The organism is Streptococcus mitis (genome assembly GCF_000722705.1).
In the GTDB taxonomy this organism is placed as follows: Bacteria; Bacillota; Bacilli; order Lactobacillales; family Streptococcaceae; genus Streptococcus; species Streptococcus mitis_P.
The window spans coordinates 230,687-461,372 of the sequence record NZ_JPFW01000008.1 but is presented as its reverse complement, the minus strand read 5'-3'; the positions used below and the strand labels follow the sequence as shown (position 1 = coordinate 461,372).

The window sequence follows — 230,686 nt, the reverse complement described above, 5'->3', positions numbered from 1 at the left end:
AATATCTCAAGGCGACCATGCTCTCCAAGATGTTTCCTAAAGCTGGACAAACTGTTCCTGAGATTCGTTTAGATGGATTTGAAGAGGAGTGGGAAGTTCAGAGTCTCAAAGAATTGGCTAGCTTTTCTAAAGGTAATGGGTATACAAAAAGTGACTTAGTAAATTCTGGAAATGAAATAATTCTATATGGTCAACTTTATACTAATTATCAAACTGTAATCTCTATGGTTAATACATTTGTTCTTGAAACTAGAGAGAAATCTGTAATTAGTAAAGGAGGAGAAGTTGTAGTACCAGCATCTGGGGAAAGTGCAGAGGATATTTCAAGAGCATCAGTCATTGAAAAATCTGGAGTTATTATAGGTGGCGATTTAAATATAATCTTTCCAGATGAGAATAAAGTGGACTCTATCTTCTTAGCTTTGACTATTTCAAATGGAAGCCAACAGAAAGAATTGATTAAAAGAGCACAAGGAAAATCAGTCGTTCACTTAAGAAATAATGATTTAGAAAAAGTTGTTTTACACTATCCTTCTATGGAAGAACAACGCGCTATCGGCCTCTATTTCTCTAACCTCGATAACCTCATCAACTCTTACCAAGAAAAAATTACTCAGCTTGAGACTTTGAAAAAGAAACTCTTGCAGGATATGTTTATTTAAGGAGGAATTATGTATAGTTCTAAAAAAGATTTGATTGAAAAGTTAGAATCTGAAAAGAAAAGATTTCGAGATAATTTAAGTCAAATTGCTGACTATGAAAAAGATTTATATAATCGAGTAGATAATTATCTCTTTGAACTTATTTCTTTTATAAATAAAGAGATAGATGAAAAAGTTTTGTCTAATGATGTAACGGTAAGGTACAAAACATTACGAGATAATTTGTTAGAAAGTATCTACAATTGTTATGGTGGTGACATTAAATCGTATGATTCTTTATTTCCTCAAATTATATATAATTTCAAAGTAATTAAACTTTTCTCTTTCATTGCTAAAATAGATTCTACCGCAGTTATCATTGGGGCTAATGGGGCAGGAAAAACTAGTCTAATTAATGAATTAAGAAAGAATAATAGTAAAATTAATAGTAATGAAATGTATGTTTTGCCTGCTCAAAAACTGTTGTGTTTTGCTACTCATATTCAGGATAGGAATGTAGTTGATGAAGATTCTTATATTACTGAGTTTAACAATATAAACCTAAAGTACGAAACAATAGATTTATATCTTAATCAGATTGATGCAAATTTTTCAAATACTTTTACGAAATTAATAACACTTTTAGTAAAAGACATCATAGCTGTAGCTACAGACAATTTCAGAGGTAAAAATGAATCGTCATTATCTTTGTGGCAAAAATTAGAAAAAATATGGAATAAAATTAAACCAGAAATAAAATTTGATATTGATACTAAAAATACAGTTGTTAAAGTTGAAAAAAATGGGTCTAAATATAGTATAAATGGACTTAGTGATGGAGAACGTTGCATATTGTTTTATATTGGTAATGTCCTTCTAGCTCCAGAAAATAGTTATATTATCGTTGATGAACCAGAAACATTCCTTAATGCTGCTGTCTATAATGAATTATGGGATTTGCTCATATCAGAGCGACCTGATTGTCAATTTATTTTTGCTTCACATAACATGGACTTTGTTCAATCTAGAACAAATGCAACCTATATATGGTGTAAGAATTTTGAAGCACCTTATGATTTGGATTATCAGGTGTTGGAAGAATCACAAGAAATACCATTACCATTATTAACTGAAGTATCTGGTGCAAAAAAGCCAATTTTGTTTTGCGAAGGAACTAAAAATAGTCTGGACTATCAAATATATTCCAAATTATTCAGTAAATTTTGTTTTGTCAAACCAGTTCAAGGGCATAAACAAGTTATTCAATACACAAAAGCTTACAATAAACTAGAGGAAACATATGGTAATAAAGCATACGGCATTATTGATTATGACTGGATGGATGAGGCAAGAATTGAAAGCTATAAAAAGAAAAATATTTTTGTGCTCCCTTTTAATGAGATAGAGATGCTTTTGGTAGATGAAGAAATGGTGAATTATGTTCTATCTGATGATGAGGAGGATAAAAAACAAAAATTAAAAAATTTCGAGACACTGTTATTAGTTTGTGTATAACAAATAAAGATAAAATAATAAGTATCGCTTTGAAAAAGAAACTTGATGAATTTATGGAAGGGAATTTGATAGAAACAAGAGAACCAACCGAGGATGAAGCACGGACATTTTTAGAAAATTTATCAGAAAAATTTGATATAACTGTAACATTAGAAAATATAACTAAAATTGTGGAAGATAGCATAGCTTCTTCAGGTTTTTCGAAAATTTTAAAGATTTGTAACTTGAAAAATGAAATAATTGATTCCAAAGAAATTAAAGAAATAGTTTCTAACTTAAAAGAAAAAGCTTTAAGTAGTATTGCATTGGATAATGATTTACAGAAAAAATTACGACATAAATATTTTGAAGAGTTAGAAATGAAACTATTGAAGCAATAGATAGATTTTTGAATTTATAAAAAAGAAAGAAACATTATGGAAACAACACAAACGTCCCAGTCGCTTTACCAAGCCCTGTGGAACTCAGCGGATGTTCTCCGCTCTAAGATGGATGCCAATGACTACAAGTCCTATCTCTTGGGCATGGTCTTTTATAAGTATCTGTCAGACAAGATGCTCTTTTTCGTGGCGGAGACTATGGAGGAGGGGAGTGAGAGTCTAGAGGCTGCCCTTGAGGTCTATCGTAACTACTATGAGGATGCGGATACCCACGAGGATCTTCTTGCAGTGATGAAGGACGAACTCAACTATAGTATCAAGCCTGAGTTGACCTTTACTGCTCTGGTATCGCGTGTCAATGAGGGGACTTTCCAGTTGGAAGATTTGGCTCAGGGTTTTCGTGATATCGAGCAGAGTGATGAACTCTATGAAAACCTCTTTGAAGATATTGATCTCTATTCCAAAAAGTTAGGGGCAACTCCGCAAAAGCAAAACCAAACGGTGGCGGCGGTCATGAAAGAGTTGGCTGTGCTAGATGTGGCTGGTCATGCTGGTGATATGTTGGGGGATGCTTATGAGTATCTGATTGGTCAGTTTGCGACTGACTCGGGTAAGAAGGCTGGTGAGTTCTATACACCTCAGCCTGTTGCCAAACTCATGACTCAGATTGCCTTTTTGGGTCGTGAGGACCAGCTAGGCTTTACCATTTATGATGCGACTATGGGGTCTGGCTCTCTCTTGCTCAATGCCAAGAAATACTCTCATAAACCGCAGACAGTGGTCTACTTTGGTCAGGAGCTCAATACCTCGACCTATAACTTGGCTCGGATGAACATGATTCTACACGGTGTTCCTGTTGAAAATCAATTTCTCCACAATGCCGATACACTGGATGAAGACTGGCCGACTCAAGAACCGACTAACTTTGATGGTGTTCTCATGAACCCTCCCTACTCTGCCAAGTGGTCAGCAAACTCTGGCTTTATGGCGGATCCTCGTTTCTCTCCATTTGGGAAACTGGCACCCCAGTCCAAGGCTGATTTTGCCTTTCTCTTGCATGGTTACTACCATCTTAAGCAGGATAATGGGGTTATGGCTATCGTCCTTCCCCACGGTGTCCTTTTCCGTGGCAATGCTGAGGGAACCATTCGCAAGGCCTTGTTAGAAGAAGGAGCCATTGATACGGTTATCGGTCTACCTGCTAATATCTTTTTTAATACCAGCATTCCGACCACGGTTATCATTCTCAAAAAGAACCGTACCAACCGTGATGTTTACTTTATCGATGCTTCTAAGGAGTTTGATAAAGGGAAAAACCAGAATATCATGACAGATGCTCATATCGAGAAGATTCTGGAAGCCTACAAGTCACGTGAGGAGATTGACAAATTTGCCCATCTAGCAAGCTATGAAGAAATTGTCGAAAATGACTACAACCTCAATATCCCTCGCTATGTAGATACCTTTGAGGAAGAAGAAGTCGAACCACTGACAGATATCGTCAGCAAGATTAACACGACAAATGAAGCAATCCAAAACCAAACCGCTTCTCTACTTGAAATGCTCGGTCAACTACACGGAACTACACCAGAAGCTGATTCCGAGCTTAAAGAGTTTTTGAAGGATTTTAAAGGGTGATGGGGGAAGTAGCGGAGATTGTAAAAGAAAAAATAGCTTGTCTAAGACTCGGAATAATAAATTCCTGATACAGTCTTTTATTTAAAAACCAAGAGCTAGTTTCGTAAGAAACGACAAATTACTGGAAAATCTAGCTAATCTAATATGGTAGAATAGAATATAAAGATTTTACTTGAAGCTTTGTCTAGAAAGGAAAACCATGACACCGACTTATGAAATTGATAATCCCAGACTCTCTTATCAGACCAAGTTAGACCTATGGGAAACGGGGTTTGGCTTACAAAAGGTAGATGATCTAGAACCGTCGCCGTATATGAGAGAGCTCGCACAGCAAAATTCTCAAGGAAAGTTGACTTATCAAGAAGTTTATGACCAAGTAACGACTTACCACCAAGAGAAGGATGATAGTACAAGAGAAGCAGATCTTGTTGCCATGAGAATTGTGGAGCTCTTGTCCTCTAATGCCTTTAAATTTGCTCCAACAACATTGAAATTGATTCATAGAGAGCTTTTCTTTGGCCTCCTACCACAAGGTATTCCCTTGGGAGAATACCGCTCTTATAACATTACAAAAAGTGAGGCTGTTTTAAATGGAGATAGTGTCATCTATGATGATTTTCGTACGGTAGCAGATAGTTTGACCTATGATTTTCAGCAGGAAAGTCAATTTGACTATCGAGGAAAATCCGAGATTGAAGTAGTGCAACATATCAAGACTTTTATTTCAGGTATTTGGCAAATTCATCCTTTTGGAGAAGGAAATACTCGAACCATAACAGTATTTTTGATTAAGTACCTTAGAACTATGGGATTTCAAGTAGACAACAAACCCTTCCAAGAAAATGCAAAGTATTTTCGAGATGCTCTTGTTCTAGATAATGCGAAGCTATTCCAGAAAAAAACAGAATATCTGGAACGATTTTTTGAAAATCTTTTATTAGGTGGCCAACATGATTTAGAAATAGACTAAGAGATGAACGGTTTATTGTGCATTTTGAGTTAGAAATTATTCCCTCTTTTGAAAATGGGAATGGTCGTATGGGGCGAATGGGTTAGAGTCTTATCTTGTAGAGCATTACCAGATAATAAATGCAGTAGCACAAGAATTGACAGGCTTGAGTGCAGCAACCATTCGTCGCTATCTCCAACTATTTGTAAACCAAGGTTTATTAGAAAAATCAGGAACTACAAAAAACACTATTTATTCGCTCATATTCCGCTCATAATTCGCTCATTTTTTAGATACAACTTTGTTTCCATATTTCCTGGAAACGGATAGAAAGCAAGGAGAAACATGGAACAAACTAATCAAAAATCCCAGTGCCAGCAACTCTGGGCTAGAAATAAATACCTCGTTTTGAGTCATTCCAGCAATATTTACAATGAGATTCGTCAGTATCTCAAGCAAGAAGCGGTGGAGGTGAGTAAGGTTCAAGAGATGATTGACCGTGCCTGCCAGATTCCAGAGCATAGGGGTCAGGTTTGCAATGCTTTTCAGCATATTTGGGGCTATTTTAAAAAGAAAGCAACAGGTGCTGAGCGCAAGGACTATATGCTCTTGTTGGATCGCTATCGCTTTGGTCAAGCTTCTAAGGAAGATGTGATTGCTAAGACTCGAGACTTGCTTGATCGCTATCCCAATACCTACTTGCAACATTCGACGTTACTGAAAGGAGACTCCCGTGAGATTTTGGCATGAGGCTTTGATTTCACAACTTCCCCGTCCTCAACTTTTGGGGCAACATCGAGAGTGTTGCGCCCTGCGTGGCAATGGCTGGGGCAGAAAGCATGCGACGGTTGACTATGTCTTTACTCACTCGCCCTATCGTCTCTATGCCTATCATCGCTTGATCATGGAGGAGATGGCTAGCCGTGGCTACAATGTCAGTCCAGAGTGGCTGGACAAGAACTACCGTGGCAAGACTTGCCCTCCTTATGAAGATTTAGTAGAGGAAAAGTTGACTAGTCCTATATATAGCGAACATGATGATGCCTACTATGAGGAGTGTCTGGCTAATCTCCGAGAGAAGGGGATAGAGCTGGAATAATAGTAAGGATTGTCTTCAATTTATAACTCTTCCCGTAATTTTTTCGAATAATAAAGATGAGATCTTTGGAATTTTTCTAAGGTCTTCTTTTTATAAATGTTAGGATTTACTTTTAATAACTTTTGAGTTATAATTTCTAAGAAGCACAGCGTGAACTGAAGGACTTAAAAGAAAGAGGGGTAAGTGATGAAGAATAATGCTATTGGTAGTAATTGGAAGGATGTCCGCTCTGAGCTCTTTAGCAAGGAGGAAATCCTTGAAAGTGATATGCGAGTGGCTATTATGAGTGAGCTGATTGAGGCTAGGCATGAACAAGGAATCAGTCAGAAAAAGCTGGAAGAACTTAGTGGAGTAAGCCAGCCTGTCATAGCTAGGATGGAAACAGGAAAGACTAGTCCTCAGTTGGACACAGTCTTAAAAGTCCTAGCCAGTTTAGGAAAGACACTAGCAGTCGTCCCACTTGAACAGAGAAAGAGTTGATAGGGATGAAATTACTTGGTTGGCTAAAATCATCCACTGGATAATTTTACCTCCCGTCCGCACTTTTCAGGGAAATATCAGAATTACAAAAGAAAAATCAACCTATAGTCTTTTCTAATAACAAGTCATAGTCACTTATAAGAATTACTAATAACGTATTTGAGTATTCCAACTAAAACACAGCAAAAAACAAGCCATACAAAGGATTTGAGGCATTTGTCTCAAGTCTTTTTCTTTTGTCTAAAATAGTGATATAGTTTCAAACTATATCAAAGCCTAATTTTTTACAATTATACAGATGATTTCTTTTCTGTTAAGATAGTTTCAACAACAAATTTTGGAGGACACATCATGTCAACTACAATCATCGGTTTCCCTCGTTTGGGCGAATTCCGCGAATTAAAATTTACAACTGAAAAATACTTTAGAAAAGAAATCTCAGAAGAAGAACTCCTTGCAGCCGCAAAAGAATTGCGTGCTAAACACTGGAACATCGTCAAAGAAAAAGGCATCACTGAAATCCCATCAAATGACTTCTCTCACTATGACAACTTCCTAGATGCAGCTTTCCTTTTCAACGTGGTACCAGCTTCAGTTCAAAACTTGGACTTGTCTGACCTTGAGCGCTACTTCGCTTTGGGTCGTGGTTACCAAGGAGAAAAAGGGGACGTTCGCGCCCTTCCAATGAAGAAGTGGTTCAACACCAACTACCACTACATCGTTCCTAAATTTGAAAAAGATACTCAAGTCAAACTTGCAGGTCACAAAATCTTTGATGAGTTCCAAGAAGCAAAAGAACTTGGATTGAACACTCGTCCAGTTCTTGTAGGTCCATTCACTTTCCTTCAATTGTCAGACTTTGAAGAAGGCGTGAAAGCAGAAGACTTCGTAGATAGCTTAGTTGCTGCTTACCAAGAAGTTTTTGCTAAATTGGCAGAACTTGGTGCGACTCGTATCCAATTGGATGAAGCTGCTCTTGTCAAAGATTTGACAGCTGAAGAAAAAGCTCTCTTCTTGAACCTCTACAACAAACTCTTGGCTGACAAAAAAGGTCTTGAAGTATTGCTTCAAACTTACTTTGGTGACGTTCGTGACGTTTACGCTGACCTTGTAAAATTGCCTGTTGATGCCATTGGTCTTGATTTCGTTGAAGGTAAGAAAACTCTTGAACTCGTTAAAGGTGGTTTCCCAGCTGACAAGACTCTCTACGCAGGTATTGTCAATGGTAAAAATATCTGGCGTAACAACTACGAAAAGAGCTTGGCTGTTCTTGAGCAAATTCCAGCTGAAAACATTGTCTTGACAAGCTCTTGCTCACTTCTTCATGTGCCATTTACAACTGCTAATGAAGAATTTGAACCAGCAATCTTGAACCACTTTGCCTTTGCAGTTGAAAAATTGGATGAGATTCGTGATTTGGATGCTATCCGCAATGGTCAAGGTGAAGAAGCACTTGCAGCTAACAAAGAACTCTTTGCGACTGAGCGTGTTGGTGAAAATGCGGAACTTCGTGCGCGTATCGCTGGTTTGACTGATGCAGACTACACTCGTTTGCCAGCCTTTGCAGAACGTGAAGCTATCCAAGAAGAAGCTTTCAAACTTCCAGCTCTTCCAACAACAACTATCGGTTCATTCCCTCAAACAAAAGAAGTTCGTGCTAAACGTTTGGCTTACCGTAAAGGTGAATTGTCTCAAGAAGAGTACGATGCTTTCCTTGCTGAAACAATTGACGAATGGATCAAATGGCAAGAAGATATTGACTTTGATGTCCTTGTTCACGGTGAATTTGAGCGTAATGACATGGTTGAGTACTTCGGTCAAAACTTGTCAGGTTACCTCTTCTCTAAAAATGGTTGGGTACAATCATACGGTATGCGTGGAGTTAAACCACCAATCATCTGGGGTGATGTCACTCGTCTTAACCCTATCACTGTTAAATGGTCTAGCTATGCACAAAGCCGTACAAACAAACCTGTTAAAGGTATGTTGACTGGACCTGTTACCATCCTCAATTGGTCATTCCCACGTGAAGACATCTCTATCAAGGATTCAACTCTTCAAATCGCCCTTGCTATCAAGGATGAGGTGCTTGACCTTGAAGCTGCTGGTGTGAAAATCATCCAAATCGATGAGGCTGCTCTTCGTGAGAAATTGCCACTCCGTCGTAGCGACTGGTACGAAGACTACCTTGACTGGGCAATTCCTGCCTTCCGCTTGGTACACTCAACAGTAGCGCCAGATACTCAAATCCACACTCACATGTGTTACTCAGAATTTACAGATATCATCCCAGCTATCGACAACATGGATGCGGACGTTATCTCATTTGAGGCTAGCCGTTCAAACCTTGAAATCTTGGACGAACTCAAAGCGAAAAACTTCCAAACAGAAGTGGGACCTGGGGTTTACGATATCCACTCACCTCGTGTGCCAAATGAAGGCGAAATCGACCACACAATCGAAGCTATCCTTGCTAAAGTGCCAAGCAAGAAAGTTTGGATCAACCCAGACTGTGGTTTGAAAACACGTGGTATTCCAGAAACAAAAGAAAGCTTGATTCGCCTTGTTGAAGCAGCTAAAGCTGCGCGTGAGAAATTGTAAGATAGGATTTCTCAAGAAGCGCTGTTTGGTCAATCTGCCTGTTTCACTTGGATTCTAGGAGTCCAGCTAACAAAAAACAACTAGAAAAGGATAATGACTATGTCACGCCAAACACCGTCACTCTCATTTGAAGTGTTCCCTCCAAACCCAGCAGTGGGTAATGATAAAATTATTTCTGCTCTTCAAGATATGCAGGAGTTGGCTCCCCACTTTATCAGTGTAACTGCCAGCAATAATAAATTTAATATCAAGGAAACGACGGTTCGTTTGGCTGACTTTATCCAAAATGACTTGGCGATTCCGACTATTGCTCACTTGCCAGCCATCTATTTGACTAAGAACATGGTTGCTGAAACCATCGCTGACTTGGACAAGGTTGGAGTGCAGAAAATCTTGGCCTTGCGTGGGGATATCATTCCTGATGTGGAGCCGCAAAAGGATTTCCAGTACGCAACTGACTTGATTGAGTTCATCAAGGAACAAGCCCCTCACTTTGATATTGTCGGTGCTTGTTATCCAGAAGGTCATCCTGATTCGCCAAATCAGATTTCAGATATTCAAAATCTTAAGAAGAAAGTAGATGCAGGTTGTTCGAGCCTTGTAACTCAGCTTTTCTTTGATAATGAGCGCTTCTATGATTTCCAAGACAAGTGTATCTTGGCTGGGATTGATGTTCCTATTCATGCAGGCATTATGCCAATTCTGAATCGAAATCAGGTTCTCCGCCTCTTGAAGACTTGTGAGAATATCCATCTTCCACGCAAATTTAAAGCCATCTTAGACAAGTATGAGCATGACCCTGAGTCGCTCAGAGCAGCAGGACTTGCCTATGCAGTGGACCAAATCGTGGACTTGGTAACTCAGGATGTTGCAGGTGTTCATCTTTACACCATGAACAATGCGGACACAGCAAAATACATCCACCAAGCAACCCATGCCTTGTTTAATCATCAGTCTCTAGGATAATAAAAAGCAAACCATTCTTCTCAAGTGAGGGGAATGGTTCCTTTTTAATGGTAAAGACCGCACTTTTTAAGAAAAATATGATAAAATAGACTCTGTACGTACTTGATACAAAGATGAGGGTATTTAGGTTGTAGAAGTTTGTTTAAAGTTGATTATTTTTTAAACAAAATCTGATAATGTGTGTCTCAAAAAACACGAACGGAGTAAGTATTTAAAAGATATTTCACGCTATCGTGGTATCCTAGATGATAACAATATTATTATCTAAGACGGGATTTTTGAGAGTAAAATAGTTCGGGAAACTATTTTAGCCTGAGCATAGAAATGAAAAGGCGAAGTAATTAAAAATTACCATTGAAATTCCATTGGATTTCTAAAATTATCCACTGGATAATTTTATCTCCCGTCCTCACTATTTCAGGAAAATATCAAAAAGATACTTAATTGAATTTTGGCCTCATTTCTTAGGAAAAAAGATAAGCTTCCTAGCACTCATCGAGTGCGGCGTCACCTTCCTATTTTTCTACAGAAATGTTCGGCAAGCCGAACCGTCCAAAATATCTTGATCTTTGTAGGCAAGACGTATAATATTATCAATCCAAAGGGGATTAAAATGACAAAACAAGTGTTTCAAACGACTTTTGCGGGTCGTGAGTTAATTGTAGAGACTGGTCAGGTTGCTAAGCAAGCCAATGGCTCTGTTGTCGTACGTTACGGTGAGTCAACTGTCTTGACTGCTGCCGTTATGTCTAAGAAAATGGCAACTGGGGATTTCTTCCCTCTTCAAGTCAACTACGAAGAAAAAATGTATGCAGCTGGGAAGTTTCCTGGTGGCTTTATGAAACGTGAAGGACGTCCTTCAACGGATGCGACTTTGACAGCGCGTTTGATTGACCGTCCAATCCGTCCTATGTTTGCGGAAGGTTTCCGTAACGAAGTGCAAGTCATCAACACTGTGCTTTCTTATGATGAAAATGCCTCTGCACCAATGGCTGCTATGTTTGGTTCATCCTTGGCACTTTCTATCTCGGATATTCCATTCGACGGACCAATCGCTGGGGTGCAAGTGGGCTATGTAGATGGTCAAATCATCATCAATCCAAGTCAAGAACAAGCAGAGCAATCGCTACTTGAATTGACAGTAGCAGGTACCAAGCACGCCATCAACATGGTAGAGTCTGGTGCCAAAGAATTATCAGAAGAAATCATGTTGGAAGCCCTTCTTAAAGGGCACGAAGCTGTCAAAGAATTGATTGCCTTCCAAGAAGAAATCGTTGCAGCAGTTGGTAAAGAAAAAGCAGAAGTGGAATTGCTTCATGTAGATGCTGAATTACAAGCTGAAATCATCGCAGCCTACAACAGCGACCTCCAAAAAGCGGTTCAAGTAGAAGAAAAATTAGCTCGCGAAGCTGCAACTCAAGCAGTTAAAGACCAAGTAGCTGCTGTGTATGAAGAAAAATATGCGGACCATGAAGAATTCGACCGTATCATGCGTGATGTTGCTGAAATCTTGGAACAAATGGAACATGCTGAAGTGCGCCGCTTGATTACAGAAGACAAGGTGCGTCCTGATGGTCGTAAGGTCGATGAAATCCGTCCTTTGGATGCGGTTGTTGACTTCCTTCCTCGTGTGCACGGCTCTGGTCTCTTCACTCGTGGACAAACTCAGGCTCTTTCAGTCTTGACCTTGGCTCCGATGGGGGAAACTCAAATCATCGATGGTTTGGACCCAGAGTACAAGAAACGCTTTATGCACCACTATAACTTCCCACAATACTCTGTAGGGGAAACAGGTCGTTACGGTGCGCCTGGTCGTCGTGAAATCGGTCACGGTGCTCTCGGTGAGCGTGCCCTTGCTCAAGTCTTGCCAAGTTTGGAAGAATTCCCATATGCTATCCGATTGGTGGCAGAAGTCTTGGAATCAAATGGTTCTTCTTCTCAAGCTTCTATTTGTGCGGGAACTCTTGCCCTTATGGCTGGTGGTGTGCCAATCAAGGCGCCAGTAGCGGGTATTGCTATGGGACTTATCTCAGATGGGAATAACTATACAGTCTTGACAGATATTCAAGGTTTGGAAGACCACTTTGGTGACATGGACTTTAAGGTTGCAGGTACTCGTGACGGGATTACAGCCCTTCAAATGGATATCAAGATCCAAGGGATTACTGCAGAAATCTTGACTGAGGCTCTTGCCCAAGCCAAGAAAGCGCGTTTTGAAATCCTTGATGTGATTGAAGCAACCATTCCAGAAGTTCGTCCAGAATTGGCTCCAACTGCTCCGAAAATTGATACGATTAAGATTGATGTGGACAAGATTAAGATTGTCATCGGTAAGGGTGGAGAAACCATCGACAAGATTATCGCTGAAACAGGCGTTAAGATTGATATTGACGAAGAAGGAAATGTGTCTATCTACTCTAGCGACCAAGGTGCTATCAACCGTGCTAAAGAGATTATTGCTGGTTTGGTTCGTGAAGCTAAGGTGGATGAAGTTTACCGTGCTAAAGTCGTTCGTATCGAGAAATTTGGTGCCTTTGTTAACCTCTTTGATAAGACAGATGCCCTTGTTCATATCTCTGAGATGGCATGGACGCGTACCAATAATGTCGAAGACTTGGTAGCAATCGGGGATGAAGTTGATGTTAAGGTTATCAAGATTGATGAAAAAGGACGTGTGGATGCTTCTATGAAGGCCCTTCTTCCTCGTCCTCCAAAACCTGAACGTGATGAAAAGGGTGAGAAGTCTGAGCGTCCTCATCGACCACGTCATCACAAGGACCACAAACCTAAGAAAGAATTTACAGAAACACCAAAAGATTCAGAATAAGAAAAGGAGAAATGTATGGGATGGTGGCGCGAAACCATTGATATCGTAAAAGAAAATGATCCAGCGGCCCGCACCACTTTGGAGGTTTTGCTGACTTATCCAGGTGTCAAGGCCTTGGCGGCCCACCGTCTCTCCCATTTTCTCTGGAAGCATGGCTTCAAACTCCTGGCTCGTATGCACAGTCAGTTTTGGCGCTTTTGGACTCAGATTGAGATTCATCCAGGTGCCCAGATTGATTCAGGTGTTTTCATCGACCATGGCTCTGGTCTGGTGATTGGGGAGACAGCGATTGTTGAAAAAGGTGTTCTCCTTTATCACGGAGTGACTCTTGGTGGAACAGGGAAGGATGTTGGCAAACGCCATCCGACTGTACGAAAGGGAGCTCTGATATCCGCTCATGCCCAAGTTATCGGTCCAGTGGAAATTGGTGAAAATGCCAAGGTCGGTGCAGCAGCAGTCGTTGTGGCAGACGTACCTAGTGATGTGACGGTTGTCGGTATTCCTGCTAAGATTGTCCGAGTTCATGGACAGAAGGATGAGCCTGTCATTCACGAAGTCGAAGAAAGACGAGAGTACTATGTCAATAAACTCGAGCAGGCTAAAGAAGCCAGTCACAGATCATCTGGTTTGTAGAGGATACTTATATGATTCAAGCAAGAAATAAGTTGAGCCAAGAAGAGTTATCTGAGGTGAAAAAACTAATTGACTGTTGCCAAGCCTATGATGGAACTTATCGTGATCCCTATCTTTCTAACATGCTTAATTTTGACCCAAACATGCCCGCCTTTTTCCTTTATTATGAAAAAGGCGAACTTGTTGGTCTCTTAACTGTCTATGCAGATGATCAAGATGTAGAAGTGACGATACTGGTTCATCCAGATTATCGTCGTCAGGGAATTGCGCGTGCATTGGTTACTAGTTTTGAGAAAGAAACGGCTTCTTTTTCTATTAATTCAGTCACTTTTCAGACGGAACGTATTTTTCTAGAACGTCATCCTGATTTTGTCAATAACTGGGGATTGGTTGAGGATGAAGAGACAGAAACCTGGTTGGGTAAGGATAGAAGACCATATCCGTTAGCAAAACTTTCTAATCTTGAAGTTTTGTTAGCAGATAGTTCGTATCAAGAGCAAATTAGTCAATTAAAATTTCAGGCATTTTCAGAGGAACATGAATCGAGAGAAGTTGTAGATAGATATGTCGCCGAAGCTCTGAAGGATCCAGAAAGTCACCTATATATTTTATTAAAAGACAGTCAGGTTATTGGGACTTGCACGGTAGATTTATCGACTAATACGAATTACTTCTACGGTTTGGCAATATCGGAACCTGAACGTGGAAAAGGCTATGGAAGCTATTTGGCAAAATCCCTCGTCAACCAACTCATTGAGCAAAATGATAAGGAATTTCAGATTGCAGTAGAAGACAGCAACGTAGGTGCCAAGCGCTTGTATGAAAAAATTGGCTTTGTCAAACAGACACAGGTAGTTTATCTGAATGAGAAAGGAGCAAGGGATTCCGAAGTCTAGAGACATTCGGACTGAAATTCAATTGAACTCTTAGTGATGAAACTAACTGTTCTTGGATTTTAGCTTTCCTGACTATTATTTTATGATTAAAATTTACGACACCATGTCTCGTGATTTGCGAGAATTTGTCCCAATTGAGGACGGTAAGGTAAAGATGTATGTCTGTGGGCCTACGGTATATAACTATATCCATGTGGGGAATGCCCGTTCAACGGTGGCCTTTGATACCATTCGACGTTATTTTGAATACCGTGGGTATGAGGTTGCCTATATTTCCAATTTTACGGATGTGGATGATAAGATTATCAACCGTGCCAAGGAAGAAGGAATCACGCCTCAGGAGGTTGCGGACAAGTACATCGCTGCCTTTCGCGAGGATGTGACGGCCTTGGGTGTCAAACCTGCGACTCGCCATCCTCGTGTGGTGGAGTTTATGGCAGACATCATTCGTTTTGTGGAAGACTTGATTGAAAAAGGATTTGCCTACGAGAGCCAAGGAGATGTCTATTTTCGTGTGGAAAAATCTCACAACTATGCTAAATTGGCTAACAAAACCTTGGAAGATTTGGAATTAGGTGCTTCAGGTCGTACCGATGAAGAAACGGCACGTAAGGAAAATCCTGTGGACTTTGCCCTTTGGAAAGCTGCTAAATCAGGTGAGATTTCTTGGGATAGCCCTTGGGGACCTGGTCGTCCAGGCTGGCATATCGAGTGTTCAGTCATGTCGACAGAAATTTTAGGCGATACTATTGATATCCACGGTGGTGGAGCGGACCTTGAGTTTCCTCACCATACCAACGAAATTGCCCAGTCAGAAGCAAAAACAGGTAAGACCTTTGCTAACTACTGGATGCACAATGGCTTTGTCAATATCGATAATGTCAAGATGTCCAAGTCTTTGGGCAACTTTATCACTGTTCATGATGCCCTCAAAACTCTTGATGGGCAAGTGCTTCGTTTCTTCTTTGCAACTCAACACTATCGCAAGCCTATCAACTTTACGGAAAAGGCAGTGCGGGATGCGGAGACCAATCTCAAGTATCTAAAGAACACTTATGAGCAACCATTTACAGGAAATGTGGACGCCCAAGAGTTACAAGCATTTAAAGATAAGTTTGTAGCAGCTATGGATGAGGATTTCAACTCTGCCAACGGTATCACAGTCGTCTTTGAAATGGCTAAGTGGATTAACTCTGGCAACTATGATGCAAGTGTTAAGCAGGATCTTGCGAGTATGTTAGAAGTCTTTGGAATTGTCTTTGTTGAGGAAGTTTTGGATGCAGAGATTGAAGACTTGATCCAAAAACGCCAAGAAGCGCGTGCCAATCGTGACTTTGCTACAGCGGACCAAATCCGTGACCAATTGGCTGCTCAAGGAATTAAGCTCCTTGACACCAAGGATGGAGTGAGGTGGACACGTGATTGATGTCAATCTCATTAACGGGATTGCGCTAGCCTTTGAGGGGGATGCGGTGTATTCTATGTATATTCGCCGTCACCTCATTCTTAAAGGCATGACCAAACCCAATAAACTCCACCAAGAGGCGACCAAGTATGTGTCAGCTAAGGCTCAGGCACACTTGATTTCCCTTATGTTGGAGGAGCAAGTCCTGACGGAAAAAGAAGAAGAAATCTATAAACGTGGCCGCAATACCAATAGCCACACAAAGGCTAAAAATGCCGATGTGGTGACTTATCGCATGTCCACAGGTTTTGAGGCTGTGATGGGCTATCTCCATATGACTGAAAATCAGGAACGTCTTGAGAGCTTAATTTCATGGTGCATCCAAAAAGTGGAGGGCTAGGACATGATGGCAAAAGAACTACAAGACTGGTTTCCTGAGGCGCAGATTTCAGATCAACCAGTAGAGAAAGAGGGATACCTTACTCTCCCTTTAGCTTCTCAGCAGTGGATTTTGCTGGAGGAAGCTGGGCTCAGCGAGCGTGAAAAGCAGTTGATTTCTCTTTTGACCCAGCAGGAGCAGGCTCGTTCGCTCAATCCTTGGTATCCCTATCTGATTGAGGGGAAGGGACAGGCACCGCAAGCTTTCAAAAAGATTCAGCTGGTTTATTGCCATCTTTCCTATTTTCAGCAGGAAAATCTATCCTCTTGGCTGGATATGATGCGGACTCTTTTTCCCAACTGTCAGACGGTGCTTCAGGTCGGAGCTCAGGATTATGTTTTCGTGCTTCAACAAGATAAGTACACTTCTGTACGAGCTATTTTAAGTGATACAATTGAAGCGGTTGAGTATGACTTTGGACTTCGTCTCTCTATCATGTTGGGTCAGGTTTGGTCTCAGACGGTATATCAAGCCCTATCAGACTTGATCAAAGCGGAGCGGGATTTGTTTAAGACTTGGTGGCGTCAGGGTTACCAAGGTGTTCATACCTTTTCACAACTCTATCTTTGGAGCATGGGAGAAAGGCTCGTAGATCTGAGAGTCATTAAAGAATGCCTGCACCAGATGATCTTGGATCAGGATCAGATACAGGAAATTATTCTTTCTCTCTGGAAAAACAGTGCTGTTCTGACTAAAACAGCCCAACAACTCTACCTGCACCGCAATTCTCTTCAATACAAGATTGATAAATGGGAAGAATTGACAGGCCTGCAGTTGAAGGAATTGACCGACCTGACCTTGTGTTATCAGTTGATTTTACCAGATATTCTCTAAAGTTTTGTGCAAGTTGCACAGAACTTTTTTATTTTTTGGTCACCTTGCCATAGAAAAGTAAAGCGTTTTCATATATAATGAAACTATCAAAAGACAAAAGGAGTTCACCTCATGGTAGAATTAAATCTTAAAAATATTTACAAAAAATATCCAAACAGCGAACACTATTCAGTTGAAGATTTCAACTTGAACATCAAAGACAAAGAGTTCATCGTTTTCGTAGGACCTTCAGGATGTGGTAAATCAACTACTCTCCGTATGATTGCAGGTCTTGAAGACATCACAGAAGGTACTGCATCTATCGATGGCGTGGTTGTCAACGATGTGGCTCCAAAAGACCGTGACATCGCTATGGTATTCCAAAACTACGCTCTTTACCCACACATGACTGTTTATGACAACATGGCTTTCGGTTTGAAATTGCGTAAATACAGCAAGGAAGACATCGACAAACGTGTGCAAGAAGCAGCTGAAATCCTTGGATTGAAAGAATTCTTGGAACGTAAACCTGCTGACCTTTCAGGTGGTCAACGTCAACGTGTTGCCATGGGTCGTGCCATTGTCCGTGATGCAAAAGTATTCTTGATGGACGAACCTTTGTCAAACTTGGATGCCAAACTTCGTGTATCAATGCGTGCTGAAATCGCTAAAATCCACCGTCGTATCGGAGCTACAACTATCTATGTAACTCACGACCAAACAGAAGCGATGACACTTGCAGACCGTATTGTTATCATGTCAGCAACTAAGAACCCTGCTGGTACAGGTACTATCGGACGTGTAGAACAAATTGGTTCTCCTCAAGAAGTTTACAAAAACCCAGTTAACAAATTCGTAGCAGGATTTATTGGAAGCCCAGCTATGAACTTCATCAATGTGAAATTGGTTGGTAGCGAAATTGTTTCAGACGGTTTCCGTTTGAAAGTTCCAGAAGGCGCTTTGAAAGTTCTTCGTGAAAAAGGTTACGAAGGTAAAGAATTGATCTTCGGTATCCGTCCAGAAGACGTGAATGCAGAGGAAGCATTCCTTGAAACATTCCCAGATTCAGTAGTAAAAGCTACCATCTCTGTATCAGAATTGCTTGGTTCAGAATCTCACCTTTACTGCCAAGTTGGTAAAGACGAATTCGTTGCTAAAGTTGATGCTCGTGACTACTTGCAAACAGGTGCAACAGTTGAACTTGGATTTGACTTGAACAAAGCACACTTCTTCGATGTAGAAACTGAAAGAACAGTTTACTAAGATAAAGAAAATCAAAACACTGCTAGAAATCTGGCGGTGTTTTTTGGCGATTGAATAGAAAAAACTCCTGGGAAATTCCAGGAGAGTATGAGTGGTTATTTGAACTTGAATCCTTCGTAAATAAGCTCTGCTTTTGGATTTTGTTTCTTAATCTGTTTGGCAAGTGACTTCATCATAGAAAGAGGACCACACATATAGACGCTTGCATGTTCGGGTACTTCTTCTTGATCAAAATTAAGATAGCCATCTTTCCTACTGTCTACTAGATGGAGTTCAAAATTAGGATTTTTCTGAGCATAGTCACGGAGTAAATCTAGATAGACTGCATTTTCCTCACCACGGAAGCTATAGTAGAAGTGAACCTGTTTATCCAAAATAGGATGTTCACGGATGTAAGAGATGAAGGGGGTAATCCCAATACCTCCAGCAATCCAAACCTGATTTTCTCGTCCTTGGTTGATAATCATGTGCCCGTAAGCTCTATCTACGCTTACTTTGCTGCCGACTTGAAGATTGTCATAGATATTCTTGGTATGGTCGCCTGAATTTTTGACAGTAAAGTAAAGAGTTTGGCCGTGACCGCCTGAGATAGAAAAGGGATGTGGAGCACTTTCAAAGCCTTCTTGGAAAATCTTTAGAAAGGCAAATTGACCTGATTGATAGTTGAAAGGTCTGCTAAGATGGATTTGAATTTCTCTAGTATCGTGATTTAAGCGTTTGAGATGGGTAATTTTCCCTAGATAGGGGAAGCCAATCTTTTGATATAGAAAAATAATATAAAAACCAGCTAGCAAGCCTAAAAGGGAATAGCTACCAACAAGAAAACTTAGGAGACTGAATGTGAGGAGGTGATTGCCCATGATCATGTAGACATGAAAGAGTCCAAAAATATAGGCTAGGTAAACTAGGCGGTGAATCCATCGCTAAGCTTCGTATTGGATGTATTTTCCTAAATAGGCGACAAGGATGATGCTGACAAAGATATAGAGAGCAAGATTGCCAAACTGAGCGGCTAAGCGAGAGCCCCACAAACCGCCCATACTGAAGTTATGAAAGATTAGTAGGATAATGGAGAGAAAGGCTGTGAATTTGTGGACAGTATAGACCTTCTCCAAACCGTGAAACCAGCTTTCTAGTAGTGGGAGACGAGTGGCTAGAATAAAAGTCAGTGATAGGCTTGTTAAAGCTAGTCCTGGGATCATGAATTGGGGAGAAGTGTTCATCCAAGTCAACATAGTCAAGATAAAACTAGCTATGATAAAGAGTATTCCTTTGAGTGATTTCATAAAAAAATTCCATTTCATTTAGATTTCGATTTGTTGTAAATAAATTTGTTACATTTTATCATAGAAAAAGTATGGTGTCAAATTGAGGTCTATAAATATCTACTCTCATCAAAAAACTCTCCAATGTACTTGGAGAGCTGTTTTTATTCTGCAGCTTGTTGCCAACGTTTTGCTAGCATATGTGACAGGCTAGAGATTGCTAGGTTAAAGCTGAAGTAGATGAGGGCAATCAGGATATAAAGACTGAAGACCTGCTCTGGTTCGAAATAACGGCCCATGAGAATTTGGCTGGCTCCAAAGAGTTCTTGTAGGGCGATAACAGAGTAAAGCAGACTGGTATCCTTAATCACGGTCACAAACTGAGAAATGATGGCTGGCAGCATTTTACGAATAGCTTGTGGAAGAATGATGTGGTAGAGGATTTGTGCAGAAGTAAATCCTTGTGACATTCCTGCTTCGTACTGCCCCTTGTCCACGGCATTGAGGCCGCCTCGGATAATCTCAGCCAAGGCTGCTGAGGTAAAGAGAGTAAAGGCAGTGATACCAGCTGGAGTGGACTTCATCTTGAACACTAAAAAGATAGTGAAAATCCAGAGAAGGTTGGGAACATTACGTACAAATTCGATGTAAATGCTGGAAATAATACGCAAGATAGGATTTTTCCCATTTCTCATGACCGCTAGAACTGTACCGATAAGTGTAGAGAGGACGATGGCAATCAGAGAAATGTAGAGGGTCAAGCCAAATCCTTTAAAGATAAAGATTAGGTTATCTGGGGTCAAAACTTCTAAAATGGATTCCATAGTAACCTCCTAAAGTGAATAGGCTTTTTTGTTGGCTTGCTCCATCTTGCGACCAAACTGGGCAACAGGGAAGCAAAGAGAAAAGTAGAGCAGGGCAGCGCCTAGAAAGGCTGGAATGTAGTTTCCGTTAAGAGCTGACCAGGACTTGGTCACAAACATCAAGTCCACTCCAGAAATGATAGCGACTGTCGAGGTGTTCTTGATGAGGTTGACGATTTGGTTGGTCAAAGGAGGGAGAATGATACGAAAGGCCTGAGGTAAGATAATCAAGCGCATGGCACTGATATAGGTAAATCCTTGTGACAAGGCAGCCTCCATTTGACCGCTAGGAATAGACTGAATGCCTGAGCGAATCACCTCGGCGATATAGGCGCCGTGATAGAGACCCACGCAGAGAACAGCCGTCCAATAAATCGGAATCATGATGATATGGTCACTGATAAGAGGTAGACCATAAAAAACGATAACAAACTGCACCAAGAGGGGAGTGTTTTGATAAAATTCGACAAAGACGCGAGCTAAAATACGCAAAATAGGACGTTTGCTGCTTGACATGGCTCCAAAGAAGATGCCCAAAACCATGGCTAGGATAAGGGATCCGATTGCTAGGGCAAGGGTGAAGAGGAAACCATTGAAAAATTGTCCAAAATCCTGAAAATAGGCTGTCCAAGATGATAAATCTGTCATAGGGTGTCCTCCTTAATCTGCAGTATGGCTAGATGGTTTGAGCTTGTAACGATCATAAAGTTTTTGCAAACTACCATCCTTGCTCCATTTAGTAACCAAGTTATCAAGATAGTCGTTGAGCTCTGTATTTGATTTCTTGGTAACGATACCGTAGTCAGATGGCTTGAAACTATCGTCCAGTAGTACTGTCCGTTTGCTGATGTAGCCAGATAGAATCGAGCGGTCAACGGAAAATGCATCGATACGATGGGCGTGAAGGGAAGTGATCAATTCTGGGTAGGAACCAAGTTCGACGAATTTAAAGGTTAGACCTTTCTTTTTACCCAGTTCAGTAATCAAGCGCTGAGTAATGGAACCTTGGGCAACTCCGATGGTTTTACCATTTAGATCCTCAATGCTTTGGATCTTGGCAGATTTATTGACCAAAAAGCCAGAAGCGTCCGTGTAGTAGGGACTGGTAAAGTTATAGAGTTTTTTGCGCTCGTCTGTGATGGTAAAGGTCGCGATATCCATATCGACCTGTTCATTGTCTAGAAGGGGGCCACGGGTTTGCGCGGTAACAGGCACATAGCGAACCTTGACCTTGAGCTCATCTGCAACCATCTTGGCCAAGTCAGTTTCGATACCAGAATAAGTCCCTGTCTTGGGGTCCTTGTAACCAAAATTAGGAACGTCTTGTTTGACACCAACAACTAGCTCGCCTCTCTTTTGAATATCTGCGACACTAGTATCAGCCTGAACTGGTTTTGCAGTAGTAAGGCCGAAAAGGCTAATCAATAATGCTGATAAAAAGAATTTCTTTTTCATAGGCGCCTCCTTATTTGACTTTGTCACTTTCATGGTTGATAATTTTGCTGAGGAATTGTTGGGCACGAGGCTCGCTTGGATTGTCGAAAAAGTCATCGACATCTGTCGTATCCACCAAAACTTCTCCGTCAGCCATAAAGATGATGCGGTCAGCAACTTCACGGGCAAAGCCCATTTCATGGGTAACGACAATCATATTCATACCCTCATGCGCCAATTTTTGCATAACAGCCAGAACGTCGCCGATGGTTTCAGGGTCAAGAGCAGATGTTGGTTCATCAAAGAGGAGTAGCTCAGGATGCATGGCGAGTCCGCGTGCGATGGCAATCCGTTGTTTTTGTCCACCAGAAAGCATGGCTGGATAAGAATCTTTCTTGTCCCACATATTTACAAATTCCAGATATTTTTGGGCTGTCTTTTCAGCTTCTTTTTTATCAATTCCTAGAACTTTTATGGGTGCGAGTGTTACGTTTTCTAACACTGTTTTGTGTGGGTAGAGGTTGAAATGCTGGAAAACCATGCCGACTTCCTTGCGAAGAGGCACTAAATCTTTCTGGCTGGCACCAGCAACTTGGTGACCGTTGACTAGAAGACTTCCCTTGTCGACAGCCTCTAAACCATTGATGGTACGGATCAGAGTGGATTTCCCAGAACCAGAAGGGCCAAGGAGGACAACAACTTGTCCTTTTTCAAAACGGAGATTGATATCACGGAGTGCGTGGTAGTCTCCGTAATATTTTTCGACGTGTTCAAATTCTACTAAAGCCATAAAGAATCTCCTTTGTGTTAGATTTTATAACACGATTCTACACCAAAAGAATGGCCTTGTCAAATCATATCTGAAAAAATTCATTAAAATTTTATAAAAAAGCAATCTGGATAGAGAAAAAGCCTAAATCATGTTATAATGAAGCAATAGAATTCTTAGAAAGAGTGGATGTCTTTTTGATAACACCTACTTATGAATGGCAGTTTGCCCCGCAGGTAGAAGATGCGGATTTTACAAAGATAGCCAAGAAGGCTGGATTGGGTCCTGAGGTGGCTCGGTTATTATTTGAGAGAGGGATTCAGGACCAAGAAAGTCTGAAGAAGTTTTTAGAACCTTCCTTGGAGGACTTGCACGACCCTTATCTGCTCCATGATATGGACAAGGCAGTGGAACGGATTCGTCAGGCCATTGAAGAAGGGGAAAGTATTCTCGTTTATGGAGACTACGATGCGGATGGCATGACTTCGGCTTCGATTGTGAAGGAAAGTTTGGAACAGCTTGGTGCTGAGTGCCGTGTTTACTTGCCAAATCGTTTCACTGATGGCTATGGACCTAATGCCAGTGTCTATAAATACTTTATCGAGCAAGAAGGGATTTCCTTGATAGTGACAGTGGATAATGGGGTTGCGGGTCATGAGGCGATTGAACTCGCCCAGTCTATGGGAGTGGATGTCATTGTGACCGACCACCATTCCATGCCTGAAACCCTGCCAGATGCCTATGCGATTGTCCATCCTGAACATCCAGATGCGGACTATCCTTTCAAATATTTGGCTGGTTGTGGAGTGGCCTTCAAGCTGGCTTGTGCCCTTTTAGAAGAAGTGCAAGTGGAACTGCTTGACTTGGTCGCTATCGGAACTATTGCCGATATGGTGAGCCTGACGGATGAAAATCGTATCTTGGTTCAATATGGTTTAGAAATGTTGGACCATACTCAGCGCATCGGTCTGCAAGAAATGCTAGATATGGCTGGGATTGCTGCCAACGAAGTAACAGAAGAAACGGTTGGCTTCCAGATTGCTCCTCGTTTAAATGCCTTGGGGCGCTTGGACGATCCCAATCCCGCCATCGATTTGCTGACTGGATTTGATGATGAAGAAGCGCATGAGATTGCCCTCATGATTCATCAGAAAAACGAAGAGCGCAAGGAAATCGTTCAGTTAATCTATGAAGAAGCTAAGACCATGGTGGATTCTGAGAAGAAGGTGCAGGTCTTGGCTAAGGAAGGCTGGAATCCTGGGGTTCTAGGAATCGTGGCTGGTCGTTTGTTGGAAGAGCTGGGGCAGACAGTCATCGTTCTTAATATAGAAGACGGTCGTGCCAAGGGAAGTGCTCGTAGTGTGGAAGCAGTCGATATTTTTGAAGCCCTAGATCCCCGTCGAGACCTCTTTATCGCCTTTGGAGGCCATGCAGGTGCAGCAGGTATGACGCTGGAAGTTGAGAAGCTTTCAGATTTATCTCAGGTCTTGGAAGATTATGTCCGTGAAAAAGGTGCAGATGCTGGTGGCAAAAATAAGTTAAATCTAGATGAAGAGCTGGATTTGGAGACTTTGAGCCTTGAAACAGTCAAGAACTTTGAACGTTTAGCTCCTTTTGGCATGGACAATCAGAAACCTGTCTTTTATATTAAGGATTTTCAGGTCGAAAGTGCCCGTACCATGGGGGCAGGCAATGCCCATCTCAAATTGAAAATCTCTAGGGGTGAGGCTAGTTTTGAAGTGGTGGCATTCGGTCAAGGTAGATGGGCAACAGAATTTGCTCAAATCAAGAATCTAGAGTTGGCAGTCAAATTGTCTGTCAACCAATGGAATGGCCAAACTGCTCTCCAGTTGATGATGGTGGATGCGCGTGTGGAGGGGGTTCAACTCTTTAACATCCGTGGGAAGAATGCAGTCTTGCCAGAAGGAGTTCCAGTCTTGGATTTTGCTGGGGAAGTGCCGGATTTAGCGACTAGTGACACGGTTGTTGTGAAAACAATTCCTGAGGATATTACCCTTCTGAAGACCATTTTTCAGGAACAGCATTTCTCTGCGGTCTATTTCAAAAATGACATTGATAAGGCCTATTATCTGACAGGTTATGGGACTAGAGAGCAGTTTGCTAAATTGTACAAGACCATTTACCAGTTTCCAGAGTTTGATATTCGCTATAAGCTGAAGGATTTGGCTACTTATCTTAATATTCAACAAATCTTGCTGGTCAAGATGATTCAAGTATTCGAAGAACTAGGCTTTGTGACGATCAAAGATGGTGTTATGACAGTCAATAAAGAAGCGCCAAAGAGAGAGATAGGAGAAAGTCAGATTTACCAAAATCTCAAACAAACCGTTAAAGACCAAGAAATGATGGCGCTGGGTACCGTGCAAGAAATTTATGACTTTTTAATGGAAAAAGAGTAGACGTAGGAAAGAGTTGGGCAACCAGCTCTTTTTTGAAAACAAATCTTCATTTTGAAAATCATCAAAAAAATGGTATAATGGTAGGAAAAGATTCGGCTAATACTCAATGAAAATCAGAGAGCAAACTAGGAAGCTAGCCGCAGCTTGCTCAAAACACTGTTTTGAGGTTGCAGATGGAAGCTGACGTGGTTTGAAGAGATTTTCGAAGAGTATAAAAGTAATAGTGCTTTTAGAATAAAAGGGTGAGCAACCCTATAATCAAGATAAATTAAGCTTTCGGAGGAAAAATGAGTAATATCAGTTTAACAACACTTGGTGGTGTACGTGAAAATGGGAAAAATATGTATATCGCTGAAATCGATGGGTCTATTTTCGTTTTGGATGCAGGTCTGAAATACCCTGAAAATGAACAACTAGGGGTGGACGTCGTTATTCCAAATATGGACTACCTTTTTGAAAATAGCGACCGTATCGCTGGGGTCTTCTTGACCCACGGCCATGCGGATGCCATTGGTGCTCTGCCTTATCTCTTGGCTGAAGCCAAGGTACCTGTATTTGGCTCTGAGTTGACCATTGAGTTGGCAAAACTCTTTGTTAAAGGAAATGATACGGTTAAGAAATTCAATGATTTCCATGTCATCGATGAGGATTCGGAGATTGATTTTGGAGGGACTGTGGTGTCCTTCTTCCGTACGACCCACTCTATTCCAGAAAGTCTAGGTGTGGTCTTGAAGACAGCTGAAGGTAGTATCGTTTATACAGGTGACTTCAAATTTGACCAGACAGCTAGTGAATCCTATGCGACAGACTTCGCTCGTTTGGCAGAAATCGGTCGTGACGGAGTTTTAGCTCTGCTCAGTGATTCAGCCAATGCAGATAGCAATGTTCAGGTGGCTAGCGAAAGTGAAGTTGGGGATGAAATTACCCAAACCATTGCGGACTGGGAGGGACGTATCATCGTTGCAGCAGTAGCCAGCAACCTCTCTCGTATCCAGCAGGTGTTTGACGCTGCGGATGAGACAGGTCGTCGTGTGGTTTTGACAGGGTTTGATATTGAAAATATCGTCCGTACTGCTATTCGTCTCAAGAAATTGTCTCTAGCTAACGAGAGTCTTTTGATTAAGCCAAAAGATATGTCTCGCTTTGAAGACCATGAGTTGATTATCCTTGAGACAGGTCGTATGGGTGAGCCTATCAATGGTCTTCGCAAGATGTCGATTGGTCGCCACCGTTATGTGGAAATCAAGGACGGTGACCTAGTCTATATCGTAACGACTCCATCTATCGCCAAAGAAGCAGTTATGGCGCGTGTGGAAAACATGATTTACCAAGCTGGCGGGGTTGTCAAACTGATCACCCAAAGCTTGCGCGTGTCAGGTCATGGAAATGCGCGTGATTTGCAGTTGATGATTAATCTCTTGCAACCTAAGTATCTCTTCCCAATTCAAGGGGAATACCGTGAGTTAGATGCCCATGCTAAGGCTGCTATGGCAGTTGGAATGTTGCCAGAACGTATTTTTATCCCTAAAAAGGGAACCAGCATGGCTTATGAGAATGGAGACTTTGTCCCAGCTGGAGCAGTTTCAGCAGGGGATGTCTTGATTGATGGAAATGCCATCGGTGATGTTGGCAATGTAGTCCTTCGTGACCGTAAGGTCTTGTCAGAGGATGGCATTTTCATCGTAGCAATTACCGTTAACCGTCGTGAGAAGAAAATCGTGGCCAAGGCTCGTGTTCATACGCGTGGATTTGTTTATCTCAAGAAGAGTCGCGATATTCTCCGTGAAAGTTCAGAATTGATTAACCAAACGGTAGAAGACTATCTTCAAGGAGATGATTTTGACTGGGCAGATCTTAAAGGGAAGGTTCGTGATAATCTGACCAAGTATCTCTTTGACCAAACCAAACGTCGTCCAGCTATTTTACCAGTAGTCATGGAAGCGAAATAATTGTTAAAATAAATAGAGAGAAAGTCGAGTTTCGGCTTTTTCTTATAGAAAAATAGAGGAAAAAATATGGCAGTAATGAAAATCGAGTATTACTCACAAGTTTTGGATATGGAGTGGGGAGTGAATGTCCTCTACCCTGATGCCAATCGAGTGGAAGAACCAGATTGTAAAGATATTCCCGTCTTGTACCTTTTGCATGGGATGTCTGGCAACCATAATAGTTGGCTCAAGCGGACCAATGTAGAACGCTTGCTTCGGGGGACTAATCTCATCGTCGTCATGCCCAATACCAGTAATGGTTGGTACACCGATACCCAGTATGGTTTTGATTATTACACAGCTCTGGCAGAGGAATTGCCACAGGTTCTGAAACGCTTCTTCCCTAATATGACAAGTAAGCGTGAAAAGACCTTTATCGCTGGTCTCTCTATGGGAGGCTACGGCTGCTTTAAATTGGCTCTTGCTACAAATCGTTTTTCCCATGCAGCAAGCTTTTCAGGCGCCCTCAGCTTTCAAGATTTTTCTCCTGAAAGCCAAAACTTGGGAACACCAGCTTACTGGAGAGGTGTGTTTGGGGAGATTAAAGATTGGACAGCTAGCCCCTATTCTCTTGAAAGTCTGGCTAAAAAATCGGATAAAAATACCAAGCTGTGGACTTGGTGTGGGGAACAGGATTTCTTGTATGAAGCCAATAATCTAGCAGTGAAAAATCTCAAAAAACTAGGTTTTGATGTGACCTATAGCCATAGCGCTGGAACTCACGAATGGTACTACTGGGAAAAACAATTGGAACGTTTTTTAGCAACCCTACCAATCGAATTCAAATTAGAAGAGAGATTAAGCTAGTTTAGTTTGTATTACTCTTTCAATAACCATGTCTTCTATGGAATAGAAACTAAAATATGTTTTTACTAGACTTTCTAAACGAAAGTAGTAGAATAGTAGTTAAATTCTATTATTGTTGGAAAGAGAGTAAGAAATGTATCGTTATCAAATTGGCATTCCCACATTAGAATATGATCAGTTTGTTAAAGAACATGAATTAGTCAATGTATTACAAAGTAGTGCTTGGGAAGAGGTTAAGTCTGATTGGCAACATGAAAAGTTTGGCGCCTACCGAGGAGATAAATTACTGGCTACAGCTAGTATTTTGATTAAAACTCTTCCTCTAGGCTATAGAATGTTTTATATCCCAAGAGGTCCTGTATTAGATTATAAGGATGCTGAACTCTTGAGTTTTGTCATTCAGTCCATTAAGTCTTATGCTCGCAGTAAGAGAGCTATTTTTGTGACTTTTGATCCAAGTATTTGCCTGTCTCAAAGTTTAATCAATCAGGAAAAGACAGAATATCCTGAAAATCTGGCTATTATTGATAGTTTGCAACAAATGGGAGTAAGGTGGTCAGGAAAAACAGAGGAAATGGGGGACACCATTCAGCCTCGTATTCAGGCAAAAGTATACAAGGAAAATTTTACAAAAGATAAACTTTGCAAGTCAACAAAACAAGCCATTCGATCAGCTAGAAATAAGGGTGTAGAGATTCAGATTGGTAGAGATGAATTGTTGGAATCTTTCTCGTTTTTGATGAAAAAAACTGAGAAGCGAAAAGATATCCATTTGAGGAATGAAGCATATTATAAAAAATTGTTAGATAATTTCAAGGACAAGGCCTACATTACGCTGGCTACTCTGGATATCGCTAAGCGTTTACGAGAATTAGAAGAACAGTTAGCGAAAAACTTAGAGTTGGAAGAGGTGTTTACTGAGTCGACTCGAACTTCAAAAGTAGAAGCCCAGAAGAAGGAAAAAGAGCGTTTGGTAGAGGAATTGACTTTCCTGCAGGAATATATGGATGCAGGTCAAGCAAGAGTTCCCTTAGCGGCTACCTTGACTTTAGAATTCGGACAAACTTCTGTCAATCTATACGCAGGAATGGATGAAGATTTTAGACGTTATAAAGCTCCTATTTTGACTTGGTATGAAACAGCTCGCTATGCCTTTGAGCGAGGTATGGTGTGGCAAAATTTAGGTGGTGTTGAAAACTCTCTCAATGGTGGACTTTACCATTTTAAGGAAAAATTTAATCCAACGATTGAAGAATACTTGGGTGAGTTTACAATGCCCATCCATCCTCTTTATTCTCTGTTAAGAATCGCTCTTGATTTCCGTAAAACATTAAGAAAAAAACATAGAAAGTAAGTATATGGCACTAATTACACTCACGAGAGAAGAGTTTCAGACTTATTCTGATCAGGTTTCTTCTCGTTCCTTTATGCAATCTGTTCAAATGGGGGACTTGTTAGAAAAAAGAGGGGTTCGAATTGTTTATCTTGCTTTGAAACAAGAAGGAGAAATTCAAGTTGCAGCTCTGGTTTATAGCTTGCCCATGCTGGGTGGCCTGCATATGGAGCTCAATTCGGGGCCGATTTATACCCAACAAGATGCCCTTCCAGTTTTTTATGAAGAGTTAAAAGAATATGCCAAGCAAAATGGTGTATTAGAGTTGCTTGTAAAACCTTATGAAACTTATCAAACTTTTGATAGTGAAGGTAATCCAATAGATACTGAGAAAAAAAGTATTATTCAAGATTTGACTGATTTAGGTTATCAATTTGATGGATTGACAAGAGGTTATCCTAATGGAGAAGTCAGTTGGCATTATATCAAAGATTTGAAAGATTATGATGATGTTTCCTTATTGAAAACCTTTAATAAAAATAGTATTCGCAACATTCAGTCGGCCTTTGATTTTAATATTCTTATTCGCAATGCAGAACGGGAAGAAATTCCAACGTTCAAAAAAATTATTGAAGAAACAGGTAAAAGACAAGGTTTTGAGGATAAAAATTTAGATTATTACTTTAAATTGTATGATATGTTTGGAGATAAGGCGGATTTCCTAATTGCTGAAGTCAATCCGCAACAGTCTATAGATGCTTTAAATGTGAAGATGGCTAGTCTTGACAAGAAGTCGAAACAATTTCATCAGCAATACCAAGCCTTGCAAAAGAAAAAAGATTTTCTAACTAGCTTGGATAGTGAGTCTGGCAATGTTGTTCTAGCTTGTGCTTTGATAATCTACACAAATACAGAGGCAACCTACTTGTTTGGTGGGTCGTACGCAGAGTATCAGAAGTTCTCAGCTCCATTTTTACTTCAATATCATGCGATGAAGCAGACAATGCAACGAAACATCCATCAATACAACTTCCTAGGGATTCAAGGGATTTTTGATGGTAGTGATGGTGTTTTGCGTTTTAAACAAAATTTTAATGGCTATATTGTACGAAAAGCAGGGACTTTCCGTTATCATCCATCGCCTTTAAAATACAAAGCTATTCAGTTAGTCAAAAAAATATTAGGACGTTAAGATGGGAAAGCCAGTATTTAGCTTTCTTTCAGCTTGTTTTAGTAAAATAGCCTTTATTTGCTAGAAAGGTGGAGGGACATGCGCTGGCTTTTTCGTTTGATAGGGGCTTTCTATTCTTTTGTGTGGCGTTTGTTTTGGCGCCTGGTTTGGATCGTTTTGCTCTTATGTGGTCTTGCTTTTGGATTTCTATGGTATCTGAACGGGGATTTTCAAGAAGCGCTAAAGCAAGCAGAGCGGTCAGTAAAAATTGGTCAACAAAGTATCGACCAATGGGAAAAAACAGGGCAACTGCCTAAGTTGAACCAGACAGATAGCCACCAGCATTCTGAAGGAAGGTGGCCACAGGCTTCTGCTCGTATTTACCTGGATCCGCAGATGGATTCAGGCTTTCAAAAGGCTTATTTAGAAGCGATTCAGAATTGGAATCAAACTGGTGCTTTTAACTTTGAACTTGTGACTGAGTCCAGCAAGGCGGATATCTTTGCTACTGAGATGAACGACGGAAACACTCCTGTAGCAGGAGAGGCGGAAAGTCAGACCAATCTCTTGACGGGGGAATTCTTGTCTGTAACGGTGCGGTTGAATCATTATTATTTGTCCAATCCAGACTATGGTTATTCCTATGAGCGCATTGTCCATACGGCAGAACATGAGTTGGGGCATGCGATCGGCTTGGACCATACAGATGAGAAGTCTGTCATGCAACCAGCAGGTTCTTTTTATGGTATCCAGGAAGAGGATGTTGCAAACCTTCGAAAATTATATGAGACCAATGAGTAGGGGACTATCTTTCCCTACTTTTTTGCTATAATGGAACTATGAATAACTTGATTAAATCAAAACTAGAGCTCTTGCCGACCAGCCCTGGTTGCTACATTCACAAGGATAAAAACGGCACCATTATCTATGTAGGAAAGGCTAAAAACCTGCGCAACCGTGTGAGGTCCTATTTCCGTGGGAGTCACGATACCAAGACAGAGGCTCTGGTGTCTGAAATTGTAGATTTTGAATTTATTGTTACGGAGTCTAATATTGAGGCCCTTCTCCTAGAAATCAACCTGATCAAGGAAAATAAGCCTAAATACAATATTATGCTCAAGGATGATAAGTCCTATCCCTTCATCAAAATCACCAATGAGCGCTATCCTCGTTTGATTATCACTCGTCAGGTCAAAAAGGACGGTGGTCTCTACTTTGGTCCCTATCCAGATGTGGGGGCGGCTAATGAAATCAAGCGGCTACTGGATCGGATTTTTCCTTTTCGCAAGTGTACCAATCCTCCTTCTAAGGTTTGTTTTTATTACCATATAGGCCAATGTATGGCCCACACCATCTGTAAGAAGGATGAGGCCTATTTCAAGTCCATGGCTCAGGAGGTTTCTGATTTCCTAAAAGGGCAGGATGACAAAATCATCGATGACCTCAAGGGGAAGATGGCAGCGGCAGCTCAGACTATGGAATTTGAACGTGCAGCGGAATACCGTGACCTAATTCAAGCCATTGGAACCCTTCGGACCAAGCAACGGGTCATGGCCAAGGATCTCCAAAATCGTGACGTTTTTGGCTACTATGTGGACAAGGGCTGGATGTGTGTTCAGGTTTTCTTTGTTCGTCAAGGCAAGCTGATTGAACGCGATGTTAATCTCTTCCCCTACTACAATGATCCAGATGAGGACTTCTTGACCTATGTGGGACAATTCTATCAAGAAAAATCTCACTTGGTTCCCAATGAGGTGCTGATTCCGCAGGATATCGATGAAGAAGCAGTCAAGGCCTTGGTGGATACCAAGATTCTCAAGCCCCAACGTGGAGAGAAAAAGCAACTGGTCAATTTGGCTATAAAGAATGCTCTAGTAAGTCTAGAGCAGAAGTTCAATTTGTTAGAAAAATCTGTCGAAAAGACTCAAGGGGCTATTGAAAATCTAGGACGCTTGCTTCAAATTCCGACTCCAGTTCGCATCGAGTCCTTCGATAATTCTAATATCATGGGAACTAGTCCTGTTTCAGCCATGGTGGTCTTTGTCAACGGCAAACCAAGTAAAAAAGATTACCGTAAGTACAAAATCAAGACTGTGGTTGGACCAGACGACTATGCCAGTATGAGAGAGGTCATTCGCAGGCGCTATGGTCGAGTCCAGCGTGAGGCTTTGACTCCGCCAGATTTGATTGTGATTGATGGGGGACAAGGTCAAGTCAATATTGCCAAGCAAGTCATCCAAGAGGAGCTAGGCTTGGATATTCCCATTGCTGGGCTTCAAAAGAACGACAAGCACCAAACCCATGAATTGCTCTTTGGAGATCCGCTTGAGGTGGTGGAGTTGTCTCGCAATTCTCAGGAATTTTTCCTCCTCCAACGCATTCAAGATGAGGTCCACCGCTTTGCCATCACCTTCCACCGCCAACTGCGCTCCAAAAATTCTTTCTCATCACAACTGGATGGAATTGACGGTCTGGGTCCTAAACGTAAGCAAAATCTCATGAAGCATTTCAAGTCTCTGACCAAAATCAAGGAAGCCAGTGTGGATGAGATTGTCGAAGTTGGAGTACCTAGAGCCGTTGCAGAAACTGTGCAGAGGAAGTTGAACCCGCAGGAGGTAGAAGCCTTACCTCAAGTGGCGGAACCATTAAAAGAATTAGAATAAGTATCTAGATAGAAAGTAGAAGAAATGAATAAGATTGAGATTGACAGAGATATACTCCTTTTTTTACGATTTGCTTACTTTGGGAATTCAAAAGATTTATTTTTAGCTGCAACTACTCGAGCCTATCTTGATTTTAATCGAACCTTGCGATTTCATGACATGCCAGATGAACAGCGCTTGGAGATGAGAAAGCAGCCTTCTAAGTGTATCAAAGAAGCGATTTTAAATCTCTTGGATCGAGACGAGTTGTGTCAAACTGATTTTGATAGTTGGCATCATAGGACTTGTGATAGTGTTATAGACTACTATCGCTCAAATGGGATTCGATTCACTTATGGTCATGCTCAAAAGTGGATTAATATGACTTTCAAGTATCTGTATATGCTTGAGGTTGTACCTCTAGACTCTGTTTTTCCTTTTTTACACGTACCGATAGATAACATCGTGTTAGAGAGGGCTAATAAAAAGTTGTGTATCCCAAGACCTTCTCAAGCGTGGAGTAGCTGGGGAGATTACGCCTTCTATCTTCAATATCAAGAACATTTGAGGCGAAGAATAGGCAAGGAAGATCCTCTTCGTTGGGAGTTTCACAATTGGCTAGATGAAATAGAAAAAGGAGACCATCATGAACCATAAAATCGCAATTTTATCAGATATTCATGGCAATGCGACGGCCTTAGAAGCAGTGATTGCAGATGCTAAAAATCAAGGAGTCAGTGAATACTGGCTTCTGGGAGATATTTTTCTTCCTGGTCCAGGTGCAAATGACTTGGTAGCCCTGCTGAAGGACCTTCCTATCACAGCCAGTGTTCGAGGCAATTGGGATGATTGTGTCCTTGAGGCCTTGGATGGTGAATATGGTTTGGAACATCCACAAGAAATCCAGTCAATGCGCATGACCCAGTTTTTGATGGAGCGAATGGATCCTGAAACGATTGTCTGGCTACGAAGCTTGCCTTTGCTGGAAAAGAAAGAAGTTGAGGGATTGCGTTTTTCTCTCTCACATAATTTACCTGACAAAAATTATGGGGGTGACTTGTTGGTTGGGAATGATACAGAGAAATTTGACCAACTCCTAGATGAGGAAACGGACGTAGCAGTCTATGGTCATGTTCACAAGCAGTTGCTTCGTTATGGCAGTCAAGGGCAACAAATCATCAATCCAGGGTCGATTGGCATGCCCTATTTTAATTGGGAGGCGTTAAAAAATCACCGTGCCCAGTATGCCGTGATAGAAGTTGAAGATGGGGAATTGGTAAATATCCTATTTCGTAAAGTCGCTTATGACTATGAAGCGGAGTTGGAATTGGCCAAATCCAAGGGGCTTCCCTTTATTGAAATGTATGAAGAACTGCGTCGTGACGATAACTATCAGGGGCACAATCTGGAACTCTTAGCCAGCTTAATTGAAAAACATGGGTATGTAGAAGATGTGAAGAATTTCTTGGAGGCTATAAAGTCAGAATATCAGATGGACTAGTTTCTTTAAGCAACTGAAAATTAATTGGAACTGGATGAGGGGCTTCCTTATTTAAATGATTTTCTTCATTCGGTTGCTTATCCTTGTTCCAATTTCTTTCTATGAAAAATCTCTGCAAGCTCTTTCAAATTATGGTAGAATGGAAGCAGTAGAATTAGAAAAGGAAATCGATTATGAAATTTCTTGAATTAAATAAAAAACGTCATGCGACTAAGCATTTCACTGATAAGCCAGTTGATCCAAAAGATGTGCGTACGGCTATCGAAATCGCAACCTTGGCACCAAGCGCCCACAACAGCCAGCCTTGGAAATTTGTGGTGGTTCGTGAGAAAAATGCCGAACTAGCAAAATTGGCTTATGGTTCCAACTTTGAGCAGGTATCATCAGCTCCTGTAACTATTGCCTTATTTACAGACACAGATTTGGCTAAACGTGCTCGTAAGATCGCCCGTGTCGGTGGGGCAAAGAATTTCTCAGAAGAACAACTTCAATACTTCATGAAGAATTTGCCAGCTGAATTTGCACGCTACAATGAACAACAAGTCAGTGACTACCTAGCCCTCAATGCAGGTTTGGTTGCTATGAATTTGGTTCTTGCATTGACAGACCAAGGAATCGGATCGAATTTGATCCTTGGGTTTGATAAATCAAAAGCCAACGAAGTTTTGGATATCGAAGACCGTTTCCGTCCAGAACTTTTGATTACAGTGGGGTACACAGATGAAAAATTGGAACCAAGCTACCGCTTGCCAGTAGATGAAATCATCGAGAAAAGATAGAAGGAAGATAATATGACAGCAATTGATTTTACAGCAGAAGTAGAAAAACGCAAAGAAGACCTCTTGGCTGACTTGTTTAGCCTTTTGGAAATCAACTCAGAACGTGATGATAGCAAGGCTGATGCGCAGCATCCTTTTGGACCTGGTCCAGTAAAAGCCTTGGAAAAATTCCTTGAAATCGCAGACCGTGATGGATATCCAACTAAGAATGTCGACAATTACGCAGGACATTTCGAGTTTGGTGATGGAGAAGAAGTTCTCGGAATCTTTGCCCACATGGACGTAGTGCCTGCTGGTAGCGGTTGGGACACAGACCCTTATACACCAATTATCAAAGACGGTCGCCTTTATGCGCGTGGGGCATCAGATGACAAGGGTCCTACAACAGCTTGTTACTATGGTTTGAAAATCATCAAAGAATTGGGTCTTCCAACTTCTAAGAAAGTTCGCTTTATTGTCGGAACAGACGAAGAATCAGGCTGGGCAGACATGGACTACTATTTTGAACATGTAGGACTTGCGAAACCAGACTTCGGTTTCTCTCCAGACGCTGAGTTCCCTATCATCAATGGTGAAAAAGGAAACATCACAGAATACCTCCACTTTGCAGGTGAAAATACAGGTGCAGCTCGTCTTCACAGCTTCACAGGTGGTTTGCGTGAAAACATGGTACCTGAATCAGCAACAGCAGTTGTTTCAGGTGACTTGGCTGACTTACAAGCTAAACTAGATGCCTTTGTTTCAGAACACAAACTTAGAGGAGAAATCCAAGAAGAAGCTGGTCAATACAAGGTGACCATCATTGGTAAATCAGCCCATGGTGCCATGCCTGCTTCAGGTGTCAATGGTGCGACCTACCTTGCCCTCTTCCTCAGCCAGTTCGACTTTGCTGGACCAGCTAAAGATTACCTTGACATCGCTGGAAAAATTCTTTTGAACGATCATGAGGGGGAAAATCTCAAGATTGCCCATGTGGATGAAAAGATGGGTGCCCTTTCTATGAATGCGGGAGTCTTCCGCTTTGACGAAACAAGTGCTGACAATACGATTGCCCTTAATATCCGTTATCCAAAAGGGACAAGTCCAGAACAAATTAAGTCAATCCTTGAAAACTTGCCAGTTGCTTCTGTTAGCCTTTCTGAACACGGTCACACCCCTCACTATGTGCCAATGGAAGATCCGCTTGTGCAAACCTTGTTGAATGTTTATGAAAAACAAACTGGTCTTCAAGGTCATGAACAAGTTATCGGTGGTGGTACCTTTGGTCGCTTGCTAGAACGAGGTGTTGCCTATGGTGCCATGTTCCCAGACTCAATTGACACTATGCACCAAGCTAATGAATTTATCGCCTTGGATGATCTCTTCCGAGCAGCAGCAATCTATGCCGAAGCTATTTACGAATTGATCAAATAAAACGATAGAAGTCTGAGATTGTATGCTTAGACTTCTTTTTGGAGGGAAAATAGATGTCTCAAATCGAAAGAATCAAGCAGGCTATTATGGCAGATCCGCAGAATGCCAGCTATACCGAACGCGAAATAGAGCCTCTCTTTGCAGCGCCAAAGACTGCTCGCATCAATATCATCGGTCAGGCACCTGGACTTAAAACTCAAGAAGCAGGCCTTTACTGGAAGGACAAAAGTGGTGACCGCTTGCGCGACTGGCTCGGTGTGGATGAAGATACCTTTTACAATTCAGGCTATTTTGCTGTTTTGCCTATGGATTTCTACTTTCCAGGGCATGGCAAGTCGGGTGATCTTCCACCTCGTACTGGCTTTGCAGAAAAATGGCATCCGCAGCTCTTGCGAGAATTGCCCGATATTCAGTTGACCCTCTTGATTGGGCAATATGCCCAAGCCTACTATTTGCAGGAGAAAATCAGTGGTAAGGTGACAGAACGGGTAAAACACTATCAGAACTACTTGCCAACCTATTTTCCACTAGTTCACCCCTCGCCGCGAAATCAAATCTGGATGGCCAAAAATCTTTGGTTTGAGTCAGAAGTGGTGCCGGATTTGAAAGAAAGAATTAAAACTATTTTATAGTCAATGAAAATCAAAGAGCAAACTAGGAAGCTAGCCGCAGGCTGCTCAAAGTACAGCTTTGAGGTTGTGGATGGAACTGACGAAGTCAGCTCAAAACACAGTTTTGAGGTTGTGGATAGAACTGACGAAGTCAGCTCAAAACACAGTTTTGAGGTTGTGGATAGAACTGACGAAGTCAGTAACCATACCTACGGTAAGGCGACGCTGACGTGGTTTGAAGAGATTTTCGAAGAGTATTAGGAGAAAAAGAATGAAAGAAATAACCTTTGACGCATTTTACCAGCTTTACCAAAACGACCAACCTTCTCTCGTGGACGTGAGAGAAGTGGATGAGTTTGAAGCTCTTCATTTAGAAGGTGCTCACAACCTACCTCTTAGTCAATTGGCTGATAGCTATGATCAGTTGGACAAGGACCTCTTGCATTATGTCATTTGTAAAGCTGGGGTTAGATCAGCGCATGCTTGTCAATTCCTAGCTGAACAAGGTTATGAGGTTATCAATGTTCAAGGTGGTATGACTGCCTTTGAAGAACTCTAAACATAAGAATTTTCTCCTACTTGGTTTTGTCTAGGTAGGAGAGTTTTATTTTTAGATAATTCATACTTTTTAGAATCTTAAAAACATTTAACATTTTACTTCGTGATGCTTTTTTCAGACTCCTAATCATGGTATACTAAGTCAGTATTTTATAAATATGAAGGAGATTTTCATGGCTAAAAAAGGTGCCTTAACAGGTTTGCTCCTGTTTGGAATATTTTTTGGTGCGGGGAACTTGATTTTTCCGCCTTCTCTAGGTGCTCTATCTGGAGAACATTTTCTTCCTGCCATTGCAGGTTTTGTCTTTTCAGGTGTCGGTATCGCCGTCTTGACTCTTATTATTGGAACGCTCAATCCTAAAGGATATATCTACGAGATTTCAACAAAGATAGCGCCTTGGTTTGCGACTCTTTACCTCTCAGTTCTTTACTTGTCAATTGGCCCATTCTTTGCCATCCCACGTACAGCTACAACAGCTTACGAAGTAGGGATTAGCCCCCTTCTGTCGGATGCGAATAAAGGTCTAGGTTTGATTGTCTTTACTCTTCTTTACTTTGCGGCAGCCTATTTAATTTCGCTTAATCCATCAAAAATTTTGGACCGTATCGGCCGTGTTTTAACACCAGTCTTTGCGATTTTGATTGTTATCTTGGTTGTTCTAGGAGCTATCAAATATGGTGGAACAAGTCCTCAAGCTGCGTCAGCTGCTTATCAAGCTTCTGCCTTTGGTACAGGTTTCCTAGAAGGTTATAATACCTTGGACGCCCTTGCTTCAGTTGCCTTTAGCGTAATCGCAGTTCAAACCTTGAAACAACTTGGATTTTCAAGTAAAAAAGAATATATTTCAACTATTTGGGTTGTTGGTATCGTTGTTGCCCTTGCTTTCAGTGCTCTTTACATCGGTTTAGGTTTCCTTGGAAATCATTTCCCAGTACCTGCTGAAGCGATGAAGGGTGGAACACCGGGTGTTTATATCTTGTCACAAGCTACTCAAGAAATCTTTGGTTCAACAGCTCAACTCTTCCTTGCAGCTATGGTTACTGTAACCTGCTTTACAACAACAGTTGGTTTGATTGTGTCGACAGCTGAGTTCTTTAATGAGCGTTTCCCACAAATCAGCTACAAGGTTTATGCGACAGCCTTTACCTTGATTGGATTTGCTATTGCCAATCTGGGTCTTGATGCGATTATCAAGTACTCAATTCCTGTACTGGTTATCTTGTATCCAATCACGATTGCCATCGTCATGATTGTCATTGTCAACAAATTTGTCGCTCTTTCAAAACCAGGTATGCAGTTGACAATTGCTGTTGTTACAGCTATTGCCATTGCAAGCGTATTAGGAAGCTCATTTAAGGTTGAGTTTCTTGCAAATCTTGTCAACGCTCTTCCTTTTGCTAAGGCATCTCTTCCATGGTTGGTGCCAGCTATTGTCGGAATCTTGCTCTCATTAGTTTTACCAAACAAGCAAGAAAGCGATGTTTTTGAAATGGATTAATCACTGAAATCACTTTTGTAGCTAAGTCTACAGGAGTGATTTTCTTTTTTTATCCGATGATAAATGTGTTATAATAGGTATTAAAAGAGGTGAAGAAATGAATCAAACAGTAGAATATATCAAAGAACTAACAGCCATTGCGTCGCCAACGGGCTTCACTCGTGAGATTTCGGACTATTTAGTAAAGACTCTAGAAGGCTTCGGTTACCAACCGATTCGCACAGCCAAGGGCGGTGTCAATGTAACTATCAAAGGTCAAAATGATGAACAACAACGCTATGTGACTGCCCATGTGGATACGCTGGGTGCTATTGTTCGCGCTGTCAAACCAGACGGCCGTCTCAAATTGGACCGTATCGGTGGCTTTCCTTGGAACATGATTGAAGGAGAAAACTGTACCGTTCATGTAGCTAGCACAGGTCAAAAAGTATCAGGAACCATTCTCATCCACCAAACTTCTTGCCATGTCTACAAGGATGCAGGAACTGCAGAACGCACGCAAGACAATATGGAAGTGCGTTTGGATGCAAAAGTAAGAAATGAAAAAGAAACTCGTGCCTTGGGGATTGAGGTCGGTGATTTTATCAGTTTTGACCCACGAACTGTCGTAACAGAGACAGGTTTTATCAAGTCTCGTCATTTGGATGATAAAGTCAGTGCAGCGATTTTGCTTAACCTACTTCGTATTTATAAGGAAGAGAAGATTGAATTGCCCGTAACAACCCATTTTGCTTTTTCAGTCTTTGAAGAAGTAGGTCACGGTGCCAACTCTAATATCCCTGCTCAGGTAGTAGAATATCTGGCTGTGGATATGGGGGCTATGGGCGATGACCAGCAAACAGATGAGTACACAGTATCTATCTGTGTCAAGGATGCCTCAGGGCCTTATCACTATGACTTCCGTCAACATTTGGTCGCCTTGGCGAAAGAGCAAGATATTCCATTTAAGTTGGATATCTATCCATTTTATGGTTCGGACGCTTCAGCAGCCATGTCTGCAGGGGCAGAGGTTAAACATGCCCTTCTTGGTGCGGGTATCGAGTCTAGCCATTCTTATGAGCGTACCCATATTGACTCGGTGGTCGCAACGGAACGTATGGTTGATGCTTATCTTAAGAGTGAGTTGGTGGACTAATATGTGCCTTATATGTCAGAGAATTGAGCTCATCAAGAAGGGAGAAAATCCCTATTTTGTCAAAGAGTTGGAAACAGGCTATCTTGTCATTGGAGATCACCAGTATTTTGCAGGATATAGTCTTTTTCTAGCCAAAGAACATGTTACCGAATTGCACCATTTAGAAAAGGAAACGAAACTCCGTTTTCTAGAAGAAATGAGTATGGTCCAAGAGGCAGTTGCTAAGGCCTTTGCAGCTGAGAAAATGAATATCGAACTTCTAGGAAATGGCGATGCCCATCTTCATTGGCATCTGTTTCCTAGACGAACAGGTGATATGAACGGCCACGGTCTTAAAGGTCGTGGTCCAGTTTGGTGGGTTCCCTTTGAAGAAATGACCTCAGAAATCTGGAAAGCAAAACCAGATGAGATTAAAAAACTAGTTAAATGTTTATCGTCAGAACTAGATAAACTATTAGAAATAAAGGAGTAGAGATGAAAAAAAGATACCTTGTCTTGACAGCCTTGCTAGCCTTGAGTCTAGCAGCTTGTTCACAAGAAAAAGCAAAAACTGAAGATGGCGCAGCTAAGACAGAACAAACCGCCAAGACTGATGGAACAGTTGGCAGTAAATCTCAAGGAGCTACCCAGAAAAAAGCAGAAGTGGTCAACAAAGGAGACTATTACAGTATCCAAGGAAAATACGATGAAATCATCGTAGCCAATAAACACTATCCATTGTCTAAAGACTATAATCCAGGGGAAAACCCAATAGCCAAGGCAGAGTTGCTCAAACTTATCAAAGCTATGCAAGAGGCAGGTTTCCCAATCAGCGACCATTACAGTGGTTTTAGAAGTTATGAGACTCAGACTAAGCTCTATCAAGATTATGTCAACCAAGATGGGAAGGCGGCAGCTGACCGTTACTCTGCCCGTCCTGGCTATAGCGAACACCAAACAGGTTTGGCTTTTGATGTGATTAGCACAAATGGAGAATTGGTGACAGAAGAAAAAGCAGCTCAATGGCTCTTGGACCACGCTGCTGATTATGGCTTTGTTGTTCGTTATCTCAAAGGTAAGGAAAAAGAAACAGGCTATATGGCTGAAGAATGGCACCTTCGTTATGTTGGAAAAGAAGCCAAAGAAATTGCTGAGACTGGTCTTAGTTTAGAAGAATACTACGGCTTTGAAGGCGGAGATTATGTCGATTAAAAATAAACTTTTCTCTTGCAATTCTAGATAAATAGTGTATAATAGATGAGTATGTGTAAAGCATACTTGTGGGAGGTAAAAATCTTTAATTACCGCCAAAACCACAAAGGAGGATTTAAAAATGGCTAAAAAAGTCGAAAAACTTGTAAAATTGCAAATCCCTGCTGGTAAAGCTACACCAGCTCCACCAGTTGGACCTGCTCTTGGTCAAGCTGGTATCAACATCATGGGATTCACAAAAGAGTTCAACGCTCGTACAGCTGACCAAGCTGGTATGATCATTCCAGTTGTTATCTCAGTTTACGAAGATAAATCATTTACTTTCATCACTAAAACACCACCAGCTGCTGTTCTTTTGAAAAAAGCTGCAGGTGTTGAAAAAGGATCAGGTACACCTAACAAAACTAAAGTTGCTACAGTTACTCGTGCGCAAGTACAAGAAATTGCAGAAACTAAGATGCCAGATTTGAACGCAGCAAACGTAGAGTCTGCAATGCGTATGATCGAAGGTACTGCTCGTTCTATGGGATTCACTGTTGTTGACTAATCAATAACATAGTAGAAAATCTCACAGCAGTCTATGAGTTACTTTTCATACTAGGCAAGTGACTGAGGCTTGTACTTGAGTACAGCAAGGGAGCTTAACGAAGTAGAAAAAGAATCTAATAGACTGAAAACCCGCAAGACTTCATCATTTCGAGAAGTGACGTGGGAGATGAAAATCGATTGAACCACTTACAAGGAGAATAGAAAATGGCTAAAAAAAGCAAACAACTTCGTGCTGCTCTTGAGAAAATCGACAGCACAAAAGCATACAGCGTAGAAGAAGCTGTAGCACTTGCAAAAGAAACTAACTTTGCAAAATTTGACGCAACTGTAGAAGTTGCTTACAACTTGAACATCGACGTTAAAAAAGCTGACCAACAAATCCGTGGAGCAATGGTATTGCCAAACGGTACTGGTAAAACTTCACGCGTTCTTGTTTTCGCACGTGGTGCAAAAGCTGAAGAAGCAAAAGCTGCAGGTGCAGACTTTGTTGGTGAAGATGACCTTGTTGCTAAAATCAACGACGGTTGGTTGGACTTCGACGTAGTTATCGCTACACCTGACATGATGGCTCTTGTTGGACGTCTTGGACGTGTCCTTGGACCACGTAACTTGATGCCAAACCCTAAAACTGGTACTGTAACAATGGATGTTGCTAAAGCAGTTGAAGAGTCTAAAGGTGGTAAAATCACTTACCGTGCTGACCGTGCAGGTAACGTTCAAGCAATCATCGGTAAAGTATCATTTGAAGCTGAAAAATTGGTTGAAAACTTCAAAGCTTTCAACGAAACAATCCAAAAAGCAAAACCAGCTACAGCTAAAGGAACTTACGTAACAAACTTGACTATTACAACTACTCAAGGTGTTGGTATCAAAGTTGACGTAAACTCACTTTAATCAGTAGTTTATAAACAAAGACGAGTACGAGAGTGCTCGTTTTTTTGGATACGACGAGCATGTCGTTCATCTGAGATGCAACTCCTCTTTGAGGACTATCTACTAGTGAACCTATATGAGTAAACTACGTGAGCAATTGAATTTGAACTAGAGAGATGGCTAATAGATTTATGCTATAGTCATGGAAGACTATATGTTTTTGATTCTAGTTTATCAAATAATAGATTAGAATTGTCAGATAATATAATTTTATGTTATAATGAAGAAAAAAACAGAGGTGTTCAAATGTCAGAAGCAGGTCATAAGTTTTTAGCGAAACTAGGGAAAAAACGCTTACGTCCAGGTGGAAAACGTGCCACAGATTGGCTAATTGCGGAAGGAGAATTTTCAAAAGAAAAGAGAATACTAGAGGTTGCGTGTAATAGGGGAACTACAGCAATTGAGTTGGCACAGCGTTTTGGTTGTAAGATAACTGCTGTTGATATGGATGGACAAGCTTTAGAAGTGGCTAAAAAATCTGCTGCAACGGCAGGTGTTGGGCATCTAATCAGATTTGAAAGAGCAAATGCAATGAAACTTCCTTATGAAGATGCTAGTTTTGATATTGTTATAAATGAGGCTATGCTGACTATGCAAGCTGATCAAGCTAAGAAAAAATGTGTAATGGAGTATCTAAGGGTTTTAAAACCTGGAGGTATTCTCTTGACACATGATGTGCTTCTTAAGGAAGCTAAAGAGTCTGTCAGACAGGAATTGTCACAAGCAATTCATGTAAATGTAGGTCCTTTAACCCAAGATGGTTGGGAGCAAGTGATGATAGAATCAGGTTATTGTGATGTGAAAGTATTGACTGGTGAAATGACATTAATGAAATTATCAGGTATGATTTATGACGAAGGTTGGCTAGGAACTTTGAAAATTTGTGTAAATGCTTGTAAAAAGGAGAATAGAAAGCAGTTTTTAACGATGTATAAAATGTTTGCTAAGAATAAAAAGAAATTGGGATTTATTGCGATGGCTAGTCATAAAAGGTCAAATCCTTAGATAATTATTGAAGTTAACTTTTCCTTTTTTCTTTCTTAAAAATATGCTATAATAGAGAGTAAAAAATTTGAAAGAAAGAAAAAGATGAATTTAAAAGATTACATTGCAACAATTGAAAATTATCCAAAGGAAGGCATCACCTTCCGTGATATCAGTCCTTTGATGGCTGATGGAAATGCTTATAGCTACGCTGTTCGTGAAATTGTTCAGTATGCTACTGACAAGAAAATTGACATGGTTGTAGGACCTGAGGCTCGTGGCTTTATCGTGGGTTGTCCTGTTGCTTTTGAGTTGGGAATTGGTTTTGCACCTGTTCGTAAGCCAGGAAAATTGCCGCGCGAAGTTATTTCTGCGGACTATGAAAAAGAGTATGGTGTTGATACCTTGACAATGCACGCAGATGCCATCAAGCCAGGTCAACGTGTTCTTATCGTAGATGACCTCTTGGCAACAGGTGGAACTGTTAAGGCAACTATTGAGATGATTGAAAAACTTGGTGGTGTTGTAGCAGGTTGTGCCTTCCTTGTTGAATTGGATGAATTGAACGGCCGTGAAAAAATCGGTGACTACGACTACAAAGTTTTGATGCATTATTAATGAAAAACAGTCCCTAGGGCTGTTTTCTCTACATTAGGATATAAAAATAGACTATAGCTAGTTAGAGAAAAACTATAATTGAAAACTATATCTTCTTACAGTATAATAAAGGAAACGAGTGTTTGAGTTTTAGTTTCATACTCAATGAAAATCAAAGAGCAAACTAGGAAACTAGCCGCAGGCTGCTCAAAGTACATCTTTGAGGTTGCAGATAAAACTGACGAAGTCAGTAACCATATCTACGGCAAGGCAACGTTGACGCGGTTTGAAGAGATTTTCGAAGAGTTTCAAACACAAGCAATTATTCCTGAAAGAGTACAGTTAGGAGAGGGTTATGCCGATTCGAATTGATAAAAAATTACCAGCTGTTGAGATTTTACGGACAGAGAATATCTTTGTCATGGATGATCAACGTGCGGCCCACCAAGATATCCGTCCCTTGAAGATTTTAATTTTAAATCTTATGCCACAGAAAATGGTGACAGAGACTCAGTTATTGCGCCATTTGGCCAATACACCCCTACAACTGGACATTGATTTTCTCTATATGGAGAGCCATCGTTCTAAAACAACTCGTTCAGAACACATGGAGACCTTCTATAAAACTTTTCCAGAAGTCAAGGATGAGTATTTTGATGGGATGATTATCACAGGGGCTCCAGTTGAGCATTTACCATTTGAGGAAGTGGACTATTGGGAGGAATTCAGTCAGGTTCTTGAGTGGTCTAAGAACCATGTCTATTCGACGCTTCATATCTGTTGGGGTGCTCAGGCGGGGCTTTATCTGCGTTATGGAGTGGAAAAATACCAGATGGACAGTAAGTTATCAGGGATTTATCCTCAGGACACTTTAAAGGAAGGGCACCTTCTCTTTAGAGGCTTTGACGATAGCTACGTATCCCCTCATTCACGGCACACAGAGATTTCTAAGGAAGAGATTCTGAATAAGACCAATCTCGAAATATTGTCCGAAGGGTCGCAGGTTGGGGTTTCGATTTTGGCCAGTCGTGATTTACGAGAAATTTATAGTTTTGGGCATTTGGAATATGACCGTGATACCTTGGCAAAAGAGTATTTTCGAGACCGTGATGCAGGGTTGGATCCTCATATTCCAGAAAATTACTTTAAGGATGATGATGTCAGCCAGACACCTTGTCTTTGTTGGTCTTCATCAGCAGCCCTCTTTTTCAGTAACTGGGTAAACTATGCGGTCTATCAGGAAACCCCTTTTGACTGGAGAAAAATAGAAGATGATGCATCCGCATTTGGGTATTTATAAGAGGAATTATGACATATTTAGACGCTTTTAAATCAGGGAACTTGGTTTTACCGAGTGCCCTGCTCTTGCATTTTAAGGAACTCTTTCCTTCCAGCGATGATTTTCTAGTCTGGCAATTTTTCTATTTGCAAAATACGACAGGCTTGGAAGAAATGTCACCAAGCCAGATTGCTGACAGGATTGGCAAGGAAATTTCAGATGTCAATCAAGCTATTTCCAATCTGACGGAGAGGGGACTCCTTCAGTATCGAACGATCGAATTGAATGGCGAAATTGAATTGCTCTTTGATGCCAGTCTAGCCTTGGAACGTTTGGATGACTTGCTTGGAGCTAGTGCTTCGAGTTCAGACCAGTTGACACCTCAAAACCAGCTTAAGGCTTTGGTAGAAACCTTCCAGCAGGAGTTGGGACGCTTGTTGACGCCTTTTGAGATTGAAGATTTGACTAAGACCCTTAAGGAAGATGGAACCAGTGCTGATTTGATTAAGGAAGCTCTTCGTGAAGCTGTTTTAAATGGAAAAGCAAACTGGAAGTACATTCAGGCAATTTTGAGAAATTGGCGCCATGAAGGTATTAAAAGTGTGGCTCAAATTGAGACCAAGCGGGCAGAGAGAGAAGCAAGCAATCCTCAGTTGACACAGGTATCTGCGGATTTCAGAAATGCTATGGATCTCTGGAAGGATTAATCCATGTCAGCAGGCTTGAAATCCAAGTAAGATTTGCAAGCTGTGTTTAATTGTGATAAAATAAATAGAAAATAAATTGAAAAAAGAGGTATGTGAAATGTCACGTAAACCATTTATCGCTGGTAACTGGAAAATGAACAAAAATCCAGAAGAAGCTAAAGCATTCGTTGAAGCAGTTGCATCAAAACTTCCTTCATCAGACCTTGTTGAAGCAGGTATCGCAGCTCCAGCTCTTGATTTGACAGCTGTTCTTGCTGCTGCTAAAGGTTCAAACCTTAAAGTTGCTGCTCAAAACTGCTACTTTGAAAATGCAGGTGCTTTCACTGGTGAAACTAGCCCACAAGTTTTGAAAGAAATCGGTACTGACTACGTTGTTATCGGTCACTCAGAACGCCGTGACTACTTCCATGAAACTGACGAAGATATTAACAAAAAAGCAAAAGCAATCTTTGCAAACGGTATGCTTCCAATCATCTGTTGTGGTGAGTCACTTGAAACTTACGAAGCTGGTAAAGCTGCTGAGTTTGTAGGTGCTCAAGTATCTGCTGCATTGGCTGGTTTGACTGCTGAACAAGTTGCTGCATCAGTTATCGCTTATGAGCCAATCTGGGCTATCGGTACTGGTAAATCAGCTTCACAAGACGACGCACAAAAAATGTGTAAAGTTGTTCGTGACGTTGTAGCTGCTGACTTTGGTCAAGAAGTTGCGGATAAAGTTCGTGTTCAATACGGTGGTTCTGTTAAACCTGAAAACGTTGCTTCATACATGGCTTGTCCAGACGTTGACGGTGCCCTTGTAGGTGGTGCGTCACTTGAAGCAGAAAGCTTCTTGGCTTTGCTTGACTTTGTAAAATAATCAGTAGCAAAAGCTAGGTGGAACAGCATTGAGATGTCTGTTCCATTTTTTATAGGAGAGGAAAGATTGAAAACAAAGATTGGAAAAATTGGATTAGCAAGTATCTTTTTACTAGGCTTGGCAGTTAGTCATGTTGCTGCAAATGAAACTGAAGCTTCAAAAACTTCGCAGGATACAAGGACAGTTTCAAGTAGTTCAGAGCAAAATCAGTCTTCTAATAAAACTCAAACGAGCGAAGGAGTAAAGACCAATGCTTCTGCCCACTGGGATGGGGATTATTATGTAAAGGCTGATGGTTCCAAAGCCAAGAGTGAGTGGATTTTTGATAACTACTATAAGGCTTGGTTTTATATTAAGTCAGACGGACGTTATGCTCAAAACGAGTGGCAGGGCAATTACTACCTGAAATCAGGTGGTTATATGGCCAAAAATGAATGGGTTTATGATAATGCCTATAAGAACTGGTTTTACCTGAAGTCCGATGGTTCTTATGCTAACCAGGAATGGCACTCTGTTGGAGGTAAATGGTACTATTTCAAGAAGTGGGGCTATATGGCTAAAAGCCAATGGCAGGGAAGTTATTTCCTAAATGCTCAAGGTGCCATGATGCAAAATGAATGGCTCTATGATCCAGCCTATTCGTCTTACTTCTATCTCAAGTCTGATGGCTCTTATGCTAATCAAGAGTGGCAAAAGGTAGACGGAAAGTGGTACTATTTCAAGAAGTGGGGTTACATGGCTAAAGATGAGTGGCAGGGTAACTACTATTTGACAGAAAGTGGTGCTATGGCGACTGGTGAATTAGTCATGAATGATGCTCGCTATATTTTTTCTGACTCAGGTGAGTTAAAAGAAAAGAAAGACCTGAATGTTGGCTGGGTTCATCGAAATGGTAGACGTTATTTCTTTAACCATCGTGAAGAACAAGTTGGGACTGATCAAGTTAAAAAGGTTATCGATGTTAGCGAGCACAATGGTCGTATCAGTGACTGGAAGAAAGTCATCGATGATAATGGAGTAGATGGTGTTATTGTTCGTTTGGGTTATAGTGGTGTAGAAGATAAAGAACTGGCTTATAATATTCAAGAACTTAATCGTTTGGGTATTCCTTATGGTGTCTATCTTTACACCTATGCAGAAAATGAGACCGATGCTGAGAATGATGCCAATCAGACTATTGAACTCTTGAAAAAATACAAGATGAACCTGTCTTATCCTATCTACTACGATGTTGAGAACTGGGAATATGTAAATAAGACCAAGAGAGCTCCAAGTGATACTGGAACTTGGGTCAAGATTATCAACAAGTATATGACAACAATGAGGCAGGCTGGTTATCAAAATGTGAAAGTTTATAGTTATCGTCAACTCTTGCAAACTCGTTTGAATCATCCAGATATTTTACAACATGTCAACTGGGTTGCAGCCTATACGGATGCGCTTGATTGGAATAATCCTCACTATTCAGGTGAAAAAGGATGGCAATATACTTCATCTGAATACTTAAAAGGAATTCGTGGACGTGTTGATGTCAGCGTTTGGTATTAAGATATAATACTCTTCGAAAATCTCTTCAAACTACGTTAGCTCTATCTGCAACCTCAAAACAGTATTTTGAGCAACCTGTGGCTAGTTTTCTAGTTTGCTCTTTGATTTTCATTGAGTATAAGTTTGAGAAAGGAGTGTGCAAGAAAATTGCATCCTCTTTTTCTTTGCTTTACTGAAGAAAAGGGACATGAAATTGAATCAAAAAAACTCTACAGAATTCTTAAATTATCAGTCTATTGCAACTTTTCTCATGTGAGTCTTTTGGCTTGCTATTGGTTTTTATTAGTAGTATACTAAGGTAGTAATCATTAAGAAGTGGTTACAAAAAATAATGAATGAGGTAAAAACAATGGTAGAATTGAAAAAAGAAGCAGTAAAAGACGTAACATCATTAACAAAAGCAGCACCAGTAGCATTGGCAAAGACAAAGGAAGTCTTGAATCAAGCTGTTGCTGATTTGTACGTAGCCCACGTTGCTTTGCACCAAGTACACTGGTACATGCGTGGTCGTGGTTTCCTTGTATGGCATCCAAAAATGGATGAGTACATGGATGCTCTTGATGGTCAATTGGATGAAATCAGCGAGCGCTTGATTACACTTGGAGGAAGCCCATTCTCTACATTGACAGAGTTCCTTCAACACAGTGAAATCGAAGAAGAAGAAGGAGAATTCCGTAACGTTGAAGAAAGCTTGGAACGTGTTCTAGCTATTTATCGCTACCTCATCACTCTTTTCCAAAAAGCCTTGGATGTGACTGACGAAGAAGGCGATGATGTTACAAACGATATCTTTGTTGGTGCTAAGGCTGAACTTGAGAAAACAGTTTGGATGATTGCGGCAGAACTTGGACAAGCACCTGGTTTGTAAGAAATAGAATAATCATATAAAAATCTGTAGGATGAATCTTACAGATTTTTTCTATTCTGTAAGCTATTCCAAACCAGTCTTTTTTTGACTTTTTTGATAAAATAGTACTATCAGTAAAAAGGATGGAAGCATGACTAAGAAAATCGTAGCTATTTGGGCCCAGGATGAAGAGGGTGTAATTGGTAAGGACAATCGTCTGCCTTGGTATTTGCCAGCAGAACTGCAACACTTCAAAGAAACAACTCTGAATCATGCTATCTTGATGGGACGCGTGACTTTTGATGGGATGGGGCGTCGCTTGCTTCCAAAACGGGAGACCTTGATTTTGACGCGTAATTCTGAAGAAAAGATAGATGGGGTTACTACTTTTTATGATGTTCAGTCTGTCTTGGGCTGGTATCAGGCTCAAGATAAGAATCTTTATATTCTCGGTGGAAAGCAAATTTTTCAGGCTTTTGAACCTTACCTTGACGAAGTGATTGTAACTCACATTCATGCTCGGGTAGAGGGAGATACCTATTTTCCTGAAGAGTTTGACTTGTCTATTTTTGAAATAGTTTCAAGCAAATTTTACGCCAAAGATGAGAAAAATCCTTATGATTTTACTATCCAATACCGCAAGAGAAAGGAAGTCTAATGGAACGTAGTATATTTGGTTTTTTCACAGCCATGCTGTGTTTGGTCTGCTTGCTTGCAGGAGCACAGGCTTTTCGTAAAAAGCGTTATGGACTTTCTGTCCTGCTCTGGTTAAATGCCTTTACCAACTTGGTCAATAGTATCCATGCTTTTTACATGACCTTATTTTAGATAGAATGACAGTATAGAATAGAACGGAAGGAAATCATGCCTACAAATAGGAATAATGATATGATGGTTTATTGCTCATTTTGTGGCAAAAGCCAAGAAGAAGTACAAAAAATAATCGCTGGGAACAACGCCTTTATCTGTAATGAATGTGTGGAGTTGGCCCAGGAAATCATTAGGGAGGAGTTGGCGGAGGAAGTCTTGGCAGACTTGTCTGAAGTTCCAAAACCAATCGAACTCCTCCATATCTTGAACCACTATGTAATTGGTCAAGATCGTGCCAAACGTGCTTTAGCAGTAGCAGTATACAACCACTACAAACGCATCAATTTCCACGATACGCGTGAAGAGTCAGAAGATGTGGATTTGCAGAAATCAAACATCTTAATGATTGGCCCAACTGGTTCAGGGAAAACTTTCCTTGCCCAGACCTTGGCTAAGAGCTTGAATGTGCCTTTTGCGATTGCGGATGCGACAGCCTTAACTGAGGCTGGTTATGTTGGTGAGGATGTGGAAAATATCCTCCTCAAACTCCTGCAGGCTGCTGACTTTAACATTGAACGTGCAGAGCGTGGCATTATCTATGTGGATGAAATTGACAAGATTGCTAAGAAGAGCGAGAACGTATCGATCACACGTGATGTTTCTGGTGAAGGTGTGCAACAAGCCCTTCTCAAGATTATCGAGGGAACCGTTGCTAGTGTTCCGCCTCAAGGTGGACGTAAACATCCACAACAAGAGATGATTCAAGTCGATACCAAAAATATCCTCTTCATCGTGGGTGGTGCTTTTGATGGTATTGAAGAAATCGTCAAACAACGTCTGGGTGAAAAAGTCATCGGATTTGGTCAAAACAATAAGGCGATTGATGAAAACAGCTCCTACATGCAAGAAATCATCGCAGAAGATATTCAAAAATTTGGTATTATCCCTGAGTTGATTGGACGTTTGCCTGTCTTTGCTGCTCTTGAACAGTTGACAGTAGATGATTTGGTTCGTATCTTGAAAGAGCCAAGAAATGCTTTGGTGAAACAGTACCAAACCTTGCTTTCTTATGATGATGTCGAGTTGGAATTTGACGATGAAGCCCTTCAGGAAATTGCCAATAAGGCTATCGAACGGAAGACAGGGGCGCGTGGTCTTCGCTCGATTATCGAAGAAACAATGCTAGATGTCATGTTTGAAGTGCCGAGTCAGGAAAATGTGAAATTGGTCCGCATCACTAAAGAAGCTGTCGATGGAACGGATAAACCAATCCTAGAAACAGCCTAGAGGTGACTATGGAACTGAATACACACAATGCAGAAATCTTGCTCAGTGCGGCTAATAAGTCCCACTATCCGCAGGATGAACTGCCAGAGATCGCTCTTGCAGGGCGTTCAAATGTTGGCAAGTCTAGCTTTATCAATACTATGCTGAATCGTAAGAATCTGGCTCGTACGTCAGGGAAACCTGGGAAAACCCAGCTTCTCAACTTCTTTAACATTGACGATAAGATGCGCTTTGTGGATGTGCCTGGTTATGGTTATGCCCGTGTTTCCAAAAAAGAGCGTGAAAAGTGGGGGCGCATGATTGAGGAGTATCTGACAACTCGAGAAAATCTCCGTGCAGTGGTCAGTCTAGTTGACCTCCGTCATGACCCATCAGCAGATGATGTGCAGATGTACGAATTTCTCAAGTATTATGAGATTCCAGTCATCATTGTGGCGACCAAGGCAGACAAGATTCCACGTGGTAAATGGAACAAGCACGAATCAGCAATCAAAAAGAAATTAAACTTTGACCCAAGTGACGACTTTATCCTCTTTTCATCTGTCAGCAAGGCAGGGATGGATGAGGCTTGGGATGCAATCTTAGAAAAATTGTGAGGAAAAGAAAATGGCAAAAACAATTCATACAGACAAAGCTCCAAAGGCTATCGGACCATATGTTCAAGGAAAAATCGTTGGCAACCTTTTGTTTGCTAGTGGTCAAGTTCCTCTCTCTCCTGAAACTGGGGAAATCGTTGGAGAAACGATCCAAGAACAGACAGAACAGGTCTTAAAAAACATCGGTGCTATTTTGGCAGAAGCGGGAACTGACTTTGACCATGTTGTCAAAACAACTTGCTTTTTGAGCGATATGAACGACTTTGTTCCTTTTAACGAGGTTTACCAAACGGCCTTTAAAGAGGAATTTCCAGCTCGTTCAGCTGTGGAGGTAGCTCGTCTTCCTCGTGATGTAAAAGTCGAAATTGAAGTCATCGCAGAGATTGGATAAGCTAGTTGAAGTTTGGTGTTGCCAAACTTCTTTTGATATAAGGAGAAAAAGATGACAAAGAAACAACTTCACTTGGTGATTGTGACAGGAATGAGTGGTGCAGGGAAAACAGTTGCCATTCAGTCCTTCGAAGATTTGGGTTATTTTACTATTGATAATATGCCGCCAGCTCTCTTGCCTAAGTTTTTGCAGTTGGTGGAAACAAAGGAAGACGACCATAAGTTGGCCTTGGTAGTAGATATGCGTAGCCGTTCTTTCTTCTCAGAGATTCAAGCTGTTTTGGATGAGTTGGAAAACAAGGAAGAACTGGACTTCAAAATTCTCTTTTTGGATGCAGCTGATAAGGAATTGGTCGCTCGTTACAAGGAAACCAGACGGAGTCACCCACTAGCAGCAGATGGACGGATTTTGGATGGAATCAAGCTGGAACGTGAGCTCTTGGCACCTTTGAAAAATATGAGCCAAAATGTGGTGGATACAACTGAACTTACTCCACGTGAGCTGCGTAAAACCCTTGCAGAGCAGTTTTCAGATCAAGAACAAGCCCAGTCTTTCCGTATCGAAGTCATGTCTTTCGGCTTTAAATATGGAATCCCAATTGATGCGGATTTGGTCTTTGATGTGCGCTTTTTGCCAAATCCCTATTACCTTCCAGAACTGAGAAACCAAACGGGTGTGGATGAACCAGTTTATGACTATGTCATGAACCATCCTGAGTCAGAAGAATTTTATCAGCATTTGTTGGCCTTGATTGAGCCGATTTTGCCAAGTTACCAAAAGGAAGGTAAGTCAGTTTTAACCATTGCCATGGGTTGTACGGGTGGACAACACCGTAGTGTGGCCTTTGCTAAACGCTTGGCGCAGGACTTATCCAAGACTTGGCCTGTCAATGAAGGGCATCGCGACAAAGACCGAAGAAAGGAAACGGTAAACCGTTCATGAGAAAACCAAAGATAACAGTGATTGGTGGAGGGACTGGGATCCCCGTCATTCTTAAAAGTCTGCGTGAAAAAGATGTGGAAATTGCTGCTATTGTAACGGTGGCAGATGATGGTGGTTCATCAGGTGAACTCCGAAAAAATATGCAACAATTGACACCGCCAGGTGATCTTCGTAATGTTCTCGTGGCCATGTCGGATATGCCTAAGTTTTATGAGAAGGTATTTCAGTATCGCTTCTCTGAGGATGCAGGAGCCTTTGCTGGCCATCCATTGGGCAATCTCATTATTGCAGGTCTGTCAGAAATGCAGGGTTCGACCTATAATGCCATGCAGTTACTGAGCAAATTTTTCCACACAACTGGGAAGATTTATCCTTCAAGTGACCATCCTTTGACCCTTCATGCAGTCTTTCAGGATGGGACAGAAGTGGCTGGAGAGAGCCATATTGCAGACCATCCAGGCATGATTGACCATGTCTATGTGACCAATACGCTCAACGATGATACACCTCTGGCTAGCCGTAGAGTAGTGCAGACCATTCTTGAAAGTGACATGATTGTCCTCGGACCTGGTTCCCTCTTTACCTCGATTTTGCCCAATATCGTGATTAAAGAAATCGGGCAGGCGCTTTTGGAAACCAAGGCAGAAATAGCCTATGTCTGCAATATCATGACCCAACGTGGGGAGACGGAACATTTTACAGATAGCGACCACGTGGAAGTCTTGCATCGTCACCTTGGCCGACCTTTTATCGATACTGTCTTGGTGAATATCGAAAAAGTGCCTCAGGAATACATGAATTCCAACCGTTTTGATGAATACTTGGTCCAGGTGGAACATGACTTTGCTGGCCTTTGTAAACAAGTTCCGCGAGTGATTTCATCCAACTTCCTTCGCCTGGAAAATGGAGGTGCCTTCCACGATGGGGATTTGATTGTGGACGAGTTGATGCGGATTATACAGGTGAGAAAATGAGTTTCACAGTAGCAGTAAAAGAAGAAATTCTGGGTCAACACCATCTGAGCCGACATGAATTATCTGCCATTATCAAGATGTCTGGTAGCATCGGTCTTTCGACCTCGGGCCTGACCTTGTCTGTCGTGACAGAAAATGCCAAACTGGCTCGTCACCTCTATGAGTCCTTTCTTCATTTCTATGAAATCAAATCAGAAATTCGCCACCACCAAAGAAGTAATCTTCGCAAGAATCGGGTCTATACTGTCTTTACTGATGAAAAGGTGCAGGATTTATTGAGTGATTTGCACTTGGCCGACTCCTTCTTTGGTCTGGAAACAGGTATTGATGAGGAGATTTTATCAGATGAGGAAGCAGGTCGTGCTTATCTTTGTGGCGCTTTCTTGGCAAATGGCAGCATTCGTGACCCTGAATCTGGCAAGTATCAGTTGGAAATCAGTTCTGTTTATCTGGACCACGCGCAAGGGATTGCCTCTCTTCTCCAGCAATTTTTACTAGATGCCAAGGTACTTGAGCGTAAGAAGGGGGCTGTGACCTACCTCCAGCGAGCTGAAGATATTATGGATTTCTTGATTGTCATCGGAGCCATGCAGGCGCGTGATGATTTTGAGCGGGTTAAGATTTTGCGAGAAACCCGTAATGACCTCAATCGGGCCAATAATGCCGAGACAGCTAATATCGCTCGGACAGTTTCTGCCAGCATGAAGACCATCAACAATATCAGCAAAATCAAAGATATTATGGGCTTAGAAAATTTGCCAGTGGATTTGCAGGAAGTGGCGCAACTGCGGATTCAGCACCCAGACTACTCTATCCAGCAGTTAGCAGATAGCCTCAGCACCCCTCTGACCAAAAGTGGTGTCAACCACAGACTCAGAAAGATAAATAAATTAGCCGATGAACTATAAAACCACGAATCCTATGACTCGTGGTTCTTTTTTATAAACTGGTTGAGTGTTTTGGTTGTACTTTTTGTTCAGGATCAATGTAATTAATAGCATTGTTGACAGCGGTTGGGGCTTCTCCGAGACCTGTCGCAATCAAATCAATTTTTCCGTCATAGTAGCAGCAGTCACCGATAGCATAGATACCTGCTTGGCTGGATTCTTGCTTGCTGTTGACAATAATCTTGTGGCGGTTGAGGTCCAGACCCCAGTTTTTGAGGTTACCGACAGAAGATTTGAAACCATAGTTGACAAAGAGGTGGTCTAGGTCAATCGTTTCGGTTTCATCAGATTTAACTTTTGTGATTTCAAGTTTATCGAGCGTTGTTCCATCTCCAAGGAGTTGGCTAGGGACGAATGGTGTCTTGATGGTCACAGAAGATTCCTGTAAGGCTTGCACACTGTGTTCCAAAGCACGGAAATTATCTCTACGGTGAACAAGGGTAGTTGGTGCAATTTTTTCAAAAGCCAAAGCCCAATCCACAGCTGAGTCTCCCCCACCAAGAATCGTCACTTTCTTACCAGCATATTGCTGAATGTTGGAAACGTGGTAGTGGATATTTTCATAGCCCTCAACCCCTTCCAGTTCCAGCGGACGTGGTTTGAAGGCCCCTCCACCCATAGCAATGATAACTGTTTTAGACAGGTGACTTCCTTTAGAAGTTGTAATGGCAAAGCCTTGATCTTGTTTTTCAATTTCAAGAACTGTTTCATTGAGATGAATAGGGGTATCAAAGCTGTTTAGCTGTTCAATCAAGCGCTTAGTCAACTCTTCTCCAGTCAGGTTTGGAAAACCTGGGACGTCTAGGATTTCCTTTTCAGGATAAAGAATAGCGGGCTGTCCACCTAGTTGGGGAAGGGAGTCGATGATTTGGACCTTGGCTTGGCGTAGGTGGGCATAAAAGGCTGCAAAAAGTCCGACTGGGCCACCACCTACAATAGTGATATCATAGAGTTGAGACATGGTTTCTCCTTTGTTTTTTCTAGTCATACTCTTTGAAAATCAAATTCAAACCACGTCAGCGTCGCCTTACCGTACTCAAGTACAGCCTGCGGCTAGCTTCCTAGTTTGCTCTTTGATTTTCATTGAGTATCAGTTTATTTTATCATATTTTTTCTTTAATTTAAAATGAAGTAGGATAGGGGAAAAAATGTCAGAAAAAATGGTATAATAGAAAGGAACGTGTTTGGACAGAGAGGAGACAGCAGATGAACTTTCAACAATTATCCAATCTGCAATATTGGACTAGCTTGTTTTCTAGTCCTTGGAGTATTGCCATCAATTTGTTTGATATTTTGATTGTGGCCTATGTTTTATATCGTTTTACAAAAGCGATAGCTGGTACTAAGATTATGATTTTGGTGCGTGGGGTCGTGATCTTTGTATTAGCCCAGGTTGTGGCCAATATCCTTGGTTTAACAACGATTTCTTGGTTGATTAATCAGATTATCACTTATGGTGTTATTGCTGCGGTTGTTATCTTCTCTCCAGAGATTCGGACTGGTTTGGAACGTTTGGGAAGGGCGACAGATTTCTTTTCTACTAGTCAAATTAGTGCAGAAGAGCAAATGATTCGTGCCTTTGTCAAGTCAGTTGAATATATGAGCCCTCGTAAGATTGGTGCCCTGGTTGCCATCCAACGAGTTCGCACCTTGCAAGAATACATTGCGACAGGGATTCCCTTGGATGCCAATATTTCGGCAGAACTCATCATCAATATTTTTATTCCTAACACTCCCCTACATGATGGTGCTGTGATCATCAGAGAAAATCGGATTGCGGTGACTTCTGCCTATCTACCCTTAACAGAAAGGACAGGGATTTCCAAGGAATTTGGAACCAGACATAGGGCGGCTATCGGTTTATCAGAAGTATCCGATGCCTTGACCTTTATTGTCTCAGAGGAAACAGGTGGTATTTCTATTACCTACAATGGGATCTTCAAGCACGACTTGACTCTTGAGGAATTTGAAGCAGAATTACGAGCACTTCTTTTGCCAACCGTTGAGGAAAAAGTCAGTTTCAAGGACCGTTTGCTAGGAGGTTGGAAATATGAGAAAAAATAGTCTATATATCATTTCATCTCTCTTTTTTGCTTGTGTCTTATTTATCTATGCAACATCGACCAACTTTCAAAATAATAATACTGTAAGGCAGGTCAAATCGGAAACCTACACCAATACGGTAGCAAATGTTCCTATAGACATTCATTATGATAATAGTCAATACTTTATTAGTGGTTTTGCTTCAGAAGTTTCAGTTGTGCTGACAGGTGCCAATCGTGTGACTTTGGCGAGCGAAATGCAGGAAAGTACTCGTAAGTTTAAGGTTACAGCGGATTTGACAGATGCTAGTGTTGGAACGATTGAAGTTCCCTTGAACATTGAAAATCTTCCAAGTGGATTGACCGCTGTGGCAACGCCTCAAAAGATTACAGTGAAAGTTGGGAAGAAGGTTAAGAGAGATGGGATGCTTGTTGTGCCACAAGTTGACCAAAGCCAGATTGATCCCAAGCTACAAATTGATAGTGTAACCGTGTCAAATGAACGCGTTTCGGTCACAACTGACCAGGAAACATTAGCTAAGATTGACAAAGTTATTGCGCTTCTGCCTACTAGCGAACGGATTACAGGTAATTATAGTGGTTCGGTACCTTTGCAGGCAATCGACCGTAATGGGGTTGTCTTACCAGTAGTGATCACTCCGTTTGATACAATAATGAAGGTCACTACAAAACCAGTAGCACCAAGTTCAAGCACAAGCAGTTCGTCGGAGACATCTTCGTCAACGAAAGCAACTAGTTCAAAAACGAATTAAAAATAGAAAAAGGATTTTATAAAAATGGGTAAATATTTTGGGACTGATGGAGTCCGTGGAGAAGCTAACGTAGAACTAACGCCAGAATTGGCTTTTAAACTAGGACGTTTTGGAGGTTATGTTCTCAGTCAACATGAAACGGAAGCACCGAAAGTTTTTGTGGGACGTGATACACGTATTTCAGGAGAAATGCTAGAATCTGCCTTGGTAGCTGGTCTTCTTTCAGTTGGTATTCACGTATATAAACTAGGCGTTCTGGCAACACCAGCAGTAGCTTACTTGGTCAAAACTGAAGGAGCAAGTGCAGGTGTCATGATTTCTGCTAGCCATAACCCAGCTCTTGATAATGGGATTAAGTTCTTTGGTGGGGATGGTTTCAAACTAGATGACGAAAAAGAAGCAGAAATTGAAGTCTTGTTAGATGCTGCGGAAGATACTCTTCCTCGTCCAAGTGCAGAAGGTTTGGGAACCTTGGTAGATTATCCAGAAGGCTTGCGTAAGTATGAAAGCTATCTGGTTTCAACTGGAACTCCCCTTGAAGGAATGAAGGTTGCCTTGGACACAGCCAATGGTGCAGCGTCTACAAGTGCCCGTCAGATTTTCGCTGATCTCGGTGCTCAATTGACGGTTATCGGAGAAACACCAGATGGTCTTAATATCAACCTTAATGTTGGTTCAACACACCCAGAAGCCCTTCAAGAAGTGGTTAAAGAAAGCGGGTCAGCAATTGGTTTGGCCTTTGATGGGGACAGTGACCGTTTGATTGCTGTTGATGAAAATGGCGACATCGTCGATGGTGATAAGATTATGTATATCATCGGGAAATACCTTTCTGAAAAAGGACAATTGGCCCGAAATACAATTGTGACAACCGTTATGTCTAACCTAGGTTTCCACAAGGCCTTGGACTGTGAAGGCATTAACAAGGCAGTCACTGCAGTTGGAGACCGCTACGTTGTTGAAGAAATGAGAAAATCAGGCTACAACCTTGGTGGTGAACAGTCTGGGCACGTCATCTTGATGGATTACAATACCACAGGTGATGGTCAATTATCAGCAGTCCAATTGACTAAAATCATGAAGGAAACGGGTAAGAGCTTGTCAGAGCTGGGAGCAGAAGTAACCATCTATCCACAAAAATTAGTCAATATCCGAGTGGAAAATGCCATGAAGGAAAAGGCTATGGAAGTGCCAGCTATCAAGGCAATTATCGAGAAGATGGAAGCAGAAATGGCAGGGAATGGCCGTATCCTTGTCCGCCCAAGTGGAACAGAGCCCCTTTTGCGTGTCATGGCAGAAGCGCCTACAACAGAAGAAGTGGACTACTATGTTGATACCATTGCAGATGTGGTTCGAGATGAAATCGGGATTGACTAAATCCTAGAAAACTAGATGAAAATAAAAAATTATGGTACAATAGCTTATAATATTGTAGCCGAGGGAGAGAGACATGAATCTTAAACGTGAACAAGAATTTGTTAGTCAGTATCATTTTGATGCGCGTAATTTTGAATGGGAAAATGAAAATGGAGCTCCTGAAACCAAGGTGGATGTGAACTTTCAATTGATTCAACATGATCAAGAAAATCAAGTGACTTCCTTAATTGTCGTCTTGAGTTTTATGATTGTATTTGATAAGTTTGTCATTAGTGGAACCATTTCACAGGTAAATCATATCGATGGTCGTATTGTCAATGAACCAAGTGAATTGAACCAAGAAGAAGTGGAAACCTTGGCTCGTCCATGTTTGAACATGCTCAATCGTTTGACTTACGAAGTGACTGAAATTGCATTAGACTTACCAGGAATCAATTTGGAGTTCTAATATGAAACTAGCTGTTATCACAGATTCCTCTGCCTATCTCAGTGCAGAGACCTTACAAAGAGAAGATTTGTTTGTCTTGGATATTCCTGTCAATATTGATGGTGAGGAGTATGTCGAAGGTATCAATCTGACTGCTGAGGAATTTTATCAAAAAATGACTCAGACTTCTGAATTGCCTAAGACCAGTCAACCAAGCATTGCCAAGTTAGATGAAATTTTAACTTCGCTCAAAGAACAAGGCTATACCCATGCCTTGGGACTTTTCCTATCTTCTGGAATTTCAGGTTTTTACCAAAATATCCAGTATATGGTGGATGACTATGAGGGTTTAACCATTGCTTTTCCAGACACTTTGATTACAAGTGCTCCGCTGGGTATCATGGTTGAAAGTGTCTTTAACTGGCGCGACCAGGGCGATGATTTTGCCATTATTCAGGATAAGCTAGCTATTCAAATTAGTCGTACGTCAGCTTTTATCATGGTGGATGATTTGGATCATTTGGTAAAAGGTGGGCGCCTTTCAAATGGGGCTGCGATTTTGGGCAATCTGCTAAGCATTAAGCCAATCCTTTATTTTAACGATCAAGGTGTGATTGAAGTTTACGAAAAAGTTCGTACTGAAAAGAAAGCAACCAAGCGCTTAATTGAGATTATCAAGGAAGCCACAGCTTCAGGCCAATACCGTATCATTGTCATTCACGGAAATGCTCCTGAAAAGGCTGAGGAATTGCGTCAACACTTGCTTGAGTCTGGAGTGGGTACGGATATTTCACTTGCTACATTTGGCAGTGTCATTGGGACCCACCTAGGATCAGGAAGTATTGCTCTGGGTTATATTCCAGTGATTTAGTTAGCACTTCAAGACTAGTCAAGAAGGATTTGTATCTTAGAAATTGAACACGGACTAGCTTCCTCTTGAAAAAAGATGCCTGTCTTGCCTTTTATGGAAAGTCAGCGCCATCCCCTATTTTTCATGGGCAACTAAGGTCCTTTGAATCTTGATAATTGAACACGCCTGGAACCCTGTGTGAAAAAGATAGTTCTTCCAAGGAGTAGACACTCCTTGATCAGAACTCCTATTTTCACTTTGTGTTCTTGCAGATTTTGTATCTTAGACAGGAGTAGAGATGAGTATTCGAGTAATTATTGCTGGTTTTAAGGGAAAGATGGGCCAAGCTGCTTGTCAGATGGTCTTGGATGATCCAGACTTGGATTTGGTAGCAGTTTTGGATCCTTTTGAGTCTGAGTCAGAATGGCAGGGAATTCCTGTTTTTAAGGATAAGGTTGATTTAGCAGGCTTTGAAGCGGATGTCTGGGTAGATTTTACTACTCCAGCTGTTGCCTATGAAAATACACGATTTGCTCTTGAAAATGGCTTTGCTCCAGTAGTTGGAACAACAGGCTTTACTAGTGAAGAAATTGCAGAGCTAAAAGATTTTTCACGTGCCCAAGATTTGGGTGGTTTGATTGCCCCTAACTTTGCCTTGGGTGCTGTCTTGCTCATGCAATTTGCGACGCAGGCTGCTAAATATTTCCCAAACGTGGAGATTATCGAGCTCCATCATGACAAGAAAAAGGATGCTCCTAGTGGAACAGCTATTAAAACAGCTGAGTTGATGGCGGAAGTTCGAGAGTCTATCCAGCAAGGTGCGCCTGATGAAGAAGAACTGATTGCTGGTGCTCGTGGTGCTGACTTTGATGGCATGCGGATTCACTCTGTCCGTCTACCAGGCTTGGTAGCCCATCAGGAAGTCATCTTTGGCAATCAGGGAGAAGGATTGACCCTCCGTCATGACTCCTATGATCGCAGCTCCTTCATGACAGGGGTCAATTTGGGAATTAAAGAAGTTGTCAAGCGTCATGAGCTTGTCTATGGATTAGAACACTTATTATGAGATTAACGCAAATGCCTTCTGAATTTCAGAAGGCTTTACCAGTATTAGAAAAAATTAAAGAAGCAGGCTTTGAAGCTTATTTTGTTGGGGGCTCTGTTCGAGATGCTCTCCTCAATCGTCCTATCCATGATGTGGATATTGCGACGTCTTCTTATCCAGAGGAGACCAAGCAGATTTTTCCGCGAACAGCCGATATCGGAATCGAGCATGGAACCGTCTTGGTCTTAGATGGGGATGAGGAGTATGAGGTAACCACTTTTCGGACAGAAGATGTCTATGTGGACTATCGAAGACCCAGTGCGGTTTCCTTTGTGCGTTCGCTAGAAGAAGACCTCAAGCGCCGTGATTTCACAGTCAATGCCTTTGCCTTGGACGAGACAGGGGAAATCATTGACTTGTTCCGTGGTTTAGAAGATTTGGAAAATCAAGTTTTGCGGGCGGTTGGTGTAGCTAGTGAGCGTTTCAACGAAGATGCTCTACGGATTATGCGTGGTTTCCGTTTTCAGGCCAGTCTTGGCTTTGAGCTTGAGTCAGAAACATTTAAAGCTATGAAGACCTTGACGCCACTTTTGGAGAAAATTTCTGTAGAGCGTACTTTTGTTGAGTTTGATAAACTCTTGCTGGCTCCATTTTGGAGAAGGGGCTTGGCTTCCATGATTGAGAGTCAAGCTTATGACTATCTCCCTGATATGGCAGCTAGCCAGGACAAGCTCAACAGATTGTTTGATTTGGAGTCTAATTTCACCTTTGAATCCTCTGAACAAGCCTGGGCGGCTCTACTGTGGGCTTTGGAGATTGAAAATGCGCAGCCATTTTTGAAAGCTTGGAAGACCTCACGTCAGTTTGCCAAGCAGGTACAGGATTTGCTGATTATTTTGGCTCTGCGTGAAAAGAGAGAATTGAGCAAGCGCGATTGTTACCGCTTTGACTTGGATTTACTTTTACAGGCTGAAAATCTTCGTCAGGCTCAAGGGAAACCAGTCAACCCACAAGCCATCACAGAAACCTATCAGAGTCTGACCATTCATGATAAGAAAGAAATCCAAATCAACGGTGGTATTTTGATCAAGGAATATGGTTACCAGCCTAGCCCAGATTTGGGAGATATTTTAATAGAGATTGAGTTTGCCATTGTTGATGGAGAATTGGAAAATGACCGTCAAGCCATCGATAATTACCTGAGGGAGAAAAAATGAGTGATTTTATCGTTGAAAAACTAAGTAAATCCGTCGGTGATAAGACCGTTTTTAAGGATATTTCCTTTATTATCCATGACTTGGATAGAATTGGTCTAATCGGTGTCAATGGGACTGGTAAGACTACCCTTTTAGATGTTCTTTCTGGTGTTTCTGGCTTTGATGGGGATGTCAGTCCTTTTTCAGCTAAGAATGATTACCAGATTGGTTACTTGACTCAAGATCCTGATTTTGATGATAGTAAGACAGTTTTGGATACGGTTCTCTCCAGCGATCTCAAGGAAATCCAACTCATTCGTGAGTATGAACTCCTCATGCTCAACTACAGTGAGGACAAGCAGGCTCGTTTGGAACGGGTCATGGCTGAAATGGATTCTCTCCAAGCTTGGGAAATTGAGAGTCAGGTCAAGACCGTTCTCAGTAAGCTGGGTATTCAGGACTTATCGACTCCTGTTGGGGAATTGTCAGGTGGTCTGAGAAGACGAGTTCAGTTGGCGCAAGTCTTACTTGGCAACCACGATCTCTTGCTTTTGGATGAGCCGACCAACCATCTGGACATTGCGACTATTGAGTGGCTGACCCTCTTTTTGAAAAATTCTAAGAAGACAGTTCTCTTTATCACCCACGACCGTTATTTCCTAGACGCTTTGTCAACTCGGATTTTCGAATTGGATCGCGCAGGCTTGACCGAGTACCAGGGAAATTACCAGGACTATGTTCGCCTAAAGGCAGAACAGGATGAGCGCGACGCGGCTCTTCTTCACAAAAAGGAACAACTCTACAAACAAGAATTGGCCTGGATGCGCAGACAACCGCAGGCGCGTGCGACCAAGCAGCAGGCTCGTATCAATCGTTTCCACGACTTGAAGAAAGAAGTCTCAGGTGGCGTTGCTGAAACAGACTTGACCATGAACTTTGAAACCAGTCGGATTGGGAAGAAAGTCATCGAGTTTCAGGATGTTTCCTTTGCCTATGAAAACAAGCCTATTTTGCAAGATTTTAATCTCTTGGTGCAAGCTAAAGATCGTATTGGAATTGTTGGTGACAACGGTGTTGGGAAATCAACTCTCCTTAACTTGATTGCAGGCATTCTTGAGCCGACAGCAGGACAAGTTGTGATTGGGGAAACAGTTCGCATTGCCTATTTCTCTCAGCAAATTAAGGGCTTGGATGAGAGCAAGAGAGTGATCAATTACCTGCAAGAAGTGGCTGAAGAAGTCAAGACCAGCGGAGGTTCTACGACTTCGATTGCAGAGTTGCTGGAGCAGTTCCTTTTCCCACGTTCGACGCATGGAACCTTGATTGAGAAATTGTCTGGGGGAGAGAAAAAACGTCTTTATCTTCTCAAATTGCTCTTGGAAAAACCAAATGTTCTTCTCTTGGACGAGCCAACCAATGATTTGGATATTGCAACCTTGACAGTCTTGGAGAATTTTTTGCAAGGCTTTGCTGGTCCAGTTTTGACTGTTAGTCACGACCGCTATTTTTTGGATAAGGTAGCGACCAAGATTCTCGCTTTTGAGGATGGCAAGATTCGTCCTTTCTTTGGTCATTATACCGACTATCTTGATGAAAAAGTCTTTGAAACAGAGATGGCCAATCAAGTGCAAAAAGCCGAAAAGGAAAAAGTCGTCAAGGTTCGAGAAGACAAGAAACGCATGACCTACCAAGAAAAGCAGGAGTGGGCAAGCATTGAAGGCGATATTGAAGCCTTGGAAAATCGTATCGATACTATTGAAGATGAGATGCAGGCCAACGGCTCTGACTTTGGTAAGCTAGCGACACTCCAAAAAGAACTGGATGAGAAAAACGAAGCACTCCTTGAAAAATACGAACGCTATGAATACCTAAGTGACTTTGATAGCTAGAAGAATAGAAAAATCCCGTCTCATGGACAGGATTTCTCTATTCTTTTTTGGTTTCCTGGTGGAAGATATTTTGCCAAGTTTCGTGGCGACGCCAGATACTGGTGTGGATGATACCATCTAACTCATAGCTGATGAGTTTGGTCTTTTGACTGATGGAAGTGATTTGAATATCCTTGATAGCTGAATTCAACTCTTTTTCGGCTTTATAGGCCTCTTTATCCATCTGTTCTCCATCTTGACGAATATAGACAAAATCGTCAGCCAAGAATTCTTCCAGTTGATTTCCCTGATCAATCAATTGTTCGCGCATAAGCAATTTTTTGTAGACATTGTCTAAAATCTCATCCTCAGGGATAGGTGCTGGCTCGATATGGACATCGGTATCAAAGACTCCAAAACGTTCTTCCAACATAGACTCGACTTGATCCGCGATTTCGTGGCTCTCATAAACCGACAAGTCAGGATTCATTTCTAGCGTAATATCAAGGTAGATATTGCTACCGTAGGTACGACCTCTTTGAGACTTAACCTTACTGATTTTGGGAATTTTCATAATGGCCTTTTGGTAGTCCTCAAGCAGGCGGTCGTCAAAACCATCTGAAAGACTAAAGGAAGACTCGATGAAGATATCATAGGCAGTTTTCAAGATAAAGAAAGTGATGATGATAGCGACCAGTTTATCCACAATGGGATAATTGAAACTGCTAGCTAGGATGGCAATGGTAGTACCAAGAGAGGTAACAGCATCAGAAAGGTTATCCTTAGCAGCAGCCTTTAGCGCCTTGGAGTTGGATTTCTTACTGAGGCGAGTATTGTAGAGATAAACTAGAAACATAATCGCTGCAGAAATGATTCCTAGAGTTGCACCCAGAGGGTCAATGACTGTTTCTTCACGACTGAGAATCTTTTGAATGGTATCCCTTAGCACATCAAAGCCAACATAGAACATGATAATAGAAGTGACCAAGCTAGCCAAATCCTCAATCTTCCAATGACCAAAACGGTGGTCACGGTCTGCAGGTTGGCGCGCCATACGAATCCCAATCAAGAGGGCAACATTTCCAATGATGTCCGAGACGTTGTTAAAACCATCAGCCACCAAACTGGATGAATGAAGAAGATGACCAGTTGCCAATTTGGCCGCAGACAAGATCAAATAGGTTGAAATACTGATAATGGCCCCACGCTCAGCTAACTTGAGATTTGAAATAGATTGCTTCATTCAACTTCCTTTCTAGTCACATAGCATTCTACCATTATACTGGTTTTCAAGGGAAAATTCAAATAGGATGGATAAAATTAAGGGTAAAATTAAGAAAATACAAAGCAGAAAATGCTTTTTTTTTAGGAAACATGATAAAATGATATCTGGAAGTTTATGCTTTTTTATACAAAAATATTAGCAGATACCAAAGGAGATTATATGAAAACATTGATTGTTATTCCTGCCCTAAATCCTCCACTTGATTTGATTCAATACATAGAAAAATTAAGGCAATCTGGGTTAGAAGATATTCTAATTGTAGATGATGGAAGTAGGTCAGAATGTGGTTATATTTTTGAACAACTAAGAGATAAACAAGGATGTCAGATATTAACCCATGCAAAAAATTTAGGAAAGGGTCGTGCCTTAAAAAATGCCTTTAACTATTTTCTGACAATGCCAAATGTAGAAGAATATAACGGGATTGTCACTGCTGATTCGGATGGACAACATAGGGTTGAAGATGTCTTATCTATGGTAGAGACAATTTCTAATTATCCTGACTCACTCATTTTAGGTTGTCGTGATTTTGATTCTGAAAATGTTCCACCAAAAAGTAAATTTGGGAATAAGCTTACAAAATTAGTATTTAAATTGCTTTATGGTAGAAAAATTACAGATACTCAGACTGGACTTCGAGGCTTTCCAAAGGCAATTTTACATGAAATGTTGGAGATTTCAGGTGAACGATTTGAGTATGAAACTAAAATGTTAATCCATACATTTGATAATTCAATTCCCATCAAAGAAATAAGGATTGAAACTATTTACTTTGATGGGAATGCTGAAACTCATTTCAATCCTATTAAAGATTCATTGAGAATTTATAAAGTAATCTTTGCATCATTCTTTAAATATTTGTTATCTTCTCTTTCTTCCTTTTTAGTTGATATTGGATTGTTTCAGTTGTTCCTTTGGCTTTCCCTATCTGTAGGAATTCATAGGGGGGCACCGTTGATTCTATTATCAACTATTTTGGCAAGAATAATTTCATCTTATTTTAATTTTACAATGAATAAGAATTTTGTCTTTGATGGTGAAAAAAGAATTTATAAAACGATTGTGAAATACTATAGCTTGGCTGCTTTCCAAATGTTGTTGTCTGCAGCAATGGTGACAGTTGTTTGGAATATGTTTTCTGGTTCTGAAACAGCTATTAAAATAGTAGTCGATACAATCTTATTTCTCGCCAGTTATCAAGTTCAAAGAAGGTGGGTGTTTAGAGAGAAGGAGTTACCATGCTAATTGTTTTTAGAATGCTCTTATTATTTTTATCAATTTTTGGATATTTCAGTTTTTTTAGATTAAAGACGAAAATAGAAGTTTCTTTTATTCCAGTTGTAGTTTTTTCAGGTATTGGGACAATCATCTTTCTTTCAGGTCTTTTGAATATATTGAAGCTGACCTCGATTGTTCTTTTTTGTATAGGAATCTTTCTGAATAAATATTCTCTTTATTTGATAACTGATAAAAAATATATTCAGCAAATCTTTTGTTTTTTCTTGCTATGGTATTCTTATTTATCCTTTTAAAAGATAATTTATGGATTCATTATGATAATTTTTCACATTGGGGGATAGTAGCTAAAGAAATTGTAACATATAATCAATTTCCTAATTTTCAATCTGACCTAATACAATTTCAAAGTTATGCGACAGGTAGTGCCAGCTTTATTTACTATATGTCAAAAATTACAGGTCTTCATTCTGAAGGATTTATGAGTGTTGCCCAATCTTGGCTAGTACTTAGTACATGCTTTACATTTTTTGTATGGATTTCTAGAAATTCGAAAAAGTATAGTATCCCAGTCATAATGTTTATCATACTACTCTTTATAGTAAATATTCAGCCCTATGATTTACTTGTAGATACATTGTTGACATCATTAGCATTGGCTACTATCAACATAATTGTCTTTTATCAAAAGAGTTTACAAAAAATAACTTATCAGCTTAGTTTAATTTTTTATTTTTGATATCTGTAAAAACAAGTGGTATATTTTTTGTGATTTCTGCACTATTTCTCATGATTTTCTATTCTTTTAGAATGAGAAAAGAATTACGGTTTCATATTTGGTTACAAACATTCTATGTAGTTGTTGGGATTGTCTTTGTAAACATTTTATGGAAAGCACATGTTTCTTATGTTTTTATTGCAGGAAATAAGTCAAAACATTCATTTAGTTTAGTGAGTTATAAGGAGAATTTGTTAGATAAAGGAAAAAGCAAAATAATTGAGATAATGTTTCAATATGCTCAACGAATTTTTTCATTTGATAATATTATTTTAATTTTGCTTGTGCTAATAGGGGGAGTTTTAATCTATTGTATTTTAGCTAAAAAGAAAATATTGGGAATAGAGTTAGTCGTTTTTCCTAGCTTAACTTATATTATTTATCATCTTAATTTGTTAGCTATGTACATTGTATCAATGCCCTATGATGAAGCAAAAAATTTAGATAGTTTCAGTAGATATAATATGACAATTGTATTATTTGTTTTGGGGATTATGGTCATTTATTCTTTAAAATACTCAGTACAGCTTTCTAAATATTTTCTCTATATGCTTTCTATTGTATTGATAGCTGTTGCTTTCATTAATAAAGAGGCATTTAATCAATTTATTACAGGTAAATTTACAGCAGATCGTTATAGAATAGAGGAAAGATTAAGAAGTGTATCCTATAAGAAAGGCATTCCTACAGTAGTTCAAATAAAAAGAAAATCACTATCTAAAGGATATTTATGGTTTCTGTTGCGTTATGACTTGCATACAACAGATGTTACTGTAGACTATCTTGATGAAGAGATTTCGAATAATAGAGAGAGTGTTCAAGTATTAACTATTGATTATTGATGAAATAGCAATGGTTAGTCATGATAGTTTCACTGTCTAAGATGATTCAATTCTTTGAAAACTTTTCAAAATTTGGTATAATAGAACTACTCAAGGGAGTAGCTGGCAGAAACCTGTGATAGTGTCGTCATTCCGAATTTCATACTGAAAAGTATGCTTTCCGGCACTATCTTAAACAGCGAGACTTGTTATGATTAACAGGTCTCTTTTTGTTTGTCGTGAAAAGATACGATGAGGGAAAAGAGAGTCTGTTTTGCACACAATGTCAAGGAGGAGACACATGTCAAAAGAACAAAAACGCCAAGCGTTTTATACTCAGAGTCCTGAAGAGGTCTTGCAGGCTGTGGATGCGACCGAGCAAGGTTTGTCATCAAGTGAGGCGGAAAAGCGCCTTGCCGAATTTGGCCACAATGAACTCGAAGAAGGCGAGAAACGATCAATCCTGGTCAAATTCATCGAGCAATTTAAGGATTTGATGATTATCATCCTAGTTGCGGCAGCAATCTTGTCAGTCGTGACTTCTGGTGGGGAAGATATCGCAGATGCCATTATCATCTTAGCCGTGGTTATCATTAACGCTGCCTTTGGTGTTTACCAAGAAGGGAAAGCAGAAGAAGCAATCGAAGCCCTCAAATCCATGTCTAGTCCAGCTGCCCGCGTTCTTCGCGATGGTCATATGGCTGAGATTGATTCTAAAGAATTGGTACCAGGTGATATTGTTGCCCTTGAAGCAGGTGATGTTGTACCAGCGGATCTTCGTTTATTAGAAGCCAACTCGCTTAAAATCGAAGAAGCTGCCCTGACAGGTGAGTCTGTGCCAGTCGAAAAAGACTTGACAGTTGAACTTGCTGCAGATGCTGGTATTGGTGACCGTGTCAATATGGCCTTCCAAAACTCAAATGTGACTTATGGTCGTGGTCTTGGTGTTGTTGTCAATACAGGTATGTACACGGAAGTTGGTCATATCGCTGGCATGCTCCAAGATGCGGATGAAACGGATACACCACTCAAACAAAACTTGAACAACCTTTCTAAGGTTTTGACTTATGCAATTTTGGTCATTGCCCTTGTTACTTTTGTAGTGGGTGTCTTCATTCAAGGGAAAAATCCACTCGGTGAGTTGATGACCTCTGTTGCGCTTGCTGTTGCAGCCATTCCAGAAGGGCTTCCTGCTATCGTAACCATCGTTCTTGCCCTTGGTACTCAAGTTTTGGCCAAACGAAACTCTATCGTTCGTAAGTTGCCAGCAGTTGAAACACTTGGTTCAACAGAAATCATCGCTTCTGATAAGACTGGTACGCTGACTATGAACAAGATGACAGTCGAAAAAGTCTTCTACGATGCGGTTCTACATGACTCAGCTGATGATATTGAACTAGGTCTTGAAATGCCACTACTTCGTTCCGTTGTCTTGGCAAATGATACTAAAATTGATGTGGAAGGAAACCTGATTGGTGACCCTACTGAAACAGCCTTCATCCAGTATGCCTTGGACAAGGGCTACGATGTTAAAGGTTTCTTAGAGAAATATCCTCGTGTGGCTGAGTTGCCGTTTGACTCTGAGCGTAAGCTCATGTCAACAGTTCACCCATTGTCAGATGGTCGTTTCCTTGTAGCAGTCAAAGGTGCGCCCGACCAACTTTTGAAACGTTGTGTTCTTCGTGATAAGGCTGGGGATATTGCTCCGATTGATGAGAAGGTTACAAACCTCATTCATACAAACAACTCTGAAATGGCTCACCAAGCCTTGCGTGTCCTTGCAGGTGCCTATAAGATTATCGATAGCATTCCAGAAAACCTCACTTCTGAAGAGCTTGAAAATGATTTAATCTTTACTGGTTTGATCGGGATGATTGACCCTGAACGTCCTGAAGCTGCTGAGGCTGTTCGTGTAGCCAAGGAAGCTGGAATCCGTCCAATTATGATTACAGGTGACCACCAAGACACCGCAGAAGCTATTGCCAAACGTTTGGGAATCATTGACGCAAACGATACAGAGGGCCACGTTTTAACTGGTGCTGAACTCAATGAACTGTCAGATGAAGACTTTGAAAAAGTAGTTGGTCAATACTCTGTTTATGCCCGTGTGTCTCCAGAACACAAGGTTCGTATCGTCAAGGCATGGCAAAAACAAGGTAAGGTCGTTGCCATGACAGGTGACGGTGTTAATGACGCGCCAGCTCTGAAAACAGCAGATATCGGTATTGGAATGGGAATCACTGGTACAGAGGTTTCCAAGGGGGCTTCTGACATGATTCTTGCGGATGATAACTTTGCAACTATTATCGTCGCAGTTGAAGAAGGACGTAAGGTCTTCTCAAACATTCAAAAGACCATTCAGTACTTACTTTCTGCCAATACCGCTGAAGTATTAACTATCTTCCTATCAACCTTGTTTGGTTGGGACGTCTTGCAGCCAGTTCATCTCTTGTGGATCAACTTGGTAACGGATACCTTCCCAGCTATCGCTCTAGGTGTTGAACCTGCGGAGCCAGGTGTTATGACCCATAAACCACGTGGACGCAAGGCAAGCTTCTTCTCAGGTGGTGTTTTCAGTTCTATCATCTATCAAGGTGTACTCCAAGCAGCCCTTGTTATGAGTGTTTATGGACTTGCCCTTGCTTACCCAGTTCATGTGGGTGACAATCATGCCATTCATGCAGATGCCCTTACTATGGCCTTTGCAACCCTTGGTTTGATTCAGCTCTTCCATGCCTACAATGTCAAGTCTGTTTACCAGTCCATCTTGACAGTTGGTCCATTCAAGTCTAAGACCTTTAACTGGTCTATCTTGGTATCCTTCATTCTTCTCATGGCAACAATCGTTGTAGAACCGCTTGAAGGAATCTTCCATGTAACCAAACTAGACTTGTCACAATGGGGAATCGTTATGGCTGGAAGCTTCTCAATGATTATCATTGTCGAAATCGTTAAGTTTATCCAACGCAAACTTGGCTTTGACAAGAATGCGATTTAAAAAGAAAGTCATCTTCGGATGGCTTTTTGCTACAGTTGAGGGAAAGGGCTTGCAGTTATCGGCTTTTGTGCTATAATTGCTATAATATAGTAAACATTAATAGGAGTGTGAGGAAGTGGAAAAGAAAATTGTGAAGGATATTTTGTTTTTATCTCAAGTATCTCAGCCGGCAAGTCAGGATGATCTGTATCTTGCCAGAGATTTACAGGATACGCTTTTAGCAAATCGTGAGACCTGTGTTGGTCTGGCTGCCAATATGATTGGGATGCAGAAGCGCGTGATTATCTTTAATCTTGGCTTGGTTCCCGTGGTCATGTTTAATCCAGTGCTCCTGTCCTTTGAAGGACCTTATGAGACAGAGGAAGGCTGTTTGTCCTTGACGGGTGTGAGACAAACTAAGCGTTATGAAACCATAAGGGTTGCCTATCGTGACAGCAAGTGGCAGGAACAGACCATGACCTTGACAGGCTTCCCAGCACAGATTTGCCAGCATGAACTGGATCACTTGGAAGGACGAATCATTTAGGAGGAAAGCAAATGAAACGGATAGTCTTTGAACTTATTTTTATCGCAACGACTTGGTATATCTTTTTACCGCCCCTTAACCTGACCAGCTGGGAATTCCTCTTTTTCCTCTGTGGTCATTTGCTGCTTGTGGCAGTCTTATTTGGCTTTGGCAAGGGAATCAATCTGGTCAAAACAGTTCATGTGCGCCACGGCAAGGCGGAAGCTGCCTTAAATTTAGAGGGTTTCAAAATCAATCGGTTAGGGAAAATTCTTTTAGCTTCTATTGGAGGAATTTTGCTCTTGGCAGGTTTGGTTTCCTTGGTGACTTCCAGCATTTTTCAGGCTAAAAATTATGCCAATGTAGTCACAGTTACGGAAAAAGAGTTTACTGAATTTCCTAAGAGTGATACCAGTAAGGTTCCTATTCTAGATAGAAGTACTGCTGAAAAAATTGGTGACCGCTACTTGGGTTCTCTAACGGATAAGGTGTCGCAATACGTAGCGGCAGATACCTATACCCAACTGACGATTGATGGGAAACCTTATCGAGTTACGCCACTAGAATACGCAGACCCTATCAAGTGGTTTAATAATCAAGCTAAGGGAATCGGCGAGTATATCAAGGTGGACATGGTAACTGGAAATGCCAACTTGGTGGAGTTGAAGATACCAATCAAGTATTCTGATTCAGAGTATTTTAACCGCGACGTCAAACGCCACCTGCGCTTGAAGTACCCAACCAAAATCTTTAAAACTCCATCCTTCGAGGTGGACGATGAGGGGAATCCTTTCTATGTGGCAACGGTTTACCAAAAGAAATTTGGCTTAGCGGTTCCTCGTCCTGTTTCAGTCATTATCTTGGATGCCACAAATGGAGAAACCAAGGAATACAGCTTGTCAGATGTTCCAGAATGGGTGGACAGGGTTTATCCAGCTGAGGAAACCATTGAACAAATCAACTATAACGGCAAGTACAAGGACGGTTTCTGGAATGCCATGATTTCCAAGAAAAACGTGACCCAGACTACCAAGGGCTATAATTACTTGTCTATCGGCAATGACATTTATCTCTACACAGGTGTGACGTCAGCCAATGCAGATGAAAGTAATCTTGGTTTCATCCTTGAAAATATGCGGACAGGAGAAATTACCAAGTATAACTTGGCTTCTGCAACTGAAGAATCAGCCCGTGAATCAGCAGAAGGTGCTGTCCAGGAGAAGTCCTACAAGGCAACCTTCCCAATCCTCATCAACCTCAATGACAAGCCTCTGTATATCATGGGCTTGAAGGACAATGCTGGTCTGGTTAAAGAGTATGCTCTGGTAGACGCAGTTGAGTACCAAAATGTTATCGTAGCCACGACAGTGGAAGAACTACTCAGCAAGTACGCCAATAAAAACGATCTTGAAATTGACAATGCAACAACAGAAAGCATCAAGGGTGTGGTAGCAGACCTCAAATCAGCTGTTATCAAGGGCGATACCGTCTACTTCTTTAAAGTTGATGGCAAGATTTACAAGGTCAAAGCTTCTGTATCTGATGAACTTCCTTACCTAGAAAATGGTAAAAACTTTGAAGGTCAAGTAGGAAAAGACAATTATCTCAAGACCTTTAAAGTGCAGTAAGATAAACCTCGGTCAAACCGAGGTTTTTCAGATGAATTTCTTGGTTGTGGCTAAAAAATATGCTACACTATCAATATGAAAATTTTAATCCCAACAGCAAAAGAAATGAACACAGATTTGCCAAGTATTGAATCCGCTCCTTTAAAACCAGAAAGTCAGGCCGTGCTTGATGCCTTGGCCTTCTATTCTTCTAATCAATTGGAGAGTTTTTACAAGGTATCAGCTGAGAAGGCAGCGGAAGAATTTCAAAATATCCAAGCTTTAACAAGCCAAACTGCTCAACACTATCCAGCCTTGAAACTTTTTGATGGGCTCATGTATCGCCATATCAAGCGAGACAAACTGACCGAGGCAGAACAAGTCTATCTTGAAAATCATGTCTTTATTACCTCAGCTTTGTACGGTGTCGTTCCAGCCTTGTCACCTATGCCACCTCACCGTTTGGACTTTTTGATGAAGTTAAAAGTCTCTGGTAAGACTTTAAAGAGTCATTGGAAGGCAGCCTATGATGAAGCTGTGACGCAGGAAGAAGTGATTTTTTCTCTCTTGTCGTCCGAGTTTGAGACTGTATTTTCTAAGGAAATTAGAGAAAAAATGCTGACCTTCAAATTTATGGAGGATAAGGGCGGTCAGTTGAAAATTCACTCAACTATTTCTAAGAAAGCGCGTGGTGCCTTTCTAACAGCCCTGATAGAAAATCAAGTACAAACGGTGGAGGAGGCTCGCCACTTAAGTTTTGCAGGATTTGTTTACAGAGAAGACCTGTCCCAGCCACGGGAATTGGTTTTTGTAAAGGAAGTATAGAAATCAGATAAGAGAAAAGTCAGCGGGAACATGCTGACTTTTTTAGTTTATAAAGTATTGGATATATGAATCTCATTTGATAAACAGTTAAGATGATTAACCAAATCCATGATTGACAGGTGATTTCGGCAAATAAACTTCTTAGTAATTCCTGGAATATAGAAATTAGACACGATGATATCGTAATCTGTCTGATTTAAAATTTCAGGACTTGTTTCCAATTGATCCCAAATATCGAAGGTAAAGCGATTATTACAGTAATAGGAAAGCATATCCATCAAGGTGAGGGATAGGGCATGGTCAAAGTTACTGATAATCAAAACCTTGATAGGCGGTCGATTAGCTAATAATTGAGTAGTGATATTTTCTGCATGGGTGAAGATGGTGTAAATCAAGTGCTCTAATTGTTCAGGATAATCATGTTGCCCAATTGCTTGCCGATAGGCGGCTAATTCTTGTCTTGCACTTTCCATAAAGTCTGGGAAATAGACCTTGAACTTTTCTAGTGTAATTCCCTTTTGCTCAAATAAGAGTGGTGTTGAAAAGGTTTCCTGTCTTTCAAAATAAGCCGTATTATGTAGGTGCCAAATGAGTTCATCATGATTAGCAAATTTAATATTAAATGCTTTAGATAATCGTTCCAAAATTTGGCTTAATAATTGATAAGAATAGCGAGATTCATCATTTTTATTTAGAGAATCAAAGAATTGCTGTGGATCTAGAAAAATATCATTTTGAAGAAAGGAAATGAAAATTTGGGTCACAATATCTGGAGTCATTTCCAGTCCAAATTGTTGAGAGAAGTATGCAAGCTTGTACTCAAAATCTGGTAAATTCATTAAAACAGGATAGTAGTCTTGGTAAAAATGATTCGGTAAATCAATGAAATGTCCATTTTTTACTCGATGAATACTAATTGCGAGCATCAGCTTATACATTCTATAGATTGCAAATCGCATTGGGTAATTTGTAGATTTATAGAAGTAGTCAGCGAACTCTGTTATAACTTTTTCAGAAATATCTGGGAAAGACCAGTCTAGAAAATAATACCGCTCTGAAAAGTATTGGGCATAAAAATAGCGAATATCGATTTCATTTCCATTCAGGGATGTTGGAGTAAAAGACAGTTCAATTTGGAATTGTTTCGAGAGAATGGTGGTGATTCGATTTCCTAAACGATAAAGATTGGCATTACTAGAATGCAGTTTTTCTACAGTTCGGTAAATAGGCAATCCTTCGTTAAAAAACATATATTCTAATAACTGAAAAGATTGGGAATGACTGAGGAAATAAATATATATATCTTCTATACTTGCCGCTGTATCTAGATTTAGCATAATGCCATTGATAGAAGATTGGATTTTGAAGGTTGGGAATGCTGTTCGTAGTTCGTTTAAGTCATTTTTCAGGATACGCTCGGTGCATTCTAAAGTTTGTGCTAATTCGTTTAGACGTATCCAATCTCGTTTTTGAATGAGTATTTCAAGTAGTCGTAATTGTCGTTGTTCTTTTGTAGATAATAGAGATCTCATAGGGTTCTATCCTCCTAAGATCATTATATCATAGTCTATAATAAAAATGCTAATGTTGATATTGTTAAGATGGAGAATAATCCGATTTGATCTTAAAACAATATTTATGAATCGAATATAGGAAGGCAATTAAATGTTACTGGAATATTTGTATTAATTTTGAGATTACATTTTTACCTCTATATTATTTTTCTGTACCATTTGTACCAAAATATGAGAATCATTTTTTTGTCAGTAAATTCACTTTGATTAGAACAATTTAAATGAATCTTGAGGGAAAAAATACTATATGTTAATTGATAAAACTATATTGAATTATATATAAAATAGATGTAAATTGTATAGTATAAAATTATATTGAGGTAAAGAATATGAAACAGGCACAGAGAAAATCATTTGATTGGTATAAAATGCAACAACGTTTCTCTATTCGCAAGTATCACTTTGGGGCAGCTAGTGTACTGCTCGGAACAGCCTTAGTCCTAGGAGCAGGAGCCAACTCCCAAACAGTACAAGCAGATGAACATTATGCAGAAGTTACTAACAGTGTTTCTGTTGATAAGATAGCAGAAACTACTAAACCAGCAGAAGTTTCTACAGCTAAGAAAGAAACTACCTACGCAGCTCCAACTGTTGTTAATCCAGTAGAGGTGACTCCAGCTAAATCTGAAGTTGTTAAGGCAACTGTAGAAAAGGTTGAAGAACCTAAAGTGGAAAAAGAGGAAGTTTCTCATCAAAGGGCAGTTGATAAATCAAAATTGTTAACGGCTCTTTCTCGTGCAAAAAAACTAGAGAGCAAGTTATATACAGAAGCAAGTGCTGCTAAGTTGCAAGCAAGTATCCAAGCTGGTCAAGGTTTGCTTGGGAAAGCAGATGCATCTGAAGCTGAAATATCAGCAGCAGAGTCTTCTATTCAATCAGCTGTCATTGGACTGGAACTCCGCTCTAACTCCGATAAAGGAACTGTATCAGAAACTCCTGTAGCGAAGAAAGCTGACGCAGCAGAAGCCAAAGAAGAAGCTAAACCAGCTGCAACAACGACTGATCGTTCAGTTCTTGATAGCGCTGTTTTGCCAACTAGCAGAGCTGCTATAGTTGAAGCGTTTTCAGCTCCAAAAACAACTAATGAAATTTTGAAACCAGGTTTGAGCCTTTCTGATGCTCATCAAAATCCAGCTATCCGTAAGGAAGACTTGGATAAGGGACAAAGTGGTTTTAGAGCTTCTAGCAATCCAGCCAACCCGATTGTCTCAGGTTCTGGGAATACAGTTGCATTTACAGATATCAGTCAAGCTGGTCGTAGTTACAGTTTTCGTGGCTACGGGAACGCACGTGGTGGTAATTCAATTCATTATGATGTGACGACAGTACGTCAAGGTAATAGATTGAATTTCACAATTCAATATTCTGGTCCAGGTGAATTTGTTAATAATAACTTTATTTTGGATAAAGGGGATGGATTTGGAAATCCTTCAAATGCAACTATCACAACTCCAAGATTAAGAGAGCAATCAAAACCTATTAGCCAGGGTGCCAACTTTGTATCTCACTCAGGATATACTATGACCTCTGCTACTGAAACAAGTATGCAACAGACAATCAGATTCAGTTTGCCAATCAACAATCCAAATGGTGATTTGTCTGTCCGTTTGAAACCTGTTACTTTTAACGTGGACCAAGGTGGTGGCGGTGCCGCTACTAGCAATGATCCATACAGTAACTCTAACTATTATTATAGAGCAAACCCACTATACTTGGATGCCAATCCAAATGGTGGTTCTAGTAACAAGGTTGTTACAGAAGATATTGACTTCCAAACTGTCTATCTTCCAACAAGTAAGTTGCCAGAAGGCCAAACTAGATTAGTCAGAGAAGGTGAAAAAGGACAACGTCAAATTACCTATAAAGTTCATCGATTTGGTAACGAAACAATTTTAGGATTACCAATTAGTAATAGTGTCACTAAAGAAGCTAAGCCACGTATTCTGCAAATTGGTGTTGCTAAAGAGCTAATCGATACAGTAAAACCACGTGTTGATCAAAATAAAGTCGGTGATACAAATAATCTTACTTTCTATCTTGATAACGATGGCAACGGGGTTTATACAGAAGGTGTAGATGAACTTGTTCAAAAAATTGCTATTAAAGATGGAGCCAAAGGTGAAAAAGGAGACCAAGGTGAACGCGGTTTAACTGGAGCTAAAGGTGAAAAAGGAGATCAAGGCGAACGCGGTTTAACTGGAGCTAAAGGTGAAAAAGGAGACCAAGGTGAACGCGGTCTAACTGGAGCTAAAGGTGAAAAAGGAGACCGAGGCGAACGTGGACTCACTGGAGCTAAAGGTGAAAAAGGAGACCAAGGCGAACGCGGTCTAACTGGAGCTAAAGGTGAAAAAGGGGACCAAGGCGAGCGCGGTTTAACTGGAGCTAAAGGTGAAAAAGGAGACCGAGGTGAACGTGGACTCACTGGAGCTAAAGGTGAAAAAGGAGACCAAGGTCAGGCAGGTCGTGACGGTGTAACTCCAACCGTAACCGTTAAAGATAATAAAGATGACGGCACTCATACTATCACGATTAACGACGGTAGAGGTAATGTTACAAGTACTGTTGTAAGAGATGGTTTCGATGGAGCAAGTCCATTAGTTGCGACTCAACGAAATGACGCAGATAAAACAACGACCGTTATATTCTATTATGACCAAAATGATAACAACGAATTTGATGCAGGCGATACAAAACTAAAAGAAGTTGTAATTGCAGATGGAGCCAAAGGTGAAAAAGGTGACAAGGGTGCAACTCCTAAAGTGACAACTGCTCGTGGAGCAGATGGTCATAGTAGTGACATTACATTTACAGTTTCTGGAGAAGAGCCTGTAACAGTTAACATTAAAGATGGTAAAGATGGACGTACACCAACTATTGACTTAAATGCATTGGTGGAAGCAGTTAGAAGAGGTGTTGGATCAACTTCTAATTCACAACCTTCTGGAACATCAAGAAGTGCAAGAAATAGAAGAGCATTACCAGATGAAGATAGAAGTGCAACTGAGTCATCAGAAACAGTACAACCATCAACTACAGGTTCAACAGGTTCACAACCATCAACTGCAGGTTCAACAGCATCACAACCAACATCAACTCAACCTAAACCATCAGGTGAATATGCGGGAACCGAAATAAAAGCATATTATGATAATAATCATAATGGTGTATTTGATGAAGGTGATGAGTTGATATCAAGTACTGTTATTCCTCCTGCTCCAAAAGGAGAGAATGGTAATGATGGTAAAGATGCTATAAGAGGAGCTGAATTATTAAGTGGAATTATAGCTCCAAGGCCAGAAGATGGTAAAGATGGTGATACATACATTGATGCTACAACAGGAGATGTGTATAAAAAGAGAGATGGAGCTTGGGGGAAAATCGGTAATATTAGAGGGCCTCAAGGAGAACAAGGTCCAAAAGGTGACAAGGGTGAAAATGGTCGTGATGGCTTCACACCAGAAGTAACAGTGACAGACAACCATGATGGTAGTCATACGATTACAGTTACACAACCAGAAGGACGTCCAGCTCTTACAACAATCGTTAAAAACGGAGTAGACGGTCAAACACCAAAAGTCAAAGCAGAACGTGATGAAGCCAAGAAACAAACTACTCTAACCTTCTACATTGACAAAGATGGCGATGGAAACTATACAGAAGGCACAGATACGCTCGTTCAAACATCCATCGTTAAAGACGGCCAAGACGGAGCAGCTGGACAAGCAGGACGTGATGGTAAAGAAGTATTAAACGGAAAAGTAGATCCACAACCAAGAGACGGAAAAGATGGAGACAGCTTCGTTAATACTGCCACAGGAGATGTCTTCGTTAAGAAGAACAATACTTGGGAACAAGCAGGCAACATCAAAGGTCCTAAAGGTGACAAGGGAGAAAATGGTCGTGATGGCTTCACACCAGAAGTAACAGTGACAGACAACCATGATGGTAGTCATACGATTACAGTTACGCAACCAGAAGGTCGCCCAGCCCTTACAACAATCGTTAAAAACGGAGTAGACGGCCAAACACCGAAAGTCAAGGCAGAACGTGATGAAGCCAAGAAACAAACTACTCTAACCTTCTACATTGACAAAGATGGCGATGGAAACTATACAGAAGGAACAGATACGCTCGTTCAAACCTCTATTGTCAAAGACGGTCAAGACGGAGCAGCAGGTCAAGCAGGACGTGATGGTAAAGAAGTATTAAACGGAAAAGTAGATCCACAACCAAGAGACGGCAAAGATGGAGATAGCTTCGTTAATACTGAAACAGGCGATGTCTTCGTTAAGAAGAACAATGCATGGGAACCAGCAGGCAACATCAAAGGACCGAAAGGTGACAAGGGTGAAAACGGTCGTGATGGCTTCACACCAGAAGTAACAGTGACAGACAACCATGATGGTAGTCATACGATTACAGTTACACAACCAGAAGGTCGCCCAGCCCTTACAACAATCGTTAAAAATGGAGAAAATGGCCAAACACCAAAAGTCAAAGCAGAACGTGATGAAGCCAAGAAACAAACTACTCTAACCTTCTACATTGACAAAGATGGCGATGGAAACTATACAGAAGGCACAGATACGCTCGTTCAAACATCCATCGTTAAAGACGGAGAGAAAGGTGAAGATGGGAAAACTCCTGAAGTAACTGTAACACCAGGAAAAGATGGGCATAGTTCTGATATTACATTTACAGTTCCAGGAAAAGATCCAGTTACTGTAAATGTGAAGAATGGTGAAAATGGGTTAAACGGCAAAACTCCAAAAGTTGATTTACTTCGTGTTGAAGGCAAAAATGGAAATCCATCTCATACAATTGTTACCTTCTATACTGATGAAAACAATGATGGTAAATACACACCAGGAACTGATGAACTTCTAGGATCAGAAATGATTAAAGATGGAGCTAAAGGTGCTGACGGACGTGATGGTAAGTCATTGCTCACTGTTAAAGAAGGCAAAGAAACAAAAGTTTATCAAGAAGATCCAGCAAATCCAGGTCAACCATTAACCCCTGACAGACCTCTTGCAGTAATTAGAGATGGGGTAGACGGAAAATCACCAACTGTAACTGCTGCTCGTAAGGAAGAAGTTGATCATAAGGGAGTAGAGATTACTGTCGATAATCACGATGGGTCACAACCGACTACAGTATTTGTTCATGATGGAGCTAAAGGTGAAACTGGAGCGAATGGTCAAAATGGACAAACACCTACAGTTACAACTCAACGTGGAGCAGATGGACATAGTACAGTTGTAACCATTACAACACCAGGAAAAGAACCAGTAACATTTACAGTTAGAGATGGTCTAGATGGACATAATGGTAACAATGGACGAACTCCTAAAATTGATTTACAACCATATATTAATGGAGAAGATTCCTTTAGAAGAGCAAGAAGAAGTGTAGGAAATAACCCGGATGAAGTATCAGGACATCCTAATTCTAGAGCAACATCTTCTGATAACGCAGATGGTACTCATGTTACAGTTTATTTTGATAATAATGGAAATAATCATTACGATCCTGGAGTAGATGAGTTAATCAGTGAACGTGATGTATTGAACGGAGTTAATGGAGAAAATGGTGCTAGTGGTAGAGACGGACGTAATGGATCTGAACTTTTAAGTGGAAATATTGCACCAAATCCAAAAGATGGGAAAAATGGAGATACTTATATTGATAGTTCAACAGGAGATGTCTATAAAAAACAAAACGGAGCATGGAACAAGACTGGCAATATAAGAGGACCTCAAGGAGCAAAAGGAGATACACCAGAAGTTACAGCTAAACCAGGAACAGATGGACATAGTACAGATATTACAATTACAACACCAGGAAAAGATCCTGTTACTGTAAATGTAAAAAATGGTAAAGATGGAAAATCTCTAATTGCTAAAAAAGAAGGTAATGAAACTAAAATTTTTGTGGAAGATCCAGAACGTCCAGGTCAACCATTGGATTCTACAAAACCACTTGCCACAGTTTTAGATGGGTTAAAAGGTGATAAAGGTGAAAATGGTGCAGATGGCAAATCACCAGTTGTTACTGTAACAGATAACGGAGATGGAACACACTCTATTACCGTTCGAAATGGAGATGGCTCTGAATCAACTACTAAAGTTAAAGACGGTAAGGATGGTAAAACAGCTACTATCACCACAACTGAAAATCCAGATGGAAGCCATACAATTACTGTAACAAATCCAGATGGAACTTCTAAAGAAACAGTTGTTAAAAACGGTAAAGACGGCAAGACTCCAAAAGTTGAAGTAACAGATAATAACGATGGAACTCACACTGTTAAAGTGACAGATGGAGAAGGTAATATTACAAATGCTATTATCAAAGATGGTAAAGATGGTAAAGCTGCTTCAGCTACAACAAGAGAAAATCCAGACGGAAGTCACACAGTAACAATCACTAACCCAGATGGAACTAAGAATGAATTTGTTGTGAAAAATGGACGTGACGGGGTAGATGGACGTACTCCAACAGTATCTGTTCGTGATAATGGAGACGGAAGTCATACAATCGTTATTACAAATCCAGAAGGTGTGACAACTGAAACCACAGTTCGTGATGGTAAATCACCAAAAGTTACTATTACTGACGAACAAAATGGAACTCATAAGATTTCAGTTCTAAATGGTGATGGAACTACTACTGAAACAATCATTAAAGATGGTAAATCACCAGTAGCGACTGTTACTGACAACCATGATGGTACTTACACAATTCGTGTAGAAAACGGTAATGGTACTGTTTCTGAAACCACAGTTCGTGACGGTAAATCACCAACTGCTAAGGTTGTGGATAACGGAGATGGCACTCACACGATCACAGTTGTGAACTCAGACGGTACAACTACTACAACCACAGTTCGTGATGGTAAAGAACCAAAACTTGAAATTATTGATAACAACAATGGTTCACACACTATTAAAGTGACAGGTGCTAATGGTAAAGAAACTACAACTACAATCTTTGATGGTAAATCACCAAAAGCGAACATCGTCGATAACGGAGACGGAACTCACACATTGACAATCGTTGATTCTGATGGCCGTGAATACAAATCTATTATCAAAGATGGTAAGGACGGTAAAGATGGAGTTTCACCAACTGTAACTGTTAAAAATAATAACGATGGAACTCACGTTGTTACAATCATTAATCCTGATGGAAGTAAGACAGAAATGGTGATTAAAGACGGTAAAGATGGTAAATCACCAAAAGTTTCTGTTGAAGATAATGGAAAAGGTAGTCATACAATCACAATCATCAATTCTGACGGAACTGTGACAAAAACAGTTGTTAAAGATGGAAAAGATGGTAGAGATGGTAGAGATGGTCGCGACGGTAAAGACGGCAAGGATGGTAAATGTGGATGTCAAGACAAACCAGTAACACCATCAAATGACAAACCAGTTTCTCCAACACCAAATGTACCAGAAAGACCAACGTTTGCAATGCCAGAACCACCAGTTTACGAATTGCCAGAATTCAACGGTGGTGTGCCAGGTATGCCTGAAGTTCCTGAAGTACCAGAATTAGATATTCCAACAGTACCAGCACAACCAACACCAAATGTGCCGACACCAGAAGTACCGGTTAAACCTGTGCCAGCGCAACCAACACCAAATGTACCGACACCAGAAGTGCCAGTACAACCAACTCCAGTTGTTCCAACACCAGAAGTACCGGTTAAACCAGTACCAGTGGTTCCAGAACAACCAGTAGTACCAACACCGGCTCAACCAGCAACTCCAGTAAATGCTAACCCAGTAGCACCAACTACAGATAAAGAAAATCATGGGGACAAATTACCTGAAACTGGAAGCCAATCTGATTATATCTCTGTTCTTCTAGGTAGCGGTATTCTATTGAGCCTATATGTAGGACGAAGAAAAGAAGATTAATCAGCCAAAAGCAGTCACTAATTTCTCGAAAGAAGATGATAAGTGATAGATCTCGAATGAAAGAATATTCTTAGGACGATTTTCCATAATGGAAAAGACTGCTAAAAACCTTGAGTGGTAACGCTCAAGGTTTTTTTGGATGGCTGATGTTTGTCTGAAAATCTTGATTGAGTCTAAAAATGCTACCCTATGAGGTGGCTATAATTGATTTAGACTTCTTAAAATTTTCTATTTTTACTGAATCGCTGCGACCAAGTCTTCCGCTTGTTTTTCAAGTGAGTTTAGGACGGTTTCTTCAAGAACCAATTCTCCATCTGCCCAGGCAGAGTCATTAACACGTGCAGCAGTGAAATTACCAACGACTTGTGTACGGATAAATGGCAAAAGGTCCTTGTAGATAGCGAAAAGTTGATCGTGACCTGCATTGGCTACAGACGATACTGTGACAAACTTGTCTTGAAGGGCAGAAGCGCCACGTGTATCAGACAAGTCAAGGGCACGAGATAACCAGTCAAGCAAGTTTTTCACTGTTCCAGGGATAGAGAAGTTGTAGACTGGAGAGAAAATCCAGATAGCATCCGCGGCGAGAACCGCTTCACGAGCAACAGCTACAGCTGGATGTGTTGGAACTTCCAAATCTTGGCTGAAGAGAGGAAGGGCTGAATAATCAAGGTAGCTAACTTCTGCTTTACCATCAAGTGCTTTCTCAGCTTCGAGAGCCAGTTGGTGGTTGAAAGAACCTTGACGTAGTGATCCGACGATAAATAATACTTTTTTAGACATGATGTGTCTCCTTTTTCTTAAATTTCCGAGAACTCTCTCGTTGTTATAAAATATATTACAACAAAACAAAAGGACTTGCAAGAAATTTGCTCAGAGTTAGTCGAAGACTATAAAACTGTATAATTTCTAGTCACATTTAGATGAAAAAGTAAAAGAATTCATTTAGATTATGGTTTGCTTTGATTTTCGAAGAGTATTCCTATATTCTCTTGTAATATGATGACATAAGTGCTAAAATAAACAAGAAAACTCGCAATAGAAACCGCAGAACAGCTATTTTCTGGTATCATTTCATAAATCATTAAAGGAACAATAATGGCATTGAAGAATGCTTCTAAAAGGGGTGGAGATCATGTAAGATACAGATTAACAAGTGACGGACAAAAGAAATAATAATACACTTGTTAAAGGAGAAAAGATGTTAATAAGAAATTATCGGAAAAATATTGGCCTGATGGCCGGAGTTGAGTTTTTTGCATTTCTAGGGATTACCAGTTTTTGGATTCTCTTTCTCAGTCAAAACGGTATGTCTCTTTGGCAGATTGGACTTCTGGAAAGTATTTTTCATACGACCAGTCTTCTCTGTGAAATTCCATCTGGAATGTTAGCTGACCGCTATTCCTATAAGACCAACCTTTATTTAAGTCGTATAGCAGGGATTGTGTCTTCTATTCTTATGTTGGCTGGGCAGGGAAATTTTTGGATTTATGCCTTAGCGATGGCGGTAAGTGCCTTGTCTTATAATTTTGATTCAGGCACAAGCGCAGCAATGGTATATGACTCGGCTGTAGAGGCTGGACTCAAGAAGTGTTACTTATCTATTTCAAGTTTTATGTCAGGAGTAGCAGAAGGAACTCGGTCTTTGGGGACAGTGTTGGCGGGATTTTTTGTCCATGGTCAATTGCACCTGACCTACTATATCATGATTGCGACTTCTATCATAGTTCTTTTCCTGATTTGGATGCTGAAAGAACCTAGTATTAAGGTAGAAAAAACTGATAGTGTGACCATGAGACAGATTATTTGGACTGTTAAGGATGAGTTGAAGAGAAATCCCATGCTTTTCAACTGGATGATTTTGTCTCAGATTGTCGGAGTACTCATGTGCATGTTTTATTTTTACTATCAAAATCAGTTGCCAGATTTAAGTAGTTGGCAAATTTCAGCAGTTATGCTACTTGGAAGTCTCTTGAATATCCTCGCAGTCTATCTAGCGAGTAAGATTGGAAAGAACTATGCTGCCTTGAAACTTTTCCCTATCCTCGTCCTGCTGACTGGAGTTACCTACCTGCTGTCCTACTTTGGAACACCTCTAATCTATATTTTGATTTATTTGATTAGTAATGCTCTATATGCTCTTTTTCAGCCGATTTTTGACAATGATTTGCAAGAGCGGCTTCCAAGTGAAGTAAGGGCAACCATGCTGAGTGTCTACTCTATGATGTTTAGTCTGAGTATGATTGTGTTCTTCCCACTGACAGGCTGGTTGATTGACAATTTAGGCTTTGTAGTAACATTTCTTTATCTAGGATCCTTTTTAGTCATGATTAGCCTTCTACTGCCTATATTTTTAGGAAAAATGGCTAAAAGAATGGATGATAAAGTGATTCCATAAATCAAAAAAATTACGAAAACTTGAGTGCCAAGCTCAGGTTTTTTAATAGGTTGATTTTGGAGCTGTATTTACTTTTCCTGCTCGGTTTTAATCAAGAAAAATCGATTTACTTTGAAGGAAGAAATAGAATTGGTTGCTTATACTCAATGAAAATCAAAGAGCAAACTAGGAAGCTAGCCGCAGGTTGCTCAAAGCACTGCTTTGAGGTTGCAGATAAAGCTGACGTGGTTTGAAGAGATTTTCTATGAGTATTCCTATATTCACTTGTAATAAAGCCTAATAGATGGTAAAATAGACGAGTGAAAAAAAGACAAAACAAAGCAAAAAATAATCTACTGTGGCAGTATGGTCTAGGGATGACGATTTTGTTGGTGGTTATCAGTGCTTCCTTTCTGTATCTGGTGTTTCTGAGTATGAAACCCTATCAAACAGCTAAAAGTGAAGGAGAAAAATTAGCTCAGCAGTATGCAGGATTAGAGCAGGCTGATCAGGTTGACTTATACAATGGCTTGGAATCCTATTATAGCGTTCTTGGTCGTAATAAAAAACAAGAAGCACTTGCTGTCCTGATTGGAAAAGATGACCATAAAATCTACGTTTATCAGCTAAATCAAGGTGTTTCACAAGAAAAAGCAGAAGCGGTTTCTAAGGAAAAAGGAGCTGGTGAGATTGACAAGATAACATTTGGCCGTTATCAAGATAAGCCAATCTGGGAAGTCAAGTCAGGCTCTGATTTTTATCTAGTAGATTTTGAAACAGGAGCATTGGTCAATAAGGAGGGCCTATGAAACTATCCAACCGTGTTTTAGAAATGGAAGAAAGCGTCACTCTGGCTAGTGATGCAAGAGCAAAGAAGTTAAAAGCTGAAGGAAAAGATGTACTTTTCTTAACTTTAGGTCAGCCCGATTTCCATACTCCCAAAAATATTCAAGATGCAGCTGTTGCAGCCATTCGAGATGGACGTGCTTCTTTCTATACGGTAGCTTCAGGTTTGCCTGAGTTAAAAGCAGCAGTCAATACCTATTTTGAGCGTTATTATGGTTATTCCGTGGCGGCCAACGAAGTCACATTTGCTACTGGTGCTAAGTTCTCACTCTATACTTTCTTTATGGCTGTGGTCAATCCAGGTGATGAAGTGATTATCCCAACCCCATATTGGGTCAGCTATGGAGATCAGGTCAAGATGGCTGGTGGTGTTCCAGTCTTTGTCCAAGCCAAAGAAGACAATCACTTTAAAGTAACTGTGGAGCAGTTAGAAACAGCTCGCACAGACAAGACCAAGGTTTTGGTGTTGAATTCGCCATCTAATCCGACTGGTATGATCTATACTCGTGAAGAATTACTAGCTATCGGAAATTGGGCTGTTGAACATGACATTCTCATCCTAGCAGATGATATTTATGGTCGTTTGGTCTATAACGGGAATGAGTTCGTACCAATCTCTAGTCTATCAGAAGCCATTCGCAAGCAAACCATCGTCATTAACGGTGTATCAAAAGCTTATGCCATGACAGGTTGGCGGGTAGGTTATGCAGTGGGTGATCCAGAAATCATTGCTGCTATGAGCAAATTGACAGGTCAAACAACTTCTAACCTAACTGCTGTTTCACAATATGCAACCATCGAAGCCCTAACTGGACCGCAAGATTCTGTGGAAGTTATGCGTCAAGCATTTGAAGAACGTCTCAATACCATCTATCCACTCTTGTGTGAAGTCCCTGGTTTTGAAGTGGTCAAACCGCAAGGAGCCTTCTATCTCTTCCCAAATGTCAAAAAAGCTATGGAGATGAAAGATTATAGCGATGTAACAGCATTTACAACGGCTATTCTTGAAGAAGTTGGTCTGGCCTTGATTACAGGAGCAGGTTTTGGAGCACCAGAAAATGTTCGTCTCAGCTATGCGACGGACTTAGATACCCTTAAAGAAGCAGTTAAACGCTTGAAAGCATTTATGGAAAAATAAAAGAAAAGGAAAAACAATGACAAAACGTGTAACGATTATTGATGTAAAAGACTATGTTGGTCAAGAAGTGACGATTGGCGCTTGGGTTGCCAACAAATCAGGAAAAGGGAAAATTGCCTTCTTGCAATTGCGTGATGGAACAGCCTTCTTCCAAGGTGTGGCCTTTAAACCAAACTTTGTCGAAAAATTTGGTGAAGAAGTGGGACTTGAGAAGTTTGATGTCATCAAACGCTTGAGCCAAGAAACGTCTGTTTATGTGACAGGGATTGTCAAAGAAGACGAACGTTCTAAATTTGGCTATGAGTTGGACATTACAGACATCGAAGTGATTGGTGAATCTCAAGACTACCCAATCACACCAAAAGAACACGGAACAGATTTCTTGATGGACAACCGTCACTTGTGGCTACGTTCTCGTAAGCAAGTAGCGGTGATGCAAATCCGTAACGCTATCATCTACGCAACTTATGAGTTCTTCGACAAGAACGGTTTCATGAAGTTTGATAGCCCAATTCTTTCAGGAAATGCGGCTGAAGATTCAACAGAACTGTTTGAAACGGACTACTTCGGAACTCCAGCCTACTTGAGCCAATCAGGTCAGCTTTACCTAGAAGCAGGTGCTATGGCCCTTGGCCGTGTCTTTGACTTTGGTCCAGTATTCCGTGCTGAAAAATCAAAAACACGCCGTCACTTGACTGAGTTCTGGATGATGGACGCAGAGTACTCATACTTGACACACGATGAGTCACTTGACTTGCAAGAAGCTTATGTGAAAGCTCTTCTTCAAGGTGTTCTTGACCGTGCGCCTCAAGCCTTAGAAACTTTGGAACGTGATACAGAACTTTTGAAACGCTACATTGCAGAGCCATTCAAACGTATCACTTACGATCAAGCCATTGACCTCTTGCAAGAGCATGAAAATGATGAAGACGCTGACTACGAGCATCTTGAGCATGGTGATGACTTTGGTTCACCACACGAAACTTGGATTTCAAACCACTTTGGTGTGCCAACATTTGTCATGAACTATCCAGCAGCCATCAAGGCCTTCTACATGAAACCAGTTCCTGGAACTCCAGAGCGCGTGCTCTGTGCAGACTTGCTTGCACCAGAAGGTTATGGAGAAATCATCGGTGGATCTATGCGTGAGGAAGACTATGATGCATTAGTTGCTAAGATGGATGAACTTGGCATGGATCGTACAGAGTATGAATTTTACCTTGACCTTCGTAAATACGGTACTGTACCACATGGTGGATTTGGTATCGGTATCGAACGTATGGTAACCTTCGCAGCAGGAACAAAACACATCCGTGAAGCTATTCCATTCCCACGTATGTTGCACCGTATTAAACCGTAAATAATGAGATGAAAGTAAAAGGTTCTATCGGCCTTTTACTTTTTTTGATGTCGAGATTGAAAAATATTATCATTTTTTAAAAGATGATTTATCACCCTATTTATTTGCATTTTTATGCAATATATATTCAAGCATACTTGGAAGTAGCCTAATAATATTATTTTTCTGTACCTAGGACACAAAATTTTATAATTTTGAAAAAAATAGACAAATTACTTAAAAATTACTTTGAAATATGATATAATTAAACGAATATATGTACTCGTGAGTGCATATATATATATATATATATAGGGTGGTAAACAATGTTTAAATTGTCTAGACAACAAAAAGATCATCGATATTTTTGTGGAAATAGATACGAAAAATATTCGATCAAAAAATTAAAAGTTGGTGCTGCGAGTGTTTTAATCGGGGCTGGCTTCTTTTTGGGTTATCATGTTGAAGCTGATGAAATAGATGCACCGATTGCAAGTGTAACAGATAGTGGTTACAACAGAACTGGAACAGGTAATTCAGTAGTAGCAGATACGCAAGAATTTGTAATGGTAACTCATGAGAAACCAGGTGGAGTAGTAGAAGATGTAGCTATTTTAAAATCAAATTTTTCAGCAAATCTTGAACAATTAAAGAAAGAGTATCCAGGATTTACTGCGACAAGCCTACAATCTGTTGGGGAAAATAAATATAAAATTACATATGTACCGGTTACTACAACAAATCCACCGAGTTCAACAACAGAATCTGCAGCTAATACAGGAGATACTGGTACTTCAAATAGTACATCAGCAACTACTAATCAAACACAAGCAACAACTGAAAATAGAGTTAGTTTACAAGGACATATAGTAGGAAACCAAACAGAATATAATGTAGGAGAACAAATTATTTCTACATTTAGGTTAGATGTATCAGCTCCTTCAAAATTAGAAGAAGGTTCTTATATTTTAGTGAATTTACCTGAGAATGAGCCTATTACTGATGTACAATTTGGTACAGCTTTAAGGGTGGAAAAAGTAACGAATACACAGTATAAGATTTATACTGGAGAAGTTCCAAGTGGTTCTTATGGTAATTTCAATATTAGTTATAAATTTGATAAATATAAAACCGGTCGCAATTCAGAAACTTCTATTACTTCTCAAGTAATGGATAAAAATGGAAATCCTATTTCACCTGAGAAGACTACTAAGTCAGTGGTAGCAAATACAAATAAGAGTGGATATGCTAGTATTCATGTGGACAGTGAAAGTGGTGCTAGAGATTTAGCTTTATTTAATACAAATGCACCAGGAGACACTATTGATGAAACTAAGAATAAAGAATTAGTTTTAAAATTAACGACATTAAATAAAGAAGTTGCTGCCGTCAATAAAATCCAACATGCTATTACTTTACCGACAGGAGCTGTAGTGTCTGAAACATCAATCAACGCTGGATGGACACAAGAAGGAAATATTGCTCGTTATATAAGAACAATACCAGATGCAAAAGCTGTATTTAATCAAGGTAACAATACTAGTGATGACACACTTCGTATCAATATGCGTCAGGCAGGTACATTAGAAGAGTTTTTAAAAGGAAAAGAATTTACATTTACAGACAATGTAATTTATACAGATAAATCAGGAGAAACGAATACAAGTCAAGGGACAACTTCGTTAGTTGTGAAGGCTGTGAATCCTTATAAAGATAATGGAGGTGGAGCAACGCCAAATGCAGCAGGAGCACAACCCCCATTAGTAATTAATAACTTTACTAATGAACAGAATCATGAAAATAGAGTGAATATTGCAATTCCTGGAATTAATACGGAAACAGATGATAAGAGAATTATTGTTTTCTGGAGAAGTGTTGACACTCCGACAAAAGTTAAGGAAGTTGAATTAACGATTGATAGTGATTTTGATCAAAAGAGATCAATTGAATTTTATGGGACTTGGAATAAGAATGGAGCATATGCAGCTTGGTATGCGCCAGATAATCTAGGAACAAGCAATACATTTGAAGTATATACTGTAAATGGTAAAACGGAAACGAAGTTAGGGGAAATTGCCTTTAAAAAGAATGGAGGTACATCAATAGATTTACCAGAAGGTACAACCCGAGTTTTATTAAAGCCAAAAGGTGAAATGACATTTACAAATGATACGCTTAGTCAAGCTGGTATTTATTTACATCAAAACTTAAAAGGCTTAGAAAAAGCTAAACAAATGGTAGCGGAAGGAAAAGAAGCTAAGAGTATCGTTACTGCAAAAGTTTCAACTCAAGATACAGATGTGGTTAATACAAGTATTTCTAAAACAATTTTAGCAGATGCTAGAACAGCTTTAAAATTGACACCGAGAACTGGGAAGATAGAAACGGTTCTAGCAGGGAATAAAACACAATCATTAAGTTCTGGAATAGAAGCTTATGATTACTCTCCTTCAGGTTTAGGAAATCGTGTATATAGTACATATACTTCACATGGTGCTACTACAGATAAAAAATTAGATTATTTAGGTACACAAAATCCTAAAATTATTGTAGAGTTACCAGATGGTTTTAGTTACGCCGGAAATAGCCCGCTTGTAACTAAAGATGATAATTATCAAAATACTGGTAAACGTGTATTGATTATTGATCCGAAGGATTCAAATACTCGTGAGAATGTAACTCCAGATTTAGAGTTTAATGTAGCACAGTGGGTTCAAACAGGTAGTTATCGTTTGAAATATACATTAGTTTGGGATGAAAATAGATTCCTACATGGATTAAATCCTAATAATGAATTTGATGGAGATAAGACAATTATCAATACATCAACTTTCACTTATGAAATTCCTGTAAGTAATACATCAGCGACACGATTACACGTAGATGTAACAGATAAAAATGATCAACGAGAAGGGTACACAACTTCGTTACAGAATTTAGCTCCAAAAACAGATGTAACATATCGTTTTACATTATCAAATACAGATAATTCAAAATTATCGAATAATGAAGTGCTTGTGACATTACCTAAACAAGGGGACAAGAATATTGTTGATACAAGTATAAATCGTAATTCTGCATTTGATGTGGAAGCTACAGGAGAAGCAATAGCTCCTGCAGGATGGACAGCATACTACTTAACTTCTCCAATTAACGGAAATGCAAATGAAGTTGCTACAGCAACAACTTTAACAGCTGATCAAGTGACAGATTGGAGCAAGGTTACAGCCGTTAAGTTTGTTTCTAATCAAGGAACTACATTAAATCCGGGATTATCAAATGAATTTTTAGTACCAGCAAGAATTTCTAAAGATGCAAAAGATAAACAGGTAGCTTATATTTCAGCAGCAGCAAAAACAAATGCAGAGGAAATATTTAATGAGGCGAATGTAGCTTCTGTTACTATTAAAATAGAAAATATAAAAAATGGAGCTGTCAAAATTGCATATGAAGATATGCAAGGAAATACGATTAAACCAACAATAACAGCTATTGAAAAAAGAGCTTATACAAAAGATTATAATGTAGATACAGAAGAATATCGTCCTGATGAATTTACATATAATGAAATAGCGTATAGATATATGAGAGTCAAAGAAACTTCGGCTCCGGTTGAAGGTGTTATTAACAGTGAAGAAATCACTGTAACTTATGTTTATGATACTTTGTATGAAAATGTTCCAGAAACAAAAACAATCACGCGTACAATTAAGTATGTAGATGCAAGCAACGAAACAACAGAAGTATCACCAAAAGTAGTACAAACGGTGACACTCACAAGAACAAACAAACGAAACAAAGTAACGAATGCACTTGAAGAAGGAACATGGTCACAAGGAAGTTGGGCAGAACAAACCTCACCAACAGTAGAAAACTATGGAACACCAGATAAAGCAAGTGTAGCGTCAGTGGCAGTAACACCAACAATGGAAAATGCCGAAGTAGTCGTGAAGTATCCACAATCAAAAGAAGACGAAGTGGAAACAAAAGTAATTACACGTACGATTAAGTATGTAGATGCAAGCGACGAAACAACAGAAGTATCACCAAAAGTAGTACAAACGGTGACACTCACAAGAACAAACAAACGAAACAAAGTAACGAATGCACTTGAAGAAGGAACATGGTCACAAGGAAGTTGGGCAGAACAAACCTCACCAACAGTAGAAAACTATGGAACACCAGATAAAGCAAGTGTAGCGTCAGTGGCAGTAACACCAACAATGGAAAATGCCGAAGTAGTCGTGAAGTATCCACAAGCAAAAGAAGATGAAGTGGAAACAAAAGTAATCACACGTACGATTAAGTATGTAGATGCAAGCAACGAAACAACAGAAGTATCACCAAAAGTAGTTCAAACTGTTACGCTAACAAGAACAAACAAACGAAACAAAGTAACAAATACACTTGAAGAAGGAATATGGACACAAGGAAGTTGGGCAGAACAATCCTCACCAACCGTAGCAAACTATGGCATACCAGATAAAGCAAGTGTAGCGTCAGTGGCAGTAACACCAACAATGGAAAATGCCGAAGTAGTCGTGAAGTATCCACAAGCAAAAGAAGACGAAGTAGAAACAAAAGTAATCACACGTACAATTAAGTATGTAGATGCAAGCGACGAAACAACAGAAGTATCACCAAAAGTAGTACAAACGGTGACACTCACAAGAACAAACAAACGAAACAAAGTAACGAATGCACTTGAAGAAGGAACATGGTCACAAGGAAGTTGGGCAGAACAATCCTCACCAACCGTAGCAAACTATGGAACACCAGATAAAGCAAGTGTAGCGTCAGTGGCAGTAACACCAACAATGGAAAATGCCGAAGTAGTCGTGAAGTATCCACAAGCAAAAGAAGATGAAGTGGAAACAAAAGTAATCACACGTACAATCAACTACCTAGAAAAAGGTACAAATAAAGTCTTGAAAGATCCAGCGGTACAAAGCGTGACGTTATCAAGAACAAAAACAACAAATAAAGTCACTGGAGAAGTTACATACGGAGAATGGAGCAAAGGCAGTTGGTCAGAAATAATACCAGAATCAATAGCAAACTACAAAGTTCCAAGTGTAACAAGAGTAGAAGCGACAGAAGTAACATCAACAACAGATGATAAAACAATTGATGTATACTATGAAGCAGATACAAAACCAGAGCCTAAGCCAGAGCCTAAACCAGAGCCTAAGCCAGAGCCTAAGCCAGAGCCTAAACTAGAGCCTAAGCCAGAGCCTAAACTAGAGCCTAAGCCAGAGCCTAAACTAGAGCCTAAGCCGGAACCAGCACCAGTTCCATCAACACCAGAGACTCCTGAACAACCAACAACTCCAACCCCACCTGCTGTTCCAACACCAGCTGAACCATCAGTACCAACTGATTCAGCTACTCAACCAGCAACACCTAAGTATGTTGATGGTCAAAAAGAATTGCCTAACACAGGTACAGAAGCTAACGCTAGCCTCGCAGCGCTTGGACTTCTTGGAGCCCTAGGTGGATTTGGACTTCTTGCTCGCAAGAAAAAAGAAGACTAAAAACTCATAGTTTTTGAGAAGATGATTCGTCATCTTCTTTTTTTATTTAGGTGTTTTTACTTGCGTAAAAAATTTTTTTCTAGTATAATAGTTTATTGTGAGCGAACCTCACTTACCCCTTGCTAAGTCTTGGGGTCATTAGACCAAAAGGAGGAACATATCAATGGCTAAATACGAAATTCTTTATATCATTCGTCCAAACATTGAAGAAGAAGCTAAAAACGCTTTGGTAGCACGTTTTGACTCTATTTTGACTGACAACGGTGCAACTGTTGTTGAATCAAAAACTTGGGAAAAACGTCGTCTTGCATACGAAATCCAAGATTTCCGTGAAGGACTTTACCACATCGTTAACGTTGAAGCAAACGACGACGCAGCTCTTAAAGAGTTTGACCGTCTTTCAAAAATCAACGCTGACATTCTTCGTCACATGATCGTCAAAACTGACGCGTAAGAAGGTAAACTATGATTAACAATGTTGTACTTGTAGGGCGTATGACACGTGACGCTGAGTTGCGTTATACCCCATCAAATGTAGCAGTTGCGACTTTTACTCTTGCAGTAAACCGTACATTTAAGAGTCAAAATGGCGAACGTGAGGCTGATTTTATCAATGTCGTTATGTGGCGCCAACAGGCTGAAAATCTTGCTAACTGGGCTAAAAAAGGCTCACTTATCGGGGTGACAGGTCGTATCCAGACTCGTAGTTACGATAACCAGCAAGGACAACGTGTCTACGTGACAGAGGTCGTGGCTGAGAATTTCCAAATGTTGGAAAGCCGTAGTGTGCGTGAGGGTCATACAGGTGGAGCTTACTCTGCACCAACTGCAAACTATTCAGCACCTACAAATTCAGTACCAGACTTTTCACGTGATGAAAATCCATTTGGAGCAACAAATCCATTGGATATTTCAGATGATGATTTACCATTCTAATGGACAACTAAAATTATAAAGGAGAAAAAACATGGCTCAACAACGTCGTGGCGGATTCAAACGCCGTAAAAAAGTTGATTACATCGCAGCAAACAAAATTGAATATGTTGATTACAAAGATACTGAGCTTCTTAGCCGTTTCGTTTCAGAACGTGGGAAAATCCTTCCTCGTCGTGTAACAGGAACTTCAGCTAAAAACCAACGTAAAGTAACAACAGCTATCAAACGCGCTCGCGTAATGGCTTTGATGCCTTTCGTAAACGAAGATTAAAGAAAAGACCCTGATGGGTCTTTTTTTCACGAGCTTTGAAATGAGAGAGCGAGTTGGGTCCAGTGGGCCTCTTTTTCATGAGCTTGAAAACAAGAAAGCGAATTAAGACCCCCGACGGGTCTTTTTTTTTTCACGAGCTTTGAAATGGGGGAGCGAGTTGGGGCTGGTGGCTCTCTTTTTCGTTTGTTTGAAAACAAGAGAACACATTAAGAGCATGATGGAGCTTTTTCATAAACATGTTTCTTTTCTCATAAAAGGACTTATACTCAATGAAAATCAAAGAGCAAACTAGGAAACTAGCCGCAGGCTGTACTTGAGTACGGTAAGGCGACGTTGACGTGGTTTGAATTTGATTTTCGAAGAGTATTACAATAAAAACTGGAAACTTTTTGAACATAGGGGATTTGCCTACTTTATGGTATAATGGAAAGAGTTAGATTGAAAGAGGTAGTGAGATGGATGCGAAATTAAGATACAAGGCAAAAAAGATCAAGATTATCTTTTTTGATATTGATGATACATTGCGGAATTCAAAGACAGGTTTTATTCCAGCTTCAATCCCAACTGTTTTTAAGCAATTACGTGAGAAAGGAATTTTGACAGGTATTGCTTCTGGACGGGGGATTTTTGGTGTCGTGCCAGAGATTCGTGAGCTCAAACCTGACTTTTTTGTGACCTTAAATGGGGCCTATATCGAAGATAAAAAAGGTCAGGTTATTTATCAACATCAGATTGAGAAGTCAGATGTTGAGGAGTATATCTCCTGGGCTAAGCAAGAAGGAATTGAGTATGGCTTGGTTGGGAGTCATGATGCCAAGTTGTCGATTCGCACCGATATGATTAGTGAAGCAATCAATCCAATTTACCCAGATTTAGATGTGGATCCTGATTTTCATGAAAAAGAAGATATCTATCAGATGTGGACTTTTGAAGATAAAGGAGATGACTTGCGTTTGCCTGATAGTCTCTCAGACAAACTTCGTATGGTTCGTTGGCATGAGCATTCGTCTGACATTGTGCCGATTTCAGGCTCCAAAGCGACAGGTGTGGAACAGGTTGTGGAACACCTAGGCTTGAAACCAGAGAACGTCATGGTCTTTGGAGATGGACTCAACGACTTGGAACTCTTTGATTACGCTGGAATCAGCGTCGCAATGGGAATTTCTCATGAAAAAATCAAAGAAAAAGCAGATTATATAACGAAAACACTAGAAGAAGATGGCATTTTTGATGCCTTAGAAGGATTTGGTATGGTAGAAAAAGAATTGCATTTTCCACAAGTAGACATTGAAACAGTAGAAGGTCCTCTTGCTGCTATTAAGACCAATCACGGTGATTTGCGTATCAAGCTCTTCCCTGAACATGCTCCTAAAACAGTAGCTAACTTTGTAGCTCTATCAAAAGATGGTTACTATGATGGAGTCATTTTCCACCGTATTATCAAGGACTTTATGATCCAAGGTGGAGACCCAACTGGAACTGGTATGGGAGGCGAGTCAATCTACGGCGAATCTTTTGAGGACGAGTTCTCAGAAGAACTTTACAATATCCGTGGTGCCCTTTCTATGGCCAATGCTGGTCCAAATACCAACGGCAGCCAGTTCTTTATCGTGCAAAATCAACATTTGCCTTATTCTAAGAAAGAAATTGCTCGTGGTGGTTGGCCAGAACCGATTGCGGAAATCTATGCAAACCAAGGTGGGACACCACACCTAGACCGCCGTCACACGGTTTTTGGTCAGATAGCTGATGAAGCATCTTACACTGTCTTGGATGCTATCGCTGCTGTTGAGACAGGGGCTATGGACAAGCCAGTTGAAGATGTTGTGATTGAAACAATTGAAATCGAGGACTAAGATGAAAATCGGTGATAAGCTAAAGGGGCGTATTACAGGGATTCAGCCCTACGGTGCATTTGTTGAGTTAGAGACGGGTGATACGGGGCTGATTCACATTTCAGAGATTCGAACAGGATTTATTGAAAATATTCATGAAGCCTTAAAAGTCGATGAAGAGGTTCAAGTTCAGGTAGTGGATTTAGATGAATTTACAGGGAAAGCCAGTCTTTCTATCCGTACTTTGGAGGAAGAAAAGCACCAGTTTCCGAGACGGAGACGCTTTTCAAGCGACCGCTTTAACTACGGCTTTGCGCCTCTCAAACGAATGATGCCAATTTGGACCAAGGAAGCCCTTCAACATTTGAAGAAGCAGAAGAATTAGTTAGAAATCTATATTCTTTGTAATGTTAATATAAATTTGCTATAATAAGACCATGGAAGAAGAACAATTATTAAAATCAGGAGAGCGCATTAACCAGCTCTTTTCGACAGATATCAAAATCATTCAAAATAGAGAGGTTTTTAGCTATTCGGTGGATAGTGTTCTCTTGTCACGCTTTCCACGTTTTCCTAAGAAGGGCTTGATTGTGGATTTCTGCGCTGGAAATGGAGCAGTGGGGCTTTTTGCTAGTACTCGTACTCAAGCACAGATATTGGCTGTTGAGATTCAGGAGCGTTTGGCGGATATGGCTGAACGCTCTGTCCGTTTGAATGGATTAGAGGAGCAAATGCAGGTCATCTGTGATGATTTGAAAAATATGCCTGCTTACATTCAGGGGAGTAAGGTGGATATGATTTTGTGTAATCCGCCCTATTTCAAGGTGGATCCTCATTCCAATCTGAATGAGAGTGAACATTATCTCTTGGCGCGCCATGAAATCACGACCAATTTGGAAGAAATCTGTCGTAGTGCCCAAAGTATTCTCAAGTCCAATGGGCGTTTGGCCATGGTTCATAGACCTGATCGACTCTTGGATATCTTGGACATGTTGCAACGCCATAATCTAGCTCCCAAGCGCCTGCAATTTGTTTATCCAAAGCGGGAAAAGGAAGCCAATATGCTCTTGATTGAGGCTATCAAGGATGGCTCTACAAGTGGCTTTAAGGTCTTACCTCCTTTGATTGTCCACAATGGTGATGGTTCTTATACTCCCGAACTTGAAGAGATTTATTATGGATCATAAGGCTTATATGTATGTGCTGGAGTGTCGTGATGGATCTTACTATACAGGGTATACGACTGATGTGAGAAGACGCCTCGCTGTCCACAATAGTGGGAAGGGGGCCAAATATACACGAGCCCGCTTACCAGTCAAACTCATCTATGCTCAAGGTTTTTCCAGTAAGGAAGAAGCTATGTCGGCAGAAGCCCTGCTCAAGCGTAAGAAACGACCGCAGAAGGAGCAATTTTTATCTGAAAATCAAGATAGAAATTTACTCAGTTATTTTGAAGAGTAGTGAGGAGCCCTTTGACTCCTCTTACTTTTGTCAAAAATCGAAAAAAATGCTACAATAAAGAGAATAAACAAAATGAGGTATTATCATGTCTAAGATTCTAGTATTTGGCCACCAAAATCCAGACTCAGATGCCATCGGGTCATCTGTAGCCTTTGCCTACCTTGCAAAAGAAGCTTATGGTTTGGATACGGAAGCTGTTGCCCTTGGAACTCCAAATGAAGAAACAGCCTTTGTCTTGAACTATTTTGGTGTGGAAGCACCGCGTGTTATCACTTCTGCTAAAGAAGAGGGTGCAGAGCAAGTTATCTTGACTGACCACAATGAATTCCAACAATCTGTATCAGATATCGCTGAAGTAGAAGTTTATGGTGTTGTAGACCACCACCGTGTGGCTAACTTTGAAACTGCAAGCCCACTTTACATGCGTTTGGAACCAGTTGGATCAGCTTCTTCAATTGTTTACCGTATGTTCAAAGAACATGATGTAGCTGTTCCTAAAGAGATTGCTGGTTTGATGCTTTCAGGTTTGATTTCAGATACCCTTCTTTTGAAATCACCAACAACACACCCAACAGATAAAGTCATTGCTCCAGAATTGGCTGAATTAGCTGGTGTAAACTTGGAAGAATATGGTTTGGCTATGTTGAAAGCTGGTACAAACTTGGCTAGCAAATCTGCTGAAGAATTGATTGACATCGATGCTAAGACTTTTGAATTGAACGGAAATAATGTTCGTGTTGCTCAAGTAAACACAGTTGACATCGCTGAAGTATTGGAACGTCAAGCAGAAATCGAAGCTGCAATGCAAGCTGCTAACACAGCGAATGGTTACTCTGACTTTGTCTTGATGATTACAGATATCGTCAACTCAAACTCAGAAATCCTAGCACTTGGTGCTAACATGGACAAGGTCGAAGCAGCCTTCAACTTCAAACTTGAAAACAACCATGCCTTCCTTGCTGGTGCTGTTTCACGTAAGAAACAAGTGGTGCCTCAATTGACTGAAAGTTTTAATGCCTAAGATTTTGGGTGTCAGTTCAAAATAGGAAAGGCTAGTTTGCCTTATATCGAAAGGAGTTTCGGCTCCTTTTTTTCTAGGAGTGAAGCATGTTAGCAAATGGCGATTTGATTTTTGTGAGAGATGAGTCGGACATGGGACAGGCCATCCAGACTTCCACAGGCAACTATAGTCATGTTGCCATTTATTTGGATGGGATGATTTACCATGCTAGTGGAAAGGTGGGTGTTATCTGTCAGGAACCAGCAGATTTCTTTGAGTCCAATCACTTGTACGACCTCTATGTTTACCCAGAACTAGACATCCAGTCTGTCAAGGAGAGAGCTTGCAGACATCTTGGAGCACCCTACAATGTTTCTTTCTATCCAGATGGAGAAGGTTTTTACTGTTCCCAGTACATGGCAGAAATTCTCCCCATTTTTGAAACTATTCCCATGAAATTTGGGGATGGGGAGCAGGAGATTAGTGATTTTTGGAGAGAGTATTACAGAGAACTAGGTCTGCCTGTTCCTCTGAATCAAGCTGGGACCAATCCCAGTCAGTTGGCAGCATCGCCTCTGTTAGAATGTAAAGAAAGGAATCTTCATGATTCAGATTTTTAATCCCTCTAGTTTGACGAGACAGCCTTTTTTTGGAGAATTGATCCGCTATCTGGACCAGCATGATGATGTGATTCTACGAGAAATCAAGGCCCAATTCCCATATGTAGCAGTTGATAAACTCATGGAAGAGTATATCAAGGCTGGATTGATTCTACGAGAAAATAAGCGTTATTACCTCAATCTTCCTTTGCTGGAATCACTTGATAGTCTCGAACTGGACCAAGAGATTTTTGTCAGCGAAGATAGTCCAGTCTATCAAGCCTTGTTGGAGAAGAGTTTTGAGACAGAATTGCGCAATCAAACAAATGCAGCTATTTTAGTTGAAAAGACGGATTTTGCGCGAACAAAAATGACCTTGTCCAATTATTTCTACAAGGTCAAAAATCAGTATCCTTTGACAGAAAAACAGCAGGAACTCTATGCCATTTTGGGAGATGTTAATCCTGAGTATGCTCTCAAATATATGACGACTTTTTTGTTGAAATTTCTTAAAAAAGATCAGCTCATGCAGAAACGTCGTGATATCTTTGTGGACAGTTTAGTCGTTCTAGGCTATATTGTCCAAAAGGAAGATGGAAAGTATGAGTTGGCTGTTGATTTTGATAAGGAACGATTAATTTTCTTTATACTCAATGAAAATCAAAGAGCAAACTAGGAAGATGGCCGAAGGTTGCTCAAAGCACTGCTTTGAGGTTGTAGATAGAACTGACGAAGTCAGCTCAAAACACTGTTTTGAGGTTGTAGATAAGACTGACGAAGTCAGTCACATATATATACGGCAAGTGAAGCTGACGTGGTTTGAAGAGATTTTCGAAGAGTATTAAAAATTAAAACAAGGTTAGGAATGCCTCCTAGCCTTGTTTTTCGATTATAAATAATTTTCCGCGACGGCTGCATCTCCTGGGTAGGCTTCTTTCTTGCCTTGGACGATTTGGTAGCAGTCGGCTCCCTTACCAGCGATAATAACTGCATCTAATTCGTGATTTGTGATAGCCATAGCTGCCTTGATGGCTTCTTGGCGATCCGCAATCTTTTCAACAGGATGATTGATGTAGCTACTGATTTCATCTGCAATGGCCGTTGGGTCTTCATAGTTGGGGTCATCAGCAGTCAGAAAGACTTGAATCTCAGGGTGTTGATTAAGGAGGAGGCCAAAGTCCTTACGGCGGCTTTCTCCCTTGTTTCCTGTAGAACCTAACACCAAAGCAATCTTTCCAGTTTGATGAGTTTCAACCACATTAATGAGTTTTTTCAGACTGTCACCATTGTGGGCATAGTCGATGAAGACCTTAGCACCATTTTTCTGAGTCAGGACTTCCATACGGCCAGGAACACGGGTTGCAACGATTCCTTTCTTGATGTCCTCAAGACTAGCTCCGAGACGGAGGCAGGCAAGTCCAGCAGCAACTGCATTTTCTTGGTTAAAGTGGCCAATCAGTTGAATATCATAATCACCAGCGAGTTTACCCGTAGCTGAAAAACTAAAGGCTTTGGAATTCTCGATTTGGTTACTTGACTGGCTACCATAGAAATCATGCTCTTGATCTTCTACTTGTTCTTTCAAGACAGAAAAGTGGTCCATATCACTGTTAATGATGACTGCTCGGCTATTTTCCATCAAAAGACGCTTGTGGTAGAAGTAGTCTTCAAAGCTAGGGTGTTCAATCGGGCCGATATGATCTGGAGTGATGTTAAGAAAGACACCTACATCAAAGGTCAGACCATAGACTCGATGGACTAGATAGGCTTGACTAGAGACTTCCATTACAAGATGGGTTCTTCCATTCTTAACAGCTTGAGCCATCATGTCAAAGAGGTCGATATTTTCAGGTGTTGAGAATGAAGATTTAAAGAAAGTCTTGCCATCCAAAGTCGTATTCATGGTTGACAAGAGGGCGGTTGGGTAACGTTGAGATAGGATGTTGTAAGCAAAGTAAGCTGCTGTCGTCTTTCCTTTTGTCCCTGTGAAGGCGAGAATTTTGAGTTTCTCTTGTGGATTACCATAGAACTCCATGGCGATCAAACTCATGGCTTTCTTTATATCGTTCACAATGATGACAGGGATACCGACTTCGTAGTCCTTTTCAGCTACATACCAAGCTAAGCCTTGTGTTATAGCAGAAAGAAGGTATTCTTTTTTAAAGGCAGCGCCTTTTGCAAAAAAAAGAGTGTCTTCTTTTACTTTTCGGCTATCGTAGCTGATGCTATCAAAAACAACTTCTCTGTAGTTGTAGTGATAATGTCCTTGGTCGATAATCTCACGGAAGAGATCATCTTTCTTTAAAATATCTAATACGGTTTCAATCTTAATCATACTTTCTATTGTAAACCGAAAGTCGTAAATTTACAAGTGACAAGGAAAAGTTTATAATGGAAGATAAGGAGTTTTTCCTAGTTATCAAAATTGAATGAGGAATCTATGTCGCACGAAAACAATCGCCAGCAGGCCCAGATGTTACGGGGGACTGCTTGGCTAACGGCTAGTAACTTTATCAGTCGCCTACTCGGGGCCATTTACATCATCCCATGGTACATCTGGATGGGGTCTTATGCGGCTACGGCCAATGGTCTCTTTACCATGGGCTACAATATCTATGCCTGGTTCTTGCTGGTTTCAACAGCAGGTATTCCAGTTGCGGTGGCAAAGCAAGTTGCTAAATATAATACCATGCGAGAAGAGGAGCATAGCTTTGCCCTGATTCGGAGCTTTTTAGGATTTATGACAGGACTAGGTCTAGTCTTTGCCCTAATCTTGTATGTCTTTGCTCCTTGGCTAGCAGACTTGTCTGGCGTGGGCAAAGATCTGATCCCAATCATGCAGAGCTTGGCTTGGGCGGTCTTGATTTTCCCATCTATGAGTGTCATTCGAGGATTTTTCCAAGGGATGAATAACCTGAAACCTTATGCCATGAGCCAAATCGCTGAGCAGGTCATTCGTGTTATCTGGATGCTTCTAGCAACCTTTATCATTATGAAGCTCGGTTCAGGAGATTATCTAGCAGCGGTTACCCAATCCACCTTTGCTGCCTTTGTAGGCATGGTAGCCAGTTTTGCAGTCTTGATCTATTTCCTTGCTCAAGAAGGGTTACTCAAAAGAGTATTTGAAACAAGGGATAAGATTAACAGCAAGCGTCTTTTGGTCGACACCATTAAGGAAGCCATTCCTTTTATCCTTACAGGGTCTGCCATCCAGCTTTTCCAGATTCTGGACCAGATGACCTTTATCAATAGTATGAGCTGGTTTACCAACTATAGTAATGAAGACTTAATTGTCATGTTTTCTTATTTCTCTGCCAATCCTAATAAAATCACCATGATTCTCATTTCTGTTGGGGTTTCGATTGGGAGTGTAGGCTTGCCACTTTTGACTGAAAACTATGTTAAGGGGGACTTGAAGGCGGCTTCTCGTCTAGTTCAGGACAGCATCACTATGCTTTTCCTATTCTTGCTACCAGCAACGGTTGGAGTAGTCATGGTAGGAGAACCTCTTTATACAGTCTTCTATGGCAAACCAGATAGCTTGGCCATGGGCTTGTTTGTCTTTGCAGTTTTGCAGTCTACTATTTTAGGCTTGTACATGGTTTTGTCACCAATGCTTCAGGCCATGTTCCGCAACCGAAAGGCCGTTCTCTACTTTATCTATGGTTCGATTGCCAAGTTGGTATTGCAAATTCCAACTATTGCTCTCTTCCACAGTTATGGTCCTTTGATTTCCACAACAATCGGTCTCATTATTCCTAATGTCTTGATGTATCGGGATATTTGTAAGGTAACGGGTGTCAAGCGCAAGGTGATTGTGAAGCGAACCATTTTAATCAGTTTGTTAACTCTTTTCATGTTTCTAGTAGTTGGGACATTGCAGTGGATTTTAGGATTTGTCTTCCAACCAAGTGGGCGTTTGTGGAGTTTTCTATATGTAGCCCTTGTCGGTGCCATGGGTGGAGGTGTTTATGGAGTCATGAGTCTTCGTACCCGTCTATTGGACAAGGTGATTGGACAAGCTCAAGCAGATCGCCTGCGAGCAAAATTAAGAATTTCTCAATAAATTTTTATAAATAAAAGGGATAATTTGAACATTTCTATCATGAAATGCTTGAATTATTCTCTTTTTTATTATTTTGTAGAATAATTTCTATAGTTTGTAGATGGAATGATTAATTTTTTTAAAAAAACTATTGACTAAATAAAACACGAGTTGTATAATAAGACAAATATTTAAATCAGGAGGTTCTGGAGATGAAAAAGTCTAAGGCCAAGTATGCAGCACTTGCAGGTGTCGTGTTAAGTGCAGGTATTTTATTAAGCGCGTGTGGAAATTCTAGCACAGGGTCAAAAACATATAACTATGTTTACGTAAGTGACCCATCAAGTTTGAACTATCTAGCAGAAAACCGTGCAACAACCAATGATATTGTAACCAATCTGGTAGATGGTCTCATGGAAAATGACCGATATGGGAACTATGTCCCGTCCTTGGCAGAGGATTGGAGTGTTTCTCAAGACGGTTTGACCTATACTTACAAACTGCGTAAAGATGCTAAATGGTATACTGCAGATGGAGATGAATATGCTCCTGTTACTGCCCAAGATTTTGTCACTGGTCTGAAATATGCAGCTGATAAAAAATCAGAAGCCTTGTACTTAGTGCAAGAATCCGTAGCAGGTTTGGATGACTACATTAACGGTAAAACAAGCGACTTTTCAACTGTCGGAGTTAAGGCTCTTGATGACCAAACCGTTCAATATACTTTGACACGACCAGAATCTTACTGGAACTCAAAAACAACTTCAACCATTCTCTTCCCAGTCAATGCGGATTTCTTGAAATCAAAAGGGGATGATTTTGGGAAGGTAGACCCATCTAGCATTTTGTACAATGGACCTTTCTTGATGAAATCTTTTGTTTCAAAATCTGTCATCGAATTCAAGAAAAATCCTAACTACTGGGATGCCAAAAATGTCTTTGTAGATGATGTGAAATTGGCTTATTATGATGGTAATGACCAAGATGCACTGGCTCGTAACTTTGTCGAGGGGGCTTATAGCTACGCTCGTCTCTATCCAAACAGTTCAAGCTTTGAAGGAATTAAAGAGAAGAATAAGGATAATATCATTTATAGCTTGCAAGATGCTACATCTTACTTCTTAAACTTTAACCTAGATAGAAAATCTTATAAATTTACTTCAAAAACAAGTGATGCTGAGAAGAAATCGACTCAAGAAGCAGTTCTGAATAAAAACTTCCGTCAAGCCATTAACTTTGCCTATGACCGTACAGCCTACGGGGCTCAATCTCAGGGAGAAGAGGGGGCAACTAAGATTTTGCGTAACCTCGTCGTTCCTCCAACATTTGTAAGTATCAATGGAAAAGACTTTGGTGAAGTAGTAGCCTCTAAGATGGTGAATTATGGTAAGGAATGGCAAGGAATCAACTTTGCGGATGCTCAGGATCCATACTATAATGCTGAAAAAGCCAAGGCTAAATTTGCAGAAGCTAAGAAAGAACTCCAATCCAAAGGAGTTCAATTCCCTATCCACTTGGACATGACTGTTGACCAAGCTGCTAAACAGATTGTCCAAGAGGCAAACTCTATGAAGCAATCTATTGAGGCGGCTTTAGGTGCAGAAAATGTTGTAATTGATATTCAACAACTTTCTACTGAAGATTATGACAATTCAAGCTATTTGGCTCAGACAGCAGCTCAGAAGGATTATGATATATACAACGGTGGTTGGGGTCCTGATTACCAAGATCCTTCAACCTACCTTGATGTCTTTAACGTTCATTCTGGTGGTTTGATGCAAAATCTAGGTTTAGAGCCAGGTGAAGCCAATGACAAGGCCAAGGCTGTTGGACTAGATGTCTACACTCAAATGTTGGAAGAAGCTAACAAGGAACAAGATCTTGCGAAACGCTATGAAAAATATGCTGAGATCCAAGCTTGGTTGGTAGATAGTGCTTTAGCAATTCCAAATGTTTCTAAGGGTGGAACACCAACATTGAGAAAAACAGTTCCTTTCTCTTCACCATATTCACTAGCTGGTAATAAAGGTATCGAATCATATAAATACCTCAAAGTACAAGATAAAACAGTCACAAAAGACGAATTTGAAAAAGCTAAAGAAAAATGGTTGAAAGAAAAAGAAGAATCTAATAAAAAAGCCCAAGAAGAATTGGCAAAACATGTCAAATAAGGATTTTTCAAGAAAAACGATGGTTTCGAAGGAAGCTGTCGTTTTTTTAATGGACTAATGTGAATTTTGGAAGGAAAGTGCTTACATTTTTTAAATCGTTTATCAAATTTATGATATAATGAATATAATAAAAGTTGTGAAAAGCTATTTTTTTAAATCCTCTTCCAGTGTTAACTGAAGTATACACATGCTAGGATGATTTTATAGGAGGGATGCCGTCTACTGAAAAAGTAAGATAAAATGCAACAAATGATAAGTTCTTCTTTTATGTGAAGTATACTTATCTGCTTATTTACTAATCGTTATGGAGGTATCATCATGGGCGCTATTATGGAGTTTGCAACAGAAAAACAGATTGAATCATTTCTTTCAACTTGTCGCATTGAAGGGCAAAATAATTTTCTGATGGCTTTCAAGAAAAAGACATGGTTGAAATCCTTTATTGATTTTTTCATTATAGGTGGTTCCTACTATGTTCAGTCGAGTGTGAAGCCTAAAATTCTGGCATTCACACCTAAGGGGATTTTTTTGATGGACATCAGTGATATAACTGAAAATCGTTCTAATCAAGTCGTAGAGATGCCTTGGAATCAAGTTCAAGATTTTACTTATAAGACAGTCTTGAATACAGTTAGGCTGAACTGGCACTATCAAAATGAAGACTATATTTTTTCCGTGGATGTCGGTCAGATTAGTCAGCGTGTGGGCCAGTATCAATTTAACAAAGAGCATTATGACTATTTGGTTCAACAGGATTTCTTTCAGTCAAAGTAAACTCTAGCAATCATTTTCATAAAAGAATCTGGAGTGTTTTCTGGATTCTTTTTAGCTTTACTAGATAAGTCTATAGTTTGAAACTATAACTAGCTCTTGAAAAGAAGAAAATGAGTTGATGAAAATAAGTGGTACAATAGTTACTATAGATTTGGAGGAATTGTATGAGCAAGGAATTACACATTAACACAATTTTGGCCCAGGCGGGTATTAAGTCAGATGAAGCGACAGGAGCCTTGGTGACACCGCTTCATTTTTCAACGACCTATCAGCATCCAGAGTTTGGTCGATCTACTGGGTTTGACTATACACGCACCAAAAACCCAACTCGCAGTAAGGCGGAAGAAGTCTTGGCGGCTATTGAGTCAGCAGACTATGCCCTAGCGACTAGCTCAGGGATGTCAGCTATTGTACTGGCCTTTAGCGTCTTTTCAGTAGGAAGTAAGGTCTTGGCAGTGCGTGACCTTTACGGCGGTTCTTTCCGCTGGTTCAACCAAGTGGAGCAAGAAGGCCGTTTCCATTTTACCTATGCCAATACAGAAGAAGAGTTGATTGCTGAGTTAGAGAAGGACGTGGATGTTCTCTATATCGAAACGCCAACCAATCCCTTGATGTTGGAATTTGACATCGAAAAACTAGCAAAATTAGCTCATGCTAAGGGTGCCAAAGTGGTGGTAGACAATACCTTCTACAGCCCTATCTACCAACGTCCGATTGAAGACGGCGCTGATATCGTTTTGCATTCAGCAACCAAGTATCTGGCAGGGCACAATGATGTCTTGGCTGGAGTGGTTGTGACCAATAGTTTAGAACTATACGAGAAGCTTTTCTACAATCTCAATACGACAGGGGCAGTCCTGTCTCCGTTTGACAGTTATCAATTGATTCGTGGTCTCAAGACCTTGTCTCTTCGTATGGAACGTTCAACAGCCAATGCCCAAGAAGTGGTTGCCTTTTTGAAGGATTCTCCAGCAGTTAAGGAAGTTCTCTACACTGGTCGAGGGGGTATGATTTCCTTTAAAGTAGCGGATGAAACACGCATTCCGCATATCTTGAACAGTCTCAAGGTCTTCTCTTTTGCAGAAAGTTTGGGTGGGGTGGAAAGTCTCATTACTTATCCAACGACACAAACTCACGCCGATATTCCAGCAGAAGTGCGCCATTCTTATGGTTTGACAGATGACCTCTTGCGCTTGTCAATCGGGATTGAGGATGCTAGAGATTTGATTGCGGATTTGCGCCAAGCCTTGGAAGGATAAGACAAAGATGGGAAAATATGATTTTACAAGCCTGCCCAATCGTCTAGGACACCATACCTACAAATGGAAAGAGGCGGAAACGGATAGCGAAGTCCTACCAGCTTGGATAGCGGATATGGACTTTGTGGTCTTGCCTGAAATCCGCCAAGCTGTGCAGACTTACGCAGACCAACTGGTTTATGGCTATACCTATGCCAGTGAAGAGTTAATTAAGGAAGTTCAAAAGTGGGAAGCGACACAACATGGTTATCACTTTGACAAAGAGGCCCTTGTCTTTATCGAGGGTGTGGTACCAGCCATCTCAACAGCTATTCAAGCCTTTACAAAAGAAGGCGAAGCGGTTCTGATTAACACACCTGTCTACCCACCTTTTGCTCGCAGTGTCAAGTTAAATAATCGCAGATTGATTACTAATTCTTTGGTGGAAAAGGATGGTCTGTTTGAGATTGACTTTGATCAACTTGAAAAGGATTTGGTGAAAGAGGAGGTCAAACTCTATATTCTTTGCAACCCTCACAATCCTGGTGGACGTGTTTGGGAAAAGGAAGTGTTGGAGAAGATTGGTCAACTCTGCCAAAAACACGGTGTTTTCTTGGTTTCCGATGAGATTCACCAAGATTTGGCCCTCTTTGGTCATAAGCATCATTCCTTCAATACTATTAACCCTGCCTTTAAAGAATTTGCAATCGTCTTGAGCAGTGCCACTAAAACCTTTAACATCGCTGGGACAAAAAATTCCTATGCAGTCATTGAAAACCCTAAGTTGAGACTGGCTTACCAGAAACGCCAGTTAGCCAATAATCAGCATGAAATTTCAGGCTTGGGTTATTTGACGACAGAAGCTGCTTATCGCTATGGTAAGGATTGGTTAGAGGAACTCAAGCAAGTCTTTGAAGACCACATCAATTATGTGGTGGATTTATTTGGAAAAGAGACTAAAATCAAGGTCATGAAACCGCAAGGAACCTACTTGGTTTGGCTTGATTTTTCAGCCTATGACCTGACTGATGAAAGATTGCAAGAGCTGTTGAGAAATGAAGCCAAGGTTATCCTCAATCGTGGTTTGGATTTTGGGGAGGAAGGAAGTCTCCATGCCCGCCTCAATGTAGCTATGCCTAAATCTCTGCTGCAAGAAGTGTGTCAGCGAATTGTGACGACTTTTACCAAACGTTAAAAATCCAGCCTTCTAGGAGAAAAGTCTGCCTAGGAGGCTATTTTCATGGGCGAAAATATGGTATAATAAAAAGATAAGGTAAAGGTAGAAATATGGCTAAATTGATTCCGGGGAAAGTCCGTATCGAAGGCGTTGCCCTTTATGAAACTGGTAAGGTTGACATTATCAAGGAAAAGAACAATCGGCTCTACGCTCGCGTTGCAGAAGAAGAACTGCGCTATAGTTTAGAGGATGATTTGGTTTTTTGTGCCTGCGATTTTTTCCAAAAGAGGGGCTACTGTGTGCATTTGGCAGCGCTGGAGCATTTTCTAAAAAATGATGAGCGTGGTCAGGTAATCTTGCAGAGTCTGGAAGAAGGTCATGAAGAAAAAGAGGCCGTTGAAACCAAGGTGACCTTGGGTGGCAAATTTTTGGACCGAATCTTGTCTCCAAAATCAGACCGCTCCTATGAGTTGTCGGCTGTGGGTCAGGTGGAAGCAGGAACCAATCATATCCTGTGGACTCTGAGAATCGGGCAAATCAATAGCCAAAAATACTACGTCATTCGGGATATCCCACTCTTTTTAAAAGTTGTTGAGAAGAGAAAGCCTTATATGATTGGAAAAACCTATGAGGAGTCTCTTTCTTGGGAAGCCTTTGATGAGGCCAGTCAAGAACTTCTGACTTTCTTGCGGGGACTAACGGAGGAAGGACAGGCTCCAGACCTCTTTTTCCACAACCAAGGTCGACACCTCTTTTTCCCTCTGACCTTTTTTGAGCAGGGTGTGAATTTATTGATGACCTTGCCCCATTTTCAATTTGACCACCAAGTGGATAGCTACCAAACCCTAATTTTTCAGGATTTGCATGCAAGTGCTAATCTCTTTGCCTTTACAGTAACAGCATACTCGGATTATTTTGAAATGGAAATCAGTGAGAGTCCAAGGGTCAATGTCTTTTATCAGGGAGCTGTGCTTTTCCATAGAGGGCAGGTTTATTTTCTAACTGACCAGCAGTTGCATCTTCTCAAAGAAATCAAAGCACTGCCTTTGGATCAACAAGGAAAGAAATACCTGCAATTTGATAGCAGTGACCGAGATAAGTTGGCTTCTTGTCTGACTCTTTTTAGCCAGATGGGGACAATCTCAGCTCCGGAACGGTTACAAATCAAAACGTTTTCTCCATCGTTTTACTTTGACAGGGAAGAGGATGATCGGATTCGTTTAGAAATTCAGTTTGATTATGGAAATATACAGGTATCTAGCCGACAAGAGTTAGAAGAATTACCATTTTCGAGTGATGCTGACTTAGAAGAAAGAATTTTCCAAGCCTGTTTGGCTGCGGGATTTGAAGCAGACTTTCAATCTTGGCGTCAGGCTCTAAAAGCAGAGTCTGTCTATAATTTCTTTCATGAAATCATTCCGATCTTTGAAAAACTCGGAAATGTTGACCTATCAGACAAGCTAGAAGAACTTTATAGTCTAGCAAGTCCTCAGGTGCAGATTGCCTCCAAGGGAGGTCTCTTGGAAATTCAGTTCGATTTTCAAGATATTGCCCAAGAGGAAATTGACCAAGCCATGCAGGCCTTGCTTGCCAATCAAGATTTTTACATTGGTTCGTCTAATCAAGTCTACTTTTTCGATGAAGAAACCAAGAAAATTCGCCAAAATCTACAGGAACTGGGGCAGTTTGAACTAAAAGATGGCTCCTTGCAGGCTCGAAAATCCTTGGCCTACAGTTTAGCTCATCTCTTTGAAGGGCGAGACCGTGTTTCTTTTTCACAAGAATTCCAGAATCTGGCCCACGACTTGAGGCATCCAGAGGACTTCCCTAGACAAGCAACTCAGGTCAAGGCTGACTTGCGAGATTATCAGGAAAAGGGGATCGGCTGGTTGCAAATGCTCCATCATTATGGTTTTGGTGGGATTTTAGCTGATGATATGGGACTTGGTAAAACCCTGCAGACCATTGCTTTTTTGACCAGTCAAGTGACAAAAGAAAGTCGGGTCTTGATTTTAGCTCCATCTGGTTTGATTTACAACTGGGCAGATGAATTTCAGAAGTTTGCCCCACAGTTGGATGTAGCTGTTGTTCATGGATTAAAGGCTAGTCGTGAAGAGATTCTTGCTGAGAGCCATCAAATCTATGTGACGAGCTATGCTACCTTCCGTCAGGACAGTGATCTTTATCAGGGGATGGCCTTTGACTTCCTTTTCTTAGATGAGGCTCAGGTCATGAAAAATGCCCAGACCAAGATAGCCCAGACCTTGAGACAATTTGTAGTGCCGTCAGTTTTTGCCTTGTCAGGAACTCCTATTGAAAACCATCTGGGTGAGCTGTGGTCTATTTTCCAAATCGTCATGCCAGGACTTTTGCCAAGCAAGAAAGAATTTATGAAATTGCCAGCCGAGCGCGTAGCTCAGTTTATCAAGCCTTTTGTGATGAGGCGAAAGAAAGAAGAAGTTCTGACTGAATTACCAGACTTGATTGAAGTGGTTTATAAGAATGAACTGGAAGACCAGCAAAAGGCTATTTACCTAGCCCAGTTGCAACAGATGCGAGACCGTTTAGCTCAGGTGTCAGATCAGGAATTTCAGCGTAGTCGAGTGGAAATCTTGTCTGGTTTGATGCGCTTGCGTCAAATCTGTGATACCCCTGCCCTCTTTATGGAAGATTATCAGGGAGCCAGTGGCAAACTGGATAGTCTTCGTGACCTGTTGGTACAGGTGGCAGACGGTGGACACCGTGTCTTGATTTTCTCGCAGTTCAAGGGAATGTTGGAGAAAATTGAACAAGAATTGCCAGACTTGGGTATAACATCCTTTAAAATTACAGGTTCAACCCCAGCCAAGGAAAGACAAGATATGACCAAGGCCTTTAATCAAGGGGAAAGAGATGCTTTTCTGATTTCCCTCAAGGCTGGTGGGGTCGGTCTGAATCTGACAGGTGCTGATACCGTTATCTTGGTTGACCTTTGGTGGAATCCAGCGGTGGAAGCGCAAGCCATTAGCCGTGCCCATCGGATGGGGCAGGAAGAAACGGTTGAGGTCTATCGCTTGGTAACCAAGGGAACCATTGAAGAAAAAATTCAGGAACTCCAAGAACAAAAGAAACATTTGGTGTCACAAGTATTGGATGGAACAGAGTCACGTGGTAGTCTGACCCTAGCAGAAATTAGAGAAATTTTGGGAATTTCTGAAGCCAGCACTTGAAAAATCAAGACAATACGCTATAATGAAGTGTTGAAAGGAAATAGAAAATGAGAGAAGAACGATTTCCATTGGTGTCAGATGATGAGGTCATACTGACTGAGATGCCGGTTATGGACCTCTACGATGAATCTGACTTTATCAGTAATATCAAGGGAGAATACCGTGATAAAAATTATCTGGAATGGGCCCCTATTACTGAAGAGGCGCCAGTAAAACCGATTGAAAAGCAAGTCGAGAAGCCTAAAAAAGCTCCTTTAGGGGTTAAAAAAGAAGGAAAGAGCTATGCAGAGGTGGCGCGTGAAGAAGCGCGTGCAGATTTGAAAAAGAAACGCTCAGCAAGTTATCTGACTAAGGATATCACTCCTACAAGACGCCATTCTCAGCCAAGTCTAGTTAGACAGGGAAATCAACCTACTGCGCCTTTCCAAAAGGAAAACCCTGGTGAATTTGTCAAATATAGCCAAAAATTGACCCAGTCTCATTACATCTTGGCGGAAGAAGTCAAATCTATCTCTACCAAGAATGAAGAGGTAGCAGCACCTGCTCCAAAGAAAAACAACTATGATTTTCTGAATAAGAGCCAAATCTACAATAAAAAGAATCAACAAAAAGAACAAGAACGTCGGGTTGCCCAAGAGTTGAATCTGACCAGAATTACAGAATAGGGGAGAAATCATGCCAAAGACATATCATTTTATCGGAATTAAGGGATCAGGGATGAGTGCCTTGGCCTTGATGTTGCACCAAATGGGGCATAAGGTTCAAGGATCAGATGTTGAAAAGTACTACTTTACTCAACGTGGTCTAGAGCAGGCAGGAATTACCATTCTTCCTTTTGATGAAAAGAATCTAGACGGTGATATGGAAATTATCGCTGGAAATGCCTTTCGTCCAGATAACAACGTCGAAATTGCCTATGCGGACCAAAATGGTATCAGCTACAAACGTTACCACGAGTTCCTAGGTAGCTTTATGCGCGACTTTGTCAGCATGGGAGTTGCTGGAGCGCACGGAAAAACTTCAACGACAGGTATGTTGTCGCACGTCTTGTCTCACATCACAGATACTAGTTTCTTGATTGGAGATGGGACAGGTCGTGGTTCGGCCAATGCCAAATATTTCGTCTTTGAATCTGACGAATATGAGCGTCATTTCATGCCTTACCACCCAGAATACTCTATCATCACCAATATTGACTTTGACCATCCAGATTACTTCACAAGTCTAGAGGATGTTTTCAATGCCTTTAACGACTATGCCAAACAAATTACCAAGGGTCTCTTTGTCTATGGTGAAGATGCAGAGTTGCGTAAAATTACGTCTGATGTACCAATTTATTACTATGGTTTTGAAGCAGAAGGTAATGACTTTGTAGCTAGCGAACTTCTTCGTTCTACGACTGGTTCAACCTTCACCGTTCACTTCCGTGGTCAAGAATTGGGCCAATTCCATATCCCAACCTTTGGTCGTCACAATATCATGAATGCGACAGCTGTTATCGGATTGCTTTATACAGCAGGCTTTGATTTGAACTTAGTGCGTGAGCACCTGAAAACATTTGCTGGTGTTAAGCGTCGTTTCACTGAGAAAATTGTTAATGACACAGTGATTATCGATGATTTTGCCCACCATCCAACAGAAATCATTGCGACCTTGGATGCAGCTCGTCAAAAATATCCAAGCAAGGAAATCGTAGCAATCTTCCAACCACATACTTTTACTAGAACCATTGCCTTGTTGGACGACTTTGCCCACGCTTTGAACCAAGCGGATGCGGTTTATCTAGCACAAATCTATGGCTCTGCGCGTGAGGTAGACCATGGTGATGTCAAGGTAGAAGACCTAGCCAATAAAATCAATAAGAAACACCAGGTGATCACTGTTGAAAATGTTTCTCCACTCCTTGACCATGACAATGCTGTCTATGTCTTTATGGGAGCAGGAGATATCCAAACCTATGAATACTCATTTGAGCGTCTCTTGTCTAACTTGACAAGCAATGTTCAATAGGCTATTCCCATGGAAATTCCAATTAAGATTATTCAGGCAAGTAAGTCTGACTTGACTGAGATAGAGGCACTTCAGACCTCATCTTTTCTAACTGAAAAGCAGCAACCTTCCCATATCTTAGAAGAAAGTATCCGTAAGTGTGCGGATACCTTTCTTCTAGCTAGGGATGAAAATCAACTGTTAGGCTATATTCTATCAAGTCCTCAGTCAGACAATCCGCAATGTCTAAAAGTACTTTCTTTAGTCATTGAGGCTGACCATCAGAGACAGGGCTTGGGAACGCTTCTCCTTGCAGCCTTGAAAGAGGTGGCAGTTGAGCTGGAGTACAAGGGGATTCGTTTGGAGAGTCCTGATGAGCTGCTTTCCTATTTTGAAATGAACGGTTTTATTGATGAAGAAACTTCGCTTTATGCAACTAGCCAGGGTTTTAGTATGATTTGGTTTAATCCCTTTTATCTGGAGGCACAATGGAAATTAGGAAAGCAAGATTAGAAGATTTGGATCGGATTGTCGAGATTGAACTAGAGAATTTTTCAGTCGAAGAAGCCATTCCTCGATCTGTCTTTGAGGCACATTTGCGAGAAATTCAGACCTCTTTTCTGGTTGCGGAAAAAGAAGGTAGAATCATGGGCTATATAGAAGGGCCAGTTAGCCCTCACCGCCACCTGCAAGACCAGTCTTTTACAGAAGAGATAGAAGACCATAGCCATGAGTCGGGTGGCTATATCTCTGTGACCTGTCTCTCCATTGCCAAAGAGGCGCAGGGTCTCGGACTTGGTCAGACATTGCTAACAGCCTTAAAAGAACTGGCTCTTAAACAGGAAAGAGAAGGTATTAACCTAACCTGTCATGACTATCTCATTGCCTACTATGAAAAGCATGGATTTGTCAATGAAGGCCTGTCCCAGTCAACCTTTGCAGGGGAAACCTGGTATGATATGGTCTGGGAAGCTAATACTCTTCGAAAATCTCTTTAAACCACGTCAGCTCTATCTGCAACCTCAAAACAGTGTTTTGAGCTGACTTCGTCAGTCTTATCTACAACCTCAAAACAGTGTTTTGAGCAACCTGCGGCTAGCTTCCTAGTTTGTTCTTTGATTTTCATTGAGTATAAAAAATAATCCAGAAAAGCATGCTAGGTTGCTTTTCTTTCGTTTTTAAGATATAATATTATGGATTGTCAACGAGGAGGAAAAACTTTTGAGTGAAAAATCAAGAGAAGATGAGAAATTAAGCTTTAAAGAGCAGATTTTACGAGATCTAGAAAAATCAAAAAGTTATGATCAGACTCTAGCAGGAGATGAAAGAGGAGCTTCTACTCCTACAAGTGGACCATCTGCTGAGGACTTGATGGCTGATTCCTTGTCAGCGGTAGAAAGTATTATAAATAATGCTCCAGCAGTTCCTAGTCATCCGAGTCAGGATGCTCCAGTGACTCCTAGCCATCCAAGTCAGGATGCTTCAGCAGTTCCTAGTCATCCAAGTCAAGATGTTCCTGCTTCACCAGCAGATGAGAGTGGACCAAGACCAGGACCAGGTCCTGTTAGACCTAACCAAGTCGAAAGAGAATATAATGAAACCCCAACAAGGGTAGCTGTTTCTTATAAGACAGCAGAGAAAAAAGAAGACCAGGCACGTCCAGAAGCACCGACACCTGTTACAGAAACAGTGGACATCATCAGTGAAACTCCACGTCGTAGTCGTCGTGAGACAGCTAAGCCTGTCAAGAAGAAAAAATCACATTTGAAGGCCTTCTTCATTTCTTTACTGATTTTTCTTGCCTTGATTTCGGCAGGTGGTTACTTCGGTTATCAGTATGTGCTAGCCTCATTAGAACCAGTTGATCCTACTTCAAAAGAATACGTAACAGTTCAAATCCCTGATGGAGCCAGTGTTCAAGAAATTGGTTCAACTCTTGAAAAGGCAGGTTTGGTGAAACACGGTATTGTCTTTGGTATGTATACTAAGTACAAGAATTACTCAGATTTGAAGGCTGGATATTACAATTTGCAGAAGAGCATGAGTACGGATGACTTGATCAAGGAATTACAAAAGGGTGGTACAGCTGAAGCACAAGAACCTGTACTAGCCAGCTTGACGATTCCAGAAGGTTACACGATTGATCAAATTGCCCAAGCGGTAGGTCAATTGCAAGGTAACTTTAAAGAGCCTTTGACTGCGGATGCTTTCTTGGCTAAAGTTCAAGATGACAATTTTATCAGTCAAGAAATTTCTAAATATTCAAACTTACTAGAAAGCTTACCTACAAAAGAAAGTGGAGCTCGTTACCGTTTGGAAGGTTTCCTCTTCCCAGCGACCTACTCTATCAAGGAAAGTACAACTATTGAAAGCTTGATTGACGAGATGTTGGCAGCCATGGATAAGACTTTGACTCCACACTATAGTACAATTAAGTCTAAAAACTTAACAGTCAATGAATTGTTAACCATTGCTTCATTGGTAGAAAAAGAAGGAGCGAAAACTGAAGATCGTAAGATGATTGCAGGTGTCTTCTACAATCGTTTAAATCTTGGTATGCCTTTACAAAGTAATATTGCTATTCTTTATGCTGAAGGAAAACTTGGTCAGAAGATTAGTCTGGCTGATGATACTGAAATTGATACAACCATCAATTCTCCGTATAATGTTTATACAAATCTAGGCCTCATGCCTGGACCAGTAGATAGTCCAAGTGTGGATGCTATTGAATCAAGTATCAATCAAACTAAGAGTGATAACTTATTCTTTGTAGCAGATGTTACAGATGGCAAGGTATACTTCGCTACGAACAAGGCAGATCATGACCAAAATGTTGCACAACATATCAATAATAAATTAACGCAATCAAGTAGTTCAAACTAAAATTATGTGGTTTTCCACATAATTTTGTTTTAAAAAATAAAGTAAAAGAAAGTTGAGAAAAATGGCAGAAAAAACATATCCCATGACACTTGAGGAAAAGGAAAAACTAGAAAAAGAATTAGAAGAATTGAAATTGGTTCGCCGACCAGAAGTGGTAGAACGTATCAAGATTGCTCGTTCATACGGTGACCTTTCAGAAAATAGTGAGTATGAAGCAGCTAAGGATGAACAAGCCTTTGTTGAAGGTCAAATCTCTAGCTTGGAAACAAAAATCCGTTATGCTGAAATCGTCAATAGCGACTCTGTTGCCCAAGACGAAGTCGCAATTGGTAAAACAGTGACTATCCAAGAAATTGGTGAGGACGAAGAAGAGGTTTATATCATTGTAGGTTCAGCTGGTGCCGATGCCTTTGCAGGTAAGGTTTCAAATGAAAGCCCGATTGGACAAGCCTTGATTGGTAAGAAAACAGGTGATACAGCAACCGTCGAAACACCTGTGGGCAGCTATGATGTAAAAATCTTAAAGGTTGAAAAAACAGCCTAATGATTAAAGGGAGTAGAAGGAGGGAAACGCCCTGATTACTCCTTTTTATACTCTTCGAAAATCTCTTCAAACCACGTCAGCTTCGCCTTGCCGTAGATATGTTATTGACTTCGTCAGTTCTATCTACAACCTCAAAGCAGTGCTTTGAGCAACCTGTGGCTAGCTTCCTAGTTTGCTCTTTGATTTTCGTTGAGTATTAGCTTTAAAAAGAATTGGAGACTATATGAGTTCAAAAAAGAAGCAAAATAAGATGGAGCGTGGTCTGACCAATCGTCACGTACAGGTTATGGCCATTGCTGGAACTATTGGAACAGGCCTCTTTCTGGGGGCTGGTCGTTCGATCAGTTTGACAGGACCTTCGATTGTTCTAATTTACCTGATTACAGGAGCTTTTATGTTCCTTATGATGAGAGCGGTCGGAGAAATGCTCTATCAAGATCCTGAGCAACATACCTTTATTAACTTTATTACTCGTCATTTGGGTAAGGGTTGGGGACATTTTGCAGTCTGGTCTTATTGGTTATCTGTTGTCTTTATTGGCATGGCAGAAATTACGGCTATTTCGCACTATGTTCAGTTTTGGTTTCCTTCATGGCCTAGTTGGTTAATTCAAGTTGGATTTTTAACTGTTCTAGGTTTGGTCAATCTAATAGCTGTTAAACTTTTTGGAGAAGTTGAATTTTGGTTTGCTATGATTAAGATTGTAGCTATCCTTGCTATGATTGTGACTGGTATCTTTATGGTTCTGACAGGTTTTGAGACACCTCATGGAGTAGCTAGTTTGGCCAATATTACGGATAATTTTTCACTCTTCCCTAATGGTGGTGTCAACTTTGTGATGGCTTTCCAGATGGTCTTCTTTGCCTACCTCATGATTGAGTTTATCGGGGTCACGACTTCAGAAACAAAAAATCCACGTCAGGTCTTGCCAAAAGCCGTTAAGGAAATTCCTTTGCGTATCGCCTTTTTCTATGGTGGTTCTCTAATTGCTATTATGGCTATTATTCCATGGAGAGAACTAGCCTCAGCAGATTCACCATTCGTTACGGTATTTGAACTAGCAGGTGTCAAATGGGCAGCAGCCTTGATTAACTTCGTCGTCTTGACGTCAGCAGCATCAGCTCTGAACTCAACCCTCTACTCAACAGGTCGCCATTTGTATCAAATAGCTCAGGATTTACCAAATCCTCTCTTAAAAGCAATTAAAGCAGATACCTTATCTCGCTATAATGTTCCTCAAAATGCAATTTTGGCTTCAACTATTTTAATTGCTACAGCTGCTTTTATTAATGTCCTACCAGGAGTTTCTGATGCCTTTGCCTTGATAACAGCTTCTTCATCAGGTGTTTATGTAGCTATTTATATCTTGATTATGGTGGCTCACCTTAAATACCGCAAGTCATCGGACTTTATGGCGGATGGTTACCTCATGCCCCACTATCGTTTCCTAAATCCTTTAACCATACTCTTCTTTGCCTTTGTCTTTGTAACCCTCTTTTTACAAGAGTCTACATTTGTAGGAGCAATCGGATCAGCTATCTGGATTATCGGTTTCGGGATTTACAGTCAGTGGAAATTTAGAAAATAGATTTGAAACTCATCAGCTTAGGTTGGTGGGTTTTTCGTTATACTCTTTAAAAATATCCTTAAACTCAATGAAAATCAAAGAGCAAACTAGGAAACTAGCCGCAGGTTGCTCAAAACACTGCTTTGAGGTTGTAGATAGAACTGACGAAGTCAATAACATATCTATGGCAAGGCGAAGCGGATGTGGTTTGAAAAGATTTTTGAAGAGTATTAACTAATGTTAGCATTACTTAGGGTTAGTTTTACTTTGTAAAGAAAATTTAACAAAAACTTAATATAAAAACACTTGACAATTTTCGGGGGGGGGGGTATAAAATGATTGTGTAAAATTATGCATAAAAAACAAAGTATTAGTATATTAGTTTTTTGTCAATGCTAATGAAACAATTGTAGAAGTAAGGATGTGAATGATAAAATGGTAAAGAAATGACCCTGATGTGCAGGGGACTTAAAATATCATAAAATAAGTGAATCAGTTAGAAATCATGTATTGTAACGCTATATGTTTTTCGTACCTAGAACCTTAAGCGAAATGAAAGTAGAGGAAAGGATCTATGAGATGAAGGAGAGCGAAAAATTAGTTGGAACTCAGACTGAGATGATTTAAAGAAGTAGAATAAAGAAATGCGAATATTAAATCTGACTCTACACTCAGTTGTTGCAAAAGAGGAAAGAACTATGGAAGATATAAAAAGAAGCCTTTTTGGATATAACAAAAAGGAAGTAGACGACTTAATCCTAAGTCTGGAAAGAGAAAATAATCGTCTCAAACAAGAACTGCTTGGAAAGACTGAAGCCGTTGAACAGTTAAATGCACAATTATATAAATACCACTCTCAAGAAGAGCTGATTAGTGAAGCTATCATTGATGCAAAAAAACTTTCAAAACAATTGTTAGACGAAGCTAAACAACAAGCAACAGAGATGATTGATACAGCAAATAAATCCATCTCGGATGAGTTCGAACGCTTTAATCGAACAATGAAAACATTGAATGAACTTAAGAACAAAGTAATCGCACAGAAGACGGAGTTATCTAAGGAGTTACAAGAAGTTTTATTACGTTATAAAAGCGCTTTCGAGAACTCAGAAACAGAGGACTTTGTTCGTATAAAAGAACATTTAGAAGATGAGCTTACTCATTCAGAAGAACTGTTCGAAAATTCTAAGCAGATTATTTATATTCCTGATTTGAATCATAAAAACTAACATCAGAAATAAGGAAGGACATAAGAAACGTGAAAAAAGTGGAACAGCAGCAAATATATTCTATCCGTAAGAATAAAGCTTACGGCGCAAGTTCAGTGTTAATTGGTATAATGGGAACTACTTTACTATTGGGAGGATTGGCGCCTGCCGTTCAAGCAGAAGAAACTGATGTAAAACCAGAACCAAAACCAGTAGATGCATCATCTTCAGATGTGCCCAATGCTTCCACAGTTGAAACGGCTCATTTGATTATTACCTCATCACAACCAACAGAAGGTGCAATTAAACCTGAATCAACATCAACAGATGCACCTAAGGTGAATGAGGAGAATGCTTCAAGCAATGCAGTGAATCCTACAAACAGTACTCCATCACAGCCAAAAGAAGAAGTTACTACACCTGCTACAACAAAAATTGAAGCAAAACCAGGTGAAGAGGCAACTGCTCCTAAACGAGCAGTGAGTATTGTCTACAAAGTACGCTATGTAGATCGTAAATCTCACAAAGTAGTTCATGAAGTAACGAAGACGAAAACAGTAGAAACTACTGAATCAAAAGCAAAAGTCACCGTTACAGAAATTGGTGCTGAATTGGCGAATGACAGTCAATTAGAAAACTATTATGTTCCAGATGGAAATCCAACGACCTTTACAAAAGAAATTGTTGAGGGAGCAGACAATGTATTTGTATATGAAGTAGAAGGCTTTGGAGAAACAGAAACACCTAAAGAACGTACCGTTGCTCTTAAATACACGGTAGAATATGTTGATAAAAAATCTGGTCTTGTCGTAGCAAGCGAGGAAAAGGAAGAAAAAGTCTCTACAAGTGAAGCGGTAGCGAAGAAAGACGTAACAGTTCAACCTTCTCTAGAAACAAATGAAAAACTAAAGGACTGGGTTCTTTCAGAAGCTGCACCAACCAGCCAAAAACTTACCTTAACAGAAGGTACTGTTGGAAAAGTAACGTTTAACCTTCAGAGTTCTGAAGGCGGGAAGGTGAGAAATAAACGGAAAATATCGACTCCTATTGTAGATGGGAAACCTTACTTGACACTTGAAAACCGAACAAAAGACTATATCAATGAAGAAAGTATGACTTTTGCGGGAAATGGGCAACATACCCATGAAATTGTTTATAAGATTGGTGCGTCAAATCTTCCGAATAATAATATAGAAACAGACGTAGAATTGACCCAAGGTGCAAAAGACTTAGGTTTTACATTGGACTCAAAAAAAGGAGAACTTAAGGCTACGCTTACTCCTACACGAGAAATGAAGGGGAATTATGAGGTTGGTTTTTATGTTAAATCACAACCAGAGATTAAAGTGGCGGGAACTATAACAATTACAGCATCAGAACATTATGGTTTTATGATTTTGGGAGATAAGGATGAGGATTCAGGAAATGTTGTAAATTATTTTCCAAATAACGAGTCCACTGCTACAAGCAGTGCGTACTCAACCGGACATTACCATATAGGTGGATTTGCAGAAGGCGTTTCACCAATTTATGGTGGTTATTTTAGCAATTATGGTGGTTCTTCTGTGTATGTGAATCAAGGTCAGCCAGTAACGGAAGTTACTATTGATGGACTACGCATGCCTGTGACTCCATTTGGATATTTTGTTTCAAAGGGAGGTCAAACTGTTGGGGATACTAACCAAGATTCGAAACGTTACTATACAATGCTACCTATCTTTGCTCCGATGGATAGATCATTAGATTTTGCCAATAATAACAAACAAGGTCTCTCAATTAAGAAATTCACAGTCTTAGAAGCGTCCGAAGGAGTGAATGCTAAGTTGGTGGATTTGAGGTCTGATAAGGCTCCAGATAAGGGTGTCTATAGTAATTCTTTGGACTTTGCAACAGTGGCAGATTATAACCCATCAACTGGAAGAATAAGAGAAGATATAAGAGACAGTTTTTCTCGTACTCCATATTTTCTTCAATTTACGAAATTGCCAAAAACAGCAGGAAATTATTATATTACGGTTGAAATAGTAGATAGTTTGGGGCTGAGTAAGAAAGTTAAACTAAATTTTACAACTTATGAAAATTCTACATCTGGTATGAGGTCGCACATTTATCCAGGGATTTATGGAGAATCTTATGCCTTAACTAGTGCGGATACTTTGTTTGAATCTAATGAAGAGTTTGTGAATAAGAAAACGAACGGTATTGCGGTTCCTACGTCTGATAAAGAACAAATTTTAGGAAAAGTAGTCCTTAATAAAGAGAATGCATATATAAAATCAGATGTATTTCCAGAAGGTGTTGAGTTAAGACCAATCGAGGGAAAAATCGATGAAAAAGGAAATCCAACGGAAGCGTATGTAGTGAAAAAGGCAGGTGTAAAAGTTCAACCGGGGAGATATACATTTTCTGTGAAGGCGTTTGATGGACACTTCCAAGAAGGAGGAGCTCGATCATTTGAGTTTGAAATTGTAGACGCTATTAATCCAATTGGGGATCAGCGTTGGAGAGAAGGGTCGGTTCCGAATCCGATTCCAGTTTCTATGGAAAATGGTTCACGAATTACAGGTATTCGTATAGAAACTAATGGAGGTTATGCCTTTTTCGAAGGAAATCCAGTGGATTCTAATATTTCAATCTATGGATTAAAGAAAACCGAAACAACACAAAAGGCTCGTGTTTATGTAACTTATACAGATGGTGCTGGCAAACCACATGAAACTTATACAGATTTTAATTATGAGATAGAACCTAATACAGTGGAAGATTTGAATGTTACAGTTACAAATCCAAATCAAGAGATTCCTGAGGGCGGAGAATGGAAAGATATGTTTATCACTACCACTCCTAGTGAAGGTGTGACAATCAAAGTTGATAAGACAAAACTTCCGAAAGGAACACGTTTTGCTGGTAATGTTATTAAAGGAAAAGGTCTTTATGAAGGAGTCTATGATATTCCTATTTTGGCGATTAAGGGAAATATTGTTAAGTCTACTGCAGTACATTTGATAGTGAATCCAGGAACATTTACTGTTCCTAGTGAAACTACAGAAGTTGAGGTATTCTCCAATAATATTAAAGCTGTTACAATGGATGAAAATGGTGAAATAATAAAGACTCCTATTTCTAGTTATGGATTGCAAAATGTGCCAGATGATGCCAAAGTAACTTATTCTAGTTATAATCTTGAGGGGTCAGGATTAAAAATTAGTGATGATAGGACTAAAATTACAGGTACACCAACTAGTAAGGGGAATTATAGAATCTATGCTACAGTTACAAGAAATGGATTAAATAATCAAGTACGTACTGCTGTAACAACTTATACGATTAATGTAACAGGATTAACTCCGATTCTTACAATTAGTTCAGCAGCACAGCCAAATCATCCAACAGATGCCCATACTTCTGATGAAACACGATTGATAGCACCAATCGGGACTCAGATTACTCCAATTACTATTCAGCATAATCCACACTCGAGATTAGATGTGGATTCTAATAATTTGCCAAAAGGATTGAGTTATTCGTATGATGCAGCGACTCATACTGCAACTATCACAGGAACTCCAAGTGAAATGACTTATGGTACCTCTCGTATTCGAGTTGAAGTTAGTATGGATTATCAATACGTTGATGATAGTGTATCTAACTCTATTGTGAAATACATTTATATTCAAGTTACACCTGTAACATCCAATCTTACAATTGATCGTTCGGAACAGACATTTCGTGCAGATGAACAAATGTCTCCAATTACAGTATCTGATTTTGATAATGGCGCAACAATCGACCTTAAATATGCACCAGATGGAGTAACCTATAATCAAGATACTCGTCAAATTACGGGATCCCCAACAGCAGGTGTAGGTATGTATAGATTCTATGTGCGTGCAATAATGCCTTCATCACTTGGAGGGAGCGTGACGGAAAAAGAGATTGTTCTTACGGTTACTAAATTAGAACCGACCTTAACAGCTAATCCTTCTAGGGTTGATATAACAGCCAAGGAGGAAATACCGACAATTACAATTAGTAAGGATTCGATTTCTACTTTATCTGAACCAACCGTAACGATTGAGGGGATTAGAGGTGACCAACCTTTATCAAGTGTTGGATTGAGTTATAATTCTACAGATAATACGATTACAGGAAGACCAACAATTGTGGGAAGCCATATCATTCATTTATCTACAACTTTAGAGCGACGCTATTCCGGATCTTATTATGGGGAAACAAAGACATTGGATATTCCATTGACAGTGAATCGTAAGGAATTTGATTTTATAGAAGATCAAAAGCGAGAAACAACAGTTCTATCACCAATTACTCCAGTGGAGTTGAATGTACCAGAGGGAATAGATGTAGAACTTGATGAGCGTCAATTGCCTCGAGGAGTGACATACGACAGAGAACATAAGGTAATTAAAGGTACTCCAGAAAGAGTTGGCGAATACTCAGTTACAGTTACTGCGAAACCTAATGGAGTAACTGGCAATGATAAAACGGCAACTGTAACAATTAAGGTAAATCCATTAACTGCTGGGATTACCATTAGTAACAATGGACAAAATGTTCAGGTTGGAACTCAAATGAATTCAGCGACTGTAACTCCAAATGAGCATGCTAGTGTTTATGGGACAGATGCACTACTTAATGCATTTAGTAGTGCAGTTAATGGGGGTGATTCAGGAATTGATGAATCACATATTGCTAATTATTTCTTAGGAGCCTATGGATTAACTTATAACCCTACAACTCATACAATTACAGGAACACCAACAAAAACTGGACGTATTGTATTTACTTTTATTGCTCGAAATGATTATTCATTAGGTGGTGGTGAAGCGAAAGAAACGTTTGTATTGAATGTAGTGGAATCTCTTTCTAAGATTCCTGTCATTACAGAAGCTCAAGAAGGTTCCAATGCGGTTAAAGGAAGCGGTGTTTCTGGAGCAACAGTAACCGTTACACTTCCAGATGGAGCAGTGAAGACAGCTGAAGTTAAAACAGATGGAACATGGACGGTAGAAACAACCACACCTCTTGTCAAAGGACAAAGCATTTCTGCTCGACAAAAAGAAGTTAATAAAACAGAAAGTAATGATATTAGTGCAACTGTAGTAGGAAATTCTGGGCTAGTTCCATCTAAGGAAGCATTAGTAGATGCTATTGTTGAAGAAGCTACAACAGTTACAGGTAAAGGGGAAAATGGTTCGACAATTACTGTAACTCGTCCAGATGGCACCGTTAAAACAGCTACTGTTTCTGAAGGAACATGGTCAGTTACTTTAGACAAAGCTGCAGCAAAAGGTGAAAATATTCTCGTGACACAAACGGAAGCAAATAAAGCTACAAGCCCAGCAGTTACAGCAACTGCAGTACCTAAAATCACTAAAGGTGATCAGGGTGATCCTGGAGCAACTGGACCAAAAGGAGAACAGGGTGAACCTGGAACGCCTGGAGCACCTGGTAGAGATGGATTTACTCCAGAAATTAGTGTTACACCAAATGATGACGGAAGTTATACAATAACGATTACTCAACCAAATGGTAAAGAACCGATTAGAACAACTGTTAAGAATGGTACAAACGGTACGAATGGTAGAGATGGTCGTACACCAAAAGTGAAATTAACACCAATTTACGAAGATCCAGCACATCCTAGAACTAGAAGAACAAGAAGAACAAGAAGCGTGGATGAAGATCGTGAAGCTCAACCAACAGGAAAACAAATTGGGGTTCATATTACGGTTTATTTTGATAATAATAATAACGGGACATATGATGAAGGCGATGAATTAATTAGTGAAGAGAATATCTATGACGGCGTAGACGGAAACGATGGACGTGCTGGAACAAACGGAGCGACTGGGGAAACTGGAGCAGCAGGTCGTGATGGACGAGACGGAAAAGATATCTTAAATGGAACAGAAAACCCAGGTGAAAACCGAGGTAAAGATGGAGATACTTTTGTTAATACTAAAACAGGAGATATTTTTGTCAAAGAAAATGGAACATGGAAGTCAGCAGGTAATATCAAAGGACCAAAAGGTGACGATGGAAAAGATATCTTAAATGGAAAAACAGACCCAACGTCAGAAACAGGAAAAGACGGAGATAAATACGTTAATACTGAAATAGGAGATATTTTTGTTAAGAAAAATGGACAATGGGAAAAAGAAGGCAACATCAAAGGACCGAAAGGCGACAAAGGCGAAAATGGTACAAACGGAACCAATGGACATGATGGAACGAACGGAAACGATGGAGCAGCCGGAGCAGCAGGTCGTGATGGAAAAGACGGCTTTACGCCAAAAGTAACAGTAACAGATAATCCAGATGGCAGTCATACAATCACGATTACTCAACCAGATAACCAACCACCATTAACAACAACCGTTAGAAATGGAGTGAATGGACTAGACGGTAAATCTCTAATAGCTAAAAAAGAAGGCAATGAAACGAAGATTTATGTAGAAGATCCAGCAAACCCAGGACAACCATTAGATGCAACAAAACCTCTTGCTACTATTCTTGATGGACTTAAAGGGGATAAAGGAGAAGCTGGAACAAATGGAGTAGATGGTAAATCACCAGTTATTACTATGACAGATAATGGAGATGGAACTCACTCTATTATTATTAGAAATCCAGATGGCTCTGAATCAACTACGAAAGTTAAAGATGGTAAAGATGGTAAAACAGCTACTATTACAACAACAGAAAATCCAGATGGAAGTCATACAATTACTGTCATAAATCCAGATGGTGCTTCTAAAGAAATAGTTGTTAGAGATGGTAAAACTCCGAAACTTGAAGTAATCGATAATGGCAATGGAAGTCATACCGTCAGAGTGACAGATGGAGATGGAAATGTTACAAATACTATCATCAAAGACGGTAAAGATGGTAAATCTGCAACTGCTACAACAACAGAAAATCCAGATGGAAGTCATACAGTAACGATTACAAATCCAGATGGAACTACGAATAATTTCATTGTGAAAAATGGTCGTGATGGAGTAGATGGACGTACGCCAACAGCAACAGTTCGTAACAATAACGACGGAAGTCATACGATTGTTATTACAAATCCAGATGGGGTAACTACTGAAACAACAATCCGTGATGGACAATCACCAAAAATAACTATTACTGATGAACAAAATGGAACTCATAAAATTACCGTTCTAAATGGTGACGGAACAACGACTGAAACAATCATTAAAGATGGTAAATCACCAGTAGCAACTGTTACAGATAATCATGATGGTACTTACACAATTCGTGTAGAAAATGGTAATGGAACAGTTTCTGAAATGACAGTCCGTGATGGAAAATCCCCAACGGCTAAAGTTGTTAATAATGGTGATGGTACACATACGGTAACAATTGTGAATTCAGATGGTACAACAACGACTACAATAGTTCGTGACGGTCAATCACCAAAACTGGAAGTAATTGATAATCATAATGGTTCACATACTATTAAAGTGATTGGATCTGACGGAAAAGAAACAAGTACGACAATCTTTGATGGAAAATCCCCAACAGCTAAGATAGTGGATAATGGAGATGGAACTCATACTGTAATTATTGTTGATTCTAATGGACAACAATACACAACGATTATTAGAGATGGAAAAGACGGAAAAGATGGAAAATCACCGACAGTAACTGTTCGTAATAATAATGATGGAACTCATACGATTACAATCATCAATCCAGATGGAAGTAAAACAGAAACAATCATTAAAGATGGTAAAGATGGCAAATCACCAGAAGTTACAGTGGAAGATAATGGAAATGGCACACATACTATTACAATTATTAATGTAAATGGTATTGTTTATAAAACCATTATTCATGATGGTAAATGCGGATGTAATGATAAACCTGGTGGACACACACCAGGAACTTCAACAAATCCAAAACCAGCTGAACCGACATTTGCAATGCCAGCCCCACCAGTTCATGACAAACCTGAATTTAATAGTGCCGTACCAGGAATGCCTGAAGTATATGACAAACCTGAGTATCCAGGAATTCCAACAAATCCAAAACCTGAAGGTGAAACACCAGAAAATTCAACGAATACAGGTGGGGGAACTCCAGAAAATCCAGCGAACTCAAATCCAGGCGTACCAAGTTCAGTAGGTTCAACGAACTCAACCCCAGGTGTACCAACTTCGGTAGGTTCAACAAATCAAAATACAGGTGGACCAACATCTGAGGGGTTAACACCAAGTAATCCGGAAAAATCTAGTGCTGTAAATGAGCATTCTGGTAGTGAATTACCTAAAACGGGTACAAAAGCAGACTATCTTCCAATGCTTCTAGGCAGTAGTATTCTACTAGCTCTATATGTTGGCAGAAGAAAAGAAGAATAATCGTAGTTAAAAATTTGAATTAAAATGATTTCGTTTAGAACTTTGTAAATGTCTCATAACAATTGAGATAGAAGTGCTTAAAATCTTAGAAATAAGTCATAGTTATTAAAGAATAGATGTTCCTGCATAACATTATTTAATTAAATTCTGTTATGTAGGAAGTCTATAATATTAATCAAAAAGATATAAAAAGGATAGATGTGACTCTGCTATGAAAATGAGAGCATTATCATCGTAAACTTATACATTTTATAATCTTTTAGTGGAAGATGACTTATTAGAATGATTCAATTTATTGTCTTAAAAATCAGAGATGATAGGTAATATGCTTCAAGTACTAGATTTAATGAAAATAAATGAGTGACTTAATAAATGATATTACTAAACATTCTTAAATTAAGGAGCTAAAGTTAGATGAAAGATATCTTTTGGAATAAGCATAGAAAATTTTCAATAAGAAAATTAAAAATTGGAATAGCGTCAGTTACAGTTGGGTTAGTTTTTGTAAATCCTGTGACAGGGATGAATCATGTAGAAGCAGCACTGTCTGTAGAAGATAGTAATTATATTAATGAGACAGCTGTTAATAATGGAGCTTTGGTAGAATATATTCGTCAAGCTTTAGCAACAATCTCTAAAGCGGCAAATTCAACCGTATTGCCAAGTAGTATTCAGAATTTAAAAGATAAAGTTCAAGCTTTATCGACTAAAAAAGAAGCGGATTATACAGAATCTGCATGGCAAGAATTTCAGGGGAAATTAACAACAGCAAAATCAAAATTAGAGGAAGCGGAAAAAGCTTATAATCAATCAGTAACAATAAAACCTAATGCCTCATCTTACGAAACAACAATTAATGAGTTGATTACTTCTTATCCAGAATACAATACAGTTGTTATCAAGGTTAGAGAAGGAGAAACTACAGAGGTTGCGGAAAATAGACATTTAACGAACATAAGAAGAATTAATCAAGTTCTAACTGCTAAGTATGCAGAGTTAAAAGAAACAGCACAATTAGTAAAAAGTGTGCTACCTCCAGTGGGTGGAGATATCGCTGCTCAACAATTAAATATTATCAACTCTGCAGAGAGTGTTTTGGAACTGAATAAAAAGGAATCAACAGTTGCCCAAGACCAACATACTGATTTAATGGCAGGATTGTTGGAGAATCACAAGGTAACATTGTCTAATCTTTCAAATTTAAGAGGGAATATTACTTCTGAGGATCAAGCTAAAATTAAAGCCTTTTTAGAAAGTCATAATCCATCTGCGGGGGAAACTGATGTTTTTCAAGCTTTTTCTGGAGCGTTAGGGTATAAATTTAATAATGATGGTACCATAACGATTACGTATACAGATGATGGGTCATCTGATACTGTTCCACTTAGCATTTTTGCAAAAGGTGGATCAACACAAACGGATAGTCCAGCAGCAACATACAGTGTAACGTACAATTACGTAAGCGGGACATCAGACAAGAGCTTGCCAAGTAGCATCACAGCGCCAGCCGTAGTGAATGACAAACACACAGGAGATGTAGTGGCGAGTCCAACAGGTCAAACAGACGTAGAAGATGCAGCCAACCAAGGGACATGGCACTTTAACGGCTGGGATAAATCAAGTGTAACAATTGGTACAGCCAATGAAACTGTGACAGGAACATGGAACTTTATACCAACACCTCCAGCTGCAACCTACAGTGTAACGTACAATTACGTAAGCGGGACACCAGAACAGAGCTTGCCAAGTGGTATCACAGCACCTACAGCAGTAAGTGACAAACATACAGGCGATGTCGTTGCAAGTCCAACAGGGCAAGTGGATGTAACAGATTCTGCAAACCAAGGGACATGGCATTTCAAGGGCTGGGATAAATCAAGCGTAACAGTTGGCACAACCAACGAAACCGTAACAGGCACATGGAACTTTATACCAATGCCCCCAGCTGCGACCTACACTGTAACGTACAATTACGTAAGTGGCACACCAGACAAGAACTTGCCAAGTAGTATCACAGCACCTACAGCAGTAAGTGACAGACACACAGGCGATGTCGTTGCAAGTCCAACAGGTCAAACAGATGTAGAAGATGCAGCCAACCAAGGCACATGGCACTTCAAGGGTTGGGATAAAGCAAGTGTAACAATCGGTACAGCAAATGAAATTGTAACAGGTACATGGAACTTTATACCAGTGCCACCAGTCGCAAGCTACAGCGTAACGTACAACTACGTAAGCGGGACACCAGATAAGAGCTTACCAAGCAACATTACAGCGCCAGTGGCAGTTAGTGATAAACATACTGGAGATGTAGTGGCGAGTCCAACAGGTCAAACAGATGTAGAAGATGCAGGCAACCAAGGCACATGGCACTTCAACGGTTGGGATAAAGCAAGTGTAACCATCGGTACAGCAAATGAAACTGTAACAGGCACATGGAACTTTATACCAACACCTCCAGCTGCAAGCTACACTGTGACATATAACTACGTAAGTAGCACACCAGACAAGAGCTTGCCAAGTGGTATCACAGCACCTACAGCAGTAAGTGACAAACACACAGGAGATGTAGTGGCAAGTCCAAGTGGACAAACAGACGTAGAAGATACAGCCAACCAAGGCACATGGCATTTCAAGGGTTGGGATAAAGCAAGTGTAACAATTGGCACAACCAACGAAACCGTAATAGGTACATGGAACTTTATACCAACGCCCCCAGCTGCAACCTACAGTGTAACGTACAATTACGTAAGTGGCACACCAGACAAGAGCTTGCCAAATAGTATCACAGCACCTACAGCAGTAAGTGACAAACACACAGGCGATGTCGTTGCAAGTCCAACAGGGCAAGTGGATGTAACAGATTCTGCAAACCAAGGTACATGGCATTTCAAGGGTTGGGATAAATCAAGCGTAACAGTTGGCACAACCAACGAAACTGTAACAGGCACATGGAACTTTATACCAACACCACCAGCTGCAACCTACAGTGTAACGTACAATTACGTAAGTGGCACACCAGACAAGAGCTTGCCAAGTAGCATCACAGCACCTACAGCAGTAAGTGACAAACATACAGGCGATGTCGTTGCAAGTCCAACAGGGCAAGTGGATGTAACAGATTCTGCAAACCAAGGTACATGGCATTTCAAGGGTTGGGATAAATCAAGCGTAACAGTTGGCACAACCAACGAAACTGTAACAGGCACATGGAACTTTATACCAACACCACCAGCTGCAACCTACAGTGTAACGTACAATTACGTAAGTGGCACACCAGACAAGAGCTTGCCAAGTGGTGCTTTACCAACTACAGTAGGATGGATAAAAGAAGATAATCGCTGGTGGTATAAGCACGCAGATGGTTCCTATACAGCAAACGATTGGGAACAAATCAAGGGTATATGGTATCATTTTGATCAGTCAGGCTGGATGCAGACTGGTTGGATTCAAGATAAGGGTACATGGTACTATTTGAATAAATCAGGAGCAATGGCTACAGGATGGTTACAAGAAAATGGTAGATGGTATTATCTAAACAATTCAGGGACTATGAAAACTGGCTGGGTTAAAGATAATGATACATGGTATTATCTTGATAATTCAGGCGCTATGAAAACAGGATGGTTTACAGTTTCTGGTAAATGGTACTATGCCTACAGTTCAGGAGCTTTAGCAGTTGACACAACAGTAGATGGATATACTGTAAATGCAAATGGTGAATGGGTATAATACCAATCAATAAGTAGGATTTTTGTCAATTGTAGTGGATTGAAGAAAAGCAAAAATCTAGAGGTTGGAAAAAAGTCTTTAAAATCAGAACAACGCATAGTATCAGGTATTGGAAAACCTTGATATTATGCGTTGTTTTCGAGGAGGTTTAGATGTACTTTAGATTGGAAAATAAGGAATCCCATAAATCACAAGAAATAGGGAATTTGATTCGTGCTTATAACCGTTCCAAAAGAGAAGAGGCTGAGAGTGAGGCATTGAATCTTTATGTTGAAGATGAAAAAGGTAATCTCCTTGCAGGTTTGATAGCAGAGACTTTTGGAAATTGGTTGGAAATTGAGTATTTGTTTGTAAAAGAGGAACTGCGAGGGCAAGGAATTGGTTCAAAACTATTGCAGCAGGCAGAAAGTGAAGCTAAGAATCGAAACTGTTGTTTTTCCTTTGTCAATACTTACCAGTTCCAGGCGCCAGACTTTTATCAGAAACATGGCTACAAGGAAGTCTTTGCTTTGAAAAACTATCCCTACACAGGGCAAAGATTTTATTACCAAAAGGATTTGTAAGTAGAATATGAAAGTATAAGGCAAAGAGGGGATCTTGACATAAGTATGAAGGGGATTCTCGATAAATACTAGTTAAATCCTACAAATTGTGTCTTTCTAGACGATATTGAGGAAAATCCAATCGCAGCTGAGAAATTGGGCATCAAGGCCTATCAGGTTAAGAAAAGAAGTGATGTCGTCGATATTTTAAAATCCTATATTTAAAGTCAAAACTCTCTATCTTTTTGTGGTAGAGAGTTTTTTTGTTAATAAAATTTTACAAAATGACATTTATATATTGCATTAGGTTAGATATATGATATAATGTTGTTAAAAAGAGGCGCAACTTTTTAAAATTAATGAGAATCAAAGAGAAAACCAAGAATATTAATGGAGGAATAAAAAATGGAAGTTATAAATGTAAGTAAGCATTATGGTCATTCAATCATTCTCAAAGATATAAATTTTGCACTTAACAAGGGTGAAATTGTTGGTCTAGTAGGGAGAAATGGAGTTGGTAAGAGTACGTTGATGAAAATTCTTGTTCAGAATAATCAACCGACTTCAGGGAATATTATAAGTAGTGATAATGTTGGGTATTTAATTGAAGAACCAAAATTATTTTTATCTAAAACAGGTTTAGAGAATTTAAAATATTTGTCAAATTTATACGGTGTTGACTACAATCAAGAAAGATTTGGAAGTTTGATTCAAGAGTTAGATTTGACTCAGTCTATTAATAAAAAAGTAAAGACTTATTCTTTGGGTACAAAACAAAAATTAGCTTTACTTTTAACCCTCGTTACAGAACCTGATGTGTTAATTTTAGATGAACCGACTAATGGTTTAGATATTGAATCATCACAAATAGTTTTAGAGGTTCTAAAAAATTTAGCTTTACATGAAAACGTGGGAATTTTAATATCGAGTCATAAATTAGAAGACATTGAAGAAATTTGTGAGAAAGTTCTTTTCTTGGAGAACGGGCTTTTGACATTCCAAAAAGTAGGAAAAGATAGTCACAATTGCTTGTTTGAGATAGCTTTTTCATCAGCTACAGATAAAGACATTTTCATTACCAACCAAGAATTTGGGGATATTGTTCAGGAAGAGGGACTGAAAATTACTATGTCTGGGAATATTCAAAGTAGTGAGCTTTTTAAATTTTTTAACGAAAACTCTATTAAAGTAGTTGATTTTGAAACTAAAAAAGAGACGCTTAAAGATATTTATCTAAATCGTTCAAAATAAAGAAAGGTTATAATCATGAAATTAAATAAATTGAATTTTCTTAAGGAAAATATAAGAGATTTATATTCATCAGGCGTAATATATCTCGGTTTGCTTATCTCGTTTATACCGCCGATATTGGTTACATTCTTTATTCTAAAGACTCAAGGGACATCGCTTGGTATTAAGCATATTTCAAACTTTTATGCTATGCTCGGTATGTTAATGGCTGTTATACATGCTAACCGAATTATTAGCAGGGATTTTTCCTACAATACGATCAGTTTATTTTATAATCAACAGAAAAATCGGATGATTTACGTCTTGTCCAATTTTCTATATGCCATCTCAGTTTCCATTATCTATGCTTTGAATGGTATTGTGTTACTAGTCATCGTAAGTAAATTGGGTGTTCCAGGTGATTTAGGATTAGATTTTATAGTAGCCATTGTAGTCAATACAATTTTGTTAGTCCTATTTTATTTTCTATTATCTTACATTTTCTATTTATACAAATTGAAAAGTGGCTTGGTATTTGGTATTTTAGTAGCTTTACTACTCTTTATCCCTAATATATTAAATACGATTATGACGAATACTAGTAATGATTTGTTTATCAAAGCAATTGAACTTCTTCCTTTTTATTCCTTACCTGTATTTGTTGCTTCAAATACGATGTCTATTAGTCAGTATCTTGTGGTAATCACTACAATCATTTTATTGTATTTTTTCACTCTTAAGAAAAGCAAGGAGTATTCATTTTAGTTTCGTTTAGTATTATTTTGCAGACTTAAAATCCAGCAAAAAAATCAGTCATCTTGCTATGCTCCTGCTCTTGCTGTGTACACGTTTTTGTCTTATGCTAGACTCATTTCCAAAAGCATTATATAATAGTGATATGAAAGCAACTAAATTAAACAAGAAATACAAGCAATCAAAACTCGTTTAAAAGATTCTACTAAAGCTAATACTAAATAGCCAGCTAGGGAGTTTATTTCAAACAATCTAATATACTGATTTTAGGCTGAAGATAATATTGGAGTGCTAATTAATGAGGTTATAATAAATAGCTGACAGCTTGTGTTAGTTTTGGATTTTTTAAGAGTAGATGAGTATTAAAACTATAAGGAGGACGCAGGTGGCTAAAAATTTAAAATTAAAATTAGCTCGTGTAGAGCTTGATTTAACGCAAGGTCAACTGGCAGAGGCTGTTGGTGTGACACGCCAGACTATTGGTTTGATAGAGGCGGGGAAATACAATCCCAGTCTCTCACTCTGCCAGTCTATTTGCAGATGTTTAGGGAAAACCCTAGACCAACTATTTTGGGAGGAAGAAGATGGTAAATAAATTCATTCATTATCAATTACTTGACGAAAGAGAAGAACAATTAATCAATAAAGCTGGGGCAGAATCCTTTACCCTCTTCATTGTGCTTGCGCTTCTAAGCTATTTGGTGGCTGTATTAGCTCCCTCTCTTTTTAATCCGAATTTTCTAGTCTATACTCTGATAGTAGGAATTTTCTTCTTTTTCAATCGTGCCCGTTATCTGGGAGTGACCTACTATAGTCGTTTTCATTTTACGATTTTGGGTTGTTTTTTCCTAACCTTGGCGATTACGACTCTCTTGATGTTGCAGAATTATCAATTCAACATAGAAATTTATCAGCATAATCCTTTGAATGTTAAATACCTGTCTGCTTGGGTCATTACTTATGTCATTTACCTTCCGTGGGTCTTTATCGGCAATCTCGGTCTGAAGAGCTATGGCGAATGGGCTCAGAAAAAATTTGAGCAAGACATGGATGAACTGGAGAGTGGAGAATAGCTTGTTACTCTTTTCTCAATCCAGCTAAAATGTGATATAATAGTACTAATTTATTGGAATACATGAAAGTTCTTGAAAATTTTCATGTATTTCTAGTTAAGGAAGTAGGGAAAGTATGTATCCAGATGATAGTTTGACATTGCACACGGACTTGTACCAGATTAACATGATGCAGGTTTACTTTGACCAAGGGATTCACAATAAAAAGGCGGTCTTTGAGGTTTATTTTCGCCAACAGCCTTTTAATAACGGCTATGCGGTTTTTGCTGGTTTGGAAAGAATCGTGAACTATCTTGAAGACTTGCGTTTTTCAGATAGTGATATCGCCTATTTGGAGTCGCTTGGCTATCATGGGGCATTCTTGGACTACCTCCGCAATTTCAAGTTGGAGTTGACCGTTCGTTCTGCCCAAGAAGGGGACTTGGTTTTTGCTAATGAACCGATTGTGCAGGTGGAAGGTCCTCTAGCCCAATGCCAGTTGGTCGAAACAGCTCTTTTGAACATCGTCAACTACCAGACCTTGGTGGCGACCAAGGCAGCTCGTATTCGTTCAGTCATTGAAGATGAACCTTTGATGGAGTTTGGGACACGTCGGGCGCAAGAGATGGATGCGGCTATCTGGGGAACACGCGCGGCGGTAATTGGTGGTGCCAATGGAACTAGCAATGTGCGCGCTGGTAAACTCTTTGACATTCCTGTCTTGGGAACCCATGCCCATTCCTTGGTACAGGTTTATGGTAACGACTATGAGGCTTTCAAGGCTTACGCAGCGACCCACAAAAATTGCGTCTTTCTTGTGGATACCTATGATACCCTTCGTATCGGAGTTCCAGCTGCTATTCAGGTGGCGCGTGAGCTAGGTGACCAGATTAACTTTATGGGTGTGCGGATTGACTCTGGTGATATTGCCTATATTTCTAAGAAAGTCCGTCAGCAACTGGATGAGGCTGGATTTACAGAGGCTAAGATTTATGCTTCTAATGATTTGGATGAAAATACTATCCTCAACCTAAAGATGCAAAAGGCTAAGATTGATGTCTGGGGTGTGGGGACCAAGCTGATTACAGCCTATGACCAGCCAGCTCTTGGGGCAGTTTACAAGATTGTGGCCATCGAAGATGAAAATGGTAATATGCGCAACACAATCAAGCTTTCTAATAATGCGGAAAAAGTGTCTACGCCAGGCAAGAAGCAGGTGTGGCGCATTACCAGTCGTGAAAAAGGTAAGTCAGAAGGTGACTACATCACTTATGATGGTATGGATGTGAGCGACATGACAGAAATCAAGATGTTCCATCCGACTTATACCTACATCAAGAAGACCGTTCGTAATTTTGATGCTGTTCCTCTCTTGGTGGATATTTTCAAAGACGGGAAATTGATTTACAAGTTGCCTAGCTTGACTGAGATTCAGGATTATGCCCGTAAGGAATTTGACAAGCTTTGGGATGAGTACAAGCGCGTGCTCAATCCGCAGCACTATCCAGTGGATTTGGCGCGTGATGTATGGCAAGACAAGATGGACTTGATTGACAAAATGCGTAAGGAAGCCCTTGGTGAAGGAGAAGAAGAATGAGTTTGCAAGAAACGATTATCCAAGAGCTGGGTGTCAAACCAGTGATTGATGCCCAAGAAGAAATCCGTCGTTCCATTGATTTCTTAAAGAGATACCTGAAAAAACATCCCTTCCTAAAAACCTTTGTACTAGGGATTTCTGGAGGTCAGGACTCGACTTTAGCAGGTCGCTTGGCCCAACTGGCTATGGAAGAACTGCGAGCAGAGACAGGAGATGACAGCTACAAATTTATCGCTGTCCGCCTGCCATACGGAGTGCAAGCTGATGAAGCAGATGCTCAAAAAGCCCTAGCCTTTATCCAGCCAGATGTCAGCTTGGTAGTTAATATCAAGGAATCAGCTGATGCCATGACAGATGCAGTTGAGGCGACAGGTAACTCTGTTTCAGACTTTAACAAGGGAAATATCAAGGCTCGTTGCCGTATGATTGCCCAATATGCCCTGGCAGGTGCCCATAGCGGAGCGGTCATTGGGACAGACCATGCTGCGGAAAATATCACAGGTTTCTTTACCAAGTTTGGTGACGGTGGTGCAGATATTTTACCCCTTTTCCGCCTCAATAAACGCCAAGGAAAACAACTCTTGCAGGAACTTGGTGCAGACCCAGCCCTTTATGAAAAAATCCCAACAGCAGACCTAGAAGAAGAGAAACCAGGCCTAGCTGATGAAGTTGCACTTGGAGTCACTTACAATGAAATTGATGACTACCTCGAAGGCAAACAAGTTAGCCCAGAAGCTCAAGCGACTATTAAAAACTGGTGGCATAAAGGCCAACACAAACGCCACCTACCAATCACCGTTTTTGATGACTTTTGGGAGTGAAAACCTCCAGTGGAGGTTTTCAGCCCGAGTCTAGAAACGGGAAAACGAGGAGGTCCGGGGGACCTTTTTAGCTTCTTGCCTTGAAACTCGAGAGCAAGAATAACCTCCAGTGGAGGTTTTCAGCCTCTTACCTTGAAATAAAAAAGTGAGAGTAGGTCCGGTAACTCGAAGAGTTCGATTTCGTTGTCTCACCCCCGCAACGATGACTAGGTTTGAAAAAGCTTGGTAAAGCGCATTTCAAACCAGACAGCGACTGCGTCAAGGGATTAGAAAAAACACTTGTTTCCTAGCTGTTACTGAGTTTAGTCCTTTTTACCCCGAGCATGGAAACAGGTAAGCGAGGAAGGTCCGGGGGACCTTTTTAGCTTATCACCTTGAAATTAAAAAGCAAAGTAAATTTAAATTGAGGTTGGGCAGAGAATCATCTATCAGAAAGCGAGGTAGCGTCATGAAAGCAATCGGTACGCAAACGTTACAGACAGACCGTTTGATTTTGAGAAGATTTGTGGAGAGTGATGCGGAAGCCATGTTTCAAAATTGGGCTTCATCTGCTGAGAATCTAACCTACGTTACTTGGGATCCTCATCCTGATGTTGAGGTGACTCGGAATTCGATTCGTAATTGGATTTCCTCCTATGCTAATCCCAACTATTACAAATGGGCCATTTGCCTCAAAGAAAACCCCGAGCAGGTGATAGGAGATATCAGCATCATTGCAATAGATGAGAACGATTCTTCTTGTGAAATTGGCTATATTTTAGGAAAAAATTATTGGGGCCGAGGTATGATGACGGAGGCCTTTAAAGCTGTATTGGACTTTTGTTTTACTCAAGCAGGTTTTCAAAAAGTCAAAGCTCGATATGCCAGTCTCAACCCAGCTTCAGGCCGTGTCATGGAAAAGGCTGGGATGGCCTATCTAAAGACTATTACCAATGGTGTAGAGAGAAAAGACTACGTTGCGGACCTTATTTATTATCAGATAAGTAAGAAGGATAGATAAGCTTAACATTTATTGCTTATCCGCTGTTCTTATTTTTTATTTACTATTTCATTTATCCTTTCTTTTTCCGAATAAATAGATAGAAGCATCAAATCTAGTAAATTAGATTAAAAAATGTGCTATAATGAAAGGAGAGCAAATATGACTGTACGTCATCCGGGCATCAGCCCAACTAACGATTTGGTTGCTAAGAAAATCTTTAGCAATCCAGAAATCACTTGTCAATTTATCCGTGATATGTTGGATTTACCAGCAAAAAATGTGACTATTTTGGAGGGAAGTAACATTCACGTCTTGCCTTCCGTACCATATTCAGCCCAAGATTTCTATACTAGCATAGACGTTTTAGCTGAACTAGATAATGGGACACAAGTTATCATTGAGATTCAGGTACATCATCAGAATTTTTTCATCAATCGCCTATGGGCTTACTTGTGTAGTCAGGTCAATCAAAACCTAGAAAAAATTCGCCAGCAAGAGGGCAATACTCACCAGAGTTACAAGCATATCGCACCTGTTTACGCAATAGCTATTGTAGATAGTAATTATTTCTCAGATGACCTAGCCTTTCACAGCTTCAGTATGCGCGAGGACACGACAGGTGAGGTTTTAACCATCACAAACAATGGACAAGAAAACCATCTAGTCAAGATGGCGTTCTTAGAACTAAAAAAATACAGAGAAACCAGCAAAGACGAGGTTCGTAAGCCGTGGTTGGAGTTTTTCGGTAACAAACCCTTTACCCAGCAACCCGAGCGAGCTATTAGCCAAGCAGACCAACTGCTGGACTACAAGAGCTGGTCCGAGGAGGACAGGAAAATGTTTAGTGAACAACGCAGACGCGAAGAACAAGCCTTGTTAGCGCAGGACTATGCTTTGGAAACTGCGAGGGCGGAAGGTGGTTTTGCTATGTTAGCAAATCTTGTTCGACAGCATCTTTTAACAGCAGAGGTTGCGAGTGAGCAATTAGGCATGACCGTCGCTGAGTTTGAGGCCTTGTTGTAAGACCATTACCAATAATGGTTAAGATGGCATTCTTAGAATTAAAAAAATACAGAGAAACCAGCAAAGACGAGGTTCGTAAGCCGTGGTTGGAGTTTTTCGGTAACAAACCCTTTACCCAAGAACCCGAGCGAGCCATCAGTCAGGCGGACCAACTGCTAGACTATAAGAGCTGGTCCGAGGAGGACAGGAAGATGTTTAGTCAACTACGTATGCGAGAAGAACAAGCCTTGTTAGCGCAGGACTATGCCTTGGAAACTGCTAGGGAGGAAGGGAAATTTTTTGCCTTCCTAGATATGGTCCACCAAGGTCTTCTGACTTCTGAGGTTGCCAGCCAGCAGTTAGGTATGACTGTCTCTGAGTTTGAAGAACTATTGAAAGAGCATCGCAAATAAGAACTAAAAAATACAGAGAAACCAGCAAAGATAAGGTTCGTAAACCGTAATTGGAATTTTTTGTAAATCAGTAAATCAATGACAGATTTTTCCGTGATAGATGGAAGAATCTGTTTTTAGTTTACTAGATGTTGGCTCTAAAACCTAAGATAGCTTACCCTTTTACTCATGCTTTTTTGATTTCTTTGAAGTATAACCTGATTAAATTCCTATTTTTCCCTATTATTGTCCCTGTTTTTTCTGGAACTTTGGGGTTATAATAGTCCTATCAAATCAAAGAATGGAGGAAGGCAATGGATAATATAATCTTTTTTATCAGTGTTTTTCTTGCTGGAATTCTTTCCTTCTTTTCTCCTTGTATTTTACCCTTGTTACCAGTCTATGCAGGGGTATTACTGGATGACAAAGATGGTGCTCAGGATTCTAGTGGAAAATATTCAATCTCAGTTGTTAGTCTATTGCGAACTCTGGCCTTTATAATAGGGATTTCCTTTGTTTTTATCTTACTGGGCTATGGAGCTGGTTTTTTAGGCAATTTGCTGTATGCTTCTTGGTTTCAGTATGTGACGGGTGCGGTCATCATTCTCTTGGGCTTGCACCAGATGGAAGTCTTACATTTGCAGGGACTCTACAAGGAAAAAAGGCTACAATTAAAGAGACAGGGGCAAAAGGGTAAGGGCTATAGTCAGGCATTTTTACTGGGCTTGACCTTTAGTTTTGCTTGGACGCCATGTGTGGGTCCAGTTCTTGGCTCTGTTTTGGCCTTGGCGGCTTCAGGTGGCTCAGGTGCTTGGCAGGGAGCTGGTCTCATGTTGGTTTACACGCTGGGATTGGCACTACCATTTTTGGTTCTAGCTATCGCCTCCAGCTATGTTTTGAAACATTTCCGAAAACTCCATCCCTACCTCGGAACCCTCAAAAAAGTGGGTGGTTTCCTCATTATCGTGATGGGAATCTTGGTGCTTTTGGGAAATGCTTCCATTTTGACTACATTATTTGAATAGAGAGGAAGAAGAAATGAAAAAATGGCAAACATGTCTCCTTGGAGTAGGCTCAATCTGTTGTTTGGCAGCCTGTTCGGCTAAAAATATGTCAGACCAATCTACTATGAAGGAGGAAACAAAAACAGAACAAGTCAGTGCGCAAACTGTGACTAAAGGTCAGGCAGTCGCTGACTTTGAATTGATGGGAGTAGATGGTAAGACCTACCGCTTGTCTGATTACAAGGGCAAGAAAGTCTATCTCAAATTCTGGGCGTCTTGGTGTTCCATCTGTCTAGCCAGTCTTCCAGATACGGATGAAATTGCTAAGGATGCTGGAGACGACTATGTGGTCTTGACAGTGGTGTCTCCTGGTCACAAGGGTGAACAAGCGGAAGCTGATTTTAAGAACTGGTACAAGGGCTTGGATTATAAAAATTTCCCAGTTCTAATTGATCCATCAGGCAAACTTTTGGAAAGTTATGGCGTTCGTTCTTACCCAACTCAAGCCTTTATAGACAAGGAAGGCAAACTGGTCAAAACGCAACCAGGTTTTATGGATAAGGATATGATTTTAAAAACATTGAAAGAAATGGGGTAGAGAAAGGTCATGAATGATAAAGTAAAATTGTTTGTCTTGGCAGGGATTTTTGTCCTAGCCATAAGCGGTTTCTATTTTCTATTGATGCGAAATGCAGGGCAGACAGATAGCTCGCAAATTGAGAAAGCGGCAGTTAGCCAAGGAGGAAAAACAGTGAAAAAAACAGAAATTAGTAAAGACGCAGATTTGCATGAAATTTATCTAGCTGGGGGATGTTTCTGGGGAGTGGAGGAATATTTCTCACGCGTTCCTGGAGTGACAGATGCCGTATCAGGATATGCGAACGGTAGAGGGGAGACAACCAAGTACGAATTGATTAACCAAACAGGACATGCGGAGACAGTCCATGTCACCTATGATGCCAAGCAAATTTCCCTCAAGGAAATCCTGCTTCATTACTTCCGCATTATCAATCCAACCAGTAAAAATAAACAAGGAAATGATGTGGGAACCCAGTATCGTACTGGTGTTTATTACACAGATGACAAGGATTTGGAAGTAATCAACCAAGTCTTTGATGAGGTGGCTAAGAAATACGACCAACCTTTGGCGGTTGAAAAGGAGCCCTTGAAGAATTTTGTGGTAGCTGAGGACTATCACCAAGACTACCTCAAGAAAAATCCAAATGGCTACTGCCATATCAATGTCAATCAGGCTGCCTATCCCGTCATCGATGCCAGCAAATATCCTAAACCAAGCGATGAAGAATTGAAAAAGACCTTGTCGCCTGAGGAGTATGCAGTTACCCAGAAAAATCAAACAGAACGAGCTTTTTCAAACCGCTACTGGGATAAATTTGAATCTGGTATCTATGTGGATGTGGCAACTGGCGAACCCCTCTTTTCATCAAAGGACAAGTTTGAGTCTGGTTGCGGCTGGCCTAGTTTCACCCAGCCCATCAGCCCAGATGTTGCCACCTACAAGGAAGATAAGTCCTACAATATGACGCGCATGGAAGTGCGGAGCCGAGTTGGAGATTCTCACCTTGGCCATGTCTTTACGGATGGACCACAGGACAAGGGTGGCTTGCGCTACTGTATTAATAGTCTCTCTATCCGCTTTATTCCCAAAGACCAAATGGAAGAAAAAGGATATGCTTATTTACTAGATTATGTTGATTAAGAGAACTTTCCTAAGCAGTTAGAGGAGAATTTTGCTATACTGATACTAGTAAGTGACAAAGGAGAGAAGCATGACCTATACAATCTTAATCGTAGAAGATGAATATCTGGTAAGACAAGGTTTGACCAAGCTGGTCAATGTAGCAGCCTACGATATGGAAATCATTGGTCAGGCTGAAAATGGAAGGCAGGCTTGGGAATTGATTCAAAAGCAGGTGCCAGATATCATTTTAACCGATATCAATATGCCTCAACTAAATGGCATCCAGTTGGCCAGTCTGGTCCGAGAAACCTATCCTCAGGTACATTTGGTCTTTTTGACTGGCTACGATGATTTTGATTATGCCTTGTCTGCTGTCAAACTCGGTGTGGATGACTACTTGCTTAAGCCCTTTTCTCGTCAGGATATTGAGGAAATGCTGGGTAAAATCAAGCAAAAGCTGGACAAGGAAGAAAAGGAAGAGCAGTTACAAGATTTATTAACTGATAAGTTTGAAGGAAACATGGCTCAGAAAATCCAGTCTCATCTGGCTGACAGTCAGTTTAGTTTAAAGTCTTTAGCCAGTGACTTGGGCTTTAGTCCGACTTATCTGAGCTCCTTGATTAAGAAAGAGTTGGGGCTGCCTTTTCAGGATTATCTGGTAAGAGAGCGTGTCAAACAAGCCAAACTCTTACTCTTGACTACAGATTTAAAGATTTATGAGATAGCTGAAAAGGTTGGCTTTGAAGATATGAATTACTTTACCCAACGTTTTAAACAGATTGCAGGTGTAACACCTCGTCAGTTTAAGAAGGGAGAAGGTCGATGAAGCGTTCTTCTCTCCTAGTCAGAATGGTTATTTCCATCTTTCTGGTCTTTCTCATTCTCCTAGCTCTGGTTGGGACTTTCTACTATCAATCTAGTTCTTCGGCCATTGAGGCTAGCATTGAGGGCAATAGCCAAACGACAATTAGCCAAACTAGCCACTTTATTCAGTCTTATATCAAAAAATTAGAAACCACCTCGACTAGTTTGACCCAGCAGGCAGATGTTCTAACCTATGCTGAGAATCCCAGTCAAGACAAGGTCAAGGAAATTCGAGATTTATTTTTGACTATCTTGAAGGCAGACAAGGACTTGAAAGCTGTTGTATTGGTCACCAAATCAGGTCAGGTCATTTCTACAGATGACAGTGTGCAGATGAAAACCTCCTCAGATATGATGTCTGAGGACTGGTACCAAAAGGCCATTCATCAGGGGGCTAAGCCAGTTTTAACACCAGCTCGTAAATCAGATAGTCAGTGGGTCATTTCTGTCACTCAAGAACTTGTTGATGCAAAGGGAGCCAATCTTGGCGTACTTCGTTTGGATATTTCCTACGAAACTCTGGAAGCCTATCTCAACCAGCTCCAGTTGGGGCAGCAGGGCTTTGCCTTTATCATCAATGAAAACCATGAATTTGTTTATCATCCTCAACGCACAGTTTATAGTTCGTCTAGCGAAATGGAGGCTATGAAACCCTATATTGAGACAGGGCAGGGCTATACTCCTGACCACAAATCCTACGTCAGTCAGGAACAGATTGCTGGAACTGATTGGACGGTTATAGGAGTTTCTTCGTTGGAGAAGTTAGACCAGGTTCGGAGTCAGCTCTTGTGGACCTTGCTTGGGGCCAGTGTCACATCTCTTCTTGCCTGTCTCTGCTTGGTGTGGTTCAGTCTCAAGCGTTGGATTGCTCCTTTGAAGAATTTGAGAGAAACCATGCTGGAAATTGCTTCTGGTACTCAGAATCTTCGTGCCAAGGAAGCTGGTGCCTATGAACTGAGAGAAGTGACTCGCCAGTTCAATGCCATGTTGGATCAGATTGATCAGCTGATGGTAGCTATTCGCAGGCAAGAAGAAACGACCCGTCAGTATGAACTTCAAGCTTTATCAAGCCAGATTAATCCCCATTTCCTCTATAACACCTTGGACACCATCATCTGGATGGCTGAATTTCAGGATAGTCAGCGAGTGGTTCAGGTGACCAAGTCCTTGGCAACCTATTTCCGCTTAGCGCTCAATCAAGGAAAGGATTTGATTTCTCTTTCTGACGAAATCAATCATGTCCGCCAGTATCTCTTTATCCAGAAACAACGCTATGGGGATAAGCTGGAATACGAGATTGATGAAAATCCTGCCTTTGATAATTTAGTCTTGCCTAAACTGGTGCTACAACCTCTGGTAGAAAATGCTCTTTACCATGGCATCAAGGAGAAGGAAGGGCAGGGACATATTAAAGTTTCTGTCCAGAAACAGGATAGAGGACTAGTCATCCGCATTGAGGATGATGGCGTTGGCTTCCAATCTACTGGAGACAATAGTCAAAGTCAGCTCAAACGTGGGGGAGTTGGTCTGCAAAATGTTGACCAGCGTCTTAAACTTCATTTTGGAGAAGATTATCAGATGAAGATTGATTCTGCTCCCGACAAAGGAACGACGGTTGAAATATACATAAATAGAATAGAAACTAGCTAACTCCCGGTCAATTCTGGGAGTTTTATGCGTAATTGAGAAAGCTTTCTAGTTTGTCTATCTTGCTAAAAACAAGAAAAAACGATATGATAGATAATGACAAAAGAGGTATCAAGTATGAAGGAAAAAGACATTCAAAGAGAAACAAGCCAGATTGTAGAAGATGTATTGGAAAAGGCCAATTTGAAGCAGGGATCTATCTTTGTTTTGGGCCTCTCTTCTAGTGAGGTGATAGGTGGTCAGATTGGCAAGGAATCCAGCCAAGAAATTGGAGAGATCATTGTGAAGACCATCCTAGATATCCTAGAGGAAAAAGGAATTCATCTAGCTGTTCAAGGCTGTGAACATGTCAATCGGGCTCTCGTTGTTGAACGTCAGGTTGCAGAGCAGTTTGGTCTGGAAATGGTCAGTGTCCTTCCTACCCTTCATGCAGGAGGTTCGGGTCAGTTGGCAGCCTTCAAGTTTATGCAAGATCCAGTCGAGGTTGAATTTATCAAGGCCCATGCTGGATTGGATATCGGAGACACTGCAATTGGCATGCATGTCAAGCATGTTCAGGTTCCGATTCGCCCTCTTTTGAGAGAGATTGGTCATGCCCATGTAACGGCGTTGGCTAGTCGCCCAAAATTAATTGGAGGTGCGCGTGCGCATTATCCGCAAGATTCTATTAGAAAGTCGTGAGAATGAGAAAAACAAAACAACAACTAGAAAAAATCACCAAATATTCGATTCGTAAGCTAACTGTTGGGGTAGGTCCTGTAGCCATCGGGGCCTTCCTTTTTGGTGCTGGTACCTTTTCAGTAGATAAGGTGCATGCCAATGAAGTTGGCGGAACTCATAGCGTTCATTACCGTTATTTAGCGGAGCAGGAATTAACCGAGTCTGAAAAAGCCCTGATTCACCATGAGGTTCCAACAGAATTTCAAGATGATGATATTCTTTATGTAGTTTATCGCAAGAAGGCAACTAACAGTCAACAACTTCCTTACACAGGAAGTAAGGAGCTAGCTCTAGCAGGTCTTGGATTGGCAACGGCCTCTCTAGCAGTCTTTTTGGTGTCCAAAAAAGGTCGTAGAGAAGTCCTAGGTGTTCTCTTGATTGGTTCTTTAGGAGCTAGCACCTTTGTACCTTATGGGACATTTGCGTTTGAAAATAAAGAATTGCTTTCTTATAACCAAACTATTTCAGCGTCTACACATGAAGGCTTGGCTGAAGGGATTATTCACATTGATGGTTATGAGTACATCGGATACTTTAAGGAAGCAGAGCTTCATCCATCAAGACCAGCTTCAGCTGAACCGCCTCAGTTGCCAGTAGAAAAGCAAAGTTCAAAAGAAAATGAGAAAACTGAAGTCGTTCAAGAAAGAGCTGCGGTTACTCCAGAAACTGTCATCAAAAAGCCTGTAGTGGAGACTCCAGTTGCTCCTGCTGTTGAAGAAAAACCAGTTTCTGAGAAGCATCAGACAAGACAGGAAGGGAGTTTGGTGGAGATTCCTTTTGAAACGGTCACAAGCCCAGATGCGAATCTAGCAGAAGGACAAACTCGTATCGTCATAACTGGAGTAAAGGGTCAGCGTCGCCTTGTAATCAAAGTTTCGGTGGTCAATGGTCAAGAAGTTAGAGAAGTCATCGAAGATCAAGTGGTTCAAAATCCTGTGTCGCAAGTCATTGCAGTCGGAACTAAGAAAGAGGTGCAACCTGCCCCAACTCCAGTACCACAAGCTGAACCAAGTCACCAAGTAGCTAAAGGAACCCAAGAGGCAGGTAAGGAAGGTCAATCTTTAACGCAATCCGAATTGCCAGAGGCTACAGTAGAGTCTAAAGGTACCCAAGAAGAAGGTAGAGAAGGCCAAGCCCTAACGCAACCCGAATTACCAGAAGCTCCAGTTGAAGTGAAAGGTACTCAAGAAGAAGGTAAGGAAGGCCAAGCTTTAGTACATCCAGAACTTCCTGAATATAAAGAACCAGTTTCAACTAAAGGAACACAAGAACCAGAACATGAAATGAAGTCTCCAGTGCTAGACTTACCAGAATATAAAGTAACAACTGGTACAGTTGAGAAGTCTACTGAAAGTGAATTAGATTTCACAACAGAAGTAGTTCCTGACGACACAAAATATGTGGGAGATGAAGTAGTTGAAAATCCTGGTTCTAAAGGAGTTCAAGTTACGAAAACAACTTATGAAACAGTAGAAGGTGTTGAAACAGATAAAGTCCTTTCTACAACGACAGAAGTAAAAACTCCCGCTGTTTCTAAAGTCGTTAAAAAAGGTACGAAACCTATTGAAGGAACAAAAGTTGAGACAAGAGAAGAAGTCATTCCTTTTGCTACAAAAACAGAAGATGATGACACTTTAAAACGTGGAACAACTAAAGTTGCTCAAGAAGGTGTAGACGGTAAGAAACAAATTACTGAAACCTATAAAACGATTCGTGGAGAAAAAACAAGTGAAGCTCCAAGAGTAGTAGAAAAAGTTATCCAAGAACCTCAAGATAAAATTATTAAGCAAGGCACAAAAGGGTTAGAAAAGCCAACATTACAATGGGCTAATACTGAAAAAGATGTCTTGAAGAAGAGTGCCACAGCTAGTTATACATTAAATAAACCAGCAGGAGTAGAAATCAAATCAATCAGATTAGCGTTGAAAGATAAAGATGGACAACTTGTCAAAGAAGTAACGGTATCTGAAAATAAATTAAACGCTACTTTAGATAAATTGAAATATTATCAAGGTTACACTCTATCCACAACAATGGTTTATGATCGTGGAGAAGGCGAAGAAACTGAGAAGTTAGAAGATAAACAAATTCAGTTAGACCTTAAAAAAGTTGAAATCAAAAACATTAAAGAAACAAGTTTAATGAGTGTAGATGCTGAAGGAAACGAAACAGATAAGAGCTTATTAACTGAAAAGCCGACAGACGTTTCTCCATTGTATTTACGTGTAACAACTCATGACAATAAAGTGACAAGACTTGCAGTAAGTTCAGTTGAAGAAGTTGTTGTTGATGGAAAAACATTGTACAAAGTTGTAGCCAAAGCTCCAGACTTAGTTCAACGTAGAGACGATGATACACTAAGCGAAGAGTATGTACATTACTTTGAAAAACAAAAAGCAAAAGAAGGTAATGTATACTACAATTTCAAAGAATTAATTGAAGATATGCAAAAAACTCCAAATGGTGAGTTTAAACTTGGTGCGGACTTAAACGCTGTGAATGTACCAACACCAAGTAAATCTTACGTGACAGCTAAATTCACTGGTAAGCTATCTAGTGAGGGTGATAAACGTTACACTATTCACAATTTAGCTCGTCCGTTATTTGCACAAGCTGAGAATGCTCATATTCACGACATTAATCTGGGTAATGTTGATATCAATATGCCTTGGGCGAACAAGACAGCACCGCTTGGTGAGATGTTTAAGAAGTCAACGATTGAAAACATTAAAGTAACAGGTAATGTTGTAGGTAACAATGACGTTACGGGTATGGTCAATAAACTAGATGAATCCAATATGCGTAATGTAGCCTTTATCGGTAATATTACAAGTGTAGGGAACGCAGGATGGTGGTCTGGCGGACTTGTCAGCGAAAGCTGGAGAAGTAACACAGATAACTCTTATATTGATGCCTATATTAAAGGGAATAAAGCTAAGGTCGGTGGACTTGTTGCTAAATTGAATCACGGTGATAATCCGAGAGACGTTAGTGCATGGGGACGTTTGAAGAACTCTGTTGCCAAGGGTACGATAGATGTGAAAGAACCTCTTGAAACAGGTGGTTTGCTTCATTCTAACTGGTCATGGGGACTTGCTGAAAACAACGTGACTATGATGAAGGTGAAGAATGGTGGTGAGATTCTTTACGGTTCTCGTGATGCAGAGGATGATGATTACTTTGGTGCAAACTGGGTTAGAAATAATAATGTATTCGTTAATGGTGTAAGTGAAGGTAAACAATCCTATTCTCGTTCTAGTCGTTGGAAAGGTGTTTCCCAAGAAGAAGCTGATGCAAGAATTGCTAAAATGGGAATTACTGCACATGAATATACAATAACTGAACATTTTGTAGATAAGTTAAACCATAAGGAATCAAAATCAGATACTTACAAAGCTACTCAAGACCACGATGCATCTCGTGAACTTGCTTATCGTAATGTTGAAAAACTTCAACCATTCTACAATAAAGAGTGGATTATCAATCAAGGTAATAAGATTCCAGAAGGATCTAAGTTATTAACGACTGAAGTATTATCAGTTACAGGTATGAAAGATGGACAATTTGTAACAGACTTGTCAGATGTTGATCATATTATGATTCATTATGCTGATGGTACTAAGGAAGAAAAAGCTGTATCAGCTAAAGCTGCGTCAAACGTAGAACAAGTAAAAGAATACGGTATTACAGATTTAGGTGATGTAGTTTACACACCAAATATGGTAGTTAAAGACCGTACTCAACTAATCAGTGAGATTAAAACGAAATTAGATAGTGTTCAATTAATTTCACCTGAAGTGCGTGCGTTAATGGACAAACGTGGTAAAGCTGAAGAAAACACTGATGCTCGTAAAGATGGTTATATTAAAAACCTATTCCTTGAAGAAAGCTTTGAAGAAACGAAAGCTAATTTGGATAAATTAGTTAAAGCTTTAGTCGAAAACGAAGACCATCAATTAAACGGTGACGAAGCAGCTATGAAAGCCCTTGTCAAGAAAGTCGATGAAAACAAAGCTAAAATTATGATGGCTCTTACTTATTTAAATCGTTATTATGGATTTAAATACAATGATATGAGCATTAAAGATCTTATGATGTTCAAGCCTGATTTTTATGGTAAGAACGTTAGCGTTATCGATAGATTGATTCAAATTGGTTCTAGTGAGAAAAACTTAAAAGGTGATCGAACTCAGGATGCTTACCGTGATGTAATTGCGGGAGCAACAGGTAAAGGTAACTTAAATGACTTCTTAACATATAACATGAAGCTCTTTACAGAAGATACTGACATGAATGTTTGGTATAAGAAAGCTGTTTCACATACTAACTATGTAGTTGAGAAACAATCATCTAACCCTGATTTTGCTAATAAGAAATATCACTTATACGAAAACTTAAATAACGGTGAGCATGGACGTTATATCCTACCACTTCTTAATACGAAAAAAGCTCATATGTTCTTGATTTCAACGTATAATACACTAGCATTTAGTGCATTTGAGAAGTATGGTAAGAAAACTGAAGCTGAACGTGAAGCGTTCAAGAAAGAAATCGATTTACGTGCACAAGAACAAATCAATTACTTAGACTTCTGGTCTAGACTTGCTGCTGATAATGTACGTAATCAGTTGTTGAAATCTGAAAATATGGTTCCATCGGCTATCTGGGATAACCAAGAGGTTCCTGGTCATGGATGGGCTGACCGAATGGGTCATAATAAGAATGGTGATTATGCTCCAGTTCGTGAGTTCTATGGACCTACAGGTAAATGGCACGGATATAACGGTATGGGTGCGTATGCTTATATCTTCTCTAATCCACAAAACTCAGAGGCTGTTTACTATATCATCTCAAGTATGATTAGTGATTTTGGTACATCTGCATTCACTCACGAAACAACACACATCAATGACCGTATGGCGTATCTAGGTGGATGGCGTCACCGTGAAGGTACTGACGTAGAAGCATTTGCCCAAGGTATGTTGCAATCGCCGTCAGTTTCAAACCCAAATGGTGAATATGGTGCGTTAGGTCTTAATATGGCATATGAACGTCAAAATGATGGAAAACAATGGTATAATTATAATCCTAACATGTTGGATAGTCGTGCGAAGATTGACCATTATATGAAGAACTATAATGAAGCTCTTATGATGCTTGACCACTTAGAAGCCGATGCAGTAATCGCTAAGAATGATGGAACGAACGACAAGTGGTTCAAGAAAATGGATAAAGAATGGCGTTCAAACGCTGACCGCAATAGCCTAAAAGGTGAACCGCACCAATGGGATAAACTTCGTGACCTAAACGACGCTGAGAAAGCTGAGAAAATTACAAGCATCGACCAATTAGTTGATAATAACTTTGTAACAAAACACGGTATGCCAGGGAACGGACGTTATCGTGCTGAAGGTTTCGATACTGCGTATCAAACAGTAAATATGATGGCAGGTATTTACGGTGGTAACACAAGTCAAAGTGCTGTTGGTTCAATCTCGTTCAAACATAATACATTCCGTATGTGGGGTTACTTCGGATATGTCAATGGATTTGTCGGATATGCTTCGAACAAGTATAAACAAGAATCTAAAGCAGCTGGCAGACCAGGTCTTGGTGATGACTTTATCATTGAGAAAGTGTCTGGTGGTAAATTCCACACACTAGAAGAGTGGAAGAAAGAATGGTTCAAGGAAGTTAAAGCTAAAGGTGAAAAAGGTTTTGTTGAAATTGAAATTAATGGTGAGAAGATTTCAACTTATGCAAGACTTCAAGAGTTGTTCAACAAAGCGATTGAAAATGACCTGAAAGCTGGTAATTCAAACCAAACAGTTGCACTTAAAGAAAAAGTTTACAAACAACTCTTACAGAAATCAGATGGATTTGCTGGTGATTTATTCACTAAATAGTAGATAGGAATAATAGAATAATAAAAGGTAGATCAGTTTTGTCTGAATCTACCTTTTTATGCTATACTTAAAATATGCATAGAAAGACAGTGATTGATTTTAGGGCTTTGGGTGAGAGATACACTTTTACCAAGCCTATCAAAGAGTTAAAAACGAGAGATTTAGCAGAAGTGGCAGATTTGCTGGCACAAGTGGAAAGCTACCAGGAGCAAGGCTATTATGTGGTGGGCTATGTCAGCTACGAGGCTGCACCTGCTTTTGAAGTGAAACTAGCAGTTCACAAGGCTCCCTTACTGGGAGAGTACCTACTATATTTTACGGTTCATGATAGGGTAGAGACCTTCCCTATTCCTTTGACTTATGATGAGGTTGATTTGCCTTCAAATTGGCAGGAAGTAACATCTGCAGATGACTATGAAAAAGCCATTGCTCAGATTCATCATCATTTGCGGCAGGGGGACACCTATCAGGTTAACTATACCGTCCAACTCAAGCAGGACTTAAGTGCTGATCCTTTTGCGATCTACAATCGTATGGTGGTAGAGCAGGAGGCAGGCTACAATGCCTATGTGGAACATGATGACATGGCAGTGATTTCCATGAGCCCAGAGCTCTTTTTTGAGCAAAATGACCGCGAGTTGACAACGCGACCAATGAAGGGAACGACTCAGCGAGGAGTGACTGACCAAGAAGACCTTGCCCAAGCTAGTCGGTTAGAACAGGATCCCAAAAATCGCTCTGAAAATATGATGATCGTGGACCTCTTGCGCAATGATATGAATCGTATTTCTGAAGTGGGCAGTGAGCACGTGGAGTGTCTGTGCCAAGTGGAACAGTATTCAACTGTGTGGCAGATGACTTCGACCATCAAGAGTCAATTGCGAGAGGATGTTGACCTTGTTGAAATCTTTCGTTCTCTATTCCCTTGTGGTTCCATAACGGGAGCACCCAAAATTGCGACCATGGAAATCATTAAGGACTTGGAGCCTCAACCGCGTGGAGTCTACTGCGGAACGATTGGTCTCTTGCTTCCAAATGGACGACGGATTTTTAATGTTGCTATTCGGACCATTCAACTCTACAAGGGGCAAGCTATCTATGGAGTAGGCGGAGGCATTACATGGGATAGCACATGGGAATCTGAATACCGTGAAGTTCATCAAAAGGCAGCTGTTCTCTATCGGAAGCAAGCTCGTTTCCAACTGATTACTACTGGAAAAATCAGCCAAAAACAACTGCTGTTTGAGAATCAACATATAGAAAGACTGAGAAAAGCTAGTCGCTATTTTGCCTTTCCTTTTGATGCAGAAGACTTAAGACAAAAGATAGAGGAAGAGTGTCAGGCTTGTGATGCTAATCAAGATTACCGCTTGCGAATTTCTCTCAGCAAGTCGGGAGAGATTGAATTCAGTTGCCAAACCTTAACACCCCTTAGTCCGACCTTCTGTCAGGCTCAACTTTGCCTGCAGGAAATGGATTTGAATCAAGCTTTTACCTACTTCAAAACGAGTCACCGACCGCATTTAAACCTAGGGGAACAAGAAATCATTTACTACAATAAGTCAGGAGAACTGCTTGAAACTTCTATTGGTAATTTGATCTTGAAAATCGCTGGCAAACTCTACACACCGCCTATCCTACTTGGTATCTTACCAGGAATTTATCGTCAGCATTTGCTGGAAACAGGACAGGTAGAAGAGAAAGTCTTGACCTTAGCAGATTTAGCCCAAGCAGAAGCTATTTACGGCTGTAATGCAGTGAGAGGCTTGTATGAATTAAGCCTAGAGGGGAACTAGATGAAACTGGTATTTTTACACGGGTTAGGGCAGTCAGTAGAGTCTTGGAAAGAAGTTCGGAATCTACTGACAGATTATCCTTCTGAGGCTATCGAGTTATTTCCTTCTACAGTTAGCAACTATCAACAAGCCAAGGAACGAGTTTATCAGCATCTAGCTCAAGAGACAGAATCTTTTATTTTGGTTGGATTGTCTTTAGGTGCGGTCCTGGCACTAGAACTTTCCAGTTATGATTTACCAAATCTTCAAGGTTTAGTTTTGTCAGGTTGCCCTCTGAAATTAGCTGGAAATATCTTATTTAAAATCCAGTTGATGATTTTTAAACTACTTCCAAAAAGTTTTTTTGAAAAACGGGGAGCAAACAAAGCTTTTATGGTCGGAGTTTCTGAGGAATTGAAGACACTTGATTTAACGAATATATCAAGAACTTGTCCTTATCCAACCTTACTAATTTGTGGTAGCAAAGATAAACCGAATCTTAGTTCTATGAGAAGTATTCATAAACTAATATCAGAATCCCAATTTCAGATTATCCCAGACGGTCCTCATGTTTTGAATAAGGAAAAACCAAAAGAGTTTGCAGAAATAACCAGAAGTTTCCTTGAATTGCTGAAATAAGTTTGATAAAATACTATTGAAATCGATATCATAATTATGGGAGAAAAAATGAACAAACGTCTATTTTTAAAAATGAGTTTGGCTAGCTTGCCAGTTTTAGCCTTGTTTTCACAACCTGTGTTAGCAGAAGAAAATATTCATTTTTCTAGTTGTAAAGAAGCTTGGGCGAATGGATACGCGGATATCCATGAGGGGGATCCTGGTTATTCTGCCAAGTTAGACCGTGATCATGATGGTGTAGCTTGTGAATTGAAAAATGCCCCAAAAGGTGCTTTCAAAGCAAAACAAGAGACTACAACTCAAACTGATACAAGTTCAGCAACAGCAAGTGGCTGGGTTAAGCAGGATGGTGCTTGGTACTACTTTGATGGAAATGGAAATCCAGTGAAAAACGTTTGGCAGGGAAATTATTACCTGAAAGAAGATGGTCAAATGGCCCAGAGCGAATGGATTTATGATGATTCTTACCAAGCTTGGTATTACTTGAAATCAGATGGATCTTATGCAAAGAATGCATGGCAAGGAGCTTACTACCTTAAATCAAACGGTAAAATGGCCCAGAGTGAATGGGTTTATGATGCTACTTACCAAGCTTGGTATTACTTGAAATCAGATGGTTCTTACGCTCGTAATGCGTGGCAAGGAAATTATTATTTGAAATCGGATGGTAAAATGGCTAAGAATGAGCGAGTTGATGGTGGACGTTACTATGTAGATGCTTCAGGTCTCTTGAAACCATAAGTCAGAATAAAATCCAGAAAGTTAATGCAAACCTTTGCATAAATGAGTGGAATTTGTTATACTAGTACTGTAAGCATTTTCAGTTAATTCATAATGAAAAAGGAGAATATGATGAGTCAAAAGATTATTGGGATTGACCTTGGTGGAACTTCTATCAAATTTGCAATCTTAACAACAGCAGGAGAAATCCAAGAAAAATGGTCTATCAAGACCAACATTTTGGATGAGGGAAGTCATATCGTTGATGATATGATTGAGTCTATTCAACACCGTTTGGACTTGCTTGGATTGGCAGCAGCAGACTTCCAAGGTATTGGAATGGGATCACCAGGTGTGGTTGACCGTGAAAAAGGGACTGTTATCGGTGCCTACAACTTGAACTGGAAAACCCTTCAACCAATTAAAGAGAAAATTGAAAAAGCCTTGGGCATTCCATTCTTCATCGATAATGATGCCAACGTGGCAGCTCTTGGTGAACGTTGGATGGGTGCTGGTGATAACCAACCAGATGTTGTCTTTATGACACTTGGTACTGGTGTTGGTGGCGGTATTGTCGCAGAAGGCAAATTGCTTCACGGTGTGGCTGGTGCAGCAGGTGAGCTTGGCCACATCACTGTTGACTTTGACCAGCCAATTGCATGTACTTGCGGTAAGAAAGGTTGCCTTGAGACAGTCGCTTCTGCAACAGGGATTGTCAACTTGACTCGTCGCTATGCCGATGAATACGAAGGCGATGCAGCCTTGAAACGCTTGATTGATAACGGAGAAGAAGTAACTGCTAAGACTGTCTTTGATCTTGCAAAAGAAGGAGACGACCTTGCCTTGATCGTTTACCGTAACTTCTCACGTTACTTGGGAATCGCTTGTGCCAACATCGGTTCAATTCTCAACCCATCAACAATTGTTATCGGTGGTGGTGTATCAGCTGCAGGGGAATTCCTTCTACAAGGTGTTCAAAAAGTCTACGACGAAAATAGCTTCCCACAAGTACGCACATCCACTAAATTAGCTCTTGCAACTCTAGGAAATGACGCTGGAGTTATTGGAGCAGCATCACTTGTATTGCAATAAAATAATAAAAGAGGGAAAATGCTAACCTAAAGTTAGTAATGTTCCTCCTTTCTTTTTTATGCTATACTAGTTAAGACTATAAATGAGGTGAGAGTAAATGACAAAAGCAGATACAATTTTTAAAGAAAATATTAAACGAATCCTCAAAGACGGTGTCTTTTCAGAGCAGGCCCGTCCCAAGTACAAGGATGGGACCGTTGCTAACTCCAAGTACATAACGGGTGCCTTTGCCGAGTATGACTTGGCAAAGGGGGAATTCCCCATCACAACCTTACGTCCCATTGCAATCAAATCCGCTATCAAGGAAGTGCTCTGGATTTACCAAGATCAGTCGAATAGCCTAGAAGTTCTCAATGACAAGTACAATGTTCACTATTGGAATGACTGGGAAGTGGGAGATACGGGAACCATCGGTGAGCGCTATGGTGCTGTTGTTAAGAAACACGATATCATCAATAAGCTTCTCAAGCAGTTGGAAGCCAATCCTTGGAACCGCCGCAATATTATTTCGCTTTGGGATTACCAAGCTTTCGAAGAAACAGATGGACTGCTCCCATGTGCCTTTCAGAGCATGTTTGATGTCCGCCGTGTAGATGGGGAAATCTATCTGGATGCGACCTTGACCCAGCGTTCTAACGATATGCTGGTGGCCCACCACATCAATGCTATGCAGTATGTGGCTTTGCAGATGATGATTGCCAAACATTTTGGCTGGAAGCTTGGGAAGTTCTTCTACTTTATCAACAATCTCCATATCTATGACAATCAATTTGAACAAGCTCAGGAATTGCTTCGTCGTGAGCCGTCAAACTGCCAACCACGCTTGGTTTTGAATGTTCCTGATGGGACTAATTTCTTTGATATCAAAGCAGAAGATTTTGAGTTGGTGGATTATGACCCTGTTAAGCCTCAGTTGAAGTTTGACCTAGCTATTTAAAAGAATAGAAAAAAGAAGTTGAGACAATAAATCTCAACTTCTTTTGTTTCTTAACGTGATACGCGGCGACGAGCTGCTTTTTTACGGTTTTCTTCGATGAAAGCTGCTTTTTGCTCTTCTGGTTCGATCACTTTCTTTTTAAATGCGTATACTGCACCTGCGACTGCAGCGACAGTTCCTGCGACACCTGTTACAAGACCTTTAGCGAATCCTTTAGCCATGAGTCTTCCTCCTTTATCTTCTTAATCAGCCAGCCTCCTCAAGAGGTCACATTTTTCTGACTGACCTTTTTGTGTTATAATAATAGTAACGAAAAAATGGGAATTTTTCAAGGAAAAAAGATGAAAACAAAAATAATTGTGATTGTTGGACCGACTGCTGTTGGGAAAACGGCTCTTGCCATTGAAGTGGCCAAGCACTTTGGTGGGGAAGTTGTGAGTGGCGATAGTCAGCAGGTTTACCGTGGTCTAGATATTGGGACGGCTAAAGCTAGCCCAGAGGAGCAGGCAGCTGTTCCCCATCATTTAATCGATGTTAGAGAGGTAACCGAGTCTTACTCGGCTTTTGATTTTGTTTCAGAAGCTAAGATAGCTATTGAGGATATTCACAGCCGTGGCAAGCTAGCCATTATCGCTGGTGGAACTGGGCTTTATATCCAGAGCTTGTTGGAAGGTTACCATCTAGGTGGGGAGACTCCCCATGAGGAGATTTTAGCTTATCGGGCTAGTTTGGAGCCTTATACAGATGAGGAATTAGCCTATCTTGTGGAGCAAGCAGGCCTTGAAATTCCTCAGTTTAATCGTCGTCGTGCTATGCGTGCCTTGGAAATTGCCCATTTTAGTCAGGATTTGGAAAATCAAGAGACCTTGTATGAACCGCTGATTATCTGCTTGGATGATGAACGTAGTCAGCTTTATGAACGTATCAACCACCGAGTGGATTTGATGTTTGAGGCTGGTCTTTTGGATGAGGCTAAGTGGCTTTATGACCATTACCCTGCTGTGCAGGCTGCCAAAGGCATTGGCTATAAGGAACTCTTTCCTTATTTCCGTGGAGAGCAGACCTTGGAGGAAGCTAGTGAGAGTCTTAAACAGGCGACTCGTCGTTTTGCCAAGCGTCAGTTGACCTGGTTCCGTAATCGCATGCAGGTCACCTTTTATCAGATTGGAGAGTCTGGTGTGCAGGAGCGTATTTTTAGCCAGATTGAGGAGTTTTTAGATGATTGAAACAGAGAAAAAAGAGGAACGCGTCCTGCTCATCGGTGTAGAATTGCAGGGCATGGACAATTTTGATCTCTCTATGGAAGAATTGGCCAGTCTAGCTAAGACAGCTGGGGCAGTCGTTGTAGATAGTTACAGACAAAAACGTGAAAAATATGATTCCAAGACCTTCGTCGGTTCTGGTAAGTTAGAAGAAATTGCGCTCATGGTGGATGCAGAAGAAATTACCACTGTCATCGTCAACAACCGTTTAACTCCACGGCAAAATGTCAATCTAGAAGAAGTTCTGGGTGTTAAGGTCATTGACCGTATGCAGTTGATTCTAGATATCTTTGCCATGCGAGCTCGAAGCCATGAAGGCAAACTCCAAGTCCACCTAGCCCAGCTCAAGTATCTCTTGCCTCGCTTGGTTGGTCAGGGGATTATGCTCAGCCGTCAGGCAGGGGGAATTGGTTCCCGTGGGCCTGGTGAAAGCCAGCTGGAGCTGAACCGTCGTAGCGTTCGCAATCAAATCACGGATATAGAGCGTCAGCTCAAGGTGGTTGAGAAAAATCGGGCGACTGTCAGAGAAAAACGTCTGGAGTCTAGCACCTTTAAGATTGGTTTGATTGGTTATACCAATGCTGGGAAATCAACTATCATGAACACCTTGACCAGTAAGACCCAGTATGAGGCTGACGAGCTCTTTGCGACTCTGGATGCAACAACTAAGAGTATCCATTTGGGAGGAAATCTACAGGTGACTTTAACGGATACTGTTGGCTTTATCCAAGATTTACCAACAGAGTTGGTGTCTAGTTTCAAGTCAACCTTGGAAGAAAGCAAGCATGTGGACCTTCTGGTTCATGTTATTGATGCCAGCAATCCTTACCACGAGGAGCATGAAAAAACAGTCCTGTCCATCATGAAAGACTTGGATATGGAAGATATTCCTCGCCTGACTCTTTATAATAAGGCGGATTTGGTGGAGGATTTCACGCCTACCCAAACGCCTTATGCCCTCATTTCTGCCAAGTCTGAGGATAGTCGTGAGAACTTGCAGGCTTTATTTTTAGAGAAAATCAAGGAGATTTTTGAGAGATTTACCCTGCGCGTGCCTTTTTCAAAGTCTTACAAGATTCATGATTTAGAAAGTGTTGCGATTCTGGAAGAACGCGACTATCAGGATGACGGGGAAGTCATTACAGGCTACATTTCCGAGAAAAATAAATGGAGGTTAGAAGAATTTTATGACTGATATTAAAACTTTGGCTCTAAAGTATGGAGGTTATACAAGTCTGGATAAGGTCTATCTGGATCAACTTCTAGCTGGTAAAACAGAGCAGGAGCAGTTGGCACTCATCACGCCTCCGCCAAGTGTGGTCAATGCTTACTTTGCAGAACTCTACCAGAAAAAAAGTCCTGAGGCTGCGACGGATTATTTTGGAGAAGTCAGTCAGGAACTAAATCTCTACAATGCTGAGCCAAGTTTCACTCTAGAAAGTAAGCCCTTTATTCGCCTTAATCTGTCTGGTAAATCCTTTGGTTTTTGCTATGAGAGTGAGGGTCTGGGGCGGATTTTTTCTGAAAATAAGGAAGTAATCTCAGATGACTTGCTCTTTGAGATTGCGCAAATTTTCCCCCATCAGCTAGTCTTTGATGAATCTGGAAAGATTTACTTGAAGTCTGTCGGGGAAGAGGAAGTTGTTAGCATGGAGAGTCTCACAGCTTTGACGGATTTGGAAAGCTTGGCTGATGGTCGCAAACGTCTCAAAGGCTACAGCCAAGAGGATTTACTGCAAGAAGCTGCTGCTTTTTCTGGCAAGCGCTATTTCCGATCGGAAAATCGCACAGCTATGTTATATATTGATTAATTAGAAAGTATCGAATGGATATTCAATTTTTAGGAACAGGGGCTGGTCAGCCCTCTAAAGCCCGCAACGTTTCAAGTCTCGCCCTGAAACTCTTGGACGAGATTAACGAAGTTTGGCTCTTTGACTGTGGAGAAGGAACGCAAAATCGCATTCTGGAAACCACAATTCGACCACGGAAGGTCAGTAAAATCTTTATCACTCACCTGCATGGAGACCACATATTTGGCCTACCAGGATTCCTTTCTAGCCGTGCCTTTCAAGCCAATGAAGAGCAGACAGATTTGGAAATCTATGGACCGCAAGGAATCAAGTCCTTTGTCTTAACCAGTCTTCGTGTGTCAGGTTCTCGTCTGCCCTACCGCATTCATTTCCATGAGTTTGACCAAGATTCTCTAGGGAAAATCCTTGAGACCGATAAATTTACAGTCTATGCAGAAGAATTGGATCACACTATTTTCTGTGTTGGCTATCGTGTTATCCAAAAGGATTTAGAAGGAACTTTGGATGCTGAAAAACTCAAGGCAGCTGGTGTCCCATTTGGTCCGCTTTTTGGAAAAATCAAAAACGGTCAGGATGTTGTTCTCGAAGATGGGACTAAAATCAAGGCTGCTGACTATATCTCAGCGCCCCGTTCGGGTAAAATTATCACTATTCTTGGTGACACCCGCAAAACCAGTGCTAGTGTGCGTCTAGCTGTCAATGCTGATGTCCTAGTTCACGAGTCGACTTATGGTAAGGGCGATGAAAAAATTGCTCGCAATCACGGCCACTCAACCAACATGCAGGCAGCAGAGGTCGCAGTAGAAGCAGGTGCCAAACGCCTCCTGCTCAACCATATCAGTGCCCGTTTCCTCTCAAAAGATATCAGTAAGCTCAAGAATGATGCTGCCACAATTTTTGAAAATGTGCATGTAGTCAAAGACTTGGAAGAAGTGGAAATCTAAAAGACTGAGAAAGGATAAGTATGCCTACTATTCTGATTACAGGAGCTAGCGGTGGTCTAGCCCAAGAAATGGTCAAACTTTTACCAGAAGACCAACTCATCTTGCTTGGTAGAAATAAGGAAAAATTAGCCCAACTCTACGGAAATCATCCCCATGCAGAATTGATTGAAATAGACATTACCGATGATTCAGCCTTAGAAACTCTGGTAGCAGACCTCTATCTCCGTTATGGCAAGATTGATATCTTGATTAACAACGCTGGTTACGGGATTTTTGAGGAATTTGACCAGATTTCTGACCAAGATATTCATCAGATGTTCGAGGTCAATACCTTTGCTTTGATGAACTTGTCTCGTCGCCTTGCTACTCGTATGAAGGAAAGCCGAAAAGGTCATATCATCAATATCGTTAGTATGGCAGGTCTAATAGCTACTGGGAAGTCCAGCCTCTACTCAGCGACCAAGTTTGCGGCCATTGGTTTTTCAAATGCTCTGCGTCTCGAACTCATGACTTACGGTGTTTATGTAACAACGGTCAATCCAGGACCAATCCGCACAGGATTTTTTGACCAAGCCGACCCAGATGGAACCTATCTCAAGTCGGTTGACCGCTTCCTGCTAGAACCAGATGCAGTGGCTAAAAAGATTGTTAAGTGTATAGGAAAAAACAAACGAGAACTCAATCTTCCAGTCTTGTTGAACCTAGCCCATCAGTTTTATACCCTCTTTCCCAAGCTAGCTGATAAGTTGGCAGGGGAGACTTTTAATTATAAGTAAAAAAGAACCAATGCGTAGGTTGTTGCTGGCCTGCATATTGGTTCTTATTATTTCTCAACTATCAAACTGGACTTCTTCTAGAAGATAGTCGATAAAGCGTTCGCCCATCTTAGAGAGGCTGGTTTTTTCATGCTGGATATAGATCAGCTCAATCGGGTCGTCAATGTCCAATGGGATGGAAACGATGTTGTCTCCGTTAAGATTACTGTTCAAAATCCCTGTCGCAATGGTGTAACCATCCAAACCAATCAAGAGATTAAAGAGGGTGGCACGGTCACTAACCACGATGGATTTCTTGTGATGCTCTTGGGAAAGGATTTCCTCTGAAAAGTAGAAGGAGTTGTGAGTCCCTTGGTCATAGCTGAGGTAAGGGAAGTTTTCCAAATCAGACAGTTTGACCTTGTCTTTCTTTGCCAGAGGATTGGTCTTGCTGACAAAGATATGAGGCTGGGCTGTGAAGAGATGGTGAGCCAGCAGGTGGTTGTCATCCAGCATTTTTGTTAAAACATCACGGTTGTAGCTGTTCAAAAATAGGACACCGACCTCACTACGGAAGTTCTTGACGTCGTCGATAATCTCCCAAGTCCGCGTTTCACGAAGGAAGAGCTCGTATTTTTCCATATCACTTTTCTTAAGTAGCGATACAAAGGCGTTGACCACAAAGGCATAGTGCTGAGATGAAACGCTAAAGAGTTCACGGTGGGCGACAGGATTTTTATAGCGTTCTTCTAGAAGCTGAGTTTGCTCGACAACCTGACGGGCATAAGAGAGGAACTCCATGCCATCACGGGTCAAGGTAATACCCTTAGGATTACGGATAAAGATCTCAATTCCCATCTCATTTTCCAAATCTCTCACTGCATTGGAAAGACTTGGCTGAGTGATAAAGAGTTGCTTGGCTGCCTCATTCATGGAGCCAGTTTCGACGATTTTGATAATATAGTGTAATTGTTGAATTCTCATGTTTTTATTGTACCACACTTGCGTCAGAATCGCCAAAGAAGATAGGAAAATCAGGAGCATTGTGTAGGTCTCTTCTTGAAAAAAACTCAAAATTTTGCTAGAATGAGTCTTATGAAAACATTCTATGATGTGCAGCAATTCCTCAAACGATTTGGTATTATTGTTTACATGGGAAAACGCCTATATGATATTGAATTGATGAAGCTGGAACTCTCGCGTATTTACGATGCAGGGTTGATGGATAAACTAGACTATCTAGAAGCAGAAGCGGTTCTTCGCAGAGAGCACAAGGTAGAATTGGATTATATTGAAAAAAATGGAGAAAAGAACTAATGGTTACTTGGATTTTGTGGGCACTTATACTGGCAATGTTGGCGTGGATGGGCTTTAACTATCTGCGTATTCGCCGTGCGGCTAAAATTGTAGACAATGAGGAGTTTGAAGCCTTGATTCGTACGGGTCAATTGATTGATTTGCGCGACCCAGCTGAATTCCATAGAAAACATATCCTTGGTGCACGCAATATTCCTTCAAGTCAGTTGAAGACTAGTCTTGCAGCCCTTCGTAAAGATAAACCTGTCCTTCTTTACGAAAACCAACGTGCGCAACGTGTGACAAATGCAGCCCTTTATTTGAAAAAACAAGGTTTTTCTGAGATTTATATCCTTTCTTATGGTTTGGATTCTTGGAAAGGGAAAGTCAAAGTTGAGAAATAAGAAAACGAGCTTGGATATTTCCGAGCTCATTTTTTAACCACTTTTTCTGAGAAATTCACGAATGTTTGCTAATTCTTCTGAGTTTAGGGGTCGATAGTCCCCTTCTTTTAGATGATCATCCAAACTCCAAGGCCCAAAATGAGTACGTTTGAGAGAGGTGACTTTGACGCCAACTGACAGGAACATTTTCTTGACCTGATGAAATTTGCCTTCTGAAATAGTGATAGAGGCTTGGCTGAGAGAAGGGCTTGCAGATAGAATCTCTAGCCTTGCAGGTTTACAGATAGTACCATCTAAAAAGACAATTCCCTTTTGAAAGGCTTGAATATGGTCAGGTGTCAGGAGGCCATTAACCTCAACTTGGTAGGTCTTATCGACATGATATTGGGGATGGAGGAGCTGAAAGCCCAAAGGACCGTTATCAGTCAAGAGGAGGAGTCCCGTCGTATCTCGGTCCAGTCGGCCGACGGCATAGAGCTTGTCAGACTGGATGTCAGGTGACAGAAGGTCCATGACGGTTTGGAGTTCCTTGTCTTTGTTGGCTGTCACGACAACAGCAGGTTTATGAAGCATGAGATAGGTGTGCTCATAACCTCGAATGATTCGGTCCTGAAAAAGGAGTTCTTGTAGCCCTGTATCGATATTCTGAGCTAGGGAGCGGGCTGGGCAACCATCGACTAGGATTTCCCCTTTGAGAAGCGCTTGCTTCATGGTCTTTCGGCTGATTTTTTCTTGGGCTAATAAATTATCTAAACGCATACTGTGCCTATCTTATCATAAGTCGCTTGCTTTGAAAAGGCTTGACGCGAAAAGAAAAGCAGAGTGAAAACATTTACACTTGCTTGAGTTATGTTATTTACTTGAAAATATGGTATAATCGTTCAGTTAGAAAATAAATTTTGAATACTATAGAGGAAATCATGACAAAATTAAGAGAAGATATCCGTAACATTGCGATTATCGCCCACGTTGACCACGGTAAAACAACCCTCGTTGACGAATTATTGAAACAATCAGAGACTCTTGATGCACGTACTGAATTGGCAGAGCGTGCTATGGACTCAAACGATATCGAAAAAGAGCGTGGAATTACCATCCTTGCTAAAAATACAGCTGTTGCCTACAACGGAACTCGTATCAACATCATGGATACACCAGGACACGCGGACTTCGGTGGAGAAGTTGAGCGTATCATGAAAATGGTTGACGGTGTTGTCTTGGTCGTAGATGCCTACGAAGGAACAATGCCACAGACTCGTTTCGTATTGAAAAAAGCCTTGGAACAAGACTTGGTTCCAATCGTGGTTGTTAACAAAATCGACAAACCATCAGCTCGTCCAGCGGAAGTAGTGGACGAAGTCTTAGAACTTTTCATCGAGCTTGGTGCAGATGATGACCAGCTTGACTTCCCAGTGGTGTATGCTTCAGCTATCAATGGAACTTCTTCATTGTCAGACGATCCAGCTGATCAAGAAACTACGATGGCACCAATCTTTGATACCATTATCGACCATATCCCAGCTCCAGTAGATAACTCAGATGAGCCTTTGCAATTCCAAGTGTCACTTTTGGACTACAATGACTTCGTTGGACGTATCGGTATCGGTCGTGTCTTCCGTGGTACTGTTAAGGTTGGGGACCAAGTTACCCTTTCTAAACTTGACGGTACAACTAAAAACTTCCGTGTTACAAAACTCTTCGGTTTCTTTGGTTTGGAGCGTCGTGAAATCCAGGAAGCTAAAGCGGGTGACTTGATTGCTGTTTCTGGTATGGAAGATATCTTTGTCGGGGAAACCATTACTCCGACAGACGCAATCGAAGCTCTTCCAATCCTACACATCGATGAGCCAACTCTTCAAATGACTTTCTTGGTCAACAACTCACCATTTGCTGGTAAAGAAGGTAAATGGGTAACTTCTCGTAAGGTTGAAGAGCGCCTTCAAGCAGAATTGCAAACAGACGTTTCCCTTCGTGTTGACCCAACTGATTCACCAGATAAATGGACTGTCTCAGGACGTGGAGAATTGCACTTGTCAATCCTTATCGAAACAATGCGTCGTGAGGGCTATGAACTTCAAGTATCTCGTCCAGAAGTTATCGTAAAAGAAATTGATGGTGTTAAATGTGAGCCGTTTGAACGTGTACAAATCGACACTCCAGAAGAATACCAAGGGTCTGTTATCCAAAGCCTTTCTGAACGTAAGGGTGAAATGTTGGATATGATTTCAACTGGTAATGGTCAAACTCGTTTGGTCTTCCTTGTTCCAGCGCGTGGTTTGATCGGATACTCAACTGAGTTCTTGTCAATGACTCGTGGTTACGGTATCATGAACCATACCTTCGATCAATACTTGCCATTGATTCCAGGTGAAATTGGTGGACGTCACCGTGGTGCCCTTGTTTCTATTGATGCTGGTAAGGCTACAACTTACTCAATCATGTCTATCGAAGAACGTGGAACAATCTTTGTCAACCCAGGTACTGAGGTTTACGAAGGAATGATTATCGGTGAAAACTCTCGTGAAAACGACTTGACAGTTAACATCACTAAGGCTAAACAAATGACCAACGTTCGTTCAGCTACTAAGGACCAAACAGCTGTTATCAAGACACCTCGTATCTTGACACTTGAAGAGTCTCTTGAGTTCTTGAACGACGATGAGTACATGGAAGTAACGCCTGAGTCTATCCGTTTGCGTAAACAAATCCTTAACAAGGCAGAGCGTGAGAAAGCTAACAAGAAGAAAAAATCAGCTGAATAAGAGCTAGAAAGAGATAAAGATGGTTTATTTAATCATAGGAATCCTCTTATTACTACTCTATGTATTTGCGACACCAGAAAGCATTAAAGGGACAGTTAATATCGTCCTTGTCGTCTTTGCTTTCGTAGCACTCTTGATTTTGCTCATGTTGTCTGTCCTGCAAATCTTTCAGCTACCGACAGAATTCTTCATCGCAGTCGCTATGCTGACCTTAGCATACTTTAGCTTGCGAGATATTACCCTCATGTCGGTCCATAAAAGTAAAAGAAGATAAAAGAGAGTTTTGGCTCTCTTTTTTGCTAGGAATTTTACAATAGTTTGAATTGCCTTTTAGTTAACATCATCTCTTTTGCTTGGATAATATGAATGGGAAAAGCTGGAATAAAATTTTTTAATGACATCTATTTTTTATTATTACAATAGTTCATTTGAAAAAAATTTTTTAATTTACTTAAAATTAATTGACATATAATAATTAAAATGTTATCATTATTTTATAAAGAAAACGGTTTCAAAAAAGAGAGAGGAGGATTTATTTTGTCGTGTTGTCACTCAGGGTGTGCTTTTTTTGAAAGGAAAAATAAAATGAAAACGAAAAACATAGATTACTTGCTCTAGCTCTTATTTCAAGCTTTACATTATTGGGAGCTGCATCAGCCGCTGTACAATATCCAGATGGAGGAGTATGGACATATGGAGAAGGCTCAGGAGGTGGTTGGGCTTTTTCAAATTACTATCATGGTAAAAAATATCATTATTCTTCTCTTGTAAGTAGATGGGATAGTCATTCAAATAAAGGAGAAGCAGTTGCAGGAGAAACTTCAGAGGCTTGGATTTGGACTAAATTTGGGGAACAAGTATCATTTTACTATGATTATGACGACTAATATTTAGTTTTCTTAGATAATTCCCTTTGTAAGAAATTGCAAGGGGAATTTTGTTTATAAGGAGTCTACTATGAAGAAACTATTCATATTATTATCAACTTTTTTTCTCAGCTTCTTCCTTGCTTGGATTATTGTCTTACGTGCGCCACAATATTTATTTGCAAGCTATGATTCCGTTTCCTTACTTCGTGTCAAAAAGGATACTCAGGAACCGACGCGTGAGGTATTTGAACAGGAATTGGAGAATTTTGCAAACTCAGAACAGAGTTTAATAGCTAGAAGAATCGTAGAGCCGAGTAAGGATGGGACGACTCACTTTGCTTATGCAACTTATGGTCAGGGAACTTTACCAAAAGAATTCCAAGAAGCTAGTCAAGAAAGTCGTGAACGTAGTGATCCGCTAAATAGTTATCTCCTTTTATCAGGCTCCTTGACGAAAGAAAAGCTTGCCGATAAATTAGGAGATTTGGGTTATAAAGCAATTCCTGACCGAAAGATACCGCCCTATTTTCTTGCTTTTCAAATATTACTAAATCCCCTTATTTTAATTAGTTTAGCAATATTTGGCTTATCTTTCTTTGCTTTAGTGATTATCACTAGGATTAAGGAAATGAGAGCAGCAGGTATAAAACTCTTTTCTGGTCAGACTCTCTTATCCATCATGGGGCATTCTTTATCTACTGATATCAAATGGCTCCTTCTATCAGCCCTCCTTTCCTTCCTAGGTGGGGGAGTCGTTCTTTTTAGTCAAGGTTTGTTTTATCCTATCTTGTTAGCCACCTATGGTTTTGGGATTAGTTTTTATCTTTTGTTTTTATTGGGGATTTCAATTTTACTAATGCTCCTTTATCTAATGAGTTTGAGTTACAAAGCATTAGTTCCCGTTATTAAGGGAAGATTACCCCTTAAACGCTTGATGGCTTTAACCCTATTGTGTCAGTTAGTAGCTGTTTTTACAGTAGGCTACGCTGTTAAGACAGGTTTGACGTCTTACCAACGATTGAAAGAACTTGAAATTTCAAAACAAGCATGGCAGGATAGAGCAGACTATTATCAAATTTCTTTTGGCTTAGGTGATAGAGTAAAAGATACAGAAAATCAGAATAAGTGGTATGCCTTTGCCAAGGAAGCAATCGAAGAAGAACAGGCTTTATTTGTAAAAGATAATCTCATTCATTTTGCCAATCCTCAAGGAAAAAATGAACAAAGAAAAAATGAACAGGGAGAGACACTGGATACCTATAGTCCAGATGCTAATACGCTCTATGTTAGTCCCAGTTATTTGGACAAGGAAAAGGTCGTGGTAGATGCTGAGACCAAACAGAAGTTAGCCCATCTCCAAAAAGGTGAGTTTATCCTCTTGCTCCCAGAACATTTGCGCTCTCGAGAAGCAGAACTTAAGAAAGTTTTTGAAGAAAAATTGAGTGATTATGGAAAATCTGGTGAGGAGGCAAGTGCTCCTTTAGAGTATGAAATGAGAGCGATTGTTAGTTATCTTCCAACTGGAGAAAAGCGGTTTGTTTATAATAACGGTGAGAATCCCGTATCCACTCAGTATTTGACTGATCCGATTTTAGTTGTATTTACTCCAACATCTATAGGTGATAGTATCATTTCTAAATATATGTGGTCTATCAATGCTGGTAAGAATATCTTTGTCAAAGGATATGAAGATGGGATTAAACTCTTGAAGAAAGCTGGAATTTATGAGCAAGTATCCTATCTTAAAGAAGGAAGAAGTGTTTATCTAACTCGTTATAATGAAGTGCAAACTGAAACAGCAACTTTAATCATAGGAGCTATTGTTGGAATAGCTAGTTCCTTGTTACTCTTTTATTCTGTCAATCTTCTATATTTCGAGCAATTCCGCCGAGATATCTTGATTAAACGAATTTCAGGTTTACGATTTTTTGAAACACATGCTCAGTATATGGTTAGCCAATTTGCCAGTTTTGTATTTGGTGCTAGTCTCTTTATTTTAAGCAGTCGAGACTTGGTGATTGGCTTGCTCACTTTATTAGTCTTTCTAGCTAGTGCAATTTTGACGCTTTACCGTCAAGCGCAGAAAGAATCTCGTGTTTCTATGACAATTATGAAAGGAAAATAGGATGATTGAACTAAAGAATATATCTAAAAAATTTGGAAGCCGTCAGCTATTTTCAGATACAAATCTTCATTTTGAAGGTGGGAAAATTTATGCCTTAATCGGTACAAGTGGCTGTGGTAAGACAACACTCTTGAATATGATTGGACGATTAGAGCCATATGACAAAGGGCAAATCATCTATGATAGCACCTCTCTTAAAGACATTAAGCCTTCTGTTTTCTTTAGAGATTACTTAGGATACCTATTTCAAGATTTTGGCTTAATTGAAAGCCAAACCGTCAAAGAGAATCTCAATCTGGGTTTAGTTGGTAAAAAGTTGAAAGAAAAAGAGAAAATCTCTTTGATGAAACAAGCTCTAAACCGTGTCAACCTCTCTTATTTAGATTTAAAGCAACCTATCTTTGAATTATCAGGAGGAGAAGCACAACGTGTTGCACTAGCGAAGATAATCTTAAAGGATCCACCTTTGATTCTCGCAGATGAACCAACCGCTTCACTAGACCCCAAAAACTCTGAGGAATTACTTTCCATCCTAGAATCTTTAAAAAATCCGAATCGGACCATTATTATTGCGACCCACAATCCTCTGATTTGGGAGCAAGTGGACCAAGTCATTCGAGTTACCGATTTATCACATAGATGATATGGAAAGATTCATACTCAATGAAAATCAAAAAGCAAACTAGGAAGCTAGCCGCAGGCTGCTCAAAGCACTGCTTTGAGGTTGTAGATGAAACTGACGAAGTCAGTAACCATATATACGGCAAGGCGAAGCTGACGTGGTTTGAAGAGATTTTCGAAGAGTATCAGTTAGAAGAAAGAGTCACAAACACACTTTGTGGCTTTTTTATTTCCATAAAAATGGTAAAATAGTAAGAGTAGAAATGGAGTTCGAGACATGAAAGTAATAGATCAATTTAAAAATAAGAAAGTCCTTGTTTTAGGTTTGGCCAAGTCTGGTGAATCTGCAGCTCGTTTGTTGGACAAGCTAGGTGCCATTGTGACAGTAAATGATGGGAAGCCTTTTGAGGACAATCCAGCTGCCCAAAGTTTGCTGGAAGAAGGGATCAAGGTCATCACAGGCGGTCATCCTTTGGAACTCTTGGATGAAGAGTTTGCCCTTATGGTGAAAAATCCAGGTATCCCCTACAGCAATCCCATGATTGAAAAGGCTTTGGCCAAAGGTATTCCAGTCTTGACTGAGGTGGAATTGGCTTACTTGATTTCAGAAGCACCGATTGTTGGTATTACTGGTTCAAATGGTAAAACAACCACAACGACGATGATTGGGGAAGTTTTGACTGCTGCTGGCCAACATGGTCTCTTATCAGGAAATATTGGCTATCCTGCCAGTCAAGTGGCTCAAAGTGCTACAGACAAGGACACGCTTGTCATGGAGCTTTCTTCTTTCCAACTCATGGGTGTTCAAGAATTCCATCCTGAGATTGCGGTTATTACCAACCTCATGCCAACTCATATCGATTATCATGGTTCTTTTGAGGAATATGTGGCAGCCAAGTGGAATATCCAAAACAAGATGACAGCAGCTGATTTCCTTATTTTGAACTTTAACCAAGACTTGGCAAAAGAGTTGGCTAGCAAAACACAAGCCACTGTTGTTCCATTTTCAACACAGGAAAAGGTTGATGGTGCTTATCTGGAAGATGGCCAGCTCTACTTCCGTGGAGAAGTGGTTATGGCGGCTAGTGAAATCGGTGTTCCAGGTAGCCACAATGTGGAAAATGCCCTTGCGACTATTGCAGTAGCCAAGCTCCGTGGTGTAGACAATCAAACCATCAAGGAAACTCTTTCAGCCTTTGGTGGTGTCAAACACCGTCTCCAATTTGTGGATGAAATCAAGGGTGTCAAATTCTATAATGATAGCAAGTCAACCAATATCTTGGCGACTCAAAAAGCCTTGTCAGGATTTGACAACAGCAAGGTCATCTTGATTGCAGGTGGTTTGGACCGTGGCAATGAGTTTGATGAATTGGTACCAGACATTACTGGACTTAAGAAGATGGTCATTCTCGGTCAGTCTGCAGAACGTGTCAAACGGGCAGCAGACAAGGCTGGTGTGTCTTATGTGGATGCCACTGATATTGCAGATGCGACCCGCAAGGCCTACGAGCTAGCGACTCAAGGAGATGTAGTTCTTCTTAGTCCTGCCAATGCCAGCTGGGATATGTATGCTAACTTTGAAGTACGTGGCGACCTCTTTATCGACACAGTAGCGGAGTTAAAGGAATAATATGAAAAAAATTGTCTTTACAGGTGGGGGGACAGTTGGACACGTCACCCTCAATCTTTTGTTAATACCCAAATTCATCGAAGATGGCTGGGAAGTCCACTATATCGGGGACAAACGTGGTATCGAACACCAAGAAATCCTCAAGTCAGGTCTAGATGTCACCTTCCACTCCATTGCGACTGGGAAATTGCGTCGCTATTTCTCTTGGAAAAATATGCTGGATGTCTTCAAAGTTGGTTGGGGAATTGTCCAGTCGCTCTTTATTATGTTGCGACTTCGCCCACAGGCTCTTTTTTCAAAGGGGGGCTTTGTCTCAGTACCGCCTGTTATCGCAGCGCGTGTGTCAGGAGTACCAGTCTTTATTCACGAATCTGACCTGTCTATGGGCTTGGCCAATAAAATTGCCTATAAGTTTGCGATGAAGATGTATTCAACCTTCGAGCAAGCTTCAAGCTTGGCTAAGGTCGAGCATGTGGGAGCAGTGACCAAGGTTTCAGACCAAAACACTTCAGAACCAGATGAATTGGTGGATATCCAAACCCATTTTAATCCCAAATTGCCAACTGTATTATTTGTCGGTGGTTCTGCAGGTGCTCGAGTCTTTAACCAATTGGTGATAGACCATAAGAAAGAACTAACAGAGCGCTACAATATTATCAACCTAACTGGAGATTCTAGCCTGAACGAGTTGAGCCAAAATCTCTTTCGTGTTGACTATGTGACCAATCTCTATCAATCCTTGATGGAATTGGCTGACATTGTTGTGACACGAGGTGGTGCCAATACGATTTTTGAGCTCTTGGCCATGGCGAAATTACATGTTATTGTGCCACTTGGTAGGGAAGCTAGTCGTGGAGACCAGATTGAAAATGCGGCTTACTTTGTTAAGAAAGGCTATGCAGAAGAGCTTCAAGAAAGCGATTTGACCTTGGACAGTTTGGAAGAGAAGATTTCTCACTTACTAAGCCACAAGGAAGACTATCAAGCTAAGATGAAGGCTTCTAAGGAATTGAAATCTCTAGCAGATTTTTATCAATTGTTGAAAAAAGATTTATCATAAGGAAAGTAAATGTCAAAAGATAAGAAAAATGAGGGCAAAGAAATCCTCGAAGAATTTAAAGAGTTATCAGAATGGCAGAAACGAAACCAAGAATATCTAAAAAAGAAGGCTGAAGAAGAGGCGGCCCTAGCTGAGGAGAAAGAAAAGGAAAGACAAGCTCGAATGGGAGAAGAATCTGAGAAATCAGAGGACAAGCAAGACCAGAAGAGTGACTCTGATCAAAATGACTCAGAGTCAGCTAAGGAAGATGTTAAAGAAAAAGTAGAAGAGTCAGAAGACGCCAAAAAAGAAGCAACTAAAGAAGAACCAAAATCCAAAGAGCCAAAGAAAGAGGATAAAAACATTGCTAAAAAGGCTACAAAGAAAAAACCAGCCAAAGCAAAGATTCCTGGCCTCCATATCTTGCGAGCCTTAACGATTTTATTTCCAAGTCTGCTTTTATTGATTGTCTCTGCCTACTTACTCAGTCCTTATGCGACTATGAAGGATATCCGTATTGAGGGAACGGTACAAACTACAGATGATGATATTCGACAGGCTTCAGGTATTCAGGATTCGGATTATACGATTAACCTTCTGCTAGATAAGGCAAAATATGAAGAACAGATCAAGTCTAATTATTGGGTTGAATCAGCTCAGCTTGTCTATCAATTTCCAACTAAGTTTACTATCAAGGTTAAGGAATATGATATTGTTGCCTACTATGTTTCTGGTGAAAATCATTATCCTATTCTTTCCAGTGGTCAGCTTGAGACCAGTTCTGTGAGCTTGGTTAGTCTGCCAGAAACTTATTTGTCAGTTCTCTTTAATGACAGCGAACAAATCAAGACCTTTACGTCAGAACTTTCTCAAATTAGCCCAGAACTCAAGGCGGCTATCCAAAAGGTGGAACTAGCCCCAAGTAAGGTCACTTCAGATTTAATTCGATTGACTATGAATGATTCGGACGAAGTCTTGGTTCCCCTGTCTGAAATGAGTAAGAAATTGCCTTACTATAGTAAGATTAAGCCACAATTGTCAGAACCAAGTGTGGTCGACATGGAAGCTGGAATCTACAGTTACACTATTGCGGATAAATTAATTATGGAGGCAGAGGAAAAAGCCAAACAAGAGGCCAAGGAAGCTGAGAAGAAACAGAAAGAGGAAGAGAAGAAAAGGCTGGAAGAACAGCAGAATAAATTGGAAGAAGAGAAGAAAAAATTGGAGGAAGAAAGCAATCGGAACCAAACAAGTCAGCGTTCATCACGCCGCTAGGTTTACCTTTTCTCCTATAGCTCTTTAGTTGCATGTTTTTACTTGACAAGTGCTAGTAGAAATAATAGAATAATAGAAAACCTTTAAAGCAGTCCAGAGAGGCAGCTAAGGTTAGACGGTGAAAGGGTGGAGACTACCCATTTTTCGTGGAACCTTGCTGTTGGCAGGTTCCTTTTTTCGTGGCTTCTGTTGCCCAGACTCTCTCACTAGCAAAGGTAGAAGGAGAAACCTATGCGAGAACATCGTCCAGTCATTGCTCTTGATTTTCCTAGTTTTGAGGCAGTCAAGGAATTCTTAGCTCTTTTTCCAGCAGAAGAAAGCCTTTATCTCAAGGTAGGGATGGAGCTTTATTACGCAACGGGTCCTGAGATTGTATCTTACTTGAAAGGTCTGGGTCACAGCGTCTTTCTTGATCTCAAACTTCATGACATTCCCAATACAGTCAAGTCAGCCATGAAGGTCTTGTCTCAGCTTGGTGTGGACATGACCAATGTTCATGCAGCTGGTGGTGTAGAGATGATGAAGGCGGCGCGTGAAGGTCTTGGAAGTCAAGCGAAGTTGATTGCTGTAACACAGCTGACCTCAACATCAGAAGCTCAGATGCAGGATTTTCAAAATATCCAAACCAGCCTGCAAGAGTCTGTGATTCACTATGCCAAGAAGACAGCTGAAGCAGGCTTGGATGGTGTCGTTTGCTCAGCTCAGGAAGTTCAACTCATCAAGCAGGCAACCAATCCAGATTTTATCTGTCTGACACCAGGGATTCGCCCTCAGGGAGCTGCAGTTGGAGACCAAAAACGTGTGATGACACCTGCTGATGCCTATCAAATCGGTAGTGACTATATCGTAGTGGGACGTCCCATTACCCAAGCTGAAGATCCTGTTGCAGCTTATCATGCCATCAAGGATGAATGGACACAGGACTGGAATTAAAAAATAGATTATAAAAATAAAAGGAGAAGACCATGACACTTGCTAAAGATATCGCTAGCCACCTCTTGAAAATTCAAGCCGTTTACCTCAAACCAGAGGAGCCTTTCACTTGGGCATCTGGTATCAAGTCGCCAATTTACACGGATAACCGTGTGACGCTAGCCTATCCAGAAACTCGTACTCTCATTGAAAATGGTTTTGTGGATGCTATCAAAGAAGCCTTTCCAGAGGTTGAAGTGATTGCAGGAACTGCAACAGCAGGGATTCCACACGGAGCTATCATTGCTGATAAGATGAATTTGCCATTTGCCTACATCCGTAGCAAACCAAAAGACCACGGTGCAGGTAACCAAATCGAAGGCCGCGTAGCTCAGGGTCAAAAAATGGTAGTGGTTGAAGACCTTATTTCAACTGGTGGATCTGTTCTTGAAGCTGTTGCAGCAGCTAAGCGAGAAGGAGCAGATGTGCTTGGTGTTGTAGCGATTTTCAGCTACCAATTGCCAAAAGCGGATAAGAACTTTGAGGATGCTGGCGTTAAGTTAGTCACACTTTCAAACTATAGTGAGCTCATTTACCTAGCTCAAGAAGAAGGCTATATCACGCCAGAAGGCTTGGACCTCTTAAAACGCTTTAAAGAAGACCAAGAAAATTGGCAAAATGCCTAAAACATAGAAAATCAGGTAGTCACTAGGATTACCTGATTTCTTTTTGTGATTTCATTGAGTATTAGTCAACTTTTCCACCTTCAACAACTAGGTCATCTGCTTTGGCAGCGTCACCGTAGGTTGGGTGAAGTGTTTTTTCATAGGCCTTATGGAAGAAGTTTTCCTTGCCTAATTTTTCAATATCTTTATTGATGAAGTCTAGCAGTTCTTGGTTACTCTTTTGAACTGCTGCCGCAATGGTATCTGGATTACCAAGAGAAGTAATTCCTACTTCAAATCCTTTATTTTCAAGCGCCCAAGCTAGGACTTCCGTATTGTCAGTAGAGAAGGCATCTCCACGTCCGTCAAGGAGGGCTTGGTAAGAGTCACTGTATTGGTCGTATTTTTGGAGCTTGATTTCTGGATGATTCTTTTCAAAATAAGTCTCAGCAGTCGTTCCTTTTGTGACAATCAAGGTTTTACCTTCCAATTGTTTGACATCTGTAATGAGACCAGTCTTAGGTGACACAACACCGAGTGAAACTTTCATGTAAGGAAGAGCAAAATCAACTTGTTTCTTACGTTCATCAGTCACTGTAAAGTTGGCAAGAGTAATATCTACCTTGTTTGAAATCAAGTATTCAGCACGGTTGGCAGCATCTACTGAAACGTATTTAACCTTGACACCCAAGTCTTGTGCTAATTGGTTCCCGAGCTCAATATCGTAACCTTTGTAAGAACCATCATTGTCAACATAACCAAAGGGTTTCTTGTCTCCAAATACGGCGATTCGTAGCTCACCGCTTTTTTTGATTTCATCGATAGTGCGAGCCTTGGCAGTGGTTTTACCAGACGATGAACCAGCATTTCCACCTGAGCTACAAGCTGTGACAAAGATAAGGGCAAAGGCAAGTGCCAAAACAGTTAAGAGTGGTTTGATTAGTTTCATAAGAATCTCCTTTATAGATATGAGCCAAATTGGCTAAAGTCAAAGACGTTTAAAAATTCCTGGGCTCGTTTGGTTTGAGGATTAGTAAAGAAGGCTTGAGCCGTTCCTTCTTCAGCAATTTTCCCTTGGTCTAGGAAGATAATGCGGTCTGCAATGGCTTGGGCAAACTGCATTTCGTGGGTTACTAGAATCATGGTGCGGCCTTCTTGGGCCAAGTCATTGATCAGTTCCAGAACCTCGCGCACCATTTCTGGATCCAGCGAAGCAGTCACTTCGTCAAAAAGGATGATTTCTGGATGCATGAGGAGGGCACGGACAATTGCAACCCGTTGCTTCTGTCCACCAGATAATTGACGCGCAAAGCTATGTTGTTTTTCCAGCAAACCCACGCGTTCCAGTAGTTGCAAAGCTTCTTCCGTTACTTCCTTCTTGTCTCTTCCCTGAGCCTTGATAGGGCCTAGAATGAGGTTTTGTAGGACGTCTAGATGGGGAAAGAGTTCATAACTTTGAAATACCATGCCAATCTTTTGGCGAACGAGATGAAAATCTTTCTGATTGCCAATAATGGACTGGCCATCCAGAAGGATATCTCCACCTTGAATACTTTCTAAGCCATTGAGGCAACGAAGGAGGGTGCTTTTCCCACAACCAGATGGCCCTAGAATAACCACAACTTCCCCTTTTTTGATATCTAGAGAAAGTCCTTGGAGGATAGGATTGTCTCCGAAGGATTTTTTTAGTTCCTTGATTTCTAAAATAGTTTCAGACATTTAGTTCCTCCAATGTTTTTCTAAGTGTGTGGATAATTTGGAAATAGGGAAGCAGACTGCGAAATACAAGACCAGAATGGTTCCGTAAATCCAAAAGGAAGCGGTTGGGATAGTCAAGCGATTGCTATCAATGATTTGCTGTCCAACCTTGGTTACTTCCACAACCCCAATCAAAACGACTAAAGAAGTGGTTTTGATCATCCGAGTGACAAGGTTAATGGCCTGCGGTAGCAGTCTTCTCAAGACCTGTGGGATGATAATGTGGTAGTAAAGTTGAACATTAGTCAAACCTAGCGCCTGTCCGCTTTCAAACTGATGCTTAGGGAGAGAAGTGATAGCTCCACGGACTAAGTCCCCCATCTCAGCTGTTCCCCAGAGGGTGAAAACGATAATAGCAGAAGTCTCACCTGAGATATTGATATTAAAGTTTCGAGCTAAACCAAAGTAAACGATGAAGAGCAATACCAGCTGGGGCATGATACGAATAAATTCCAGATACAATCGTGTCAAAAATCGCACGATTCTAGAATGGGAGGTCATGATGATTCCCATGACTGTTCCGAAAATCATAGATAGAAGAACAGATAGGATCGAAATCCCAATCGTGACGCCCAATCCCTGTAAGATCCGCAGGAGATTATTTCCCTGAAAGAGTACTTGGATTCCCGAATCCTGCATGGCGGAGCCTCCTTTCTATCCAGCTAAAGATCAGTGAGATGGGCAGCAGCATAATCAGATAAGCAATTACCAACATGGCCAGTGCAATGTCTGTCTCATAATAGAGTCCAATCAAGTCCTTAGCGACGTACATGAGGTCGGCCAAAGCCACTGCTGAGAAAACAGAGGATTCCTTGATGAGGAAAATGACATTGGCACTAAAAGAGGGTAGGGCCACCGCTGTTGCTTGCGGAAGAACTACATAGCGAAAGACCTGTATAGGTGTCAGACCGATGGCTAATCCAATCTCGTGCTGGGTTTGACTGACGGCCTCCAGTCCGCTTCGGAAAGATTCTGCCATATAGGAGCCTCCTAAAAAGACTAATCCCAGAGTAGCACAGACTTCCGAAGATAGGACAATCCCTATTCGGGGAAGCCCGAAGTAGAGAAAGAAGAGTTGAATCAAAAGGGGCGTGTTGCGTGACAATTCAATGTAGGCTGTCGCTACTTGCGCCAAAACAGGGATGCGGTAATGTCGGATGATACTAACGATTAAACCGAGCAGAAAGGATCCCAGAATTCCCCAAACTGCAATATGCAAGGTCAGAAGAAATGCCTTTTGATATAGTGGTAGATATTGTTCAACAATGGACCAATCCAAAAATAGAACCTCCCATCTAGAAATAATATAGTTATTGTAGCACTTAAAATCTCCCTTGGATAATATCTATTTTTTATTACCGTGATAAGGATTTTTTATCATAGACAGAATTTTTCTGAAATTTCCAAACAAAATATTTGAAAAGTGTTGAAAAAAGAGTTAAGATATTTTTGTAATACACAAAGAAAACGCTTACTTATTAAGGAGGGCATTTTATGTCATACAAAACAAGCAATGCAGAAGGTCATGTAGACTTCATCAATACCTATGATTTGGAGCCCATGGCGCAACAAGTGATTCCTAAAGCAGCATTTGGCTATATCGCTAGTGGGGCGGAAGATACTTTCACTTTACGTGAGAATATTCGTGCCTTTAACCACAAACTCATCGTTCCTCATACTCTTTGCAATGTAGAAAATCCAAGTACAGAGATTGAATTTGCAGGTGAAAAATTGTCTTCACCAATCATTATGGCGCCTGTTGCAGCTCATAAATTGGCAAATGAACAGGGTGAAGTGGCTACTGCGCGTGGTGTGCATGAGTTTGGTTCTCTTTATACAACCAGCTCTTACTCTACTGTCGACCTTCCAGAAATTACGGAAGCCCTTCAAGGGACACCTCACTGGTTCCAATTTTACTTCAGTAAAGATGACGGGATAAACCGCCACATCATGGATCGTGTGAAGGCTGAAGGTTATAAAGCGATTGTCTTGACAGCAGATGCTACTGTAGGAGGTAATCGTGAGGTGGATAAGCGTAATGGTTTTGTCTTCCCAGTTGGCATGCCGATTGTTGAAGAATACCTGCCAGAAGGTGCTGGTAAATCAATGGACTTTGTTTACAAATCAGCTAAACAACGCTTGTCTCCACGTGACGTAGAATTTATCGCTGAATACTCAGGACTTCCTGTGTATGTCAAGGGACCACAATGCCGTGAGGACGTTGAACGTTCGCTTGCTGCAGGTGCCTCTGGTATCTGGGTAACCAACCACGGTGGCCGCCAAATCGACGGTGGGCCAGCTGCCTTTGATTCACTTCAAGAAGTAGCAGAAGCAGTTGATAAACGTGTGCCAATCGTCTTTGACTCTGGTATTCGTCGTGGTCAACACGTCTTTAAAGCCTTGGCTTCAGGAGCAGACTTGGTAGCTATTGGCCGCCCTGTTATCTATGGTCTGGCCCTTGGTGGTAGTGTCGGTGTACGTCAAGTCTTTGAACACTTGAATGCTGAATTGAAGACAGTCATGCAATTGTCTGGAACTCAGACTATTGAAGATGTTAAACACTTCAAACTCCGTCACAACCCTTACAACCCAACCTTCCCAGTTGACCCTCGTGACTTAAAATTGTATTGATAAAATGATTGCCTCCACTGAATGTGGAGGTTTTTACTTGTGTTTTAGAAGTTTAAATAAGGTCAATCTGTATCGAAAACTATATAAACATATTTTTCAGTCAAATATCTTGCTAGGGCTTTCATTTTTTGCTATACTGGTGCAGTAATTAAATAATAAAGACATTTGGGGTGCTTTAAGCTGAGATGATACCCATTGAACCTGATACAGTTAAGACTGGCGAAGGGAAATGTGAACAGTTTTTTTCGTATGGCGAAATGAACAATCTAATCTTGTAAGTCAACTCTAATTCTTAATTGTAATTGGAGTTTTTTTGTTTATATAAAACTGGATAGGCTTGTTTAGGTAGCTCTTCTTGAATGCCCTTGATTTTCTTGAAAAAGGTCAAGTAAAACTAGGATTTTCTTGATGTTTTGTTGATTACGAACGAGTAAAGAGAGGAAAAGTAAATATGGAAACACAAGACTATGCATTTGAGCCAGGTTTGACTGTTGGAGAATTATTAAAAAGCAGTCAGAAGGATTGGCAGGCTGCCGTCAATCATCGTTTTGTCAAGGAACTTTTTGCAGGGACAATTGAGAATAAGGTCTTAAAAGACTACCTAATTCAAGATTATCACTTCTTTGATGCCTTCTTATCCATGCTGGGTGCTTGCGTAGCCCACGCAGACCAGCTTGAATCCAAACTTCGTTTTGCCAAGCAACTAGGTTTTCTTGAAGCAGACGAAGACGGTTATTTCCAGAAGGCTTTCAAAGAGTTAAAAGTATCTGAGAATGATTATCTGGAAGTGACCTTGCATCCTGTAACAAAAGCCTTTCAGGATCTGATGTATTCTGCTGTGGCTTCATCAGACTATGCTCATCTTTTGGTCATGCTGGTCATTGCAGAAGGTCTCTATTTAGACTGGGGTTCTAAAGATTTGGCTCTACCTGAAGCCTATATTCATTCGGAATGGATCAATCTCCACAGAGGTCCTTTCTTTGCAGAGTGGGTTCAATTTTTAGTTGATGAGCTTAATCGTATCGGGAAAAATCGAGAAGATTTGACAGAACTTCAGCAACGCTGGAATCAAGCAGTTGCTTTAGAATTAGCCTTTTTTGATATTGGTTATGATGCCTAGAGAAAGTTTAGGATATTTACAAATTTGATGAGGTAATTCTCTTCGAAAATCTCTTCAAACCACGTCAGCTTCACCTTGCCGTACTCAAGTACAGCCTGCGGCTAGCTTCCTAGTTTGCTCTTTGATTTTCATTGAGCATAAATCATTCAATGTAACTGAAAAAATTTCTTAACGAAAGATAGAGATAAATCGAAATCAGTAGATCGTATAAAGTGAAAAGGAAGGATTTCAATATGACAAGTTTAAAATTATTAAAAGAAAAAGCACCTTTGGTCATTTGTATAACCAATGATGTAGTAAAAAATTTCACAGCAAATGGATTAGTAGCACTGGGAGCATCACCAGCCATGAGTGAATTTCCAGCAGATTTAGAGGATTTGTTAAAGTATGCTGGTGGTTTATTAATAAACATAGGAACATTGACAGATGAAAATTGGAAATTATACCAAGCTGCTCTGAAAATTGCAGAGAAATATAATGTCCCAGCAGTTTTAGATCCTGTAGCCTGTGGAGCAGGAGAATATAGAAAAAAAGTAGCAGATGATCTAATCAACAATTACAAACTAGCTGCGATTAGAGGAAATGCTGGCGAGATTGCTTCTTTAGTGGGAATAAATGTGGCATCTAAAGGAGTAGATAGTGCGGGAGTAGATAATATTGACGAAATTGCTCTGGCAGCAAATGAGAAGTTCAATATTCCTATAGTAGTAACAGGTGAAGTGGATGCTATTGCGGTAAATGGAGAAGTGGTAACGATTCATAATGGTAGTGCTATGATGCCAAAAGTTATTGGGACAGGATGTTTATTAGGTGCTGTAGTAGCAAGCTTTATCGGACTTGAAAAAGGTCAAGAATTGAAATCTTTAGAAACAGCAATGTTGGTTTACAATATCGCTGGAGAAATGGCAGAAAAACGTCCAAATGGGCATCTTCCTGGAACATTTAAAGTTGAATTTATAAATGCCTTATACGAGATTACAGATGAAGATGTAAAGGAATTCAAAAGAGTGAAGTAAAATGTTTCATAAAGAATTACTAAAACTATATTTTATTTGTGGAACGACTACTTGCCAAGGAAAAGATCTATATACAGTCGTTGAGGAAGCCTTAAAAGGTGGTATAACCTTATTTCAATTTCGTGAAAAAGGTGAGGGAGCCTTAGAAGGTAAAGAAAAAGTCGAATTAGCAATTAAACTACAGGATCTTTGTAGAAAATACAATGTTCCATTTATTGTTAATGATGATATTGAGTTAGCATTAGAGATAGATGCTGACGGAGTACATGTAGGACAGGATGATCTTGGTGTTGATGAAATTAGAAAATCGATGCCAGATAAAATAATTGGTCTTTCTATAAGAAACGAGGAAGAATTCCAACAATCAAAAGTTGAATATGTAGATTATGTTGGTGTTGGTCCTGTATTTGATACCCAGTCAAAGGATGATGCTGGTGGTGCTATAGGTTATGAGGGTCTTAAATTGATGAGAAAACTATTGCCACAAATGCCCTTAGTTGCAATTGGTGGGATACAGACGCAACATATTAAAGACATTATACAGACCAATATAGATGGTGTTTCAATCATTTCAGCGATCTCCTACTCTAAAAATGTAGAGAAAACTGTTCGAGAAATGAGTGAGCAATTTTAATTTTTGTATCCTTACATTCTAAGTCAATAGGATTCTCTTACTTGCTAAGCTGAGTTTTTATCCTTCAAATGTGAATAGGTCGTTTGTATGGTTGAGTTAGCGATTTTACTACAATAGAACGGGCTAGCTTATTTCCAGTTCAATTTCTTGAACTGGAATAAATCGTCTGTTAAAATAATTATATAATTAAATAATAAAGGCATTTGGGGTGCTTTAGGCTGAGATTATACCCATTGAACCTGCTACAGTTAATACTGGCGAAGGGAAATGTGAATAGTTTTTTCTTGAGAAAGAAAAAAACATCTAATTTTGTAAGCTGAACTCTAATTCCTATCTGTAATTAGAGTTTTTTCTTTTACGAAACTGGATGAAGATGATACAAAGCATTTAGGTAAGTCTCCTTGAATGCCCCACTTTTCTTTAAAAAGGAGTTTTTTATGTTGAAAAAATGGCAGTTAAAAGATGTTATTTTACTTGCTTTCTTGTCTATCTTTTTTGGTGGCGTTTTTGTGGGTTCAGGTTATCTGTTTGATATCCTCACTCTGATTTTAGCCCCTCTTGGTTTACAGGCCTTTGCCAATGAAATCCTCTTTGGTCTCTGGTGTATGGCTGCCCCTATTGCTGCTATCTTTGTTCCAAGAGTGGGAAGTGCAACGATTGGAGAAGTGCTAGCTGCGCTTGCTGAAGTCCTTTATGGTAGCCAATTCGGTCTAGGTGCCCTTTTGTCTGGATTGGTTCAAGGTTTGGGAAGTGAACTTGGTTTTATCGTAACCAAGAATCGCTATGAAAGTTGGCTCTCTCTAACTGCCAATAGTATTGGGATTACGCTTGTTAGCTTTGTCTATGAATACATTAAGTTAGGTTACTACGCCTTCTCCCTTCCTTTTGTCCTTTCCTTGCTTGTAGTACGTTTTATTTCCGTCTTTTTCTTCTGTACCATCTTGGTTCGTGCTATTGTCAAACTCTATCATCAGTTTGCAGCTGGGGGCAAGGCATAGATGGGGCTGGAACTACGAGCTATTCAGTCCCCAATCTTCTCTGAGCCACTTGATTTTACTTTTCATGCGCAAGCCTTTACCTTGTTAGTTGGGAGTAGTGGTTCAGGAAAATCCAGCCTCTTTCAAATGATTGCCCAAGTCAGTTCTCTTCCCTATAGCGGTCAAGTCCTGATAAATGGGAGCGAGGTCAGTCAGCTTTCTATCATCGAACGTGTCCAGATGGTTGGTATTCTCTTTCAAAATCCCAATCATCAATTTACCATGGAGAACTTGTTTGAGGAGCTGATTTTTACCTTGGAAAATATTGGGCATCCCGTTCAGGAAATTGATTCTAAAATAGCAGAGGTGGTCCAGCAATGTCGCTGCAAGGCGATTTTGCACCGTCCCATCCATCACTTATCAGGTGGAGAAAAGCAAAAGGCTGCTTTGGCTGTTCTCTTTGCTATGAATCCTAGGGTCTATCTCTTGGATGAGCCTTTTGCTTCCATTGACCGCAAGAGCAGGTTAGAGATATTGGAGATTCTAAAAGAATTGGTCTCTGATGGGAAGACAGTTATTTTGTGCGACCATGATTTATCAGACTATGAAGTCTATATCGACCATATGGTTGAGTTAAGAGACGGACAACTAAGGGAAGTGTTTCAAATTCCTACCTCTGAGACGACACAGGTTGCTTCAAAGGAAGTTGCTTCTAGCTCAGAACTATTTCATATGGACCGTATGACTTGTGAGCTGGGGAATCGCTCCCTCTTTTCGATTGCTGATTTTACATTCTACCAAGGAATTTCCTGTATCCTGGGTGACAATGGTGTTGGGAAATCAACCCTCTTTCGCTCCATTCTTCAATTTCAAAAGTATAAGGGGCGCATTACTTGGAAGGGGACAGTTCTGAAAAAGAAAAAGAGTTTGTACCGTGACCTGACGGGTGTTGTTCAGGAAGCTGAGAAGCAGTTTATCCGAGTTAGTTTGCGAGAGGAACTTCAATTAGATAGCTCAGATTCTGAAAGAAATCAGCGAATTCTTCAAGCTTTACGATATTTTGATTTGGAGCAGGCACTCGATAAGAGTCCTTATCAATTAAGTGGTGGCCAGCAAAAGATTCTTCAGCTCTTGACCATCTTGACCAGCAAGGCTTCTGTGATTTTACTAGATGAACCTTTTGCTGGTTTGGATGATAGAGCCTGCCATTATTTTTGTCAGTGGATTGTGGAGGACAGAAATCAAGGAAGAAGTTTTCTGATCATTAGCCATCGTTTGGATCCCTTGATCTCTGTGGTTGATTATTGGATTGAGATGACTAGTCAGGGTCTCAGTCATGTGAAAGAAGTGACAATTACCAAACCACTCACATCTCAGAGTATCAATACCCAAGGGGAGGTGAGATAGTATGGTCAAAGTAGCAACCCAGATACCGATTATCAGTCTCTTCTTGCTAATTTTATCGCTGGAAACATCTTTCATTCCTTCGATTGCTCTGAATCTTTCGGTAGTCACATTTTGCATTCTCTTTATGCTCTATTACCGTCGATTTAAAGTATTGGCGTGGATGATTCTACTTGCCATTTTGCCATCTTTGGCCAACTATTGGGCCGTTCAGTTACATGGGGATGTTTCGCAGGCAGTCATGCTTGGAACGAGGGCCTTTGTGACCGTTTGTATTGGACTTGTCTTTGTTTCCAGCATTTCCCTAAAAGAGCTTCTCTTGTACTTGGCTCAAAAGGGGTTATCACGCTCTTGGGCCTATGCCTTGATTGTGGTATTCAATTCCTTCCCCCTTATTCAGCAAGAAATCAAGTCTCTCAAGGAAGCTTGCTTATTACGTGGTCAAGAACTACACTTTTGGTCGCCCTTGATTTACAGCAAGGTTCTGATGACAGTCTTTAGGTGGCGCCATCTTTACTTGAGAGCCCTGTCGGCGCATGGATATGACGAACATGCACAGGTGGAGAATCGCTATCGGACTTTTTATATTCCTAAAAAAACAAAATTAATCTACCTGCTTTTCTTTTTATTGCTTCAAACCAGTTTATTTTTATAAAGGAGTTATTATGGAATTTACAGATATTGCGATGGAATTATCCAAGGAAGCTTGGCAGGCCTCATTTCATCACCCCTTTGTTTTACAGTTACAAGAGGGAAATTTAGACCCGTCCATTTTCCGTTACTACTTGATACAGGATGCATATTACTTAAATGCTTTTTCAAAAGCCTATGATATCTTGGCTGAAAAAACTTCAAACCCAGAGATGAAGAGACTTTTGAAACAAAATGCTCAGAGTTTAGTAGAAGGGGAATTATTTATCCGCCAACAATTTTTTAAGGAATTGGAAATCAGCGATCAGGAAATGGAGCAACATCCAATCGCTCCAACCTGCTATCATTATATCTCTCATATTTATCGGCAATTTGCAGAGTCGAACTTAGCCATTGCTTTTGCAAGTTTGCTGCCTTGTCCTTGGTTATACCATGATATAGGCAAATCACTTAATCTTAAACCATCACCAAATCCTCTCTACCAACAATGGATTGAAACTTATATTACGGATGAGTTGGAGCAGCAAATCAGAGAGGAAGGGGCTTTGGTCAATCAACTCTATAGAGAAAGTGACGAGACAGACAAGAAAAAAATGCTAGATGCCTTCCACATCAGTGTTCATATGGAAGCCAAGTTTTGGGAAATGGCCTACCAACACCAAACCTGGAAGAGCGATTTACAGTCTTTAGAAAAAGGAGAATAATAAACATGAGAAAGCACCAATTACAAATTCACAAATTAACCATTTTATCCATGATGATTGCCCTTGATGTAGTCCTTACTCCTATCTTTCGGATTGAGGGAATGGCACCGATGTCCAGTGTAGTCAATATTCTAGCAGGAATCATGATGGGACCTGTGTATGCCTTGGCTATGGCTACAGTCACAGCCTTTATCCGTATGACGACTCAAGGTATTCCGCCTTTAGCTCTCACAGGAGCGACTTTTGGAGCCCTCCTTGCAGGTCTCTTTTATAAGTATGGTCGAAAATTTCACTATTCTGCCCTAGGAGAAATCTTGGGAACAGGTATTATTGGTTCTATTGTTTCCTATCCTGTTATGGTACTCTTTACAGGATCGGCTGCTAAGCTTAGCTGGTTTATCTACACTCCTCGATTTTTCGGAGCAACCTTGATTGGTACGGCGATTTCCTTTATTGCCTTTCGATTTTTAATCAAGCAGGAATTCTTTAAAAAAGTGCAGGGATATTTCTTGGATGAAAGGATAAACTGATGCAGGAATTGACAAATCCTTTCCCTCTGGTAGCAAGTTCCTTGATTCACTGCATCACCAATGAGATTTCTTGTGAGATGCTGGCCAATGGCATTTTGGCGCTGGGATGCAAACCTGTCATGGCAGATGATCCCCGTGAGGTTCTTGATTTTACTAAGCAAAGTCAGGCCCTCTTCATCAATTTGGGGCATTTGTCTGCTGAGAAGGAAAAATCAATCCGTAGGGCAGCTTCTTATGCAGCTCAAGTTTCTCTTCCAATGGTAGTAGATGCGGTTGGTGTATCAGCTTCATCCATTCGTAAGAGCTTAGTTAAAGACCTTTTAGACTATAGACCTACGGTCCTTAAAGGAAACATGTCGGAAATCCGAAGTCTTGTTGGTTTAAAACACCACGGAGTTGGGGTCGATGCGAGTTCTAAAGATCAAGAAACTGAGGATTTACTTCAAGTCTTGAAAGACTGGTGTCAGACCTATCCAGGTATGTCATTCTTAGTTACTGGCCCCAAGGACCTCGTCGTTTCAGTAAATCAAGTTGCTATATTGGGAAATGGCTGTGCAGAATTAGACTGGATAACAGGGACGGGAGACTTAGTTGGAGCCTTGACAGCCGTTTTTCTCAGCCAAGGAAAGACTGGCTTTGAAGCTTCATGCTTAGCGGTTTCTTATCTCAATATCTCTGCTGAGAGAATTCTTGTTCAAGGAATGGGATTGGAAGAATTTCGTTACCAAGTACTCAATCAGCTTTCACTCCTCAAAAGAGATGAAAACTGGCTAGATGCTATCAAAGGAGATATTTATGAATAGAGAAGCACTTAGACTATATCTGGTAACCAATCGCTACCAAGATTCCTTGGAAAACTTTCTTGAAAAGATTGAGACAGCCTGCCGTTCAGGGGTTACCATAGTCCAATTACGAGAAAAAAATATCACCACCAATCAATATTATCAACTGGCAAAAGAAGTCAAGGAAATAACAGATGCCTATCAGGTACCCTTGATCATCGATGATCGTTTGGATGTTTGTCTTGCAGTCGATGCTGCAGGTCTGCATATCGGAGACGATGAGCTACCAGTTTCGGTTGCCCGACAAGTCTTGGGCTCTGACAAAATACTTGGGGTCACAGCTAAAACAGTTAAAAGAGCCCTTGAGGCAGAAGAATCAGGTGCAGATTACTTGGGGACAGGAGCCATTTTCCCGACTACGACCAAGGAAAATGCGCCTATCACCCTAATTTCAACCTTGAAAATCATTTGCCAAAGGGTCGCCATTCCAGTAGTTGCTATTGGCGGCTTGACATCAGAGAATATTGCCCAACTTATTGGTACTGGCATAGCTGGTGTAGCAGTGGTGCGTGATTTGATGCAGGCTGAAGATATAGAGACAAAAACGCAAGCTTTTTTAACAAAGCTAGATGACATTATTTCCTAATCAAAAACTCTCTAATTCCCTTAAAGTAGGAACTAGAGAGTTTTTTTAATCTTTAAAGCTTGTATGGTTGACTGGACCAGAACCATGACCGAGTTGAGGGGCGTCTTGAATGGCTTTTGTGATAAAGGCCTTGGCCTTATCGACTGCCTGGTAAAGACTTTTGCCTTTGGCTAGTTCAGCCGTAATCACTGCAGCAAAGGTACATCCAGTACCATGGGTGTGACAGGTTTGAATTCGTGGCCTTTCCCAGACAAATTGATCATCCTTGGTAAAGAGGAAGTCTTTGGCACCGCCTTCGAGATGCCCACCTTTGATGACAACAGACTGAGGACCAAATTCTTTTAAAATCAGGCGACCAGCACGTTGCATGTCTTCGGGATCATGGATTGAAAAACCAACAATTTCTTCTGCCTCAGGAAGATTCGGTGTAATAATAGTTGCAAGGGGAAGTAGGTTTGTTTTTAGGTAGTCTCTGGCACTGGTATCAATCAGGGTATCACCGCTTGTTGCGACCATAACAGGGTCAAGGACGTAGGGACAATCCAGCTTTTTAAGATAGGGTTGGATGATTTCCATGATTTCAGTAGTTGCCAACATCCCAGTTTTTACAGCCTGAGGTTTGATATCCGAAAAGACACTATCCAATTGGGCTTTCAACATTTGAGGAGAAACGTGTTCGATTAGCTGAACACCTCTGGTATTTTGAGCGACAAGACTGGTCACAACGGCCATTCCATAGACATCTCTAGCTTGGAACGACTTTAAGTCAGCCATAATGCCAGCACCACCACTAGGGTCAGTCCCTGCAATGGTCAAAGCAACGGGTAAATAAGTCATCTAAAACCTCCCAACCAACTGAAGTTTGTATTCTTAAGAACAAGCTAGTCTGTTTTAGAAAGGCAATAGAAGACTGCTAGTCTCCATTATCATTTCCACTTCCATCAGCTAGCATTACCTAGATTGAGTCAAAGGGTCTAACAGTCGTTAATCTCAGCTTTACGCACCCCTAGTGGTTGTTTTCTTTTTTCTCTAGTATAGCATATTTTTATAGTTTATATAGTAAGATTTGACTGAAAATCCTTTATCATATGGTTAAAATTCAATTTTTTGAAAAAATAATAAAAACAATAGTTGACAAATGTAGATTTTGGGAGTATACTGATAATTGTAATTGACAAATGTAGATTTCGGAGGTGTGATTATGCAGATTTCAGATGCAGAATGGCAGGTCATGAAGATTATTTGGATGCAGGGGGAACAGACCAGTACGGATTTGATCAGGATTCTGGCGGAGCGGTTCGACTGGTCCAAGTCAACCATTCAAACTCTTTTGGCTCGTCTGGTTGAGAAAGAGTGTCTGACGAGGAAAAAAGAAGGCAAGTTCTTTGTCTATTCAGCCCTTTTAACTTTGGACCAAAGTCGGGATTTACTTGTCCAAGATATAAAGGACAAGGTTTGTTCTCGTAGGATTAAGAACTTGTTGGCTGATTTGATTACTGAATGTGATTTTACTCAGGCTGACTTGAAAGACTTGGAAACTGTGATTTCTGAGAAGAAATCAAACGCTGTAACAGAAGTAAAATGTAATTGTATGTAAAGGAGACGTCATGTTGAATATTATTGTAACCATTATTTGTATTGCCCTTATTGCCTTTATCTTGTTTTGGTTTTTCAAAAAGCCTGAAAAATCTGGACAAAAGGCCCAGCAAAAAAAGGGCTATCAAGAGATTCGAGTGGAGGTCATGGGGGGCTATACGCCTGAGTTGATTATCCTCAAGAAATCAGTGCCAGCCCGCATTGTCTTTGACCGTAAGGACCCTTCACCCTGTCTGGACCAAATTGTTTTTCCAGATTTTGGTGTACATGCGGACCTGCCTATGGGGGAAGAGTATGTAGTGGAAATCACGCCTGAGCAGGCTGGAGAGTATGGTTTCTCTTGTGGCATGAATATGATGCACGGCAAGATGATTGTAGAATAGGAGAATGATATGACTGAAATTATAAAAGCAAATCTTGAAAATGGTGTTCAAAAAATCCGTATCACGGCAGACAAAGGCTACCATCCAGCCCACATTCAACTGCAAAAAGGAGTTCCTGCTGAGATCACCTTTCACCGTGTGACATCTTCAAACTGTTATAAGGAAATTCTTTTTGAAGAAGAAGGAATCTTGGAACCAATCGGCGTAGATGAGGAGAAAGTCATTCGTTTTACACCTCAAGAATTAGGTCAACATGAATTTTCTTGTGGCATGAAGATGCAAAAGGGAAGTTATACCGTAGTTGAGAAGACTCGAAAATCTCTATCACTTTTACAGCGTTTTTGGATTACTAGTATCTTTACTGTGCCTCTTGTGATTCTCATGATTGGGATGTCGACAGGTAGCATTAGTCACCAAGTCCTGCGTTGGGGAACCTTTTTAGCCACAACACCGATTATGCTAGTAGCAGGTGGTCCTTATATCCAAAGTGCTTGGGCTAGTTTTAAAAAGCACAATGCCAACATGGATACCTTGGTTGCTCTGGGAACCCTAGTGGCCTATTTCTATAGCTTAGTTGCCCTCTTCGCTGGTCTCCCCGTTTACTTTGAAAGTGCTGCATTTATCTTCTTCTTCGTTCTTATGGGAGCCGTTTTTGAGGAGAAAATGCGGAAAAATACTTCCCAAGCTGTGGAGAAATTACTTGACTTGCAGGCTAAAACTGCAGAAGTCTTGCGTGAGGATAACTATGTTCAAGTCCCCTTGGACCAAGTCAAGGTAGGTGACCTGATTCGAGTGCGTCCCGGTGAAAAGATTGCGGTTGATGGGGTCGTAGTAGAAGGTATCTCTAGTATTGATGAGTCTATGGTGACAGGTGAGAGTCTGCCTGTGGACAAGACAGTTGGAGATACCGTTATTGGTTCAACCATCAATAATAGTGGAACACTTGTTTTTAGAGCAGAAAAAGTTGGTTCAGAGACTGTTTTGGCTCAGATTGTGGATTTTGTGAAGAAAGCTCAGACAAGTCGTGCGCCGATTCAGGACTTGACGGATAAAATTTCAGGGATTTTTGTCCCAGCAGTTGTCATTTTAGGGATTGTGACCTTTTGGGTTTGGTTCGTCTTGCTCAGGGATAGTGTAGTTGTGCTTGGAGCGAGCTTTGTGTCTTCGCTTCTCTATGGAGTGGCGGTGTTGATTATCGCCTGCCCTTGTGCATTGGGACTTGCAACACCGACAGCCCTTATGGTGGGGACAGGTCGCAGTGCCAAGATGGGAGTTCTCCTCAAAAATGGAACGGTTCTACAGGAAATCCAGAAAGTCCAAACCATTGTCTTTGATAAAACAGGGACTTTGACTGAAGGGAAACCTGTGGTCACAGATATCATCGGCGACGAAGTAGAAGTGCTTGGATTGGCAGCTTCCTTGGAAGAAGCTTCTCAACACCCACTGGCTGAAGCCGTTGTGAAACGAGCGAGTGAAGCTGGACTTGAGTTTCAAACTGTTGAAAATTTCCAAGCCTTGCACGGAAAAGGTGTCTCAGGGCAAATCAATGGAAAACAAGTTTTGCTTGGAAATGCTAAAATGCTGGATGGCATGAACATTTCTAGCACTTATCAAGAAAAACTAGAAGAACTGGAAAAAGAAGCTAAGACAGTTGTGTTCTTGGCTGTCGATAATGAAATCAAAGGCTTGCTTGCTTTGCAAGATATTCCCAAGGAAAATGCTAAGCTTGCCATCAGTCAGTTAAAAAAACGAGGTCTTAAAACAGTCATGCTGACAGGAGACAATGCAGGTGTGGCGCGTGCTATTGCCGATCAGATCGGAATCGAAGAGGTCATTGCAGGTGTCTTGCCAGAAGAAAAAGCCCATGAAATCCATAAACTACAATCAGCTGGAAAAGTAGCCTTTGTTGGTGATGGTATCAATGATGCTCCTGCCCTCAGTGTAGCAGATGTGGGAATTGCTATGGGAGCTGGAACAGATATTGCCATCGAGTCAGCAGATTTGGTGTTGACAACTAATAACCTCCTAGGAGTGGTTCGTGCCTTTGACATGAGTAAGAAAACCTTTAATCGAATTCTGCTCAATCTTTTCTGGGCCTTTATCTACAATGTCGCCGGAATTCCGATAGCAGCAGGACTCTTTTCAGGTGTTGGACTGGCTCTCAACCCAGAACTGGCAGGTCTAGCCATGGCCTTTAGTTCTGTATCTGTTCTGACTAGTTCGCTTCTGTTGAACTTTAGTAAAATAGATTAAAAGCGGGCTTGCTCGCTTTTTATACTCTTCGAAAATCAAATTCAAACCACGTCAACGTCTCCTTGCCGTAGATATATGTAACTGACTCCGTCAGTTCTATCCACAACCTCAAAACAGTGTTTTGAGCAACCTGCGGCTAGTTTCCTAGTTTGCTCTTTAATTTTCATTGAGTATTATAAAACAGAATCTAAAACCGTTTTCAAACTGTACTGTAATAGAGAATAGAAACTTCTGAGCAGATTCTTAGAAAAGTCGAACGAAATGTGATAAATTAGTAGAGTAAAAATTTACTGAAACGTTTTCAAAAATTATATGAAACCTTTTTTAGTAGATTTAAAAATATTTGAAGGAGAGTTATCATTATGACTCAAGGGAAAATTACTGCATCTGCAGCAATGCTTAATGTATTGAAAACATGGGGCGTAGACACAATCTACGGTATCCCATCAGGAACACTCAGCTCATTGATGGACGCTTTGGCTGAAGACAAAGATATCCGCTTCTTGCAAGTTCGCCACGAAGAAACAGGTGCTCTTGCAGCGGTTATGCAAGCTAAATTTGGTGGCTCAATTGGGGTTGCAGTTGGTTCAGGTGGTCCAGGTGCGACTCACTTGATTAACGGTGTTTACGATGCAGCTATGGATAACACTCCATTCCTAGCAATCCTTGGATCACGTCCAGTTAACGAATTGAACATGGATGCTTTCCAAGAATTGAACCAAAACCCAATGTACAACGGTATCGCTGTATACAACAAACGTGTAGCTTACGCTGAGCAATTGCCAAAAGTAATCGACGAAGCTTGCCGTGCTGCAGTTTCTAAAAAAGGTCCAGCTGTTGTTGAAATCCCAGTAAACTTCGGTTTCCAAGAAATCGACGAAAACTCATACTACGGTTCAGGTTCATACGAGCGTTCATTCATCGCTCCTGCTTTGAACGAAGTTGAAATCAACAAAGCTGTTGAAATCTTGAACAATGCTGAACGTCCAGTTATCTATGCTGGTTACGGTGGTGTTAAAGCTGGTGAAGTGATTACTGAATTGTCACGTAAAATCAAAGCACCAATCATCACAACTGGTAAAAACTTTGAAGCCTTTGAATGGAACTATGAAGGTTTGACAGGTTCTGCTTACCGTGTTGGTTGGAAACCAGCCAACGAAGTGGTCTTTGAAGCAGACACAGTTCTTTTCCTTGGTTCAAACTTCCCATTTGCTGAAGTTTACGAAGCATTCAAGAACACTGAAAAATTCATCCAAGTCGATATCGACCCTTACAAACTTGGTAAACGTCATGCCCTTGACGCTTCAATCCTTGGTGACGCAGGTCAAGCAGCTAAAGCTATCCTTGACAAAGTAAACCCAGTTGAATCTACTCCATGGTGGCGTGCAAACGTTAAGAATAACCAAAACTGGCGTGATTACATGAACAAACTCGAAGGTAAAACTGAGGGTGAATTGCAATTGTACCAAGTTTACAATGCAATCAACAAACATGCTGATCAAGACGCTATCTACTCAATCGACGTAGGTGACACTACTCAAACATCTACTCGTCACCTTCACATGACACCTAAGAACATGTGGCGTACATCTCCACTCTTTGCGACAATGGGTATTGCCCTTCCTGGTGGTATCGCTGCTAAGAAAGACAATCCAGATCGCCAAGTATGGAACATCATGGGTGATGGAGCATTCAACATGTGCTACCCAGACGTTATCACAAACGTTCAATACGATCTTCCAGTTATCAACGTTGTCTTCTCAAATGATAAATATGCCTTCATCAAGGACAAATACGAAGACACAAACAAACACTTGTTTGGTTGTGACTTCACAAACGCTGACTACGCTAAAATTGCTGAAGCTCAAGGAGCTGTTGGATTTACAGTAAACCGTATCGAAGATATCGATGCAGTTGTTGCAGAAGCTGTTAAATTGAACAAAGAAGGTAAAACTGTTGTTATCGATGCTCGCATCACTCAACACCGTCCACTTCCAGTAGAAGTACTTGAATTGGATCCAAAACTTCACTCAGAAGAAGCAATCAAAGCCTTCAAGGAAAAATACGAAGCAGAAGAACTCGTACCATTCCGTCTCTTCTTGGAAGAAGAAGGTTTGCAATCACGCGTAATTAAATAATTCCTTCGTGGAACTTAAAAAGATCGGAGCAATCCGATCTTTTTATATAAATAGTTGACAGCGTTTTCTCAAAATCTTATAATAAAAATATAACAGCAGAAAATAAAACTGATATGAAAAGGAGAAAGATTTTTTAAATAGCTGTAGTAAGTGGATTTTCTTATTTCGTTAGGAGGAAAGAGATGCAAAAAAAGGATGTTTATCTAATCTGTATGACCATGATTATCTGTTCAATTATTATAGGACTGATTATAGGAAGTTTTATTTTGCATGGTCTTGAAGATATTGCAGCAATTATTAATCACGGCTTGCTGACAATCAATCAGTCTATCCATTGATTGACAAGTGCTATTCATTTTTACATTTTATGGAGGATAGTAAATGAATTTAAATCAATTAGATATTATCGTTTCAGATGTTTCTCAAGTCTGTGCTGACTTGGAGCGTATTTTGGATAAAAAGTCAGATTATGTTGATGATGGTTTTGCTCAGTTCACGATTGGCAGTCACTGTCTGATGCTGTCCCAAAATCATTTGGTTCCTTTGGAAAACTTTCAGTCAGGCATCATTCTTCATATCGAGGTTGAGGATGTAGACCAGAATTACCAACGGTTGAAAGAACTTGGTATCCAGGTTTTAAACGGACCAACTGTAACCGATTGGGGAACAGAGTCCTTATTAGTTAAAGGCCCTGCTGGTCTAGTGATTGATTTTTATCGTATGAAATAGGGCATAGTAGACTTTGATCGCCAACAAAAGTTATAGCATAAGAAGGGATTTGTTCACTATTTTTATAAAATTTTCTCCCTACTTTATAAGATATTAAAAAGAGTTCAATTCGAACTCTTTTTTTGCTATAATGAGGGGAGAAAAATCAGATAGGAGATCAACATGTCAGAACCATTATTTTTACAATCAGTTATGCAAGAAAGAATCTGGGGTGGTAGCAAGCTACGTGATGAGTTTGGCTACGACATCCCAAGTGAAAAAATCGGAGAATACTGGGCCATCTCAGCCCATCCAAATGGTGTCTCTAAAGTTGTAAATGGTCGCTACGAGGGAACAGACCTAGCTACTTTGTATGCGGAACACCGTGAATTGTTCGGCAACCGTTCTGAGCCTGTATTTCCGCTGTTGACTAAGATTCTGGATGCCAACGACTGGCTCAGTGTTCAAGTTCATCCAGACGATGCTTATGGACTAGAGCATGAAGGCGAACTCGGAAAAACAGAGTGCTGGTACATTATCGCAGCGGATGAAGGTTCTGAGATTATCTATGGCCACAATGCTAAATCCAAAGAAGAACTCCGCCAGCAAATCGAGGACAAGAACTGGGATGCCTTGCTGACAAAAGTACCTGTTAAGGCTGGAGATTTCTTCTATGTACCAAGTGGCACCATGCATGCTATTGGGGCTGGCATCTTGATTCTTGAAACCCAGCAGTCTAGCGATACAACTTACCGTGTCTATGACTTTGACCGCAAGGATGACAAGGGCAACTTGCGTGAACTTCACCTTGAAAAATCTATCGATGTTCTGAATATTGGCGAGCCTGCCAATAGCCGTCCTGTGACTGTCAAAGCAGATGATTTACGCTCAACTTTACTTGTCTCTAATGATTTCTTTGCAGTTTACAAGTGGGAAATTACTGGAAAAGTTGACTTCGAAAAGACAGCTGACTATAGCCTGTTCAGCGTCTTAGCTGGCCAAGGTCAACTGACTGTTGATGGGGAAAATTATCCAATCCAAAAAGGTAGCCACTTTATCCTACCAAGTGATGTTGAAGTTTGGACCCTAGAAGGGCAAGGTCTGGAATTGATTGTTAGTCATCCATAAAAAAGAAAGGGCCTGAGTTCACTACTCAAGTCCTTTTTGACTACATAAATTGGGCGATAAAGACCACGATGATGATGATGGGAATGACGAAACGAAGAAGGAAGAGCCAGACTTGGAAAAGTCCTTGTTTCCATGCTCTTTCATCAAGATGGAGTTCCTCCATAGCAAGAGCTTTTTTGAAGATGTAGCCTGTAAAGAGTGAAAGGCAGAGAGCTCCAAATGGCATGAGGAGATTAGAAACCAAGAAGTCCATAGCGTCAAAGAAGGTCTTCCCCAAAATGTGAACATCAGCAATAATACCGTAGGAAAGAGCAGATGGGATTCCAAAAATGAAGGTGAGCATTCCTAGAATTACACTCCATTTAGCACGTTTGCTGTTATCCTGATCAGTGATATTACCCACATTGATTTCCAACATAACAACTGAAGAAGTGACCGTTGCAAAGATGAACAGTAGGAGGAAGAGGATGTAGAAGATAACTCCAAATGGCATCTTATCAAAAAGTTGTGGTAAAACGATGAAGAGAAGACTTGGGCCACCTTCAGACTGGAGATTAAAGGCTGACATAGCTGGAAAAATGGCTAGACCTGCCATAATAGAGACCGAGATGTTCATAGCTACGATAGAAATACCGGATTGGACCAGATTGGTTTTCTTATCGAGATAAGAAGCATAGGTTAGCATGGCAGTTACTCCTAGAGAAAGGGCAAAGAAAGATTGGCCCAAAGCATAGAGGAGACCAGCGCTAGTCAATTTTGAAAAGTCAGGTTTGAGGAAGTATAGAACCCCTTCCATGGCATTTGGCAAACTGAGAGAGCGCCCGATGATGACGACAAAGATAATAAAGAGCAGGGGCATCATAACCTTAGAAGCTCTTTCAATCCCTTTCTGAACACCTCGTGATACAATGAAGATATTCAATAGGATAAAGGCTGCTTGAGCTCCTAGGGCAATGGCTGGATTTGAAATGATTGAAGTAAATAACTGAGCATAATCATCCGTTCCGCCAAGTTGGAACAATTTCCCAAACTCAATACCCAGATAAACCAGAATCCATCCCCCGATAACACTGTAGAAAGATAAGAGGATAAAGAGGGCAAATGCACCAATCCAACCGATAAAGTTGTACTTACTATTCTTGCCTAGTTTTCCAAAGGTTTTAATCCCAGAGACGCCAGCACTACGGCCTAGGGCAAATTCAGCCAGTAAAAGAGGGAAACCGATTAGAATAGTGGAAATGAGAAAGACTAATAAAAAGCCTCCTCCACCGTTAGCAGCAGTCATGTAGGGGAATTTCCAAACGGCACCAAGTCCGATGGCTGAACCAGCAGATGCTAGGATAAAGCCCAGTTTAGAACCCCATTGCGATTTTTCAGACATAGTTAAACTCCTAAAATTAGTGTTACAAAAGAAAAAGCTACTGCCCTTGGCAAATAGCCTTATCAGTACTCAAGATGAGCTTTTCTTTTGATTGATAGACTTGACTATCCTATCATGTTTTCTAAGGTCTGTCAAGAAAACCATTTTCAAGTTTTCACACTTTCTCAAAAATTTTAAAAAATCTCACAAAAACGCTTGACTCTGACCTAAGGGGAGGGGGTATACTATTATTGTAAGGAGGAAATCATGTACCATATAAAAGAAGCTGCGCAGCTTTCGGGTGTCTCTGTCAAAACATTGCACCACTACGATAAGATAGGACTTTTGGTTCCTTTAAAGTCGGAAAAGGGGTATCGAACCTACAGTCAAGAGGATTTGGAGCGACTTCAGGTCATTCTTTATTACAAATATCTAGGTTTTTCTTTAGAAAAAATAGCAGAGCTATTAAAGGAAGAAAGGACAGATTTATTGCCCCATTTGACTAGGCAGTTGGAGTATTTGATTCGAGAAAGGCAACACCTGGATAGCTTGATTTCTACCTTGCAAAAAACCATTCAAGAACAAAAAGGAGAAAGAGAAATGAGCATTCAAGAGAAATTCGCTGGATTTAACTACCAAGACAATCAAAAATACCACCAAGAGGCGGTAGAGAAGTATGGACAAGAAGTGATGGACCAAGCGTTAGAGCGCCAAAAAGGTCACGAAGACGAAGCTACGGCTGCCTTCAATCAAGTCTTTCAAACATTGGCACAAGATCTTCAAGCTGGTCTACCGATAACAGCGTCTGAAAACCAAGAAGAAGCAGGCAAACTCTTGCAAGCCATCCGTACTTATGGATTTGACTGCTCTATCGAGGTCTTTGGTCATATTGGAAAAGGCTATGTCTATAATCCAGAGTTTAAGGAAAATATTGATAAATTTGGAGATGGAACAGCCCAGTACACATCAGATGTCATTGCCTACTATGTCCAAACTCAGACAAAATAAAATCGGAGGAGTATTCTTCCGATTTTTAATAAATTCAAGTACTACTTGCTTAATAATTTTTCTACCACGTTTAACTTTCGCATGGTCAGATCAACGCCGAACAGCTTTTCAAGATAGTTGGTATGGAGTTTCTTTTGTTTTGCAGTTCTAGGGAGATAGAGGTAAAGACAATGGTTACCGATACAAATTTCTTCTTCACCGTAATCCATTTTTAATTTTTCTAAAGGGAGACTTTGAATAGCTTCTTGATAAAAAATCACGTGTATACGGTCATAAAGATAGTGTTCTCCAAACGGTTTTTCTTGGACAATTTTTTTAAAATCACTTTTGTTCTTGATTACCATTTTTAAGTCAGCACCAATATTTTCATTTATTAGAGTATGAACACGTTCTCGTATTTTTTCTAAATCTAAGTCACTTTCAAGAATGATATTCCCACTTTGAATATAGGTTCGAACTTGTTGAAAACCAGCTTCTGTTAAGATATCTACTAGATAAGACATTTTAGGGATAGCATTTTTTCCATTAGGAGTAACACCTCTTAGTAAAATAATATGTTCCAAAGGACTTCCTTTCTTATTTGGTATTTTAGTCATTCAATTATTTATATATTTGATTTGAGCCTGCCACCCAACCAGTACAGAGAGCTGAAGTGATGTTAAAGCCTCCCGTGTGGGCATTGATATCCATGACTTCGCCTGCAAAGTGGAGTCCAGGGACCAGCTTACTTTCTAGAGTTTTAGGATTGATTTCCTTAAGACTGACGCCACCTTTGGTAACAAAGGATTTAGCCAATGACATTTTACCAGTTACAGGAATTTTAAGTCCTTTAATGGACTGTACAAGTTGTTCTCGTTCCTTTTCAGTCAATTGTTTGACTTTTTCAGGATAGTCTTGCACAAAAAACTCTGCCAAGCGTTCTGGAAGCAAAGTTTTTAAGGCATTTTTTAGAGATTTTTCCCGATTCTCTTCTAGAAATGCAACTAAGTCCTTCTCAGAAAGTTGAGGCAAGACATCCAGTGAGAGAACCTCCCCACCCTTGACAAAGCTGGACATGCGTAGGGCAGCAGGACCAGACAATCCAAAGTGGGTAAAGAGGAGGTCGTGCGTGATCACATGTTTACCATAACTGAGGGTCACATCGTCTAGAGAAATCCCTTGTAAGGCCTTGTGAGGGATTTCTGTCAATAAAGGACTCTCAGCAGCTTCAAGGTCTGTAATAGTATGTTTGAAATGGCGTGCAATCTCATGACCAAAACCAGTAGATCCAGTTGAAGGATAGGATTTTCCACCAGTCGTGACAATCAATTTATCACAAGTGAAGGTTTGGTCAGCTGATTTAAGGATAAACTGATCGTCTATCTTTTTAACCGAAACAATTTCGGTTTGAGTAGCAACTTGACCACCTAACTCAGTGATTTTCTTTTCTAAAGATTCGATAATGGTACGAGACTTGTCACTAGCAGGAAAGACGCGTCCGTGGTCTTCTACCTTAAGTTTAACACCATTATCTGTAAAAAAGTTAATGATATCATGGTTATCAAACTGGGAAAAGACACTGTAAAGAAAGCGTCCGTTCCCAGGGATACCAGCTAGCAGGTCATCTAGAGTTCCGTTGTTAGTTACATTGCAACGTCCCCCACCAGTCCCAGCTAGTTTTTTCCAAGTTTCCGATTTTTTTCGATGAGGAGGGTTTTCTGCCCATAAAAGCTACTGGAAATTGTAGCCATCATACCAGCAGGTCCACCACCGATGACAATAGTATCAAAATGTTTCATAGCTCTATTGTACCACAAAAAAACAAGAGATGAAGTCACCTCTTGTCAAGAATGTAATTAGTCAATTTCATATCCCATCAGCAAGCCACCATCTTCTGCATAGAAACTGCAAAGACCAGAGGTTGGGAGAATTTTGATATCCGCTTGTGGAAAGGTTTCACGGATTAGGTCTAAGAGCTGTTGACAGAATTTTTCATTGCTGCGATGAGCCATGACAATACGGCCGCCAGCATATCCAGCTTTTACTAACTCTTCATAGGCTGCCTGAACTGATTTCTTTGGCCCTCGTGCTTTCTGTAGTAATTCAAGGGTTCCAGTTTCACTAGCTTCTCCGACCATACGGATGTTGAGAAGGCCAACGACTGTACCGATAAGCTTGCTCAAACGGCCGTTTTTTACCAAGTTATCGACTTTGGCTAGAACAAAGAGCAACTTGGTTTTTTCTTGATAGGCAGTGATAGCTTCAACCACTTCTTCAAAAGATAAGCCCTGGTCAATCAAGTCATTTAATTTTTCTACGAGTAGGTCAACCTCACCGCCAGCAGATAAACTATCAATCACATGAATCTTAGTGTCAGGATGGTCTTCAAGATAAATATTCTTAGCCAGTTGAGCACTATTGTGACTACCAGAAAGAGTACCTGTGATGGTTACTAGGAAAATGTTTTTGGCTCCTTCAAATGCTCGTAAATAATCATCTGGGCTTGGACAAGCTGATTTTGAAGCTTCTGCAGTTGCATACATGGTTTCCATCATATGGTTAATATCAAGATTGGCGTCATCAACAAAGACCTGATCAGCTACTTGAATGGTTAAGGGGACGCTTACAAAGGTCGTGTCAATAGCTGGTTTTGCCAGTTGACGATAATCACAACCAGAGTCAGCAATAATCTTCCAAGTCATAGAAATTCTCCATCTTTGCCATTTATACATTGACAAAGGTTCTGTCTTTTTTTACAATTATATCATGAAAGCCCTTGAAACAAAAGCCTTATCCGTCTGTTGTGACAAGTAGAAAGAAAATGTTATGTCTGAACGTAGAATCTCTGAAAAATCTCTTGAAAATCTCAGAAAATCAAACCAAGAATCCAATTTATTAACTAGAGAAGCTATTGAAACAGCCCTCTTGCAGCTCTTGGAAAAAAAGGACTTGACCAAGATTAGTATTTCTGAATTGGTCAAACGTGCAGGCGTTTCGCGTGCGGCCTTTTATCGTAATTATGATTCCAAAGAGGAAATTTTAGAGAGTGTCTTTAAACGAACTGTCCACAATATTATGGAACAGCTGCATCATTACGATTTAAAGACAGATCTTTATCTGGTCTGGGTTCACCTTTTCCGCGAGGCCAGAAAGGAAGCCAGAGTGATTCAACTGGCCTTGGATTACCATCTGGAAAAAATCTTTGTCCAAGCCATGCAGGAATTTCTAGAAAAATACCATGGAAAATCAAAAGGTGTCAGCTCTTATCTTCATTCCTTCTGGAGTTCAGCCATTGTATCTGTTCTCCTAAAATGGATCAAGGACGGCATGAAGGTACCAGCTGAAAAAATTGCGGACTTACGGTTACCATTTTTTAAAAAATAGAGAAAAAGGAGAAGAGATATGACTGAAAAAAGACTAGCCTGGGATGAGTATTTTGCAGCTCAAGCCCTACTGATTGCCAATCGTTCCACTTGTAAACGTGCCAAAGTGGGCGCAATCCTGGTAAAGGATAATAAGGTTATTTCCACTGGTTACAATGGTTCAGTTTCTGGGACTGAGCATTGTATTGACCACGAATGTCTGGTTATTGAAGGCCACTGTGTTCGTACCCTTCACGCTGAAGTTAATGCCATTCTCCAAGGTGCTGAGCGTGGTATTCCTAAAGGTTTTACGGCCTATGTAACCCATTTTCCTTGTTTGAATTGTACCAAACAATTGCTGCAGGTCGGCTGCAAGCGTGTAGTTTACATCAACCAGTACCGAATGGACGACTATGCCCAATACCTTTATCAAGAAAAAGGGACAGAATTGACCCATCTACCACTTGAGACAGTACAGGCAGCTCTTAAAGAGGCAGATTTAATGTAAAAATTATCAAAAACAAATGGTTTAGAAAGATTTTTAAACCGTTTTTTGGTATAATAAGAAGAATAAATTGAAAGAAGGAATTCCAAAAATGGGAAAAATTGAAGTTATTAATCATCCACTGATTCAACACAAATTGTCAATCTTGCGTCGTACAGATACTTCTACAAAAGCTTTCCGTGAGCTAGTAGATGAGATTGCAATGTTGATGGGGTATGAAGTACTTCGTGATCTTCCACTAGAAGATGTGGAAATCGAAACACCAATTACAAAAACAGTTCAAAAACAATTGGCTGGTAAGAAATTGGCCATCGTTCCAATCTTGCGTGCAGGTATCGGGATGGTTGATGGACTTTTGAGCTTGGTTCCAGCCGCTAAAGTTGGCCACATCGGTATGTACCGTGATGAAGAAACGCTTCAACCTGTTGAGTACTTGGTGAAATTGCCTGAAGATATTGACCAACGTCAAATTTTTGTCGTAGACCCAATGTTGGCAACAGGTGGCTCAGCAATCTTGGCTGTTGATTCCCTTAAAAAACGTGGCGCATCAAATATCAAATTTGTCTGCCTCGTATCTGCTCCAGAAGGTGTAAAAGCCCTTCAAGAAGCTCATCCAGATGTAGAAATCTTTACAGCAGCCTTGGATGAACGTTTGAACGAACACGGTTATATCGTTCCAGGACTTGGAGATGCTGGAGACCGCTTGTTCGGTACGAAATAAAATTAAAAAGAGATTGACTTGGAAAAGTATTTCCAATCGTGAAAGGAGGTTGAATTTTTGTTTCTGTCTGATGAAAACAGAGCAAAATTTGACCTTTTTTGACCAAGATATTATAATAGTCTTATCTTCAGTCATTTGACCAACAAAATTAAAATTCAAAAGGAGAAATGAATGATTCCTGTAGTTATTGAACAAACAAGCCGTGGAGAACGTTCCTACGATATTTACTCACGTCTTCTCAAAGACCGCATCATTATGCTGACTGGTCCAGTTGAAGACAACATGGCTAACTCTGTTATTGCCCAATTGCTTTTCTTGGATGCCCAAGATAGTACAAAAGATATTTACCTTTATGTCAATACACCTGGTGGTTCCGTTTCAGCTGGTTTGGCAATCGTTGATACCATGAACTTTATCAAAGCGGATGTCCAAACCATCGTTATGGGTATGGCAGCATCTATGGGTACTGTCATCGCATCAAGTGGAGCAAAAGGCAAACGTTTCATGCTTCCAAATGCTGAATACATGATTCACCAACCAATGGGTGGAACAGGTGGTGGTACCCAACAAACCGATATGGCTATCGCTGCAGAACACTTGCTTAAAACTCGTAACACTTTGGAAAAAATCTTGGCTGAAAATTCAGGTCAGTCAATCGAAAAAGTCCACGCAGACGCAGAACGTGATAATTGGATGAGTGCCCAAGAAACACTTGAATATGGCTTTATTGATGAAATCATGGCCAACAATTCATTGAACTAATGATGATAGAAGGCAAACTCGACTGGGTTTGCTTTTTTTGATATAATAGGGAGAGATTTCTTAGAAAGAGGATTTATCATGTTTGAAAAAGCAGAACGCTCTGGATTAATTGTCTATCTTTATTACAATCGAGATGCAAAAAAACTACAGGAATACGGTGATATTTGTTACCATTCTAAAAAACATCGTTACTTGCAACTTTATGTTCCAACTCAAGAAGTGGAGCAATTGGTCGGGCGCTTGAGCAAGGAAAAGTTTATAAAAAAAGTCAGAGTTTGTCATATCCAAGAGCTGGAAACCCCCTTTGTTGGTAATCTTTACCGAGAGGAAAACGTTATCATTGAAAAAAATCAAGAAAAGTGTTGACAATTTTCTGATAATTCGGTATATTCTTAACATGCTATTTATTTAAGAAATAAGGAGACAAAAAAGATGAAGAAAAAATTTGCCCTATCGTTTGTGGCGCTTGCAAGTGTAGCACTTCTTGCAGCCTGTGGAGAAGTGAAGTCTGGAGCGTCAAACGCTGCTGGTAACTCAGTAGATGAAAAGACAATCAAAATCGGATTTAACTTCGAAGAAACTGGTGCCGTAGCTGCCTACGGAACATCTGAACAAAAAGGTGCACAACTTGCTGTTGATGAAATCAATGCTGCAGGTGGTGTCGACGGAAAACAAATCGAAGTAGTTGATAAAGATAACAAGTCTGAAACAGCAGAGGCTGCTTCAGTAACAACTAACCTTGTAACCCAATCTAAAGTATCAGCAATCGTAGGACCTGCGACATCTGGTGCAACTGCAGCCGCGGTAGCGAACGCTACAAAAGCAGGTGTTCCATTGATTTCGCCAAGTGCGACTCAAGATGGATTGACTAAAGGTCAAGATTATCTCTTTATCGGAACTTTCCAAGATAGCTTCCAAGGAAAAATTATCTCAAACTATGTTTCTGAAAAATTAAACGCTAAGAAAGTCGTTCTTTACACTGACAATGCTAGTGACTATGCTAAAGGTATCGCTAAATCTTTCCGTGAGTCATACAAGGGTGAAATCGTTGCAGATGAAACTTTCGTAGCAGGTGATACAGACTTCCAAGCAGCCCTTACAAAAATGAAAGGGAAAGACTTTGATGCTATCATTGTTCCTGGTTACTACACTGAAGCTGGTAAAATTGTAAACCAAGCGCGTGGTATGGGAATTGACAAACCAATCGTTGGTGGTGATGGATTTAACGGTGAAGAGTTTGTACAACAAGCAACTGCTGAAAGAGCATCAAACATCTACTTTATCTCAGGCTTCTCAACTACTGTAGAAGTTTCAGCTAAAGCCAAAGCCTTCCTTGATGCTTACCGTGCTAAGTACAATGAAGAACCTTCAACATTTGCAGCCTTGGCTTATGACTCAGTTCACCTTGTAGCAAACGCTGCAAAAGGTGCTAAAAACTCTGGTGAAATCAAGGATAACCTTGCTAAAACAAAAAACTTTGAAGGTGTAACTGGTCAAACAAGCTTCGATGCAGACCATAACACAGTCAAAACTGCTTACATGATGACCATGAACAATGGTAAAGTTGAAGCAGCAGAAGTTGTAAAACCATAATAGAAAAATGTTGAAATAGGGAATGAGCCTCTGACTCACTCCCTGTTTCGGTGTTTAAGAACCTATCAAAAAGTGAGGGAAAACCCTCAAAATTATAAATAGAAAGAGTGAATCTTATGCTCCAACAACTAGTAAATGGTTTGATTCTAGGTAGTGTATACGCGCTATTAGCCCTAGGATATACCATGGTTTACGGAATTATCAAGCTTATCAACTTCGCCCATGGTGATATTTATATGATGGGAGCCTTTATCGGTTATTTCTTGATTAATTCTTTCCAAATGAATTTCTTTGTAGCTCTTATTGTAGCTATGCTAGCGACAGCTATTCTTGGTGTCGTGATTGAGTTCCTTGCCTACCGACCTTTACGTCACTCTACTCGTATTGCGGTTTTGATTACAGCTATTGGGGTTTCCTTCCTATTAGAATATGGGATGGTCTATCTGGTTGGTGCTAATACTCGTGCCTTCCCTCAAGCGATTCAAACAGTGCGCTATGATTTGGGACCAATTAGCTTAACGAATGTACAGTTAATGATTTTGGTCATTTCCTTGATTTTGATGATTTTGCTACAAGTTATTGTTCAAAAGACTAAGATGGGGAAAGCAATGCGTGCGGTATCCGTAGATAGCGATGCAGCGCAATTGATGGGGATCAATGTAAACCGTACTATCAGCTTTACCTTCGCTTTGGGTTCAGCACTTGCGGGTGCAGCTGGTGTTCTGATTGCCCTCTATTATAACTCTCTTGAGCCTTTGATGGGGGTTACTCCAGGTCTTAAGTCTTTCGTTGCCGCAGTACTTGGTGGTATCGGAATTATTCCTGGTGCAGCTCTCGGTGGATTTGTAATTGGTCTATTGGAAACCTTTGCGACAGCCTTTGGGATGTCAGACTTCCGTGATGCCATTGTTTATGGAATCTTATTGTTGATTTTGATTGTCCGCCCAGCTGGTATCCTTGGTAAGAATGTGAAAGAGAAGGTGTAAACGATGAAAGAAAATTTAAAAGTTAATATTCTATGGTTACTCCTTTTGTTAGCTGGCTATGGCTTGATTAGTGTACTGGTTTCAGTTGGAGTGCTCAATCTATTCTATGTACAGATTTTACAACAAATCGGAATTAATATTATTCTTGCTGTTGGTCTCAACTTAATCGTTGGTTTTTCAGGACAATTTTCACTTGGTCATGCTGGTTTCATGGCGATTGGTGCCTATGCAGCAGCGATTATTGGTTCTAAATCACCAACCTACGGTGCCTTCTTTGGAGCTATGCTTTTAGGTGCTTTGCTTTCAGGAGCAGTTGCCTTGCTTGTCGGAATTCCAACCTTGCGTTTGAAGGGAGACTATCTTGCGGTAGCGACTCTAGGTGTTTCTGAAATTATCCGTATCTTTATTATCAATGGTGGAAGCCTTACAAATGGTGCGGCAGGTATCTTGGGAATTCCAAACTTTACAACTTGGCCAATGGTTTATTTCTTTGTCGTGATTACGACTATTGCAACCTTGAACTTTTTGCGAAGTCCAATTGGTCGTTCAACCCTCTCTGTTCGTGAGGATGAAATCGCTGCTGAGTCAGTTGGGGTTAATACGACTAAAATTAAAATCATCGCTTTTGTCTTTGGTGCCATCACTGCAAGTATTGCTGGGTCACTTCAGGCAGGATTTATCGGCTCTGTTGTACCGAAAGATTACACCTTCATCAACTCAATCAATGTTTTGATTATTGTTGTATTTGGTGGACTTGGTTCCATTACAGGTGCCATTGTTTCAGCTATTGTTCTTGGAATTTTGAATATGCTTCTCCAAGATGTTGCTAGCGTGCGTATGATTATCTACGCTTTGGCCTTGGTATTGGTAATGATTTTCAGACCAGGTGGACTCCTTGGAACATGGGAATTGAGCCTATCACGTTTCTTTAAAAAATCTAAGAAGGAGGAACAAAACTAATGGCATTACTTGAAGTAAAACAGTTAACCAAACATTTTGGCGGTCTAACAGCTGTTGGAGATGTGACTCTTGAATTGAACGAAGGGGAATTGGTTGGACTAATCGGTCCAAACGGAGCTGGTAAAACTACCCTTTTCAACCTCTTGACGGGTGTTTATGAACCAAGTGAGGGAACAGTTACCCTTGATGGTCACCTTTTGAATGGAAAGGCACCATATAAGATTGCTTCTTTGGGACTTGGACGTACTTTCCAAAATATCCGTCTCTTTAAAGATTTAACCGTTTTGGACAATGTTTTGATTGCCTTTGGCAACCATCACAAACAACATGTTTTTGCTAGTTTCTTACGATTGCCAGCTTTTTACAAGAGTGAAAAAGAATTAAAGGCTAAAGCTTTGGAATTGCTGAAAATCTTTGATTTAGATGGTGATGCAGAAACTCTTGCTAAAAACCTTGCCTACGGACAACAACGTCGTTTGGAAATTGTTCGTGCCCTCGCTACGGAACCTAAAATTCTCTTTTTGGATGAACCAGCAGCAGGTATGAATCCACAGGAAACAGCGGAATTGACTGAGTTAATTCGTCGTATCAAAGATGAATTTAAGATTACGATCATGCTGATTGAACACGATATGAATCTGGTTATGGAAGTAACAGAACGTATCTACGTACTTGAATACGGTCGTTTGATTGCTCAGGGAACTCCAGACGAAATTAAGACCAATAAACGCGTTATCGAAGCTTATCTAGGAGGTGAAGCCTAATGTCTATGTTAAAAGTTGATAATCTTTCTGTGCATTACGGTATGATCCAAGCAGTCCGTGATGTAAGCTTTGAAGTGAATGAAGGAGAAGTTGTTTCCCTTATCGGTGCCAATGGTGCAGGTAAGACAACCATTCTCCGTACCTTGTCTGGTTTGGTTCGACCAAGTTCAGGAAAGATTGAATTTTTAGGTCAAGAAATCCAAAAAATGCCAGCTCAGAAAATCGTGGCAGGTGGTCTTTCACAAGTACCAGAAGGACGCCACGTCTTCCCTGGCTTGACTGTTATGGAAAATCTTGAAATGGGAGCTTTCTTAAAGAAAAATCGTGAAGAAAATCAAGCTAACTTGAAGAAGGTTTTCTCACGTTTCCCACGTCTTGAAGAACGCAAGAACCAAGATGCAGCCACTCTTTCAGGAGGGGAACAACAAATGCTTGCCATGGGACGAGCTCTTATGTCAACACCAAAACTTCTTCTTTTAGATGAACCATCAATGGGACTTGCCCCAATCTTTATCCAAGAGATTTTTGATATCATTCAAGATATCCAGAAACAAGGAACAACCGTCCTCTTGATTGAACAAAATGCCAATAAGGCACTTGCAATCTCTGACCGAGGCTATGTATTGGAAACAGGAAAAATTGTCCTATCAGGAACAGGAAAAGAACTCGCCTCATCAGAAGAAGTCAGAAAAGCATATCTAGGTGGCTAAAACAATCCAGTGGATTGTTTTAGTCGGTAGATGAAGATTGCGTAAGCAATCTTCGCATAGTCTGGGAGACTAGTTTAGGTTGCGGATGGAGATTGTGAAGCAATCATCAGAATCCAGTGGATTGTTTTAGTCGGCGGATGGAGATTACGAAGCAATTTTCATCTGCACTGGAGGGTTAGCTTCTAATCATTGAAACAAAACAGAATGAAGCTCTCTATCCTTCATTCACAGAGCTCGAATTCAGAGCTCTTTTTGCTAGCTTATTCATACTTTTCTGAATTTTGAAAAAGAAATGTAAGCGTTTGATAGATTTACAAAAAGATTGTATAATAGGGATAAGAATAGAAAAGGAGAAGTCTCATGGCAGTTAAAGATTTTATGACCCGCAAGGTAGTGTATATTAGTCCAGATACAACAGTATCTCATGCAGCAGATTTGATGAGAGAGCAAGGCCTACACCGCTTGCCTGTTATCGAAAATGATCAATTGGTTGGTTTGGTGACTGAGGGAACCATTGCCCAAGCAAGTCCATCAAAAGCAACAAGTCTTTCTATCTATGAGATGAACTATCTTCTAAATAAGACAAAAGTGAAAGATGTCATGATTCGCGATGTTGTCACTGTTTCAGGCTATGCGAGCCTTGAAGATGCAACTTATCTGATGTTGAAAAATAAGATTGGGATTCTTCCTGTAGTAGATAACCATCAAGTTTACGGAGTTATTACGGATCGTGACGTTTTCCAAGCCTTTCTTGAAATTGCTGGTTATGGTGAAGAAGGAATTCGTGTGCGCTTCGTTACAGAAGATGAAGTTGGCGTTCTTGGTAAAATTGTTTCTCTAATCGTTGAAGAAAATTTGAATATCTCTCATACAGTCAATATTCCACGTAAAGATGGTAAGGTGATTATCGAAGTTCAAATTGATGGCTCAATTGATTTACCAGCCTTGAAAGAAAAATTTGAATCAGAGAATATTCAAGTAGAAGAAATCACTCGTACTTCAGCAAAAGTCTTGTAAGAAGGGAAGCCGAAAGGCTTCTTTTTTCATGAAAAGGGGAGTAGAGCAAAAGATGGAAAGAAATGAGAGAATATGGTATAATAAAACGATACAAAAAAGGAGTATTTATGGACATTTCAGAAATTCGTCAGAAAATTGACGCAAATCGTGAAAAATTAGCTTCTTTCAGGGGGTCTCTTTGACCTCGAAGGTTTAGAGGAAGAGATTGCCATCTTGGAAAACAAGATGACAGAACCTGATTTTTGGAACGATAATATCGCGGCTCAAAAAACGTCGCAAGAATTAAATGAATTAAAAAATACCTACAATACCTTCCATAAAATGGAAGAGTTGCAGGATGAAGTTGAAATTTTATTAGACTTTTTAGCTGAAGACGAGTCAGTTCATGAGGAACTAGTCGAACAGTTATCAGAACTCGATAAGATGATGACCAGCTATGAGATGACCCTTCTCTTGTCAGAACCTTATGACCATAATAATGCCATTTTGGAAATCCATCCAGGATCTGGTGGTACAGAGGCTCAAGACTGGGGTGATATGTTGCTTCGTATGTACACTCGATATGGTAATGCTAAAGGCTTTAAAGTAGAAGTCTTGGATTACCAAGCAGGAGATGAGGCTGGTATTAAGTCGGTAACTTTATCATTTGAAGGACCTAATGCTTATGGTCTTCTCAAGTCGGAAATGGGTGTGCACCGTCTGGTGCGAATCTCGCCATTTGACTCTGCCAAACGTCGCCATACATCTTTTACATCTGTAGAAGTGATGCCTGAGTTGGATGATACCATTGAAGTGGAAATACGTGAAGATGATATCAAGATGGATACCTTCCGTTCAGGTGGTGCTGGTGGACAGAACGTCAATAAGGTTTCAACGGGTGTACGTTTAACACACATTCCAACTGGAACTGTCGTCCAGTCAACGGTCGATCGTACCCAATATGGAAATAGAGATCGTGCCATGAAGATGTTGCAGGCTAAGCTCTATCAAATGGAGCAAGAAAAGAAAGCTGCGGAAGTTGATTCCCTCAAGGGTGAGAAAAAGGAAATCACATGGGGAAGTCAAATCCGTTCTTATGTTTTCACACCATATACTATGGTAAAAGATCATCGAACTAGCTTTGAAGTTGCTCAGGTAGATAAGGTCATGGATGGGGACCTAGATGGTTTTATCGATGCCTATCTTAAGTGGCGAATTAGCTAAGATAGAAAGGAACTCACATGTCAATTATTGAAATGAGAGATGTCGTCAAAAAATACGACAACGGAACGACTGCCCTACGCGGTGTTTCGGTCAGTGTTCAACCAGGGGAATTTGCTTACATCGTAGGACCTTCAGGAGCAGGGAAGTCAACCTTTATTCGTTCTCTATATCGTGAAGTAAAAATCGATAAAGGAAGTCTATCAGTTGCTGGTTTTAATCTGGTTAAGATTAAGAAGAAAGATGTCCCTCTTCTACGTCGTAGTGTTGGGGTTGTTTTTCAGGATTATAAACTCTTGCCAAAGAAAACTGTCTATGAAAATATTGCTTACGCTATGGAAGTAATTGGGGAAAATCGCCGTATTATCAAAAAACGTGTGATGGAAGTTTTGGACTTGGTTGGATTGAAGCATAAGGTTCGTTCTTTCCCAAATGAGCTCTCAGGTGGAGAACAACAGCGTATTGCGATTGCGCGTGCTATTGTAAATAATCCAAAAGTATTGATAGCCGATGAACCAACAGGAAACTTGGACCCAGATAATTCATGGGAAATCATGAATCTCTTGGAACGGATTAACCTACAAGGGACAACTATTTTGATGGCAACTCATAATAGCCAGATTGTAAATACCTTGCGCCACCGTGTCATTGCCATTGAAAATGGCCGTGTTGTTCGTGATGAATCAAAAGGAGAGTACGGATACGATGATTAGTAGATTTTTTCGTCATTTATTTGAATCGCTAAAAAGTTTGAAACGAAATGGCTGGATGACAGTGGCTGCTGTCAGTTCAGTTATGATTACTTTGACCTTGGTTGCAATATTTGCCTCTGTTATTTTCAATACAGCGAAACTAGCTACAGATATTGAAAATAATGTCCGAGTAATGGTATACATTCGTAAGGATGTAGCCGATAATAGTGAAACTATTGAAAAAGAAGGTCAAACTGTTACAAATAATGACTACCACAAGGTATATAATTCCTTGAAGGGTATGTCTACAGTTAAGAGTGTTACCTTTTCAAGTAAAGAAGAACAATATGAAAAATTAACTGAGACAATGGGGGACAACTGGAAAATCTTTGAAGGTGATGCCAATCCTCTCTATGATGCATATATAGTAGATACTAACACACCAAGTGATGTAAAGACAGTAGCGGAAGAGGCTAAGAAAATTGAAGGTGTATCAGAAGTTCAAGATGGTGGTGCCAATACAGAACGCTTGTTTAAGTTAGCCTCATTTATTCGTGTCTGGGGACTAGTGATTGCTGGCCTCTTGATTTTCATAGCAGTTTTCTTGATTTCTAATACCATTCGTATTACAATTATTTCCCGCAGTCGAGAAATTCAAATTATGCGCTTGGTTGGTGCTAAGAATAGCTATATCCGAGGACCATTCCTACTTGAGGGTGCTTTCATCGGATTATTTGGCGCAACCCTTCCATCAGTTTTAGTATTTGTTGTTTATCAAATGGTTTACCAATCGGTTAATAAGTCATTAGTTGGTCAAAACCTTTCAATGATTTCACCAGAGGTATTCAGTCCACTGATGATTGCCTTATTGTTTGTTATTGGAATTTTTATTGGTTCACTGGGATCAGGAATTTCAATGAGACGTTTCTTGAAAATCTAAAATAAATATAAGTATATTTGAGGAGATTTTAATATCTCCTTTTTTGCTAGAAAAATTTTAGAAAAAAGTATACTTTTTTTTATAAAAGCCTTTACAAAAAAAATTAAAGTGGTATAATTAATACATAGTTAAGTGCAAACGTTTTCGTAAAACGTTTGCCTAAATAAAAATAAAGGAGATTTGAATGATGAAAGATACATTCAAAAATGTCTTGTCTTTCGAGTTTTGGCAAAAATTCGGTAAGGCTTTGATGGTGGTTATCGCTGTTATGCCAGCTGCTGGTTTGATGATTTCAATCGGTAAGTCACTTGTGATGATTAACCCAACTTTTGCACCACTTGTTATCACAGGTGGAATTCTTGAGCAAATTGGTTGGGGGGTTATCGGTAACCTTCACATTTTGTTTGCCCTAGCCATTGGAGGAAGCTGGGCTAAAGAACGTGCTGGTGGTGCTTTCGCCGCTGGTCTTGCCTTCATCTTGATTAACCGTATCACTGGTACAATCTTTGGTGTATCAGGAGATATGTTGAAAAATCCAGAAGCTATGGTAACAACTCTCTTTGGTGGATCAATCAAAGTTGCTGATTACTTCATTAGCGTTATGGAAGCACCTGCCTTGAACATGGGTGTGTTCGTAGGGATTATCTCAGGTTTTGTAGGGGCAACTGCTTACAATAAATACTACAACTTCCGTAAACTTCCTGATGCACTTTCATTCTTCAACGGGAAACGTTTTGTACCATTTGTAGTTATTCTTCGTTCAGCAATCGCTGCAATTTTACTTGCTGCCTTCTGGCCAGTAGTGCAAACAGGTATCAATAGCTTTGGTATCTGGATTGCCAACTCACAAGAAACTGCTCCAATCCTTGCACCATTCTTGTATGGTACATTGGAACGTTTGCTCTTGCCATTTGGTCTTCACCACATGTTAACAATCCCAATGAACTACACAGCTCTTGGTGGTACTTATGAGATTTTGACAGGTGCAGCTAAAGGCACTCAAGTATTTGGTCAAGACCCACTATGGCTTGCATGGGTAACAGACCTTGTGAACCTTAAAGGTACAGATGCAAGTCACTACCAACAATTGTTAGATACTGTTCACCCAGCTCGTTTCAAAGTTGGACAAATGATTGGTTCATTCGGTATCTTGATGGGTGTGATTGTGGCTATCTACCGTAATGTTGATGCTGACAAGAAACACAAATACAAAGGTATGATGATTGCGACAGCTCTTGCAACATTCTTGACAGGGGTTACTGAACCAATCGAATACATGTTCATGTTCATCGCAACACCAATGTACCTTGTTTATTCACTTGTTCAAGGTGCTGCCTTCGCTATGGCTGACGTCGTGAACCTACGTATGCACTCATTTGGTTCAATCGAGTTCTTGACTCGTACACCTATTGCGATTAGCGCTGGTATCGGTATGGATATCGTTAACTTCGTTTGGGTAACTGTTCTCTTTGCCGTAATCATGTACTTTATTGCAAACTTCATGATTCAAAAATTCAACTACGCAACTCCAGGACGTAACGGAAACTACGAAACTGCTGAAGGTTCAGAAGAAGCTGGCAGCGAAGTGAAAGTTGCAGCAGGTTCTCAAGCTGTAAACATTATCAACCTTCTTGGTGGTCGTGCAAACATCGTTGATGTTGATGCATGTATGACTCGTCTTCGTGTTACTGTAAAAGACGCTGATAAAGTCGGTGATGCAGAACAATGGAAAGCAGAAGGAGCTATGGGTCTTGTCATGAAAGGACAAGGAGTTCAAGCTATCTACGGTCCAAAAGCAGACGTATTGAAATCTGATATCCAAGATATTCTTGACTCAGGTGAAATCATTCCTGAAACTCTTCCAAGTCAAATGACAGAAGCGCAACAAAACACTGTTCAATTCAAAGGGCTTACTGAGGAAGTTTACTCAGTAGCAGACGGTCAAGTTGTTGCTTTGGAACAAGTAAAAGATCCAGTATTTGCTCAAAAAATGATGGGTGATGGATTTGCAGTAGAACCAGCAAATGGAAACATTGTATCTCCAGTTTCAGGTACTGTATCAAGCATCTTCCCTACAAAACATGCTCTTGGTCTTGTGACTGAAGCAGGTCTTGAAGTATTGGTTCACATTGGTTTGGACACAGTAAGTCTTGAAGGAAAACCATTTACCGTTCATGTTGCTGAAGGACAAAAAGTTGTAGCAGGTGATCTTCTTGTCACAGCTGACTTGGATGCTATCCGTGCAGCAGGTCGTGAAACTTCAACAGTCGTTGTCTTCACAAATGGTGATGCAATTAAATCAGTTAAATTAGAAAAAACAGGTTCTCTTGCAGCTAAAACAGCAGTTGCTAAAGTAGAATTGTAATACACTTGAGGTTGGAAGCTGTTTTCCAACCTCTTGTTTTAGGAGAAAAGCATGAAATTTTTAACACTCAATACTCATAGCTGGATGGAAAAAGAAGCTGAGAAAAAATTCCAGCTCTTGCTTGAAGATATTCTTGAAAAGGACTATGATTTAATTTGTTTTCAAGAAATCAATCAGGAGATCACTTCGCTAGAGGTGGAGGTGAATGACCTTTATCAAGCTTTGCCAGCAGCTGAGCCTATTCATCAAGACCACTATGTTAGACTTTTGGTTGAAAAGTTGTCAGATCAAGGAAAAAATTACTATTGGACTTGGGCTTATAACCATATCGGTTATGACCGCTACCATGAAGGTGTGGCTATCTTGTCTAAAACACCGATTGAAGCTAGAGAAATTTTGGTCTCAGATGTGGATGATCCAACAGACTATCATACTCGTCGTGTTGCCTTGGCTGAAACTGTAGTTGATGGTAAGGAGCTTGCAGTTGCTAGTGTCCACCTTTCTTGGTGGGATAAAGGTTTCCAAGAAGAATGGGCACGATTTGAGGATGTCTTGAAAGAATTGAACAAGCCACTTTTATTAGCTGGAGATTTTAACAACCCAGCTGGACAGGAAGGCTACCAAGCTATTTTAGCTAGTCCATTAGGATTACAAGATGCCTTTGAAGTTGCTCAAGAGAAAAGCGGTAGCTATACCGTTCCACCAGAAATTGATGGCTGGAAAGGGAACACTGAACCCCTTCGAATCGACTATGTTTTTACTACCAAGGAGTTAACAGTGGAAAATTTACATGTCGTATTTGATGGTAATACGAGTCCACAAGTGAGTGATCACTATGGCTTGAATGCTATGTTAAACTGGAAATAAAGATTGAAAAGAGGTTGGGATTCTCAAATTCCAGCCTTTTTCTGACTAGAAAAGCTACTGAAAGTAAGCTCTATAAGTGAGACTACTGAAATGGAATAAAATGTGGTATAATTGATAAGATAGATAGAATCGAGGATATTATGTCATTTACGAAATTTCAATTTAAAAACTATATTAGAGAAGCCTTGGAGGAGTTAAAATTTACAACTCCAACAGAGGTACAAGATAAGTTGATTCCTATTGTTTTGGTAGGTCGTGACCTAGTCGGTGAATCAAAAACAGGTTCAGGTAAAACTCACACTTTCTTGTTACCGATTTTCCAGCAATTAGATGAAGCTAGCGATAGTGTACAAGCAGTCATTACTGCACCAAGTCGTGAGTTGGCTACTCAAATTTACCAAGCGGCCCGTCAGATTGCTGCCCACTCAGAAGTGGAAATTCGTGTGGTTAATTATGTGGGTGGTACGGATAAGGCTCGCCAGATTGAGAAATTGGCAAGTAATCAGCCTCATATTGTTATAGGAACACCAGGCCGTATCTACGACTTGGTTAAATCTGGTGACCTGGCTATTCACAAGGCCACGACCTTTGTGGTCGATGAGGCAGACATGACCTTGGATATGGGATTCTTGGAAACTGTTGATAAGATTGCTGGAAGTCTTCCAAAAGATCTGCAATTCATGGTTTTCTCAGCGACTATTCCACAAAAGTTGCAACCATTCTTGAAAAAATACTTGTCAAATCCTGTTATGGAGAAAATCAAGACCAAAACGGTCATTTCTGACACTATTGATAATTGGTTGATTTCTACTAAAGGACGTGACAAGAACGCTCAAATTTATCAGTTGACTCAGTTGATGCAGCCTTATTTGGCAATGATTTTTGTCAATACTAAAATGCGTGCTGATGAATTGCATGCTTACCTGACTGCTCAAGGTTTGAAGGTGGCAAAGATTCATGGAGATATTGCCCCTCGTGAACGCAAACGTATCATGAACCAGGTGAAAAATCTGGATTTTGAGTACATTGTCGCAACAGACTTGGCAGCTCGTGGGATTGACATTGAAGGTGTCAGCCATGTCATCAATGATGCCATTCCGCAAGATTTGTCCTTCTTTGTTCACCGTGTTGGTCGTACTGGACGAAATGGCCTACCAGGTACAGCTATTACTCTTTATCAGCCAAGCGATGATTCGGATATCCGTGAGTTGGAGAAATTGGGAATCAAGTTTACTCCTAAGATGGTTAAAGACGGAGAATTTCAAGATACCTATGACCGAGATCGTCGTGCTAACCGTGAGAAGAAGCAAGATAAGCTTGATATCGAAATGATTGGTCTGGTCAAAAAGAAAAAGAAAAAAGTCAAACCAGGTTATAAGAAAAAAATTCAATGGGCGGTTGATGAAAAACGCCGCAAAACTAAGCGTGCTGAAAATCGCGCTCGTGGTCGTGCAGAGCGTAAAGCAAAACGCCAAACATTTTAAGGCAATTGTTGGAGTGCTGAGCTCCAACCTTTTTATTTATGAAAGCGAAATATCTATATTGAAAGATCACATTAAAGACTGCAAATTGTGTTAAAAAATGATATAATGATGAAGTTATATAGTCCCGATAAGATGGTAGGTATTTATAACTAAGAATTTTCCTATCAGTACTTTGTAACTCTATAACACTATTTTTAAGGGGGGACATTTTTATGTCAGAACGTAAATTATTCACGTCTGAATCTGTATCTGAGGGGCATCCAGATAAGATTGCAGACCAAATTTCAGATGCGATTTTGGATGCTATTTTAGCCAAGGATCCAGAGGCGCACGTTGCTGCTGAGACAGCTGTATATACTGGTTCAGTCCACGTTTTTGGTGAAATTTCTACAAATGCCTATGTGGATATTAACCGTGTGGTTCGTGATACCATTGCAGAGATTGGTTACACCAATACAGAATATGGATTTTCTGCTGAGACGGTGGGAGTACATCCATCTTTGGTGGAACAATCTCCTGACATCGCCCAAGGGGTTAACGAAGCCTTGGAGGTACGTGGGAATGCAGACCAAGATCCACTGGACTTGATTGGGGCTGGAGACCAAGGGCTTATGTTTGGATTTGCAGTGGATGAAACAGAAGAGCTCATGCCTTTGCCAATTTCACTAAGCCACAAGTTGGTTCGTCGTTTAGCAGAACTTCGTAAATCTGGTGAAATCAGCTATCTTCGTCCAGATGCTAAATCTCAAGTTACGGTTGAATATGATGAAAATGACCGTCCAGTACGTGTGGACACAGTCGTTATTTCTACTCAGCACGATCCAGAAGTCAGCAACGAACAAATTCACAATGATGTTATTAGCAAGGTTATCAAAGAGGTTATTCCAGTCTCTTACTTGGATGAGCAAACAAAATTCTTCATCAATCCAACTGGTCGCTTTGTCATCGGTGGACCTCAAGGGGACTCAGGTTTGACTGGTCGTAAGATTATCGTGGATACCTATGGTGGCTACTCTCGTCACGGTGGTGGTGCCTTCTCTGGTAAGGATGCGACTAAGGTAGACCGTTCTGCGTCATATGCGGCTCGCTATATTGCCAAGAATATCGTTGCAGCAGGTCTTGCTAAGAAGGCAGAAGTGCAATTAGCCTACGCTATCGGTGTTGCCCAACCTGTGTCTGTTCGTATTGATACTTTCGGTACGGGGACAGTAGCTGAAAGCAAGCTTGAAAAAGCAGCTCGTCAAATCTTTGACCTTCGTCCTGCAGGAATTATCCAAATGCTGGACCTCAAACGTCCAATCTACCGACAAACAGCGGCTTATGGACACATGGGACGTACAGATATTGACCTTCCATGGGAACGTCTGGACAAGGTTGATGCTTTGAAAGAAGCAGTCAAATAAATGAATTGAAGAAAGAGGGCAGTCCCTCTTTTTTTGATATATTATACTAATCTCCGTTAATCATTGAAATTATAGCTTGAATTTGATATGATGGTCTTATGGATAAAAGTAGAGCAAAACGTGAGAATCACGATAAGATAAGAATCAGTTTAATAGCCCTAGTAGCTATCTTCTCAGTAAGTATTTGTGTCCTTGGGGCGATGATTGGTTACAAAGTCTATACGAAACAAAGTTTTGAACAAAAGATTGAATCTCTCAAAAAAGAGAAAGATGATCAATTGAGTGAAGGAAATCAGAAGGAGCATTTTCGTAAGGGACAAGCTGAAGTGATTGTCTTTTATCCTCTCCAAGGCGAGCAAGTGATTTCGTCTGTAAAAGGAATCATGACACAGGATATTAAAGACAATCTAGAGGATAAGGAAAATCTGGTTTTTTATTATACGGAGAAACAGGACTCGACTTTAAAAGGGATTGTCAACCGAAGTGTGATGAAACAAGTCTATGATTTATCTTCGTCAAAAGTTGAAGAGATAGAGAAAACTAGTCTAGCGAAAGTGCATTTGACAGAAGATGGTAAATCTTTTACCCTTGATAAATTATTTTCAGATGCTAGTAAGGCTAAAGAGAAACTGATAAAAGAACTGACTTCTTTCTTACAGGATAAGAAATTAGAACAAGACAAGATTGATCAGATAGTTAAAGGCTTGTCTGACCAAGATCTGTCTGCATGGAATTTTGATTATAAGGATAGTCAGATTATCCTTTATCCAAGTCAGGCAGTTGAAAATCTGGATGAGATTGCCTTGCCAGTATCTAGTTTCTTTGAGCTTATTCAGTCCTCATATTTGCTAGATAAGGATGCGGAACTTTATAAAGCTTATTTTGAAAAGAAAAATCGTAAAGTGGTGGCCTTGACTTTTGATGATGGGCCAAATCCTACAACGACAAATCAAGCATTAGACACACTTTCTAAGTATGGTATCAAGGCAACTTTCTTTGTTTTAGGTAAGAATGTTTCTGGCAATGAAGGGATTCTGAAACGTATGAAAGCAGATGGCCATGTCATTGGAAACCATAGTTGGAGCCATCCAGTGCTTTCAAAACTTTCCCTTGATGACGCTAAAAAACAAATAACTGATACTGAGGATGCGCTAACTAAGGTGCTGGGCTCTAGTTCTAAACTTATGCGTCCGCCTTATGGAGCCATTACAGACGACATTCGTAATAGCCTCGATTTGAGCTTTATTATGTGGAATGTGGATAGTCTGGATTGGAAGAGTAAAAATGAAGCAGCTATTTTGACAGAAATTCAGCGTGAAGTCAAGAATGGTTCTATTATTCTCATGCATGATATTCATGCTGAGACGGTAAATGCTCTACCGAAGGTTATTGACTACTTGAAAGGGCAAGGTTATGACTTTGTAACCATACCAGATTTATTAGATTCCCGTCTCAAAGCTCACCAGCTCTACTATAACCGTGACCAATAATTTAAAAAATCTAAAGAGATAAGTTTTCATTGAGAATTTGTTTCTTTGGATTTTCTTCACATAGAAAGGAAAAATAATGAAATCTTATACTTTGAATAATGGCGTTCCAATTCCAGTTCTAGGATTTGGAACCTGGAAAGCTGAAAATGGAGAGATTGCCTATCAAGCTGTCCTAGAGGCTTTAAAGGCAGGCTATCGCCATATCGATACGGCAGCTATCTATAAAAATGAAGAAAGCGTTGGTCGTGCTATTCATGACAGTGGCGTGTCACGTGAGGAAATTTTTGTAACCAGTAAACTCTGGAATACAAATCATAGCTATGAGCAAGCTCGTCAGGCTTTTGAAGAGTCTTTAGAGAAGCTGGGCTTGGAATATTTGGATTTGTATTTGATTCATTGGCCAAATCCAAAACCTTTGAGAGAAAATGACGCATGGAAAACTCGCAATGCTGAGGTCTGGAGAGCGATAGAAGACCTCTATCAAAAAGGCAAAATCCGTGCTATCGGGATTAGTAATTTTCTTCCCCATCATTTGGATTCCTTGCTTGAAACTGCAAATATTGTTCCTGCGGTCAATCAAGTTCGCTTGGCGCCAGGTGTGTATCAAGAGGAAGTCGTAGCTTACTGTCGAGAAAAAGGAATTTTATTGGAAGCTTGGGGGGCCTTTTGGACAGGGAGAACTATTTGATAGCAAGCAAGTGCAAGCAAGTGCAAGAAATCGCAGCAAATCACGGAAAGTCTGTTGCTCAGATAGCCTTGGCCTGGAGCTTGGCAGAAGGATTTTTACCACTTCCGAAATCTGTTACAGCCTCTCGTATTCAGGCTAATCTTGATTGCTTTGGAATTGAATTGAGTCAAGAGGAACGAGAAACCTTAAAAACGATTGCTGTTCAGTCGGGTGCTCCACGAGTTGATGATATGGATTTTTAGAAAATCATAAAAAGAATTGTACATTGTTCTAATTTTTGATATAATAGTCAGCAGGAAAGAAAGTCTTATGGCGTTCTTCAAGCGAGCTTGGGATAGTGGGAGCCAAGTAGGACAAAATAAAGAGCTGGCGCTTTCTGTAGTATTTTCAAAAACAATGAAGTAATAAATTAGGGTGGAACCGCGTTTCTGACGCCCCTAGTCGTAAGGCTTGGGTGTTGAAATTCGGTTCTTTTTGATTTTGAACCTGAGTCTTCTTTCAAGAAAATCAGTCCTTGATTTTATATCTAGTCCTACTGCTTTAGGTCTGTTTAAGCTAGAAGCAGTACTAACTCGTCTTGCCTCGTATGATTGATGAGGCAGACTTGTGTCGCAAGTAATTTATATAAAAAGGAGTAAAAAATGTCTAAGAAATTAACATTTCAAGAAATTATTTTGACTTTGCAACAATTTTGGAATGACCAAGGTTGTATGCTTATGCAGGCTTATGATAATGAAAAAGGTGCGGGTACAATGAGTCCTTACACTTTCCTTCGTGCTATCGGACCTGAGCCATGGAATGCAGCCTATGTAGAGCCATCCCGTCGTCCTGCTGACGGTCGTTACGGGGAAAACCCTAACCGTCTTTACCAACACCACCAATTCCAAGTGGTTATGAAGCCTTCCCCATCAAACATCCAAGAACTTTACCTTGAGTCTTTGGAAAAATTGGGAATCAATCCTTTGGAACACGATATTCGTTTTGTTGAGGACAACTGGGAAAACCCATCTACTGGTTCAGCTGGTCTTGGATGGGAAGTTTGGCTTGATGGGATGGAAATCACTCAGTTCACTTATTTCCAACAAGTTGGTGGATTGGCAACTGGCCCTGTGACTGCGGAAGTTACCTATGGTTTGGAGCGTTTGGCTTCTTACATTCAAGAAGTTGATTCTGTCTATGATATCGAGTGGGCCGATGGTGTAAAATACGGAGAAATCTTTATCCAGCCTGAGTACGAGCATTCAAAATATTCATTTGAAATTTCGGATCAAGAAATGTTGCTGGAAAACTTTGATAAGTTTGAAAAAGAAGCTGGTCGTGCATTAGAAGAAGGCTTAGTTCACCCTGCTTATGACTATGTTCTCAAATGTTCACACACCTTTAACCTGCTTGATGCGCGTGGTGCCGTATCTGTAACTGAGCGTGCAGGCTATATCGCCCGTATCCGTAACTTGGCCCGTGTCGTAGCTAAAACCTTTGTCGCAGAACGCAAACGCCTAGGCTACCCACTTTTAGATGAAGCAACACGAGCTAAACTCTTAGCAGAAGACGCAGAATAGTGAGTAATACTGTGCTCTAAAATCGTTAGAGGCAAGTCGAAGATTTGCTAGAGGGATATGCACCGCTGTACTGTTATGAGGGGATTTTTGAAACCTTAGGTTCAAAAATCAGTCAGCTAAATCCACTTTGATGAGACTGCTGGAAATCTAGATCAATTTTGCATTAGATTTCCATACAGACTCACAAAGTTAGTTAGCGACGTCCCCAGTACCTAAGGTGCATATCAAAAAAGATTGAAGAAAATGTAAAGGAAAAAACATGACAAAAAACTTATTAGTAGAACTCGGTCTTGAAGAATTACCAGCCTATGTTGTCACACCAAGTGAAAAACAACTAGGCGAAAAAATGGCAGCCTTCCTCAAGGAAAACCGTCTGTCTTTTGAAGCCATTCAAACCTTCTCAACACCCCGTCGTTTGGCTGTTCGTGTGACTGGCCTTGCAGACAAACAGTCTGATTTGACAGAAGATTTCAAGGGTCCAGCAAAGAAAATTGCCTTGGATAGTGATGGAAACTTCACCAAAGCAGCTCAAGGATTCGTCCGTGGAAAAGGCTTGACGGTTGAAGATATCGAATTCCGTGAAATCAAGGGTGAAGAATATGTCTATGTCACTAAGGAAGAAGTTGGTCAAGCAGTTGAAGCCATTGTTCCTGGTGTTGTAGATGTCTTGAAGTCATTGACTTTCCCTGTCAGCATGCACTGGGCTGGAAATAGTTTTGAATACATTCGTCCTGCTCACACTTTGACTGTTCTTCTAGATGAAGAAGAGTTTGATTTGGATTTCCTTGATATCAAGGGAGGTCGTGTGAGCCGTGGTCATCGTTTTTTGGGACAAGAAACCAAGATTCAGTCAGCCTTGAGTTATGAAGAAGACCTTCGTGCACAGTTTGTAATTGCGGATCCACGTGAACGTGAGCAAATGATTGTTGACCAAATTAAGGAAATTGAGGCGAAACATGGTGTACGCATCGAAATTGATGCTGACTTGCTGAATGAAGTCTTGAACTTGGTTGAATACCCAACTGCCTTTATGGGAAGTTTTGATGCCAAATACCTTGAAGTTCCAGAAGAAGTTTTGGTGACTTCGATGAAGGAACACCAACGTTACTTTGTTGTTCGTGATCAAAACGGCAAACTCTTGCCAAACTTCATTTCAGTCCGTAACGGAAACGCAGAGCATTTGGAAAATGTCATCAAGGGTAATGAAAAAGTATTGGTAGCTCGTTTAGAAGACGGAGAATTCTTCTGGCGTGAAGACCAAAAATTGGTGATTTCAGACCTTGTTGAAAAATTAAACAATGTGACTTTCCACGAAAAGATTGGTTCTCTTCGTGAACACATGATTCGTACGGGTCAGATTGCTATTCTCTTGGCAGAAAAAGCTGGTTTGTCAGCGTATGAAACGATTGACCTAGCCCGTGCAGCTGCTATTTACAAGTTTGACTTGTTGACAGGTATGGTTGGTGAATTTGACGAACTCCAAGGAATTATGGGTGAAAAATATGCCCTTCTTGCTGGGGAAACTCCAGCAGTTGCAGCTGCTATTCGTGAACACTACATGCCTACATCAGCTGAAGGAGAACTTCCAGAGAGCAAGGTGGGAGCAGTGCTTGCCATTGCAGATAAATTGGATACGATTTTGAGTTTCTTCTCAGTAGGTTTGATTCCATCAGGTTCTAATGACCCTTATGCTCTTCGTCGTGCAACTCAAGGTGTGGTTCGTATCTTGGATGCCTTTGGTTGGCATATTGCTATGGATGAGTTGATTAATAGCCTTTATGCTTTAACATTTGACAGCTTGACTTATGAAAATAAGGCAGAGGTTATGGACTTTATCAAGGCTCGTGTTGATAAAATGATGGGTTCAACTCCAAAAGATATCAAGGAAGCAGTTCTTGCAGGATCAAACTTTGTTGTGGCAGAGATGCTGGAAGCAGCAAGTGCTCTCGTAGAAGCAAGCAAGGAAGAAGACTTCAAACCATCTGTTGAATCACTTTCTCGTGCCTTTAACTTGGCTGAGAAGGCAGAAGGAGTTGCTGCAGTTGATTCGTCACTATTTGAAAATGATCAAGAAAAAGCCTTGGCTGAAGCAGTAGATACACTTGTGTTATCAGGTACTGCAAGTCAGCAACTGAAACAACTCTTTGCGCTTAGTCCAGTTATTGATAATTTCTTTGAGAATACCATGGTAATGGCAGAAGATCAGGCTGTTCGTCAAAATCGTTTGGCTATCCTGTCTCATTTAACTCAAAAAGCAGCTAAGCTTGCTCGTTTTAACCAAATTAACACTAAATAAAATTTGATAAACGGACTTTATCTTATCACAAAGGAGAAGAAATGGATCCGAAAAAAATTGCTCGTATTAACGAGCTTGCTAAAAAGAAAAAAGCAGAAGGCTTGACCCAAGAAGAAAAAGTGGAACAAGCCAAACTACGTGAGGAGTACATCGAAGGGTATCGTCGCGCTGTTCGTCACCACATTGAAGGAATCAAAATTGTGGATGAAGAAGGAAACGATGTTACACCAGAAAAACTACGTCAAGTCCAACGTGAAAAAGGGTTACACGGCCGTAGTCTCGATGATCCAAATTCATAAAAACTATTCTTTCTTTTAACAAAGATAGGTGAAACGATAACAAAACGACTAGCAGACACAAACTGCTAGTCGTTTTTAGCTGACTTAATCTAGTAGGATACAGAACTACATCCGTTACGTAATTTATCTATCTAATACTCTTCGAAAATCTCTTCAAATTACGTAAGCGTCGTCTTGCCGTATATATGTTACTGACTTCGTCAGTTCTATCTGCAACCTCAAAGCAGTGCTTTGAGCAACCTGCGACTAGCTTCCTAGTTTGCTCTTTGATTTTCATTGAGTATAATATCTTGGATTCATTAGAAAATCAATCTTTTCTTAGTTCAATGACTTGATTATAGCGACTTTCGTTATTGATATGGTGAGCAATTTCTAACACCATCATCGGCAGTGAGAAAATCAAGTCTCGGACCATCTGGCTATTTTCTACGTCAAGAGCTGCAGTTACCTCATCTACTAATAAAATCTCCTTTTTACGAAGTAGAAAGCGTGCTAGTTCGATACGGACACGCTGTCCACCTGAAATATTTTCTCCATTATCAGTGATCACAAAATCAAGTCCATTTGTCAGTTCATAATCAAGTTTTACTTGTTTTAAAACAGCATCTAACTCTTGATCTGAAAATTCTTGTCCCAAGCTTAGGTTGTAACGAACAGTATCATTAAAGAGAAAAGGATGCTGGTTGATGATGCCCACTTGACGAATAAAGTTACTTATTTTAGCGCCATCCTCTGTGATACAAGTAATCATCCCACTATCAGCTTTCTCTTTCCCAATAATCATTCGGAAAAGGGTGGATTTTCCACAGCCACTTGGCCCTTTTATGAGAACTTTTTCACCTTGTTGAATCGTTAGATTGAGATCGTGAATAATCTCCCTACCGTTATATGATTTATTTAAGTGAAAAATTTCCAGATATGCTACTTGAGAGACTGAGTGGTTGTCCACTTCTCTATCATCAATTCGATTCAAAATTCCAAAAATCTTATCAACTGTTGTTTTAGCGCCTTGCATATCTGCCACATCATACATAATATTTTGAATAGGGCCCACTAGTTGGCCGGCAGCAATATACATAGCAACCAAGTTAGCTAAGTAAACATGATGATTATGCATGGCAAGGAAGAATCCCAATACTAAAGGTAGTACTTGGCTAAGAAATACCATAAAACCATTACAAAAGAAAACAAAATTATGAGTAAAAGAAAACCTTTGAATAGCTCGTTGATAACGAAGATTGATATTCCAGACACGCTGATAATGTTCAGACAAGGCTTGATTCATTCGTAAGGTCTGAGCA

200 protein-coding genes, 9 pseudogenes and 3 riboswitches (2 of these 212 cut by a window edge) are annotated in these 230,686 nt (G+C 40.5%); of the genes and pseudogenes, 186 read left to right on the top strand and 23 right to left on the bottom strand.

The features are described 5' to 3' along the window. From SK642_RS07340 to SK642_RS07265, 18 genes are all read left to right on the top strand, one after another. On the top strand, positions 1–662 hold the 3' portion of the coding sequence (locus SK642_RS07340; protein ID WP_033684149.1) for a restriction endonuclease subunit S. Its footprint begins 517 nt before the window's first position; only the last 662 of its 1,179 coding nucleotides appear in the window; its start codon lies off the left edge, out of view; it ends in the stop codon at positions 660–662. A 9-nt stretch (positions 663–671) separates the two neighbouring features. Further along, positions 672–2,156 carry an AAA family ATPase gene (locus SK642_RS07335; protein WP_235230863.1) on the top strand — a complete coding sequence of 495 codons (1,485 nt, stop codon included), beginning with the start codon at positions 672–674 and terminating at the stop codon, positions 2,154–2,156. Between the two features lie 29 nt (positions 2,157–2,185). Further along, positions 2,186–2,536 (top strand): hypothetical protein, encoded by a 351-nt coding sequence (locus SK642_RS10975; RefSeq protein WP_235230862.1) that lies wholly within the window; start codon positions 2,186–2,188, stop codon positions 2,534–2,536. A gap of 36 nt (positions 2,537–2,572) precedes the next feature. Then, complete coding sequence (locus SK642_RS07330; RefSeq protein ID WP_033684148.1) at positions 2,573–4,174, top strand: type I restriction-modification system subunit M; 1,602 nt, start codon at positions 2,573–2,575, stop codon at positions 4,172–4,174. 199 nt (positions 4,175–4,373) lie between these two features. After that, positions 4,374–5,144 (top strand): Fic family protein, encoded by a 771-nt coding sequence (locus SK642_RS07325; RefSeq protein ID WP_033684147.1) that lies wholly within the window; start codon positions 4,374–4,376, stop codon positions 5,142–5,144. A gap of 136 nt (positions 5,145–5,280) precedes the next feature. Continuing rightward, positions 5,281–5,400: a hypothetical protein gene (locus SK642_RS11160; RefSeq protein WP_350353754.1), complete on the top strand. Its 120-nt coding sequence runs from the start codon at positions 5,281–5,283 to the stop codon at positions 5,398–5,400. 68 nt (positions 5,401–5,468) lie between these two features. Further along, positions 5,469–5,873, top strand: coding sequence for a YbgA family protein (locus tag SK642_RS07320; protein WP_033684145.1), 405 nt, complete (start codon positions 5,469–5,471; stop codon positions 5,871–5,873). Beyond that, positions 5,857–6,222: a TIGR02328 family protein gene (locus tag SK642_RS07315; protein ID WP_033684144.1), complete on the top strand. Its 366-nt coding sequence runs from the start codon at positions 5,857–5,859 to the stop codon at positions 6,220–6,222. Before SK642_RS07320 ends, SK642_RS07315 begins: the two co-directional genes overlap by 17 nt. Positions 6,223–6,408: 186 nt before the next feature. Beyond that, complete coding sequence (locus SK642_RS07310; protein WP_033684143.1) at positions 6,409–6,702, top strand: helix-turn-helix domain-containing protein; 294 nt, start codon at positions 6,409–6,411, stop codon at positions 6,700–6,702. A 351-nt stretch (positions 6,703–7,053) separates the two neighbouring features. Then, on the top strand, positions 7,054–9,303 hold the full coding sequence (gene metE, locus SK642_RS07305) for a 5-methyltetrahydropteroyltriglutamate--homocysteine S-methyltransferase (protein WP_033684142.1): 2,250 nt from the start codon (positions 7,054–7,056) through the stop codon (positions 9,301–9,303). Between the two features lie 99 nt (positions 9,304–9,402). Next, on the top strand, positions 9,403–10,269 hold the full coding sequence (metF, locus tag SK642_RS07300; RefSeq protein WP_033684259.1) for a methylenetetrahydrofolate reductase [NAD(P)H]: 867 nt from the start codon (positions 9,403–9,405) through the stop codon (positions 10,267–10,269). 613 nt (positions 10,270–10,882) lie between these two features. Continuing rightward, the gene (gene pnp, locus SK642_RS07295; RefSeq protein ID WP_033684141.1) at positions 10,883–13,096 is read left to right on the top strand and encodes a polyribonucleotide nucleotidyltransferase; all 2,214 of its coding nucleotides are present in this window, start codon (positions 10,883–10,885) and stop codon (positions 13,094–13,096) included. Positions 13,097–13,111: 15 nt separating this feature from the next. Continuing rightward, positions 13,112–13,729 (top strand): serine O-acetyltransferase, encoded by a 618-nt coding sequence (gene cysE, locus SK642_RS07290; protein WP_033684140.1) that lies wholly within the window; start codon positions 13,112–13,114, stop codon positions 13,727–13,729. Between the two features lie 11 nt (positions 13,730–13,740). Next, positions 13,741–14,625, top strand: coding sequence for a GNAT family N-acetyltransferase (locus SK642_RS07285; RefSeq protein WP_033684138.1), 885 nt, complete (start codon positions 13,741–13,743; stop codon positions 14,623–14,625). Positions 14,626–14,707: 82 nt separating this feature from the next. Continuing rightward, the gene (gene cysS / locus SK642_RS07280; RefSeq protein ID WP_033684258.1) at positions 14,708–16,051 is read left to right on the top strand and encodes a cysteine--tRNA ligase; all 1,344 of its coding nucleotides are present in this window, start codon (positions 14,708–14,710) and stop codon (positions 16,049–16,051) included. Then, positions 16,044–16,430: a Mini-ribonuclease 3 gene (locus SK642_RS07275; RefSeq protein WP_033684137.1), complete on the top strand. Its 387-nt coding sequence runs from the start codon at positions 16,044–16,046 to the stop codon at positions 16,428–16,430. The genes cysS and SK642_RS07275 overlap by 8 nt, the downstream gene beginning before the upstream one ends. A gap of 3 nt (positions 16,431–16,433) precedes the next feature. Beyond that, positions 16,434–17,303, top strand: a complete 870-nt coding sequence (locus SK642_RS07270; protein ID WP_033684136.1) for a helix-turn-helix domain-containing protein — start codon at positions 16,434–16,436, stop codon at positions 17,301–17,303. Between the two features lie 111 nt (positions 17,304–17,414). Next, the gene (locus tag SK642_RS07265; RefSeq protein WP_000229956.1) at positions 17,415–18,545 is read left to right on the top strand and encodes an ABC transporter ATP-binding protein; all 1,131 of its coding nucleotides are present in this window, start codon (positions 17,415–17,417) and stop codon (positions 18,543–18,545) included. Positions 18,546–18,640: 95 nt separating this feature from the next. On the opposite strand, the pseudogene SK642_RS07260 reads toward SK642_RS07265, so the two are convergent. The 5 genes and pseudogenes from SK642_RS07260 to SK642_RS07240 form a co-directional block, all read right to left on the bottom strand. Then, positions 18,641–19,831, bottom strand: a pseudogene (locus SK642_RS07260) (oxidoreductase). 143 nt (positions 19,832–19,974) lie between these two features. Further along, complete coding sequence (locus SK642_RS07255; protein WP_000443851.1) at positions 19,975–20,634, bottom strand: amino acid ABC transporter permease; 660 nt, start codon at positions 20,632–20,634, stop codon at positions 19,975–19,977. Positions 20,635–20,643: 9 nt separating this feature from the next. Then, positions 20,644–21,321: an amino acid ABC transporter permease gene (locus tag SK642_RS07250; protein ID WP_033684135.1), complete on the bottom strand. Its 678-nt coding sequence runs from the start codon at positions 21,319–21,321 to the stop codon at positions 20,644–20,646. 12 nt (positions 21,322–21,333) lie between these two features. Then, entirely contained in the window at positions 21,334–22,128 is a 795-nt protein-coding gene (locus SK642_RS07245) for a transporter substrate-binding domain-containing protein (RefSeq protein ID WP_080708966.1), read from the bottom strand. 10 nt (positions 22,129–22,138) lie between these two features. Further along, on the bottom strand, positions 22,139–22,897 hold the full coding sequence (locus SK642_RS07240; RefSeq protein ID WP_001229571.1) for an amino acid ABC transporter ATP-binding protein: 759 nt from the start codon (positions 22,895–22,897) through the stop codon (positions 22,139–22,141). A 176-nt stretch (positions 22,898–23,073) separates the two neighbouring features. Here SK642_RS07240 and recJ point away from each other — a divergent pair, with 176 nt between their 5' ends. The 36 genes from recJ (at position 23,074) to whiA (ending at position 56,132) form a co-directional block, all read left to right on the top strand. Beyond that, entirely contained in the window at positions 23,074–25,296 is a 2,223-nt protein-coding gene (gene recJ, locus SK642_RS07235) for a single-stranded-DNA-specific exonuclease RecJ (protein WP_033684256.1), read from the top strand. 287 nt (positions 25,297–25,583) lie between these two features. Further along, the gene (locus tag SK642_RS07230) at positions 25,584–27,245 is read left to right on the top strand and encodes a ribonuclease J (RefSeq protein WP_033684134.1); all 1,662 of its coding nucleotides are present in this window, start codon (positions 25,584–25,586) and stop codon (positions 27,243–27,245) included. Positions 27,246–27,311: 66 nt separating this feature from the next. Continuing rightward, positions 27,312–28,091 (top strand): alpha/beta hydrolase, encoded by a 780-nt coding sequence (locus SK642_RS07225; RefSeq protein ID WP_033684133.1) that lies wholly within the window; start codon positions 27,312–27,314, stop codon positions 28,089–28,091. Positions 28,092–28,224: 133 nt separating this feature from the next. After that, positions 28,225–29,445, top strand: coding sequence for an aminoacyltransferase (locus SK642_RS07220; RefSeq protein ID WP_033684132.1), 1,221 nt, complete (start codon positions 28,225–28,227; stop codon positions 29,443–29,445). A gap of 4 nt (positions 29,446–29,449) precedes the next feature. Continuing rightward, the gene (locus SK642_RS07215) at positions 29,450–30,616 is read left to right on the top strand and encodes an aminoacyltransferase (protein ID WP_033684131.1); all 1,167 of its coding nucleotides are present in this window, start codon (positions 29,450–29,452) and stop codon (positions 30,614–30,616) included. Positions 30,617–30,694: 78 nt separating this feature from the next. After that, positions 30,695–31,396 carry a M57 family metalloprotease gene (locus SK642_RS07210; protein WP_033684130.1) on the top strand — a complete coding sequence of 234 codons (702 nt, stop codon included), beginning with the start codon at positions 30,695–30,697 and terminating at the stop codon, positions 31,394–31,396. Positions 31,397–31,434: 38 nt separating this feature from the next. Beyond that, entirely contained in the window at positions 31,435–33,258 is a 1,824-nt protein-coding gene (gene uvrC / locus SK642_RS07205; RefSeq protein ID WP_033684129.1) for an excinuclease ABC subunit UvrC, read from the top strand. A 24-nt stretch (positions 33,259–33,282) separates the two neighbouring features. Beyond that, positions 33,283–33,894 carry a hypothetical protein gene (locus SK642_RS07200; RefSeq protein ID WP_033684128.1) on the top strand — a complete coding sequence of 204 codons (612 nt, stop codon included), beginning with the start codon at positions 33,283–33,285 and terminating at the stop codon, positions 33,892–33,894. After that, positions 33,884–34,738 (top strand): metallophosphoesterase family protein, encoded by an 855-nt coding sequence (locus SK642_RS07195; protein WP_033684127.1) that lies wholly within the window; start codon positions 33,884–33,886, stop codon positions 34,736–34,738. The genes SK642_RS07200 and SK642_RS07195 overlap by 11 nt, the downstream gene beginning before the upstream one ends. A gap of 173 nt (positions 34,739–34,911) precedes the next feature. Further along, the gene (locus SK642_RS07190) at positions 34,912–35,517 is read left to right on the top strand and encodes a nitroreductase family protein (RefSeq protein ID WP_033684126.1); all 606 of its coding nucleotides are present in this window, start codon (positions 34,912–34,914) and stop codon (positions 35,515–35,517) included. A 12-nt stretch (positions 35,518–35,529) separates the two neighbouring features. After that, the gene (pepV, locus tag SK642_RS07185) at positions 35,530–36,930 is read left to right on the top strand and encodes a dipeptidase PepV (RefSeq protein WP_033684125.1); all 1,401 of its coding nucleotides are present in this window, start codon (positions 35,530–35,532) and stop codon (positions 36,928–36,930) included. Positions 36,931–36,983: 53 nt separating this feature from the next. Continuing rightward, a complete protein-coding gene (locus SK642_RS07180) occupies positions 36,984–37,562 on the top strand; it encodes a uracil-DNA glycosylase family protein (RefSeq protein ID WP_033684124.1) in 579 nt (192 codons plus the stop codon). 3 nt (positions 37,563–37,565) lie between these two features. Beyond that, positions 37,566–37,802, top strand: a complete 237-nt coding sequence (locus SK642_RS10970; protein ID WP_033684123.1) for a hypothetical protein — start codon at positions 37,566–37,568, stop codon at positions 37,800–37,802. 10 nt (positions 37,803–37,812) lie between these two features. Beyond that, on the top strand, positions 37,813–38,100 hold the full coding sequence (locus tag SK642_RS07170) for a rhodanese-like domain-containing protein (RefSeq protein ID WP_033684122.1): 288 nt from the start codon (positions 37,813–37,815) through the stop codon (positions 38,098–38,100). A 172-nt stretch (positions 38,101–38,272) separates the two neighbouring features. Then, positions 38,273–39,598, top strand: a complete 1,326-nt coding sequence (gene brnQ / locus SK642_RS07165; RefSeq protein ID WP_033684121.1) for a branched-chain amino acid transport system II carrier protein — start codon at positions 38,273–38,275, stop codon at positions 39,596–39,598. A 97-nt stretch (positions 39,599–39,695) separates the two neighbouring features. Beyond that, positions 39,696–40,733: a M42 family metallopeptidase gene (locus SK642_RS07160; RefSeq protein WP_033684120.1), complete on the top strand. Its 1,038-nt coding sequence runs from the start codon at positions 39,696–39,698 to the stop codon at positions 40,731–40,733. Between the two features lies 1 nt (position 40,734). Continuing rightward, positions 40,735–41,205: an HIT family protein gene (locus SK642_RS07155; RefSeq protein WP_033684119.1), complete on the top strand. Its 471-nt coding sequence runs from the start codon at positions 40,735–40,737 to the stop codon at positions 41,203–41,205. Positions 41,206–41,207: 2 nt separating this feature from the next. Next, positions 41,208–41,924 carry an LD-carboxypeptidase LdcB/DacB gene (gene ldcB, locus SK642_RS07150; protein ID WP_033684118.1) on the top strand — a complete coding sequence of 239 codons (717 nt, stop codon included), beginning with the start codon at positions 41,208–41,210 and terminating at the stop codon, positions 41,922–41,924. A 121-nt stretch (positions 41,925–42,045) separates the two neighbouring features. Beyond that, positions 42,046–42,471 carry a 50S ribosomal protein L11 gene (gene rplK, locus SK642_RS07145; RefSeq protein ID WP_001085807.1) on the top strand — a complete coding sequence of 142 codons (426 nt, stop codon included), beginning with the start codon at positions 42,046–42,048 and terminating at the stop codon, positions 42,469–42,471. 206 nt (positions 42,472–42,677) lie between these two features. After that, positions 42,678–43,367 (top strand): 50S ribosomal protein L1, encoded by a 690-nt coding sequence (rplA, locus tag SK642_RS07140; protein ID WP_001085675.1) that lies wholly within the window; start codon positions 42,678–42,680, stop codon positions 43,365–43,367. A 285-nt stretch (positions 43,368–43,652) separates the two neighbouring features. Then, on the top strand, positions 43,653–44,411 hold the full coding sequence (locus SK642_RS07135) for a class I SAM-dependent methyltransferase (protein WP_033684117.1): 759 nt from the start codon (positions 43,653–43,655) through the stop codon (positions 44,409–44,411). An 84-nt stretch (positions 44,412–44,495) separates the two neighbouring features. After that, on the top strand, positions 44,496–45,008 hold the full coding sequence (locus SK642_RS07130; protein WP_001049320.1) for an adenine phosphoribosyltransferase: 513 nt from the start codon (positions 44,496–44,498) through the stop codon (positions 45,006–45,008). A gap of 144 nt (positions 45,009–45,152) precedes the next feature. Continuing rightward, positions 45,153–45,359, top strand: coding sequence for a hypothetical protein (locus tag SK642_RS10680; protein WP_033684116.1), 207 nt, complete (start codon positions 45,153–45,155; stop codon positions 45,357–45,359). Beyond that, positions 45,343–46,287, top strand: coding sequence for a homoserine O-acetyltransferase MetA (metA, locus tag SK642_RS07120; RefSeq protein WP_033684115.1), 945 nt, complete (start codon positions 45,343–45,345; stop codon positions 46,285–46,287). The genes SK642_RS10680 and metA overlap by 17 nt, the downstream gene beginning before the upstream one ends. An 8-nt stretch (positions 46,288–46,295) precedes the next feature. Continuing rightward, positions 46,296–46,973, top strand: a complete 678-nt coding sequence (locus SK642_RS07115) for a DnaD domain-containing protein (protein ID WP_033684114.1) — start codon at positions 46,296–46,298, stop codon at positions 46,971–46,973. A gap of 97 nt (positions 46,974–47,070) precedes the next feature. Continuing rightward, positions 47,071–47,829 carry a triose-phosphate isomerase gene (gene tpiA / locus SK642_RS07110; protein ID WP_000087891.1) on the top strand — a complete coding sequence of 253 codons (759 nt, stop codon included), beginning with the start codon at positions 47,071–47,073 and terminating at the stop codon, positions 47,827–47,829. 33 nt (positions 47,830–47,862) lie between these two features. Next, positions 47,863–49,377 carry a choline binding-anchored murein hydrolase LytC gene (gene lytC, locus SK642_RS07105; protein ID WP_080708963.1) on the top strand — a complete coding sequence of 505 codons (1,515 nt, stop codon included), beginning with the start codon at positions 47,863–47,865 and terminating at the stop codon, positions 49,375–49,377. 349 nt (positions 49,378–49,726) lie between these two features. Beyond that, positions 49,727–50,245: a Dps family protein gene (locus tag SK642_RS07100; protein ID WP_033684112.1), complete on the top strand. Its 519-nt coding sequence runs from the start codon at positions 49,727–49,729 to the stop codon at positions 50,243–50,245. A 130-nt stretch (positions 50,246–50,375) separates the two neighbouring features. Beyond that, positions 50,376–50,882, top strand: a complete 507-nt coding sequence (locus SK642_RS07095) for a dihydrofolate reductase (RefSeq protein WP_033684111.1) — start codon at positions 50,376–50,378, stop codon at positions 50,880–50,882. Next, positions 50,882–51,052 carry a hypothetical protein gene (locus SK642_RS10770; protein ID WP_000442260.1) on the top strand — a complete coding sequence of 57 codons (171 nt, stop codon included), beginning with the start codon at positions 50,882–50,884 and terminating at the stop codon, positions 51,050–51,052. The genes SK642_RS07095 and SK642_RS10770 overlap by 1 nt, the downstream gene beginning before the upstream one ends. Before the next feature lie 36 nt (positions 51,053–51,088). Then, positions 51,089–52,321 carry an ATP-dependent Clp protease ATP-binding subunit ClpX gene (gene clpX / locus SK642_RS07085; protein WP_012972566.1) on the top strand — a complete coding sequence of 411 codons (1,233 nt, stop codon included), beginning with the start codon at positions 51,089–51,091 and terminating at the stop codon, positions 52,319–52,321. Positions 52,322–52,329: 8 nt separating this feature from the next. Then, entirely contained in the window at positions 52,330–52,917 is a 588-nt protein-coding gene (yihA, locus tag SK642_RS07080; RefSeq protein WP_000422605.1) for a ribosome biogenesis GTP-binding protein YihA/YsxC, read from the top strand. A gap of 10 nt (positions 52,918–52,927) precedes the next feature. Beyond that, on the top strand, positions 52,928–53,308 hold the full coding sequence (locus tag SK642_RS07075) for a RidA family protein (RefSeq protein ID WP_001140420.1): 381 nt from the start codon (positions 52,928–52,930) through the stop codon (positions 53,306–53,308). Positions 53,309–53,359: 51 nt separating this feature from the next. Further along, positions 53,360–54,250 (top strand): RNase adapter RapZ, encoded by an 891-nt coding sequence (gene rapZ / locus SK642_RS07070; protein WP_033684110.1) that lies wholly within the window; start codon positions 53,360–53,362, stop codon positions 54,248–54,250. After that, complete coding sequence (locus SK642_RS07065; RefSeq protein WP_001231075.1) at positions 54,247–55,224, top strand: YvcK family protein; 978 nt, start codon at positions 54,247–54,249, stop codon at positions 55,222–55,224. The genes rapZ and SK642_RS07065 overlap by 4 nt, the downstream gene beginning before the upstream one ends. Next, entirely contained in the window at positions 55,221–56,132 is a 912-nt protein-coding gene (whiA, locus tag SK642_RS07060; RefSeq protein ID WP_033684109.1) for a DNA-binding protein WhiA, read from the top strand. The genes SK642_RS07065 and whiA overlap by 4 nt, the downstream gene beginning before the upstream one ends. Positions 56,133–56,163: 31 nt before the next feature. Here whiA and SK642_RS07055 read toward each other — a convergent pair whose 3' ends face one another. Further along, the gene (locus tag SK642_RS07055) at positions 56,164–57,132 is read right to left on the bottom strand and encodes an NAD(P)/FAD-dependent oxidoreductase (RefSeq protein WP_033684108.1); all 969 of its coding nucleotides are present in this window, start codon (positions 57,130–57,132) and stop codon (positions 56,164–56,166) included. Between the two features lie 245 nt (positions 57,133–57,377). On the opposite strand from SK642_RS07055, the gene cdaA reads away from it, so the two are divergent. The 8 genes from cdaA (at position 57,378) to SK642_RS07015 (ending at position 65,770) form a co-directional block, all read left to right on the top strand. Beyond that, positions 57,378–58,235 (top strand): diadenylate cyclase CdaA, encoded by an 858-nt coding sequence (cdaA, locus tag SK642_RS07050; protein WP_033684107.1) that lies wholly within the window; start codon positions 57,378–57,380, stop codon positions 58,233–58,235. Next, complete coding sequence (locus SK642_RS07045) at positions 58,222–58,986, top strand: YbbR-like domain-containing protein (RefSeq protein WP_033684106.1); 765 nt, start codon at positions 58,222–58,224, stop codon at positions 58,984–58,986. Before cdaA ends, SK642_RS07045 begins: the two co-directional genes overlap by 14 nt. 24 nt (positions 58,987–59,010) lie before the next feature. Next, positions 59,011–60,363, top strand: a complete 1,353-nt coding sequence (gene glmM / locus SK642_RS07040) for a phosphoglucosamine mutase (RefSeq protein WP_033684105.1) — start codon at positions 59,011–59,013, stop codon at positions 60,361–60,363. 73 nt (positions 60,364–60,436) lie between these two features. Further along, positions 60,437–60,811: a DUF1149 family protein gene (locus SK642_RS07035; RefSeq protein ID WP_001050081.1), complete on the top strand. Its 375-nt coding sequence runs from the start codon at positions 60,437–60,439 to the stop codon at positions 60,809–60,811. A 1-nt stretch (position 60,812) separates the two neighbouring features. Then, positions 60,813–61,661, top strand: coding sequence for a DegV family protein (locus tag SK642_RS07030; protein ID WP_033684104.1), 849 nt, complete (start codon positions 60,813–60,815; stop codon positions 61,659–61,661). A 277-nt stretch (positions 61,662–61,938) separates the two neighbouring features. Further along, positions 61,939–62,706 carry a 4-hydroxy-tetrahydrodipicolinate reductase gene (gene dapB, locus SK642_RS07025; RefSeq protein WP_033684103.1) on the top strand — a complete coding sequence of 256 codons (768 nt, stop codon included), beginning with the start codon at positions 61,939–61,941 and terminating at the stop codon, positions 62,704–62,706. Continuing rightward, complete coding sequence (locus SK642_RS07020; RefSeq protein ID WP_080708961.1) at positions 62,703–63,902, top strand: CCA tRNA nucleotidyltransferase; 1,200 nt, start codon at positions 62,703–62,705, stop codon at positions 63,900–63,902. Before dapB ends, SK642_RS07020 begins: the two co-directional genes overlap by 4 nt. Next, positions 63,899–65,770: an ABC-F family ATP-binding cassette domain-containing protein gene (locus SK642_RS07015; protein ID WP_033684101.1), complete on the top strand. Its 1,872-nt coding sequence runs from the start codon at positions 63,899–63,901 to the stop codon at positions 65,768–65,770. Before SK642_RS07020 ends, SK642_RS07015 begins: the two co-directional genes overlap by 4 nt. Positions 65,771–65,807: 37 nt before the next feature. Here the strand turns inward: SK642_RS07015 and mntE are convergent, their stop codons facing one another. Beyond that, positions 65,808–66,992 carry a CDF family manganese efflux transporter MntE gene (gene mntE, locus SK642_RS07010; protein ID WP_033684100.1) on the bottom strand — a complete coding sequence of 395 codons (1,185 nt, stop codon included), beginning with the start codon at positions 66,990–66,992 and terminating at the stop codon, positions 65,808–65,810. Between the two features lie 201 nt (positions 66,993–67,193). Here mntE and SK642_RS07005 point away from each other — a divergent pair, with 201 nt between their 5' ends. The 6 genes from SK642_RS07005 (at position 67,194) to yaaA (ending at position 75,804) form a co-directional block, all read left to right on the top strand. Further along, the gene (locus tag SK642_RS07005) at positions 67,194–68,279 is read left to right on the top strand and encodes a bifunctional glycosyltransferase family 2/GtrA family protein (protein ID WP_033684099.1); all 1,086 of its coding nucleotides are present in this window, start codon (positions 67,194–67,196) and stop codon (positions 68,277–68,279) included. Between the two features lie 801 nt (positions 68,280–69,080). Further along, a complete protein-coding gene (locus tag SK642_RS06990) occupies positions 69,081–69,890 on the top strand; it encodes a hypothetical protein (protein WP_152548306.1) in 810 nt (269 codons plus the stop codon). Between the two features lie 280 nt (positions 69,891–70,170). After that, positions 70,171–72,867, top strand: coding sequence for a cation-translocating P-type ATPase (locus SK642_RS06985; RefSeq protein ID WP_033684095.1), 2,697 nt, complete (start codon positions 70,171–70,173; stop codon positions 72,865–72,867). 115 nt (positions 72,868–72,982) lie between these two features. Next, the gene (locus SK642_RS06980) at positions 72,983–73,393 is read left to right on the top strand and encodes a peptide deformylase (protein ID WP_033684094.1); all 411 of its coding nucleotides are present in this window, start codon (positions 72,983–72,985) and stop codon (positions 73,391–73,393) included. Positions 73,394–73,404: 11 nt separating this feature from the next. Then, on the top strand, positions 73,405–75,000 hold the full coding sequence (locus SK642_RS06975; RefSeq protein ID WP_033684093.1) for a hypothetical protein: 1,596 nt from the start codon (positions 73,405–73,407) through the stop codon (positions 74,998–75,000). 75 nt (positions 75,001–75,075) lie between these two features. Next, positions 75,076–75,804 (top strand): peroxide stress protein YaaA, encoded by a 729-nt coding sequence (yaaA, locus tag SK642_RS06970; RefSeq protein ID WP_033684092.1) that lies wholly within the window; start codon positions 75,076–75,078, stop codon positions 75,802–75,804. A 47-nt stretch (positions 75,805–75,851) separates the two neighbouring features. Here yaaA and SK642_RS06965 read toward each other — a convergent pair whose 3' ends face one another. Beyond that, positions 75,852–77,336 carry a M protein trans-acting positive regulator PRD domain-containing protein gene (locus SK642_RS06965; protein WP_033684091.1) on the bottom strand — a complete coding sequence of 495 codons (1,485 nt, stop codon included), beginning with the start codon at positions 77,334–77,336 and terminating at the stop codon, positions 75,852–75,854. Positions 77,337–77,707: 371 nt separating this feature from the next. Here SK642_RS06965 and SK642_RS11210 point away from each other — a divergent pair. Next, positions 77,708–77,800 (top strand): annotated as a pseudogene (locus tag SK642_RS11210) (YSIRK-type signal peptide-containing protein); the annotation flags it as partial. 393 nt (positions 77,801–78,193) lie between these two features. Continuing rightward, positions 78,194–85,306, top strand: a complete 7,113-nt coding sequence (locus tag SK642_RS06960) for a G5 domain-containing protein (RefSeq protein ID WP_419991766.1) — start codon at positions 78,194–78,196, stop codon at positions 85,304–85,306. A gap of 234 nt (positions 85,307–85,540) precedes the next feature. Here SK642_RS06960 and SK642_RS06955 read toward each other — a convergent pair whose 3' ends face one another. Next, positions 85,541–86,089, bottom strand: coding sequence for an NADPH-dependent FMN reductase (locus tag SK642_RS06955; RefSeq protein ID WP_033684090.1), 549 nt, complete (start codon positions 86,087–86,089; stop codon positions 85,541–85,543). A 418-nt stretch (positions 86,090–86,507) separates the two neighbouring features. Here SK642_RS06955 and SK642_RS06950 point away from each other — a divergent pair, with 418 nt between their 5' ends. The 16 genes and pseudogenes from SK642_RS06950 to SK642_RS06865 all read left to right on the top strand — a co-directional run bounded on the left by SK642_RS06950 (position 86,508) and on the right by SK642_RS06865 (position 103,318). Continuing rightward, complete coding sequence (locus tag SK642_RS06950; protein ID WP_033684089.1) at positions 86,508–87,704, top strand: MFS transporter; 1,197 nt, start codon at positions 86,508–86,510, stop codon at positions 87,702–87,704. 299 nt (positions 87,705–88,003) lie between these two features. Next, positions 88,004–88,492 carry a DUF5590 domain-containing protein gene (locus tag SK642_RS06945; protein ID WP_023948412.1) on the top strand — a complete coding sequence of 163 codons (489 nt, stop codon included), beginning with the start codon at positions 88,004–88,006 and terminating at the stop codon, positions 88,490–88,492. Further along, positions 88,489–89,667 (top strand): pyridoxal phosphate-dependent aminotransferase, encoded by a 1,179-nt coding sequence (locus SK642_RS06940; RefSeq protein WP_033684088.1) that lies wholly within the window; start codon positions 88,489–88,491, stop codon positions 89,665–89,667. The genes SK642_RS06945 and SK642_RS06940 overlap by 4 nt, the downstream gene beginning before the upstream one ends. Positions 89,668–89,683: 16 nt before the next feature. Then, positions 89,684–91,027, top strand: a complete 1,344-nt coding sequence (gene asnS, locus SK642_RS06935; RefSeq protein WP_033684087.1) for an asparagine--tRNA ligase — start codon at positions 89,684–89,686, stop codon at positions 91,025–91,027. Positions 91,028–91,332: 305 nt separating this feature from the next. Next, positions 91,333–91,434: pseudogene (locus SK642_RS11205) on the top strand (YSIRK-type signal peptide-containing protein); the annotation flags it as partial. Between the two features lie 138 nt (positions 91,435–91,572). Further along, complete coding sequence (locus tag SK642_RS06930; protein ID WP_419991765.1) at positions 91,573–96,540, top strand: mucin-binding protein; 4,968 nt, start codon at positions 91,573–91,575, stop codon at positions 96,538–96,540. A 163-nt stretch (positions 96,541–96,703) separates the two neighbouring features. Further along, positions 96,704–96,994 (top strand): 30S ribosomal protein S6, encoded by a 291-nt coding sequence (gene rpsF / locus SK642_RS06910; RefSeq protein ID WP_001151786.1) that lies wholly within the window; start codon positions 96,704–96,706, stop codon positions 96,992–96,994. An 11-nt stretch (positions 96,995–97,005) separates the two neighbouring features. Beyond that, positions 97,006–97,476, top strand: coding sequence for a single-stranded DNA-binding protein SsbA (gene ssbA / locus SK642_RS06905; RefSeq protein ID WP_000609606.1), 471 nt, complete (start codon positions 97,006–97,008; stop codon positions 97,474–97,476). A gap of 31 nt (positions 97,477–97,507) precedes the next feature. After that, the gene (rpsR, locus tag SK642_RS06900; RefSeq protein ID WP_000068664.1) at positions 97,508–97,747 is read left to right on the top strand and encodes a 30S ribosomal protein S18; all 240 of its coding nucleotides are present in this window, start codon (positions 97,508–97,510) and stop codon (positions 97,745–97,747) included. Between the two features lie 455 nt (positions 97,748–98,202). Continuing rightward, a complete protein-coding gene (locus tag SK642_RS06895; RefSeq protein WP_033684086.1) occupies positions 98,203–99,603 on the top strand; it encodes a bifunctional Cof-type HAD-IIB family hydrolase/peptidylprolyl isomerase in 1,401 nt (466 codons plus the stop codon). 1 nt (position 99,604) lies between these two features. Beyond that, positions 99,605–99,967 carry a S1 RNA-binding domain-containing protein gene (locus SK642_RS06890; RefSeq protein WP_023943268.1) on the top strand — a complete coding sequence of 121 codons (363 nt, stop codon included), beginning with the start codon at positions 99,605–99,607 and terminating at the stop codon, positions 99,965–99,967. A gap of 52 nt (positions 99,968–100,019) precedes the next feature. Next, a complete protein-coding gene (locus SK642_RS06885) occupies positions 100,020–100,769 on the top strand; it encodes a tRNA1(Val) (adenine(37)-N6)-methyltransferase (protein ID WP_033684085.1) in 750 nt (249 codons plus the stop codon). Further along, positions 100,759–101,043, top strand: coding sequence for a GIY-YIG nuclease family protein (locus tag SK642_RS06880; protein WP_033684084.1), 285 nt, complete (start codon positions 100,759–100,761; stop codon positions 101,041–101,043). Before SK642_RS06885 ends, SK642_RS06880 begins: the two co-directional genes overlap by 11 nt. Before the next feature lie 85 nt (positions 101,044–101,128). Next, positions 101,129–102,064, top strand: a complete 936-nt coding sequence (locus SK642_RS06875; RefSeq protein ID WP_033684083.1) for a manganese-dependent inorganic pyrophosphatase — start codon at positions 101,129–101,131, stop codon at positions 102,062–102,064. An 86-nt stretch (positions 102,065–102,150) separates the two neighbouring features. Beyond that, positions 102,151–102,663 carry a YiiX/YebB-like N1pC/P60 family cysteine hydrolase gene (locus SK642_RS06870; protein WP_033684082.1) on the top strand — a complete coding sequence of 171 codons (513 nt, stop codon included), beginning with the start codon at positions 102,151–102,153 and terminating at the stop codon, positions 102,661–102,663. Then, positions 102,647–103,318, top strand: a complete 672-nt coding sequence (locus SK642_RS06865) for a DUF1803 domain-containing protein (protein WP_033684081.1) — start codon at positions 102,647–102,649, stop codon at positions 103,316–103,318. The genes SK642_RS06870 and SK642_RS06865 overlap by 17 nt, the downstream gene beginning before the upstream one ends. Before the next feature lie 213 nt (positions 103,319–103,531). Here SK642_RS06865 and SK642_RS06855 read toward each other — a convergent pair whose 3' ends face one another. Then, positions 103,532–104,977: a UDP-N-acetylmuramoyl-L-alanyl-D-glutamate--L-lysine ligase gene (locus SK642_RS06855; RefSeq protein WP_033684079.1), complete on the bottom strand. Its 1,446-nt coding sequence runs from the start codon at positions 104,975–104,977 to the stop codon at positions 103,532–103,534. A 105-nt stretch (positions 104,978–105,082) separates the two neighbouring features. Here SK642_RS06855 and SK642_RS06850 point away from each other — a divergent pair, with 105 nt between their 5' ends. From SK642_RS06850 to SK642_RS06660, 40 genes and pseudogenes are all read left to right on the top strand, one after another. Next, on the top strand, positions 105,083–106,708 hold the full coding sequence (locus tag SK642_RS06850) for a putative polysaccharide biosynthesis protein (protein WP_033684078.1): 1,626 nt from the start codon (positions 105,083–105,085) through the stop codon (positions 106,706–106,708). A 191-nt stretch (positions 106,709–106,899) separates the two neighbouring features. Next, positions 106,900–108,858, top strand: coding sequence for a peptide ABC transporter substrate-binding protein (locus SK642_RS06845; RefSeq protein WP_033684077.1), 1,959 nt, complete (start codon positions 106,900–106,902; stop codon positions 108,856–108,858). Between the two features lie 318 nt (positions 108,859–109,176). Continuing rightward, positions 109,177–109,632, top strand: coding sequence for a hypothetical protein (locus tag SK642_RS06840; RefSeq protein WP_033684076.1), 456 nt, complete (start codon positions 109,177–109,179; stop codon positions 109,630–109,632). 164 nt (positions 109,633–109,796) lie between these two features. After that, on the top strand, positions 109,797–110,891 hold the full coding sequence (locus SK642_RS06835; RefSeq protein WP_033684075.1) for a cystathionine gamma-synthase: 1,095 nt from the start codon (positions 109,797–109,799) through the stop codon (positions 110,889–110,891). Between the two features lie 7 nt (positions 110,892–110,898). After that, positions 110,899–112,065, top strand: coding sequence for a MalY/PatB family protein (locus tag SK642_RS06830; protein WP_033684074.1), 1,167 nt, complete (start codon positions 110,899–110,901; stop codon positions 112,063–112,065). A gap of 92 nt (positions 112,066–112,157) precedes the next feature. Beyond that, positions 112,158–115,256 carry a DEAD/DEAH box helicase gene (locus tag SK642_RS06825; RefSeq protein WP_033684073.1) on the top strand — a complete coding sequence of 1,033 codons (3,099 nt, stop codon included), beginning with the start codon at positions 112,158–112,160 and terminating at the stop codon, positions 115,254–115,256. A gap of 47 nt (positions 115,257–115,303) precedes the next feature. Then, positions 115,304–115,921, top strand: coding sequence for a hypothetical protein (locus tag SK642_RS06820; RefSeq protein ID WP_033684072.1), 618 nt, complete (start codon positions 115,304–115,306; stop codon positions 115,919–115,921). Positions 115,922–115,931: 10 nt separating this feature from the next. Then, complete coding sequence (murC, locus tag SK642_RS06815) at positions 115,932–117,266, top strand: UDP-N-acetylmuramate--L-alanine ligase (RefSeq protein WP_033684071.1); 1,335 nt, start codon at positions 115,932–115,934, stop codon at positions 117,264–117,266. Between the two features lie 9 nt (positions 117,267–117,275). After that, positions 117,276–117,758 carry a GNAT family N-acetyltransferase gene (locus tag SK642_RS06810; RefSeq protein WP_033684070.1) on the top strand — a complete coding sequence of 161 codons (483 nt, stop codon included), beginning with the start codon at positions 117,276–117,278 and terminating at the stop codon, positions 117,756–117,758. Beyond that, positions 117,734–118,243 carry a GNAT family N-acetyltransferase gene (locus SK642_RS06805; protein WP_033684069.1) on the top strand — a complete coding sequence of 170 codons (510 nt, stop codon included), beginning with the start codon at positions 117,734–117,736 and terminating at the stop codon, positions 118,241–118,243. Before SK642_RS06810 ends, SK642_RS06805 begins: the two co-directional genes overlap by 25 nt. 223 nt (positions 118,244–118,466) lie before the next feature. Next, positions 118,467–120,128, top strand: a complete 1,662-nt coding sequence (gene mltG, locus SK642_RS06800) for an endolytic transglycosylase MltG (RefSeq protein ID WP_033684068.1) — start codon at positions 118,467–118,469, stop codon at positions 120,126–120,128. Between the two features lie 61 nt (positions 120,129–120,189). Beyond that, positions 120,190–120,672 carry a transcription elongation factor GreA gene (gene greA, locus SK642_RS06795; protein WP_000818769.1) on the top strand — a complete coding sequence of 161 codons (483 nt, stop codon included), beginning with the start codon at positions 120,190–120,192 and terminating at the stop codon, positions 120,670–120,672. A gap of 223 nt (positions 120,673–120,895) precedes the next feature. Further along, positions 120,896–122,260, top strand: a complete 1,365-nt coding sequence (locus SK642_RS06785) for an amino acid permease (RefSeq protein ID WP_033684067.1) — start codon at positions 120,896–120,898, stop codon at positions 122,258–122,260. A gap of 677 nt (positions 122,261–122,937) precedes the next feature. Beyond that, positions 122,938–123,468, top strand: a complete 531-nt coding sequence (locus SK642_RS06780; RefSeq protein ID WP_033684066.1) for a DivIVA domain-containing protein — start codon at positions 122,938–122,940, stop codon at positions 123,466–123,468. Positions 123,469–123,578: 110 nt separating this feature from the next. Further along, positions 123,579–128,555, top strand: a pseudogene (locus tag SK642_RS11155) (putative Ig domain-containing protein); the annotation flags it as partial. After that, the gene (locus tag SK642_RS10120; RefSeq protein ID WP_419991764.1) at positions 128,553–131,837 is read left to right on the top strand and encodes an Ig-like domain-containing protein; all 3,285 of its coding nucleotides are present in this window, start codon (positions 128,553–128,555) and stop codon (positions 131,835–131,837) included. The pseudogene SK642_RS11155 and the gene SK642_RS10120, both read left to right, overlap by 3 nt. Positions 131,838–132,251: 414 nt before the next feature. Further along, positions 132,252–135,044 (top strand): annotated as a pseudogene (locus tag SK642_RS11095) (SHIRT domain-containing protein); the annotation flags it as partial. Between the two features lie 87 nt (positions 135,045–135,131). Further along, positions 135,132–135,569: pseudogene (locus SK642_RS11150) on the top strand (hypothetical protein); the annotation flags it as partial. Between the two features lie 152 nt (positions 135,570–135,721). Beyond that, positions 135,722–136,132 (top strand): GNAT family N-acetyltransferase, encoded by a 411-nt coding sequence (locus SK642_RS06765; protein WP_080708959.1) that lies wholly within the window; start codon positions 135,722–135,724, stop codon positions 136,130–136,132. A 384-nt stretch (positions 136,133–136,516) separates the two neighbouring features. Next, positions 136,517–137,362, top strand: a complete 846-nt coding sequence (locus tag SK642_RS06760; RefSeq protein ID WP_080708958.1) for an ABC transporter ATP-binding protein — start codon at positions 136,517–136,519, stop codon at positions 137,360–137,362. Positions 137,363–137,377: 15 nt separating this feature from the next. Beyond that, positions 137,378–138,106: an ABC transporter permease gene (locus SK642_RS06755; RefSeq protein ID WP_033684064.1), complete on the top strand. Its 729-nt coding sequence runs from the start codon at positions 137,378–137,380 to the stop codon at positions 138,104–138,106. Positions 138,107–138,479: 373 nt separating this feature from the next. Next, positions 138,480–138,689 (top strand): helix-turn-helix transcriptional regulator, encoded by a 210-nt coding sequence (locus tag SK642_RS06750; protein WP_001107500.1) that lies wholly within the window; start codon positions 138,480–138,482, stop codon positions 138,687–138,689. After that, positions 138,679–139,167: a DUF6773 family protein gene (locus SK642_RS06745; protein WP_033684063.1), complete on the top strand. Its 489-nt coding sequence runs from the start codon at positions 138,679–138,681 to the stop codon at positions 139,165–139,167. The genes SK642_RS06750 and SK642_RS06745 overlap by 11 nt, the downstream gene beginning before the upstream one ends. A 115-nt stretch (positions 139,168–139,282) precedes the next feature. After that, positions 139,283–140,743 (top strand): nicotinate phosphoribosyltransferase, encoded by a 1,461-nt coding sequence (locus SK642_RS06740; RefSeq protein WP_033684062.1) that lies wholly within the window; start codon positions 139,283–139,285, stop codon positions 140,741–140,743. Next, complete coding sequence (gene nadE / locus SK642_RS06735) at positions 140,740–141,564, top strand: ammonia-dependent NAD(+) synthetase (RefSeq protein ID WP_033684061.1); 825 nt, start codon at positions 140,740–140,742, stop codon at positions 141,562–141,564. Before SK642_RS06740 ends, nadE begins: the two co-directional genes overlap by 4 nt. Before the next feature lie 448 nt (positions 141,565–142,012). Continuing rightward, entirely contained in the window at positions 142,013–142,564 is a 552-nt protein-coding gene (locus SK642_RS06730; protein WP_033684060.1) for a GNAT family N-acetyltransferase, read from the top strand. A 141-nt stretch (positions 142,565–142,705) separates the two neighbouring features. After that, entirely contained in the window at positions 142,706–143,569 is an 864-nt protein-coding gene (locus tag SK642_RS06725; RefSeq protein ID WP_033684059.1) for an Rpn family recombination-promoting nuclease/putative transposase, read from the top strand. A gap of 14 nt (positions 143,570–143,583) precedes the next feature. Then, positions 143,584–143,961 (top strand): annotated as a pseudogene (locus SK642_RS10950) (hypothetical protein); the annotation flags it as partial. A gap of 293 nt (positions 143,962–144,254) precedes the next feature. Continuing rightward, the gene (gene ccdA2, locus SK642_RS06715; RefSeq protein WP_033684058.1) at positions 144,255–144,965 is read left to right on the top strand and encodes a thiol-disulfide oxidoreductase-associated membrane protein CcdA2; all 711 of its coding nucleotides are present in this window, start codon (positions 144,255–144,257) and stop codon (positions 144,963–144,965) included. A 13-nt stretch (positions 144,966–144,978) separates the two neighbouring features. Then, the gene (locus SK642_RS06710; RefSeq protein ID WP_033684057.1) at positions 144,979–145,542 is read left to right on the top strand and encodes a redoxin family protein; all 564 of its coding nucleotides are present in this window, start codon (positions 144,979–144,981) and stop codon (positions 145,540–145,542) included. Between the two features lie 9 nt (positions 145,543–145,551). Then, positions 145,552–146,664: a peptide-methionine (R)-S-oxide reductase MsrB gene (gene msrB / locus SK642_RS06705; protein ID WP_033684056.1), complete on the top strand. Its 1,113-nt coding sequence runs from the start codon at positions 145,552–145,554 to the stop codon at positions 146,662–146,664. Positions 146,665–146,734: 70 nt separating this feature from the next. Continuing rightward, positions 146,735–147,472, top strand: coding sequence for a response regulator transcription factor (locus SK642_RS06700; RefSeq protein WP_004261873.1), 738 nt, complete (start codon positions 146,735–146,737; stop codon positions 147,470–147,472). Next, the gene (locus SK642_RS06695) at positions 147,469–149,160 is read left to right on the top strand and encodes a cache domain-containing sensor histidine kinase (RefSeq protein ID WP_033684055.1); all 1,692 of its coding nucleotides are present in this window, start codon (positions 147,469–147,471) and stop codon (positions 149,158–149,160) included. The genes SK642_RS06700 and SK642_RS06695 overlap by 4 nt, the downstream gene beginning before the upstream one ends. 114 nt (positions 149,161–149,274) lie before the next feature. After that, entirely contained in the window at positions 149,275–149,838 is a 564-nt protein-coding gene (locus SK642_RS06690; RefSeq protein ID WP_024057796.1) for a TIGR01440 family protein, read from the top strand. A gap of 2 nt (positions 149,839–149,840) precedes the next feature. Continuing rightward, positions 149,841–155,783: a ZmpA/ZmpB/ZmpC family metallo-endopeptidase gene (locus SK642_RS06685; RefSeq protein ID WP_033684054.1), complete on the top strand. Its 5,943-nt coding sequence runs from the start codon at positions 149,841–149,843 to the stop codon at positions 155,781–155,783. A gap of 74 nt (positions 155,784–155,857) precedes the next feature. Then, positions 155,858–157,579: an aminodeoxychorismate synthase component I gene (gene pabB / locus SK642_RS06680; RefSeq protein ID WP_033684053.1), complete on the top strand. Its 1,722-nt coding sequence runs from the start codon at positions 155,858–155,860 to the stop codon at positions 157,577–157,579. Further along, complete coding sequence (locus SK642_RS06675) at positions 157,580–158,197, top strand: alpha/beta fold hydrolase (RefSeq protein WP_033684052.1); 618 nt, start codon at positions 157,580–157,582, stop codon at positions 158,195–158,197. A gap of 48 nt (positions 158,198–158,245) precedes the next feature. Continuing rightward, the gene (locus SK642_RS06670) at positions 158,246–158,938 is read left to right on the top strand and encodes an excalibur calcium-binding domain-containing protein (RefSeq protein WP_080708956.1); all 693 of its coding nucleotides are present in this window, start codon (positions 158,246–158,248) and stop codon (positions 158,936–158,938) included. 111 nt (positions 158,939–159,049) lie between these two features. Beyond that, entirely contained in the window at positions 159,050–160,009 is a 960-nt protein-coding gene (locus SK642_RS06665) for an ROK family glucokinase (RefSeq protein ID WP_033684051.1), read from the top strand. A gap of 97 nt (positions 160,010–160,106) precedes the next feature. After that, positions 160,107–160,946 carry a thymidylate synthase gene (locus SK642_RS06660; protein ID WP_033684050.1) on the top strand — a complete coding sequence of 280 codons (840 nt, stop codon included), beginning with the start codon at positions 160,107–160,109 and terminating at the stop codon, positions 160,944–160,946. Positions 160,947–160,996: 50 nt separating this feature from the next. Here SK642_RS06660 and SK642_RS06655 read toward each other — a convergent pair whose 3' ends face one another. Further along, positions 160,997–161,167, bottom strand: coding sequence for a DUF3042 family protein (locus tag SK642_RS06655; RefSeq protein WP_001051780.1), 171 nt, complete (start codon positions 161,165–161,167; stop codon positions 160,997–160,999). A 120-nt stretch (positions 161,168–161,287) separates the two neighbouring features. Here SK642_RS06655 and miaA point away from each other — a divergent pair, with 120 nt between their 5' ends. Genes miaA through SK642_RS06630 form a run of 5 tightly spaced genes read left to right on the top strand, consistent with a single transcriptional unit; the run spans position 161,288 to position 165,739 of the window. Next, the gene (miaA, locus tag SK642_RS06650) at positions 161,288–162,172 is read left to right on the top strand and encodes a tRNA (adenosine(37)-N6)-dimethylallyltransferase MiaA (RefSeq protein WP_033684049.1); all 885 of its coding nucleotides are present in this window, start codon (positions 161,288–161,290) and stop codon (positions 162,170–162,172) included. Beyond that, a complete protein-coding gene (gene hflX, locus SK642_RS06645; RefSeq protein ID WP_033684048.1) occupies positions 162,165–163,403 on the top strand; it encodes a GTPase HflX in 1,239 nt (412 codons plus the stop codon). Before miaA ends, hflX begins: the two co-directional genes overlap by 8 nt. After that, positions 163,396–164,019 carry a cystathionine beta-lyase gene (locus tag SK642_RS06640; protein WP_033684047.1) on the top strand — a complete coding sequence of 208 codons (624 nt, stop codon included), beginning with the start codon at positions 163,396–163,398 and terminating at the stop codon, positions 164,017–164,019. Before hflX ends, SK642_RS06640 begins: the two co-directional genes overlap by 8 nt. 14 nt (positions 164,020–164,033) lie before the next feature. Beyond that, positions 164,034–164,963, top strand: a complete 930-nt coding sequence (rnz, locus tag SK642_RS06635; RefSeq protein WP_033684040.1) for a ribonuclease Z — start codon at positions 164,034–164,036, stop codon at positions 164,961–164,963. A 20-nt stretch (positions 164,964–164,983) separates the two neighbouring features. Continuing rightward, complete coding sequence (locus tag SK642_RS06630) at positions 164,984–165,739, top strand: SDR family NAD(P)-dependent oxidoreductase (RefSeq protein ID WP_033684038.1); 756 nt, start codon at positions 164,984–164,986, stop codon at positions 165,737–165,739. 54 nt (positions 165,740–165,793) lie between these two features. On the opposite strand, the gene SK642_RS06625 is transcribed toward SK642_RS06630, so the two are convergent. Further along, on the bottom strand, positions 165,794–166,702 hold the full coding sequence (locus tag SK642_RS06625; RefSeq protein ID WP_033684245.1) for a LysR family transcriptional regulator: 909 nt from the start codon (positions 166,700–166,702) through the stop codon (positions 165,794–165,796). 102 nt (positions 166,703–166,804) lie between these two features. Here SK642_RS06625 and SK642_RS06620 point away from each other — a divergent pair, with 102 nt between their 5' ends. Both SK642_RS06620 and SK642_RS06615 read left to right on the top strand, forming a co-directional pair. Then, entirely contained in the window at positions 166,805–167,035 is a 231-nt protein-coding gene (locus tag SK642_RS06620; protein WP_001808324.1) for a YqgQ family protein, read from the top strand. Next, positions 167,035–167,418 carry a rhodanese-like domain-containing protein gene (locus SK642_RS06615; protein ID WP_000259257.1) on the top strand — a complete coding sequence of 128 codons (384 nt, stop codon included), beginning with the start codon at positions 167,035–167,037 and terminating at the stop codon, positions 167,416–167,418. The genes SK642_RS06620 and SK642_RS06615 overlap by 1 nt, the downstream gene beginning before the upstream one ends. Positions 167,419–167,451: 33 nt before the next feature. Here SK642_RS06615 and SK642_RS06610 read toward each other — a convergent pair whose 3' ends face one another. Continuing rightward, positions 167,452–168,177 carry a 16S rRNA pseudouridine(516) synthase gene (locus SK642_RS06610; RefSeq protein WP_033684036.1) on the bottom strand — a complete coding sequence of 242 codons (726 nt, stop codon included), beginning with the start codon at positions 168,175–168,177 and terminating at the stop codon, positions 167,452–167,454. Positions 168,178–168,338: 161 nt separating this feature from the next. Between SK642_RS06610 and typA the strand changes: the two genes are divergently transcribed. The 11 genes from typA to pyrE all read left to right on the top strand — a co-directional run bounded on the left by typA (position 168,339) and on the right by pyrE (position 179,337). Further along, complete coding sequence (gene typA, locus SK642_RS06605) at positions 168,339–170,180, top strand: translational GTPase TypA (protein ID WP_033684034.1); 1,842 nt, start codon at positions 168,339–168,341, stop codon at positions 170,178–170,180. A gap of 19 nt (positions 170,181–170,199) precedes the next feature. After that, positions 170,200–170,454 carry a DUF3165 family protein gene (locus SK642_RS06600; protein WP_033684032.1) on the top strand — a complete coding sequence of 85 codons (255 nt, stop codon included), beginning with the start codon at positions 170,200–170,202 and terminating at the stop codon, positions 170,452–170,454. A gap of 367 nt (positions 170,455–170,821) precedes the next feature. After that, entirely contained in the window at positions 170,822–171,067 is a 246-nt protein-coding gene (locus SK642_RS06595) for a lactococcin 972 family bacteriocin (RefSeq protein WP_033684028.1), read from the top strand. 70 nt (positions 171,068–171,137) lie between these two features. Continuing rightward, positions 171,138–173,174, top strand: coding sequence for a bacteriocin-associated integral membrane family protein (locus tag SK642_RS06590; protein ID WP_033684026.1), 2,037 nt, complete (start codon positions 171,138–171,140; stop codon positions 173,172–173,174). Position 173,175: 1 nt separating this feature from the next. After that, positions 173,176–173,817 carry an ABC transporter ATP-binding protein gene (locus tag SK642_RS06585; protein WP_033684024.1) on the top strand — a complete coding sequence of 214 codons (642 nt, stop codon included), beginning with the start codon at positions 173,176–173,178 and terminating at the stop codon, positions 173,815–173,817. A 20-nt stretch (positions 173,818–173,837) separates the two neighbouring features. Further along, positions 173,838–174,047, top strand: coding sequence for a hypothetical protein (locus SK642_RS10945; protein ID WP_049524124.1), 210 nt, complete (start codon positions 173,838–173,840; stop codon positions 174,045–174,047). A gap of 25 nt (positions 174,048–174,072) precedes the next feature. Beyond that, complete coding sequence (murD, locus tag SK642_RS06575) at positions 174,073–175,425, top strand: UDP-N-acetylmuramoyl-L-alanine--D-glutamate ligase (RefSeq protein WP_033684023.1); 1,353 nt, start codon at positions 174,073–174,075, stop codon at positions 175,423–175,425. Position 175,426: 1 nt separating this feature from the next. Next, positions 175,427–176,485 carry a UDP-N-acetylglucosamine--N-acetylmuramyl-(pentapeptide) pyrophosphoryl-undecaprenol N-acetylglucosamine transferase gene (locus SK642_RS06570; protein WP_033684022.1) on the top strand — a complete coding sequence of 353 codons (1,059 nt, stop codon included), beginning with the start codon at positions 175,427–175,429 and terminating at the stop codon, positions 176,483–176,485. A 9-nt stretch (positions 176,486–176,494) separates the two neighbouring features. Next, positions 176,495–177,739, top strand: coding sequence for a cell division protein FtsQ/DivIB (locus SK642_RS06565; RefSeq protein WP_033684020.1), 1,245 nt, complete (start codon positions 176,495–176,497; stop codon positions 177,737–177,739). Positions 177,740–177,970: 231 nt separating this feature from the next. After that, positions 177,971–178,672: an orotidine-5'-phosphate decarboxylase gene (pyrF, locus tag SK642_RS06560; protein WP_033684018.1), complete on the top strand. Its 702-nt coding sequence runs from the start codon at positions 177,971–177,973 to the stop codon at positions 178,670–178,672. A 32-nt stretch (positions 178,673–178,704) separates the two neighbouring features. Further along, positions 178,705–179,337: an orotate phosphoribosyltransferase gene (gene pyrE / locus SK642_RS06555; protein WP_033684016.1), complete on the top strand. Its 633-nt coding sequence runs from the start codon at positions 178,705–178,707 to the stop codon at positions 179,335–179,337. 61 nt (positions 179,338–179,398) lie between these two features. Here the strand turns inward: pyrE and SK642_RS06550 are convergent, their stop codons facing one another. From SK642_RS06550 to SK642_RS06535, 4 genes are read right to left on the bottom strand one after another with little or no spacing between them, the layout of a single operon-like run. After that, positions 179,399–180,265, bottom strand: a complete 867-nt coding sequence (locus SK642_RS06550; RefSeq protein ID WP_033684015.1) for a cysteine ABC transporter substrate-binding protein — start codon at positions 180,263–180,265, stop codon at positions 179,399–179,401. Between the two features lie 11 nt (positions 180,266–180,276). Next, on the bottom strand, positions 180,277–181,035 hold the full coding sequence (locus tag SK642_RS06545) for an amino acid ABC transporter ATP-binding protein (RefSeq protein ID WP_033684007.1): 759 nt from the start codon (positions 181,033–181,035) through the stop codon (positions 180,277–180,279). Next, positions 181,036–181,713: an amino acid ABC transporter permease gene (locus tag SK642_RS06540; protein WP_033684005.1), complete on the bottom strand. Its 678-nt coding sequence runs from the start codon at positions 181,711–181,713 to the stop codon at positions 181,036–181,038. Beyond that, positions 181,673–182,353 (bottom strand): amino acid ABC transporter permease, encoded by a 681-nt coding sequence (locus SK642_RS06535; protein WP_033684003.1) that lies wholly within the window; start codon positions 182,351–182,353, stop codon positions 181,673–181,675. The genes SK642_RS06540 and SK642_RS06535 overlap by 41 nt, the downstream gene beginning before the upstream one ends. Before the next feature lie 215 nt (positions 182,354–182,568). Between SK642_RS06535 and lctO the strand changes: the two genes are divergently transcribed. From lctO to thiE (SK642_RS06480), 11 genes are all read left to right on the top strand, one after another. Next, positions 182,569–183,705: an L-lactate oxidase gene (gene lctO, locus SK642_RS06530; protein ID WP_000120723.1), complete on the top strand. Its 1,137-nt coding sequence runs from the start codon at positions 182,569–182,571 to the stop codon at positions 183,703–183,705. A 156-nt stretch (positions 183,706–183,861) separates the two neighbouring features. Then, positions 183,862–183,950, top strand: a riboswitch (TPP riboswitch). Between the two features lie 206 nt (positions 183,951–184,156). Further along, the gene (locus SK642_RS06525; protein ID WP_033684001.1) at positions 184,157–184,825 is read left to right on the top strand and encodes a TenA family protein; all 669 of its coding nucleotides are present in this window, start codon (positions 184,157–184,159) and stop codon (positions 184,823–184,825) included. A gap of 233 nt (positions 184,826–185,058) precedes the next feature. Further along, the gene (gene thiM / locus SK642_RS06520) at positions 185,059–185,841 is read left to right on the top strand and encodes a hydroxyethylthiazole kinase (protein WP_033683999.1); all 783 of its coding nucleotides are present in this window, start codon (positions 185,059–185,061) and stop codon (positions 185,839–185,841) included. Position 185,842: 1 nt separating this feature from the next. Next, positions 185,843–186,475, top strand: coding sequence for a thiamine phosphate synthase (thiE, locus tag SK642_RS06515; RefSeq protein ID WP_033683992.1), 633 nt, complete (start codon positions 185,843–185,845; stop codon positions 186,473–186,475). Between the two features lie 194 nt (positions 186,476–186,669). Further along, positions 186,670–186,758: riboswitch (TPP riboswitch) on the top strand. A gap of 154 nt (positions 186,759–186,912) precedes the next feature. Continuing rightward, positions 186,913–187,473 carry an ECF transporter S component gene (locus SK642_RS06510; protein ID WP_000915275.1) on the top strand — a complete coding sequence of 187 codons (561 nt, stop codon included), beginning with the start codon at positions 186,913–186,915 and terminating at the stop codon, positions 187,471–187,473. Further along, positions 187,474–188,859: an ATP-binding cassette domain-containing protein gene (locus tag SK642_RS06505; RefSeq protein WP_033683990.1), complete on the top strand. Its 1,386-nt coding sequence runs from the start codon at positions 187,474–187,476 to the stop codon at positions 188,857–188,859. It begins immediately after the preceding gene. Between the two features lies 1 nt (position 188,860). After that, the gene (locus SK642_RS06500; RefSeq protein WP_033683988.1) at positions 188,861–189,511 is read left to right on the top strand and encodes an energy-coupling factor transporter transmembrane component T; all 651 of its coding nucleotides are present in this window, start codon (positions 188,861–188,863) and stop codon (positions 189,509–189,511) included. A gap of 10 nt (positions 189,512–189,521) precedes the next feature. Beyond that, on the top strand, positions 189,522–190,211 hold the full coding sequence (gene tenA, locus SK642_RS06495) for a thiaminase II (RefSeq protein WP_033683987.1): 690 nt from the start codon (positions 189,522–189,524) through the stop codon (positions 190,209–190,211). Positions 190,212–190,216: 5 nt separating this feature from the next. Further along, entirely contained in the window at positions 190,217–190,741 is a 525-nt protein-coding gene (gene thiW / locus SK642_RS06490; RefSeq protein ID WP_033683980.1) for an energy coupling factor transporter S component ThiW, read from the top strand. Next, positions 190,741–191,544, top strand: coding sequence for a hydroxyethylthiazole kinase (locus SK642_RS06485; RefSeq protein WP_033683978.1), 804 nt, complete (start codon positions 190,741–190,743; stop codon positions 191,542–191,544). The genes thiW and SK642_RS06485 overlap by 1 nt, the downstream gene beginning before the upstream one ends. After that, entirely contained in the window at positions 191,537–192,169 is a 633-nt protein-coding gene (gene thiE / locus SK642_RS06480; RefSeq protein ID WP_033683977.1) for a thiamine phosphate synthase, read from the top strand. The genes SK642_RS06485 and thiE (SK642_RS06480) overlap by 8 nt, the downstream gene beginning before the upstream one ends. A gap of 45 nt (positions 192,170–192,214) precedes the next feature. Here thiE (SK642_RS06480) and thiD read toward each other — a convergent pair whose 3' ends face one another. Further along, positions 192,215–193,006, bottom strand: coding sequence for a bifunctional hydroxymethylpyrimidine kinase/phosphomethylpyrimidine kinase (thiD, locus tag SK642_RS06475; RefSeq protein WP_033683974.1), 792 nt, complete (start codon positions 193,004–193,006; stop codon positions 192,215–192,217). 83 nt (positions 193,007–193,089) lie between these two features. After that, positions 193,090–193,187: riboswitch (TPP riboswitch) on the bottom strand. Positions 193,188–193,370: 183 nt separating this feature from the next. Here thiD and SK642_RS06470 point away from each other — a divergent pair. The 7 genes from SK642_RS06470 to manA all read left to right on the top strand — a co-directional run bounded on the left by SK642_RS06470 (position 193,371) and on the right by manA (position 200,375). Then, positions 193,371–193,766 carry a CopY/TcrY family copper transport repressor gene (locus SK642_RS06470; RefSeq protein WP_033683972.1) on the top strand — a complete coding sequence of 132 codons (396 nt, stop codon included), beginning with the start codon at positions 193,371–193,373 and terminating at the stop codon, positions 193,764–193,766. Positions 193,767–193,776: 10 nt separating this feature from the next. Then, on the top strand, positions 193,777–194,148 hold the full coding sequence (locus tag SK642_RS06465; RefSeq protein ID WP_024057754.1) for a cupredoxin domain-containing protein: 372 nt from the start codon (positions 193,777–193,779) through the stop codon (positions 194,146–194,148). Positions 194,149–194,157: 9 nt separating this feature from the next. Continuing rightward, complete coding sequence (locus tag SK642_RS06460; protein ID WP_033683970.1) at positions 194,158–196,401, top strand: heavy metal translocating P-type ATPase; 2,244 nt, start codon at positions 194,158–194,160, stop codon at positions 196,399–196,401. A gap of 362 nt (positions 196,402–196,763) precedes the next feature. Continuing rightward, positions 196,764–198,539 (top strand): pyruvate oxidase, encoded by a 1,776-nt coding sequence (gene spxB / locus SK642_RS06455; protein WP_033683969.1) that lies wholly within the window; start codon positions 196,764–196,766, stop codon positions 198,537–198,539. Between the two features lie 182 nt (positions 198,540–198,721). Continuing rightward, positions 198,722–198,877, top strand: coding sequence for a hypothetical protein (locus tag SK642_RS10760; RefSeq protein WP_200872275.1), 156 nt, complete (start codon positions 198,722–198,724; stop codon positions 198,875–198,877). A gap of 43 nt (positions 198,878–198,920) precedes the next feature. Further along, positions 198,921–199,268 carry a VOC family protein gene (locus SK642_RS06450; protein ID WP_033683968.1) on the top strand — a complete coding sequence of 116 codons (348 nt, stop codon included), beginning with the start codon at positions 198,921–198,923 and terminating at the stop codon, positions 199,266–199,268. Positions 199,269–199,430: 162 nt separating this feature from the next. Beyond that, positions 199,431–200,375 carry a mannose-6-phosphate isomerase, class I gene (gene manA / locus SK642_RS06445; protein WP_033683966.1) on the top strand — a complete coding sequence of 315 codons (945 nt, stop codon included), beginning with the start codon at positions 199,431–199,433 and terminating at the stop codon, positions 200,373–200,375. 40 nt (positions 200,376–200,415) lie between these two features. On the opposite strand, the gene SK642_RS06440 is transcribed toward manA, so the two are convergent. Further along, positions 200,416–201,756, bottom strand: a complete 1,341-nt coding sequence (locus tag SK642_RS06440) for a sodium-dependent transporter (protein WP_033683961.1) — start codon at positions 201,754–201,756, stop codon at positions 200,416–200,418. A 246-nt stretch (positions 201,757–202,002) separates the two neighbouring features. Here SK642_RS06440 and SK642_RS06435 point away from each other — a divergent pair, with 246 nt between their 5' ends. Continuing rightward, on the top strand, positions 202,003–202,743 hold the full coding sequence (locus SK642_RS06435; protein WP_033683959.1) for a MerR family transcriptional regulator: 741 nt from the start codon (positions 202,003–202,005) through the stop codon (positions 202,741–202,743). A gap of 41 nt (positions 202,744–202,784) precedes the next feature. On the opposite strand, the gene SK642_RS06430 is transcribed toward SK642_RS06435, so the two are convergent. The 3 genes and pseudogenes from SK642_RS06430 to SK642_RS06420 all read right to left on the bottom strand — a co-directional run bounded on the left by SK642_RS06430 (position 202,785) and on the right by SK642_RS06420 (position 205,424). Next, on the bottom strand, positions 202,785–203,306 hold the full coding sequence (locus SK642_RS06430; RefSeq protein ID WP_033683956.1) for a DUF1697 domain-containing protein: 522 nt from the start codon (positions 203,304–203,306) through the stop codon (positions 202,785–202,787). Between the two features lie 37 nt (positions 203,307–203,343). Further along, a pseudogene (locus SK642_RS06425) lies at positions 203,344–204,521 on the bottom strand (NAD(P)/FAD-dependent oxidoreductase). Between the two features lie 57 nt (positions 204,522–204,578). After that, entirely contained in the window at positions 204,579–205,424 is an 846-nt protein-coding gene (locus SK642_RS06420; protein WP_033683955.1) for a DegV family protein, read from the bottom strand. 124 nt (positions 205,425–205,548) lie between these two features. Here SK642_RS06420 and SK642_RS06415 point away from each other — a divergent pair, with 124 nt between their 5' ends. From SK642_RS06415 to SK642_RS06305, 23 genes and pseudogenes are all read left to right on the top strand, one after another. Continuing rightward, positions 205,549–206,106 (top strand): TetR/AcrR family transcriptional regulator, encoded by a 558-nt coding sequence (locus tag SK642_RS06415; protein WP_000004136.1) that lies wholly within the window; start codon positions 205,549–205,551, stop codon positions 206,104–206,106. 18 nt (positions 206,107–206,124) lie between these two features. Continuing rightward, the gene (locus tag SK642_RS06410) at positions 206,125–206,592 is read left to right on the top strand and encodes a deoxycytidylate deaminase (protein ID WP_033683954.1); all 468 of its coding nucleotides are present in this window, start codon (positions 206,125–206,127) and stop codon (positions 206,590–206,592) included. Between the two features lie 88 nt (positions 206,593–206,680). Continuing rightward, entirely contained in the window at positions 206,681–207,310 is a 630-nt protein-coding gene (gene upp, locus SK642_RS06405) for a uracil phosphoribosyltransferase (RefSeq protein WP_000515974.1), read from the top strand. A 171-nt stretch (positions 207,311–207,481) separates the two neighbouring features. After that, entirely contained in the window at positions 207,482–208,072 is a 591-nt protein-coding gene (gene clpP / locus SK642_RS06400) for an ATP-dependent Clp protease proteolytic subunit ClpP (RefSeq protein WP_000613475.1), read from the top strand. A 78-nt stretch (positions 208,073–208,150) separates the two neighbouring features. Next, positions 208,151–208,438: a YlbG family protein gene (locus SK642_RS06395; protein WP_033683953.1), complete on the top strand. Its 288-nt coding sequence runs from the start codon at positions 208,151–208,153 to the stop codon at positions 208,436–208,438. A 66-nt stretch (positions 208,439–208,504) separates the two neighbouring features. Beyond that, positions 208,505–209,665, top strand: a complete 1,161-nt coding sequence (locus tag SK642_RS06390; protein WP_033683952.1) for an ABC transporter substrate-binding protein — start codon at positions 208,505–208,507, stop codon at positions 209,663–209,665. Positions 209,666–209,781: 116 nt separating this feature from the next. Then, on the top strand, positions 209,782–210,651 hold the full coding sequence (locus SK642_RS06385) for a branched-chain amino acid ABC transporter permease (RefSeq protein ID WP_033683951.1): 870 nt from the start codon (positions 209,782–209,784) through the stop codon (positions 210,649–210,651). Between the two features lie 3 nt (positions 210,652–210,654). Next, positions 210,655–211,611 carry a branched-chain amino acid ABC transporter permease gene (locus tag SK642_RS06380; RefSeq protein WP_033683949.1) on the top strand — a complete coding sequence of 319 codons (957 nt, stop codon included), beginning with the start codon at positions 210,655–210,657 and terminating at the stop codon, positions 211,609–211,611. Further along, positions 211,611–212,375 carry an ABC transporter ATP-binding protein gene (locus SK642_RS06375; protein ID WP_001185995.1) on the top strand — a complete coding sequence of 255 codons (765 nt, stop codon included), beginning with the start codon at positions 211,611–211,613 and terminating at the stop codon, positions 212,373–212,375. Before SK642_RS06380 ends, SK642_RS06375 begins: the two co-directional genes overlap by 1 nt. Further along, positions 212,375–213,085 (top strand): ABC transporter ATP-binding protein, encoded by a 711-nt coding sequence (locus tag SK642_RS06370; protein ID WP_000062200.1) that lies wholly within the window; start codon positions 212,375–212,377, stop codon positions 213,083–213,085. The genes SK642_RS06375 and SK642_RS06370 overlap by 1 nt, the downstream gene beginning before the upstream one ends. Before the next feature lie 360 nt (positions 213,086–213,445). After that, positions 213,446–214,102 carry a CBS domain-containing protein gene (locus tag SK642_RS06365; RefSeq protein ID WP_000268666.1) on the top strand — a complete coding sequence of 219 codons (657 nt, stop codon included), beginning with the start codon at positions 213,446–213,448 and terminating at the stop codon, positions 214,100–214,102. Positions 214,103–214,209: 107 nt separating this feature from the next. After that, positions 214,210–215,305, top strand: a protein-coding gene (gene prfB, locus SK642_RS06360) for a peptide chain release factor 2 (protein WP_100198837.1) whose coding sequence is annotated in 2 segments (ribosomal slippage) — positions 214,210–214,281 and positions 214,283–215,305 — 1,095 coding nt in all. Because the reading frame shifts where the segments join, the coding sequence is not laid out codon by codon here. 17 nt (positions 215,306–215,322) lie between these two features. Continuing rightward, positions 215,323–216,015, top strand: a complete 693-nt coding sequence (ftsE, locus tag SK642_RS06355; protein ID WP_033683948.1) for a cell division ATP-binding protein FtsE — start codon at positions 215,323–215,325, stop codon at positions 216,013–216,015. Then, complete coding sequence (gene ftsX / locus SK642_RS06350; RefSeq protein ID WP_033683946.1) at positions 216,008–216,934, top strand: permease-like cell division protein FtsX; 927 nt, start codon at positions 216,008–216,010, stop codon at positions 216,932–216,934. Before ftsE ends, ftsX begins: the two co-directional genes overlap by 8 nt. Before the next feature lie 184 nt (positions 216,935–217,118). Beyond that, complete coding sequence (locus SK642_RS06345; protein ID WP_080708954.1) at positions 217,119–219,299, top strand: PTS transporter subunit IIBC; 2,181 nt, start codon at positions 217,119–217,121, stop codon at positions 219,297–219,299. 51 nt (positions 219,300–219,350) lie between these two features. Then, positions 219,351–220,166 (top strand): endonuclease/exonuclease/phosphatase family protein, encoded by an 816-nt coding sequence (locus SK642_RS06340; RefSeq protein WP_033683944.1) that lies wholly within the window; start codon positions 219,351–219,353, stop codon positions 220,164–220,166. Between the two features lie 140 nt (positions 220,167–220,306). Further along, the gene (locus tag SK642_RS06335; RefSeq protein ID WP_033683943.1) at positions 220,307–221,650 is read left to right on the top strand and encodes a DEAD/DEAH box helicase; all 1,344 of its coding nucleotides are present in this window, start codon (positions 220,307–220,309) and stop codon (positions 221,648–221,650) included. A 212-nt stretch (positions 221,651–221,862) separates the two neighbouring features. Continuing rightward, entirely contained in the window at positions 221,863–223,053 is a 1,191-nt protein-coding gene (gene metK, locus SK642_RS06330; protein WP_033683941.1) for a methionine adenosyltransferase, read from the top strand. A gap of 98 nt (positions 223,054–223,151) precedes the next feature. Beyond that, complete coding sequence (gene pgdA / locus SK642_RS06325; RefSeq protein WP_051734069.1) at positions 223,152–224,543, top strand: peptidoglycan-N-acetylglucosamine deacetylase PgdA; 1,392 nt, start codon at positions 223,152–223,154, stop codon at positions 224,541–224,543. A gap of 76 nt (positions 224,544–224,619) precedes the next feature. Continuing rightward, positions 224,620–225,473 (top strand): annotated as a pseudogene (locus tag SK642_RS06320) (aldo/keto reductase). A 399-nt stretch (positions 225,474–225,872) separates the two neighbouring features. Beyond that, positions 225,873–226,790, top strand: a complete 918-nt coding sequence (glyQ, locus tag SK642_RS06315; RefSeq protein WP_000038733.1) for a glycine--tRNA ligase subunit alpha — start codon at positions 225,873–225,875, stop codon at positions 226,788–226,790. A gap of 259 nt (positions 226,791–227,049) precedes the next feature. Beyond that, positions 227,050–229,086 carry a glycine--tRNA ligase subunit beta gene (gene glyS / locus SK642_RS06310; protein ID WP_033683939.1) on the top strand — a complete coding sequence of 679 codons (2,037 nt, stop codon included), beginning with the start codon at positions 227,050–227,052 and terminating at the stop codon, positions 229,084–229,086. Between the two features lie 41 nt (positions 229,087–229,127). Next, entirely contained in the window at positions 229,128–229,385 is a 258-nt protein-coding gene (locus tag SK642_RS06305; RefSeq protein WP_033683938.1) for a DUF896 family protein, read from the top strand. Positions 229,386–229,692: 307 nt separating this feature from the next. On the opposite strand, the gene SK642_RS06300 is transcribed toward SK642_RS06305, so the two are convergent. Beyond that, positions 229,693–230,686 carry the 3' portion of an ATP-binding cassette domain-containing protein gene (locus SK642_RS06300; protein WP_033683936.1) on the bottom strand. It continues 581 nt past the right edge of the window, so the window shows 994 of its 1,575 coding nt (coding positions 582–1,575); the start codon falls outside the window, past its right edge; the stop codon is at positions 229,693–229,695.

What these genes read in the sequence shown, in the direction of transcription:
- SK642_RS10770 (WP_000442260.1), top strand. Translation starts at nt 50,882, where the DNA reads ATGGAACGTAGTATATTTGGTTTTTTCACAGCCATGCTGTGTTTGGTC.
- SK642_RS06590 (WP_033684026.1), top strand. Translation starts at nt 171,138, where the DNA reads ATGAAGAAACTATTCATATTATTATCAACTTTTTTTCTCAGCTTCTTC.
- whiA (WP_033684109.1), top strand. Translation starts at nt 55,221, where the DNA reads ATGAGTTTCACAGTAGCAGTAAAAGAAGAAATTCTGGGTCAACACCAT.
- rplK (WP_001085807.1), top strand. Translation starts at nt 42,046, where the DNA reads ATGGCTAAAAAAGTCGAAAAACTTGTAAAATTGCAAATCCCTGCTGGT.
- cysE (WP_033684140.1), top strand. Translation starts at nt 13,112, where the DNA reads ATGGGATGGTGGCGCGAAACCATTGATATCGTAAAAGAAAATGATCCA.
- SK642_RS06855 (WP_033684079.1), bottom strand. Translation starts at nt 104,977, where the DNA reads ATGATTAAGATTGAAACCGTATTAGATATTTTAAAGAAAGATGATCTC.
- SK642_RS06740 (WP_033684062.1), top strand. Translation starts at nt 139,283, where the DNA reads ATGTATCCAGATGATAGTTTGACATTGCACACGGACTTGTACCAGATT.
- SK642_RS10970 (WP_033684123.1), top strand. Translation starts at nt 37,566, where the DNA reads ATGAAAATCAAAGAGCAAACTAGGAAGCTAGCCGCAGGCTGCTCAAAG.
- glyS (WP_033683939.1), top strand. Translation starts at nt 227,050, where the DNA reads ATGACAAAAAACTTATTAGTAGAACTCGGTCTTGAAGAATTACCAGCC.
- SK642_RS07100 (WP_033684112.1), top strand. Translation starts at nt 49,727, where the DNA reads ATGGTAGAATTGAAAAAAGAAGCAGTAAAAGACGTAACATCATTAACA.
- SK642_RS06825 (WP_033684073.1), top strand. Translation starts at nt 112,158, where the DNA reads ATGGCTAAATTGATTCCGGGGAAAGTCCGTATCGAAGGCGTTGCCCTT.
- thiD (WP_033683974.1), bottom strand. Translation starts at nt 193,006, where the DNA reads ATGACTTATTTACCCGTTGCTTTGACCATTGCAGGGACTGACCCTAGT.
- clpP (WP_000613475.1), top strand. Translation starts at nt 207,482, where the DNA reads ATGATTCCTGTAGTTATTGAACAAACAAGCCGTGGAGAACGTTCCTAC.
- SK642_RS06930 (WP_419991765.1), top strand. Translation starts at nt 91,573, where the DNA reads ATGGTAACTCATGAGAAACCAGGTGGAGTAGTAGAAGATGTAGCTATT.
- SK642_RS06385 (WP_033683951.1), top strand. Translation starts at nt 209,782, where the DNA reads ATGCTCCAACAACTAGTAAATGGTTTGATTCTAGGTAGTGTATACGCG.
- SK642_RS07180 (WP_033684124.1), top strand. Translation starts at nt 36,984, where the DNA reads ATGTCTCAAATCGAAAGAATCAAGCAGGCTATTATGGCAGATCCGCAG.
- SK642_RS06305 (WP_033683938.1), top strand. Translation starts at nt 229,128, where the DNA reads ATGGATCCGAAAAAAATTGCTCGTATTAACGAGCTTGCTAAAAAGAAA.
- SK642_RS06870 (WP_033684082.1), top strand. Translation starts at nt 102,151, where the DNA reads ATGTTAGCAAATGGCGATTTGATTTTTGTGAGAGATGAGTCGGACATG.
- SK642_RS06660 (WP_033684050.1), top strand. Translation starts at nt 160,107, where the DNA reads ATGACAAAAGCAGATACAATTTTTAAAGAAAATATTAAACGAATCCTC.
- SK642_RS06435 (WP_033683959.1), top strand. Translation starts at nt 202,003, where the DNA reads ATGTACCATATAAAAGAAGCTGCGCAGCTTTCGGGTGTCTCTGTCAAA.
- lytC (WP_080708963.1), top strand. Translation starts at nt 47,863, where the DNA reads ATGTCTGTTCCATTTTTTATAGGAGAGGAAAGATTGAAAACAAAGATT.
- SK642_RS10680 (WP_033684116.1), top strand. Translation starts at nt 45,153, where the DNA reads ATGAAAATCAAAGAGCAAACTAGGAAACTAGCCGCAGGCTGCTCAAAG.
- SK642_RS07310 (WP_033684143.1), top strand. Translation starts at nt 6,409, where the DNA reads ATGAAGAATAATGCTATTGGTAGTAATTGGAAGGATGTCCGCTCTGAG.
- SK642_RS07270 (WP_033684136.1), top strand. Translation starts at nt 16,434, where the DNA reads ATGATGGCAAAAGAACTACAAGACTGGTTTCCTGAGGCGCAGATTTCA.
- SK642_RS06965 (WP_033684091.1), bottom strand. Translation starts at nt 77,336, where the DNA reads ATGAGATCTCTATTATCTACAAAAGAACAACGACAATTACGACTACTT.
- SK642_RS10945 (WP_049524124.1), top strand. Translation starts at nt 173,838, where the DNA reads ATGAAAATCAAAAAGCAAACTAGGAAGCTAGCCGCAGGCTGCTCAAAG.
- SK642_RS06755 (WP_033684064.1), top strand. Translation starts at nt 137,378, where the DNA reads ATGAAATTAAATAAATTGAATTTTCTTAAGGAAAATATAAGAGATTTA.
- SK642_RS06395 (WP_033683953.1), top strand. Translation starts at nt 208,151, where the DNA reads ATGTTTGAAAAAGCAGAACGCTCTGGATTAATTGTCTATCTTTATTAC.
- nadE (WP_033684061.1), top strand. Translation starts at nt 140,740, where the DNA reads ATGAGTTTGCAAGAAACGATTATCCAAGAGCTGGGTGTCAAACCAGTG.
- SK642_RS06440 (WP_033683961.1), bottom strand. Translation starts at nt 201,756, where the DNA reads ATGTCTGAAAAATCGCAATGGGGTTCTAAACTGGGCTTTATCCTAGCA.
- SK642_RS07065 (WP_001231075.1), top strand. Translation starts at nt 54,247, where the DNA reads ATGAGAAAACCAAAGATAACAGTGATTGGTGGAGGGACTGGGATCCCC.
- SK642_RS06885 (WP_033684085.1), top strand. Translation starts at nt 100,020, where the DNA reads ATGGAAGAAGAACAATTATTAAAATCAGGAGAGCGCATTAACCAGCTC.
- SK642_RS07335 (WP_235230863.1), top strand. Translation starts at nt 672, where the DNA reads ATGTATAGTTCTAAAAAAGATTTGATTGAAAAGTTAGAATCTGAAAAG.
- SK642_RS07250 (WP_033684135.1), bottom strand. Translation starts at nt 21,321, where the DNA reads ATGACAGATTTATCATCTTGGACAGCCTATTTTCAGGATTTTGGACAA.
- SK642_RS06550 (WP_033684015.1), bottom strand. Translation starts at nt 180,265, where the DNA reads ATGAAACTAATCAAACCACTCTTAACTGTTTTGGCACTTGCCTTTGCC.
- SK642_RS07330 (WP_033684148.1), top strand. Translation starts at nt 2,573, where the DNA reads ATGGAAACAACACAAACGTCCCAGTCGCTTTACCAAGCCCTGTGGAAC.
- SK642_RS06625 (WP_033684245.1), bottom strand. Translation starts at nt 166,702, where the DNA reads ATGAGAATTCAACAATTACACTATATTATCAAAATCGTCGAAACTGGC.
- brnQ (WP_033684121.1), top strand. Translation starts at nt 38,273, where the DNA reads ATGGCTAAAAAAGGTGCCTTAACAGGTTTGCTCCTGTTTGGAATATTT.
- typA (WP_033684034.1), top strand. Translation starts at nt 168,339, where the DNA reads ATGACAAAATTAAGAGAAGATATCCGTAACATTGCGATTATCGCCCAC.
- SK642_RS06865 (WP_033684081.1), top strand. Translation starts at nt 102,647, where the DNA reads ATGATTCAGATTTTTAATCCCTCTAGTTTGACGAGACAGCCTTTTTTT.
- SK642_RS06950 (WP_033684089.1), top strand. Translation starts at nt 86,508, where the DNA reads ATGTTAATAAGAAATTATCGGAAAAATATTGGCCTGATGGCCGGAGTT.
- clpX (WP_012972566.1), top strand. Translation starts at nt 51,089, where the DNA reads ATGCCTACAAATAGGAATAATGATATGATGGTTTATTGCTCATTTTGT.
- SK642_RS07095 (WP_033684111.1), top strand. Translation starts at nt 50,376, where the DNA reads ATGACTAAGAAAATCGTAGCTATTTGGGCCCAGGATGAAGAGGGTGTA.
- SK642_RS06975 (WP_033684093.1), top strand. Translation starts at nt 73,405, where the DNA reads ATGAAACGGATAGTCTTTGAACTTATTTTTATCGCAACGACTTGGTAT.
- SK642_RS06410 (WP_033683954.1), top strand. Translation starts at nt 206,125, where the DNA reads ATGACTGAAAAAAGACTAGCCTGGGATGAGTATTTTGCAGCTCAAGCC.
- tpiA (WP_000087891.1), top strand. Translation starts at nt 47,071, where the DNA reads ATGTCACGTAAACCATTTATCGCTGGTAACTGGAAAATGAACAAAAAT.
- SK642_RS06655 (WP_001051780.1), bottom strand. Translation starts at nt 161,167, where the DNA reads ATGGCTAAAGGATTCGCTAAAGGTCTTGTAACAGGTGTCGCAGGAACT.
- SK642_RS07325 (WP_033684147.1), top strand. Translation starts at nt 4,374, where the DNA reads ATGACACCGACTTATGAAATTGATAATCCCAGACTCTCTTATCAGACC.
- SK642_RS06700 (WP_004261873.1), top strand. Translation starts at nt 146,735, where the DNA reads ATGACCTATACAATCTTAATCGTAGAAGATGAATATCTGGTAAGACAA.
- yaaA (WP_033684092.1), top strand. Translation starts at nt 75,076, where the DNA reads ATGAAAATTTTAATCCCAACAGCAAAAGAAATGAACACAGATTTGCCA.
- SK642_RS06365 (WP_000268666.1), top strand. Translation starts at nt 213,446, where the DNA reads ATGGCAGTTAAAGATTTTATGACCCGCAAGGTAGTGTATATTAGTCCA.
- SK642_RS06875 (WP_033684083.1), top strand. Translation starts at nt 101,129, where the DNA reads ATGTCTAAGATTCTAGTATTTGGCCACCAAAATCCAGACTCAGATGCC.
- SK642_RS06730 (WP_033684060.1), top strand. Translation starts at nt 142,013, where the DNA reads ATGAAAGCAATCGGTACGCAAACGTTACAGACAGACCGTTTGATTTTG.
- SK642_RS07210 (WP_033684130.1), top strand. Translation starts at nt 30,695, where the DNA reads ATGCGCTGGCTTTTTCGTTTGATAGGGGCTTTCTATTCTTTTGTGTGG.
- SK642_RS06640 (WP_033684047.1), top strand. Translation starts at nt 163,396, where the DNA reads ATGACTGATATTAAAACTTTGGCTCTAAAGTATGGAGGTTATACAAGT.
- SK642_RS07230 (WP_033684134.1), top strand. Translation starts at nt 25,584, where the DNA reads ATGAGTAATATCAGTTTAACAACACTTGGTGGTGTACGTGAAAATGGG.
- SK642_RS06760 (WP_080708958.1), top strand. Translation starts at nt 136,517, where the DNA reads ATGGAAGTTATAAATGTAAGTAAGCATTATGGTCATTCAATCATTCTC.
- ftsE (WP_033683948.1), top strand. Translation starts at nt 215,323, where the DNA reads ATGTCAATTATTGAAATGAGAGATGTCGTCAAAAAATACGACAACGGA.
- thiM (WP_033683999.1), top strand. Translation starts at nt 185,059, where the DNA reads ATGACAAGTTTAAAATTATTAAAAGAAAAAGCACCTTTGGTCATTTGT.
- SK642_RS07265 (WP_000229956.1), top strand. Translation starts at nt 17,415, where the DNA reads ATGGTAGAATTAAATCTTAAAAATATTTACAAAAAATATCCAAACAGC.
- SK642_RS06785 (WP_033684067.1), top strand. Translation starts at nt 120,896, where the DNA reads ATGAGTTCAAAAAAGAAGCAAAATAAGATGGAGCGTGGTCTGACCAAT.
- SK642_RS06955 (WP_033684090.1), bottom strand. Translation starts at nt 86,089, where the DNA reads ATGTCTAAAAAAGTATTATTTATCGTCGGATCACTACGTCAAGGTTCT.
- rplA (WP_001085675.1), top strand. Translation starts at nt 42,678, where the DNA reads ATGGCTAAAAAAAGCAAACAACTTCGTGCTGCTCTTGAGAAAATCGAC.
- thiE (WP_033683977.1), top strand. Translation starts at nt 191,537, where the DNA reads ATGAATAGAGAAGCACTTAGACTATATCTGGTAACCAATCGCTACCAA.
- SK642_RS06820 (WP_033684072.1), top strand. Translation starts at nt 115,304, where the DNA reads ATGAGAGAAGAACGATTTCCATTGGTGTCAGATGATGAGGTCATACTG.
- thiW (WP_033683980.1), top strand. Translation starts at nt 190,217, where the DNA reads ATGAGAAAGCACCAATTACAAATTCACAAATTAACCATTTTATCCATG.
- pyrF (WP_033684018.1), top strand. Translation starts at nt 177,971, where the DNA reads ATGCGAGAACATCGTCCAGTCATTGCTCTTGATTTTCCTAGTTTTGAG.
- SK642_RS07160 (WP_033684120.1), top strand. Translation starts at nt 39,696, where the DNA reads ATGAATCAAACAGTAGAATATATCAAAGAACTAACAGCCATTGCGTCG.
- SK642_RS07200 (WP_033684128.1), top strand. Translation starts at nt 33,283, where the DNA reads ATGAATAAGATTGAGATTGACAGAGATATACTCCTTTTTTTACGATTT.
- pabB (WP_033684053.1), top strand. Translation starts at nt 155,858, where the DNA reads ATGCATAGAAAGACAGTGATTGATTTTAGGGCTTTGGGTGAGAGATAC.
- SK642_RS06465 (WP_024057754.1), top strand. Translation starts at nt 193,777, where the DNA reads ATGTTGAATATTATTGTAACCATTATTTGTATTGCCCTTATTGCCTTT.
- SK642_RS06370 (WP_000062200.1), top strand. Translation starts at nt 212,375, where the DNA reads ATGTCTATGTTAAAAGTTGATAATCTTTCTGTGCATTACGGTATGATC.
- SK642_RS06500 (WP_033683988.1), top strand. Translation starts at nt 188,861, where the DNA reads ATGGTCAAAGTAGCAACCCAGATACCGATTATCAGTCTCTTCTTGCTA.
- SK642_RS07255 (WP_000443851.1), bottom strand. Translation starts at nt 20,634, where the DNA reads ATGGAATCCATTTTAGAAGTTTTGACCCCAGATAACCTAATCTTTATC.
- SK642_RS06420 (WP_033683955.1), bottom strand. Translation starts at nt 205,424, where the DNA reads ATGACTTGGAAGATTATTGCTGACTCTGGTTGTGATTATCGTCAACTG.
- murD (WP_033684023.1), top strand. Translation starts at nt 174,073, where the DNA reads ATGAAAGTAATAGATCAATTTAAAAATAAGAAAGTCCTTGTTTTAGGT.
- SK642_RS06545 (WP_033684007.1), bottom strand. Translation starts at nt 181,035, where the DNA reads ATGTCTGAAACTATTTTAGAAATCAAGGAACTAAAAAAATCCTTCGGA.
- metE (WP_033684142.1), top strand. Translation starts at nt 7,054, where the DNA reads ATGTCAACTACAATCATCGGTTTCCCTCGTTTGGGCGAATTCCGCGAA.
- SK642_RS06390 (WP_033683952.1), top strand. Translation starts at nt 208,505, where the DNA reads ATGAAGAAAAAATTTGCCCTATCGTTTGTGGCGCTTGCAAGTGTAGCA.
- SK642_RS06835 (WP_033684075.1), top strand. Translation starts at nt 109,797, where the DNA reads ATGAGCAAGGAATTACACATTAACACAATTTTGGCCCAGGCGGGTATT.
- SK642_RS06830 (WP_033684074.1), top strand. Translation starts at nt 110,899, where the DNA reads ATGGGAAAATATGATTTTACAAGCCTGCCCAATCGTCTAGGACACCAT.
- SK642_RS06620 (WP_001808324.1), top strand. Translation starts at nt 166,805, where the DNA reads ATGAGTCTTATGAAAACATTCTATGATGTGCAGCAATTCCTCAAACGA.
- rnz (WP_033684040.1), top strand. Translation starts at nt 164,034, where the DNA reads ATGGATATTCAATTTTTAGGAACAGGGGCTGGTCAGCCCTCTAAAGCC.
- SK642_RS06840 (WP_033684076.1), top strand. Translation starts at nt 109,177, where the DNA reads ATGGGCGCTATTATGGAGTTTGCAACAGAAAAACAGATTGAATCATTT.
- SK642_RS06375 (WP_001185995.1), top strand. Translation starts at nt 211,611, where the DNA reads ATGGCATTACTTGAAGTAAAACAGTTAACCAAACATTTTGGCGGTCTA.
- dapB (WP_033684103.1), top strand. Translation starts at nt 61,939, where the DNA reads ATGAGTATTCGAGTAATTATTGCTGGTTTTAAGGGAAAGATGGGCCAA.
- spxB (WP_033683969.1), top strand. Translation starts at nt 196,764, where the DNA reads ATGACTCAAGGGAAAATTACTGCATCTGCAGCAATGCTTAATGTATTG.
- SK642_RS06345 (WP_080708954.1), top strand. Translation starts at nt 217,119, where the DNA reads ATGATGAAAGATACATTCAAAAATGTCTTGTCTTTCGAGTTTTGGCAA.
- SK642_RS06615 (WP_000259257.1), top strand. Translation starts at nt 167,035, where the DNA reads ATGGTTACTTGGATTTTGTGGGCACTTATACTGGCAATGTTGGCGTGG.
- ssbA (WP_000609606.1), top strand. Translation starts at nt 97,006, where the DNA reads ATGATTAACAATGTTGTACTTGTAGGGCGTATGACACGTGACGCTGAG.
- lctO (WP_000120723.1), top strand. Translation starts at nt 182,569, where the DNA reads ATGTCATACAAAACAAGCAATGCAGAAGGTCATGTAGACTTCATCAAT.
- ccdA2 (WP_033684058.1), top strand. Translation starts at nt 144,255, where the DNA reads ATGGATAATATAATCTTTTTTATCAGTGTTTTTCTTGCTGGAATTCTT.
- SK642_RS06470 (WP_033683972.1), top strand. Translation starts at nt 193,371, where the DNA reads ATGCAGATTTCAGATGCAGAATGGCAGGTCATGAAGATTATTTGGATG.
- SK642_RS06810 (WP_033684070.1), top strand. Translation starts at nt 117,276, where the DNA reads ATGGAAATTCCAATTAAGATTATTCAGGCAAGTAAGTCTGACTTGACT.
- SK642_RS06850 (WP_033684078.1), top strand. Translation starts at nt 105,083, where the DNA reads ATGTCGCACGAAAACAATCGCCAGCAGGCCCAGATGTTACGGGGGACT.
- SK642_RS06745 (WP_033684063.1), top strand. Translation starts at nt 138,679, where the DNA reads ATGGTAAATAAATTCATTCATTATCAATTACTTGACGAAAGAGAAGAA.
- SK642_RS06570 (WP_033684022.1), top strand. Translation starts at nt 175,427, where the DNA reads ATGAAAAAAATTGTCTTTACAGGTGGGGGGACAGTTGGACACGTCACC.
- SK642_RS07035 (WP_001050081.1), top strand. Translation starts at nt 60,437, where the DNA reads ATGAATCTTAAACGTGAACAAGAATTTGTTAGTCAGTATCATTTTGAT.
- cysS (WP_033684258.1), top strand. Translation starts at nt 14,708, where the DNA reads ATGATTAAAATTTACGACACCATGTCTCGTGATTTGCGAGAATTTGTC.
- SK642_RS06695 (WP_033684055.1), top strand. Translation starts at nt 147,469, where the DNA reads ATGAAGCGTTCTTCTCTCCTAGTCAGAATGGTTATTTCCATCTTTCTG.
- manA (WP_033683966.1), top strand. Translation starts at nt 199,431, where the DNA reads ATGTCAGAACCATTATTTTTACAATCAGTTATGCAAGAAAGAATCTGG.
- metK (WP_033683941.1), top strand. Translation starts at nt 221,863, where the DNA reads ATGTCAGAACGTAAATTATTCACGTCTGAATCTGTATCTGAGGGGCAT.
- SK642_RS06510 (WP_000915275.1), top strand. Translation starts at nt 186,913, where the DNA reads ATGTTGAAAAAATGGCAGTTAAAAGATGTTATTTTACTTGCTTTCTTG.
- SK642_RS07020 (WP_080708961.1), top strand. Translation starts at nt 62,703, where the DNA reads ATGAGATTAACGCAAATGCCTTCTGAATTTCAGAAGGCTTTACCAGTA.
- SK642_RS07030 (WP_033684104.1), top strand. Translation starts at nt 60,813, where the DNA reads ATGAAACTAGCTGTTATCACAGATTCCTCTGCCTATCTCAGTGCAGAG.
- SK642_RS07215 (WP_033684131.1), top strand. Translation starts at nt 29,450, where the DNA reads ATGGCACTAATTACACTCACGAGAGAAGAGTTTCAGACTTATTCTGAT.
- SK642_RS06600 (WP_033684032.1), top strand. Translation starts at nt 170,200, where the DNA reads ATGGTTTATTTAATCATAGGAATCCTCTTATTACTACTCTATGTATTT.
- SK642_RS06450 (WP_033683968.1), top strand. Translation starts at nt 198,921, where the DNA reads ATGAATTTAAATCAATTAGATATTATCGTTTCAGATGTTTCTCAAGTC.
- SK642_RS06780 (WP_033684066.1), top strand. Translation starts at nt 122,938, where the DNA reads ATGGAAGATATAAAAAGAAGCCTTTTTGGATATAACAAAAAGGAAGTA.
- pepV (WP_033684125.1), top strand. Translation starts at nt 35,530, where the DNA reads ATGACAGCAATTGATTTTACAGCAGAAGTAGAAAAACGCAAAGAAGAC.
- ldcB (WP_033684118.1), top strand. Translation starts at nt 41,208, where the DNA reads ATGAAAAAAAGATACCTTGTCTTGACAGCCTTGCTAGCCTTGAGTCTA.
- SK642_RS06670 (WP_080708956.1), top strand. Translation starts at nt 158,246, where the DNA reads ATGAACAAACGTCTATTTTTAAAAATGAGTTTGGCTAGCTTGCCAGTT.
- SK642_RS06415 (WP_000004136.1), top strand. Translation starts at nt 205,549, where the DNA reads ATGTCTGAACGTAGAATCTCTGAAAAATCTCTTGAAAATCTCAGAAAA.
- rpsR (WP_000068664.1), top strand. Translation starts at nt 97,508, where the DNA reads ATGGCTCAACAACGTCGTGGCGGATTCAAACGCCGTAAAAAAGTTGAT.
- SK642_RS07115 (WP_033684114.1), top strand. Translation starts at nt 46,296, where the DNA reads ATGACATATTTAGACGCTTTTAAATCAGGGAACTTGGTTTTACCGAGT.
- SK642_RS07045 (WP_033684106.1), top strand. Translation starts at nt 58,222, where the DNA reads ATGAGAAAAAATAGTCTATATATCATTTCATCTCTCTTTTTTGCTTGT.
- SK642_RS06610 (WP_033684036.1), bottom strand. Translation starts at nt 168,177, where the DNA reads ATGCGTTTAGATAATTTATTAGCCCAAGAAAAAATCAGCCGAAAGACC.
- SK642_RS06585 (WP_033684024.1), top strand. Translation starts at nt 173,176, where the DNA reads ATGATTGAACTAAAGAATATATCTAAAAAATTTGGAAGCCGTCAGCTA.
- SK642_RS06665 (WP_033684051.1), top strand. Translation starts at nt 159,050, where the DNA reads ATGAGTCAAAAGATTATTGGGATTGACCTTGGTGGAACTTCTATCAAA.
- yihA (WP_000422605.1), top strand. Translation starts at nt 52,330, where the DNA reads ATGGAACTGAATACACACAATGCAGAAATCTTGCTCAGTGCGGCTAAT.
- SK642_RS07240 (WP_001229571.1), bottom strand. Translation starts at nt 22,897, where the DNA reads ATGGCTTTAGTAGAATTTGAACACGTCGAAAAATATTACGGAGACTAC.
- SK642_RS07130 (WP_001049320.1), top strand. Translation starts at nt 44,496, where the DNA reads ATGAATTTAAAAGATTACATTGCAACAATTGAAAATTATCCAAAGGAA.
- metA (WP_033684115.1), top strand. Translation starts at nt 45,343, where the DNA reads ATGCCGATTCGAATTGATAAAAAATTACCAGCTGTTGAGATTTTACGG.
- SK642_RS06565 (WP_033684020.1), top strand. Translation starts at nt 176,495, where the DNA reads ATGTCAAAAGATAAGAAAAATGAGGGCAAAGAAATCCTCGAAGAATTT.
- SK642_RS06990 (WP_152548306.1), top strand. Translation starts at nt 69,081, where the DNA reads ATGAGAAAAGAATTACGGTTTCATATTTGGTTACAAACATTCTATGTA.
- pgdA (WP_051734069.1), top strand. Translation starts at nt 223,152, where the DNA reads ATGGATAAAAGTAGAGCAAAACGTGAGAATCACGATAAGATAAGAATC.
- pyrE (WP_033684016.1), top strand. Translation starts at nt 178,705, where the DNA reads ATGACACTTGCTAAAGATATCGCTAGCCACCTCTTGAAAATTCAAGCC.
- SK642_RS07170 (WP_033684122.1), top strand. Translation starts at nt 37,813, where the DNA reads ATGAAAGAAATAACCTTTGACGCATTTTACCAGCTTTACCAAAACGAC.
- SK642_RS06540 (WP_033684005.1), bottom strand. Translation starts at nt 181,713, where the DNA reads ATGCAGGATTCGGGAATCCAAGTACTCTTTCAGGGAAATAATCTCCTG.
- SK642_RS06525 (WP_033684001.1), top strand. Translation starts at nt 184,157, where the DNA reads ATGGAAACACAAGACTATGCATTTGAGCCAGGTTTGACTGTTGGAGAA.
- SK642_RS07285 (WP_033684138.1), top strand. Translation starts at nt 13,741, where the DNA reads ATGATTCAAGCAAGAAATAAGTTGAGCCAAGAAGAGTTATCTGAGGTG.
- SK642_RS06685 (WP_033684054.1), top strand. Translation starts at nt 149,841, where the DNA reads ATGAGAAAAACAAAACAACAACTAGAAAAAATCACCAAATATTCGATT.
- SK642_RS07135 (WP_033684117.1), top strand. Translation starts at nt 43,653, where the DNA reads ATGTCAGAAGCAGGTCATAAGTTTTTAGCGAAACTAGGGAAAAAACGC.
- SK642_RS06845 (WP_033684077.1), top strand. Translation starts at nt 106,900, where the DNA reads ATGAAAAAGTCTAAGGCCAAGTATGCAGCACTTGCAGGTGTCGTGTTA.
- SK642_RS06380 (WP_033683949.1), top strand. Translation starts at nt 210,655, where the DNA reads ATGAAAGAAAATTTAAAAGTTAATATTCTATGGTTACTCCTTTTGTTA.
- msrB (WP_033684056.1), top strand. Translation starts at nt 145,552, where the DNA reads ATGAATGATAAAGTAAAATTGTTTGTCTTGGCAGGGATTTTTGTCCTA.
- SK642_RS07075 (WP_001140420.1), top strand. Translation starts at nt 52,928, where the DNA reads ATGGCAAAAACAATTCATACAGACAAAGCTCCAAAGGCTATCGGACCA.
- rapZ (WP_033684110.1), top strand. Translation starts at nt 53,360, where the DNA reads ATGACAAAGAAACAACTTCACTTGGTGATTGTGACAGGAATGAGTGGT.
- uvrC (WP_033684129.1), top strand. Translation starts at nt 31,435, where the DNA reads ATGAATAACTTGATTAAATCAAAACTAGAGCTCTTGCCGACCAGCCCT.
- SK642_RS06630 (WP_033684038.1), top strand. Translation starts at nt 164,984, where the DNA reads ATGCCTACTATTCTGATTACAGGAGCTAGCGGTGGTCTAGCCCAAGAA.
- tenA (WP_033683987.1), top strand. Translation starts at nt 189,522, where the DNA reads ATGGAATTTACAGATATTGCGATGGAATTATCCAAGGAAGCTTGGCAG.
- SK642_RS07055 (WP_033684108.1), bottom strand. Translation starts at nt 57,132, where the DNA reads ATGTCTCAACTCTATGATATCACTATTGTAGGTGGTGGCCCAGTCGGA.
- glmM (WP_033684105.1), top strand. Translation starts at nt 59,011, where the DNA reads ATGGGTAAATATTTTGGGACTGATGGAGTCCGTGGAGAAGCTAACGTA.
- SK642_RS06725 (WP_033684059.1), top strand. Translation starts at nt 142,706, where the DNA reads ATGACTGTACGTCATCCGGGCATCAGCCCAACTAACGATTTGGTTGCT.
- rpsF (WP_001151786.1), top strand. Translation starts at nt 96,704, where the DNA reads ATGGCTAAATACGAAATTCTTTATATCATTCGTCCAAACATTGAAGAA.
- metF (WP_033684259.1), top strand. Translation starts at nt 9,403, where the DNA reads ATGTCACGCCAAACACCGTCACTCTCATTTGAAGTGTTCCCTCCAAAC.
- SK642_RS07195 (WP_033684127.1), top strand. Translation starts at nt 33,884, where the DNA reads ATGAACCATAAAATCGCAATTTTATCAGATATTCATGGCAATGCGACG.
- SK642_RS06880 (WP_033684084.1), top strand. Translation starts at nt 100,759, where the DNA reads ATGGATCATAAGGCTTATATGTATGTGCTGGAGTGTCGTGATGGATCT.
- SK642_RS07005 (WP_033684099.1), top strand. Translation starts at nt 67,194, where the DNA reads ATGAAAACATTGATTGTTATTCCTGCCCTAAATCCTCCACTTGATTTG.
- murC (WP_033684071.1), top strand. Translation starts at nt 115,932, where the DNA reads ATGCCAAAGACATATCATTTTATCGGAATTAAGGGATCAGGGATGAGT.
- SK642_RS06460 (WP_033683970.1), top strand. Translation starts at nt 194,158, where the DNA reads ATGACTGAAATTATAAAAGCAAATCTTGAAAATGGTGTTCAAAAAATC.
- ftsX (WP_033683946.1), top strand. Translation starts at nt 216,008, where the DNA reads ATGATTAGTAGATTTTTTCGTCATTTATTTGAATCGCTAAAAAGTTTG.
- SK642_RS06890 (WP_023943268.1), top strand. Translation starts at nt 99,605, where the DNA reads ATGAAAATCGGTGATAAGCTAAAGGGGCGTATTACAGGGATTCAGCCC.
- SK642_RS06985 (WP_033684095.1), top strand. Translation starts at nt 70,171, where the DNA reads ATGTCAAAAGAACAAAAACGCCAAGCGTTTTATACTCAGAGTCCTGAA.
- upp (WP_000515974.1), top strand. Translation starts at nt 206,681, where the DNA reads ATGGGAAAAATTGAAGTTATTAATCATCCACTGATTCAACACAAATTG.
- SK642_RS06805 (WP_033684069.1), top strand. Translation starts at nt 117,734, where the DNA reads ATGGAAATTAGGAAAGCAAGATTAGAAGATTTGGATCGGATTGTCGAG.
- SK642_RS07245 (WP_080708966.1), bottom strand. Translation starts at nt 22,128, where the DNA reads ATGAAAAAGAAATTCTTTTTATCAGCATTATTGATTAGCCTTTTCGGC.
- glyQ (WP_000038733.1), top strand. Translation starts at nt 225,873, where the DNA reads ATGTCTAAGAAATTAACATTTCAAGAAATTATTTTGACTTTGCAACAA.
- SK642_RS06485 (WP_033683978.1), top strand. Translation starts at nt 190,741, where the DNA reads ATGCAGGAATTGACAAATCCTTTCCCTCTGGTAGCAAGTTCCTTGATT.
- mntE (WP_033684100.1), bottom strand. Translation starts at nt 66,992, where the DNA reads ATGAAGCAATCTATTTCAAATCTCAAGTTAGCTGAGCGTGGGGCCATT.
- SK642_RS07320 (WP_033684145.1), top strand. Translation starts at nt 5,469, where the DNA reads ATGGAACAAACTAATCAAAAATCCCAGTGCCAGCAACTCTGGGCTAGA.
- asnS (WP_033684087.1), top strand. Translation starts at nt 89,684, where the DNA reads ATGACAAAACGTGTAACGATTATTGATGTAAAAGACTATGTTGGTCAA.
- SK642_RS06340 (WP_033683944.1), top strand. Translation starts at nt 219,351, where the DNA reads ATGAAATTTTTAACACTCAATACTCATAGCTGGATGGAAAAAGAAGCT.
- SK642_RS06895 (WP_033684086.1), top strand. Translation starts at nt 98,203, where the DNA reads ATGGATGCGAAATTAAGATACAAGGCAAAAAAGATCAAGATTATCTTT.
- SK642_RS07225 (WP_033684133.1), top strand. Translation starts at nt 27,312, where the DNA reads ATGGCAGTAATGAAAATCGAGTATTACTCACAAGTTTTGGATATGGAG.
- SK642_RS06335 (WP_033683943.1), top strand. Translation starts at nt 220,307, where the DNA reads ATGTCATTTACGAAATTTCAATTTAAAAACTATATTAGAGAAGCCTTG.
- pnp (WP_033684141.1), top strand. Translation starts at nt 10,883, where the DNA reads ATGACAAAACAAGTGTTTCAAACGACTTTTGCGGGTCGTGAGTTAATT.
- thiE (WP_033683992.1), top strand. Translation starts at nt 185,843, where the DNA reads ATGTTTCATAAAGAATTACTAAAACTATATTTTATTTGTGGAACGACT.
- greA (WP_000818769.1), top strand. Translation starts at nt 120,190, where the DNA reads ATGGCAGAAAAAACATATCCCATGACACTTGAGGAAAAGGAAAAACTA.
- SK642_RS07220 (WP_033684132.1), top strand. Translation starts at nt 28,225, where the DNA reads ATGTATCGTTATCAAATTGGCATTCCCACATTAGAATATGATCAGTTT.
- SK642_RS06690 (WP_024057796.1), top strand. Translation starts at nt 149,275, where the DNA reads ATGAAGGAAAAAGACATTCAAAGAGAAACAAGCCAGATTGTAGAAGAT.
- SK642_RS07190 (WP_033684126.1), top strand. Translation starts at nt 34,912, where the DNA reads ATGAAATTTCTTGAATTAAATAAAAAACGTCATGCGACTAAGCATTTC.
- hflX (WP_033684048.1), top strand. Translation starts at nt 162,165, where the DNA reads ATGATTGAAACAGAGAAAAAAGAGGAACGCGTCCTGCTCATCGGTGTA.
- cdaA (WP_033684107.1), top strand. Translation starts at nt 57,378, where the DNA reads ATGAACTTTCAACAATTATCCAATCTGCAATATTGGACTAGCTTGTTT.
- SK642_RS10760 (WP_200872275.1), top strand. Translation starts at nt 198,722, where the DNA reads ATGCAAAAAAAGGATGTTTATCTAATCTGTATGACCATGATTATCTGT.
- SK642_RS06505 (WP_033683990.1), top strand. Translation starts at nt 187,474, where the DNA reads ATGGGGCTGGAACTACGAGCTATTCAGTCCCCAATCTTCTCTGAGCCA.
- SK642_RS07155 (WP_033684119.1), top strand. Translation starts at nt 40,735, where the DNA reads ATGTGCCTTATATGTCAGAGAATTGAGCTCATCAAGAAGGGAGAAAAT.
- SK642_RS06940 (WP_033684088.1), top strand. Translation starts at nt 88,489, where the DNA reads ATGAAACTATCCAACCGTGTTTTAGAAATGGAAGAAAGCGTCACTCTG.
- SK642_RS06710 (WP_033684057.1), top strand. Translation starts at nt 144,979, where the DNA reads ATGAAAAAATGGCAAACATGTCTCCTTGGAGTAGGCTCAATCTGTTGT.
- SK642_RS06675 (WP_033684052.1), top strand. Translation starts at nt 157,580, where the DNA reads ATGAAACTGGTATTTTTACACGGGTTAGGGCAGTCAGTAGAGTCTTGG.
- SK642_RS06765 (WP_080708959.1), top strand. Translation starts at nt 135,722, where the DNA reads ATGTACTTTAGATTGGAAAATAAGGAATCCCATAAATCACAAGAAATA.
- miaA (WP_033684049.1), top strand. Translation starts at nt 161,288, where the DNA reads ATGAAAACAAAAATAATTGTGATTGTTGGACCGACTGCTGTTGGGAAA.
- SK642_RS07015 (WP_033684101.1), top strand. Translation starts at nt 63,899, where the DNA reads ATGAGTGATTTTATCGTTGAAAAACTAAGTAAATCCGTCGGTGATAAG.